This window comes from Saxibacter everestensis (assembly GCF_025787225.1).
Classification (GTDB): Bacteria; Actinomycetota; Actinomycetes; order Actinomycetales; family Brevibacteriaceae; genus Saxibacter; species Saxibacter everestensis.
Genome location: NZ_CP090958.1, coordinates 3,667,434 through 3,893,808, shown reverse-complemented (window position 1 = coordinate 3,893,808; position 226,375 = coordinate 3,667,434). Strand labels below are relative to the sequence as shown.

The 226,375-nt window shown below is 64.0% G+C and carries 221 protein-coding genes, 1 tRNA gene and 1 pseudogene (2 of these 223 only partly in view); 84 read left to right on the top strand and 139 right to left on the bottom strand.

Translation table 11 applies throughout. The features are described from left to right. The 3 genes from LWF01_RS18415 to LWF01_RS18405 form a co-directional block, all read right to left on the bottom strand. Positions 1-318, bottom strand: the beginning of a protein-coding gene (locus LWF01_RS18415; protein WP_349638826.1) for an ABC transporter substrate-binding protein. Its footprint begins 801 nt before the window's first position; the window shows 318 of its 1,119 coding nt (coding positions 1-318); its start codon is at positions 316-318; the stop codon falls past the left edge of the window. A gap of 95 nt (positions 319-413) precedes the next feature. Beyond that, positions 414-977, bottom strand: coding sequence for a helix-turn-helix domain-containing protein (locus tag LWF01_RS18410; protein WP_349638825.1), 564 nt, complete (start codon positions 975-977; stop codon positions 414-416). A gap of 113 nt (positions 978-1,090) precedes the next feature. Then, positions 1,091-2,506 (bottom strand): amidase, encoded by a 1,416-nt coding sequence (locus LWF01_RS18405; RefSeq protein ID WP_349638824.1) that lies wholly within the window; start codon positions 2,504-2,506, stop codon positions 1,091-1,093. A 181-nt stretch (positions 2,507-2,687) separates the two neighbouring features. Between LWF01_RS18405 and LWF01_RS18400 the strand changes: the two genes are divergently transcribed. The 6 genes from LWF01_RS18400 (at position 2,688) to LWF01_RS18375 (ending at position 7,956) form a co-directional block, all read left to right on the top strand. Further along, complete coding sequence (locus tag LWF01_RS18400; protein ID WP_349638823.1) at positions 2,688-3,731, top strand: magnesium and cobalt transport protein CorA; 1,044 nt, start codon at positions 2,688-2,690, stop codon at positions 3,729-3,731. A gap of 110 nt (positions 3,732-3,841) precedes the next feature. Then, the gene (locus LWF01_RS18395; protein ID WP_349638822.1) at positions 3,842-4,588 is read left to right on the top strand and encodes a DUF5058 family protein; all 747 of its coding nucleotides are present in this window, start codon (positions 3,842-3,844) and stop codon (positions 4,586-4,588) included. A 15-nt stretch (positions 4,589-4,603) separates the two neighbouring features. After that, the gene (locus LWF01_RS18390; RefSeq protein WP_349638821.1) at positions 4,604-5,332 is read left to right on the top strand and encodes a hypothetical protein; all 729 of its coding nucleotides are present in this window, start codon (positions 4,604-4,606) and stop codon (positions 5,330-5,332) included. A gap of 207 nt (positions 5,333-5,539) precedes the next feature. After that, entirely contained in the window at positions 5,540-6,361 is an 822-nt protein-coding gene (locus LWF01_RS18385) for an HpcH/HpaI aldolase family protein (RefSeq protein ID WP_349638820.1), read from the top strand. Positions 6,362-6,466: 105 nt separating this feature from the next. Continuing rightward, the gene (locus LWF01_RS18380) at positions 6,467-7,201 is read left to right on the top strand and encodes an ABC transporter ATP-binding protein (protein WP_349638819.1); all 735 of its coding nucleotides are present in this window, start codon (positions 6,467-6,469) and stop codon (positions 7,199-7,201) included. Beyond that, on the top strand, positions 7,201-7,956 hold the full coding sequence (locus tag LWF01_RS18375) for an ABC transporter permease (RefSeq protein ID WP_349638818.1): 756 nt from the start codon (positions 7,201-7,203) through the stop codon (positions 7,954-7,956). The genes LWF01_RS18380 and LWF01_RS18375 overlap by 1 nt, the downstream gene beginning before the upstream one ends. A 78-nt stretch (positions 7,957-8,034) precedes the next feature. Here the strand turns inward: LWF01_RS18375 and LWF01_RS18370 are convergent, their stop codons facing one another. Both LWF01_RS18370 and LWF01_RS18365 read right to left on the bottom strand, forming a co-directional pair. Next, complete coding sequence (locus tag LWF01_RS18370) at positions 8,035-8,664, bottom strand: hypothetical protein (RefSeq protein ID WP_349638817.1); 630 nt, start codon at positions 8,662-8,664, stop codon at positions 8,035-8,037. Further along, positions 8,661-9,122 (bottom strand): winged helix-turn-helix transcriptional regulator, encoded by a 462-nt coding sequence (locus LWF01_RS18365; RefSeq protein ID WP_349638816.1) that lies wholly within the window; start codon positions 9,120-9,122, stop codon positions 8,661-8,663. Before LWF01_RS18365 ends, LWF01_RS18370 begins: the two co-directional genes overlap by 4 nt. 48 nt (positions 9,123-9,170) lie before the next feature. Between LWF01_RS18365 and LWF01_RS18360 the strand changes: the two genes are divergently transcribed. Then, positions 9,171-9,980, top strand: a complete 810-nt coding sequence (locus LWF01_RS18360) for an NAD(P)H-binding protein (protein WP_349638815.1) — start codon at positions 9,171-9,173, stop codon at positions 9,978-9,980. A 945-nt stretch (positions 9,981-10,925) separates the two neighbouring features. Further along, positions 10,926-12,413, top strand: a complete 1,488-nt coding sequence (locus tag LWF01_RS18355) for an HNH endonuclease signature motif containing protein (RefSeq protein ID WP_349638814.1) — start codon at positions 10,926-10,928, stop codon at positions 12,411-12,413. 141 nt (positions 12,414-12,554) lie between these two features. Here LWF01_RS18355 and LWF01_RS18350 read toward each other — a convergent pair whose 3' ends face one another. The 9 genes from LWF01_RS18350 to LWF01_RS18310 form a co-directional block, all read right to left on the bottom strand. Then, a complete protein-coding gene (locus LWF01_RS18350) occupies positions 12,555-13,352 on the bottom strand; it encodes an ABC transporter permease (protein ID WP_349638813.1) in 798 nt (265 codons plus the stop codon). Then, complete coding sequence (locus tag LWF01_RS18345) at positions 13,349-14,272, bottom strand: ABC transporter permease (RefSeq protein ID WP_349638812.1); 924 nt, start codon at positions 14,270-14,272, stop codon at positions 13,349-13,351. The genes LWF01_RS18350 and LWF01_RS18345 overlap by 4 nt, the downstream gene beginning before the upstream one ends. Then, positions 14,272-15,417 carry an ABC transporter ATP-binding protein gene (locus LWF01_RS18340; protein WP_349640958.1) on the bottom strand — a complete coding sequence of 382 codons (1,146 nt, stop codon included), beginning with the start codon at positions 15,415-15,417 and terminating at the stop codon, positions 14,272-14,274. Before LWF01_RS18340 ends, LWF01_RS18345 begins: the two co-directional genes overlap by 1 nt. Positions 15,418-15,461: 44 nt before the next feature. Further along, a complete protein-coding gene (locus LWF01_RS18335) occupies positions 15,462-16,676 on the bottom strand; it encodes an ABC transporter substrate-binding protein (protein WP_349638811.1) in 1,215 nt (404 codons plus the stop codon). Between the two features lie 212 nt (positions 16,677-16,888). Further along, positions 16,889-18,103: an ABC transporter substrate-binding protein gene (locus LWF01_RS18330; RefSeq protein ID WP_349638810.1), complete on the bottom strand. Its 1,215-nt coding sequence runs from the start codon at positions 18,101-18,103 to the stop codon at positions 16,889-16,891. A 61-nt stretch (positions 18,104-18,164) separates the two neighbouring features. Then, positions 18,165-19,646: a gamma-aminobutyraldehyde dehydrogenase gene (locus LWF01_RS18325; RefSeq protein ID WP_349638809.1), complete on the bottom strand. Its 1,482-nt coding sequence runs from the start codon at positions 19,644-19,646 to the stop codon at positions 18,165-18,167. A 170-nt stretch (positions 19,647-19,816) separates the two neighbouring features. Further along, positions 19,817-21,364, bottom strand: a complete 1,548-nt coding sequence (locus tag LWF01_RS18320; RefSeq protein WP_349638808.1) for an APC family permease — start codon at positions 21,362-21,364, stop codon at positions 19,817-19,819. Continuing rightward, complete coding sequence (locus LWF01_RS18315) at positions 21,361-22,248, bottom strand: universal stress protein (protein ID WP_349638807.1); 888 nt, start codon at positions 22,246-22,248, stop codon at positions 21,361-21,363. The genes LWF01_RS18320 and LWF01_RS18315 overlap by 4 nt, the downstream gene beginning before the upstream one ends. Then, on the bottom strand, positions 22,245-23,651 hold the full coding sequence (locus LWF01_RS18310; RefSeq protein ID WP_349638806.1) for a flavin monoamine oxidase family protein: 1,407 nt from the start codon (positions 23,649-23,651) through the stop codon (positions 22,245-22,247). The genes LWF01_RS18315 and LWF01_RS18310 overlap by 4 nt, the downstream gene beginning before the upstream one ends. Positions 23,652-24,013: 362 nt before the next feature. Here LWF01_RS18310 and LWF01_RS18305 point away from each other — a divergent pair, with 362 nt between their 5' ends. The 3 genes from LWF01_RS18305 (at position 24,014) to LWF01_RS18295 (ending at position 26,401) form a co-directional block, all read left to right on the top strand. Further along, positions 24,014-24,490 carry an Lrp/AsnC family transcriptional regulator gene (locus tag LWF01_RS18305; RefSeq protein ID WP_349640957.1) on the top strand — a complete coding sequence of 159 codons (477 nt, stop codon included), beginning with the start codon at positions 24,014-24,016 and terminating at the stop codon, positions 24,488-24,490. Beyond that, a complete protein-coding gene (locus LWF01_RS18300) occupies positions 24,487-25,914 on the top strand; it encodes an aspartate aminotransferase family protein (protein ID WP_349638805.1) in 1,428 nt (475 codons plus the stop codon). The genes LWF01_RS18305 and LWF01_RS18300 overlap by 4 nt, the downstream gene beginning before the upstream one ends. A 76-nt stretch (positions 25,915-25,990) precedes the next feature. Beyond that, on the top strand, positions 25,991-26,401 hold the full coding sequence (locus LWF01_RS18295) for an NUDIX hydrolase (protein ID WP_349638804.1): 411 nt from the start codon (positions 25,991-25,993) through the stop codon (positions 26,399-26,401). Positions 26,402-26,454: 53 nt separating this feature from the next. Here LWF01_RS18295 and LWF01_RS18290 read toward each other — a convergent pair whose 3' ends face one another. The 6 genes from LWF01_RS18290 to LWF01_RS18265 form a co-directional block, all read right to left on the bottom strand. Further along, positions 26,455-27,141 carry a hypothetical protein gene (locus LWF01_RS18290; protein ID WP_349638803.1) on the bottom strand — a complete coding sequence of 229 codons (687 nt, stop codon included), beginning with the start codon at positions 27,139-27,141 and terminating at the stop codon, positions 26,455-26,457. 32 nt (positions 27,142-27,173) lie between these two features. Beyond that, positions 27,174-27,941, bottom strand: coding sequence for an LpqN/LpqT family lipoprotein (locus tag LWF01_RS18285; protein ID WP_349638802.1), 768 nt, complete (start codon positions 27,939-27,941; stop codon positions 27,174-27,176). Between the two features lie 232 nt (positions 27,942-28,173). Continuing rightward, complete coding sequence (locus LWF01_RS18280; protein ID WP_349638801.1) at positions 28,174-28,503, bottom strand: DMT family transporter; 330 nt, start codon at positions 28,501-28,503, stop codon at positions 28,174-28,176. Further along, positions 28,500-28,850 (bottom strand): DMT family transporter, encoded by a 351-nt coding sequence (locus tag LWF01_RS18275; RefSeq protein ID WP_349638800.1) that lies wholly within the window; start codon positions 28,848-28,850, stop codon positions 28,500-28,502. The genes LWF01_RS18280 and LWF01_RS18275 overlap by 4 nt, the downstream gene beginning before the upstream one ends. Continuing rightward, positions 28,847-29,359, bottom strand: a complete 513-nt coding sequence (locus LWF01_RS18270) for a TetR/AcrR family transcriptional regulator (protein WP_349638799.1) — start codon at positions 29,357-29,359, stop codon at positions 28,847-28,849. Before LWF01_RS18270 ends, LWF01_RS18275 begins: the two co-directional genes overlap by 4 nt. A gap of 275 nt (positions 29,360-29,634) precedes the next feature. Continuing rightward, positions 29,635-30,645: a helix-turn-helix transcriptional regulator gene (locus LWF01_RS18265; protein WP_349638798.1), complete on the bottom strand. Its 1,011-nt coding sequence runs from the start codon at positions 30,643-30,645 to the stop codon at positions 29,635-29,637. Between the two features lie 97 nt (positions 30,646-30,742). On the opposite strand from LWF01_RS18265, the gene LWF01_RS18260 reads away from it, so the two are divergent. Together LWF01_RS18260 and LWF01_RS18255 are read left to right on the top strand one after the other, a co-directional pair. Then, on the top strand, positions 30,743-31,210 hold the full coding sequence (locus LWF01_RS18260) for a VOC family protein (protein ID WP_349638797.1): 468 nt from the start codon (positions 30,743-30,745) through the stop codon (positions 31,208-31,210). Next, the gene (locus tag LWF01_RS18255; RefSeq protein WP_349638796.1) at positions 31,207-31,626 is read left to right on the top strand and encodes a hypothetical protein; all 420 of its coding nucleotides are present in this window, start codon (positions 31,207-31,209) and stop codon (positions 31,624-31,626) included. The genes LWF01_RS18260 and LWF01_RS18255 overlap by 4 nt, the downstream gene beginning before the upstream one ends. Positions 31,627-31,755: 129 nt before the next feature. Here the strand turns inward: LWF01_RS18255 and LWF01_RS18250 are convergent, their stop codons facing one another. From LWF01_RS18250 to dcd, 10 genes are all read right to left on the bottom strand, one after another. Beyond that, positions 31,756-32,694 carry a sensor histidine kinase gene (locus tag LWF01_RS18250; protein WP_349638795.1) on the bottom strand — a complete coding sequence of 313 codons (939 nt, stop codon included), beginning with the start codon at positions 32,692-32,694 and terminating at the stop codon, positions 31,756-31,758. A 2-nt stretch (positions 32,695-32,696) separates the two neighbouring features. After that, positions 32,697-33,449 carry a response regulator transcription factor gene (locus LWF01_RS18245; RefSeq protein ID WP_349638794.1) on the bottom strand — a complete coding sequence of 251 codons (753 nt, stop codon included), beginning with the start codon at positions 33,447-33,449 and terminating at the stop codon, positions 32,697-32,699. After that, on the bottom strand, positions 33,439-33,852 hold the full coding sequence (gene mnhG / locus LWF01_RS18240) for a monovalent cation/H(+) antiporter subunit G (RefSeq protein ID WP_349638793.1): 414 nt from the start codon (positions 33,850-33,852) through the stop codon (positions 33,439-33,441). Before mnhG ends, LWF01_RS18245 begins: the two co-directional genes overlap by 11 nt. Further along, on the bottom strand, positions 33,849-34,118 hold the full coding sequence (locus tag LWF01_RS18235) for an MrpF/PhaF family protein (protein ID WP_349638792.1): 270 nt from the start codon (positions 34,116-34,118) through the stop codon (positions 33,849-33,851). The genes mnhG and LWF01_RS18235 overlap by 4 nt, the downstream gene beginning before the upstream one ends. Further along, entirely contained in the window at positions 34,118-34,750 is a 633-nt protein-coding gene (locus tag LWF01_RS18230; protein ID WP_349638791.1) for a Na+/H+ antiporter subunit E, read from the bottom strand. The genes LWF01_RS18235 and LWF01_RS18230 overlap by 1 nt, the downstream gene beginning before the upstream one ends. After that, positions 34,747-36,408, bottom strand: a complete 1,662-nt coding sequence (locus LWF01_RS18225; RefSeq protein WP_349640956.1) for a Na+/H+ antiporter subunit D — start codon at positions 36,406-36,408, stop codon at positions 34,747-34,749. Before LWF01_RS18225 ends, LWF01_RS18230 begins: the two co-directional genes overlap by 4 nt. 56 nt (positions 36,409-36,464) lie before the next feature. Continuing rightward, entirely contained in the window at positions 36,465-36,995 is a 531-nt protein-coding gene (locus tag LWF01_RS18220) for a Na(+)/H(+) antiporter subunit C (protein ID WP_349638790.1), read from the bottom strand. After that, entirely contained in the window at positions 36,992-40,006 is a 3,015-nt protein-coding gene (locus tag LWF01_RS18215; RefSeq protein WP_349638789.1) for a Na+/H+ antiporter subunit A, read from the bottom strand. The genes LWF01_RS18220 and LWF01_RS18215 overlap by 4 nt, the downstream gene beginning before the upstream one ends. Positions 40,007-40,091: 85 nt before the next feature. Next, entirely contained in the window at positions 40,092-41,138 is a 1,047-nt protein-coding gene (locus LWF01_RS18210) for a hypothetical protein (RefSeq protein ID WP_349638788.1), read from the bottom strand. A gap of 15 nt (positions 41,139-41,153) precedes the next feature. Next, entirely contained in the window at positions 41,154-41,732 is a 579-nt protein-coding gene (gene dcd / locus LWF01_RS18205) for a dCTP deaminase (protein WP_349638787.1), read from the bottom strand. Positions 41,733-41,834: 102 nt separating this feature from the next. On the opposite strand from dcd, the gene LWF01_RS18200 reads away from it, so the two are divergent. Together LWF01_RS18200 and rraA are read left to right on the top strand one after the other, a co-directional pair. Next, a tRNA-Gly gene (locus LWF01_RS18200) sits at positions 41,835-41,905 on the top strand. 109 nt (positions 41,906-42,014) lie between these two features. After that, positions 42,015-42,482 carry a ribonuclease E activity regulator RraA gene (gene rraA, locus LWF01_RS18195; RefSeq protein WP_349638786.1) on the top strand — a complete coding sequence of 156 codons (468 nt, stop codon included), beginning with the start codon at positions 42,015-42,017 and terminating at the stop codon, positions 42,480-42,482. 17 nt (positions 42,483-42,499) lie between these two features. Here the strand turns inward: rraA and LWF01_RS18190 are convergent, their stop codons facing one another. Next, positions 42,500-43,120 carry a TetR/AcrR family transcriptional regulator gene (locus LWF01_RS18190; protein ID WP_349638785.1) on the bottom strand — a complete coding sequence of 207 codons (621 nt, stop codon included), beginning with the start codon at positions 43,118-43,120 and terminating at the stop codon, positions 42,500-42,502. Between the two features lie 202 nt (positions 43,121-43,322). Between LWF01_RS18190 and LWF01_RS18185 the strand changes: the two genes are divergently transcribed. Both LWF01_RS18185 and LWF01_RS18180 read left to right on the top strand, forming a co-directional pair. Continuing rightward, positions 43,323-44,927 (top strand): hypothetical protein, encoded by a 1,605-nt coding sequence (locus LWF01_RS18185; RefSeq protein ID WP_349638784.1) that lies wholly within the window; start codon positions 43,323-43,325, stop codon positions 44,925-44,927. Positions 44,928-45,089: 162 nt separating this feature from the next. Beyond that, complete coding sequence (locus LWF01_RS18180) at positions 45,090-45,521, top strand: DUF1801 domain-containing protein (RefSeq protein ID WP_349638783.1); 432 nt, start codon at positions 45,090-45,092, stop codon at positions 45,519-45,521. Between the two features lie 66 nt (positions 45,522-45,587). Here LWF01_RS18180 and LWF01_RS18175 read toward each other — a convergent pair whose 3' ends face one another. Further along, entirely contained in the window at positions 45,588-46,577 is a 990-nt protein-coding gene (locus tag LWF01_RS18175) for a DMT family transporter (protein ID WP_349638782.1), read from the bottom strand. Here LWF01_RS18175 and LWF01_RS18170 point away from each other — a divergent pair. Continuing rightward, positions 46,576-47,988 (top strand): aminotransferase-like domain-containing protein, encoded by a 1,413-nt coding sequence (locus tag LWF01_RS18170; protein ID WP_349638781.1) that lies wholly within the window; start codon positions 46,576-46,578, stop codon positions 47,986-47,988. The genes LWF01_RS18175 and LWF01_RS18170 overlap by 2 nt on opposite strands. Here LWF01_RS18170 and LWF01_RS18165 read toward each other — a convergent pair. Then, a complete protein-coding gene (locus LWF01_RS18165; protein WP_349638780.1) occupies positions 47,985-48,758 on the bottom strand; it encodes an NAD(P)H-dependent oxidoreductase in 774 nt (257 codons plus the stop codon). The genes LWF01_RS18170 and LWF01_RS18165 overlap by 4 nt on opposite strands. Positions 48,759-48,949: 191 nt before the next feature. Here LWF01_RS18165 and LWF01_RS18160 point away from each other — a divergent pair, with 191 nt between their 5' ends. From LWF01_RS18160 to LWF01_RS18120, 9 genes are all read left to right on the top strand, one after another. Next, complete coding sequence (locus LWF01_RS18160) at positions 48,950-49,432, top strand: winged helix-turn-helix transcriptional regulator (protein ID WP_349638779.1); 483 nt, start codon at positions 48,950-48,952, stop codon at positions 49,430-49,432. A 33-nt stretch (positions 49,433-49,465) separates the two neighbouring features. Further along, a complete protein-coding gene (locus tag LWF01_RS18155; RefSeq protein WP_349638778.1) occupies positions 49,466-49,885 on the top strand; it encodes a TOBE domain-containing protein in 420 nt (139 codons plus the stop codon). After that, on the top strand, positions 49,878-50,654 hold the full coding sequence (gene modA, locus LWF01_RS18150) for a molybdate ABC transporter substrate-binding protein (protein WP_349638777.1): 777 nt from the start codon (positions 49,878-49,880) through the stop codon (positions 50,652-50,654). Before LWF01_RS18155 ends, modA begins: the two co-directional genes overlap by 8 nt. A gap of 14 nt (positions 50,655-50,668) precedes the next feature. Next, entirely contained in the window at positions 50,669-51,469 is an 801-nt protein-coding gene (locus LWF01_RS18145) for an ABC transporter permease (protein ID WP_349638776.1), read from the top strand. 4 nt (positions 51,470-51,473) lie between these two features. Continuing rightward, the gene (locus LWF01_RS18140; protein ID WP_349638775.1) at positions 51,474-52,517 is read left to right on the top strand and encodes an ABC transporter ATP-binding protein; all 1,044 of its coding nucleotides are present in this window, start codon (positions 51,474-51,476) and stop codon (positions 52,515-52,517) included. A 151-nt stretch (positions 52,518-52,668) separates the two neighbouring features. Beyond that, positions 52,669-54,537, top strand: coding sequence for an acyl-CoA dehydrogenase (locus LWF01_RS18135; protein ID WP_349638774.1), 1,869 nt, complete (start codon positions 52,669-52,671; stop codon positions 54,535-54,537). 67 nt (positions 54,538-54,604) lie between these two features. Next, positions 54,605-55,696 (top strand): hypothetical protein, encoded by a 1,092-nt coding sequence (locus LWF01_RS18130; protein ID WP_349638773.1) that lies wholly within the window; start codon positions 54,605-54,607, stop codon positions 55,694-55,696. Between the two features lie 58 nt (positions 55,697-55,754). Then, entirely contained in the window at positions 55,755-56,591 is an 837-nt protein-coding gene (locus tag LWF01_RS18125; protein WP_349638772.1) for an HpcH/HpaI aldolase/citrate lyase family protein, read from the top strand. A gap of 113 nt (positions 56,592-56,704) precedes the next feature. After that, positions 56,705-57,163, top strand: coding sequence for a VOC family protein (locus LWF01_RS18120; RefSeq protein ID WP_349638771.1), 459 nt, complete (start codon positions 56,705-56,707; stop codon positions 57,161-57,163). Positions 57,164-57,212: 49 nt separating this feature from the next. Here the strand turns inward: LWF01_RS18120 and LWF01_RS18115 are convergent, their stop codons facing one another. Continuing rightward, positions 57,213-59,246, bottom strand: a complete 2,034-nt coding sequence (locus LWF01_RS18115) for an NHL domain-containing thioredoxin family protein (protein WP_349638770.1) — start codon at positions 59,244-59,246, stop codon at positions 57,213-57,215. Positions 59,247-59,396: 150 nt separating this feature from the next. Between LWF01_RS18115 and LWF01_RS18110 the strand changes: the two genes are divergently transcribed. After that, positions 59,397-60,104, top strand: coding sequence for a YggS family pyridoxal phosphate-dependent enzyme (locus LWF01_RS18110; protein WP_349638769.1), 708 nt, complete (start codon positions 59,397-59,399; stop codon positions 60,102-60,104). Positions 60,105-60,114: 10 nt separating this feature from the next. Here the strand turns inward: LWF01_RS18110 and LWF01_RS18105 are convergent, their stop codons facing one another. From LWF01_RS18105 to LWF01_RS18075, 7 genes are all read right to left on the bottom strand, one after another. Next, a complete protein-coding gene (locus LWF01_RS18105; protein ID WP_349638768.1) occupies positions 60,115-62,181 on the bottom strand; it encodes a bifunctional copper resistance protein CopD/cytochrome c oxidase assembly protein in 2,067 nt (688 codons plus the stop codon). After that, entirely contained in the window at positions 62,178-63,017 is an 840-nt protein-coding gene (locus tag LWF01_RS18100) for a nitrilase-related carbon-nitrogen hydrolase (protein ID WP_349638767.1), read from the bottom strand. Before LWF01_RS18100 ends, LWF01_RS18105 begins: the two co-directional genes overlap by 4 nt. A 131-nt stretch (positions 63,018-63,148) precedes the next feature. Then, positions 63,149-63,442, bottom strand: coding sequence for an HU family DNA-binding protein (locus LWF01_RS18095; RefSeq protein WP_349638766.1), 294 nt, complete (start codon positions 63,440-63,442; stop codon positions 63,149-63,151). A 52-nt stretch (positions 63,443-63,494) separates the two neighbouring features. Beyond that, on the bottom strand, positions 63,495-63,800 hold the full coding sequence (gene rpsN, locus LWF01_RS18090; protein WP_349638765.1) for a 30S ribosomal protein S14: 306 nt from the start codon (positions 63,798-63,800) through the stop codon (positions 63,495-63,497). 6 nt (positions 63,801-63,806) lie between these two features. Beyond that, positions 63,807-63,974: a 50S ribosomal protein L33 gene (gene rpmG / locus LWF01_RS18085; protein WP_349638764.1), complete on the bottom strand. Its 168-nt coding sequence runs from the start codon at positions 63,972-63,974 to the stop codon at positions 63,807-63,809. Next, positions 63,974-64,210: a 50S ribosomal protein L28 gene (gene rpmB / locus LWF01_RS18080; protein WP_349638763.1), complete on the bottom strand. Its 237-nt coding sequence runs from the start codon at positions 64,208-64,210 to the stop codon at positions 63,974-63,976. The genes rpmG and rpmB overlap by 1 nt, the downstream gene beginning before the upstream one ends. A 502-nt stretch (positions 64,211-64,712) precedes the next feature. Next, the gene (locus LWF01_RS18075) at positions 64,713-65,648 is read right to left on the bottom strand and encodes a DMT family transporter (RefSeq protein WP_349638762.1); all 936 of its coding nucleotides are present in this window, start codon (positions 65,646-65,648) and stop codon (positions 64,713-64,715) included. A gap of 90 nt (positions 65,649-65,738) precedes the next feature. Between LWF01_RS18075 and LWF01_RS18070 the strand changes: the two genes are divergently transcribed. Then, positions 65,739-66,650: a LysR family transcriptional regulator gene (locus LWF01_RS18070; RefSeq protein WP_349638761.1), complete on the top strand. Its 912-nt coding sequence runs from the start codon at positions 65,739-65,741 to the stop codon at positions 66,648-66,650. Between the two features lie 68 nt (positions 66,651-66,718). On the opposite strand, the gene LWF01_RS18065 is transcribed toward LWF01_RS18070, so the two are convergent. The 4 genes from LWF01_RS18065 to pdhA form a co-directional block, all read right to left on the bottom strand. Beyond that, entirely contained in the window at positions 66,719-67,162 is a 444-nt protein-coding gene (locus LWF01_RS18065; protein WP_349638760.1) for a Fur family transcriptional regulator, read from the bottom strand. 206 nt (positions 67,163-67,368) lie between these two features. Continuing rightward, the gene (locus LWF01_RS18060; protein WP_432762032.1) at positions 67,369-68,889 is read right to left on the bottom strand and encodes a dihydrolipoamide acetyltransferase family protein; all 1,521 of its coding nucleotides are present in this window, start codon (positions 68,887-68,889) and stop codon (positions 67,369-67,371) included. 15 nt (positions 68,890-68,904) lie between these two features. Further along, a complete protein-coding gene (locus tag LWF01_RS18055; protein WP_349638758.1) occupies positions 68,905-69,879 on the bottom strand; it encodes an alpha-ketoacid dehydrogenase subunit beta in 975 nt (324 codons plus the stop codon). 2 nt (positions 69,880-69,881) lie between these two features. Beyond that, positions 69,882-70,985, bottom strand: coding sequence for a pyruvate dehydrogenase (acetyl-transferring) E1 component subunit alpha (gene pdhA / locus LWF01_RS18050; RefSeq protein ID WP_349640955.1), 1,104 nt, complete (start codon positions 70,983-70,985; stop codon positions 69,882-69,884). A 442-nt stretch (positions 70,986-71,427) separates the two neighbouring features. Between pdhA and LWF01_RS18045 the strand changes: the two genes are divergently transcribed. The 4 genes from LWF01_RS18045 (at position 71,428) to LWF01_RS18030 (ending at position 75,568) form a co-directional block, all read left to right on the top strand. Beyond that, the gene (locus LWF01_RS18045) at positions 71,428-71,862 is read left to right on the top strand and encodes a protein-tyrosine phosphatase family protein (RefSeq protein WP_349638757.1); all 435 of its coding nucleotides are present in this window, start codon (positions 71,428-71,430) and stop codon (positions 71,860-71,862) included. A gap of 108 nt (positions 71,863-71,970) precedes the next feature. Continuing rightward, positions 71,971-72,390 (top strand): phage holin family protein, encoded by a 420-nt coding sequence (locus LWF01_RS18040; RefSeq protein ID WP_349638756.1) that lies wholly within the window; start codon positions 71,971-71,973, stop codon positions 72,388-72,390. Between the two features lie 31 nt (positions 72,391-72,421). Continuing rightward, entirely contained in the window at positions 72,422-73,387 is a 966-nt protein-coding gene (locus tag LWF01_RS18035; RefSeq protein ID WP_349638755.1) for a threo-3-hydroxy-L-aspartate ammonia-lyase, read from the top strand. A 1,368-nt stretch (positions 73,388-74,755) separates the two neighbouring features. Beyond that, positions 74,756-75,568 (top strand): hypothetical protein, encoded by an 813-nt coding sequence (locus LWF01_RS18030; RefSeq protein ID WP_349638754.1) that lies wholly within the window; start codon positions 74,756-74,758, stop codon positions 75,566-75,568. A gap of 417 nt (positions 75,569-75,985) precedes the next feature. On the opposite strand, the gene LWF01_RS18025 is transcribed toward LWF01_RS18030, so the two are convergent. The 4 genes from LWF01_RS18025 to LWF01_RS18010 all read right to left on the bottom strand — a co-directional run bounded on the left by LWF01_RS18025 (position 75,986) and on the right by LWF01_RS18010 (position 80,134). Further along, the gene (locus LWF01_RS18025; protein WP_349638753.1) at positions 75,986-77,512 is read right to left on the bottom strand and encodes an alpha/beta hydrolase; all 1,527 of its coding nucleotides are present in this window, start codon (positions 77,510-77,512) and stop codon (positions 75,986-75,988) included. After that, positions 77,512-77,907: a hypothetical protein gene (locus tag LWF01_RS18020; RefSeq protein ID WP_349638752.1), complete on the bottom strand. Its 396-nt coding sequence runs from the start codon at positions 77,905-77,907 to the stop codon at positions 77,512-77,514. The genes LWF01_RS18025 and LWF01_RS18020 overlap by 1 nt, the downstream gene beginning before the upstream one ends. 194 nt (positions 77,908-78,101) lie before the next feature. After that, on the bottom strand, positions 78,102-78,362 hold the full coding sequence (locus LWF01_RS18015) for a hypothetical protein (RefSeq protein WP_349638751.1): 261 nt from the start codon (positions 78,360-78,362) through the stop codon (positions 78,102-78,104). Between the two features lie 134 nt (positions 78,363-78,496). Then, positions 78,497-80,134, bottom strand: coding sequence for an amidohydrolase (locus LWF01_RS18010; protein ID WP_349638750.1), 1,638 nt, complete (start codon positions 80,132-80,134; stop codon positions 78,497-78,499). A gap of 295 nt (positions 80,135-80,429) precedes the next feature. On the opposite strand from LWF01_RS18010, the gene purB reads away from it, so the two are divergent. Continuing rightward, positions 80,430-81,836, top strand: coding sequence for an adenylosuccinate lyase (purB, locus tag LWF01_RS18005; protein ID WP_349638749.1), 1,407 nt, complete (start codon positions 80,430-80,432; stop codon positions 81,834-81,836). A 46-nt stretch (positions 81,837-81,882) separates the two neighbouring features. Here the strand turns inward: purB and LWF01_RS18000 are convergent, their stop codons facing one another. Beyond that, positions 81,883-82,875 (bottom strand): slipin family protein, encoded by a 993-nt coding sequence (locus LWF01_RS18000; RefSeq protein WP_349638748.1) that lies wholly within the window; start codon positions 82,873-82,875, stop codon positions 81,883-81,885. Positions 82,876-82,902: 27 nt separating this feature from the next. Next, complete coding sequence (locus tag LWF01_RS17995) at positions 82,903-83,244, bottom strand: DUF3040 domain-containing protein (RefSeq protein ID WP_349638747.1); 342 nt, start codon at positions 83,242-83,244, stop codon at positions 82,903-82,905. A gap of 133 nt (positions 83,245-83,377) precedes the next feature. Here LWF01_RS17995 and LWF01_RS17990 point away from each other — a divergent pair, with 133 nt between their 5' ends. Next, positions 83,378-83,824: a MarR family winged helix-turn-helix transcriptional regulator gene (locus LWF01_RS17990; protein ID WP_349638746.1), complete on the top strand. Its 447-nt coding sequence runs from the start codon at positions 83,378-83,380 to the stop codon at positions 83,822-83,824. A 1-nt stretch (position 83,825) separates the two neighbouring features. Here LWF01_RS17990 and LWF01_RS17985 read toward each other — a convergent pair whose 3' ends face one another. Genes LWF01_RS17985 through LWF01_RS17975 form a run of 3 tightly spaced genes read right to left on the bottom strand, consistent with a single transcriptional unit; the run spans position 83,826 to position 85,931 of the window. After that, positions 83,826-84,014 carry a hypothetical protein gene (locus LWF01_RS17985; RefSeq protein WP_349638745.1) on the bottom strand — a complete coding sequence of 63 codons (189 nt, stop codon included), beginning with the start codon at positions 84,012-84,014 and terminating at the stop codon, positions 83,826-83,828. Further along, entirely contained in the window at positions 84,011-84,682 is a 672-nt protein-coding gene (locus tag LWF01_RS17980) for a DsbA family oxidoreductase (protein WP_349638744.1), read from the bottom strand. The genes LWF01_RS17985 and LWF01_RS17980 overlap by 4 nt, the downstream gene beginning before the upstream one ends. A gap of 28 nt (positions 84,683-84,710) precedes the next feature. After that, positions 84,711-85,931 carry an MFS transporter gene (locus LWF01_RS17975; RefSeq protein WP_349638743.1) on the bottom strand — a complete coding sequence of 407 codons (1,221 nt, stop codon included), beginning with the start codon at positions 85,929-85,931 and terminating at the stop codon, positions 84,711-84,713. A 152-nt stretch (positions 85,932-86,083) separates the two neighbouring features. Between LWF01_RS17975 and LWF01_RS17970 the strand changes: the two genes are divergently transcribed. The 3 genes from LWF01_RS17970 (at position 86,084) to LWF01_RS17960 (ending at position 87,155) form a co-directional block, all read left to right on the top strand. Beyond that, positions 86,084-86,545, top strand: a complete 462-nt coding sequence (locus LWF01_RS17970) for a MarR family winged helix-turn-helix transcriptional regulator (RefSeq protein WP_349640954.1) — start codon at positions 86,084-86,086, stop codon at positions 86,543-86,545. 71 nt (positions 86,546-86,616) lie between these two features. Then, on the top strand, positions 86,617-86,892 hold the full coding sequence (locus LWF01_RS17965) for a type II toxin-antitoxin system Phd/YefM family antitoxin (RefSeq protein WP_349638742.1): 276 nt from the start codon (positions 86,617-86,619) through the stop codon (positions 86,890-86,892). Then, positions 86,889-87,155 (top strand): type II toxin-antitoxin system RelE family toxin, encoded by a 267-nt coding sequence (locus LWF01_RS17960; protein ID WP_349638741.1) that lies wholly within the window; start codon positions 86,889-86,891, stop codon positions 87,153-87,155. Before LWF01_RS17965 ends, LWF01_RS17960 begins: the two co-directional genes overlap by 4 nt. Positions 87,156-87,253: 98 nt before the next feature. Here LWF01_RS17960 and LWF01_RS17955 read toward each other — a convergent pair whose 3' ends face one another. Beyond that, positions 87,254-87,952 carry a response regulator gene (locus LWF01_RS17955; protein ID WP_349638740.1) on the bottom strand — a complete coding sequence of 233 codons (699 nt, stop codon included), beginning with the start codon at positions 87,950-87,952 and terminating at the stop codon, positions 87,254-87,256. After that, on the bottom strand, positions 87,949-89,748 hold the full coding sequence (locus tag LWF01_RS17950; protein ID WP_349638739.1) for an ATP-binding protein: 1,800 nt from the start codon (positions 89,746-89,748) through the stop codon (positions 87,949-87,951). Before LWF01_RS17950 ends, LWF01_RS17955 begins: the two co-directional genes overlap by 4 nt. A 156-nt stretch (positions 89,749-89,904) precedes the next feature. Between LWF01_RS17950 and LWF01_RS17945 the strand changes: the two genes are divergently transcribed. Further along, positions 89,905-91,245 (top strand): cation:dicarboxylate symporter family transporter, encoded by a 1,341-nt coding sequence (locus tag LWF01_RS17945; RefSeq protein ID WP_349638738.1) that lies wholly within the window; start codon positions 89,905-89,907, stop codon positions 91,243-91,245. On the opposite strand, the gene LWF01_RS17940 is transcribed toward LWF01_RS17945, so the two are convergent. Next, complete coding sequence (locus LWF01_RS17940) at positions 91,246-92,001, bottom strand: isocitrate lyase/PEP mutase family protein (RefSeq protein ID WP_349638737.1); 756 nt, start codon at positions 91,999-92,001, stop codon at positions 91,246-91,248. It lies immediately after the preceding gene. Positions 92,002-92,343: 342 nt separating this feature from the next. Here LWF01_RS17940 and LWF01_RS17935 point away from each other — a divergent pair, with 342 nt between their 5' ends. Further along, positions 92,344-93,714 (top strand): amino acid permease, encoded by a 1,371-nt coding sequence (locus LWF01_RS17935; RefSeq protein ID WP_349638736.1) that lies wholly within the window; start codon positions 92,344-92,346, stop codon positions 93,712-93,714. A gap of 114 nt (positions 93,715-93,828) precedes the next feature. Here LWF01_RS17935 and LWF01_RS17930 read toward each other — a convergent pair whose 3' ends face one another. Further along, the gene (locus LWF01_RS17930) at positions 93,829-94,530 is read right to left on the bottom strand and encodes a response regulator (protein WP_349638735.1); all 702 of its coding nucleotides are present in this window, start codon (positions 94,528-94,530) and stop codon (positions 93,829-93,831) included. A 59-nt stretch (positions 94,531-94,589) separates the two neighbouring features. Next, positions 94,590-96,308 (bottom strand): sensor histidine kinase, encoded by a 1,719-nt coding sequence (locus LWF01_RS17925; RefSeq protein ID WP_349638734.1) that lies wholly within the window; start codon positions 96,306-96,308, stop codon positions 94,590-94,592. A gap of 58 nt (positions 96,309-96,366) precedes the next feature. Between LWF01_RS17925 and LWF01_RS17920 the strand changes: the two genes are divergently transcribed. The 4 genes from LWF01_RS17920 (at position 96,367) to LWF01_RS17905 (ending at position 100,170) form a co-directional block, all read left to right on the top strand. Next, positions 96,367-96,966: a DUF4166 domain-containing protein gene (locus LWF01_RS17920; protein WP_349638733.1), complete on the top strand. Its 600-nt coding sequence runs from the start codon at positions 96,367-96,369 to the stop codon at positions 96,964-96,966. Between the two features lie 110 nt (positions 96,967-97,076). Then, positions 97,077-97,391 (top strand): metal-sensitive transcriptional regulator, encoded by a 315-nt coding sequence (locus tag LWF01_RS17915; protein WP_349638732.1) that lies wholly within the window; start codon positions 97,077-97,079, stop codon positions 97,389-97,391. A 38-nt stretch (positions 97,392-97,429) separates the two neighbouring features. Beyond that, entirely contained in the window at positions 97,430-97,639 is a 210-nt protein-coding gene (locus LWF01_RS17910) for a heavy-metal-associated domain-containing protein (protein ID WP_349638731.1), read from the top strand. A 176-nt stretch (positions 97,640-97,815) separates the two neighbouring features. Further along, a complete protein-coding gene (locus LWF01_RS17905) occupies positions 97,816-100,170 on the top strand; it encodes a heavy metal translocating P-type ATPase (RefSeq protein ID WP_349640953.1) in 2,355 nt (784 codons plus the stop codon). Positions 100,171-100,367: 197 nt separating this feature from the next. On the opposite strand, the gene LWF01_RS17900 is transcribed toward LWF01_RS17905, so the two are convergent. Next, positions 100,368-100,547, bottom strand: coding sequence for a hypothetical protein (locus tag LWF01_RS17900; protein ID WP_349638730.1), 180 nt, complete (start codon positions 100,545-100,547; stop codon positions 100,368-100,370). 792 nt (positions 100,548-101,339) lie between these two features. Continuing rightward, on the bottom strand, positions 101,340-101,885 hold the full coding sequence (locus LWF01_RS17895) for a hypothetical protein (RefSeq protein ID WP_349638729.1): 546 nt from the start codon (positions 101,883-101,885) through the stop codon (positions 101,340-101,342). 609 nt (positions 101,886-102,494) lie between these two features. Here LWF01_RS17895 and LWF01_RS17890 point away from each other — a divergent pair. After that, positions 102,495-103,085 (top strand): annotated as a pseudogene (locus LWF01_RS17890) (HAD-IC family P-type ATPase); the annotation flags it as partial. Between the two features lie 26 nt (positions 103,086-103,111). Here LWF01_RS17890 and LWF01_RS17885 read toward each other — a convergent pair. The 4 genes from LWF01_RS17885 to LWF01_RS17870 form a co-directional block, all read right to left on the bottom strand. After that, positions 103,112-103,654 (bottom strand): hypothetical protein, encoded by a 543-nt coding sequence (locus LWF01_RS17885; protein WP_349638728.1) that lies wholly within the window; start codon positions 103,652-103,654, stop codon positions 103,112-103,114. Continuing rightward, positions 103,651-104,208 carry a phosphoribosyltransferase family protein gene (locus tag LWF01_RS17880; RefSeq protein WP_349638727.1) on the bottom strand — a complete coding sequence of 186 codons (558 nt, stop codon included), beginning with the start codon at positions 104,206-104,208 and terminating at the stop codon, positions 103,651-103,653. Before LWF01_RS17880 ends, LWF01_RS17885 begins: the two co-directional genes overlap by 4 nt. A gap of 102 nt (positions 104,209-104,310) precedes the next feature. Next, entirely contained in the window at positions 104,311-104,724 is a 414-nt protein-coding gene (locus tag LWF01_RS17875) for a hypothetical protein (protein ID WP_349638726.1), read from the bottom strand. Positions 104,725-104,799: 75 nt separating this feature from the next. Continuing rightward, positions 104,800-105,297 (bottom strand): MarR family winged helix-turn-helix transcriptional regulator, encoded by a 498-nt coding sequence (locus LWF01_RS17870; protein ID WP_349638725.1) that lies wholly within the window; start codon positions 105,295-105,297, stop codon positions 104,800-104,802. A gap of 91 nt (positions 105,298-105,388) precedes the next feature. Between LWF01_RS17870 and LWF01_RS17865 the strand changes: the two genes are divergently transcribed. The 9 genes from LWF01_RS17865 to LWF01_RS17825 all read left to right on the top strand — a co-directional run bounded on the left by LWF01_RS17865 (position 105,389) and on the right by LWF01_RS17825 (position 114,959). Then, on the top strand, positions 105,389-106,315 hold the full coding sequence (locus LWF01_RS17865; protein WP_349638724.1) for an EamA family transporter: 927 nt from the start codon (positions 105,389-105,391) through the stop codon (positions 106,313-106,315). Next, positions 106,312-106,950, top strand: a complete 639-nt coding sequence (locus LWF01_RS17860) for an NAD(P)-dependent oxidoreductase (protein WP_349638723.1) — start codon at positions 106,312-106,314, stop codon at positions 106,948-106,950. Before LWF01_RS17865 ends, LWF01_RS17860 begins: the two co-directional genes overlap by 4 nt. A gap of 206 nt (positions 106,951-107,156) precedes the next feature. Beyond that, positions 107,157-108,740, top strand: coding sequence for a fumarylacetoacetate hydrolase family protein (locus tag LWF01_RS17855; RefSeq protein ID WP_432762031.1), 1,584 nt, complete (start codon positions 107,157-107,159; stop codon positions 108,738-108,740). Beyond that, positions 108,737-109,519 (top strand): GntR family transcriptional regulator, encoded by a 783-nt coding sequence (locus tag LWF01_RS17850; protein WP_349638722.1) that lies wholly within the window; start codon positions 108,737-108,739, stop codon positions 109,517-109,519. The genes LWF01_RS17855 and LWF01_RS17850 overlap by 4 nt, the downstream gene beginning before the upstream one ends. After that, positions 109,516-110,454: a 4-hydroxy-tetrahydrodipicolinate synthase gene (gene dapA / locus LWF01_RS17845; protein ID WP_349638721.1), complete on the top strand. Its 939-nt coding sequence runs from the start codon at positions 109,516-109,518 to the stop codon at positions 110,452-110,454. The genes LWF01_RS17850 and dapA overlap by 4 nt, the downstream gene beginning before the upstream one ends. 39 nt (positions 110,455-110,493) lie before the next feature. Beyond that, complete coding sequence (gene hpaE / locus LWF01_RS17840; protein WP_349638720.1) at positions 110,494-111,987, top strand: 5-carboxymethyl-2-hydroxymuconate semialdehyde dehydrogenase; 1,494 nt, start codon at positions 110,494-110,496, stop codon at positions 111,985-111,987. A 38-nt stretch (positions 111,988-112,025) separates the two neighbouring features. After that, entirely contained in the window at positions 112,026-113,120 is a 1,095-nt protein-coding gene (gene hpaD, locus LWF01_RS17835; RefSeq protein ID WP_349638719.1) for a 3,4-dihydroxyphenylacetate 2,3-dioxygenase, read from the top strand. A gap of 281 nt (positions 113,121-113,401) precedes the next feature. Further along, entirely contained in the window at positions 113,402-114,481 is a 1,080-nt protein-coding gene (locus LWF01_RS17830; protein ID WP_349638718.1) for a pirin family protein, read from the top strand. Between the two features lie 133 nt (positions 114,482-114,614). After that, on the top strand, positions 114,615-114,959 hold the full coding sequence (locus LWF01_RS17825; protein ID WP_349638717.1) for a GNAT family N-acetyltransferase: 345 nt from the start codon (positions 114,615-114,617) through the stop codon (positions 114,957-114,959). 184 nt (positions 114,960-115,143) lie between these two features. Here the strand turns inward: LWF01_RS17825 and LWF01_RS17820 are convergent, their stop codons facing one another. The 4 genes from LWF01_RS17820 to LWF01_RS17805 form a co-directional block, all read right to left on the bottom strand. Continuing rightward, the gene (locus LWF01_RS17820; RefSeq protein ID WP_349638716.1) at positions 115,144-116,319 is read right to left on the bottom strand and encodes a hypothetical protein; all 1,176 of its coding nucleotides are present in this window, start codon (positions 116,317-116,319) and stop codon (positions 115,144-115,146) included. A gap of 150 nt (positions 116,320-116,469) precedes the next feature. Beyond that, positions 116,470-118,119, bottom strand: coding sequence for an FAD-binding dehydrogenase (locus tag LWF01_RS17815; protein ID WP_349638715.1), 1,650 nt, complete (start codon positions 118,117-118,119; stop codon positions 116,470-116,472). Positions 118,120-118,265: 146 nt separating this feature from the next. Next, positions 118,266-118,802 carry a hypothetical protein gene (locus LWF01_RS17810; RefSeq protein ID WP_349638714.1) on the bottom strand — a complete coding sequence of 179 codons (537 nt, stop codon included), beginning with the start codon at positions 118,800-118,802 and terminating at the stop codon, positions 118,266-118,268. Continuing rightward, positions 118,799-120,487 carry a PspC domain-containing protein gene (locus tag LWF01_RS17805; RefSeq protein ID WP_349638713.1) on the bottom strand — a complete coding sequence of 563 codons (1,689 nt, stop codon included), beginning with the start codon at positions 120,485-120,487 and terminating at the stop codon, positions 118,799-118,801. The genes LWF01_RS17810 and LWF01_RS17805 overlap by 4 nt, the downstream gene beginning before the upstream one ends. Positions 120,488-120,603: 116 nt before the next feature. On the opposite strand from LWF01_RS17805, the gene LWF01_RS17800 reads away from it, so the two are divergent. Beyond that, entirely contained in the window at positions 120,604-121,959 is a 1,356-nt protein-coding gene (locus LWF01_RS17800) for an ATP-binding protein (RefSeq protein ID WP_349638712.1), read from the top strand. Continuing rightward, complete coding sequence (locus LWF01_RS17795; RefSeq protein WP_349638711.1) at positions 121,949-122,617, top strand: response regulator; 669 nt, start codon at positions 121,949-121,951, stop codon at positions 122,615-122,617. The genes LWF01_RS17800 and LWF01_RS17795 overlap by 11 nt, the downstream gene beginning before the upstream one ends. 111 nt (positions 122,618-122,728) lie before the next feature. Here the strand turns inward: LWF01_RS17795 and hpaB are convergent, their stop codons facing one another. Together hpaB and LWF01_RS17785 are read right to left on the bottom strand one after the other, a co-directional pair. Continuing rightward, positions 122,729-124,189: a 4-hydroxyphenylacetate 3-monooxygenase, oxygenase component gene (gene hpaB / locus LWF01_RS17790; RefSeq protein ID WP_349638710.1), complete on the bottom strand. Its 1,461-nt coding sequence runs from the start codon at positions 124,187-124,189 to the stop codon at positions 122,729-122,731. Between the two features lie 123 nt (positions 124,190-124,312). Continuing rightward, a complete protein-coding gene (locus tag LWF01_RS17785) occupies positions 124,313-124,816 on the bottom strand; it encodes a flavin reductase family protein (protein ID WP_349638709.1) in 504 nt (167 codons plus the stop codon). 142 nt (positions 124,817-124,958) lie between these two features. On the opposite strand from LWF01_RS17785, the gene LWF01_RS17780 reads away from it, so the two are divergent. Then, the gene (locus LWF01_RS17780; RefSeq protein WP_349638708.1) at positions 124,959-125,651 is read left to right on the top strand and encodes an IclR family transcriptional regulator; all 693 of its coding nucleotides are present in this window, start codon (positions 124,959-124,961) and stop codon (positions 125,649-125,651) included. 135 nt (positions 125,652-125,786) lie between these two features. Here LWF01_RS17780 and LWF01_RS17775 read toward each other — a convergent pair whose 3' ends face one another. Genes LWF01_RS17775 through pcaH form a run of 8 tightly spaced genes read right to left on the bottom strand, consistent with a single transcriptional unit; the run spans position 125,787 to position 133,852 of the window. Next, the gene (locus LWF01_RS17775) at positions 125,787-126,962 is read right to left on the bottom strand and encodes a 4-hydroxybenzoate 3-monooxygenase (protein ID WP_349638707.1); all 1,176 of its coding nucleotides are present in this window, start codon (positions 126,960-126,962) and stop codon (positions 125,787-125,789) included. A 5-nt stretch (positions 126,963-126,967) separates the two neighbouring features. After that, positions 126,968-128,185, bottom strand: coding sequence for an acetyl-CoA C-acetyltransferase (locus LWF01_RS17770; RefSeq protein WP_349638706.1), 1,218 nt, complete (start codon positions 128,183-128,185; stop codon positions 126,968-126,970). Next, positions 128,182-128,877: a 3-oxoacid CoA-transferase subunit B gene (locus tag LWF01_RS17765; RefSeq protein ID WP_349638705.1), complete on the bottom strand. Its 696-nt coding sequence runs from the start codon at positions 128,875-128,877 to the stop codon at positions 128,182-128,184. The genes LWF01_RS17770 and LWF01_RS17765 overlap by 4 nt, the downstream gene beginning before the upstream one ends. A gap of 43 nt (positions 128,878-128,920) precedes the next feature. Beyond that, positions 128,921-129,691 (bottom strand): CoA transferase subunit A, encoded by a 771-nt coding sequence (locus LWF01_RS17760; RefSeq protein WP_349638704.1) that lies wholly within the window; start codon positions 129,689-129,691, stop codon positions 128,921-128,923. Next, on the bottom strand, positions 129,691-130,986 hold the full coding sequence (pcaDC, locus tag LWF01_RS17755) for a bifunctional 3-oxoadipate enol-lactonase/4-carboxymuconolactone decarboxylase PcaDC (protein WP_349638703.1): 1,296 nt from the start codon (positions 130,984-130,986) through the stop codon (positions 129,691-129,693). Before pcaDC ends, LWF01_RS17760 begins: the two co-directional genes overlap by 1 nt. After that, complete coding sequence (locus LWF01_RS17750) at positions 130,983-132,419, bottom strand: lyase family protein (protein ID WP_349638702.1); 1,437 nt, start codon at positions 132,417-132,419, stop codon at positions 130,983-130,985. Before LWF01_RS17750 ends, pcaDC begins: the two co-directional genes overlap by 4 nt. Continuing rightward, positions 132,412-132,996 (bottom strand): protocatechuate 3,4-dioxygenase subunit alpha, encoded by a 585-nt coding sequence (gene pcaG / locus LWF01_RS17745; protein ID WP_349638701.1) that lies wholly within the window; start codon positions 132,994-132,996, stop codon positions 132,412-132,414. Before pcaG ends, LWF01_RS17750 begins: the two co-directional genes overlap by 8 nt. Further along, a complete protein-coding gene (gene pcaH, locus LWF01_RS17740) occupies positions 132,989-133,852 on the bottom strand; it encodes a protocatechuate 3,4-dioxygenase subunit beta (RefSeq protein ID WP_349638700.1) in 864 nt (287 codons plus the stop codon). Before pcaH ends, pcaG begins: the two co-directional genes overlap by 8 nt. Positions 133,853-133,994: 142 nt before the next feature. Between pcaH and LWF01_RS17735 the strand changes: the two genes are divergently transcribed. Then, a complete protein-coding gene (locus tag LWF01_RS17735) occupies positions 133,995-134,765 on the top strand; it encodes an IclR family transcriptional regulator domain-containing protein (RefSeq protein ID WP_349638699.1) in 771 nt (256 codons plus the stop codon). Positions 134,766-134,835: 70 nt separating this feature from the next. Here LWF01_RS17735 and LWF01_RS17730 read toward each other — a convergent pair whose 3' ends face one another. From LWF01_RS17730 to LWF01_RS17720, 3 genes are read right to left on the bottom strand one after another with little or no spacing between them, the layout of a single operon-like run. Further along, on the bottom strand, positions 134,836-135,888 hold the full coding sequence (locus LWF01_RS17730) for a quercetin 2,3-dioxygenase (RefSeq protein WP_349638698.1): 1,053 nt from the start codon (positions 135,886-135,888) through the stop codon (positions 134,836-134,838). Beyond that, complete coding sequence (locus LWF01_RS17725) at positions 135,885-136,892, bottom strand: alpha/beta hydrolase (protein WP_349638697.1); 1,008 nt, start codon at positions 136,890-136,892, stop codon at positions 135,885-135,887. Before LWF01_RS17725 ends, LWF01_RS17730 begins: the two co-directional genes overlap by 4 nt. Continuing rightward, positions 136,889-137,791: a fumarylacetoacetate hydrolase family protein gene (locus LWF01_RS17720; RefSeq protein ID WP_349638696.1), complete on the bottom strand. Its 903-nt coding sequence runs from the start codon at positions 137,789-137,791 to the stop codon at positions 136,889-136,891. Before LWF01_RS17720 ends, LWF01_RS17725 begins: the two co-directional genes overlap by 4 nt. A 117-nt stretch (positions 137,792-137,908) precedes the next feature. Here LWF01_RS17720 and LWF01_RS17715 point away from each other — a divergent pair, with 117 nt between their 5' ends. Together LWF01_RS17715 and LWF01_RS17710 are read left to right on the top strand one after the other, a co-directional pair. After that, positions 137,909-138,664 carry a FadR/GntR family transcriptional regulator gene (locus LWF01_RS17715; RefSeq protein WP_349638695.1) on the top strand — a complete coding sequence of 252 codons (756 nt, stop codon included), beginning with the start codon at positions 137,909-137,911 and terminating at the stop codon, positions 138,662-138,664. Between the two features lie 31 nt (positions 138,665-138,695). Continuing rightward, the gene (locus tag LWF01_RS17710; protein ID WP_349638694.1) at positions 138,696-139,991 is read left to right on the top strand and encodes a DUF3500 domain-containing protein; all 1,296 of its coding nucleotides are present in this window, start codon (positions 138,696-138,698) and stop codon (positions 139,989-139,991) included. A gap of 45 nt (positions 139,992-140,036) precedes the next feature. On the opposite strand, the gene LWF01_RS17705 is transcribed toward LWF01_RS17710, so the two are convergent. Beyond that, positions 140,037-141,662 carry an FAD-dependent monooxygenase gene (locus LWF01_RS17705; RefSeq protein ID WP_349638693.1) on the bottom strand — a complete coding sequence of 542 codons (1,626 nt, stop codon included), beginning with the start codon at positions 141,660-141,662 and terminating at the stop codon, positions 140,037-140,039. An 80-nt stretch (positions 141,663-141,742) separates the two neighbouring features. Further along, positions 141,743-143,080 carry an MFS transporter gene (locus tag LWF01_RS17700; protein WP_349638692.1) on the bottom strand — a complete coding sequence of 446 codons (1,338 nt, stop codon included), beginning with the start codon at positions 143,078-143,080 and terminating at the stop codon, positions 141,743-141,745. A 261-nt stretch (positions 143,081-143,341) separates the two neighbouring features. On the opposite strand from LWF01_RS17700, the gene LWF01_RS17695 reads away from it, so the two are divergent. Genes LWF01_RS17695 through LWF01_RS17685 form a run of 3 tightly spaced genes read left to right on the top strand, consistent with a single transcriptional unit; the run spans position 143,342 to position 146,720 of the window. Then, positions 143,342-144,361 (top strand): fumarylacetoacetate hydrolase family protein, encoded by a 1,020-nt coding sequence (locus LWF01_RS17695; protein ID WP_349638691.1) that lies wholly within the window; start codon positions 143,342-143,344, stop codon positions 144,359-144,361. Then, the gene (locus LWF01_RS17690; protein WP_349638690.1) at positions 144,358-145,419 is read left to right on the top strand and encodes an amidohydrolase family protein; all 1,062 of its coding nucleotides are present in this window, start codon (positions 144,358-144,360) and stop codon (positions 145,417-145,419) included. Before LWF01_RS17695 ends, LWF01_RS17690 begins: the two co-directional genes overlap by 4 nt. Further along, positions 145,416-146,720 (top strand): MFS transporter, encoded by a 1,305-nt coding sequence (locus LWF01_RS17685; RefSeq protein ID WP_349638689.1) that lies wholly within the window; start codon positions 145,416-145,418, stop codon positions 146,718-146,720. The genes LWF01_RS17690 and LWF01_RS17685 overlap by 4 nt, the downstream gene beginning before the upstream one ends. 97 nt (positions 146,721-146,817) lie before the next feature. Here the strand turns inward: LWF01_RS17685 and LWF01_RS17680 are convergent, their stop codons facing one another. The 5 genes from LWF01_RS17680 to LWF01_RS17660 all read right to left on the bottom strand — a co-directional run bounded on the left by LWF01_RS17680 (position 146,818) and on the right by LWF01_RS17660 (position 152,260). Then, positions 146,818-147,837 (bottom strand): VOC family protein, encoded by a 1,020-nt coding sequence (locus LWF01_RS17680; protein ID WP_349638688.1) that lies wholly within the window; start codon positions 147,835-147,837, stop codon positions 146,818-146,820. A gap of 117 nt (positions 147,838-147,954) precedes the next feature. Next, positions 147,955-148,905 carry a LysR family transcriptional regulator gene (locus LWF01_RS17675; RefSeq protein WP_349638687.1) on the bottom strand — a complete coding sequence of 317 codons (951 nt, stop codon included), beginning with the start codon at positions 148,903-148,905 and terminating at the stop codon, positions 147,955-147,957. A gap of 7 nt (positions 148,906-148,912) precedes the next feature. Further along, entirely contained in the window at positions 148,913-149,962 is a 1,050-nt protein-coding gene (locus tag LWF01_RS17670) for a fumarylacetoacetate hydrolase family protein (protein WP_349638686.1), read from the bottom strand. Positions 149,963-150,035: 73 nt separating this feature from the next. Then, positions 150,036-151,205 carry an FAD-dependent monooxygenase gene (locus LWF01_RS17665; RefSeq protein ID WP_349638685.1) on the bottom strand — a complete coding sequence of 390 codons (1,170 nt, stop codon included), beginning with the start codon at positions 151,203-151,205 and terminating at the stop codon, positions 150,036-150,038. 77 nt (positions 151,206-151,282) lie between these two features. Continuing rightward, the gene (locus LWF01_RS17660) at positions 151,283-152,260 is read right to left on the bottom strand and encodes a cyclase family protein (protein WP_349638684.1); all 978 of its coding nucleotides are present in this window, start codon (positions 152,258-152,260) and stop codon (positions 151,283-151,285) included. A 355-nt stretch (positions 152,261-152,615) separates the two neighbouring features. On the opposite strand from LWF01_RS17660, the gene LWF01_RS17655 reads away from it, so the two are divergent. After that, positions 152,616-153,824, top strand: coding sequence for an MFS transporter (locus LWF01_RS17655; protein ID WP_349638683.1), 1,209 nt, complete (start codon positions 152,616-152,618; stop codon positions 153,822-153,824). A gap of 100 nt (positions 153,825-153,924) precedes the next feature. Here the strand turns inward: LWF01_RS17655 and LWF01_RS17650 are convergent, their stop codons facing one another. From LWF01_RS17650 to LWF01_RS17640, 3 genes are all read right to left on the bottom strand, one after another. Next, positions 153,925-154,737 (bottom strand): histidine phosphatase family protein, encoded by an 813-nt coding sequence (locus LWF01_RS17650; RefSeq protein WP_349638682.1) that lies wholly within the window; start codon positions 154,735-154,737, stop codon positions 153,925-153,927. 130 nt (positions 154,738-154,867) lie between these two features. Beyond that, positions 154,868-156,667 (bottom strand): glycoside hydrolase family 3 protein, encoded by a 1,800-nt coding sequence (locus tag LWF01_RS17645; RefSeq protein ID WP_349638681.1) that lies wholly within the window; start codon positions 156,665-156,667, stop codon positions 154,868-154,870. A gap of 12 nt (positions 156,668-156,679) precedes the next feature. Further along, complete coding sequence (locus LWF01_RS17640; RefSeq protein ID WP_349638680.1) at positions 156,680-157,999, bottom strand: MFS transporter; 1,320 nt, start codon at positions 157,997-157,999, stop codon at positions 156,680-156,682. 114 nt (positions 158,000-158,113) lie between these two features. On the opposite strand from LWF01_RS17640, the gene LWF01_RS17635 reads away from it, so the two are divergent. After that, positions 158,114-159,286, top strand: coding sequence for a TetR/AcrR family transcriptional regulator (locus LWF01_RS17635; protein WP_349638679.1), 1,173 nt, complete (start codon positions 158,114-158,116; stop codon positions 159,284-159,286). A gap of 63 nt (positions 159,287-159,349) precedes the next feature. Here the strand turns inward: LWF01_RS17635 and LWF01_RS17630 are convergent, their stop codons facing one another. After that, entirely contained in the window at positions 159,350-159,601 is a 252-nt protein-coding gene (locus LWF01_RS17630) for a hypothetical protein (protein ID WP_349638678.1), read from the bottom strand. An 85-nt stretch (positions 159,602-159,686) separates the two neighbouring features. Between LWF01_RS17630 and LWF01_RS17625 the strand changes: the two genes are divergently transcribed. Both LWF01_RS17625 and LWF01_RS17620 read left to right on the top strand, forming a co-directional pair. Then, positions 159,687-161,363 carry a sensor histidine kinase gene (locus LWF01_RS17625; protein ID WP_349638677.1) on the top strand — a complete coding sequence of 559 codons (1,677 nt, stop codon included), beginning with the start codon at positions 159,687-159,689 and terminating at the stop codon, positions 161,361-161,363. Between the two features lie 43 nt (positions 161,364-161,406). After that, positions 161,407-163,224, top strand: a complete 1,818-nt coding sequence (locus LWF01_RS17620) for an XrtP-associated glycosyltransferase (RefSeq protein WP_349638676.1) — start codon at positions 161,407-161,409, stop codon at positions 163,222-163,224. Positions 163,225-163,372: 148 nt separating this feature from the next. Here the strand turns inward: LWF01_RS17620 and LWF01_RS17615 are convergent, their stop codons facing one another. From LWF01_RS17615 to LWF01_RS17600, 4 genes are all read right to left on the bottom strand, one after another. Then, positions 163,373-163,753 carry a response regulator transcription factor gene (locus LWF01_RS17615; protein ID WP_349638675.1) on the bottom strand — a complete coding sequence of 127 codons (381 nt, stop codon included), beginning with the start codon at positions 163,751-163,753 and terminating at the stop codon, positions 163,373-163,375. Positions 163,754-163,870: 117 nt separating this feature from the next. Continuing rightward, positions 163,871-166,579: a trehalose-phosphatase gene (gene otsB, locus LWF01_RS17610; protein WP_349638674.1), complete on the bottom strand. Its 2,709-nt coding sequence runs from the start codon at positions 166,577-166,579 to the stop codon at positions 163,871-163,873. Between the two features lie 95 nt (positions 166,580-166,674). Continuing rightward, on the bottom strand, positions 166,675-167,277 hold the full coding sequence (locus LWF01_RS17605) for a Re/Si-specific NAD(P)(+) transhydrogenase subunit beta (protein WP_349638673.1): 603 nt from the start codon (positions 167,275-167,277) through the stop codon (positions 166,675-166,677). Positions 167,278-167,333: 56 nt separating this feature from the next. Then, positions 167,334-167,987 (bottom strand): YdcF family protein, encoded by a 654-nt coding sequence (locus LWF01_RS17600; RefSeq protein ID WP_349638672.1) that lies wholly within the window; start codon positions 167,985-167,987, stop codon positions 167,334-167,336. A 457-nt stretch (positions 167,988-168,444) separates the two neighbouring features. On the opposite strand from LWF01_RS17600, the gene LWF01_RS19295 reads away from it, so the two are divergent. Continuing rightward, complete coding sequence (locus LWF01_RS19295; RefSeq protein ID WP_432762030.1) at positions 168,445-168,615, top strand: WhiB family transcriptional regulator; 171 nt, start codon at positions 168,445-168,447, stop codon at positions 168,613-168,615. A gap of 226 nt (positions 168,616-168,841) precedes the next feature. Here the strand turns inward: LWF01_RS19295 and LWF01_RS17595 are convergent, their stop codons facing one another. The 8 genes from LWF01_RS17595 to LWF01_RS17560 all read right to left on the bottom strand — a co-directional run bounded on the left by LWF01_RS17595 (position 168,842) and on the right by LWF01_RS17560 (position 175,965). Further along, positions 168,842-169,081, bottom strand: a complete 240-nt coding sequence (locus tag LWF01_RS17595; protein WP_349638671.1) for a hypothetical protein — start codon at positions 169,079-169,081, stop codon at positions 168,842-168,844. Further along, a complete protein-coding gene (locus LWF01_RS17590; RefSeq protein WP_349638670.1) occupies positions 169,078-169,683 on the bottom strand; it encodes a winged helix-turn-helix domain-containing protein in 606 nt (201 codons plus the stop codon). Before LWF01_RS17590 ends, LWF01_RS17595 begins: the two co-directional genes overlap by 4 nt. A gap of 286 nt (positions 169,684-169,969) precedes the next feature. Beyond that, complete coding sequence (locus LWF01_RS17585) at positions 169,970-170,728, bottom strand: SDR family NAD(P)-dependent oxidoreductase (RefSeq protein WP_349638669.1); 759 nt, start codon at positions 170,726-170,728, stop codon at positions 169,970-169,972. Positions 170,729-170,758: 30 nt separating this feature from the next. Beyond that, positions 170,759-171,631 (bottom strand): NAD(P)-dependent oxidoreductase, encoded by an 873-nt coding sequence (locus LWF01_RS17580; RefSeq protein ID WP_349638668.1) that lies wholly within the window; start codon positions 171,629-171,631, stop codon positions 170,759-170,761. Positions 171,632-171,661: 30 nt separating this feature from the next. Beyond that, the gene (locus tag LWF01_RS17575) at positions 171,662-173,095 is read right to left on the bottom strand and encodes a four-carbon acid sugar kinase family protein (RefSeq protein WP_349638667.1); all 1,434 of its coding nucleotides are present in this window, start codon (positions 173,093-173,095) and stop codon (positions 171,662-171,664) included. Positions 173,096-173,208: 113 nt separating this feature from the next. After that, positions 173,209-174,552, bottom strand: a complete 1,344-nt coding sequence (locus LWF01_RS17570; protein ID WP_349638666.1) for an MFS transporter — start codon at positions 174,550-174,552, stop codon at positions 173,209-173,211. Positions 174,553-174,669: 117 nt separating this feature from the next. Continuing rightward, positions 174,670-175,611, bottom strand: a complete 942-nt coding sequence (locus tag LWF01_RS17565) for a sugar phosphate isomerase/epimerase family protein (protein WP_349638665.1) — start codon at positions 175,609-175,611, stop codon at positions 174,670-174,672. 81 nt (positions 175,612-175,692) lie between these two features. After that, complete coding sequence (locus tag LWF01_RS17560; protein ID WP_349638664.1) at positions 175,693-175,965, bottom strand: hypothetical protein; 273 nt, start codon at positions 175,963-175,965, stop codon at positions 175,693-175,695. A 121-nt stretch (positions 175,966-176,086) separates the two neighbouring features. Here LWF01_RS17560 and LWF01_RS17555 point away from each other — a divergent pair, with 121 nt between their 5' ends. Then, complete coding sequence (locus LWF01_RS17555) at positions 176,087-177,040, top strand: AbiTii domain-containing protein (protein WP_349638663.1); 954 nt, start codon at positions 176,087-176,089, stop codon at positions 177,038-177,040. A 166-nt stretch (positions 177,041-177,206) separates the two neighbouring features. Here the strand turns inward: LWF01_RS17555 and LWF01_RS17550 are convergent, their stop codons facing one another. Then, a complete protein-coding gene (locus tag LWF01_RS17550; RefSeq protein WP_349638662.1) occupies positions 177,207-178,262 on the bottom strand; it encodes an HNH endonuclease in 1,056 nt (351 codons plus the stop codon). A 587-nt stretch (positions 178,263-178,849) separates the two neighbouring features. On the opposite strand from LWF01_RS17550, the gene LWF01_RS17545 reads away from it, so the two are divergent. Then, positions 178,850-179,155: a hypothetical protein gene (locus LWF01_RS17545; protein ID WP_349638661.1), complete on the top strand. Its 306-nt coding sequence runs from the start codon at positions 178,850-178,852 to the stop codon at positions 179,153-179,155. Here LWF01_RS17545 and LWF01_RS17540 read toward each other — a convergent pair. Then, complete coding sequence (locus LWF01_RS17540; RefSeq protein WP_349638660.1) at positions 179,152-180,696, bottom strand: glycoside hydrolase domain-containing protein; 1,545 nt, start codon at positions 180,694-180,696, stop codon at positions 179,152-179,154. The two genes, LWF01_RS17545 and LWF01_RS17540, sit on opposite strands and share 4 nt — an antisense overlap. 297 nt (positions 180,697-180,993) lie before the next feature. Here LWF01_RS17540 and LWF01_RS17535 point away from each other — a divergent pair, with 297 nt between their 5' ends. Then, positions 180,994-181,368 carry a hypothetical protein gene (locus LWF01_RS17535; RefSeq protein ID WP_349638659.1) on the top strand — a complete coding sequence of 125 codons (375 nt, stop codon included), beginning with the start codon at positions 180,994-180,996 and terminating at the stop codon, positions 181,366-181,368. Positions 181,369-181,422: 54 nt separating this feature from the next. On the opposite strand, the gene LWF01_RS17530 is transcribed toward LWF01_RS17535, so the two are convergent. Beyond that, positions 181,423-183,624, bottom strand: a complete 2,202-nt coding sequence (locus LWF01_RS17530; RefSeq protein WP_349638658.1) for a glycoside hydrolase domain-containing protein — start codon at positions 183,622-183,624, stop codon at positions 181,423-181,425. A 218-nt stretch (positions 183,625-183,842) separates the two neighbouring features. On the opposite strand from LWF01_RS17530, the gene LWF01_RS17525 reads away from it, so the two are divergent. Beyond that, positions 183,843-184,730, top strand: coding sequence for a GH25 family lysozyme (locus LWF01_RS17525; protein WP_349638657.1), 888 nt, complete (start codon positions 183,843-183,845; stop codon positions 184,728-184,730). A 275-nt stretch (positions 184,731-185,005) separates the two neighbouring features. Further along, the gene (locus LWF01_RS17520) at positions 185,006-185,482 is read left to right on the top strand and encodes a hypothetical protein (RefSeq protein ID WP_349638656.1); all 477 of its coding nucleotides are present in this window, start codon (positions 185,006-185,008) and stop codon (positions 185,480-185,482) included. A gap of 209 nt (positions 185,483-185,691) precedes the next feature. Here the strand turns inward: LWF01_RS17520 and LWF01_RS17515 are convergent, their stop codons facing one another. From LWF01_RS17515 to LWF01_RS17495, 4 genes are all read right to left on the bottom strand, one after another. Then, entirely contained in the window at positions 185,692-186,288 is a 597-nt protein-coding gene (locus LWF01_RS17515; protein ID WP_349638655.1) for a recombinase family protein, read from the bottom strand. After that, the gene (locus tag LWF01_RS17510) at positions 186,285-187,010 is read right to left on the bottom strand and encodes a Fic/DOC family protein (RefSeq protein ID WP_349638654.1); all 726 of its coding nucleotides are present in this window, start codon (positions 187,008-187,010) and stop codon (positions 186,285-186,287) included. Before LWF01_RS17510 ends, LWF01_RS17515 begins: the two co-directional genes overlap by 4 nt. 37 nt (positions 187,011-187,047) lie before the next feature. Next, on the bottom strand, positions 187,048-187,242 hold the full coding sequence (locus LWF01_RS17505) for an antitoxin VbhA family protein (protein WP_349638653.1): 195 nt from the start codon (positions 187,240-187,242) through the stop codon (positions 187,048-187,050). A gap of 325 nt (positions 187,243-187,567) precedes the next feature. Continuing rightward, a complete protein-coding gene (locus LWF01_RS17495; RefSeq protein WP_349638652.1) occupies positions 187,568-188,281 on the bottom strand; it encodes a DUF6338 family protein in 714 nt (237 codons plus the stop codon). Positions 188,282-188,561: 280 nt separating this feature from the next. Between LWF01_RS17495 and LWF01_RS17490 the strand changes: the two genes are divergently transcribed. Next, the gene (locus LWF01_RS17490; protein ID WP_349638651.1) at positions 188,562-188,786 is read left to right on the top strand and encodes a DUF2188 domain-containing protein; all 225 of its coding nucleotides are present in this window, start codon (positions 188,562-188,564) and stop codon (positions 188,784-188,786) included. 229 nt (positions 188,787-189,015) lie between these two features. Further along, positions 189,016-189,621: a hypothetical protein gene (locus LWF01_RS17485; RefSeq protein WP_349638650.1), complete on the top strand. Its 606-nt coding sequence runs from the start codon at positions 189,016-189,018 to the stop codon at positions 189,619-189,621. Between the two features lie 598 nt (positions 189,622-190,219). Here LWF01_RS17485 and LWF01_RS17480 read toward each other — a convergent pair. The 4 genes from LWF01_RS17480 to LWF01_RS17465 all read right to left on the bottom strand — a co-directional run bounded on the left by LWF01_RS17480 (position 190,220) and on the right by LWF01_RS17465 (position 195,957). Further along, entirely contained in the window at positions 190,220-190,924 is a 705-nt protein-coding gene (locus tag LWF01_RS17480) for a hypothetical protein (protein ID WP_349638649.1), read from the bottom strand. 520 nt (positions 190,925-191,444) lie between these two features. After that, positions 191,445-193,418 carry a primary-amine oxidase gene (locus LWF01_RS17475; protein WP_349638648.1) on the bottom strand — a complete coding sequence of 658 codons (1,974 nt, stop codon included), beginning with the start codon at positions 193,416-193,418 and terminating at the stop codon, positions 191,445-191,447. Then, positions 193,415-194,857 carry an aldehyde dehydrogenase family protein gene (locus tag LWF01_RS17470; protein ID WP_349638647.1) on the bottom strand — a complete coding sequence of 481 codons (1,443 nt, stop codon included), beginning with the start codon at positions 194,855-194,857 and terminating at the stop codon, positions 193,415-193,417. Before LWF01_RS17470 ends, LWF01_RS17475 begins: the two co-directional genes overlap by 4 nt. A 134-nt stretch (positions 194,858-194,991) precedes the next feature. Then, a complete protein-coding gene (locus LWF01_RS17465; protein WP_349638646.1) occupies positions 194,992-195,957 on the bottom strand; it encodes an AraC-like ligand-binding domain-containing protein in 966 nt (321 codons plus the stop codon). 163 nt (positions 195,958-196,120) lie between these two features. On the opposite strand from LWF01_RS17465, the gene LWF01_RS17460 reads away from it, so the two are divergent. Next, positions 196,121-197,602: an APC family permease gene (locus LWF01_RS17460; RefSeq protein WP_349638645.1), complete on the top strand. Its 1,482-nt coding sequence runs from the start codon at positions 196,121-196,123 to the stop codon at positions 197,600-197,602. Between the two features lie 13 nt (positions 197,603-197,615). On the opposite strand, the gene LWF01_RS17455 is transcribed toward LWF01_RS17460, so the two are convergent. Together LWF01_RS17455 and LWF01_RS17450 are read right to left on the bottom strand one after the other, a co-directional pair. Continuing rightward, positions 197,616-198,401: an SDR family NAD(P)-dependent oxidoreductase gene (locus LWF01_RS17455; protein WP_349638644.1), complete on the bottom strand. Its 786-nt coding sequence runs from the start codon at positions 198,399-198,401 to the stop codon at positions 197,616-197,618. 79 nt (positions 198,402-198,480) lie between these two features. Next, the gene (locus tag LWF01_RS17450) at positions 198,481-199,242 is read right to left on the bottom strand and encodes an SDR family NAD(P)-dependent oxidoreductase (protein ID WP_349638643.1); all 762 of its coding nucleotides are present in this window, start codon (positions 199,240-199,242) and stop codon (positions 198,481-198,483) included. Positions 199,243-199,481: 239 nt separating this feature from the next. On the opposite strand from LWF01_RS17450, the gene LWF01_RS17445 reads away from it, so the two are divergent. Genes LWF01_RS17445 through LWF01_RS17435 form a run of 3 tightly spaced genes read left to right on the top strand, consistent with a single transcriptional unit; the run spans position 199,482 to position 203,264 of the window. Next, positions 199,482-200,693: an MFS transporter gene (locus LWF01_RS17445; RefSeq protein WP_349638642.1), complete on the top strand. Its 1,212-nt coding sequence runs from the start codon at positions 199,482-199,484 to the stop codon at positions 200,691-200,693. Next, positions 200,690-201,520 carry a molybdenum cofactor biosynthesis F family protein gene (locus LWF01_RS17440; RefSeq protein WP_349638641.1) on the top strand — a complete coding sequence of 277 codons (831 nt, stop codon included), beginning with the start codon at positions 200,690-200,692 and terminating at the stop codon, positions 201,518-201,520. Before LWF01_RS17445 ends, LWF01_RS17440 begins: the two co-directional genes overlap by 4 nt. A 37-nt stretch (positions 201,521-201,557) precedes the next feature. Continuing rightward, positions 201,558-203,264, top strand: coding sequence for an amidohydrolase (locus LWF01_RS17435; protein WP_349638640.1), 1,707 nt, complete (start codon positions 201,558-201,560; stop codon positions 203,262-203,264). Between the two features lie 13 nt (positions 203,265-203,277). Here LWF01_RS17435 and LWF01_RS17430 read toward each other — a convergent pair whose 3' ends face one another. The 3 genes from LWF01_RS17430 to LWF01_RS17420 all read right to left on the bottom strand — a co-directional run bounded on the left by LWF01_RS17430 (position 203,278) and on the right by LWF01_RS17420 (position 206,363). Then, complete coding sequence (locus LWF01_RS17430) at positions 203,278-203,973, bottom strand: esterase/lipase family protein (RefSeq protein WP_349638639.1); 696 nt, start codon at positions 203,971-203,973, stop codon at positions 203,278-203,280. Further along, the gene (locus LWF01_RS17425) at positions 203,946-204,725 is read right to left on the bottom strand and encodes an alpha/beta fold hydrolase (RefSeq protein ID WP_349638638.1); all 780 of its coding nucleotides are present in this window, start codon (positions 204,723-204,725) and stop codon (positions 203,946-203,948) included. Before LWF01_RS17425 ends, LWF01_RS17430 begins: the two co-directional genes overlap by 28 nt. A 165-nt stretch (positions 204,726-204,890) precedes the next feature. After that, a complete protein-coding gene (locus tag LWF01_RS17420) occupies positions 204,891-206,363 on the bottom strand; it encodes an SDR family oxidoreductase (RefSeq protein WP_349638637.1) in 1,473 nt (490 codons plus the stop codon). A 212-nt stretch (positions 206,364-206,575) separates the two neighbouring features. On the opposite strand from LWF01_RS17420, the gene LWF01_RS17415 reads away from it, so the two are divergent. The 3 genes from LWF01_RS17415 to LWF01_RS17405 all read left to right on the top strand — a co-directional run bounded on the left by LWF01_RS17415 (position 206,576) and on the right by LWF01_RS17405 (position 208,056). Further along, a complete protein-coding gene (locus LWF01_RS17415) occupies positions 206,576-206,908 on the top strand; it encodes an ArsR/SmtB family transcription factor (RefSeq protein ID WP_349638636.1) in 333 nt (110 codons plus the stop codon). Beyond that, the gene (locus LWF01_RS17410) at positions 206,905-207,366 is read left to right on the top strand and encodes an SRPBCC family protein (RefSeq protein ID WP_349638635.1); all 462 of its coding nucleotides are present in this window, start codon (positions 206,905-206,907) and stop codon (positions 207,364-207,366) included. Before LWF01_RS17415 ends, LWF01_RS17410 begins: the two co-directional genes overlap by 4 nt. Positions 207,367-207,447: 81 nt before the next feature. Next, on the top strand, positions 207,448-208,056 hold the full coding sequence (locus LWF01_RS17405; protein ID WP_349638634.1) for a maleylpyruvate isomerase family mycothiol-dependent enzyme: 609 nt from the start codon (positions 207,448-207,450) through the stop codon (positions 208,054-208,056). A gap of 458 nt (positions 208,057-208,514) precedes the next feature. Here LWF01_RS17405 and dnaB read toward each other — a convergent pair whose 3' ends face one another. From dnaB to aztB, 5 genes are all read right to left on the bottom strand, one after another. Then, complete coding sequence (dnaB, locus tag LWF01_RS17400) at positions 208,515-209,870, bottom strand: replicative DNA helicase (RefSeq protein ID WP_349638633.1); 1,356 nt, start codon at positions 209,868-209,870, stop codon at positions 208,515-208,517. Between the two features lie 526 nt (positions 209,871-210,396). After that, positions 210,397-211,629: a zinc metallochaperone AztD gene (aztD, locus tag LWF01_RS17395; protein WP_349638632.1), complete on the bottom strand. Its 1,233-nt coding sequence runs from the start codon at positions 211,627-211,629 to the stop codon at positions 210,397-210,399. 54 nt (positions 211,630-211,683) lie between these two features. After that, on the bottom strand, positions 211,684-212,565 hold the full coding sequence (gene aztC / locus LWF01_RS17390) for a zinc ABC transporter substrate-binding protein AztC (protein ID WP_349638631.1): 882 nt from the start codon (positions 212,563-212,565) through the stop codon (positions 211,684-211,686). 56 nt (positions 212,566-212,621) lie between these two features. Beyond that, complete coding sequence (locus tag LWF01_RS17385; RefSeq protein ID WP_349638630.1) at positions 212,622-213,857, bottom strand: PQQ-binding-like beta-propeller repeat protein; 1,236 nt, start codon at positions 213,855-213,857, stop codon at positions 212,622-212,624. A 31-nt stretch (positions 213,858-213,888) separates the two neighbouring features. Then, entirely contained in the window at positions 213,889-214,722 is an 834-nt protein-coding gene (gene aztB / locus LWF01_RS17380) for a zinc ABC transporter permease AztB (protein WP_349638629.1), read from the bottom strand. Between aztB and aztA the strand changes: the two genes are divergently transcribed. After that, entirely contained in the window at positions 214,707-215,384 is a 678-nt protein-coding gene (gene aztA / locus LWF01_RS17375) for a zinc ABC transporter ATP-binding protein AztA (RefSeq protein WP_349638628.1), read from the top strand. The two genes, aztB and aztA, sit on opposite strands and share 16 nt — an antisense overlap. Here aztA and LWF01_RS17370 read toward each other — a convergent pair. Then, the gene (locus LWF01_RS17370) at positions 215,381-216,655 is read right to left on the bottom strand and encodes a DUF445 domain-containing protein (RefSeq protein ID WP_349638627.1); all 1,275 of its coding nucleotides are present in this window, start codon (positions 216,653-216,655) and stop codon (positions 215,381-215,383) included. The two genes, aztA and LWF01_RS17370, sit on opposite strands and share 4 nt — an antisense overlap. Positions 216,656-216,843: 188 nt before the next feature. Here LWF01_RS17370 and LWF01_RS17365 point away from each other — a divergent pair, with 188 nt between their 5' ends. Then, on the top strand, positions 216,844-216,966 hold the full coding sequence (locus LWF01_RS17365) for a hypothetical protein (RefSeq protein ID WP_349638626.1): 123 nt from the start codon (positions 216,844-216,846) through the stop codon (positions 216,964-216,966). 172 nt (positions 216,967-217,138) lie between these two features. On the opposite strand, the gene rplI is transcribed toward LWF01_RS17365, so the two are convergent. From rplI to LWF01_RS17305, 12 genes are all read right to left on the bottom strand, one after another. Next, on the bottom strand, positions 217,139-217,591 hold the full coding sequence (rplI, locus tag LWF01_RS17360; RefSeq protein ID WP_349638625.1) for a 50S ribosomal protein L9: 453 nt from the start codon (positions 217,589-217,591) through the stop codon (positions 217,139-217,141). Positions 217,592-217,602: 11 nt separating this feature from the next. After that, positions 217,603-217,839, bottom strand: coding sequence for a 30S ribosomal protein S18 (gene rpsR, locus LWF01_RS17355; protein WP_349638624.1), 237 nt, complete (start codon positions 217,837-217,839; stop codon positions 217,603-217,605). A 34-nt stretch (positions 217,840-217,873) separates the two neighbouring features. Further along, positions 217,874-218,446 carry a single-stranded DNA-binding protein gene (locus tag LWF01_RS17350; RefSeq protein WP_349638623.1) on the bottom strand — a complete coding sequence of 191 codons (573 nt, stop codon included), beginning with the start codon at positions 218,444-218,446 and terminating at the stop codon, positions 217,874-217,876. A 29-nt stretch (positions 218,447-218,475) separates the two neighbouring features. Further along, positions 218,476-218,763 (bottom strand): 30S ribosomal protein S6, encoded by a 288-nt coding sequence (gene rpsF / locus LWF01_RS17345; protein ID WP_349638622.1) that lies wholly within the window; start codon positions 218,761-218,763, stop codon positions 218,476-218,478. A 174-nt stretch (positions 218,764-218,937) separates the two neighbouring features. After that, the gene (locus tag LWF01_RS17340) at positions 218,938-220,116 is read right to left on the bottom strand and encodes an FAD-dependent oxidoreductase (protein ID WP_349638621.1); all 1,179 of its coding nucleotides are present in this window, start codon (positions 220,114-220,116) and stop codon (positions 218,938-218,940) included. Then, positions 220,100-220,810 carry a methyltransferase domain-containing protein gene (locus LWF01_RS17335; RefSeq protein ID WP_349638620.1) on the bottom strand — a complete coding sequence of 237 codons (711 nt, stop codon included), beginning with the start codon at positions 220,808-220,810 and terminating at the stop codon, positions 220,100-220,102. The genes LWF01_RS17340 and LWF01_RS17335 overlap by 17 nt, the downstream gene beginning before the upstream one ends. 9 nt (positions 220,811-220,819) lie before the next feature. After that, a complete protein-coding gene (locus tag LWF01_RS17330) occupies positions 220,820-222,040 on the bottom strand; it encodes a type III polyketide synthase (protein WP_349638619.1) in 1,221 nt (406 codons plus the stop codon). Between the two features lie 94 nt (positions 222,041-222,134). Continuing rightward, positions 222,135-222,602, bottom strand: coding sequence for an aminoacyl-tRNA deacylase (locus LWF01_RS17325; RefSeq protein WP_349638618.1), 468 nt, complete (start codon positions 222,600-222,602; stop codon positions 222,135-222,137). Next, positions 222,599-223,273: a methylthioribulose 1-phosphate dehydratase gene (gene mtnB / locus LWF01_RS17320; RefSeq protein ID WP_349638617.1), complete on the bottom strand. Its 675-nt coding sequence runs from the start codon at positions 223,271-223,273 to the stop codon at positions 222,599-222,601. The genes LWF01_RS17325 and mtnB overlap by 4 nt, the downstream gene beginning before the upstream one ends. Next, complete coding sequence (mtnC, locus tag LWF01_RS17315; protein ID WP_349638616.1) at positions 223,270-224,004, bottom strand: acireductone synthase; 735 nt, start codon at positions 224,002-224,004, stop codon at positions 223,270-223,272. The genes mtnB and mtnC overlap by 4 nt, the downstream gene beginning before the upstream one ends. 13 nt (positions 224,005-224,017) lie before the next feature. After that, positions 224,018-225,415 (bottom strand): S-methyl-5-thioribose kinase, encoded by a 1,398-nt coding sequence (gene mtnK / locus LWF01_RS17310; protein ID WP_349638615.1) that lies wholly within the window; start codon positions 225,413-225,415, stop codon positions 224,018-224,020. Next, positions 225,412-226,375, bottom strand: the 3' portion of a protein-coding gene (locus tag LWF01_RS17305; RefSeq protein WP_349638614.1) for a nucleoside hydrolase. 26 nt of this gene lie beyond the right edge of the window; 964 of the gene's 990 nt are visible here — the last part of the coding sequence; its start codon lies beyond the right edge, outside the window; the stop codon is at positions 225,412-225,414. Before LWF01_RS17305 ends, mtnK begins: the two co-directional genes overlap by 4 nt.

Here is a 226,375-nt window from a genome sequence, read left to right as displayed (position 1 = left end):
ATTGGAATCGACCTGCGCCTTGATCTTGGCGTACTCAGTAGGCCCGTCCTGCAAAATTTTCGCACCGGACTCCTCGGCGAACGGCGTGCCAGCTGCCGCCATCTGCCCGTCCTGATAGATGCCTCCATAGGACACAAAGGTGAGATTGACGCCGTCCAGGGCTCCGGCCTTGACCGTGCCGGCTTTCGCGGGCCCTTCGCCAAGGTCGATTTCGGCGGGACCGCCGCCTCCGCAGGCGGCCAGCAGCACTGCTGACCCGGCGCCCAACAGCGCCAACCGGACAGAGCGTCCCCGCCGTGGCAGATTGAGACTCAACATTCTTCCTCCATTGGACTTTGAACCGGACTGGGTTATTAACGGGACTGGGTTATTAACGGGACTGGATTACTAACGGGACTAGGCTATTAACGGGACTAGTCGGTTGGTGGGCTGCACACCCAGAGCACTTCGGCGACGTCACTGCCGACGTTGACGACCTTGTGTGGACTTGAGCTGAGGAACTCGATGCTGTCGCCGGTCAACAGCGTGTGCTGTTCGTGGCCGAGGTGCAGCAATACCGATCCTTTGAGGCAGACGAACAACTCCTGGGAATTACCGTGGGTATACGGCTCGTCACCGGTGGAACCGTCGGCATCGATGGTGCCGAAATACACTTCGAGGTTTCGCAACGGCGGTGGGGTCAGCAGGTACTTGTTAACCCCATCGCCTGCCTGGTAGTGCGGCCGGTCAATGCTGCGCAGCACTCCCCTGCTGTGGCTTGTGCTGCCATCGATCAGTTCCGCCGTCGTCACTCCCAGCGACTCAGCGATCTTCTTCAGTGAGGAGATGCTCGCGCTGGACAGATCGTTCTCGAGCTGACTGAGAAAGCTCGAACTGACGCCGGCGCTGGCGGCGAGCTTCCTGAGCGGCATGTCTCGAAGCAGTCGTGCAGCTCGAACCCGCTGACCCAGCGTGTCATCCAACAGATCCACGCTCATACGTCCTGTTCATCGTGGCTGATCGTTCGGTTGAGTAATACTGAACACTTTGTTAAGTGGACTCTAGACCGATGTGACCCGGAACACAATGAGTTTCGAAAAAGAAACCTGACTCAGACAGCCAGCAGGGGACGTCGCTGCCCGGCCGGGTTGGCTTGCTCGAAGCTGCGGGCTAGTTGCAGCAGCTTCAGATCCTGCCCGGGAGCGGCGACGAGTTGGATGCCGACCGGCCAACCCTGCGCGGTGAAACCGGCGGGCAGCGAGATGGCGGGACATCCGGTCACCGTGATGAAGTACGCCGAGCGCATCCAGTCCAGATAGCTTTCCATCTGCTGTCCATTGATCTCGGTCGGGAACTCCAGCTCGGCGTCGAACGGCGGAACCTGTGACACCGGCAGGGCGAGCAGGTCGAACTTCTCGAAGAACTGGTCCATCACCTGGTAGATCCGGGCCTTGCTGGTCAGCGCCCGGCCCAGCTGCTCCCCGGTCAGACCGACGCCGGCCTGAATGTTCTGCACCAGCGAGTCCTTCATTCTTCCCGGGTGGCGCGCCAGCAGGTCGCCGAGCCGCAGCTGGAACAGCCAGGCACGCAGGACGCGGAACACCTCGTCGGCGCCGTCCAGCCGGGGATGTGCTTCCTCGACGACGGCGCCGGCGTCGGAGAAGACGGACCGCTGTGCCTCAATTACCGCGCGCACATCGTTGTCGACGGCAAAAGAACCACCAAGATCGATGTCGAAGGCAACGCGCGCGCCGGCCAGTGTCCGGGGCAGCAGCGGGGAAAAGGTGTCACCCGGAAGCTCGCGAGCCAGCTCGGTCTTCGATGTCGGCCCGGCCAGAACCGAAAGTAACAGGCACAGATCATCCACGGTGCGCGCCATCGGGCCGGCAACCGCCAGTGTGTCCCACGGGGTCGGGTTCGGCCAGACGGGAACCCGGCCCGGCGAGGGCCGGAAGCCGACGACGTTGTTGAACGACGCGGGATTGCGCAGCGAACCGCCCATGTCACTTCCGTCAGCCAGCGGCAGCATTCCGGTGGCGAGCGCGACGGCAGAACCACCGCTCGAGCCGCCGGCTGACCTGTCGGGGTCATAGGGATTGCGGGTCAGCCCGAAAACCGGATTGAAAGTGTGCGAGCCGGCGGCGAACTCCGGAACGTTCGTTTTCGCGACCGTGATGGCACCGGCATCCTGCACCCGCTGAACGTGCAGGTCGCTGCGGGTGGGCACCAGGTCGGCAAAGATCGGCGAACCCGATGTGGTGAGCCATCCCCCGACGGCATGAGTGTCCTTGAAGCCAAAGGGCAAGCCGTGCAGTCTGCCGACGGCCGCGCCACGCTCGGTAGCCGCATCGGCCGCCGTCGCCTGCTCGTGCGCTCGCTCGAAATCAATGCTCACTAGCGCATTGACCTTAGGATTGACGTATTCAATCTGCCGCCGGTGCAGCTCAAGCAGCTCGACGGCGGAGATGTCGCGCGATCGCACTGCGTCCAGCATGTCCCGCGCGGAACTGAATACGTCAATAGTCATAGTTCTCATCCTCGAGTTGCGTGCCTTCCCACCGATTATGCCCCGAATCAGATCGGCTGGCAGGAGCTGAACACGACAAATCCGCCTCCCCGAATCTGGCGCAAGCTGCTTGGACCCGGCCGGTCCCATCCCGGTGGTAATCTCAGGGCGGCAAAACCCTCGCAAAGGCATCGGAGTAGCTATGAGTGAGCCTGAGTTCCCGAACCGGCGCGTGTCCAAGGGAAGCAGCATCGTCGACAACGCGATTTACGTCGACGGGAAACGGGTGAGCTCGCCGGTTTCCCTCGCCGAAACGTATCGCGAACTCAACGACCGCCCAGGGGCACTCGCCTGGATCGGTCTCTTTCGTCCGACGCACGCAGAGCTGAACTCGCTCGCGGCGGAGTTCGACCTGCATCAGCTCGCCATCGAAGACGCGGTCGCCGCCCATCAGCGGCCGAAGATCGAGCGCTACGGCGACACCCTGTTCCTGGTACTTCGCGCCGCTACCTATCTGGACGATGCCGAAACCGTCGAGTTCGGCGAGCTGCACATCTTCGTCGGCCGAAACTTCGTCATCACTGTCAGGCACAGTACGTCGCCGGACCTTTCCACCGTGCGCCACCGGATGGAAGACCAGGATCCCAAGCTGCTGGCGTTGGGCACCGAGGCCGTGCTGTATGCCATCCTCGATGCCGTGGTCGACGGCTATATGCCAGTCATCGCCGGGCTGGAGAACGACGTCGATGAAATCGAAACTCAGGTTTTCGACGGGGACCCTGCGGTGTCCCGGCGGATCTATGAGCTTTCCCGTGAGGCGATCCAGTTTCAACGCGCCACCAATCCGTTGAGTGCGACGCTCGACAACCTGTCCTCCGGCTTCCGGAAATACCAGGTCGATCAGGAACTGCAGCGATACCTGCGCGACGTCGACGACCATGTGACTCATGTCAATGAGCGGATCGACAGTCTGCGCCATCTGCTGGCCGACGTGCTCACAGTGAACGCGACCCTGGTCGGGCAACGACAGAACGAGGTGAGCCTGGACCAGAACGAGCAGATGAAGAAGATATCGGCCTGGGCAGCGATCCTGTTCGCGCCATCGCTGGTCGGCTCGATCTACGGAATGAATTTCACCCACATGCCCGAGCTGGACTTTCCGTGGGGCTACCCGGCGGCCCTCGGATTGATGATCACCGGTAGCGCGCTGTTGTACGCCGGTTTCAAAAAACGCCGCTGGTTGTAAGGCTGCCGGCCATTCGGTAGGCGGCAATTTCGTCACGGCTCTGGTGCACCGAGCGGAGTGTGTGTTAGCTTCACTCGGAACGGATCCCGAGCGCGCGACCGGAGTCAATGATGACATCGCTATCGGCTCAGCAAGGCTCCGCCGACGTGTCGGCGATAGCCAATACCCCATTTCTCTGGTTCATCGCACTTGCTGTCTTCGCTGTGATCGCCGGCCAGTCGGTGATCTACCTCCGGGCAGCTAAGAAGGCGGCACCGGACGCCGGCATGACACCAGAACAAATGCGAACCTCGTTCCGGTCGGGCGCCGTCGCAGCGATCGGGCCGTCGCTGTCTATCGTCCTGGTCGCGGTCGCCCTGCTGCCTCTGTTCGGCACACCGCCAGTCCTGGTACGGATCGGCGTGATCGGCTCGGCGGCAACCGAAGTTGCCTCGGCCACTCTCGCCGCCGGCACTCAGGGCGCCGAACTCGGCGGCGAGGGCTACACCAGTAAAGTCTTCGTCATCGCCTTCTTCGCGATGGGCCTCTCCGGTGCCATGTGGATGCTTGCGACTCTGATCCTCACCCCGCTACTCAAGCGTGGTGATTCCAAGCTTCGCCGGGTCAATCCGCAGGTGATGGCGATCGTTCCCGCCGCAGCGCTCCTCGCCGCTTTCGCGAGCCTCACGGTCGGAGAGCTGGCGAAGACGCCGGTTCACATCATCACTGTGATCGCCTCGGCCATCGCAATGTCAATCCTGCTGTTCGTTGCAAAGAAGCTCGGCCAGCCCTGGCTGAACGAATGGGCGCTGGGATTCTCCATCGTGATCGGGCTCGTCGTCGCATACTTCGCCCACGCGGCCGGACTCGGCGCCTAGGTCAGGGGGACTGACATGAGCAACCTTACCGAGGCGCCCGGCCTGGCCGCCTTCGACCGAACCACCGCCCGCTGGGGCAGGCTGACCATGATCATCGTCCTGGTCCTGACCGTGGGCGGTCCGCTCTATCTGGCGCTGTTCGGCGGTCTGAACATTTCGACCGGCGAGCTGCTGGTGGCATTCCTCGCAGTCGCCAGCGCCTACGGCGTGTTCTGGTTCGTCGAGCCGATCACCTACTACCCCGTACTCGGACAGGCGGGCATGTACCAGGCATTCCTGATCGGCAACATCTCCAACAAGCTGCTTCCGGCTGCGATCGGCGCGCAAAGTCATCCCAGGGTCAACGTCATGCCAGGAACCCGCAAAGGGGAACTGGCGGCCACGATGGCGATCTGCGGAGCCGTCGTCGTACACATCACCTCGCTCCTGCTGTTTGTCGGGATCCTCGGCACCTGGATCGTGAGCGTGGTTCCCACACCGATCGTGGACGTCGCCAAGCTCTACATCCTTCCGGCAATTCTCGGCGCGGTGATGGTGCAGATCTCGATGTCGCTGCGGAAGCCGCGAATCACCATCATCGCCGTCGCGGCCGCGGTGTTCGTCACCTTCGGCCTGCTGCTGGTGCTGCCCGTCCTGAGCCCCGCGGGCACCTTCATCGTCGTCGTCATCACCGTGGTGCTGGCCTGGATCCTGCGTGGCCGGACCGAGGAGTCGGCGTCGGATATCGAGGGGAACCGGCTTTAACCTCGATCCGCCGATGAGGTGAGCAGGGCACATCACTGACTCCTCCGGCGGTACCGTCATGAGGCCAGCGCACGCCGGAGACGGGGCGCACCCGGCTCCCCTTCATGACCGACGCCACGTAGCATGAACGTGCTGTTCGCCAGTTTCAAGAAGCGCGCCGCTGGTAGTTAGCCTGCCCAAATACAACTAGACGTCGAAAGGCCCGTTATGTCGGAACCTCCACAGGCACGGCGCTCCGTGCGCGAAAAGCTGGCGGCCGGCGAGCCCATCCTTGGCACATTTGTGATGGAGTTCGCCACCAACGGCATCGGCCGGCTCACCGATGGGGCCGGCGCGGACTTCGTGCTTTACGACGGCGAGCACACCGGCTGGAGCTGGGAGACGCTTGCCGGCCTGCTCGCAACAACCCGGCATACCGGGCTGGCAAGCTGGGTCCGGGTACCGGGGCACGACCCGAGTTTCATCAGCCGGGCACTCGACATCGGCGCGCAGGGCGTGATGGTGCCGTTCGTCAATACCCCCGAGCAGGCAACCCGGCTGGCGTCGGCAGCCAAGTATCCGCCAGTAGGTACCCGTGGGGCCGCGTTCGGCATTGCGCATGACGACTACATCGCGGGCGCCATCGACGACAAGATCTCGACCGCGAACCGTGACGGTTTGTTGATCGCCCAGATTGAATCCGAGCAGGGCGTGCACAACGCCGCCGGAATCGCCGCGGTTGACGGCGTCGACGTGCTTTTCGTCGGCCCGCTGGATCTCAGCATCAGTCTGGGTATTCCCGGCCAGTTCGACGACGAGAGATTCATCCAGGCGCTGACCACCGTGGCCCATGCAGCGCTCGGCCAGGGCAAGGGCCTCGGCATCCTGACCACGTCCACCCGGATGGCCGAGACGGCACTCGGTCTCGGCTACCGGGTGATAGCGCACAGCGCAGACCTCTGGATTTACCAATCCGCGCTGCGGAACAGCCTCGAGCGGCTTCGCGAATTGCATGCGACGGTCGCTTCCCGGGGCAGCACGGCTGGCTGAACGCTCAAAAGACTGCCGCCGCCGCCGGCCCCAAGGCTGCGATCGCGGTCTATCCTGATCAGTAATCGGTCGAATTATCGAGCTGACGAAAAGCCTGGGGCAGCAATGACCGCGGCAATCGAACTTCTGGACCTCGTCGTCACCCGAGGCAACAAGACGGTGCTGGCCGGTGTCACCGCAGAGATCACAGCCGGCAGTATCACCGGCCTACTGGGTCCCTCCGGCAGCGGCAAGACAACCCTGATGCGTGCGGTGATCGGGGTGCAGAAGATTCGTTCCGGTCGCATCCTGGTGTTAGGGCAGAGCGCCGGCAGTCCACCACTGCGGCATCGGGTCGGCTATGTATCGCAAGCTCCCAGCGTGTACGGCGACCTAAGCATCCGCTCGAACGTTGAGTTCTTTGCCGCCATCTATGGATGCGGAAAGTCGGCGGTTGACGATGTGCTGAACACCGTCGGACTGCAGGATTACGCGGCACGGCGCACCTCGCTGCTATCCGAAGGACAACGCAGCAGAGTCTCGCTTGCCTGCGCGCTGGTCGCACAGCCGGAGGTGCTGATTCTCGATGAGCCGACCGTTGGCCTCGATCCGCTGCTGCGACTCGAGCTCTGGAACGAATTCGAGCGGCTGGCGGCTGACGGAATGGCACTGCTGGTCTCCTCCCACGTCATGGACGAGGCCAAACGTTGCCAATCGCTGCTGCTGCTGCGCGACGGCGCCCTGTTGGCAAATCTGAGTCCCGAGGAGCTGGCCGACCGAACCGGAACTGTCGACATGGACGAGGCATTCCTCCGGTTGGTTTCCGGTAGCGGTAGATCTGACCAGAGGGAGGCCCGCTGATGCACGTCCGGATTCTGCTGGCCGTGGCACGCCGGGTGCTGACCCAGCTGCGCAACGATCCCCGGAGCATAGCGATGATCGTCGTGGTTCCGTCATTCCTCCTGGTCGTCGTCCGCTTCCTTTACGACAACGAAACGCTTCAGCCCGGCCAGCCGGCGACTTTCGATCGGGTCGGCCCGATCCTGCTCGGTATCTTCCCCTTCGTGGTGATGTTCCTGATCACCTCGATCACCATGCTCCGGGAGCGCACCTCGGGCACGCTGGAACGACTATTGGCCTCCCCGCTCGGCAAGGGCGACCTGCTGTTCGGCTACGGGCTGGCATTCTCGCTGATGGCAGTGCTGCAGGCAGCGTTCACCTGCGGCGTCGCATATTGGCTGCTGGGCATGACGACGGAGGGAAGCCCGTGGCTGGTGGTGCTGGTCGCCGTTGTGAACGCGGTCCTCGGTGTGTCGCTCGGCCTACTCTGTTCGGCATTCGCGCACACCGAATTCCAGGCCGTTCAGTTCATGCCGGTCGTCGTTGTGCCGCAGTTCCTGCTCTGCGGTTTATTGGTCGCTCGCGATCAGATGGCCGACTGGCTGGAGGCTATAGCGAACGCCCTGCCGATGACGTACTCGGTGGAGGCGTTGAGCGAAATAAGTCGGCATGCCGACCCGACCGGCACCATGTGGCGCGACCTCGGCATTGTCGCCGGCTGCGCCGTCGTCGCCCTGTCACTCGCCGCGGTCACGCTGCCCCGCGCCTCCCGATGACGTGTGCCTGGCATCTCGTCCCGCCGGCCACCATCTCCATTCCGGGCCGCCCCGGCTTGAACTGAGCTTGTACAGGGGTCAATTACCTCTGCGGTCATCATCAGATGGTGCTTCATCAGCTGGCAACTCTTCCTGTTCGGCCGGGTCTTCTAAGCCCCCGACAGGATCGATTACTTCATCGGAAATAACAGTTGCCTTGGGAGATTCAGCGCTTCCCCCGGTAAGGCTGATAGCTGACTCGTGAGTCTCTGTCGCTGAGGATTCTTCCAGGAGTCCGGAACTTTCATCCTTGGTTTGCCAGGTTGTTGTGACGTCCGAGACAACCACGCATTGACCGGATCTATTAGTAAAGAAATTTGATTTGGTCGTCGTTGCGGCCGACAGTATCTGCAACCCTTCTTCAGCGAATGAGTTTTTGATGTCGTCCAGTCCTTCGGTGCCCGGCGGTGCCGGTGCTGGTGAGACAGACGTGGACCTTGCCCGCGTCTTGGGCAGGTCGTAGTCGGCGGTCCAAAAGTCATTCTGTGCCTCGAAGAATTCAGCTACCGCTTTCTCTGCGGCTGACTCTTGCTCTGGGGACAACTCTGATTCATGCGTCTCCTGCCCGGACGACTTCCCGATCGCCGAGTCCATTGCTTGCGTGCCTGACATCGTCAGTGCCAGACAAGCCGCCGCGACAACCAGGGTCATCTGAGTGCCCTTGATCATCGGATCTCGTTGTCGGGATGCTCGGTGTCGTAGGCGTGACGAGCCTCGGCGATGGCGTCACGGTGTACGAGGGACCAGTCGGCCAGCGCCTTAACGAGATGGGTGAGGCTTGCCCCGGTCTCGGTAAGTCGGTAGTCGACCTGGGCCGGCACGGTCGGATAGACGGTCCGAATCACCAGTCCGTCCCGTTCGAGTCGTCGGACCGTCAGGGTCAGCATTCGTTGGGATATCCCGTCGATGGCGCGTTGGAGTTCCCGGAACCGGCGCGCACCATTTGAAAGTTCGACGATGACCAGGACCGACCACTTGTCTCCGACCCGGTCGAGAACGTCGCGGATCCCGCAGTCAGGGTGGCCCGGCTGTCCGCACGGGTCCAGGTCGGCTACCCCAGCGGTTACATCGGCGTGCGTCGGTAACACGAAACTGCCTCCTTGTGGCTGGGTCTGCAGCTGGTCCATGATCTCAATGATAGTTACTGAAGAGAACCACAAAGGAGACTCGATCAAATGATCATGGTGACCGGGGCAAATGGGCAGCTGGCGTCGCTCACGCTGGAAGAGCTGAACTCACGAGGAGTAGCAGTCGTCGGGGGTAGCCGCGCCCCTGAAGGCGGTCTCCGTCATCTCGACTTCGACGACCACGCCAGTCTGAACTTCCAGGGCATTTCGACCTTGGTACTGATTTCGGCCGGGTACGCCGAGGACGACCAGGTCATCGCCCGTCACCGAGCGGTTGTTGACGCCGCGGTTCGCGACGGAGTGATTCACATCATCTACACCAGCCTGACCGGCGCCGGGGACCATGTTGGGTTCGCTCTCGCTCATCGGGCCACCGAGCGGCTAATACAGGCCAGTGGGCTTGAGTGGACGATTCTCCGCAACGGACTGTATGCCGAGCTATTTGGCGCGCTCCTCTCCTGGACCCCAGACGGTTTGGCATCAGCGTTCGGCACCGGCGCGTTGTCTGCGGTTGCTCGTGCGGATCTCGCTGCTGCCGCGGCAGTCGTCGCCGCAACGCCCGCCTCTCATGCCGGAAGGACTTACGAACTCGTCGGTGACCCGATGAGCGCAGACGACGTCGCTGCCCAGCTCGGTGTTTCGCACCGCACCATCAGCCTGAGCGAGTACCGCAGCCGCCTTCTAGCCGACAACACTCTGCAGCCGTTCCAACCGCCGATGCTTGCCTCGATCGCCACAGGCATCCGCCACGGATTCCTCGACAACCACAGCCCCGACCTTGCCAACTTACTTGGGACGCCGGCAACCGACGCTCTCACGGTTGCAGCAGACGCCGCAGCATCGATGCGTGGCGCGTAGCGAGAGCTATCCGGGCACCGTGCTAGCTTCGGGTAACCCTAGGAGGAGGATTCCATGCTTGACCGGTTGTCGTCAAACTCGTACGCCTTTCACCTCTCCTGGTTGCTGATCAGCGGCGCCGCGACAGTGCTCCTCGGGTTACAGATGTACTCCGCGGGCACTGCTGCAGATGCCAGTCACTCAGTAGGCAGCATGGCCCCATTGACCATCCTGGGGCTGGCCGTGTTTGGGGCCGTGTGTTTGCTGGCATTGGTGTCGCTCGTTACCAAGTGGGCGTGCGGCACCGGCGATAACGTCGCAAGTTAACCGGAGCATCTGGGCTGCAGGGTGGTGCTTCGCTCGGGGTCCCACCCTGCAGGTCCCCCCCATGTGCGTGACGAACTAGGCAAGCGAGCCCGACCGCTCAGCCGAGGATGAGCGGGAGCTTCGCCGCGAAATCGTCCAGCCCGGCCTTCTCCGCGTCGGTCGGTGTACGGCGTCCGGTGCCGATCAGGTCGAGGTGGTGTGCAATCTGGGCCACCGCGGCTCGCCGTCCGCGGCTGCCAGCCGACACAGCCGCTCGAAGACCTTGCCCGGGACGGCGTCAACCGCCGTGGGCAACGCCGAAAAAGAGCGGGAGTAGAGATCCATTGCGAGTAGTAGTCTTATGCCGCCTGGAACGGCGGCACCAACTATGAGCAAGCCGCGGACGGGTGCCAATCTCGTCATCGACTGCACGGTTGCTCGGCGTAGTTCAGTGAACACGTGCGGATCGTGCTGCAGACGGAGCATACTCTTCAAAGCGCTTCGCAAGTTAGCGCGGTGGAGTTGGAGGCGTCTCATGCCCGTGTCACGGGACATCAACCCACGACAAAAGCTTTTCAGTTTCTATTGCACACTGGCGCGTAATCGTACTAAAATCGAACATATAGCACTTTCGATTCGTTAATTGGCAGGAGGCTGGCAGTGGAGATCGTGGAGGAAGTGCGCGCGACCGTTGCCACCGCCAAGGCCCTGACCTCAAACCAGGTCCGTGCCTGGACGATGGACGAGCGGCGCCAAGCGCTCTCCGCGCTGGATGATTTGACCAGGATTGCGGCATTGACAAAAGCGCGAATTCTGACCGTGGAAGAGGAAAGTGGTGACTGGGCGTTGCGCGGCGATCCCAGCATCGAAGCTTGGCGGGCGCGGACTACCCGAGAGGGTTATGGCAAAGCCCGAGATGAGCTGCACCTCGCCCGCACCGTCGAGGAAGCGCCACGACTTGGCGACGCCGTGCAGAACGGGGACATCACCGCAGAACACGCCACCGTCCTTGCCCGGGGGATGCAGACGGCCTCCGAGGCACAACGCGAAGCGCTGCAGACCCCGGAAATCCAGGACGACCTACTGCGGTCTGCGGGCAAGACCAACGCGAACGACTTCAAGACCGCCCTGAAGCACAAGCTGGCTGACATAGACAAGGCGGCGCACCAGCGCGGTGCCGATGACGCCAAGGCGCGCCGGTTCACCCGACTGACCAGGGCATACGGCGGCTTCCGGCTGGAGGCGTTCCTGGACGAAGCATCCGGGCAGATGCTGCGGACCGCGCTAAAGGCCGCCGCAGGCAAGCCCGCAGCCGACGACGACCGCACGATCGTGCAACGAACTGCCGACGCCCTGACCACAGTGGCCGGGCACGCCTTGGATCGCGGAACACTGCGCGTCGGCGGGCAGGTGCGCCCGCACGTGATGGTCACACTCAGCGCTGAGCAATGGGCCGCGTGGCGCACCCGCGGGGAGTTTCCCGGCGCCACCTACACGGACGGCACCCCACTGGCCGAATCGGACCCGGCTACCTTGCTGTGCGACGCGCAGCTGATGCGTGTGGTCTTCGACGCCGACAGTCAAGTCGTGGACTTCGGTAGAGAGAAGCGGACGTTCACCGGCCGCCAACGTAAAAGCATGATGGTCCGCGACGGCGGATGCATGAGCCCCGGCTGCGGAATCCCGCCGGAATACTGCGAGGGACACCACATCAACGAATGGGCAGCAGCCAACGGCAACACCAACATCGATGAAGGCGCCCTATTCTGCATCTTCCACCACCACTGGATCCACCGGAACAACATCGCCATCGCCCACGATGCGCGCGGCCTGAGTTTCTGGTCAAACAACGGAAAGTTCATCGGCCGCACCGACTACCGCCAGCGCTGCGTCGAACGGGGCCAGCGCATCGCCGTCGCAAGCGGCCCAGCGCAGAGCGGCGACGTCCTGCCGAACACGGAGGATGTCAATCGGCCGGAGCAGGACCATCTCAAACCCAAATCGCTCGGTTGCGGCAGGCGACCGAACCGTACCGTCATATCGCAGCATGTCGTCGCATCTCGCGCCTGCCCAGAGCGCTCCGACGAGCCGGGCCGGAGCCCACCCCAGCGGCACAGCCTCGAAATCCTCGGCCATTACCGGGGCTGACGCACTATGCCGATCCCGGTCAATCCCGATGCCGGTCAATCCCGATGACCATACAGATCCCGCAACAGCGGCATCTTCGCCCATGATGAATCACCTGCGCACTCCCAGCCCTGGCGCCGTTGGTTGACTCAGGCCTCCGCCTCAGCGTGCGGCCAGCATCTTCGCCCGTCGATTCGACAGCAGCTGACCGCCGATCACGAACAACAGCGCCACGATGAACATTGCCGAGCCGATCACATTGGCCTGCGCCGGAATGCCCCGGGTTGCGGCCACGTAAATGAACTTCGGGAAGGTCGCCACGTTCCCGGAGTTGAAGTTGGTGATGATGAAATCGTCGAAACTGATCGCGAACGACAGCAAGGCGGCGGCCACGATGCCAGGAACCAGCAGCGGGAAGGTGACCCGCCAGAACGCCTGCATACCTGAGGCGTACAGGTCTGCGGCCGCCTGTTCGAGGTTGGGATCGAGGCTGGCCACCCTAGCCTTGACGGTCACCACGACAAACGATGTGCAGAACATGATGTGCGCGATGATGATCGTCGGCATGCCGAGGTCCATCCGCAGGTTCAGGAACTGCGCGAGCAGCGCAGCACCCAGCACGACCTCGGGGGTGGCCAGTGGCAGGAAGATCAGCAGGTTCATCACGCCGTTGAACCGGAACCGGTAGCGCACCAGGGCAATGGCGATGCCGGTGCCCAGGATCGTCGCGCCGACCGTGGCTGCCAAACCGATCTGCAGGCTGTTCGCCAGCGATTGGCACACCGCGGGAGCCCCGCACGGGTTCTGCCAGTTGTCCAGCGTGAAGCCCCGCCAGGTCAGGTTGGTCCGACCGGCGTCATTGAAAGAGAACACGAAAATGTAGAAGATCGGAACCAGCAGGTAGATGAACGCCAATCCCCCGATGACGGGAACGAACAGGCGGCCGAAATTCAGTTTCATACCAGCTCATCCGTTCCGAAGCGGCGGATATATATCAGCACGAGGATCAAAATGGCGACCATCAGCACGAAGGACAGCGCGGACGCGCCAGGATAGTCAACTATCCGGAAGAACCGGGAATCGATGACCTGGCCGATCATGGTGGTGGTCTGATTATTGCCGAGCAGCGCCGCGTTGACGTAGTCGCCGGACGCCGGAATAAATGTCAGCAGCGTGCCGGCGAGTATCCCGGGCATCGACAGCGGCACCGTGACCTTCCGGAAGGTGGTGAAACCGGACGAGTAGAGGTCGTCGCTAGCTTCGAGCAGCCGGGTGTCCAGCCGATCAAGGTTGGCATAGATCGGCAGCATCATGAACGGCAGGAAGTTATAGGTAAGACCGGCAACAACTGCGAAGGCGGTTGCGGTGAGCCGACCATCCGGCGGCAAGATGTGCAACGCGTGGAAGACAGCGACCACTGGGCCGTCATCGGAAAGAATCTGCTTCCAGGCCTGGGTGCGCAGGATGAAGCTGGCGAAGAACGGCGCGATGACCAGCACAAGCAGCATGCCCTGCAGCAGTTTGCGGCCGCGCAGCCGAACCGCGACCAGATACGCCATCGGGTAACCGATCAGCAGCGCGGAAATCGTGGCGATCAGCGCGAAACCAAACGAGCGCAGCAAGGTTTGCCAGTAGGAACTCAGTGCTTCGACGTAATTGCCGAACTCGAGCGCCGGCTGGTACTGGCCGATTTCGCCGCCGGGCACCTTGGTGTAGAGCGAGGTGGCCAGCAGCGAGAACACCGGCAGCACAAAGAACAGCAGCATGAAGATGGCGCCGGGAAGAAGCAGCAGATAACCGACCCGGTTCTTTCGCCGGGTCGCTTTCAGCTCCGAAGCGCTCGGGGCCGACGGGCTCTTGGCGAGCTCCCCGACGCTCATCAGACCGCTTCCTCGTCGGCTCCGGCCGAGGTATCCTGTTCGCCGTCCAGGCCGAACGAGTGCTCCGGCTGCCAAGCCAGGGTGACCTGGTCACCGAGCCGGACCTCTGCGCCGCCGAGATTCTGCCGGAAGACGCCAAGCCTTCCGATTCCGGGAACCTCGACCAAATATTCGGTGCTGACTCCGGTGAACGACACGTCGATCACCTTCGCCCCCGTGATGGCGTTCGACCGGGGCGAGGCTTCATGCGAGGAATCCAGTACGACGATCTTCTCCGGTCGTACCCCTACGATGACTTCACCGGTCTGCTGCGTCGTCCGGTTCTTCGGCACAACGAGCCTGTTGCCCTGGACGTTGACCGCGATATCGCTACCCAGATCCTCCGTCACCGCGCCCGGCATCAGATTGGACTTGCCGAGGAAGTTCGCCACGAACGTCGTCTTCGGCAGTTCGTACAGCTCGGCGGGAGCGCCCATCTGCTCGACCTTGCCGGCGTTCATCACCGCGACGCAGTCGGCCATTGTCATGGCCTCTTCCTGGTCGTGCGTGACATGGACGAAGGTCAGGCCGACATCGGCCTGGATGTTCTTGAGCTCGACCTGCATCTGGCGGCGCAACTTCATGTCGAGCGCGCCGAGTGGCTCGTCAAGCAGCAGCACGGCGGGACGATTGACGATGGCGCGTGCAAGCGCGACCCGCTGTTGCTGGCCACCGGAAAGCTGTGCCGGCCGGCGGGCAGACAGATGGCTCAGTTCGACCAGCGTCAGCGCATCCTTTGCCTGCGCCTCGGCGTCGCGCACCTTGCGGCGCTTCAGCCCGAACGCGACGTTTTCGAGCACGCTGAGGTGTGGGAACAGCGCATAATTCTGGAACACGGTATTGACCGGACGCTGGAAAGCCTTGGTCGAGGTGACGTCTTTCCCGCCGATCATGATCCTGCCGCCGGTGGGCTGTTCCAGTCCCGCGACCATCCTTAAGGTCGTGGTCTTGCCGCAGCCTGAGGGCCCAAGCAGGGCGAAGAACGAGCCGGCCGGAATCGTGAGGTCCAGCTCGTCGACGGCCAGGTAGTCGCCGAATCGCTTCGAGATTGACTGCAGCACCAGGTCGGCACCTGAATCCGATGCCGGACCGTCGCCGGTGTTCAGGCTGCGGGATTCGCCGGATTGCTCTGTGGTCGCGTTTTCAGTTGTCAATTGCCGATCGCCTTCTGGAATTGGTCGCCATAGTTAGTCTCCTGCTCGGCGGTGAGGCTGCGGAACACATGTGCGTTGGCCAGGTCAGTCTCACTTGGGAAGATCAGCGGATTATCGACCAGTTCCGGATCGATCTTCTCCATGGCTTCCTTGGCACCCTGAACCGGGCAGATATAGTTGACATAAGCCGCAACCTCGGCCGCGACAGCCGGATCGTAGTAGTAGTTCATCAACGCTTCGGCGTTTGCCTTGTGCGGTGAGCCGATCGGAACCATCAGATTGTCGGTCAACAGTGTGCCGCCTGCCTCAGGCAGCGCAAACTCCCACTTGTCGCCCTCCTCGAAGTTGAGCTGGGTGATATCGCCGGACCAGCAAATCACGGCCACGGCGTCACCGGAGATCAGGTCTTCCTTATAGGAGTTCCCCTTGACCTGGCGGATCTGGCCGGAATCGATCTGCTTTTCCAGCATTTCAATCGCCTTGGCGAAATCGTCGTCGCTGAAGTCTCCCGAAATGTCGACGCCCTCTTCCAGCATCAGGATCCCCATGGTGTCCCGCATTTCGTCGACCACCTCGACCCGGCCCTTGAGCCCCGGCTTCCAAAGATCAGACACGCTCTTCAGCCCACCCGGAACCTCGTCCTTGTTCCAGGCGATTCCGGCGAACCCAGACTGCCAGGTCAGCGAATGTTTCCGTCCCGGGTCAAAATCGACATCGACCAGGTTGGACAACAGATTCTTCTTATTCGGAATGTTGGCCGCATCCAGCTCCTGGGTATAGCCCAGCCGGATCAGCCGGCCAGTCATCCAGTCGGTCAGCGTGATGACGTCCTTGCCGATGTCCTGCCCGGACGCGAGCTGGCCCTGGATCTTGCCGAAGTAGGTGTCGTTCCCATCGATGTCCTCGGCGTAATTGGCCTTGATCCCGGTCTTCTTGCTGAACCCCTCGAGCGTCGGGTACTTGCCTGTCTTATCGTCGTAGTCGAGGTACAGGGTCCAGTTCGCCCAGTTCACTTCCTTCTGTTCGGCAGAGAGGTCCTTGGCGGGGGTCGGCTTGTCATCACTGTTGGCACCGGGAGCGCCCCCGGTGCCACAAGCGGCAAGGCCGCCCAGCAAGCCCAGCCCGCCAGTTCCTGCCAGCAGCTGACGCCGGGACAGATGCGCGGCAATCAGCTGCCTGACCTTTGGATCTTTCGGTAGTTGCCTGGCCATTGGTACTCCTCGTTGAGTGAACCGAACATGGAGGTGACTTCGCTCAAGACCGCAGTTAGGCTACTGCTCCCTGGTACGGAAGACGGGTGCCGTACCAGTCCTTGTCGGGCCGGCCAACGCGGTCGATCATGACATGCTTGATACTCGAATAGTCACCGTAGTAATCGCGCTACGGGCTCCGCCTGGCTGCTGAGTGACCGCGTTTTCAGTTGTCAATTGCCGATCGCCTTCTGGAATTGGTCGCCGTAGTTGGTCTCCTGCTCGGCGGTAAGGCTGCGGAACACATGTGCGTTTGCCAGGTCAGTCTCACTTGGGAAGATCAGCGGATTATCGACCAGTTCCGGATCGATCTTCTCCATGGCTTCCTTGGCACCCTGAACCGGGCAGATGTAGTTGACATAAGCCGCGACCTCGGCCGCGACAGCCGGATCGAAGTAGTAGTCCATCAACGCTTCGGCATTTGCCTTGTGCGGCGAGCCGATCGGAACCATCAGATTGTCGCTCCACAGCGTGCCACCTGCCTCGGGAAGCGCGAACTCCCACTTGTCGCCCTCCTCGAAGTTGAGCTGGGTGATGTCGCCGGACCAGCCGATCACGGCCACGGCGTCACCGGAGATCAGGTCTTCCTTATAGGAGTTCCCCTTGACCTGACGGATCTGGCCGGAGCCGATCTGCTTTTCCAGCACCTCAATCGCCTTGGCGAAGTCGTCGTCGCTGAAGTCCCCCGAAATGTCGACGCCCTCTTCCAGCATCAGGATCCCCATGGTGTCCCGCATTTCGTCGAGCACCTCGACCCGGCCCTTGATTTCCGGCTTCCAAAGATCTGACACGCTCTTCAGCCCACCCGGAATCTCGTCCTTGTTCCAGGCGATTCCGGCGAATCCGGACTGCCAGGTCAGCGAGTGCTTCCGCCCGGGGTCGAAGTCGACATCGACCAGGTTGGACAACAAATTCTTCTTGTTCGGAATGTTGGCAGCATCCAGCTCCTGGGTGTAGCCGAGCCGGATCAGCCGGCCTGCCATCCAGTCGGTCAGCGTGATGACGTCCTTGCCGATGTCCTGCCCGGAGGCAAGCTGGCCTTGGACCTTACCGAAGTATGTGTCGTTCCCATCGATGTCCTCGGCGTAGCTGGCCTTGATCCCGGTCTTCTTGCTGAACTCCTCAAGGGTCGGGTACTTGCCGGTCTTATCGTCGTAATCGAGGTACAGGGTCCAGTTCGCCCAGTTCACTTCCTTTTGTTCGGCAGAGAGGTCCTTGGCGGCAGTGGGCTTGTCATCACTGTTGGCACCGGGAGCGCCCCCGGTGCCACAAGCGGCAAGCGCCCCCAGTAGTCCCAATCCGCCAGTCCCTGCCAGCAGCTGACGCCGGGACAGATGCGCGGCAATCAGCTGCCTGACCTTTGGATCTTTCGGTAGTTGCCTGGCCATTGGTACTCCTCGTTGAGTGAACCGAACATGGAAGGTGACTTAGCTCAAGATCGCGGTTAGGCTACTGCTTCCTGGTGCGGAAGACAGTGCCGTGCCAGTCCTTGTCGGGCTGGCCGACGCGGTCGATCATGACGTGCTTGATATTTGTATAGTCCTCGAGCGAATAGGAGGACATGTCCTTGCCGAAGCCGGACGCCTTGTACCCGCCGTGCGGCATCTCCGACAGCATCGGAATGTGGTCATTGATCCACACGCAGCCGGCCTGGATATCGGAGCTGGCTCGCATCCCGCGGGCCAGGTCCGTCGTCCAAGCAGATGCTGCGAGTCCGTAAGGCGTGTCGTTGGCGAGCATTAGGCCTTCATCGTCGGAGTCGAACGGCAGCGCGGTGAGCACCGGCCCGAAGATTTCGTCCTGCACCGCCTCGGCGTCCTGGGCCAGGCCGGTGATCAGGGTCGGTGAGTAGAACGCGGCCTCGGCGGGCAACCCCTCCGGGATGACGCCGCCGGTGACGATATTCGCCCCTCCGGCTCGTGCCCGGTCGATGAATCCCGCGACCCGGTCGCGATGCGTGGTAGAGATCAGCGAACCCATGTCGGTTTCCGGGTCAGTCGGATCGCCGACCGTCACCTGTGACATCAGTTCGGCGACCCGCTCGACGAAAGCATCGAAGAGCGGCCGCTGGATGTACGCCCGGGTGGCGGCGGTGCAATCCTGGCCGCCGTTGATCAGTGAGGCCGCCACGGCACCTCGGGCGGCGGCCTCGACATCCGCGTCATCAAAGACCAGGAACGGCGCCTTACCACCGAGTTCGAGATGCACCCGGTTCCCTCGCCGCGATGCAAGCTCCATGATCCGACGGCCGACCGCCGTCGATCCCGTGAACGAGGACATCGCGACGTCGCGGTGGGTGACCAGCGCCTCGCCGACAACGCGGCCGGCGCCGACGACGACATTGATCACGCCGTCCGGGATGCCTGCATCCCGCGCTGCCTCGGCCATCAGCAATGTGGTGCCCGGCGTGAGTTCCGAGGGCTTGAGCACGATGGTGTTTCCGGCTGCGATGGCTGGCAGGATCTTCCAGGCAGCCATCTGCAGCGGGTAGTTCCAGGGCGAGATGGAGCCGATCACTCCGACCGCTTCCCTGCGGACCATCGAGGTGTGCTCCGCCGAGTACTCGCCAGCGGCCTGTCCCTGCAGGTGCCGCGCGGCGCCGGCAAAGAACTGGGCGTTGTCGATGCTTCCCGGCACGTCGAACTCGGTCGACATCCGCAGGGTCTTCCCGGTCTGCTCGGTTTCGATCCGCGCGAGCTCCTCTGCCCGCTTGCCCAATTCGGCTGCCAATGAATGCAGCGCCTCGGAACGTTCTGCCGGAGTGGCCCGGGACCAGCCCGGGAAGGCGGCCTTTGCCGCGGCGACCGCATCGTCTACATCCGCACTGTCGGCTACGTTCAGCGTTTCCACTGACTTGCCGGTGGCGGGGTTGATCAACTGATGCTGCCCGCCGTTACCCTCGCGGTAGCTGCCGTTGATGAACTGGTGCACAAATCCTCCATAGTGACTCTACTGACGGCGATAATTGCAGACTATTGGTCTGCTGAACAAGCCTTTTCGCTTAAATTTGCACCCAAGACAACGAAATCGTTACTTATTGCCCGGTTTCACCCGTCGAAACCGCAATCCTGGGTGCCAGGACCGGACTGGGCGTCGAGCCGCTACTCCTCGACCTCGAGCGCCGGTGTGCCTCTGCGCAGCGTTTCGCCACGGAAGAAGCCTGGATTCCTGAAGTACATGGCGATCATCAGGACCAGACCGATGCCGAGCACGGCGACGCCGATCAGGAACACCAGACCGATTCCGCCGATGTTCGAGCCACTGCCGAATTCGGGATCCATGCTTTCTATCGATGTCGTCACGAAGGTCACGGCCAGCACGATCCCGCCGAGCAGGGGAGCCAGGAACTTGAGTATGAATCCGCGCACGCTGCGAAATGCCTCATGGCGGAAGTACCAGACACAGGCCAGAGCCGTCAGACCGTAATAGAAGCAGACCATCATGCCGAGTGCCGTGATGGTGTCGGAGAGCACGTTCTCCGACACCACCCGCATAACGGCGTAGAAGACCCAACCGGCGATCCCGGCAGCCACTGTGGCGTAGCCAGGCGATTTGAAGCGCGGGCTGACCCGGGCAAAGCTTGCCGGCAGCGCGGAGTAGTGTCCCATCGCCAGCAGAGTGCGGGCGGGGCTCACGAAGGTTGACTGCAGCGACGCCGCCGAGCTGGAAAGCACGGCGATCGACATCAGGATTGCAAATGGGCCGAGCACCGGGCCTGCCAGGACGGCGAAGACGTTGTCCTGAGTTTCGGCGTTGCCCAGCCCCAGCGCGTTCTCACCGACGCCAGCATATGAGATCGCGCCGACTGCCACCAGCAGGTACACCACGAGGATGGTGACGACGGTCAGTGTTGCGGCCTTGCCCGGCGTGGTTTTCGACCCTTTGGTTTCCTCGTTCATCGTCAGGGTGACGTCCCAGCCCCAGAAAATGAAGATCGACAGCGAGATCCCAGTGGCGAAAGTGGTGAAGTCGCTGACCGCGAACGGATTGAACCAGTCCAGACTGAATGCTGTCGCGTCGAACGCGGTCCCGTTACCAACGTGCACGAAAGCGGCCACGATGAACCAAAGCAGCACCAGGAGCTGAAAACCGACCAGGACGTACTGCACGATCTTCGTGGTCTGCATGCCCCGGTACGAAACCCAGGCGGCAAGTGCCATGAAAACCAGGCAAGTGGCGATATTGAGCGGAATATTGCGGGTCAGGTCGGCCAGTGCAGCATCGCCGGTCAGCTGCGAAATCATCAGGTAGAAGAAGTCGACCGCGACCCCGGCAAGGTTGGACAGCACAATCACTGTCGCCGCGATCAGGCCCCAGCCACCCATCCAGCCGATCCACGGCCCGAAAGCCTTCGTCGCCCAGGTGAACGAGGTGCCGCTGTCAGGCATGGCATTGTTCAGCTCGCGATAGCCCAGCGCGACAAGCAGCATGGGCAGGAACCCGACAATGAAAATCGCCGGTAACTGCACGCCGACCTCACGGACGGTCGGGCCGAGCGCGCCGGTCAGCGTGTAGGCGGGTGCAATACAGGACAGGCCGATGGCAACCGCGCCGAGCAGGCCCACCGAGTTTTCACCCAGTCCCTTTTTCGACAGTCCGTCCGCGCCGGCTGCGCTGGGAGTCTTCTTGGTTGTGTTGCTTGAACTCATGCCTGTTCCTCCGAACGGCCGGGCATGGCACGCCCATAATCTCGCGGCACGACAATTATCGGCACCGGCAGTACCCGGAGCATCTTGTTGGCGGCGACGCCGAGGAAAAGCTTGTGCCGTTCGGCCAGCCGGCTTGATCCGATCAGCACGATCTCGGCCGGGTCGAAGTCCAGTGCCTCGACGGCGTCCTCGATCGTGTTCCCTTCGCCGACGGTGGCGGTCGCTTGCGCCCCTTCCGGCAGGCTGGAAACCGCCTGAGCCAAAACCGCCTCCGCGTGCTGCTTTGCCTGTTCGCGTCGGTCGATACCGGCCGCCCCGTCTGGAGAGACTGCGACCAGCGAGACCAGTCGAAGCGGAAGCCGGCGACGCGCCGCCGAGTCGATGGCGACATCCAACAGGGCTTCGGCGCCAGCCCGGGTACCGATGGCGCAGGTGAGCCGGGAGATCGACTTGTCAGCCTTCCAGCCGCGGGGCGCCAGGGCAATCGGCGTGGAGGCAGCGTGCAGCAGGGCGTTCGCCACGCTGCCGACCGAATAGCGGCTCAGCATCCCGCCACGCGCGGCGCCGATGACGATAAGTCCCGCGTCCAGCTCGGCGGCCGCTTCGATCAGCCCTTCGGCAGTGGACGAAGAGAATCTGACATGCTTCTGCGCGCTGACGGTTTCCGGGATTGTGGCAAGCGCCGTGTCGAGCCAGGTGTTCGCCTGATCCGTGAGCACAGAGTCAAAGTCAGGCGCCGGAGGGTACGCAGCGTTGAACGGCTCGGTCTTCGGTAGCACTACGACGACGTCGAGCGAGGCGCCCTGAACTTTGGCCAGGCTGATCGCCAGCGCGAGAGCCTCCTTGCCCCGTTCGTCCGCCGAGTAGCCGACGACATACTTCATGAACTGATACCCGCTCCTTGCATTCTGGGTTGCTCGCTGTGCTGCGCCACAATAGCAGTGGCCGCGGCCTTGCCCATCCGCAGCGCTCCATCGACGTGCTGGAAACCGGCACCAGCGAAATCGCTGCAGGCGAAGTGGATCGAGCCGACCGACGAGCGGAGGTCGGCGCCATAGCGGGACAGCCCGCCGAGGTCAAAGCTTGCGGCGTACGCCCCGCGGGTCCACTCCTCCGCGGCCCAGTCACTTTCGTAGTAAACCTCCGGATGCCTGGCCTCGTCACCGTAGTAGGCGGCAAGTGAATCCAGGATCTGTTCCCTGCGCTGCTCGGCGGGCAGCCGAAACATCTGGTCCGCGGTCTCATCCGACACGAAACCGACAAGGGTTCCGCGCTCATCGCCGTAGTTCGTGTTGTCATACGACTCGTGCACGATCTGGTAGGGGCCGAACGCGGTGCCGGACAGTCCCTGCTCACGCCAGAACGGCCGGTCGTATACGGCATGCACCTTGATAACGAGACCGAGCGAAAGATGCTGGTGCATTTGCTGCTGTCGCCGGGGCAGCGGCGGGTCGAAAGAGATCCTGCTGATCAGGTTCGGCGGCATAGCGACAATGGCGTGCCGCGCACTGACTTCGACGTCGTCGCTCGTCACGACAACCCCCATGCCGCTCGGCACCGACTCTCCGCTGCGCAGACTGCGCACCGGCTGATTCAGGTGGACATCGCCGTCCAGGCGGGCGGACAACCGCAGCGGAACCTGCTGGAGGCCGCCGATCACTCGCTTGTCCAGGATGAAGTCGGCGTCGACGAGGTGACGGAAGCTACCGGCGCTTGCCGCCATCTGGGCGGCCTGCAGTACGGAGAACGCGTGCGCCGGCTTGGTGAGCATCGCGCCGGCAATGAACATGGCAACGTTGTCGCGGGCTTCCTTGTCCTCGCTGAGGGACTCAAGCCAGCCGGCCAGAGAGATCCGGTCGAGTTCCTTGGCGCGCGGATGCCGCCAGGGGTCGGCGGGGTCTACTTCCTTGGACAGCTCATCCAGGGCTTCAACGAGTTTGTCCATTTCCTGCTGCGTGGACTCGGCAAGCGGGAAGTCCTCGCCGGTAAACCGGGTGGCCCGTCCATCGGCGTTCACGTAGATGGAATCGCCTTCACGGTAGCGCGAGTAGGTCTCCAGGCCGAGCTCGTCGAGCATGCCCAGCAGGACGTCCTGGTCGGGCGATACCCACTGTCCGCCGATCTCGAGCATGGCACCGTCGATATCGTCGGTCCACAGCCGGCCGCCAACCCGATCCCTGGCTTCGAGAACCGCAACGCTGAGCCCGGCCTTCTTCAGCTCGTACGCCGCGCTCAACCCGGCTGCTCCGGCTCCGATCACGACGACATCGCGCTCTAACTTTTCCACTGCCTACTCCCTTGTAGAGAACTGTGCTCCGACGCCATCCGACGACGGCACAAGTATCGATTCTGACAGAGTTTCAGGAATCTAGCAATGTATTCAGTTGTCGATCCGACGTTTTGCTACGTATTTCGTAGCTACACTGCGTGGCTAAGCGGTCCGCGCGGTCACCCCTTTCGACATCGGGGCCGGCGGCTCATCGTCGAGTCAGCACATTCGGCAATAATCCTGCAGGGACTAAATCGATAGCGATTCCTTCGTTCCTCCACTGAAATCGCACCTTGCGCTATCCTGAAACTACCGATTCAATGGTTCTTGACCGGCCGGACGGTTGTCTGACCGGCTATCGTCAGGACTTAGGGAGGTGCATACGTTTGACCACGTCATCCGCTGTCACGCAGCCCATAGATGCGCTGTCAAAGGCAATCATCGAACAATTGCAGGAAGACGGACGCCGCTCATATGCGGCTATCGGCAAGGCGGTTGGGCTCTCCGAGGCAGCGGTCCGACAGCGGGTGCAGCGACTGGTCGACAGCGGTGTCATGCAGATCGTGGCCGTTACCGACCCTATGCAACTCGGATTCGCCAGGCAGGCGATGGTCGGCATCAAAGTGCAGGGCGACACTCTCGTCGTTTCCGACGCACTTGCCGCCATGGCGGAAGTGGACTACGTCGTGGTCACCGCCGGTTCATTCGACATCATGGCCGAGATCATCTGCGAGAACGATGACGACCTCTTGAACGTCATCAACAATCGCATTCGGGCACTTCCCGGGGTCTTGGCGACAGAAGCTTTTGTATACCTTTCCTTGCGCAAGCAACAATACGACTGGGGGACCAGATGACCGAACCAATTACCGCGCCGGCTGGCGTTAACAACCGAAAGACTTTCACCACACCGCGAGGAACGGACCGGCAGCAGGCAGCGCGGGATCACTTGTGGATGCACTTTGCCCGCCACTCGCCGCTTGTCGAGGGCGGCAACGTCCCCGTGATCACCCGCGGCGAGGGTGCAAAGATCTACGACGACCAGGGCAAGGAATACCTTGACGGCCTTGCCGGACTCTTCGTTGTCCAGGTAGGCCACGGGCGCGAGGAACTCGCCGAAGCCGCGGCCAAGCAGGCCAAGGAACTGTCGTTCATGCCGATTTGGTCCTACGCCCATCCGCCCGCCATCGAGCTTGCCGAACGGCTTGCCCACTACGCCCCAGGCGACCTGAACCGGGTGTTCTTCACCACGGGCGGCGGCGAGGCCGTCGAAACGGCCTGGAAGCTGGCGAAGCAGTACTTCAAATTGCAGGGAAAGCACAGCAAGACAAAGGTCATTTCTCGTGCGGTTGCCTACCACGGCACCCCGCAGGGCGCGTTGTCGATTACCGGCATCCCGGATATGAAGGCCCCGTTCGAGCCTTTGGTTCCCGGAGCGTTCCGGGTTCCAAACACCAACCAGTACCGGGCGCCGGAAGGCCTGCGCGAAGACCCGAAGGCCTTCGGCCGCTGGGCCGCCGACCGGATCGCCGAAGCCATTGAGTTCGAAGGCCCGGACACAGTTGCCGCCGTCTTCCTTGAGCCGGTGCAGAACTCCGGCGGATGTTTCCCACCGCCTCCCGGCTACTTCGAGCGGGTTCGCGAGATCTGCGATGAGTACGACGTGCTGCTGGTCTCCGACGAGGTCATTTGCGCCTTCGGCCGGATCGGCGAAATGTTCGCCTGCAACGACTTCGACTACGTTCCGGACATCATCACCTGCGCGAAGGGCCTGACCTCGGGTTACTCGCCCATCGGCGCGATGATCGCCTCCGATCGACTCTTCGAGCCGTTCAAGCACGGCGACACGACGTTCTACCACGGCTACACCTTCGGCGGACACCCGGTGTCAGCCGCGGTCGCGATGGCGAACCTCGACATCTTCGAGCGTGAGGGACTTAATCAGCACGTCCACGAGAACGCGCCGAAGTTCCGCAGCACGCTGGAGAAGTTGCTCGACCTGCCGATCGTCGGCGATGTGCGCGGCGAGGGCTACTTCTACGGCATCGAGCTCGTGAAGGACAAGGCAACGCGCGAGACGTTCAACGATCAGGAATCCGAGCACCTGCTGCGCGGCTTCCTCTCCCAGGCCCTGTTCGAGGCCGGCCTGTACTGCCGCGCGGATGACCGGGGAGACCCCGTTATCCAGTTGGCGCCGCCGCTGATCGTCGGCCAGGCCGAGTTCGATCAGTACGAGCAGATCCTTCGGGGAGTGCTCACCGAAGCATCGAACCGGCTCTAGGTTCCCCAGCGAGCATCGAAGGGCGGGTGGAGATTTTCCACCCGCCCTTCGTGCTGGCAACGATAGGATTTCGGCCATGACGACACTTTCGATAGCCGCCGCATGCCTGCTGACCGACGATGGCGAGCTACTCACCGTGCGGAAACGCGGCACGACCAAGTTCATGCTGCCCGGCGGCAAGCGGGAAGCCGGCGAGGACGCGCTCAGCGCGACGCTGCGCGAGGTCGAAGAAGAAGTCGGGCTGTCTCTGGACGCAGGTTCGCTCCGACTGCTGGGCAGGTTCAATGCTGCGGCGGCGAACGAAGCGGACACCAGAGTTGAAGCCACCGTCTACTCCGGCCGGTTGCCTCATCAGGTGTTTGCCGCGGCGGAGATTGAGGAGCTCCGACTGGTCAGCATGGACACCGAGTTCGATGATGAGTACGCGCCACTGCTCCGGGAGAAGGTGTTGCCGGCGCTGCGTGATCGGGAACTGTTCGCGAGGTAGGCGGCCGCGACGTCCCGGGCGTCAGGCGGAACTTGCCGGGCCCCCCTGCCCGCTTACTCAGCCAGATTCGTCCCGTTGACTGCCGCAGAACCGACCATCGCTTCGAGCAACTTTCGATTCTCGGTGTCGCCCGCGTGTGCGCGCACTTCGATCTCGATTGTCTGCAGGGTGTCACCGGCGTCGATCACGGCAAAAAGACTGGAGAACCAGATCGGCTCAGCAAGTGATTGATAGCTTGCGTTCATTCGGTAAATGGCAATGCCGTTCCTGGTCGGCAGCTCGCCCTCACTGATCAGGTCGAAGCCTTCGAGGCCGTGTGTCGACTGCCGGTGGTTCTGGATTGCGGCAGCGGCATCGAGAGCGTACTCATCTTCGGCCTGGCGGACCGAGATTACCGGCGTCGTGCTGAATTCTCCGATCTCTGGGGCGAAGTACGAGACGTACGACGTGTCAGAATACGACGACTTATCGAAGGAATCCGCCCATTCCCTTGGCGCATCGAAAGTGACCGCCGGGCTCCCTGCGCTGTGTGGGGCTGAAATGCTGGTGGCGTTGGGGATCGGCGCGGCCGTCGGTTTGGCGGTAGGTTCGGCCGCTCCATCGCCGAACGAGATGCTCAGCGGGTCGGGATTCTCGGTTTTCGATACTTCCACGCTCAGCCCGCAAGCGCTCAGCACCAGGACGGCGCCGAACGCGGCGGAAGCCACCCCGAGGGTGCGCGTCGCTGCGGCACGGCTCACGGTGGCTTCCTTTCGCACTGGCGATGACTCGCTTACGGTGTGACGGCGATTCCGTTGTGAATCTCTTCGATCGCAGCCTTCTCGCTTTCATTCTGGTCCTGGCTGTTCGTGGTGACAAGCTGGACGACGTAGGTGGCGTCCGTCTTCTCGACTACCACGGTGCGTGAAGCAATGGCCAGGCTCTTTCCACTGGGATGGTTATATGTTCCCGCGATGCCGAACGCGTCGCTCGACCCTACCGGCCCGAAGTCGTCAACGGTCATCACGAAACCGGGTAGCGACTCGATCTCGTCCCCTGCTGCTGCCGTAATTGCCGAAGTCTCGGTTCCGGCAGGCACCTTTAGCGTCCAGAGCATCGCATTCGGCGTGAAGCCAGCCACCTCCGGCGCGGGGTTCACATACGTTCCCCAGTTTCCCGCCGGGCCCTTGGAGTCATCTCGGGTCCAGCCGACCGGTGTAGGCACCGTGACAATTGGCGAGCCAAGCTCGCCGGGCGACACCTGCGTAGCGCTGATGCCGTAGTCGGACAGCATCTGCTCGATGCCGCTGCCGGTTCCGGCATCCGCACTGCTGTCCTGATCCGGGTTGCCCGGGGTTTCTGGCGTCTGCTCCGGTTCGGGCTCCACCCCGGTGCCAAATTCAGGCTTGGATTGCTGCTCGTCCTGGGGCTGATCGGTCGTCGGCGCCTGCTCCCCCTGCTGCTCCTTATTGCCCGAAGGCTCGAAGGCCAACGAGCAACCGCTCAGCGTGACGGCGAGGCTGAGCGCGAGGGCCGGAAGAACGACTGCTCTGCTCTTCAATACTGCGCGGCTTTTGATTGCTGCTCTGGTCTTCATGGCGGGCCTTTCGAGTCACGGTTTCTCTTTCTCCTCCTACTCTCGAACCCGACGCCATTTCGGTGGTGGCAGCGATGTTCCAGATTCGACACGACGGCGCCGTGGGCGTGCTCGCCACTCGATGAGCCGATCACCTCGCTACCGCCGCTAAACACCTGCCGGTAATCGAGCATCGAAGCCACCTGCCGGTGGAAATTCAGTGTGCGGCTCCGATTTCGATCAGGAGCACTCCCCCGGCGATGAGGACGATGCCCAGGCTCATCACCCAGGTGAGGGGTTCGTTGAAGAAGATGCGGCTGAGGATAGCCATGATGGCCACACCCGCGGCGGCCCAGATTCCGTACGCGACGCCGAGGGGGACGCCTTGATCCAGGACAACAACGAGCATGCCGAATGCGAAGACGTACCCGAGTCCGACTCCGCTCCACCAGAGCTTCTTCCCGCCGCTGGCCATACGCAGCGAGACGGTGCCGACGACTTCACCAGCGATTGCGCCGATGAGTGCAATGAGTGCAAACATGTTCATGCGGAAGCCTCCTCTTCCTTCTTCTGCGCGGCTTGCGAGCCGAGTTCGACCAACAGGACGCCGGCCATGACAACGATGATCCCGATTCCCATCAGAAGTGTGATGGGCTCGCCATAGATCACCATCGACATGATCGCGGTGAGCGCCACACCGCTGGCACCCCAGATGCCGTATCCGACGCCGAGGGCCATCCCGTTGCGCAGCGACATGAACAGCGCCAGGAACGAACTGATGTAGCCGATGACGACCGGCGCGTAGAGCCCCGGCGCGTCGAGGGCGCCCTTGAGTGAGAGTGAACCCGTCACCTCCAGCAGGATCGCGCCGACCAGGAACAGCCACTTCTTCACTTCTGCACTCCTTCGTTGATCAATCGCATCGCGACGGCGAGAATGTCCTCAAGTTGTGCTTCGGTCAGGTCGACGATGCCGAGCGACCGGTCAAACCACGCACCGTCCGCAATGAAGCGCGCGGCGCGTGCGGCGGGATGATCGATTGATGTGCCGAACCACGGATCGAGGCGGCGCACCCACTGCTCAGAGAGTTCGTCTCGCAGTCGGGCGTCGGCGAACAACGCCAGGTCGCTGGGGTCCATCGGGCTCGTGAGAGCGAATTCCACATACGCGCGCAGTTTTGTCGGGGCATCGGCCTCGCTGCTCGCCCGGGCGAGCAGATCGTTCTCCCAGATGTCCATCACGTGGTCCACCACGGCGAGAGTCAGCGTTGCTTTCGTTGCGAAGTGATGCACCACCCCTGGCTTAGTCAGACCGGCTTCCCGCGCCACCGAATCGATGGTGAGGGTCTGACCGTGCCGCAGGACCTTGATCGCCGCGTCGAGAATGTTCGTCTTGGATGTCATACCTCTAGTATACCTACCATCTGTATGGTAGGTATACTAGAGGAATACTCTCCGAGCCGATGGAAGCACTGCGTTCCTACCTGCTCGCCAAGCCGCGCCGTGCGCAGACCATCAAGTGGCTGTACCGCGGCCCACACGCTGACCTATTGCGCTCGATCGCGCTCGGAGAGGCCCCGCTCGACGAGGCAACCTTTAGCAGAAGCAGCGACAAAGGAATATCGCCTTCCTCTTGTGGCTCGACGAACGACACGCCACCCTGAAGTCAGCGGTGGAGATCACTGTTGGCTGCGCGGATCCTTGGCCTGGTCGGAACCATTCACGTCGTAGTCGTCGGCAATGGTTGCGGCGGCGTAGCGTTTGGCCAAGCGGCTCAGCAGGTCACGCAGTTCCGGCGGGTCGAGGACGTCGAACGCCGTGTCAAGGCTGGCGAGATAGCCGGCGAGGTCGAGCAGCGAGTTGCCGCCGGTTTCCAGCAGGCACGTGGTCTCATCAAGCGCGGTCAGCACGCCACCAGCAGGAGATATCAGCTCGGCGATGACGGTGGCGGGCGCGTGCAACCGTATCCGGGCCGGATAAGGCCAGGCCTGTGAACTGATTCCCCGAACGGTGTGGGTGGCGACGTCCGGATCAGGGGGTGGGCGTGGAGCGAAACGCGGACCGGTAGGAACACGGGGGCTGATCCGGTCGGCCCGGAAGGTTCGCCAATCCGCGCGTTGAGTGTCCCAGGCCACCAAGTACCAGCGGTGGCCGGTGAAGACGAGCCGGTGCGGCTCGACGTCGCGGACGGTGGCCTGGCCATTGTGTCCGACATAATCGAATCTGAGTCGTTCCTGACGCTTGATAGTCGTTGCGATCGCAGTAAGCGTGTCGGCGCTGACGGTGGGGCCGCGCCGCGGAGCAGACAGCGTCGCCGTGCGCAGGGCGTCGATGCGGTGACGCAACCGTGAGGGCAACGTTTGTTCCAGCTTTGCCAACGCTCGCAGCGAGGTCTCCTCGATTCCGGTGATCGTGCCGGCGGCCGCGGCGCGAAGCCCGACCGCGACAGCGACGGCTTCATCGTCATCGAGCAGCAGCGGCGGGAGCGCGGATCCGGCGGCGAGGCGGTACCCGCCGGTCGTCCCGGTGGTGGCGTGTACTTCGTAGCCCAGGATGCGTAGCCGCTCGATGTCGTTTCGCACGGTCCGAGTGGTCACATCCAGTCGGCGGGCGAGCTCCTCACCGGACCATTGGCGGCCAGACTGCATCAGCGAGAGAAGCCGCAAAAGCCGTACCGAGGTTTCCAACATTGCCGAGACCCGCTTCTTTCATTTAGGAACCACACATTCCACAACACCTCCTAGCGTAGCCATCACAGATCACACAACGAGACGAAGGAATGCGAAAATGAGCGAGGCACCACTCCTGCGAGGGCTTACTACGATCAGTTTCTGGGCCGCCGACGTGGAAGCAGCGAAGGACTGGTACACCCGGCTGCTGGGTATCGAACCGTACTTCATCCGGCCACCGGCTCCCGCGCCGGCCGCCTACATAGAGTTCCGCATCGGCGACTACCAGCATGAGCTCGGCATCATCGACAGCAGCTACGCTCCATCCGGCGTCGGAGCCACGCAGGGCGGCGCGGTGGCGTACTGGCACGTGGACGACCTCACCGGCACCTACGAGAAGCTACTGGCGATGGGCGCAACCGAGTACCAGCCGCCCACCGATCGGGGAGAAGGCTTCGTCACCGCCGCGGTCATTGACCCCTTCGATAACATCCTCGGCATTATGCACAACCCGCACTACCTGGACGTTCTTCGAGCCATCGCGACGCACGACGGCCCGTCGATGCGGACTGAGGAGCTGCCGTGACACGGTCTGTAGCGCAGAAGATGGGCGTCAAGGAAGGGGTACGCACCTTTTTCGTCAACGCCCCCGCACTGGCCTTGGATGCCATCGAGCTACCGGAGCTGGAAATCAGCGAAAACCTCGTCGGCGACTTCGACTACATCCACCTGTTCAGCATGACCCGAGCCGAGATGAACCAAACCTTCCCACTGCTCAAGCTTTATCTGAAACCGTCGGGCATGTTGTGGCTGTCGTGGCCCAAGAGCAGGAAGCTAGGCTCCGACCTCTCCCTGCCCATAGTGATCGAGATCGGCTACAACCATGGGCTCGTCGAGAGCACCTGTCTCCGGATCGACGACACATGGGCGGGTCTGAAGTTCACTCACCCGAAGAAAGGCAAGGTATACAACAACAGCCACGGCACGCTCCCCGACTACTGAGCGACGCGCCACCTTGGACGAGACGAAGACCACCAAGGTGAACTAGTACAAGTCTGCGAAGGCCGCGTGTGCCGCCCGGGCCGAACGTTCGATGGCGCGGTGCCTTTCGCCCCGCCGCGAGCGCCAAACTCAGCGGGAGCGCGCCGCTCCAGCTGAATTCGGGTAGGTCGGGCCGGCACCGGGCTGCGCCTCGGCTTCGATCAGCGCTGGCAACAGCATCCGAACCGCGGTCCCGTCACCCTGCTGGCTTCGCAGTTCGACCTTGCCGCCGTGACGCAGCACGATCGAGCGGACCAGCGCAAGGCCCATGCCTGACCCTGGTACGGCCCGCACACTTTGACCCCGAGCCAGTTCCTCCCACACGGCCATCTGCTCGCCGGCCGGAATCCCCATCCCGGTGTCGGCGACCTCGATGACCACCCAGCGAACGTCGTCGACGACCTGCTCGCTGGCGCGGATCTCCACCACATCGTCAGCGGACGAGTACTTCAGCGCGTTGCCGATCAGGTTGAGGATCGCGCTCAGAATGAGGTCTTCCTCGCCGATCACGTCCGGCAGCTTCCACGGTGCCCTTGCAACCGAGGCAACCAGCCTGCGGCCTTCCGCTCCCGGTGCTGTCCGCGCATCCTCGACTGCCTGTTCGACCAGCGTGGCCATATCCACCCGGAGGTAGTCGATCTGCCGGGTCTCGACGTCCGCAAGCTTGCGTAGGTCAGCCAGCAACCGCGCCACCCGGTTCGATGACGAGCTGATCGCCGTCAGGGACATGTCCAGATCTTCCGCTGTCGCCGAACCGTCCGCCAGCATGTCGCGCAGCGTCACCGCCGAGGTCCTGAGTACCGTCAGCGGATTCTTCAGCTCGTGGTCAAGCCTGATCAGCATCCGGTTACGCCTGACGGTGGCTTCATGCTGCTCGGCAGCGGCGGCCTGGATGGCAGCCTTCTGCGCCTGGTTCCGTCCGCGCCGGATCAACCACCACACCAGAGCGGCCGCTGCGAGCAGCACGACGAGGGCGAGGATGACGAAGAGCCACACCTCGATCCGGACGACGATGACGGTGTTCGTCACCTCTAGCGGCTTCCCGCAGCGCGCACGTCGCCGACGAACCGGTAGCCGCGGCCCTGGACGGTCGAAATCCACTGCGGATCGCCGGCGTCCTCGCCAAGAACCCGGCGCAATTCGGCGACCCGGCTGTCTACCGCGCGGGTGCCGACCGCATCGTCAAATCCCCAAAGAACCTCAAGCAACCGGGATCGTTCGATCAACTCGTCCTGGTGCACCATCAGGTACTCGAGCAGGGTGAAACCCTTCGGCGTTATCACCAGTTCCTTGTGGCCCAGCCAGGCGCGACGTCCGACCCTGTCTACCTTGAGCCCGCCGTTCGACACCAACTCCGGCGCATTCGCGATCGGTGGGCCGTCATTCTTCACCCGGCGCAGCACGGCGCGGATCCGGGCGACCAATTCGTGCGGATCGAAGGGCTTGTTCAAGTAGTCGTCGGCGCCTTCTTCCAACGCCATCGCACGCTCGACAGCCTCGCCGACCTGGGTGAGCAGCAGTACCGGCACCCAGTTTTCATCCTGGCGGAGCCGACGAAGCACCTCACGGCCGTCGGCGCCCGGCATCAGCACGTCGAGAACGCACACGTCCGGTTTGTGCCGGGCAATCTCATCAAGCGCAAGGGATCCATCGGCCGCAGGTATCACGTCGAAACCACTGCGCCGCAGAAACGGCACGACGGCGGCCAGAACCTCCGGCTCATCATCGGCCACCAGAACCTTCGGCTTGGCCGCCTGGTACGCCACCGGTCGCTTAATCTGCACCGTTCTCCTCCGCCGCTCGTGCACGTTCCTTTTCCCGTTCAGCTTCTTTCTTGCGTTCAGCCTGGTCGATCATCCGCTTCAACTGGTCTGTGTACAGCAGGTCACCCCGCATGTGTTTCGTACGGTAGGCAGCACGCCCGACCATATGGGCCGACACCGGCGCGGTCATCATCTGGAACAGCGCCACCAGCATGACCGATGTAATTGTGCCCCAGTTCGGGAACTTGACTGCCATCGCGGTCAGGATGCAGATCAGCCCGAGCACCTGGGGCTTGGTCGCGGAATGCATCCGGGAGAGCACCTCGCGGAACCGCAGCAATCCAACTCCGGCCGAAACCGACAGGATGCCGCCCGCGATGAGCAGGGTTCCGATCACGGCTTCCCGAATCACATCCAGGCTCATTGCGGGTCCTGCTTCGACACGTATCGGGCAACGCTGATCGAGCCGACCATGCCCATTATCGCGAGCACCAGGATGACCGGGACGTTATATGTGTGCTCGCGGTGGATCATGTCCGCGGCAAGTCCGCAGATGATGGTCGCCAGCAGCACATCGGAGGCAATCATCCGGTCAAGGATCGACGGCCCCCGGACAATCCGGATTACCGCCATCGCCGCCGTGGCGGCAACGCAGATGCCGACCGTGTACATCGCGACGGTCAGAAACATCAGGACAACCCCCGTTCCTTCTCGTAGGTCAGCTGCGCTCTGCTCATGCCCATCGGCTTGCGCCCGGTGGCGGTGCGAAACTGGTTGACCCGCCAGATGTCGTCCCGGGTGCCGAGGGCCCGGACCAGGCGCTCTTCGGTGGTCAGCACGTTTCGGCGGAATTTTTCCACGTCATAGTCTGATGACGCGCCGAGCACGTGCAGGTACAGCACCGAGTTCCCGCGATCGACTTCCACGACCAGGCTGCCTGGCACCAGAGAAACTGCCTGCGAGACGAGAGTCATCAGAAAGTCGGAGTTCGTGTGCAGGGAGGCGGCAATCACCGAGTTCACCGGCAGCCGGCGCGGATCGAAGGCCTGCGCGGCCACCTGCACCGACGCCCGGCAGACGTCCACGATGAAGTGGCCGGCGAAAACCAGGAACCAATAGAGATTGAAGCGCCCCGAAAGCTCAACCGGAGGCAAGTAAAGCACCCGGGTCACCAACACGGCAACGATGATGCCGGTGGTCACGCTCAGTAGCGAAAAGTGATCCCAGAGCATCACCCACAGGAAGACGAGCCACACCAGCAACGGAAGCTGCTTAAGCAGTGAGCGCCGGATCTTTACGCGCGTGGCCCCCGGGCTCATCATGTCGGCCCTCCGAATACGGCTTCCACATATGCGGCCGCTCCATCCAGCCCGGCAGCGGCGCGCTCACTGACGCCGTAGAGCGGCCCGGCGAACACGGTCAGCAGAATGCTCACCACAACCATCGCGGCCGTGCTGCCGACCATGGTCTTCGGCAACCGCTGCCCTATCGTGTCGGGATTGCTGACCGGCGAGTCTGATCCAACCCCTTCGGCTACCGCGAGCGACGACGGAATATTCTCCGCCGCTTCGGCAGCGCGGAACCGCTTCACGGCTTCAACGCCCACGCCGGCTTCTGAAGCAACCACCTCGGTACGGGATGAGGGTTTGGCGCCGTCCGGCCGCTTCGCCGCCTCGTGTTCCTTCATCAGCTCTACCAGGCCGTCTTCCGGCTCTTCTGCATCCGCTGGCGATCGCCAGAACGCGAAGTTCCACACCCTGCCGATAGCGTAGAGCGTCAGCAGGGACGTCAATGCGCCGCCGGCAACCAGCAGGTACGCGAGCGGCGTCCCCACGTCCACGCCCGCCTGGAACAGGCCGAGCTTGCCGAGGAATCCTGAGAATGGCGGAATTCCGGCCAGGTTCATTGCCGGGATGAAGAACAGGATGGCGAGCACCGGTGAGAATTTCGCCAAGCCGCCCAGTCTGCGTAGCGATGCCGATCCGCCAAGTCGCTCCACGAGGCCGGTGCCCAGGAACAGCGTGGTCTGCACGGTGATGTGGTGGATGACGTAGTAGATCGCTGCGTTCAGGCCGATCTGCGTGCCCAGCGCGATGCCGAACAACATGTACCCGATGTGCGACACCAGGGTGAACGAAAGCAGGCGCTTCAGGTCGAACTGCGCTATCGCACCGAGAATTCCGACCAGCATCGTCAGCAGCGAGAGAATCATCAGCGGCATACCGAAGTCGCTGTCCGGGAACAGCACCGTCTCGGTGCGGATGATGGCGTAGATGCCCACCTTGGTGAGCAGGCCGGCAAACACCGCGGTGACCGGCGCGGGAGCGGTCGGATACGAATCGGGCAGCCAGAACGACAGCGGGAAGATGGCCGCCTTGATGCCGAATGCCAGCAGCAACATGATGTGCAGCAGGTGCTGGGTGTCCAGCGGAAGTTCGGCGATCCGCATCGACAGCTGCGCCAGATTGACGGTTCCGGTAGCACCGTAGATCATCCCGATGGCGGCGAGGAAGATCAGCGACGAAAGCAGGCTGACAACGACATAGGTCATACCCGCGCGCACCCGCGATGCCGTGCCGCCGAGCGTCAGCAGAACGTAGCTCGCCGCCAACAGGATTTCGAACCCCACGTAGAGATTGAACAAGTCACCGGACACAAAAGCGTTCGCCACTCCGGCGGCGAGGATGAGGTAGGTAGGGTGAAAGATCGAAACGGGCGTTTCCTCGTCGCCGTCGGCCATGCCCTGGCCCACCGAGTAGATCAGAACGCTGAGCGTGACGATGGCCGAGATGACCAGCATCAGCGCGGCCAGCCGGTCCTGGACCAGGACGATTCCAATCGGAGCCTGCCAGCCACCCACATGCATGACTTGGGGACCGACGATGTCCACGATGAACAACATTGTCAGCGACACGGCCAGCACGATCGCAAGGGTCGAAATACTCACCGCAGCCTGCACTCGCGGATGCCTCGACAGCATCAGGGTCACCGCGGCGCCGAGCAACGGCAGCAGAACGGGCAGTGGGATCAGGAAGGTCACCTGGCACCCGTCTCTTTCTTCCGGGCGTTTCTTGCCCGCTGGGCGGGAGTGCCGTCGTCGTCGATATCGGGAGCGCCCTCGACGGCGTCCTCGGCCTCGTCGCCGAACTCGGTGTCGTCGTCGCCCGCAGCCTCGCCGAACTCGACATCCAGTTCCGCCTCAGACGCGGCGCTCTCGGCAAGCAGGACGTCGTCGGTGTCGTCCTGGATCTCGTCGGCCCGGGCCAGCCGCCAGGAGCGATAGATCATCGCGAGCAGGAATGCGCTGATGCCGAAAGTGATCACGATCGCGGTCAGGATCAGTGCCTGCGGCAGCGGGTCATTCATCCCCTCGGTGCTGAAGTTCTTCCCGTCGGTCACCGGCGCCCGTCCCGAGGGACCCCCGGCCATCAGCAGCAGGATGTTGGTGGCATTCCCGAGCAGCAGGAAGCCAAGCAGTACCCGGGTCAGCGAACGCTCCAGCAGCAGGAAGATCCCACAGGAGTACATCACGGCGATCAGGACCACGAGGATAAGGGGAACGGTCATAGCGTGTGTCCTCCCATCGGGCCGTCGACGGATGTCGCATCGGCATCTGTCGCCCCGACGCGTTCCGCCACGAGGTGCTCGCTGTCCCGGTGCTCGGCCTCGCCCGCTTCCTTGTCCTCTTCTTCCTGGCGGTCAACCTCCGCGCCGAGGCTGCGGAGCACGTCCAGCATGAGTCCGATCACGACGAGGTACACGCCGATGTCGAAAAAGGTCGTCGAGACGAATTCCATCGGGCCGAAGAGCGGAAGTTCCCACTCCCACCAGGTCGATTCGAGCACGTTCGCGCCGACCAGCAGGCCGACGGCGCCCGTGCCGCCCGCGATGAACAGTCCCGCACCGAGCAGCTTGCCGGCATCGATGGGGGCAGCTTCGGCAAGCTCGAAGCGTCCGCCGGCCAGGTAGCGCGCCACCAGCGCCAGCCCCGCCACCAGGCCACCGGCGAATCCACCGCCGGGCAGATTATGGCCGGAGAAGAGGAAGAAGAGCGACAGCACGATCACCGAGTGGAACAGCAGCCGCACCACCACCTCGAGCATGATCGAGCGGTTCTCCGGCGCGAGGCTGCGTCCGGCGAGCAGCCAGGCGTTCCTGGCGTCACCTTCAGCCTCGGCATCGCCGATCGACGGATGTTCGTCGATGTGGTGCGAATCGTAGGTATCGGTGATCGGCTTGTGCCGATCGAGGAAGGACTTACGCGGGACACCCTCGCCAAGGCGCTGAAGCCTGACTTCACGCTGACGAATGAAGATCAGGCTGGCCACACCCGTCGCGGCAATCACCAGAACCGAAATCTCGCCAAGAGTGTCCCAGGCCCTGATGTCGACAAGGGTCACGTTGACAGTGTTCTTGCCGTGGCCGACCTCGTAGGCGAGCTGCGGGAAGCTGACGCTGATCGGGGTATCGGTGCGGGCGCCCAGGGTGACGACTGCCACGACCGCCATCAGTGTTCCGACGACGACGGCGATCACGGCCCGCAACTTCCGATGCACCGACCCGTGCGCCTGGCCGATCCGAATCGGCAATCGCCGAAGCACGAGAACGAAGGCGACCAGCGTAATGGTCTCCACCAGCACCTGGGTCAGCGCCAGGTCAGGCGCACCCTGCATCGCGAAGAGCACGGCCATGCCGTAACCGGTCACGCCGACCACGACGACCGCCATGAATCGCTTATTCGCGCGGGTTGCGACCAGGGCGGCGCCGCCCATGATTACGGCGATCGGCAGCTGCGCGGGATAGTCCCACAGCCTGATGTCGTCCGGCCAGGTGCGGTTGGCGACCAGGCCAGCAGTCAAGGCGGCCACGAGCACGACAAGAATGACGCCCAGGTAGATCGGCAAGGAACCGCGCTGGGTCTTCGAGGTCAGGACGACAGCGAAGTGGTCGATGCCAGTCATCACCCGGCGGTAAGCCTTGTTGGCGTCCACCAGCGGATAGACGGACTGCTGAAGCCTGGCGACGGCGGCGCGACGGTAAAACATCAACAGGCCGAGAGCAATGTTCAGCGCGCTGACGCCGAGGGCGGGCTCCAGTCCGTGCCACAGCGCAAGGTGATACGGAGCCGAGCCGGCGTCTGCCGGAAACGTGTCGGCGTATCCGGCGAGTACCGGATCGGCGAGCGCGGCAACGAAGCCGCCGGCAATGGTGAGCGCGGCCAAAATCGCCGGCGCGGCCAGGAAGTCGACGTGCTCCTGGACGTATCGGGCTTCCCTGACCCCGGGCTTCCTGCCGAAAGCGCCCCAGACGAAGCGCGCACTGTAGGCCACGGTCAGGGTCGAACCGAGGAAGACACCACCGAATGCGATCCAGCCCCAGGGCGAGTGCGCTTCCAGCAGTGCCGAATACACCGCCTCCTTGGCGACAAATCCGGCGAGCGGTGGGATGCCCGCCATCGAAGCGGCGGCAATTACGCCGATCGTCGCGAGCAGGGGCGCCTTCCTGCCGAGGCCACATAGTTTCCGCAGGTCGCGGGTGCCGGCGCGGTGGTCGATTATGCCGACCACAAGGAAAAGGGCTGCCTTGAACAAGCCGTGCGCCAGCAGCAGCGCCAGTCCGGCGAGTGCGGCGTTTCGGGTTCCGAAACCCACCATCACGGTCAGGAAGCCGAGCTGGCTCACGGTGCCGTAGGCAAGCAGGAGCTTAAGGTCGGTCTGCCGCAGGGCGCGCCAGCCGCCGACCAGCATTGTGATCACGCCCAGGCTGATCAGCAGCGGTTGCCAGCCTGGTGTATCGGAAAACCCAGGCGCTAACCGGGCGATCAGATAGATACCTGCCTTGACCATCGCGGCAGCGTGCAGGTAGGCGCTGACCGGCGTCGGCGCCGCCATCGCCGCGGGGAGCCAGAAGTGGAACGGAACCAGTGCCGACTTCGAGACAGCACCGACCAGGATCAGCGTTATCGCGCAAGTCACCACGGGGCCCGACGGCGGGGCGGCAAGGATCTCGGACAGCAGCTGGGTTCCGGCAGCGCGACCAAGCATCACCAGGCCGACAAGCATCGCGAGACCACCCGCAGTCGTGACGATCAGCGCCTGCAGGGCGGCCCTTCTGGCCTGCTTCCGGGCCGTGTTGTACCCGATCAGCAGGTAGGAGAAGATCGTGGTCGCTTCCCAGAAAATGAAAAGCACAATCAGGTCGTCGGCGATTACCAGGCCGTACATCACGCCGGCGAATGCCAGGAGGACGGCACCGAATTGGCTCAGGCCGCCATCGTTCGGGCGGAAGTATCGCGAGCAGTACAACAGGACGAGGGCGCCCACTCCCGTCACGAGCAGGGCAAGCACCCACGCGAGCATGTCCATCCGGAATGTGAGCTGCAGCGAGAGCCCGGGTATCCAGTCGTAGGTTTCTGTGACGTCGCCGTCGCCCTGGACCTGTTTGTAGTAGCCCAGGGTGTGCAGGAACGCGACGGCCGGAACGATCGGAACGATCAGGAATGCCCGTCGTCCCAATTTCCGGAACAGGACCGGCGCTACGAGCGAGGCCACCCCGAAAACCGAGAGCACTACGAGCACATGCCCTCCTCGCGGGTCTACCCTATTCCGGGCGGTTGGCTTTGGCTCCCAGCCTATCGGTTAGGGTCGCCACACCAAAAATGCTCTACAGCTGGTGGCGGTTGACCAGGAAGCCGAACTCATCGACGATTTCGCCGTTCACGGCTTCGGCAAGCGCGCGGGAAAGGCGCTCGACAATCGGCCGCGCGGATTCGCGGGCCTCGATGAACTCCTCCGACGGGTCGGCCGTGTAGCGTTCCTCGCCGGCATCGGTCCAGCGGACCTCGTATTCAGTTACGTCGATATCGCCCCAGTCGATGCCACCGAGCGCGGCTGGCAGCTCTTCGGCAACGTGAACACGTAACTCGATCGCCCCGCCGGGCAACGGGCAGACGATGGCATAACCGTCCAGCACCTCTTCACCGGCCAGGGCCTCGGCGTCAAACTGATCGGACCGGGCATGCAGCGCGACCCGCTGCTCCTCCGTCAAATCCGCATCGGCACCGTCACCGGGCTCGTTCACCAGACCGGGCGGTGGTCCATGCCATTCCTGGGTGGCAATGGCCAACTCTGCGGTCGGCGCAACCCGCCGGGCTAACGGCTCGAGCGTCTCAGGCGATAGCCAGTAGGCGGAGAACACGCACAGGTCGACGGCGTCACCGGGGTCCGGAGTGATGATTCGCGGCGCCGGCGCTCCGGACCCCGAGTGCTCATCCGGCCGCGCGCCGGTGGAGGGCTCATCCGGCCGCGCTCCGGTGGAGGGCTCGTCAGCCAGCCGGATCGACAAATGCAGGCGTCGTGCGACGTCGATAAGCAGCTCAAGCGCACGGCCTTCGCCGCGGGTGGGCAGGCCCTCAGGGAAGGCAAGGTGCAAGCCCTCACGATCGGCAAGCCAGCTAGGTGGCGGACTGGCCTCGCGTTCCCGGGGAATCTCGAGGCCGAAGACTGCCTCGATGGTTTCGTCGATCCCAAGCGCGACGCGATCCGCGGCGGTCAGCTCAACCGGGCCGACCACGCTGCCATGTCGACTGAGCCGCCAGTGTTCGCCGTCAATCCTGGTGAGCGTTGGAAGCCGGGTCTGCAGCAGGATGACGACGTCACTTGGTTCAACCTCGCCATCGAGGAGAAGCAGGTGGGTCGATTGAAGCTGCATCTGATCCAGCTGCATCTAGGTGGCGGCCCGGTAGAAGTTCTGGTGCGAGCGAGAGGCCGTCGGCCCGCGCTGCCCCTGGTAGCGGGAACCGTATTCGCTTGAACCGTAGGGGTGCTCTGCCGCGGACGACAGTCGGAAGAAGCACAGTTGCCCGATTTTCATCCCCGGCCACAGCGTGATCGGCAGGGTTGCGACGTTCGATAGCTCAAGCGTGACGTGCCCGGAGAATCCCGGGTCGATGAATCCCGCGGTGGAGTGCGTAAGCAGCCCGAGCCGGCCGAGGCTCGACTTTCCTTCGAGGCGCGCCGCGATGTCGTCGGGCAGCGACACAGTTTCAACGGTTGACCCGAGCACGAACTCGCCCGGGTGCAGCACGAACGGCTCTCCCGGCTTCGCCTCCACCAGCCGGGTGAGGTCTGGCTGTTCCCGAGCGGGATCGATCACCGGATACTTGTGGTTGTCGAATAGCCGGAAGAACCGATCGAGGCAAACGTCAACGCTCGACGGCTGGACAAGACTGGCGTCAAAGGGTTCGAGCTTGACGCGTCCGTTCTGGATTTCGGCGCGGATGTCGCGATCTGAAAGCAAAGTCACGAGTTCACCGTAGCGAACTTTTCGGCGCGTCACCGACCTAGCCGTCGTCCCGCCATCCGGTAGCGTCGGTTAGACTGGCGTCGAGCGCCTCAGACGGCGTCCGCGGGTGTAGTTCAGTGGCAGAACTTCAGCTTCCCAAGCTGATAGCGCGAGTTCGATTCTCGTCACCCGCTCTGATGAAAACAGGGTCCCCGAGCGCCAGCGAGGTAGGGCTTCTCGTCACCCGCGCCAAGCGGGCGCCCTGGCCACCGCGCTATGCTCGGGCGGAACGAGAGGACGACAATGGCTACTAACACCGCGGATCTCTACGACGAACTCGGTGAGAAGATTCAGTCCCTGTCACTGCAACTGCAGCTGTTCGGCGGCGTGTCCAAGTTCGAGGGTTCAATCCGAACAGTCAAGTGCTTTGAGGACAACGCGTTGCTCAAGTCTGTCGTTTCCACGCCCGGTAACGGCGCTGTGCTCGTCATCGATGGCGCCGGGTCTGTCGAGCGAGCGCTAATGGGTGACATGATCGCGCAGATCGCTGCTGACAACGGCTGGGCGGGCGTCGTCATCAACGGTGCGATTCGCGATCGTGTCGCGATCTCCGAAATCCAGATCGGCGTAAAAGCTCTTGGAACGAATCCCCGTAAGAGCACCAAGACCGGCGATGGCGAGTCCGACGTCGTACTGGAGTTCGGCGGCGTCGCATTCCGTCCCGGCGCCAAGCTTTACAGCGACGAAGATGGGATCCTCGTCGAGCACTGAGGATTTCTCGTCAAGGCTCACTTCGCAAAGAGTCTCGGCGCATCCTTCAGGCGCGCAGAGACAATCTCGTCGAACGGGCTGGTATTGCCCTCGGCCAGGAAGATCTCGGAGCTGGACTGCAGAATGGCGCTCAGCAGGTTCGCTGCCAGGATGCAGCTCGGATGGTCCGGCGCGAGGCCTTCACGTTGAGCGATAAGAGCCTTGATTTCGCTACTGCGCTCGATGTGCTTTCGCAGGTGCAGCTCCAAGAGCCGCGGCGACTGCTGCAGCGCCGCCTTGAGGTTTCTCAGCTCTTTAGGATCTGGCTGCGGATCATCGAATCCCGCCGCAACGACAGTCAACAGATCCTGCAGTAAATGCCCGGTGGGCCCGTCAGTCAGAAACACCTCCTGCGCGGCGGCGGTGACTTTGCTCTTGTGATGCACTCCCAGCAATGCTTCTTCCTTCGAGGAGAAGTAGTTGAAGAAGGTGCGTCGGGAGATACCTGCCTCGTCGGCAAGGTCTTCGATGGTGAAGCGATCTATCCCGCGCTCCGCCGCCAGCCGTCGGGCCGTAGACGTCAGTGAGCGAGTGGTAGCGAGCTTCTTCCGCTCGCGGAGACCTAACGTTTCGTCCAGAATTTTTGCACTAGGTGCCATAGAGTGCATTTTTGCACCAAAACAGCCATAACGGCAATAATTTGTGCAACAGCTCACATAGTTGAATATTGAATTACCGTGAACAATATGGACAAATCGACTTTTCATTAGCGCTTGTCTACCGCTGGGGATAATACTGATCAGGTTGTGACTTACCCGTTACGCGGTTTTTACCTCGAGCACCGAAAGGTACTACGTCCCCATGACGCTCAGCAAAACCCAGCGCAAGCTAATGCTTGCCCCGGCCGTAACAGCGCTGGCGCTGTCCGGCCTTGTCGCATCCCCAGCATTCGCTACCGACAAGGCAGCAGACCCGGCGCCGGCCAGCCCATCGACTGAGAAGTCCGCACCAAAGACAAAGTCGCAGGAGGCCGCTCCGACAGCACCTGCTCCTGCAGCACTCGCCCCTGTCGCGGATGAGAAGTCCATCTCGCAGACGGACCTGCAGGAAAAGGGCCTCCCCGTTTCGATCAAGCCGACCACGGGCGACCCGGCCGGCAAAAAGGTCACGACGAAGTTCGTTGACAGCAAGGAAGGTCAGTTCGAAGGTACTTCCTTCACCTTGGACTCCGAAGGCAAGTACTCGGGAACAATCAAGGCTAACGGCAAGCTTGCGCCTGGTGCCGCAACGATCGAACTCTTCATCGAAGGCCAGGAAGGCGCAGCGGGCACCATCGGCCTCACGGTCGTCGAGGACGCTCCGGCCGCCCCCAAGGCATCGGTAGACCCTAAGTCACTGCCGCAGAACGCCTTCGAAGATGGCAACACGTTCAATGTCGATGTCAGCGGCTTCGATGCTGACGAAGAAGTGACCGTCACGATCGACGGCAAGAAGCTCAGCTTCGATAAGTCGTTCGAGAACGGCGAAGGCGTAATTTACGTCACGGCCGAAGACGGCGCTCCGACGAGCGTCGGCACGCACGAGGTCGTGGTCACCGGTGCAACCAGCGGCAAGACAGCCACCACCAGCTACGAGATCACCGAAGCTGTCGAGGCCGGCAGCATCAAGACCAACAGGACCGAGTTCACCGCGGGCGACAAGACCTGGGGTGGCGGCATCGACGTCACCGGCGAAGGCTGGGAGCCTAACACCGAGGTCACCGTCCAAATCGGAATCGGCAACGGGCAGTCGGGCAGCAGCATCGCCAGCGCAAATGTGAAGACCGACGAAAACGGTAACTTCACCCTGAAGAACTTCACGCCGGAAGAGGCACCACGGCTGCTTGAGGACGACGAGCGCATGTCCCTCGTTGCGGGTGCCAATGGCGTCTACGCGGAGTCAGTAGAGCTGACCGTCGTCGAGAAGAAGGTCGAACCGTCGATCACCGCGACACCGGAAAAGATCTCCGCCTCTGACTTCGAGAACGAAGACAAGGGCGTCACGATCGAGGCCACCGGGTACCAGGAAGGCGAAACCGTCAAGGCGACCGTCAACCACGAAGACGGCAAGACCGAGGAATTCACCCTCAACGCCACGGCGGACGAAGAGGGCAATGTGTCCTTCAAGCTCTACGCCATCGGTGATGCAGTTCTCGGAAATTACACCGTTGAACTCAATGGCGACGAGACCGACGGATCACTGTCGACCGGCTTCGAAGTTGTGGCCGATGACAATGGCGATGACGAGGGCAACGGCGGTGGCGACGGCGATAACAACGCCGACGACAACGACGACCAGCTGCCACGCACGGGTGCCGAACTCGGCGGCCTCGGCGCAGGAGTCGTGCTGCTCGCAGTTGGTGCAGCCAGCGTCCTGTTGACTCGCCGTCGCAGCACGAAGAGCTCGACCGATGCGGGCGAGATCTAAGCTCTGCATGCCGCGTCAGCGGTAGAATTGAGGGCCGTGGCGAACGATCGCCACGGCCCTCAGCTTTGCCCGTTGCACCCGGTTCGCCGAGTACAACGAGCGGACCGCTTCATGAACTTGCCGGTCCAGCAACATAAGGCCCAGCGGAATGAGGAGAATCCGATGGACAGGACCCCTGGGGACGTTCCAGTCTTCCTGGCTGGCGTAACGCCAAAGAAGCGTCAGACAGACGCCGAACAGCTGATCGCGCTGATGTCCACGGTGACCGGCGAGGCACCGCAGCTATGGGGAACTGTGATCGGCTTCGGGCAGTACCACTACAAGTACAAGAGCGGGCGAGAGGGCGATGCGCCCGCCGCCGGATTCTCGCCCCGTAAGGCAGCAACAACGATCTACCTACCGGATGGCGTCGGTCCGTACAGCAGCCAGCTGCAGCAACTCGGTCCCCATACGACCGGCGTTGGCTGCGTCTACATCAAAGACCTGCAAACTATCGATCTCGGCCTACTCGAAGCCATCATCACCGAGTCATACCGCGCAATGACCAGCGGCACAAATGCCCTGCGCGCCCGCGATGGGGCCCCGCGCGGCTAATCTCGCTAACCACGAGGGCGAGGCACAGGCGGTCACCCTGGATGATTGCGACTGGTCCGCGGGACGTCAACGATTTCGGTCTGGAGCTGTGGCTGCGGCTGGAGCCGCGATTTCGGTCTGGAGCCGCGGCTGGAGCTGCGGCCTGAGCCGGACACGGACGGCGATACCTGCACAGAGGATGACGGCGACTCCGCCGACAATGGTTTGCCAGCTCAGCGCCTCGCCCAGCAGGAGCGCTGCCCAGCAAATGCTCAGTACCGGCTGCACGAGCTGGATCTGACCCACTTGAGCGATCGGCCCGATGGCAAGGCCGCGGTACCAGGCGAAAAAGCCAAGGAACATGCTGACCACGCCGAGATAGCCAAAAGCCGCCCACTGCAGCGAGGTCCCCGTGGGCAGCTGCTGGGCGACTGAAACCCCGGTCAGGAACACCATCAGCGGCGATGCGAGGACAAGTGCCCAGGATACTGTCTGCCACGCGCCGATCTCTCGGGCGAGCAATCCGCCTTCGGCGTATCCGATGGCGGCGGCCAGCACGGCGCAGAAGAGCAGCAGGTCCGCCCAGTGCAATTGCCCGAAACCGCCGGGCTGCGCGAAGGCGAAAACTATCGCCGCGATTGATCCCGCGGCCGTAACGGCCCAGAACGCTACCGGTGGACGTTCCCGGCCCCGAATAACCGCGGCCGTCGCAGTCGCAGCGGGAAGCAGCGCAATAACGACGGCGCCATGGCCGGCCGGCACGGTTGTGAGCGCAAACGATGTGAGCAGCGGGAATCCCACGACTATCCCGCCAGCGACTACCGTGAGCCGCGCCCACTGCATGCCACGAGGGAACCGCTGCCGGGTCAGCGCAAGCGCCAGCACGGCCAGAATAGCGGCCACGACTGCGCGCGCGGACCCGATGAACAGCGGCGACAGCCCAGCGACGGCGACTCGGGTGAAGGGAACGGTAAAGGAGAAAGCCGCTACTCCGAGAAGGCCCCACCACAGCCCCACACGCTGATTAGAGAGTATCGGCGGCCGAAAAATCGTAGTAGCGCTACTATTGCTTCTCATGACCAACGATAGCAGTTCTCGAATTGCCGCGGGGCTAAGGGAATGGCTCGGCGGCGCCGCACCGGGATCCCGACTCCCATCCACACGGCGCCTGGTTGCCGAGTATCAAGCCAGTCCGGTGACAGTGCAGAAGGCATTGCAGATGCTCACAGCGCAGGGCCTGATCGAGAGCCGCCCTGGCGTGGGGACCTTCGTCCGGGCAGCTCGGGCCGCCCGCCCATCTGATTACGGCTGGCAGAGCGCGGCCCTCGGTTCCCGGCAGACGCAACTTCCAACGACCTCCGCCGCGCTGCGTAGCGCACCGAATGATGCCATTGCCTTCCACTCGGGCTATCCGGATCGGGAACTTCTGCCGGAGCGTCTGGTCAGGGCGGCACTGGCCCGGGCGGCCCGGGGCGACGCAGCCCTTTCCCGCCCACCCGTTGCCGGACTCCCGGAGCTGCAATCCTGGTTCGCGCACGAACTCGGCGGCTCCACCCCGGCGGGTATTAGCCCGCCGACGCCGAGCGACGTCATCGTGCTGCCCGGAAGCCAGAGCGGACTCAGCTCCATCTTCAGCGCACTGGCCGGCAGCGGGCAACCGCTACTGATGGAGTCTCCGACCTACTGGGGCGCGATCCTGGCCGCCGCCCAAGCCGACGCCCGCGTCATCCCGATACCCAGCGGACCAGACGGCCCCGACCCGGAACAGCTGGACCGGGCATTCGAGAAAACTGGCGCACGGCTGTTCTACGCGCAACCCAACTACGCGAACCCCACCGGAGCGCAATGGGCAACCGGGCGGAGTGAACAGATCCTGGATGTGGTGCGCGCGAACAGCGCGTTCCTCATCGAGGACGACTGGGCACACGACTTCGGCATCACCAGCAATCCCGTACCCGTCGCCACCCGCGACGATTCCGGCCACGTCGTCTACCTTCGATCTTTGACGAAGAGCGTCTCCCCAGCAATCCGCATTGCCGCCGTCATCGCTAGAGGACCGGCACGGGAACGCATCCTTGCAGACCGTGGCGCGGAGTCGATGTATGTCAGCGGCCTCCTCCAGGCGGCCTCCCTCGATGTCGTCACACAGCCCGCCTGGACGACCCATCGACGAAGCCTCCGGCACCAGCTCCAATCGCGGCGCGACCTCCTCGTCAGCAGCATGCGCGAGCATGCACCGCAGGCCCACATCGAGCACGTTCCGAAGGGAGGGCTGAACCTCTGGGCACGTCTGCCCGATGGCACCGACCTCGAACAGCTGACCCGCGGCTGCGAGAGGGCCGGCGTCATCATCGCCGCCGGCACCGAGTGGTTCCCAGCCGAACCAGCAGGCCCATTCATCCGGCTCAACTACTCGGGGCCGAATCCGGGTGCATATCCAGAGGGAGCACGTATCCTCGGCCGGACAATCGACCGCGCCGGATCTTAGTTTCCCGCGATGTGCGCCGCCAGACCCGTTTCACATCGCGCCACATCCGGGCGCAACACGAGGTCTTCGTCGTAGTCGCCGCAATTCTGATAGCGGAACGGAACCGGCTCCGCCGTCGGCACGGAGAGCAGCCGCCGCTCCAGTTCCTGGGACACCCTGGTGAACTCCAGATCAGGGAGCCGGTCCGCCCCGGAAACGACGAGTGGCGGCAACACCGTGATGCCGCTGTACCAGAGCGTGCCGTGGGTCAGCGGGAACAGCAACTGATCGATATCGCCATTGACGCCTCGCGGTCCGATCGTTGCCTCAGGCGCACCGGCAGTAACGATGATCATTGCGCGCCGACCGGCGAGCTTGCCCTCGCCGTAACGAAGCGTGCGGCCGGTCCGCCGATCAATGACTCCATATCCGAAGCCCTTGACGAATACTCGATCGAACCAGCCTTTGAGTATGGCCGGCATCCCGTACCACCACAGCGGAAACTGCAAGACCACCGTGTCGGCCCACGCCAGCTTTTCCTGCTCAACCAACACCTCATCACTCAGCGTCTGGTCAAGATACGCTCCTTTGGATGCCGCGGCTACCCTAAGTCGATCAACGCCGTCATGCCCGAAGTCGGCTCCGGTGACCACCGGATTCCATCCCATCGCATACAGGTCGGACTCGCGATACTGGTGCCCGTGGGCCTTCAGACTGCGAAGCCCGACGTCGCGAAGCGCGCCGTTCAATGAGCGGTGTTCGGGATGCGCGAAGAGCCATAGCACCTTCATCTGATCTCCTTCTCGGTATCGCGCCCGGCACCCGGAGCCTTGCCTGGCTATGAGCTCTGCCCGGCATTGCTGCCGACCAGCCTTGAGCTCTGCTCGTCAGTAAACCCTGCCAATCCCAGCGTCGGCGAACAGTTCCCTGGACGCAAGTACTGTCTTATTCGTCTAGTAGTGCCAAAATGTATACTGAGCCCATGCGAAAGGCCGTTGCGAAAACCATCGACAGCTGCACCCTTGAGGTGGCCATGGCCGTGCTCGGGGGCATCTGGAAGCTGACAATTCTGAAGCATCTGCTCGCCGAAACCCGGCGGTTCGGCGAACTCGGCAGGTTGATGCCGAACATAACGCCCCGGATGCTCAGTCGGCAGCTACGCGAGCTCGAGGAAGACGGCATCGTGGTGCGAAAGGTCTATCACCAGGTGCCACCTAAGGTCGAATACTCGGTCAGCGGCTTCGCCCGGACGCTCGCACCACTGGTGAGCGACATCGAGCGTTGGGGCGAGTCGTACCGCACCGAGTTCGCCGCAGAACCGGAAACAGGTCCCGGGGCAGATCCGGAGACAGGTCCCGCCGCCGATCCCAGGACGACACTCGGGACAGCACCACCGGCCCCCGGGACAGCGGCAGAACCAGCCCCGGAAACCTCAAAGGAATCAAAAGCCGACAAAATCGACTGACAAAGCCGCATTTGCGGCTGTATGCTCAGCTTCATGACGCGATTTAGGATTTCCGAAGCTGCGCGGCTGCTCGCCGTCAGCGACGACACCGTGCGGCGGTGGATCGACCAGGGACGACTGAGGGCGGCGGACCGCGCCGGCTCCTCCGGACGCCAGATGATTGATGGCGCGGATCTTGCCCGACTCGCCCTGGAACTCGGCGAATCGGCACCGGAAACCCCGGGCAGCAGAACGCCATCCACTGCTCGCAATCACTTTCCCGGCATCGTGACTGCCGTGAAAAAGGATTCCGTGATGGCCCAGGTCGACATCCAGGCCGGTCCATTCCGGGTGGTCTCACTGATCAGCGCAGAGGCGGCCGAGGAACTCGGCCTCGAGGTCGGGGTGGCAGCAGTTGCCAGCATCAAAGCGACAAATGTCGTGCTCGACCGACCGGGAGCTCGCGATGCTTAGGCGCCTGGTTGCCCTGCTGGCAGCGGCATCATTGCTCGCTGCAACCGGATGCGGCAGTGCCAGCGAGGCCGCCCCGGGGAAGTCCGGGCTGAGCGGCACACTGACGGTGTCGGCCGCGGCGTCACTGACCGAAACATTCACCGCACTCGGCGACAGCTTCATGGCCGATAACCCGGGAGTCGATCTGAAGTTCAACTTCGGCGCATCCTCGGCCCTAGCACAGCAGATCACCGACCAGGCGCCCGTCGATGTCTTTGCCTCTGCAGACGAGAAGACGATGAAGACTGTGTCCGACGCCTCCGATTCCCCCCTCGATCCAGAAGTCTTCGTCACGAACGTGCTGGTAATCGCCGTGCCCAAAGGTAACCGCGCCGGGGTCACCGACCTCCGCGACTTTGCCGACGAGCAGAAGAAGATTGCGCTCTGCGCCGCCGAGGTGCCATGCGGGGCGGCGGCACAGACGGTCCTTGACAGGGCCGGCGTGACACCACAACCGGACACCCTTGAAAAGGACGTCAAGGCCGCACTGGCCAAGGTGAAGCTCAACGAGGTCGACGCCGCGCTTGTCTACCGGACCGACGCGCTGGCCGCAAAGGACAGCGTCGATATGCTGGAGTTCCCGCAGTCTTCGGCTGCCGTGAACAAGTATCCGATCGCGGCACTGCCGGAGTCCCAGAACCCTGACGCCGCGAAGGCCTTCGTTGAATACATCATGTCCCCCGCTGCCCGAGAAGTCTTCGACGACGCCGGATTCCAGCCGCCAAGCTAGGCAGGTGCGGATCAATGCGCTCTAGTTGGCGGCTGCCGTGGCCGCTGGCAATTCCGGCCGCCATCGGACTGCTGTTTCTTGTCCTGCCTGCGATCGGCTTGGTGGTTGGGACACCCTGGACCCGACTCATCGAAATACTCGGCACCCCGACGGTCGCCGATGCAATGCGACTTTCACTGATCTGCGCGAGCGCGGCGACGCTGATCTCGATTGTGCTCGGCGTCCCGCTGGCCTGGCTGCTGGCCAAGGCGCGCTTCCGCGGGCGGGGCCTGATCCGCGCGCTCGTCACCGTGCCGCTCGTGATGCCGCCGGTCGTTGGCGGCGTCGCACTACTGCTGGTTTTCGGTCGCAACGGGTTCATCGGCCGCCTGCTGGACGACGCGTTCGGCGTTTCTCTTCCGTTCACAACACTCGGCGTGATCATGGCGGAGACCTTCGTGGCAATGCCATTCCTGGTGGTAACGGTGGAAGGCGCGCTACGCGGCCTGGACAACCGCTTCGATGCCGCCGCCGCGACGCTCGGCGCCTCACGCTGGTACACATTCCGCCGGGTGACACTGCCGCTGATTTGGCCGGGCGTGCTCGCCGGATCGGTTCTTGCGTGGGCTCGCGCGCTTGGCGAGTTCGGCGCCACCATCACATTCGCCGGGAACTTTCCCGGTACAACCCAGACCATGCCGTTGGCCGTCTATCTCGCGATGGAAAACGACCCGGAGGCGGCAATCGTCCTCGCCCTGCTGCTTCTGCTGGTCTCAGTCGCCATCCTCGCCGTGCTCGGCGATCGCTGGACCCGTCGGGTGAACGCCAATGCTTAGGGCGGTGGGCACGGTGAAGCGAGGCAGCTTCACCCTCAACCTCGATCTTGAGGTAGCGGCAGGAGAGACCGTCGCCCTACTCGGCCCGAACGGCGCCGGTAAGTCAACAGCGCTGCACACGCTGGCCGGCCTGCTTCCATTGGCCACCGGCAGTATCCGGCTCGGCACCGAAACCCTCGACGACGGCACGCGGCGCCGAAGTCCCGATCAGCGCCGGGTGGGTGTGGTCTTCCAGGACTATCTGCTCTTTCCACACCTGAGCCTGCTGGAGAACGTCGCCTTCGGATTGCGGGCGCGCGGCAGCACGAAAACAGCTGCCCGCCGGAGAGCGGCCGACTGGCTTCGACGGGTCGGGCTCGGATCGCGAGCGCAGGCCAGGCCGAGCGAGGTATCCGGCGGTCAGGCGCAGCGGGTCGCCCTTGCCCGGGCTCTCGCCTCGGAACCGGACCTCTTGTTGCTCGACGAACCACTCGCCGCCGTCGATGCCGGGACCCGGCTGCGGCTGCGATCCGACCTGCGCGCGCAACTGCGGAGCTTTGCCGGACCGGCCGTGCTGATAACGCACGACCTCGCCGACGCGATGGTGCTGGCGGATCGGATTATCGTGCTCGAGAACGGTGAAACCGTGCAAAGCGGATCGCCGCGGCAGGTAACCACGGAGCCGCGGTCACCCTATATGGCAAGCCTGGTCGGGGTGAACATCTTTACCGGTCTCGCCCGGAAGGGCCGGCTGTCGATCGGCCACTCCAAGGTGACGGCGCGCACCGATCTGGACGGCAGGACGCTCATCACGCTGCCACCGACCGCGGCACAGGTCCGGCGAGACGCTCCGGAGATCCCGGCGCACAACATCTACCCCGCCCGCGTCGTCGGCCTGGAGGAACACTATGAGGCCGTCCGGCTTCGGGTCTCCCCCATCGACCCCGATCAGGGACTTGAGTTGTTTGCCGATGTCCCAATCACCGAGTTAATTGATGGCGTTGCCGAGCTGGGTGCCAGGGTCTGGGTCGAAGTGGACCAAACTCAGCTGCACGCATACCCGTTCTGACCCGATCCATTGGGCCGGCGTCACCGGCTGGCTTAATTCGTCTTGCATAAGTTACTCGCCAGTAGCATCCTTGAGCTATAGGCGTGCCTGAGGTGCCACACGCCCTCACCATCGCCAGCGCGCCGACCAGCGACCGAAGAAGGAAGCCACAGTGAGCCACTACAAGTCGAACCTCCGCGATATCTACTTCAACCTCTTCGAGGTATTCAACCGGCAGGAAATCCTCGGCAGCGGCCCATACGAGGACGTCGATCCGGCAACCGCGAAGGAGATTTTGTCCGAGATCAATCGGCTGGCCGGTGCTGAACTATCCGATTCGCTGCTGGACTCCGACCGGAACCCGCCGGTTTTCAATCCGGAAGACTACTCCGTCACGCTCCCTGAATCATTCAAGAACAGCTATAAGACATTTGTGGACTCCGGCTGGTGGCAGCTCGAGGCGCCGGAGGAGTTCGGTGGCACCGCCGTCCCGCCATCGCTGCGCTGGGCCGCGGCCGAACTGATCCTCGGCGCGAATCCCGCGATCCATATGTACGCCTCGTTCGCCTCGTTCTCGAAAATCCTGCTCAACCTCGGCACTGAGGATCAGCGTCGGCTTGCCGCACATATGGTCGAGAACAAGTGGGGCGCCACCATGGTGCTCACCGAACCGGACGCCGGGTCCGATGTTGGCGCCGGCCGCACCAAGGCAGTGCAGCAAGCCGACGGCAGCTGGCATCTCACCGGCGTGAAGCGCTTCATCACGTCCGGCGAACATGACCTCTCAGACAACATCATCCATTTCGTTCTCGCCCGTCCGGAGGGGACCGAGGGCGCGGGCGGCCCGGGAACCAAGGGGCTGAGCCTCTTCATCGTGCCGAAGTTCCACGTCGACCTTGAGACCGGCGAACTCGGCGAGCGCAATGGAGCCTATGTCACCAACGTTGAACACAAAATGGGGCTCAAGGTATCGACCACAACCGAGGTGCGCTTCGGAGAGGTCGACGGCGTCCCTGCGGTCGGCACGCTGCTCGGCGACGTGCACGACGGCATCCGCCAGATGTTCCACGTGATCGAGTACGCGCGGATGATGGTCGGCTCGAAGGCGATCGCAACCCTGTCCACCGGCTACCTCAATGCGCTCGAGTACGCCAAGGAGCGCGTGCAGGGCCCCGACCTCGCGAAGCAGTCGGACAAGGCGTCGCCACGGGTCACCATAACGCACCACCCCGACGTCCGGCGGTCGCTGATGACGCAGAAAGCCTACGCCGAGGGGCTGCGCGCTCTCGTGGCGCTCACGGCCACGGTCCAGGACCGGATCGAGCTGGCCGAACGCGCCGGTGCCGAGCCCGATCCGCTGGACGTTTCAACGAACGACCTGCTGCTGCCGATCGTGAAAGGTTACGGCTCCGAGCGGTCCTGGGTGCTGCTCGGCACGGAATCGCTGCAGACGTTCGGCGGCTCGGGCTTCCTGCAGGACTACCCGGTCGAACAGTATGTACGCGACGCGAAGATCGACACCTTGTACGAGGGCACCACCGCCATCCAGGGCATGGACTTCTTCTTCCGCAAGATAGTGAAGAACAAGGGCGCGGCGCTCGGCGCTCTCTCGGCCGAAATCCAGGCGTTCGCCGAGAGCCAGGCGGGCGGTGCCGCGCTTGCCGCAGAGCGGGCGCTGCTGGGCCGTGCGCTCGGCGATGTCGGCGGCCTGGTCGCCACACTGACCGGCTTCCTGCAATCGGCCGATCCCCGGGTCGAGGGCGGCGACATCAACAACATCTACCGCGTCGGACAGAACACCTCGCGGCTGCTGCTCGCCGTCGGCGATGTGGCGATCGCCTGGCTGCTGCTTCGCCAGGCCGTTGTTGCCAATGAGGCGCTGGCCGGCGATGTATCCGGTGCGGATCGCGACTTCTACCTTGGCAAGGTTGCGGCCGCACGATTCTTCGCCCGTCAGGTTCTGCCAAAGCTGACAGCGGAGCGCAAAATCGCGGAGGCGACCGACAATGAGCTGATGGAACTGCCGGAGGCCGCGTTTTAGAACTGCCGGAAGCGGCCTTCTAGATGTAGGGTTCGATTCAGAACCCGACCGGCCCAGGAGGTACACGATGCCACAGGGCGAGCCAGCCGGTGATTCGGCAGGAGAAGGTGATCGGCCGCATCCTCCGCTCCGCAGGCCGACCACTGGCTACGGCATCCCTGAGGACCTGGAAACGCCCGAACCAGTCGCGCGTCCGGATCGCAGGATTATTCAAGCCACATTCATCAGCGCACTGATCCTTGTAGTGCTCGGCGTCGCGACGATTCTGCTGCTCAATCGATACGTTTACAGTCCCGAAAGCGTCGCCGGGAGCTACCTGGAAGCCGTGGCACGCGGTGACGCTGAAACGGCACTCAATCTGCTCAACCCGGACGACATCGAGGACAACAACCTCGAAGGGCTGAGCGATTCCGTGCTGAAGAACGCGGCCAATCTACCCGTCGATATCCAGTTGGTGTCCTCCGAACGGAGGGCAGATGGAACCGTCGAGGCGAGGTACTCGTATCGGATCGGCAGCAACCAGCAACAGACGACATTTCTCCTGCAGGACAGTGGACCCTACTGGCTGCTGTTCCATACCTGGCGATTGACTGATACCGCCTTGCCGACCGTCGATGTCGAGGTGACGGGGGCCGAGTCCGTGCAGATCAACGGCTCGGACGTCGATCTGCGGCACAGCAACACGCTTCCACTGCTTTATCCGGCCACGTACTCATTCGGCTACCGCGGCACGTACATGACGGCGGACAGCGAACAGCTCGACGTCACTGACGATTCCCAGCCGGACAATGTGGTTCGACTCAACCTCAAGGCGACGCCGGAGCTTGCCCGCGAAGTTTCTCGTCAGGTCAACGCCTCACTTGACGGCTGCGCACAGCAGACAGTGCTGGCGCCGGCGGACTGTCCGTTCGCGGTGGAGAACGTCAATCAGATCAACGGCGATGTCAGTTGGAAGATCATCAAGTACCCCGAGGTGACGCTGCGCAGGACAGACAATGGTTGGACGATGCAGTCGGCCAGAGGACGTGCGGAGGCGACCGGTTCCGAGACGGATATCGTGACGGCGAAGGTCGGCAGGTTCTCGCTCGGCAGCGATTTCGAGTACTCGGCGACGGTGCGTGTGTCGGGTGAGAGAGTTATCGTCAGCCCTGAGTTCTAGGTCACTTTTCGGACCCCAAGGTTAGTCTGCATGGCCAGATCGCGTAATATCAGTCGCCATGTCGCCACGTAAAATTTCCGTTCCCGCAGATATCTCCCGCTCCTGGCTGCTGGTTCCCGGAACGAAGCCCGAACTGTTCAGCCCGGCGATGGATTCCGCTGCCGATCAAATCATTCTCGACATCGAAGATGCGGTGGATCCCAAGCTCAAACCGCGCGCCCGGACCGATGTTGCCCAGTGGCTTTCCAACGGAAGCGAAGGCTGGGTCAGGATCAACGACGCATCCACCGCATTCTGGGCCGACGACATCGCCGAGTTGCGCGGAAAGAAGGGCCTGCGCGGAATCATGCTCGCGAAGACCGAGTCCGCCGAGCAGGTCGAGAAGACCGCCGAGCTTCTCGGCGACGACACCCCGATCGTGGCACTCGTCGAGTCAGCAATCGGAATCGAAGAGGCAGTCAACATCGCCCGGGCGAAGGGCGCCTTCCGCCTCGCATTCGGCAGCGGAGATTACCGTCGGGATACCGGCATGAGCAGTGACGCGCTTGCCATGGCCTACCCGCGGGCGCGACTCGTGAACGCCAGCCGGATCGGCGGACTGCCCGGACCGATCGATGGCCCTACAGTCGGCACCAGCCACCCGATCCTGCGTGAACAGTCAGCTGTCACTGTTTCGATGGGTATGACCGGCAAGCTGTGCCTGCAGACAGACCAGTTGCCTGTGATCAACGAGGTGATCAGCCCTACCCAGAGTGACGTCGCCTGGGCAAAGGAGTTCCTCGACGACTTCGTCGCCAACGGCAGCGTCGTCCGTGACGGCAGCGACCTGCCTCGGCTCGGCCGCGCCGAGAAGATCCAGAAGCTGGCACACGCCTTCGGCATCACCGCCCCATAGCGCTCTGCTGGCAGGGCCTCGGGGCGTTGACGTATCGCTGATTCGGCGGGACGGTTGAGTTAGCGTCCGCTTCCCGGCGGCGCACAGCGCAGCTGAAAGGAAGGTGGTCAGCGATGCCCGCTCAGCTCAGTTACTGGACCCTCGCCGTTACCGATGTCGACAGGGCGGTCGAATTCTTCGGCGCCGTGATGGGTTGGACGTTCAGCGAGCCCGGCTCGGCCGGAGGGCGGCACGTGCTGGAGTCCGATCCCTGGGGCGGCCTGGCCCCAGCCCTGCCGCCGCGCGACAGCGAGGAGCACCACCTCTTTGCGGTGGGAGTCGACGGCACCGTCGACGAAGAGGACGATCGGTCGGCCCCGTCCTCGTCGCCAGGAACTGCCGAGACCGCAACTACCCGACGGAACAATGGTCTTGCGTTCCAGGCCGACGACCTTGACGCGGCGATCGCAAAGGTCCGCGAGCTGGGCGGCACCGCGCAGGATACCGGTGAGGGTGGCGACTACGGACGCTGGGTGGAGTGCACCGACGACCAGGGCACCGCCTTTGCGTTGTTCGCCCGAGCCGAGGCGTAACGGCACCGAAAGCCGAAGCGTAACGGCGCCCGGAAGCCGGTGTGACTACCTAGGAGGCCCCGCGCAGGTCCAGTGCGAGTTCGGTGGCTCCGCCTTCGACGACGCGCACCGGAATCCCCCAGTCCTGCTGATACAGGTGGCACGCGGCGTGCTCCGGAACCTCGCCGGTCACCGGGTCGCCATCGCAGGCCGCCGCGCGCGCGGTGATATGCAGAATGCCCTCGGTGAAGCCGTCCGAAATCGAGAGCTTTCGGGTGAGCCCTTCTGCTCCGCCACTTCCCTCGCCGAGCAGTTCCGGCGGGGTCGAGGACACCTGGAGCCAGGTTGGGTCGCCGTAGCGGTCATCGAGTTTCTGGCCGGTCGGCGCGACGAATCCGATGTCGAGTGCCAAGGTGCCGGCCGCTACATCGGTGGAGGGACGTGACGTGCTCTTCGCGCCGTCGTCCACGGTTTGAGCATGCGCCGGAATTGCGACCCGGGTCAGCCGGTGCGCAGCGGACTCCACCACGAGAAGGTGGAACGGGTCATTGTCGGTGCCTTCGCCCACGACCACAGCATCGCTCGGCTCCGCAAGGTCGCGTGCCAGCGTCCCGACCTCTGCCCTGGCAGGGTCGTAACGCCGGATGGCGCCGTTGTACGTGTCCGCAATGGCAATCGAGCCGTCCGGCAAGACTGTGACGCCGAGCGGATGCTGCAAGCGTGCCGCTTCTGCGGGCCCATCCCGGAAGCCGAAGTCGAAGAGTCCTTCGCCGACGGCTGTCCGGACTGAAATGGATCCGAAGTCGCGCGGACGGGCAATCTCGGCGGCGTCCGGCGAGATCGTCCGACCTGCCTCCGGGTCCTCGCCCAGCTCGTCCAAGTAAACGTCTGCGTCCTCGAACTCGATGTAACGCAGCGCCGAGGTTTCCGAATCGGCCGTCCAGATCCGGCCGGATGCGTCGGCGGCCAGACCGGATGTTTGCGCGAACCAGGCCTCGCCTGCCGAGCCGTCGAGCAGCCCCTCGTTCATTGTGCCGGCCAGATTGGCGATAGTGCCTTCCAGCGGGTCAAAGCTCCACACCGTGTGATTGCCGGCCATCGCGACGACGACGGTGCGAGTGGACTCAGACCACAGCACATCCCAGGGCGACGACAGCTTGATCGTCGCCGCTGGACCGTCGTAGGCGCCTCGGTCCGCGCGCCGAGGCTCACCTGGCTCTATCGCGACGTTGTCGACGGCGCCGACCATGTACTGCTCGCCGGTCCCCGCGATGGTGATGACGCTGCCGTCATCCAGGTTCAGGCCGCGCAGTACGTGATTCACGGTGTCAGCGACGACAACGTGATAGCCGACGCGCTTCGAAACGGCAGCCGGCAGCAGGGTGAGCCCCTGGGGTTCGCTGAACCGAGCCACAGCGGCATCGCCATCGACCAGGCCGCGTTCGCCGTCACCGAATCGGCGGCGCACTGTCTCGGCGTCCGGCGCCAGTTCAAGCAGCCTGTGGTGTCCCGAATCCGAAACCAGGAAGCCGCCGTCTGGAAGCCTCAGAACCTTGCCCGGGAAGTACAGCTCCGTTTCTGGCGCTGCCGGCGGAACGTAGGGTCCGTCGCCCCGGTGCAGTGTGCCCTTCTCTTCGTGCTCGGCGATCAATTCTTCGATCAGCACCGCCAAACCGGCGGCGTGGCCCTCGCCGGACATATTTGCGACGACGTACCCTTCCGGGTCAACCACGGCAAGAGTCGGCCATGCCCGAGCGGCGTAGGCCTGCCAGGTATCCAAGTTGGGGTCATCCAGCACAGGGTGCTGCACCTCGTAGCGGCTGACCGCGGTCTCCACGGCAGATTCGCTGCGTTCGAACTCGAACTTCGGAGAATGCACGCCGATGATCACCAGGATGTCGGAGTACTTCTCTTCGAGCGGGCGCAGCTCATCCAGGACATGCAGACAGTTGATACAGCAAAACGTCCAGAAGTCGAGCAGCACGATTTTTCCGCGCAGTTCCTGCAGGGTCACATCTTTGCCGCCGGTGTTCAGCCAGCGGCGTCCGACCAGCTCAGGGGCGCGCACACGGGTTTTTGTCGTCACATCCCTAGTCAACAACATATACGGCACTATTGCTTCCCCGGACTACATCGGACGTCATCTACGTGTCCCGTTTCACAAGGGCGTTCCGCTCCTCGGCGCAGCCAGCTGCGGCGATAGGGTGGCGTAGAGAGTTCCCGATAATTGCCCTATTCAGTTGCAAGGAGTGCGATGTCCGCCGACACCGATCTGATCCCCGCCCGATTGGATAAGGTCCGCCGGCGTGCGGATGCCGCCGCCGAGCGGTCCGGACGTTCGGGTTCGGACGTGCGCGTCATGTTGGCCACCAAGACCCAGCCTGCCGAACTGATTCTTACCGCGCTGAAACATGGCTTCACGCTTATCGGCGAGAACCGGGTGCAGGAGGTGGTCGCCAAGGCGGACGAGCTCTCCGCCGTCCCGCATGAAACACACCTGATCGGTCCACTGCAGTCCAACAAGATCAACCATGCCCTGCGGCATGTGAGTTGTATTCAGTCGATCGACCGGCTGGATATCGCCGAGAAGATCCAGCGTCGGCTCGAGGCGCAGGACGCAGTTGTGGATGTCTATGTCCAGGTCAATACCTCACGGGAGGACTCCAAGTCCGGAATCGAGCCGGCCGGCGCCGTGCACTTCGTGCGTTCCCTGGCCCAATTCGATCGGCTGAAGCTCAAAGGGCTGATGACGATCGGTCTCCCGTCCGAGGACCACGAGGAGATCAGGCCGAGCTATCGGAACCTGATTGCGGTTCAGGAGTCGCTGCGCGGGGCCGGCTTCGAGGGGGTCGATGAGCTCTCGATGGGGATGAGCCACGACTTCGAACTGGCCATCGAAGAGGGCGCCACTATGGTGCGGGTGGGCAGCAGTATTTTCGGCGAACGGCCAAAGCCGCGCTGAGGGCGCACGCCTACTTCTTATCGGAATCGGCGAGCTTGGCCAACATCTCGTTATAGGCGCGCAGTTCGGCATCCCCCGTGCGCGCCTCCTTCCGGTCGCTGCGCTTCGCTTCGCGATCCGAGCTCCGGGCCCACTGCACCGCAACAATGACGGCGAGCAGGAAGGTCGGGAACTCGCCGATGCCCCAGGCGATTCCACCGCCTTCCTGCTGGTCGGCAAGGGCAGAGCCGCCCCAGTCACGGCCCATGTTGCCGAACCAGCTTGCCTCAAGCAGCACCGTGGACCCCATTAGCGTGACACCGAAGAACGCGTGGAACGCCATGGTCGCAAGCAACAGGACCAATCGCAGCGGGTAGCTGAACCGGGTGGGTCCCGGATCGATGCCGACAAGTGCCTGAGCGAAGAGATAGCCCGCGATCAGGAAGTGCACGATCATCAGTTCGTGCCCGACGTGGGTGCGCAGCGCCAGCCCGAACAGCGGCGAGTAATAGAAGACTATGATGCTGCCGGCGAAATTGATCGCCGCAATCAGCGGGTGTGCCATGAACCGGGCGAATCGCGAATGCACGGCAGCAAGCACCCACTCGCGCGGTCCACGCGAATCGTCCCGCCGGGCCGGGACGGCGCGCATCAGCAGCGTGACGGGCGCGCCGAGCACCATGGGCAGCGGTATCGCCATCGCCAGGGTCATGTGCTGCACCATGTGCGCGCTGAACAGCACCCGGCCGTAGACGACTCCGCCGCCGGAAGTGATGTAGATCAGCGCCAGCATGCCGAAGATCCACAGCACCATTCGGTGAATCGGCCAGTGGTCGCCGCGCTTGCGCACGACCCAGACGCCGCGGCAGTAGGCGATGATCGCGAAGCCTGCGATGGCTATCCAAATCGGATCCGGCGCCCATTCGGTGAACCAACGTGAAGGCGTCAGCTCAGGCGGCAGGTCGTAGCCGGTCAGGAAGCGTGCCGGCGTCTGCTCTACCGGTGGTTCCTGTGGAACGGGCGGCGCGGTACGGGAAAGTGCCACTGCCGCGCCGCTCGCGATGCCGAACAGCAGCATCTCTCCAGCGATGAGCCGCCAGAACAGCACCTTCGCCGCAGCAGCCGCGTCGCCAAGCCGCCGGACGATGTAGCGCCGGTGCCACCAGCCCACCCCGCCCAGGGCGAGTGCCGCCAGCGACTTGAGCACCACGAGGGCGCCGTAGCCGCTCAGCAGGCCGTCCCAGCCACCTAGCCGGATACTGGCGTTCACCACGCCAGAGAAGACGACCAGCAGGTAGGCGAACAGCGCCACATTCGAGAAGCGGCTGACGACATCGGCCAGACCACCCGGGACGACTTTGCTGGCGGTTGCACGCGAGGTGAGAATGCCGGAGAGCAGGCATAGGCCTAGGAGGCCGCCGAACCAGAGCACGACGCCGAAGATGTGCAGGCCGATCGAGCCGACTGCCAGTTCGTGGTTGTCGCTGCCCGCGGCGTGCCCGATAAGCGCCTGAGGTATCAGAGCGAAAATCGTGGCGAGCGTGAGCAGGCCGATGCCGGTCAGCGAACGAACTCCGAAGATCAGCGTGGAGACGACGGCGGCGGTCAGCGCGATCACCAGCCAGGCCCGGCCGGTGTCGAGCTGGGTAACGAACAGGCCGAGCTGCGCCGAGAAATTTCCCGAGCGAAGCGCCTGTTCACCCGCCGTGTCGATGTAGCTGAGCACCAAGACCGCGACGGACGACAGAGTCCAGACCACCGATGACGCCGAGGCGATACCGAGCGCGCGTTCCCACGCCGGGTTCAGCGGCTGACTTTCAGTTCCCTTGCGCTGCCGATTCGATGACGCAGTGCGCGGGATGGCGACCGCGGCCAGGGCGAGCACCCCGGCGGTCACCGCCAGCGAGACGTTGTAGACGAGTTCTGCGGCCGGCAGTCCCCAGCGGACGAACACTCCTGGGTCGTTGATCAGGCTGGCCGCGGCGGCGCCGGAGAACGCCAGCCCGCCGACCAGGGTTATCACGGCGGCGATCGCTGCCAGCGCCAGCCCGACATCCGCCGCCAAGGGCCGTTGCGCGACTTCCCGCGATGTTGTCACAGTCGCCGGTCTGACAACGCGGGGAAGTTCTCCCGCCGGGCGTGGATCGCGGCGATATCGATGCTGGCCTCGAGTATCGCTTCGTCCGGTCCGGCCTCGGCAAGGATTGTGCCATCGGCGGCCACCGTAACGCTGTGGCCGCCCATCTCGACCCCCGAGTGGGTGCCTGCGGTATTGACAGCCACAACGGCCACAAAGTCTTCGATAGCGCGCGCCCGTGCCAACAGGCTCCAGTGGTCAACCCTCGCCGCCGGCCAGGCTGCGGGAATGATGACGACCTCCGCCCCCTTGTCCAGCAGGGCGCGGAACAATTCAGGGAATCGCAGGTCATAACAGGTGGCGAGGCCGAGCATGACCTCACGGCCGTCGACGGCGATCGGCACGGTGACGATGTCGGTTCCGGCGTCGAGCAGTTTGGGCTCTCCGGCTCCGAAACCGAATCGATGGATCTTGCGATATCGAGCAACTACCTTGCCGCTCGGGTCCAGCAGGATCGAAGTGTTCCACAGCCGGCGCTCACCATCGGGCACTGGCTGGCCGTCGGACGGATATCCGTTTGGGCTCTCGGCGTCCTCTGGGTACTCGATAATCGAGCCGGCGTGCACGTACGCGCCGACAGCCCTTGCCGATTCCGCTATTGCCGCTACGATTTCGCCGGCGGTGGTCTGAGCGCGTTCGAGCCAGCTGCGATAGCTGAATCCTCCCGGCGCCCATAGCTCAGGCAGGACTATCAGGTCGGCCCCGGCCTGTTGTCGCACCAGTGCGGCGGCTCGCGCGATGCGGTCCGGCATCGACTCATCGTCGCCGTAGCCGAGCTGGATTGAGTGAACGCGCATAGTTACAGCCTAAATCTTCTTCTACGCCCAGTCGAAAGCGGTCCCGTCCGGTGCCAGCGACATCATGGTTCCCCGGACACCAGAAAGGGCGGTCACTCGCTACGAGTGACCGCCCTTTCCTTAGAACGCTCTTACTTGCCCTTAGGGGTGCCAGCAGCAGCCTTGAGCTTCGAGCCGGCTGAAACCTTGACCGAATAACCGGCCTTGATCTCGATCTCTTCACCGGTCTGCGGGTTACGGCCCTTGCGAGCGCTACGCTCGGTGCGCTCTACGGAGAGCCAACCTGGGACGGTGAGCTTGTCACCCTTGGAAACGACATCCGAGAAAACTTCGAAAACGCCGTCAAGCACGTCAGAGACCTGCTTCTGGGTTACGCCAGCCTTTTCAGCTACCTCTGAAACGAGTTCACTACGGTTCTTAGCCATGTAACTAGTCCTCCTTTAGGACGTTCGTATCGATTGTGCGCCAGTGCCGAACTTACCAGCTTGACTTGGTAATTCCAGGAAGCTCGCCTTTATGCGCCATCTCGCGGAATCGTACCCGGGAAAGACCGAACTTGCGCAAGGTGCCACGCGGACGACCGTCAACTTGGTCGCGATTTCGCAGTCGGGCAGGTGAAGCATCGCGGGGAAGCTTCTGCAAACCGAGGCGTGCGGCCTCGCGTTCTTCGTCGCTGCTCTCCGGGTTTACCAGGGCGCGCTTGAGCTCGAGACGCTTCTCGGCGTAACGCTCAACGATGACGCGACGCTGCTTGTCGCGGGCGATCTTTGACTTCTTAGCCATGTGTGTTTACCGCTCCTCGCGAAAATCGACGTGCTTGCGAACCTTCGGGTCGTACTTCTTCAGGACCAGGCGATCCGGGTCGTTCCGGCGGTTCTTGCGAGTCACGTAGGTGAAACCCGTTCCGGCCGTCGACTTCAGCTTGATGATTGGACGTACGTCCTGTGCCTTTGCCATTAGAGCTTCACCCCGCGTGCGATAAGTTCTGCGGCGACAGAGTCGATACCACGGACATCAATTACCTTGATGCCTCTGGCGCTGACAGTAAGGGTGACGTTGCGGCGCAACGACGGAACCCAGTAACGCTTCTTCTGAATGTTCGGATCGAAGCGACGCTTTGTGCGGCGGTTCGAGTGCGAAACATTGTGGCCAAAGCCAGGTTCGGCTCCGGTCACTTGGCAGTGGGCTGCCATGACTCTCCTCCAGTTAGTTTTCGACATACAAACCAATGGATCGGATTAGGATCTCACGGGCCGGACATCTACGGACATCTTGCACACCGAGGTTTTTGCGCACACTAAAGAGGTGCGAAAACCAGTGCTTTTCGCTTGTGCGCCTCGGCTACAACCCGTGAGATAAGTTAAAGAGCTTCGAGTGCGGCGCACAGCGTTCAAAGAACTAGTTAATAGTAGGTACTGCTCGGACCGCAGCGCAAACCGAACCGCCACATCCCGCATGTTCTAGCGGTTTTTCTCGCCTCTTACGATACCCCGTACCCACCCGGCACCCGCAGTCCTTACCTATCGCAGCGACGGTCAGGGCGGCGGAGTTCGCCTCCTCAGCAGTCCCGCGAGAGCCGGAAATCTCAGCGGTGCAGCCCACGAATATGTGTCCTGTTTCACAATCGACACGCCGATGGGCTCCAGAATGTCGGGCGTGTCGGATTGGTGTCACTGCCGGTGACTTCGCCTCCACTCACGCTTCGGTCAGCTGTTCATTCCGCTCCGGGCCGGCAATTCGCTCTTGCGGCTCCCCACGCCTGGCCGCCCAGCGGCTGATGAACACGCCGACGAGCACGAGGAGCATTCCGACCAGAATGTCCAAGGTGATCGGCTCTTTCAGCACCACCGCGCCGAGGATGACCGCTACAACGGGCAACAGGTACCCGACCATTGCCGCGGCGGTTGCCCCCTCCTCGTAGATCACCTTGTTGTTGATCACGAACGCGACCCCGGTTCCCGCGATCCCCAAAAAGGTCACGGCACCAATCGCGATCGGGTCAGGCGCTGCCCACTGCAGGCCGCCAAGCGGCAGCGTCAGGGCAAGGACGCTGCCGCCGAGGCCGAGCTGGATCGCTGAAAGCACGAACGGGGACAGCCCTGCTGGCGAAACGAAGCGCACGATGTAGGCAAAGTTCACCGCATAGCAGGCAGCCGCGACAAGGCAGGCGATAGTTCCTGCCAGGTCGGCAGATGCATGCTTCCACGGCGCGAGCACCAGGCAGACGCCAAAGAAACCGAGAACGAGACCGACAATCCGCCAGCGCGCATTTGGCCGGTCGGTGCCAATCAGCAGCCCGATCACCAGCGCCCACAATGGAGTGGTCGCATTCATAACCCCTGCAACCGAGGAGTCGACGGTTTGCTCACCGTAGGCGAACAGCGCGAACGGCGCCGCCGCACCGAGCACGCCGACGACCAGCAGATGCAGCCAGATCCGTGGGGAGGTCGGAAACTTTTGCTTCAGGGCAAAGCAGACCGGGATCAGAACCAGCGAGCCCAGCAGAATCCGGATCATTGCGAGCTGTGTTGGCGAAAACTCCCGCAGGCCGAGTTTGATCCACATGAAGCTCGACCCCCAGAGCAGGGCGAGGCTGAACAGGCGCAGAAGGGAACGGAAATTTGTCTTCATGGATCCAGCCTGCGAGCGGCAAACAGTTAGCACAAGCGATGTTTTCTGTACTTCTCTTTAGAAATACTGAATTGTCGCTAGACTGAAGCTATGTTGGACATTCATCGCCTCCGCGTGCTTCGTTCCGTCGTCGGGACCGGATCGATCCAGGCCGCATCGAAGAAGCTCGGTTTCACTCCATCGGCGATCTCCCAGCAGATCACCTTGCTACAGCGCGAAACCGGGTTGACGCTCGTCGAGCGGGTGGGCCGCGGGATCCAGCCCACGGCGAGCGGAATCGAGCTGGCCGAGGCCGCCGCCCCGGTACTCGAGCAAATGGCCGAACTCGACGCCCTGGCCAGGCGACTGCGCGACGGCCAGACCGGAACGCTGTCGCTCGCCTTCTTTGCCTCGGCGGGCACCGTCCTCGTTCCGACCACGGTTGCGCGGCTGCAGCAGGAGTTTCCGGACCTGCACGTGGACCTGGAGTTGATCGACGTCCCGCTCGCCGTCGCCGAGTCCACCGCCCGGCCTGACGTCCAGCTGATCGTGACGAGCGCATTCGGAGCGCCGCCGCCGGGCTTCAGCCAGGTGCCGCTGCACCGCGACCCTTACCACGTTGTCGTGCCGGCCGGGCATCCACTGGCCAAGCGGGAGGGGCCATTGACCCTGGTCGACCTTGCCGACGAGCCCTGGGTGGACAACGAGTATCCGACGGCGGCCTGCCGGGAAGTCGTGATGACGGCCTGCGCGCAGTCAGGCTTTCACCCGCGCTTCAGCGTGCAGACCCGTGATTACCCGACGGCCGTGGCCTTCGTCGGAGCGGGCCTCGGGATCACTGTGATGCCGCAGCTCGCGCTGTCATCGGTGCCCAGCACGGTAACCGTCATTCCGCTGGTCGATCCACCTGTTCGCGAGATCGTCGCGCTGGTGAAAGACCGTTCTCGCTCGAGCAGCGCCGTTAATCGCACGATCGAACTCCTGCACGAGGCAGTGCGGGTCGCCCACCCCAAGGCCGCGTGACCCTCGCCCGGCGGCACGCTCGATGATCTCGCCGGTAGGCGGCTAAGCCCGCCGGCACGGAGTCTGATTCACGAGCAGTTGCGGCACAGACCGTAAATCTCCACAGAGTGGTCGATTTCGGTGAACCCGTGCTCGGCAGCCGTTTTTTCCGCCCACGCTTCGATCTCGGGCGCCGTGATCTCGACAGCCTTGCCGCAGTTGCGGCAAATCAGGTGATGGTGATGCCTCGTGCTGCACTGACGGTAGAGCGCCTCGCCCTCACGGGTATGCAGCACGTCGAGTTCGCCGCTTTCGAGCATCGCCTGGACGTGGCGGTAGACGGTGGCGAGCCCGATCGACGAGCCGGCATTGCGGAGCTCGCCATAAAGGTCCTGGGCGCTCACGAAGCCCGACCGGGCGCCAAGCACCTCGCGAACCGCCTCACGCTGCGGCGAGTGCCGCTGCCGAGCTTCCACTTTTGCCATCACGTCCCTTTCATGTCGCCCTTCATCTTGGTGCAGCCCGGCCTCCATGGTCAATTAGCCTCTGGTGCGGCCCGGCGGAGCTTCCCGTTCATCGCCCCCGGAGGAACTCGACCAGGAAAAGCAGGCGTGTGCGATCGGTATTACTGGTCCGCGTACCCGCGTGCGAACTCAGTCGCGTGCCGAGTGCCGATTAAGGCACGCGTTCCCGCCCGCCCACTAAAGGACGGGCGAGCGGGCAAGGCCCGCGTGACTGCTCAGCCGCCGGTCAGCAGGATTGCTGGCTCTTCCAGGGCGGCACCGATGTCCGCAACGAAGCGGCTCGCGACGTCGCCATCGATCACCCTGTGGTCCGCGGAAATTCCGAGCGTGGTCACGTCACGGGCAACGACCTCGCCGTCCACCACCCAGGGCTTCTTGCGAATGGAGCCGAAAGCGACGATGGCCGACTCGCCGGGGTTGATGATCGGCGTACCGGTGTCGACGCCGAAAACGCCGACGTTCGTTATCGTGATCGTTCCGCCTGCCTGGTCGGCAGGCGGAGTCTTACCGGAACGTGCCAGTTCGGTCAGGTCGCTGATGCCCTGCGCCAAGCCACCAAGGCTCAGCCGGTCGGCATCCTTGATATTCGGCACGATCAGTCCCCGTGGAGTCGCCGCGGCGATTCCCAGGTTCACGTAGTTCTTCACGGTGATCTCATCGTCGGCGAACGTCGAGTTCACCATCGGGTTGCGGCCGACTGCCCAGATAACTGCCTTGGCAACCAGCAGCAATGGCGAAACGCGGACCTCCCCCAGCGCCTTCGATGTCTTGAGTTTGCGGACGAAGTCCATCGTGCGGGTCGCGTCCACGTCGAGGAACAGGCTGACGTGCGGAGCGGTGAACGCCGAGCGCACCATTGCCTGCGCAGTCATCTTGCGCACACTCTTGACCGGGATCCGGGTTTCCCGCTCACCTGCCGCGGCTGCCAGCCCGATGCCGAGGGCTCCAGCCCCGGCCTCCGCTGCCGGTCCTGCTGACCCGGACCCCGTCGGAACTGCTTCCGAGGTCTGCGCGCCAGCGGCGGCGCCGAGTACATCGTCGCGGGTCACCTCGCCGCGGGGGCCGGTCGGAGTAATCGAGGCGAGGTCCAGCCCCTTATCCCTGGCCAGTTTGCGCACCGGCGGTTTCGCCAGCACGCGGGCAGCCGAAATGTCCGTGACCGTGTGTTCGGCCGATGGCGTCGGTTCCGGCACGATTGCGGCAGTCGGCTCCGGCGCTGTAGCGGTCGGCGCTGGAGCGGTCGGCGGTTCGGGCACGGGAACGGCCGGCGTCGAGGCTGCCGCAGATGGCTGGTGCCGGGCGCGCCGTGCCGAGCTGGCCGGACGCGAACCGTAGCCCACCAAGGTGGCACCGGAGCCGTCGTCATCCTCACCGTGCTTGCCGGCCTGGCCTGCTGTTTTGCCGGAGTTCTCGGCTGTAGTGCCCCGGTCGCCGGCGGGGGCTGCCGCTGCGGCTGCTCCGTCTCCGGGCGTAGTGGCGCCATCAGCGACCGAATCGGTGCCCGCGAACGAGATGATCGGGGCACCGACCTCGACGGTTTCACCCTCCGGCGCCAGCAGTTCGCCAATCTTTCCCGCATGGGGTGACGGCAGTTCAACGAGCGACTTCGCCGTCTCGATCTCCACCAGAATCTGGTTGACCGTCACGGTGTCACCCGGCTTGACCTTCCACGAGACGATCTCGGCCTCGGTGAGCCCTTCGCCTACGTCGGGCAGGTTAAAGATTTCTTGCACGATTACATCCACCTTCGCTTAGTACGCCAACGACCGGTCAACTGCGTCGAGCATCCTGTCCAGGTCCGGCAGGTAATGCTCTTCCAGTCGCGACGGCGGATACGGCAGATGGAAGCCGCCGACCCGGAGCACCGGCGCCTCAAGGCTGAAAAAGCACCGCTCGGTAATCCTGGCGGCGATCTCCGCGCCGAGTCCGACAAATGTCGGAGCTTCGTGCGCGATCACCAGGTGACCGGTGCGATTCACCGATTCGGCAAGGGTCTCGAAGTCGATCGGTGACAGCGACCGCAGGTCGATCACCTCGATATTCTTTCCCTCTTCTTGTGCGGCCTCTGCGGCACTGAGCGCTGTCGTTACCAACGGGCCGTAAGCCGCCAGGGTGAGGTCGGTTCCAGGGCGGACGATGTGCGCCCGATGCTTATCGCCCGGCGAGTTCTGAAAATCGACCTCGCCCTTCTGCCAGTAACGTCGCTTCGGCTCGAAGATCATCACCGGATCGTCATCCTGGATGGCCTGCTGGATCATCCAGTAGGCGTCGTTTGAATTCGATGGCGAGATCAGGCGCAGCCCGGCAACGTGCGCGAACAGCGCTTCCGGCGACTCGGAGTGATGCTCCGGTGAACCGATACCGCCCCCGTAAGGAACCCGGATCACGACCGGCGTCTTCACGGTGCCGGCGGTGCGATTGTGCAGCTTGGCCAGCTGGGTGACGATCTGGTCGTAGGCCGGGAAGATGAAGGCGTCGAACTGGATTTCCACCACCGGCCGGTAACCGCGGACGGCGAGTCCGATGGCGGTTCCAACGATGCCGGACTCCGCCAATGGGGTGTCGATAACGCGATCCTCGCCGAAGTCCTTCTGCAGGCCCTCCGTGACCCGGAAGACTCCGCCCAAGGGGCCGATGTCCTCACCCATCAGCAGAACTTTCGGGTCGTCTTCGAGGGCCTTTCGCAGACCCGCGTTGATCGCCTTCGCAATTGGAAGCTTTTCCATCACTACTCGCCCCCTGCAACACTGGCGTCCGTGAAGGACGCGTTGTATTCGGCGAGCCAGGCCCGCTCTTCGTCCACCAGTGGATGTGGATTCGCATAGGCGTGGTCGAACATCGTGCTCGGATCGGGGTCCGGCATGCCGATACACGCCGCACGAACCCGCGCTGCCAGCTGGTCGGCTTCGTCGTCAACGCTGGTGAGGAACGCTTCATCAGCCGTGCCGTTGTTCACCAGGTACTTGCGGAATCGATCGATCGGGTCACGCCTGCTCCAGGCATCAACCTCGGCAGACGAGCGGTACTTGGTCGGATCGTCGGCGGTGGTATGCGCACCCATCCGGTAGGTGAAGGCTTCGATCAGCAGAGGTCCCGCGCCCGATCGCACATGGTCGAGCGATGCCTTCGTCACGGCATACATCGCCAGGACATCGTTGCCGTCGACGCGAACGCCGGGAATGCCGAACCCTTCGCCGCGCCTGTACAACGGGATGCGGGTCTGACGGGTCGACGGCTCGGAGATCGCCCACTGATTGTTCTGACAGATGAAGAGCACCGGGGCGTTGTACGACGCGGAGAACACAAGCGCCTCATTCACGTCCCCCTGCGAGCTGGCGCCGTCACCGAAAAATGCCATCACGGCTGTGTCGCGATCAGGATCGCCGGTTCCGACGTTGCCGTCTCGTTGCACTCCCATCGCATAGCCAACCGCGTGCAGCGTCTGCGAGCCGATCACGATGGTGTAGGTGTGGAAGTTGTTCTCTGTCGGATCCCAGCCGCCGTGGCTGACGCCGCGGAACATGCCGAGCAGGGTCTCCGGTGGAACGCCACGGGTGAAGGCGACCCCGTGTTCGCGGTAGGTAGGAAAGATGTAATCGTTGGGATGCGTGGCGCGCCCGGTGCCGATCTGGGTGGCTTCCTGGCCGAGGACCGGCGCCCAGAGGCCCAGTTGTCCCTGGCGCTGCAGCGCAGTTCCTTCATTATCGACGCGCCGCACCAGGACCATATCGCGGTAGAAGCCGCGTAGGTCTTCATCGGTGAGGTCGGCGACCAGCTTGTCGTATTCCGCGTTCTCGACGCGTTCGCCGTCGGCCGTGATCATTTGCACCATCGGGTGCTCGATGCTTTCGGCGCTAAGCGCATGCCGCGCTGGCTCCTGCTGCGGGACAGCACTCATTGTGACTCCTTTGTCCAGAATTGGCTTTCGAGGATTGCCCGATGCACCAATCGCTGCTGATAACGCCGATTCGCAGAAAGGTGATCCGCTATCGGCGTCGTTGTGAGTGGCGTCACAACGTAATTACTACGGTAGCTAACACCACCGTCACGCCATAATCCTGGCACCGTCTGCCGCTGATGGGCGACGAGAAGTTGAGTCATGTCTTCACCGTAGTTGGCATCGTCGCCGACTGCGGTTGCCCCGATCGCCAGCGTTTCATCGGCTGCTTGTCCCTGTCCAACAAATGCTTGGATGACCGAGTTTCGCCGTAGGGACCGAGTGCGCCACTGTCGTTAGCGCGGTCGGACATACCGCGGCGCGCTACCTTGAGGTCATGAGTAACGAGTGGGACGCCGATTGCCCGGGCGCCCTGCGCCTGCCCTCCGGCCGATTGCTGCGCGGCCGTGGGCTGCGCGGGTCGATTCCGGATGGTCCCGCTCCCGACTTCGGCCTCTACCTCTTGGGGACGGAGCCCGCACCGATCCCATGGGACGACCGATGGGTGCGCTGGCCCGACTTCCGGCTGCCCGCCGATCGCGATGACGCACGAGAAGCGTTTCGGGAGGCGTGGCAGCGTGCCACGACCGAACGGGTGGAGATCGCCTGTGCGGGGGGACGAGGAAGAACCGGCACCGCGCTGGCGTGCATCGCGGTACTCGACGGCGTTCCGGCGCGGGAGGCCGTTGCGTTCGTCCGCGAGCACTACAACCCCCGAGCCGTCGAAACGCCCTGGCAGCGGCGATACGTGGCCAACTTCCGAGCATCGTGATTGGCGGTGCGGACCTCTCTTCGTCAGTGCGAACGTGGGAAATACAGGCTAATGGTCACCGCCGTCGACGAAGTGGCTACCGTCTCGCGGCTCGTGCAAGGATGGCGTATGCGGTTTATTCTTCAGGTTTTGATCAGCGCACTCGCTCTGTGGGTAGCGGACCTACTGATTGACGGCTTCTCCATTTCCGGCTCCATTTTGAGCACGGCCAACGCCGACGGAACGATGAACTCGATCCTGACCTACCTCATCGTGGGTCTGATCTTCGGTCTCGTGAACGCCATCGTGAAACCGATCGTCAAGCTCATCGCCTTGCCGGCCTACATCTTGACGCTCGGGCTGTTCACCTTCATCGTCAACGCCCTGATGCTCAAGCTGGTGGAATGGATTTCCGGTATCACGCCGATCACCGTGACGATCGACAAGTTCTTCTGGGACGCAATTCTTGCCGCGCTGATTGTCAGCATCGTGAGTTTCTTCGGGTCTCTGCTCACAGGTGGCCGCGAAAAGGCAGAGAACAAGCGGTGAACGCCGAGAGATCGCTTCCGGCGGGAGTGCGATGACGCTGCCGGTGACACTGGACGACCTACGTTCGGCTCAAGCCCGGATTGCTCCGGTCGCGCATAGAACTCCGGTCGTCACCTCGCGAACTTTCAACGATCTCGTTGACGCCGAAGTGTTCTTCAAACTGGAGAATCTGCAGCAGGTCGGTGCCTTCAAGTTCCGCGGCGCTTACAACGCCTTGTCGCGGTTCACTGAGGAACAGAAGGCGGCGGGAGTCGTCACATTTTCATCGGGTAACCACGCGCAGGCGATCGCTCGTTCGGCCAAGTTGCTCGGTATCAAGGCGGTGATCGTGATGCCGCGCGACGCCCCGGCCAGCAAACTCGAGGCGACAAGAGGTTATGGCGCTGAGATTGTGCTTTACGACCGGTACGCCGAGTCTCGCAATGACCTCGGCTCCGACCTGGTTGCCCGGCACGGCTACACGCTCATCCCGCCGTACGACCATCCCGATATCGTCGCCGGCCAGGGCACCGCGGCACTTGAGATGCTTGAGGAGACCGGCCCACTCGACGTCGTAGTGGCCCCGCTTGGCGGCGGCGGTTTGTTGAGCGGCACCGCCATCGCCGTGAACGGCGTAATGCCGAACGCTTCGATTCTGGGCGTGGAACCGGCGGCCGGAAACGATGGTCAGCAGAGCTTTCGCCAGGGTTCGATCGTCGAGATTCCAACGCCGAAGACGCTCGCCGACGGCGCCCAGACCACGAGCCTGGGTGCGCTGACGTTCACCGTGATCCGGGAGCTCGTCGACGATGTGCTGACCGTCGATGACGATGCGCTGGTCAAGATGATGAGGTTCTTCGCCTCCCGGATGAAACTTGTGGTCGAACCGACCGGTTGCCTCGCCCCGGCAGCACTGATGCAGAAGACGATCGATGTCCGGGGCAAGCGCGTCGGCGTCATTGTCTCGGGTGGAAACGTCGACCTGGATCGGTTCGCGGATCTGCTTCGGACTGAATGAGTTAGCTCTGATCAGAGGCCGAGCATCCACGGTCGGTTTGAATGGTTTTCGCGAGGCTCCTTTAGGTATTTTTAGTCTCTTCATCCAATTGCCCTTAAGGCCGGGGATGTCGCCGTGGTCGGCCCGCAGCTCGACGACCGTTGCCGCGACCTGCTCGCTGGCCCCGACAGGCAACTCTCCGAACCAATGGCGGCACTGCGCTCCTACCTGCTCGCCAAGCCGTGCCCCGCGCAGATCATCAAGTGTTGCACCGCGACCCTCACATCGCACTGCTCCAGTCGATCGTCCGCACCGACACCCCGCTCGACGAGACGACGTTCATGTAACTTCGACAAGGGACTCACCTATTTGCGGAACCTGCTGATCGACGCCTGAGTGCTCCCAATCGGCCACGCCGTAACTCCACGACTGGAAGCCTGGATCGCCCAAGCCCTGGAGTCGCTCCACCCGAGCCCGGCAAGCTCCTGGCCTTTTACACACGCGCGGTACTCCACCAGATTTGCTCTTTGCCGCCCTTCGACATGTTCATCATGGGATAGTGCTGCCCGATGTTCTCTCGCAAGCATGAGTCCCAGGAAATCGAATGAGGTGGCAGTTAACTCGCGGCAGCGTGGCTCGAACAGCTCCAGCCAACTGATTCCTCGCATCAAACTCGGAGGCGATCAAGCCGCCTATAACAAGGGGATCGCCGGGTGTCGCGAGTACAATAACAGAGATGCGCCGGGGCCTCTGGGTATATCCGTGGACTAGGTCGCTGCCGGGGGCAGCACCTGATCTAGCGCAGAGCCTGCCGGGCCTAACATGAACAACGCGCAGGACAGGATTCCCCGACGGGTGTTCGAGACGCGAGAGCACTCTCCTCCCTGCGAGCCTCCTCTGTTCGACCTCTATGAGCACCGGCCCGCTCGCGTGGTTATAGACCCACGGATTGCCGAGGAAAGCTTGGACGTCACCCTTCGCGGGCTTCTGAAAAACGCCCACGTTGAGCTTGGAACCGTAGGCTATCAGGCGTACTGCACGGTGCAGATTCACGGACCGCACCGAGAGTCCGACGCCATTCCTCTAACACTTTCCCAATCGTGGTTGGCTATTAGGCCGCTAAGTATCCTTGAGGGATTCGCGAACGAGAGGGCAAGCTCGTACGGGGTCAACGCCGAGGAGTTGAGGGAAGGGCTTGTTCTTACCGAAGCAGCCAATGCCTGGCAAACCGACATTTTCATCACTCGTTCACCCGGTCTAGTATCTTCCGCTGAGCAATTCGCCAGCAGCGTCCATGTCGTTACCGAATCCGAGGCGACCCTGCTGCTAGCACTGTTTCTTCGTTCCAGAGGCGAGTGTTACGTCGGTAATGCCTCATTCAAAGATGGTGTGGACATACTGCCGCCGCACTGGTTCTATCGCATCAGTGCCTCGGCAGCACTTCCAGAGATCTGGGCCTGGAAGCACCGACTCTCAGACGAACCGAATAGTGGTGCGGCCGACTGGCAGGGGCTCCGCCTCTACGCCAACCCAGTCGATGGCATAATTGGCCGGTTCGCCCGTGCGCTGCGCGCCCGTGACCGCGCCCTGTCCGGGTTGTTGCAGGGAGAAGGCAATGAGATTCACGACGTTGTTCTCTACGAGACCGAGGCCTTGCTCCTGCAACTCTGCGGAGCACTTGACGTCGCCGCAAGCGCTCTCGGTCAGCAATTCGGTCTCACAACTGTCAAGGGCAAACTGCTCAAGCATGACCAGTTGAAACTGCACCGCCCCGTCTTCGTCGATGCCCTCCGGCGGCAGTGGACCGAGCTGAACATGTCACGCCTCGAGATGTGGAGTGATCTGTACAAGCTGCTCGGGCTGATCCGGAACCGAATACACGACGCGCCGGCTAAGCCGATAGTGGGTAGCGGAGCCTGGTGGTTCGTACTTCCCAGGGAGGATCAGCAGGAATTCACATCCCTGGCGGCTCCGTTGGGCGGGGCCATGTACTGGGGAGCTAGAACACCTTTAGGTTCCGACGCGCCCATGATGGACCCGTGGGTTCTGGTCGAGAAGGCGACGAATACAACCCGTGAAGTACTGCAGGAAATTGGCTCGTGCTGCACAGAGCGTCTCCGTCCTGCCAGCAATCCCCCGCACGCGCCGCTGCCATCGGACGCAGAGCCTGCTTCCTCGGCGCTTTTTCTGCTCGCCCTGTAAAGAGGGAAGCTACCCCAGTAGCCGACATAAGGAAGGCTAGGTTCCAGCCGACTCCTTTCGCGATGTCCTCGGCGCGGCGATCATCACAGTTTCACCAGCACCTCGCGCCGGTGAAGATAGTCAGTAACCTAGGAGACTCAGACCCATCCTCCAGTCCTTCGCGGAAGCCGTCCAATGCATCTGTCCTTCCGACCAGCAACGGCGGCCGAGCGCCCGCGGTCGGTTTGAACGGGTTCTTCACGAGGCTCCTTTAGGTTTTTTAGTTCTTTATCCTTTTGGTCTGGATGCCTGGGCAGTGACTCGACGGACATAGCTGCCCCGCCTCACCGGATCAGGAAATCGAACGTGATCTGCCGGGAGGGCATCTTCCGGACTCTCGTCGCCGAATGAGCGAAGGCCGGGGATGTCACCTTTCGGCTACCTCGCCTGCACCCGGCGGCCGACGAAGTCCGTGCTACTGGAGGGGCCACCGGAGAAGAATTGCCGATTGGCGGCAAGCCATGCCAGGACCGCTGGATCCCGTATTCGCTCGATTTCGCGCACTGTGTCTGCGTACGACCCTGAGCGGTGCGCGAAGAACGGATCGTCAAGCAGCTTCCGCTGCTCCTCAGGGCTGAGCGCTTTGAACATTTCGCTCCGCTGCATCGATTCCGGGCTGAAATCGCGGCTGACGGTCGTCCAGTTCGGGCCATCCGGGTTGTCCGAGCCTTCGAGGTCCGGAATGATGTCGTTCGCGTGTTCTATCGATAGCACCTTGATCGTTGGCGGGATTTTCATCGTCGCCACCGGTGCACCTACCGTAAAAACGGCCTGCACGTTGTACTTCGCTCTGAAGTCCGCATTCGCCGCGAGGCCCGCCGCGGTTATCCCACCCTGGCTGAAGCCTGCGAGCAGAATCGGATCACCCGGCCGCAATCCGGGCGTGCGAGCGATGGCCTCCTGAACGACACGCATCATCGCACTGCTGTTGCCCGCCACCCCGTTGACGTTCGTCGTGAGGTCGGTCGGGTACTCGCCCGGTGTCGGGGACCAGTCCTGGGTCGCCGGAATTTCAACGATCCACGCGGACGAGCCATCCGCCTGGACAATCTTTTCGATCCGAACCTGGCCGGGCTTGGGCCCACTCTGCTCCAGCACCCGCTCGTACAGCTCGCTCAGGGATCCGGGACCGCGCGCAGGTTCTGGCACCTGGCTCGACGTGCGCGCGACGCTGACCTCCGTTTCGCCAAGCATCCCTGCGCCGGAATGGGCGAGTGCGGCGATGAGCGCCGCGACCGATGAGCTATCGTCCGGCCAGGGTGGTTCCTCGTTGATCCAGGGTGTGTCCGGGCTTGGTAGGCCGGCCAGTCCGTTGAGGTAGCCGGGAAGCCCACCGACAATGGCGGCCACCACGTCGCTATTGTCCGCGATGGCTTCAGCGATGTCCTCCTTCACATCGGGATGTTCAGACAGCCAACGGGCCAACGCTTCCCGGCCGCCATGGCGGTATGCCAGAACCGCCAGCCCGATCGCAGCCAACCCGGTCGGGCTTGCCGCTGCCCCTAGTCCCGCCGCGCCCACCGCTATCGCCGCGTTCCGGGTCGCAACACCAAATCCGTACGCCACGTACGTCTTGATCCGGCGCAGACTTTCATCTACGGCAATATCGGCGAGTTGGTAGGCGTGCGCTGCGCCGCCCAGCGCCGTGCCGAGCAGGACAAGTTCTCCCGCGAGCCGCCCGATACCCGCCGCCGCTTTGATGACGTCGGCCTCGACACTGAGGAACGTGAACGGCGACAGCGTCTGGCTGAGCAGCAGGCTCGGGTTCAACACGTCGGAAGAGGCCCGCACGCCCAGGTCGGCCAGTTCCAGGCCGACCCGGCGAAGTTCCGCGCCGTACGCCTCCATATCGTGTATCGCGGCCTTGACGGATGTCGAACCACCGCGGACATCAACACCGTCCATCACGAGCTCCCCGCGATTCGCAGCAGGGCCTCCCGGCAGAAACGGCCGACGTCACCGGCGTCGGTTGCCCGCCATCCTGGTGCAGGAGATCCGATTCTTGTCTGCCAGCGGCCATCCTCGATCTTCCAGGCACGCACGGCGCCAACGTCATGGTGTGGGATGACGATCAGTGCCGTCGACGCCCCGCCAACCGCGAGTTTAACGATCTCGGCGCCGATCCGATCGGTACCGAATACGCTTGTCCTGACTTTGCTGCCGTATCTCCGGCTTTCGCCCGGCTTTCCGGGCAGTTCTATCCGCGACAGGGACGCGGCGCAGTGCCCGAGCACCGCGTACTCTCCGACGATCAGCGCTTGCGGATGACGCACCCGAACCGACAGCTTCAGGGCAGCCATATCGTGCAGCCGAAGTCCCTCCACCAGCATGCTTTGCCGAAGTCGGTCTGACGGATTTCGTGAGCGGCGAGGCCTCACCGCCTGCCGAGCGGGTTCGCGGAGTCGGAAGGCGGCCGGTAACCGTAACCCATTTCCGGCAACCAACTCGGCGAATTGGGTGACGTCCATCGTGTAGCTTCTCGTCTGCTCCGGCATTACGCGCCGACCGCCGCTATCGGGTTCGCGGACACCGCATCCGCGTGACGCCGTAATGACTCCGCGACCCGGGCGACATCGTCAAGCAGCTGCGAAGTCGCGCCGCTCACCCCGTCGAGCCGGTGTCGATACTCGTTTGCCGCCGCCGACGCCCAGTCCAACGAGCGCCCGGAGTCGATGCGGGCCGCAATCCGGCGCAGTTCCTCGCCGAAGTCGTCCCACCGGCTAGCCATCAGTCGGATCTCTTCTGTCCCCGTCATCGCTGCCCTCCCATGCCGCCTGCTGTTCCCAACCGTAGGGAGATTCACGCCGGACGGGACCTGGCTGGCGCATTCTGTGGAAAAGCCGGTCTGGGCTCTTCGGCGGTGACGACGAGTGCAGTGACTACCGGCCCTCAGCACTGCGGCACTACGTCCGCACCGAGCAAGAGCTCACCGCCGATCACGGTCGCGGTCACGGTGGTGTCCTTGATCCGCGCGGCCTCGACGGCGAGCACGTCATCGCTGAGCGCCACGAAGTCGGCGAGCTGGCCGATCCTCAGCGTTCCGACATCGCTCTCCCTGTTCACCGCGTAGGCGGATCCGTATGTGTAGGCCTGCAGCGCCTCGGCGATGCTGACCCGCTCCGCCGGGCCGAACGGCGCCCCAGAGGACGTCTCACGATTGACGAGGTCGTGGATCGACACGAGCGGATTCGCGTCGGAGACCGGGGAGTCCGTCGATCCAGGCACCACCATGCCGGCGTCGAGCAGGGACCGCATCCGGTAGGTACCGAGGGCTCGCTCCGCACCGATGGCGTTGACGATCCCATCGCCGAACTCCGAGATGAACACGCCCTGCGGCACCGGGATCACGCCGAGCTCGGCACACCTGCTCACCTGGGCATCGGTTGCGATGGCGAAATGCTCGATCCGGTGCCGGACGGCCCGCGGCAGGGCAGCTTGAGCCGCGGCGAAGGCGTCAAGGGCATGGTCGATAGCGCGATCCCCGATCGCATGGGTCGCCACTGTCCATCCCGCGGCGTGAAACGCGAGAACGAGGTCGCGCAGCTCCGCCGGGTCGACCACCATGACGCCGAGGTTGTCCTGCTCACCGCAGAAACAATCGTGCACGGCGGCCGACCGGCCGATCAGTGATCCGTCGGAGATGATCTTCACCGGCCCGAAGCGCAACCGGTCATCACCGAATCCGGTACGGATACCCAAGTCGAGCGTCTTCATCCCGTCGGCGTTGAGTTCGAGGCCGTGCAGAATCTGATGGAAGGGCATCACGGTCATCCGTGGCCGGAGAACGTCCGTTTCGATCGCCGTTTGGTACGAGTTGAGCACCGGAGCATTGATTCCCAACGCACCGCCGACCAGAACGCCTGGCTCGGTCAGGCTGGTCAGACCGTAGGACACAGCCTGGTCCGAGGCGAGCCGGAGGTGTTCGATCGATTCCTCCGCGGTGACCTTGGCCCCTTCAAGGCGAATTCGTTCACCCGCGTTCTCCTGGAGCAGACCGCTCGCACGCCCGTCCCTGTCCCGGAGGACCCGTCCGCCGGGAACATCTGGATACCCGAGGCGATCCGGTGCGCCGGCGAGTTCGAATGCCCGGGTGTTCGCGACGATCATGTGGTGTGAGACATGCTCGACGATCGCCGGCCGGCCGCCCACCGCCCGGTCGAGGCCCTCCGCGGTTGGATGATCGCCGAGCCGGTTCTGGTCGTATCCGCTGCCGCGAACCCAGGCGTCAGCCGGAAGTTGAGCCGCCCGCTCGGCGAGCGCGTCGTAGAGCTCGTCGAGGGTTTTCACCTTCGGGTACCGCAGATCGACCATGGCCAGCTGCTCGCCGGTGCCCATAGTGTGATGGTGCGCGTCGTGCAGACCCGGAATTACCCGCGTCTGTCCGAAGTCGAACTCGGTTTTCGCCTCAAGACCGCCGATCTCGTCGACGGCGACTATCCGGCCGTTGTGAACGCCTATCGTCCGGGCCTCGGGATGGTCTGGGTCTCCGGTCCAGAATCGGCCGTGCCAGAGTGAATCAATCTTCATCAGCGATGTCCTTCCTGTTCGACTTCGACATCAGCGGGACCCGGGACCGGCTGCGTCGGCGGGACCAGCTGTGTCGGCTGTGTCGGGCCGAGTTGTACGGATGATTCCGACTACTCCGATGAGGGTAAGCACAACGCGGACGAGAAAGCAGCCGATAAGTTGCGGTCCTTAGACGATTCCGTCGGCGGCAGCGACTCCATCGGCGGCAATGCCTCGATGACGCCGGACGAGTGAGGGCAAGCCAGGTCGAGCACGAGACTAATGGCTTGTCAGACCGTCGTGAGACGATAAAGGCATGCCTGAACGTCGCTCTCTTGCCGCAATTTCACCTGCCGTTGCCCTAGGCCCGCTCGACGGTCGATACCGCAAGGATGTCGCCGTCCTTGTCGACCATCTATCCGAGGCGGCGCTGAACCGTGAACGGGTGCACGTCGAGGTCGAGTGGCTGATCCACCTCACCGACCATCAGGTAGTTCCCGGAGCACGCCGACTGAGCGACGACGAGAAGTCACAGCTACGTGCCCTGGTCAGCGACTTCGACGAGAATGCCATCGAGGCCCTGGCAGTCATCGAGCGGGAGACCGTGCATGACGTCAAGGCCGTCGAGTATTACATCAAGAACACCCTCACGGCGCTTGGTGCCGACGACCTCACCGAACTCGTGCACTTCGCCTGCACCAGCGAGGACATCAACAACCTGTCCTACGCCCTGAATATCAAGGGCGCCGTGCAGCAGGTCTGGCTGCCGGCCGCGAAGTCGCTCGTCGCAGATATCGCCCGGATGGCCGATGAGAACCGGAACGCGTCGATGTTGTCACGCACGCACGGGCAGCCGGCGAGCCCGACCACGCTGGGCAAGGAACTTGCGGTCCTGGCACACCGGCTCGGCCGCCAGATCCGCCGAATCGAAGCCGCCGAGTTCCTGGGCAAGATCAACGGCGCGACCGGGACCTTCGGCGCCCACCTCGCGGCCGTGCCGGACGCCGACTGGCCTTCGATCGCGCAGGACTACGTCGAAGGCCTCGGCCTGGCATACAACCCGTTGACGACGCAGATCGAGTCGCACGACTGGCAGGCGGAGCTGTACGCGGACGTGTCCCGGTTCAACCGGATCCTGCACAACCTCGCCACCGATGTCTGGACCTATATCTCGCTGGGGTACTTCGCCCAGGTTCGCGGGCAGGGCACCGTCGGAAGCTCAACGATGCCACACAAGGTCAACCCGATCCGCTTCGAGAATGCCGAGGCGAATCTCGAAATCTCCTGCTCCCTGTTCGACACCCTGGCGGCAACCCTGGTGACGTCACGGTTGCAGCGTGACCTCACCGATTCCTCATCGCAGCGCAACATCGGAATCGCCTTCGGTCATTCACTTCTGGCGCTGTCCAATGTGCAGCGCGGCCTGGCCGGCCTCGACGTCAATCCAGGGGCACTCGAATCGGATCTGGACAGCAACTGGGAAGTGCTGGGCGAACCCATCCAGTCAGCAATGCGCGCGGCAAGCGTGGCAGGCGTTCCCGGCATGGAGAACCCGTACGAGCGACTGAAGGAACTGACTCGCGGACGCCGGGTGGATCAGTCGTCGCTGGTCGAGTTCGTTCGCGGACTCGGGCTGCCCGAAGACGTAGAAGAGCGCATCGCCGCGATGACGCCGGCCTCCTACACCGGCATCGCCGCCCGGCTGGTGGACGTAGTCACGTAGTCAGGCCGCCGCGCGCACAGCCCCGCCCGCAACCGGCACGTCGGTTCTAGATGCCGGCTCCGATCTCAGCAGGTATCCGCACGTCGGAGGCACGCAGCTCCGGTGCGCGTCCTTCCGGACGAGCGTTCGCGGAATCGGATGAGACGGCCGCACCCTTGTCGGTCCCGGTCCCGGTTGCGCCGGCACCGGCCGAACCCACCGCATCCGAAAGCGCTGCGGCCAGGCCGGCAAAACCGTCACGCAACTTCTCCGTCGAAGCGTCGGCCTGATTATCCGGCCGCACCGAAGGGGTCGACCGCTCGAGGAAGCGGAGCAGTTCCACCGGAAATGGCAGCACCAGGGTGGAGTTCTTTTCCGCCGCCACTTCGACGACGGTCTGCAGCAGGCGCAGCTGGAGCGCGGCGGGTGTTTCCGCCATCACACTGGCCGCCTGAGAAAGACGTTCGGAAGCCTGCAGCTCGCCTTCGGCGGTGATCACCCGGGCACGCCGTTCCCGCTCGGCCTCGGCTTGCCGGGACATCGAGCGCTTCATCGACTCGGGAAGGGCGACGTCCTTGATTTCAACCCGATCGATATGGACACCCCAGTCCACCGCCGGGCTGTCGATCATCACTTCAAGGCCTTGATTCATCATTTCCCGGTTGGTGAGCAGGTCATCCAGATCGCTCTTACCGATGATCGAACGCAAGGACGTCTGCGCCACCTGGCCGACCGCGAATCCATAGTCCTCGACATCGACGACGGCCCGTACCGGGTCAACGACCTTGAAGTAAATGACGGCGTCAACGCGGACCGTCACGTTGTCCCGGGTGATTCCTTCCTGTGCGGGAACCGGCATGGTGACGATCTGCATGCTCACCTTTTGCAGCTTCTCGACACCCGGGACGATCATGGCGAGCCCGGGACGCCGGGGCCTCTCGTTGACCCGGCCAAGCCGGAAAACCACTCCTCGTTCATACTGCTTGACGATCCGAACGCTCTTCCCGATCAGGAGCATGCCCAACGCGAGCACGCCGAGCGCGATATAAGCGATGATCATTTCAACCTCCGATAGAGCAGGCAAGCATTAGTCGTGTTGGGCGCCCGGCGGCTCTGCGGTCCCGTTGCCTTCTTCTTCGTAGTAACGACGCCACAGGCGTGAGGTAACCACTGCGATCGCGGCGAGCAGCAGGGCCATCAGGCTTCCATACAGGCCAGAGCCGAGAGTCATCACGACGAAAAGCGCGGAAAAGGCCAACCAATTGGCAAATCGACGCCAGTTGAACCTGCGCCACCAGCCGATGCCATCAGGGCTTCGTGGCCTGCGCGGCGGTTTCGAGCGGCTGAATGACAAGGCAAGCCGCGGGTCATCATCGATGAGCTGACGCTCGATCTGTTGCAGCCTCGAACGTTCACTTTCACTGAGCATGACGCACCTCCTCCGGTGCCACTCGCGATGCCCTCACCCCTGGGCGATCGACACACAAATATCGTAGCACGAGATATACTAGGTTGCGGAGTGTCATTCGATAACAACCGAGAAGACGTGATGTGCTGTGAAAGTGGCATTAGCAGACAGGCACGCCGAGGCGGAGCCACTCAGTAAGTCGGAACCACTGAGCAAACAGGACTTCGAGGAGCTGGCCAGGTTCCGCTTCGGGATCCGCCGCTATCTCCGCTTCAGCGAGGAGACAGTTCGCAGTTACGGCCTGACCTCGCAGCACTATCAGCTGCTCCTGGCCCTGAAGGGATACCCGGGCAAGGAATGGGCCACGGTTCAAGAGCTGGCCGAACGGCTTCAGCTCCGGCACCACAGTGTGGTCGAGCTGGTCAACCGCGCACAGAAGCAGGAGCTCGTCCGCCGGGCACCGCACCCCGATGACGCACGAGCGGTTCAGGTGCTGCTGACCCCTGAGGGGGAAACGGTACTATCCAGGCTGAGCGAACTTCATCGCGACGAGCTACGCCGCACCCGTAACGCCTTCACGCCGCCGATCTGGGAGGAATAGCTCAGAGTGACGGCAAGGCGCACCCGTCACCATCGCAGGCGCCCGCTTCGGTCGAGCCCAGCATGGTCAGACCGGCAGGTGCGTCGGGCACCGACGATTCGGGGCCGGCCGCCGGCGCAGCCACTTCGGCATCAGACTCGGCTTCCAACTCCGCGGCAACCTCGCCGGAGTGATTCTCTCCGATGGTCAAACCTTCTCCCGCTCATTCCACACCTGGTCAAGCACCTGCGCGAAGCTGGCTGGCTCCTGCGCTCCCGAGACGCCATACTTGCCATCGAATACGAAGAACGGCACCCCGGTGATGCCGTACTGCTGAGCCAGGGCCTGGTCTGCCCGCACCTCCTCAAGGTGCTCGTTCTCGCTCAGGGAGCGCAGGACATCATCCCGGTCCAGGCCGATCTCGGCGGCGAGGTCCGCGAGATCCGCATCCCGGCCGATATGCCGGCCCTCGATGAAGTAGGCGCGAAGCAGTCGTTCCTTTGCCTCCAGCTGCCTGCCACGTGATTTCGCATAGTGCAGCAGTTGATGCGCCTTCACCGTGTTCGTGTGCTGGAGAGCATCGAAGTTGTAGTCGAGGCCGGTCTCATTGGCGATCGCCGTCACCCGGCCGAGCATGTCCCGAACCTGCGAAGCGGGCATCCCTTTGTGCGACTGAAGGAACTCCGCTTCACTGCCCTCGAAATCAACAGGAGTATCCGGAGCCAGCTCGAAGCTGTGATATGCGACCTCGACGGCCGGCGCGTCGTCGCCGGCGGCGGCACGGAAGTCTTCAATCCCGCGGTCGAACTTGCGTTTTCCGATGTAGCACCACGGGCAGGCGATATCGGACCAGATGTCTACTTTTAGGGTTCCGGGCATGCCTGAGGTAACCGACAGGGGGCATCGATCATTCCCGGCCGGCACAACCTAGCCCGATACCCGACCGACCGGCCGGGACGGTCGCGCGATCAGCCGTCGCCGACTGCCGGTTCACGGTTGTGGCGGCGACGGTCATGACTGCCACCGCCATCAGGGTGAGTCCGGCACCGGCCCAGATCGGCGAGGTGTAGCCGAGGCCCGCGGCAATCATGGTCCCGCCCAGCCAGGCTCCTAGCGCATTGCCAAGGTTGAAGGCGGCAATGTTGGCACCGGAGGCAAGCGTCGGCGCCTGCTTGGCATACGCCATCACCCGGGTTTGCAGGCCGGGCACCGTCGCGAAGCCGAACCCGCCCATAAGCACCAACGCGACGATGGAAGCGATCGGATTGCGGGCAGTCAGCGCAAAGAGAGCCAGGATGGCGGTCAGCGCTACCAGCACAACCAGAAGCGTTGCATCGACATTGCGATCGGCTGCCTTGCCGCCGATGGCGTTTCCGATGAAGAGGCCGATTCCGAACAGGATGAGCAACCACGGGACGGCGGATGCCGCGAAACCACTGACGGCGGTCAGCGTGAACGCGATGTAGGTGAACGCTCCGAACATCCCGCCGAATCCAAGCACCGTGACCGCGATCGAGAGCCATACCTGCTTCGAACGAAAGGCGAGCAGTTCGCTGCGCAGGCCCGCTGCCTGCGCAGCCTGACTGGAGTTCGGCACGAGCACCAGGATTCCCACCAGGGCGACGACACCGATTGCCGTAATCGCCCAGAACGTCGAGCGCCAGCCCGCCGCCTGACCCAACAAGGTGCCAAAGGGCACGCCGAGCACATTGGCCGCGGTCAGCCCGGTGAACATGATGGCGATCGCACCGGCCTTCTTTGCCGGAACGACCATGTCCGCGGCGACGACCGCGCCGATTCCGAAGAACGCACCATGACAGAGCGCGGCGATAATGCGGCCCAGCAACATCGCGGAGTAGTCGGGCGCCAGCGCCGAGAGCAGGTTGCCGACGATGAACAGCACCAGCAGCGACGCCAGGACCGGCTTGCGGGCGAAACGGGTCACCGCCGCGGTCAGGCCCAGCGCACCGATTACAACACTCAGGGCGTACCCGGAGATCAGCCAGCCGGCGGCGGCCTCATTCACCTGGAAATCCGCGGCCACCTCGGGCAGCAGGCCCATGATGACGAACTCGGTGAGCCCGATTCCGAATCCGCCGATCGCGAGAGCTATCAGACCAATGGGCACAGTTGCACTCCTGATGAAGACTGCCTGGAACGCGTATGCTGGTAGTTGCACACGCGGTATTTATTGTTGCATACGCAATTATGCCGCGCAAGCAACTATATTGCATTTGCGCGGCTGCCGCGTGGAGAGTGACTGCACAGAAAGGCGAAGTGATGGGCATCAGGGACGACGCCGTCGAGGTCCGGGCACAGGGCTGGCGCACGCTTGCCGCGCTGCATGGAATGATCGAGACCGAACTGGAAAGAAGCCTGCAGGCCGAGGCTCAGCTTTCGGTGGTTGAATTCACCGTCCTGGACGCCCTGGGTCGCCAGGACGGTTGGCACATGCGGATGCAGCAACTCGCCCGGGCCACCGCCCTGAGCGCCAGCGCTACCACCAGATTGGTTAACCGGCTCGAGGATCGCAGCCTGTTAACCCGGGTACTGTGCGCGGACGACCGTCGCGGAATCTATACCGAACTCACTCCCGCTGGCCTGAAGCTGTTAGACGACGCCCGGCCATTCCACGATCAGACGCTCGAGCGCGCACTTGCCGAGGCTCAGGACATACCGGAGCTTGCCCCGCTCGTCGCCGCCCTACCGCGGCTACACTCCGGGGCATCCGCCGAATCGTAGCGGGCACCCAAAGGTGCTCTGGGCTAATAGTCCGCCTATTCACAGGCCAGTTCTTAGGCTATATTTTAGCTATGAAAACCGTTGCGCTCAGCGAGGCGAAGGACAAACTCTCAGCCCTCGTAGACGAGGCCGACCGCGAGCACGAGATCATCCGCATCACCCGTCACGGTCACGGCGCCGCCGTGCTGATGAGCGAAGATGACCTCGAATCACTTCACGAGACACTATTCTGGCTCTCCCAACCAGGTATCCGAGATGACATAGCCGAGGCACAAATGGCGGTGCAGGACGGCCGAGCCGTGAACGCGGCGGACGTCCGCGCTCGATTCGGGCTGCCGCCACAGTGAGCTGGGACGTCCAGTTCGCGCCGAGCGCGCTCCGCGCCGTCGAACGCCTGCCATCAAAGATAGCGACGGCAATTATCGAGTTCGTCACGGTCACCTTGCCTTCCAACCCTGAGCGGATGAGCAAGCCACTCAGAGTTGAACTTGAGGGACTTCGCTCAGCGTGTCGGGGTGACTACCGTGTGCTCTTCTCAATGGATGAGACTTCGGAGACGCTCCTCGTGACGCGAATCGCGCACCGCTCCGACGTCTACGGGCTACGGTGAGGTGTCTCTCACGTCGGCGACCGCCCCGCAGGTGCGCAGATTAGCGGGTCAGCAGACTCAGTTCGCTACCCCGGCTGAGCGACCGACAGGTCCTCGACTCAGCGGTCCCCAATCCAGCGGTATTCGACTTCGGGACGTCCCGTGCTGCCATAGCGCGGCACCCGATCTACCCTGCCCTCTTTTGTCAGTGCCTCAAGGTAGCGGCGGGCCGTCACTCGGGAGACCCCGAGGACCCCGCCCGCTTCTCCCGCCGACATCACGCCGCGGCTGCGGAGCTCATCGACGATAGCGGTGAGCGTGGGCTCGGCCAGCCCTTTCGGCATCGAAGCGTCACCGGTCACACGCAAGGCCGCGAAGGCGCGGTCCAGCTCTACCTGGGTGATCTGTCGATTGCCGAGCTTGGTCCGGTACTCCTGATACCCGACGAGTTTGGCCCGGAACGTGGCAAATGTGAACGGTTTGATCAGGTATTGCAGGATGCCGGCCGAGACCGCGCCCTGCACCATCTCGAGCTCGCGCGCCGCCGTCACCGCGATCACATCCACAGTTACGCCACGCATCCGTAGGGTTCGGCACAGTTCCAACCCGGCCATATCCGGGAGATTCATGTCCAGCAGGACCAGGTCGACATGCAGCGATTTGCGTGCTGTCCGCGGTTCACCCATTAGCAGGGAAAGCGCCTTAATGCCGCTGTGCGCGACTCCGACGAGTCGGAATCCGTCGATCCTGCCGACATAGTCGGCGTGCGCCTTCGCCGCCGTCTTTTGGTCTTCGACGATGAGTACATTGACGGTCATGCGCCTGATCCGCCCAGCAGATTGTCGCCGGCGACGCGATCACTGCCGTTGACGCGATCACCGCCGTTGACGCGAGGCAGCCAAATCGTAAAACAGGCTCCGGTCAGTTCGCCGTGCACCGGATCATCTCCTGCGGCCGAATCCATCTCGATCGAACCGTTCAGCCGATTGACGGACTGCCGCACGAGGGTCAGACCCAGCCCACGACCCTGGATCGTCGCGCCATGATCCGACTTCGTCGACCAGCCGCGATCGAAAATGCTCGGCAAGTCCGAGTCCTGAATTCCCGCTCCCGAATCGGAGACCTCGATCTGGGTACCCAACTGATCAGACGACATCTCGACGCGCACCAGCCGGGCCGAACCGTCGGCGACTTCCGCCGGGCCGAGCGATTCAAAGGCGTTGTCCAACAGGTTGCCCAATATCGTCACCAGTTCGCGCGACTCGACATCGAGGGGCAGGCTCACCCCAGCCAGGTCGACATCCACCGCGACACCACGCTCACGTCCCTGCGCCACCTTCGTCACGAGAAGGGCCGACACCACAGGGTCGCCAAGGCTGGCAAACAGGTCCGCGCCGGAACCACGGGCCGCCTGCACCTCCTGCGCGGCAAACGCCGCCGCCTCATCGACCGCGCCGAGCTCAATCATCGACACGATGGTGTGCAGACGGTTCGTGAACTCGTGCGTCTGCGCGCGCAGTGAATCGGCGAAGCTACGGGCGGAATCGAGCTCGCCGGTCAGTGCCTGCAGGTCGGTATGGTCGCGCAGCGTGACCACGCGGCCGATTTCACCGCCGTCCAGTTGGCGAGCCACCTGCTGGCTGACCACCAGCACCCGGGTATCGGTGAAGAACAATTCGTCGCTTGCCTCCCGGCCGGTCAGCAGTAATTCGCTCAGCGGCTGCGGTAGTCCGAGGGATTCGATCGGGGCGCCCTGTGCCGTGCCGGCCGGCATCCCCAGCAAACGACTGGCTTCGTCATTGTGCAGCACCACTCCCTTGCCTGGTTCCACCAGCAGAAGGCCTTCGCGAACCGAGTGCAGCACGGACTGGTAGTAGCGAAACATCCGGCTCAGATCGTCGGCGCCGAAATCGCCGGTGACCCGGCGAAGACTGCGAATCGTCAGCCAGCTGCCGATCAGGCCAAGGGTCAGGACGGCTCCGCCGGCCAGCAATATCCAGGGCGTTCGGGACCACACGTCGGCCTGGATGTTCTGCACAGTGACGCCGGCGGCAACCAGTGCGACGATCTCACCGTTGGCGTCGCGAACCGGCGCGACGGCCCGCACCGAAGGCCCAAGCGTTCCCGCGTAGGTTTCGGTGAATGTCTCGCCCTCGAGGGCCGGGCCGATGGTTCCGATGAACTTCCTGCCGATTTGCTCCGGATTGCTGTGCGTGAACCGGGTGCGGTCGACATCCATGATGGTAATGAAATCCATCTCGTTGTCGGCGCTGATCCTGGCGGCGTACGGCTGCAGGGATGCCGCCGGATCGGGCTCTTGCACGCCCTCGATGACAGTTGGCGTATCCGCGAGCGTCGAGACTACCGCCCGGGCCCTCTGCTCAGCGTCGGAAACATTTTGCGTGCGGACGTCGAAGTAGTTCAGGCCGAGGGTCACGCCGACAGTGACGAGAACCGCAACGACGTGCCAGGCCAGAATGCGTTGCGCCAGGCTGCCACCTCGCAGCCAGCGACGTACCGAACCGGCATCACCCAGCTTCCGCCCGGCGCGGTCCCGCACCCCGTCGGCACGCTTCCGCGTCCGGTCGGTGATGTTGCTGACCGGCAGACGCATGACACAAGTCTGTCGCATCTGAACTCTATGTACGCAACCGTGACAGGGCGTGGACGCTCTGCAATGCTCATACCCGCGACGGGACGGGTTCTTCCGGTCGCGGTCCAATCCACAACGATGTGGGGCGCTGTGCCCCGGAAGAGGGCGGAAGTTTCAATGGCATCCGAGACAGGCGCGATAGCGCCCAAGAAGAGCAAGAAGCCGAATACACATCTCCTCTATATTGCGGTGATCGTGGCGGTCGGCCTTGGCATACTCGTCGGTTTCGTTTCACCCGAGACCGGGATCGCCTTGAAACCGCTTGGCGATGGTTTCGTCAGTCTGATCAAGATGATGATCTCCCCGATCATCTTCTGCACCATCGTCCTCGGCGTTGGCGCAGTCGCTCGCGCGGCCACGGTCGGAAAGGTGGGCGGGCTCGCGCTCGGCTACTTCATCACCATGTCGACGTTCGCGCTGGTGATCGGTTTGATCGTTGGAAACATCATTCAGCCCGGCGAGGGCCTGCATCTTGCCGCGCAGGAATCCTCATACACGCCACCGGAAAGCGAGGGTGGCGGCTCGGTCGATTTCGTGCTTGGCATCATTCCTGAATCGCTGTTCTCCTCGCTGACCTCCGGCAGTGTCCTGCAGACCCTGCTGGTCGCGCTGCTGGTCGGATTTGCCTGCCAAAGTCTCGGCAAGCGGGCCGAGCCCTTCCTCAAGGGAGTCCAGGCAATACAGACAGTCATCTTCAAGGTGCTTGCCATGGTGATGTGGGCTGCTCCAATCGGCGCGTTCGGCGCCATCGCCGCGGTGGTCGGCGCCTCCGGAGGCAAGGCGCTTCAGGGCCTGCTGCTGATCATGGTCGCCTTCTACATCACCTGCGCCATCTTTGTGTTCGGCATTCTCGGCGCGATCCTCTACATCACCACGAAGATCAACATCTTCAAACTGCTGGCATACCTGGGCCGGGAGTTCCTGCTCATCGTCTCGACGTCCTCATCCGAGACCGCACTGCCGCGGCTGATCGCGAAAATGGAACACCTGGGCGTGTCCAAACCCGTGGTCGGCATTACAGTGCCCACCGGGTACTCCTTCAACCTGGACGGCACCGCCATCTACCTCACGATGGCCTCGCTGTTCATCGCCGAAGCAATGGACCGGCCATTCAGCCTCGGCGAACAGATCAGCCTGCTGGTGTTCATGATTATTGCCTCGAAGGGAGCCGCCGGAGTGTCGGGGGCCGGTTTAGCCACCCTGGCCGGCGGCCTGCAATCCCACCGCCCGGATCTGCTGGATGGAGTAGGCGTGATTGTCGGAATCGACCGGTTCATGTCTGAGGCCCGCGCCGTCACGAACTTCGCCGGAAACGCGGTGGCCTGCGTCGTGATCGGCACCTGGGTCAAGGAAGTCGACCGGGAACAGCTTGTCAACGTGCTTTCCGGCCGGGACCCGTTCGATGAGCTGACAATGTCGCCGGAACATGCCGAGCATCCGGAGCACGCCACTCGCTAACTAGCTGACATCCCCGCGCCCGATGGCGGCCATGGCATCGGTCATGGCCGCCATCGCCGTTCTGAAAAGGTGCGAGCCGCTACTAATTCTGGCCACCCCGGCGGCAGCCAGCTCCGCTGTCCTGGGTCCATCAGGCTGGTGCAGCACGTTGAGCGGAGCGTCGATCGATGACGTGACCTCGCGGATGGCGTCGAGGCCGCCGAGCAACGGAACGAAGACGCCGTCCGCGCCGGCGTCCCGATAGGCTCTGCACCGCTTGAGAGTTTCATCGAGGTCGCCGTCGCCTCCGGCCAGCCAGTACGAGTCGGTGCGCGCGTTAACGAACAGCTGCGGCACTGCTTCCTTGATCGCCCGGATCTTGGCGGCCGCCAGATCCAGGTTTCGCAGACCGCCGTCGCCCGCGCCGTCTTCGATATTGATGCCGGCAATTCCGAGGCGGGCCAGCTCGCCGGCGAGGTCTGCAACCGCCTCGGCGTCGTCCGAGAAGCCGGCCTCGATGTCGACGGTGGCCAGCACATCGAGTCGGGCAAGCGTTCTGGCCAGGCTCAGTGTCTCGGCCCTGGTTTGCCCGTCGGCATCGGGTTTGCCAGCGGATAACGCCACGCCATAGCTCGTCGTGCCGATAGCCTGGAAGCCGGAACCGGCAAGTGTCCGAGCCGAGGCGGCGTCCCAGGCGTTGGGCAGCAGAAGTGGCTTACCGGGCCGATGCAGCTCCCGAAACCTTTCAACCCGTGCGTGCTGGGCGGCGCTATTCATTTCGACGTCCTTTCTGCCCGGAGGCCCGGGCCCGGAGACCCTATGCCGAGGCCCGTACCCGGAGGCCCCTGCCCCAACCCGTACCCCGAGCCCCTGCCCTACAGACCGAAATCGTCTGCGCCCGGCCTGGCAGTCGTCTAACCCTGCACCACGACCCTATCGCTGTCACGGCATTGCAGGGCTTGACGACCTCGTCCGCGTGATTGCCGTTTAACCGCGAGGTAGCAGGCCGCCCCCTCGGGAGGCATCACCGCGACGCAGCCTCCACGAGTTGTTTGCAGCCCAGCTCCCCAGTGCTGGATTCAGCGCGACGTAGCCGCTGGGTCTACCCTTGTCGAGGCTATGGAAACGAAAACTGATCTCAAACGCTCGCTGTCGCACCGGCAGATGACGATGATCGCCTTGGGATCCGCACTGGGAACCGGCCTCTTCCTCGGCTCCGGGACAGCGATCGGCATTGCCGGCCCGGGCGTCATCCTCGCGTACATCATCGGCGCAGTGCTCGCGGGCATCATCGGCGGCGCACTCGGAGAAATGACTTCCCGGAATCCGGTGCGGGGCGCTTTCGGCGCACAATGCGCAATGTATCTCGGGCCTTCGGCGGGCTACCTGGCACGCTGGTGTTACTGGGCGGCAGCCGTTATCGCAATCGGCGGCGAAGTCGTCGCGGCGGCGACCTACCTGCAATTCTGGTGGCCTCAACTGCCGCTGTGGGTGGGCATCACCTTCTTCGCGCTGGTGATCATCGCCATCAATGTGATGAGCGTCCGTTCCTTCGGCGTCATCGAATTCTTCCTTTCCGGCATCAAGGTCATCGCACTCAGCGTCTTCATCCTGATCGGCCTGCTGCTCATAGTGTTCGGCCTGCCCGAGACGCCCGCCACCGGCCTCACTGCGTGGACGGCGGACGGCGGCTTCCTGCCGAACGGCATCGGCTCGGTCTGGCTGGTGATGGCAGTCGTGATGTTCAGTTTTGTCGGCGTGGAGATGATTTCGATCTCCGCGGCGGAGGCGAAAGAGCCAGAGAGGTCTGTGCGCACAGCGATGCGCACCCTGCTGATCCGGCTCGCCGCGTTCTATGTTGTGTCGATCGCCATCATCGTCGCGATCACGCCATGGCGACAGGCGGCGGATGTCGCGGGCGTGCAGGCCAGCCCCTTCGTCACCGTCTTCACCGGCGTCGGCATCCCGGCGGCGGCATCCGTCACCAATATCGTGGTGCTGATCGCCGCAATCTCGGCAGCCAACGCCAACCTGTACGGTTCCACCCGGTTGCTGCACTCACTGGCGCATGACGGACTGGCACCGCGGCCGTTCCGGCATACCAGCACCGGGGGCGTACCGGTTCCGGCATTGCTGCTTTCCGCGCTGGGGATGGTTCTTGCCGCCGTCCTCGCGGTGTCGAACGTGGCAAACATCTTCGTTCTGCTGGTCTCGATCGCCACGTTCGGCGTGCTTGTCACCTGGGTGCTGATCCTGCTGGCGTTCATCTCCTACCGGCGGAGCAATCCAGTCGGTAAAGCGCCGTACACGCTGATTGGCGGCATCCCCGCCGCGGTGCTCGGCGTCATAGGCATCGTCGGCGTAGCGGCGACGGCCTTTGTGGTGCCGGACATGATGACGGCCGCCGCGGTCGGCATCCCGTTCGTGGCGATTCTGACGCTGATCTACTTTCTGCTGCTTCGGCGCCGGGTCAGGGTAGAAGTCGGCTAGTAGTCGCCAATCGTGGGTTTGTAATTCAATCGTGCGCTTTTACCCACGATTGGACAGCAAACCCACGATTGGACGCCGGTCGAGCCGGACCGGTTAAGCGAGGTCGAGCCGCCCTCAGGACTCCGGCCAGCGATACTCCAGTTCGGGGCGCCCAGCCGTGCCGTAGCGGGGCGCGCGAATCAGCTTTTCGCCATCCGCAAGCTGTTCGAGGTAGCGGCGCGCAGTCACCCGGGAAACACCGATCAACTCGGCCAATTCGGCGGCCGAAAGCGCCCCCTTCTCGCGCATGGCCTGCAGCACGGTGTCCAGCGTCGGGCGGGACAATCCCTTGGGCAGGTCCGCGGCGTTCGGCGTGCGCAGCGCGGCAAACGCACCGTCCAGTTCCGACTGCGTCATGTCATCGTTGGCCTGCAGGCGGCTGCGGTAGGAGCTGTACGACTCGAGCTTGGCGCGGAATGCAGGAAAGGTGAATGGCTTGATCAGGTACTGCATGATGCCGACCGAGACGGCGGTTTGCACCACGTGCAGCTCCCGGGCCGCTGTCACCGCGATAACGTCGACAGCGCTCGAATTCGCCCGGAGAGCCCGGCAGACGTCGAGCCCGTGCATATCGGGAAGGTTCATGTCCAGCAGGACCAGGTCGAGGCCGTCCGGGCCGGCCTGATCGATCAGAGCCAGTGCCTTTTCGCCGGTGTCTGCGACGCCGGTCAGTTCGAAGCCCTCAACCCGGGAGATGTATTCGGCGTGCGCCTCTGCGGTGATCTGTTCGTCGTCGACGACCAGAACGCGTACCGATGCGCTTAACGCCGTTTTCACCACTATGAATTCTCTCCCGTCTGCTGTCGATGATGATATGTCAGAGGAATTTACACTGTCTATGTTCTTCCGGACACACCGATTGCCGAAAACGGCAACCAGATGATGAAGGCGGCGCCGGACAATTGCTCCGGTTCTTCTCCGCGTGGTCGCACATCGATGGCGCCGCCAAGCCTCTGCACGGCCTGTGACACCAGGGCGAGCCCGAGGCCGCGGGAAAACGGCTTATGCTCGGGCGCGACGTCGGACGACGATTCATGCTTGGTAGACCAGCCGCGGGTGAATACCCGGTCGACATCGTCGTCGGCCATTCCACGCCCGGAGTCCGAAACCTCAATCTGCAGGTCGGAACTGCCACCGCGGATTTCGACCCGGACCTTGCGTTCCCGGGGGTGATTCTTCCTCGAGCTCACCACATCGAAGGCGTTGTCGATCAGGTTGCCTACGATGGTGACCAGTTCGCGGGAATCCAGCGGAATTTCACCGCCTGACCTGAGCAGGCCAACCTCGACATCGATGCCGCGCTCCCGTCCTTCCGCGGACTTCGACAACAGCAGCGCGCTGAGCACGGGATGGTCGAGGCCGGTGAGCAAATCGTCTGCCAGCTCCTGAGAGAGCTTGAGTTCCTGGGTTGCGAAGGACACCGCCTCATCCGAGCGGCCGAGTTCGATCAGGGACACCACTGTGTGAAGCTGGTTCGCGAACTCGTGCGCCTGCGAGCGCAGTGACTCCGCAAAACTGCGCACCGAGTCGAGCTCGCCGGTCAGGGCCTGCAATTCGGTGTGATCACGGAGCGTGACCACCCAGCTGTTGCCCACCGGAGTGATCTGGCCGGAGGCATCGGCACTACCCATGCTCGCCGGTTGCTGGTTCACAACAAGCACCCGCGAGGGCGTCAGGTAGATCTCGTCCTTGGCCTCGCTCCCGCCGGAGATCAGTTCGCGCAGCGGCGCGGGCAGGCTCGGCGCATCGAACGGGATCACGGTGCGGGCGCTTTTTGACGGAAGATCCAGAAGACGGCTGGCCTCCTTATTGTGCAGGACGATCCCCTGCGTTCCATTGACGATGAGTAAGCCTTCGCGAACGGATTGCAGCACCGATTCGTAGTAGTGGAACATGTTGGTCAGCTCTTGCGCGCCGTAGTCTCCCGTGACGCGGCGGAGGTTGCGGGCGGTCAGCCAGGTGGCCAAGGCGCCCAGCGCGAGTGACAGTGCCCCGACTCCGACGATCCAGGGCCGGTGCTCGGCAATTTTTGCCTGCAGACTGTCGTACCGCACGCCGGCGACCACGATGCCTTCGACCTCGCCGTCACTGGCCTTCACGGGAGCCACGCCGTAGATCAGGGTGTCGCCCGCCGAGCTTTGCACAATGTCCACGATGGCGCGACCGTCCAGCGCTGGACCGATCCGGCCGCGGTACTGCTGCCCGATGAATTCTGCCTTCCGCCCGCCGACGATCTCGCCTGAGGTGTCGAGCAGCAGTACGCTGTCCATCCCGGTCGATTGCATCAGATCCATCGCGAAGGGCTGCAGGTCTCTGCTGGGGTCAACGCGATGGAATGACTGGCGCAACGAGGGCGAGACCGCGATGGTTTCCGCGGTCTCTACAACTTCTTCCTTAGTGTCGTCGACGCGCTGATTGTGCACGTCGACGTAGATCAGCGAGGTCGTTAAGACGATCAGGCCGGCGATCATAAAGAGGTTGGCGACCAGTATCCGCTGCGGGACGCTCCAATGGCGCAGCGTGCGCATTACCCTCGCCCACGCCTTACGAATCATGAACATATTGTGCACACAGATCAGCCGCCGGCGGGTGGCGCGGTTGTAGCCTGAGAGCATGTCCGGCGTATTCCAGCAGGCCCTCGGGAGCGACTTCGACCGCCTGCACCCGGAACTACAGCAAATCTTTCGCGGCACCGCCGAAGGAGATGCCACCGGCTGGACCGGCCACGGAGTCTTCGACGAAGTTGGCTGCGTGCGCCCCTGGCTGGCGCCGTTGCTCGCGCCGCTGCAGCGCGATGGGGCGCTGCTGTCGGGCTTCGGCAGAAACGTGGCGTTCACTATCCGGAACCTGGCCGACGATGGCGGCCTTCGCGCGACCCGAATCGTGAACCTGGACGGCGCCGAACGGACTGTCGTATCCTGGACCACGGCGAACGGCACAGGCCTGGTCGACTATCTCGGCCGGCATCGACGGATTGTCGCTTACACGACCGCAGCCGTCCGCGAAGGTGAGCTACATCTGCATTCGGCCGATGCCGCCATCCGTGCGCGGGGCCGGCATTTCTTTCTGCCGCGGCCGCTACGGCCCTCGGTGAACACTGTGCACCGCTTCGATGCCCGCCGAAAGCAGCACCACATCACGGTTATCGTCACTCTTCCGGCGCTCGGCAGATTGTTCAGCTATCGCGGCTGGTTCGACGTCACGGTTGACTGAGGCGTCTTCCACGAACGGGACGAGCCGGCTGCAGGCATCCCGCCTTGCACTCATACCCCCTCTGGGTATAAGGTGGTCGTGTCTGACGGCAACGCACCAGGGAGACAGTAATGACCGATAAAGCAGAACACACCGATTCCGGCCAGCACGGATACTCGGAGCAGAAGGCTGCCTACCTGCGACGGCTCAAGCGAATCGAAGGCCAAGTGCGCGGGATCAGCCGGATGGTCGACGAGGATAAATACTGCATCGACATTTTGACCCAGGTGTCAGCCATCAACTCGGCACTGCACGCCGTGAGCGTCGGTCTGCTCGAAGAGCACATCGCGCACTGTGTTGTTGACGCCGCCAAAACCTCCGACGAGGCAGCCCGCGAGAAAGTCGCCGAGGCCTCCGCCGCCATCTCCCGCCTGGTCCGCAGCTGACGCTGCCCGATCAGGCACCCTTCAAGGAGCACGAAGAGATGAACACCACCTACACCGTCAGCGGCATGACCTGCGGGCACTGCGTCGCATCCGTGACCGAAGAGCTGACAGCCATCGACGGCGTGCAGGCCGTGAACGTTGATCTGAACGCCGGCGGCGAATCAGCTGTCCAGGTCGAATCCGCGCGTGAACTGGGCGAGGACGAAGTTCGCGCCGCGATCGAAGAGGCCGGCTACACCCTGGTCTAAGCCCCGAAAGCCTGCGGATGGCGTAAGCCGGTAAGCGGTGTCGGTGAAGCAGCGATGGCGTTCAGCCGGCTTGCGAGTGCGACAGTGAACCATTCCCGTCTGCGAACGGAGTGACAGTGAGCACGCACGAAGAAGACCGAGGCGAGCTCAGGACGATAGATCTCGACATCACCGGGATGACTTGCGCGTCATGCGCCGGGCGAATCGAGCGGAAACTCAGCAAGCTCGACGGGGTGGACGCCACGGTGAATCTGGCGTTGGAGACGGCCCGGGTGCAGGCTCCGGCATCAGTAACAGACAACGACATCACCGCAACGGTGCAGCGCACCGGTTACGGGGCATCCGTTCGCAGGCCGGTGCCCGACGATGACGACCTACCGGGTGCCGGCCTAAAGCCGCGACTGCGGGTTTCCATCCTGCTCAGCATTCCGGTGCTGGTGCTTTCGATGGTGATGCCGTTGCAGTTCGCCGGCTGGGAGTGGGTCGTTGCCGCGCTTGCACTCCCGGTCGTCATCTGGGGCGCCTGGCCGTTCCATGCCGCTGCGTTCAAGGCCGCCCGGCACGGAAGTTCGACGATGGACACGCTCGTGTCCGCCGGAATTATCGTCGCGACGCTGTGGTCATTGTGGGTTGTGGTCGGCGGCGCGCTGACCGGCGGCGGCATGAGCGGCAACATGAACAGCGCCGGCACTCCGGGCGACGGCCCAGCCGGCCAACACATCTACTTCGAGGTGGCCGCAGTGGTCACCACGTTCCTGTTGGCTGGCCGGCTGGCCGAATCCGCAGCGAAACGCCGGTCCACCTCCGCTCTGCGCGCATTGTTGTCACTCGGCGCAAAAGACGTCGCGGTTGTCGACGCCGGTACCGAACGCCGGGTACCGATCGACTCACTGTCGGTGGGCCAGGAGTTCGTGGTCCGGCCCGGCGAGAAGGTGGCCACCGATGGCGTGGTGCTGACCGGACATTCCGCCGTGGACAATTCGATGCTGACCGGTGAATCCGTGCCGGTCGAGGTTGGGCCAGGCGCCGAAGTCACGGGAGCCACGATCAACACCTCTGGCCGACTCACCGTTCGGGCCACCAGGGTCGGTTCGGAAACCGCGCTAGCCAGAATCGGGCGGCTGGTCGCGGCCTCACAGACTGGTAAGCCGCCGGTGCAGCGCTTGGCTGACCGGGTCTCGGCAGTCTTCGTTCCGGTGGTCTTTGCGATCGCCGCGGTGACCCTGCTGATCTGGGGTCTCGTGGTCGGTGACTGGACCAGCGCGCTGACGGCGGCGGTCTCGGTCCTGATTATCGCCTGCCCATGCGCCCTGGGCCTGGCAACCCCGACCGCTTTGGCTGTCGGCACCGGCCGCGGCTCGCAGCTGGGTATCGTCATCCGCGGGCCGGAGATTCTGGAGAGCACCCGGGCCGTGAACACCGTAGTTCTGGACAAGACCGGAACTGTCACCGCGGGTGCGATGAGCGTGGTTGACGCACGGTGCCCGGATGACGCTTTGCTCCTTGCCGCCGCGGCCGAAACGCACAGCGAGCACCCGATTGCCCGAGCCATCGTCGCCTTTGCCGAATCCCGGCTGGGTGATGACGGCGGGGACGGGCTCGACGACGGGCGGCGGCCTGGCGGCGATCGTCGGGAGCACGAGGCGGACGGCGTGCAGCCTGGCGGGCCGGCGCCTGAGGTACGAAACTTCCGCAATGCCGCAGGCGGTGGGGTATCCGCCGACGTAGACGGCCACCGGGTATTGGTTGGCCAGACCCGCTGGCTGACTGACGAAGGTATCGACGTCGCAGTACCCGCGGGAGTTGCAGCGTCCACGGGTACCGCTCTAAGAACTCCGGGGTCGGCGGCTGGGTCTCCTGGAACGGCAGCAGTAACTTCTGGGGCTGCAGCACCTTCCTGGACGACGACCGTGTCTGCTGGGACGACGACCGCATCTCCCGGGGCGACAGTGGTGGCTATCGCAGTCGATGGCGAGCTGGCGGGAACGCTCGCGGTTGCGGACACCGTGAAGCCGACCTCTGCTCAGGCAGTCGCGGAGCTGAAGGCGCTTGGACTCCGGCCAATCCTGCTGACCGGCGACAACGAGGCAGCGGCACGCACCGTAGCCGCCGAAGTCGGCATTGATCACGTCATCGCCGAAGTCCGGCCCGAAGACAAGGTCGCACAGATTCAGCGACTACAGGCCGCGGGTGCCGTCGTGGCCATGGTCGGGGACGGCGTCAATGACGCGGCGGCGCTGGCGCAGGCCGATCTCGGCCTCGCGATGGGTACCGGCACGGACGCCGCTATCGAGGCGAGTGACCTGACCCTGATCAGCGGTGACCTGCGCAAGGCAGCGAGCGCGGTGCGACTGTCGCGCAAAACACTCGGCATTATCAAGGGCAACCTGTTCTGGGCGTTCGCCTACAACGTGGCTGCGATCCCGCTGGCGGCGTTCGGCCTGCTCAACCCAATGCTGGCCGGGCTGGCGATGGCGTTCAGCTCGGTGTTCGTGGTGCTCAACAGCCTGCGGCTCTACCGGTTCGGCTAGGACAACTCACTGCAGGTTTAGCCCTCGAGTTCGTCGCGCCTTCGCGCAGTGCGGTTGGCGTTGCCCAATGCCACTGCATCGTCCGACAGTCCCTCACCGTTCGCGTCCCGACCGGAAGCATTCTTCCGAAACAGATCTGGATGGCACCAAGTGCCACCGATAACGACAGCATCGGCAAGATCTTTCCGGGTCGGGTGCTAAAACCCTCGAAGGTCCGCATCGGCAGCCAAGCGGGCGGCGTGAGCGAGCTTGAGGCCCTTGCCTGGGCTCATGCCAATTTGCTTGAACATGGGCTTCGGATTGGGCACAAAGTTGGCCAGGGTGTCGACGCAGAAGGAAACGACGTAAGCGTTCTTCGCGCTCCCTACATTGGTCACCGTCTACCTCTTACTGTTTGAACGGAGAAACCGTAATGAGTGAGCAGTTGCAACGTCCGTTCATCGTCATCATCGGTGAACAAGCCCATAGCAGCCAGGACATTGCTGTGCCCAGGTGCGTCCGAGTAAAAGCCCGGCAGCCGATCGATGGCGCACCGGCGTACCTCAGTCACGAGCTTCTCCTAAGTCGTTGCACCGGATGCGATAGAAGCCAGTGACCTGACCCCGCGGCGCGATCAACGCCCACCTGATCATGGTGTTGCTGCTTTGGCCATCGCCCGCTACATCGTGACCAAAGTTGCACAACCCGAATCTGGCACATGGTGATCAATGTTGATATTGGAAAAGAATCACTGTGTCGTCGCCGCTCCCTCTGAATAAGCACACAGCATAAGTGTACATTTCGCAATAATCCCCGAAACAAATATTCGCAAGGATATCAGCAAGGCGCTCGGAATCAGCAGTTATTTCTTGTGAGCTCATGTAATCACTAACCAGGAGACGCGAAGTCGCCAGTAAGTTTTGTAGAATCAGCATATTCAGTTCGATGTCTACTGGATCATAGCGGCGCTTATTCTCTCCCATTATGGTTCCGTCTTGTTCAAGGTATCGCAATCCCATTTCTACCTCCCCTTCTAGTCAACTGGTATATAGAACAGATTTACAAGACCAACAATGAGTCGCTTACTCGAAATTTCGAACAGACCTATGCGTCTCAGGTCCCAAGTGATCTAGAACTGAATTGGCAGAGAATTCGGCGCACTGCCAGCCGCAAAAAAAAGTTCGCACTCTTTAGAGATACTCGTCAGAAAAAGCGTACAACCGACGGCCGACAGGCCTAAGTACTTCTTCGACATTATCTACATCTATTGACCTGACGGGGTCCGCTTCGTATATGACCGAGGCACTCTGAATTACGGTTATTCCAGTCTCTTCTAAATCGTCGATACCAATATCGTGCATTACCTGATAAATTTGCTCACCAAGTGGCAATTCTCCAATCCCCGGCAGCTCAGCTAGCCGTTTACGGTCCACGGCAAAATCCGATCGTTCAAGAATGCAAACTGTGATCGTTCCAGTGAGCGGCGGGTCGGCGTCTTCGCCATTTTCATCGAGCACATTCGCTAGCAATTCTTGGTCACGAAAAAGCGTAAAACCAGTTATTCGCGCGCATGCATCAGAATATTCCTTTAGTTTGCTCCTCAGATTGTTGTTTGCATTGATCACTTCCTCTATAGAAGCATTCGGCTCGATTGTCGTCGCAAAATGGCTCGCCAAAGCCTCTTGAGCGTAGGCCGTCTTCTTGGCGAGCTTACGGAGTTTCTTTTTTGGTTTCAATTTAACTATACTTCCCTCGAGCTATCTCCACCGGTAGTGCTTAGTATACTTCTTCTTTCCACGCCGATTATGTAATGATCTCCGGAGCTACAGAGACCACGGTATCGTCCACAAATTGCCCGTGAAGCATCTCGCATAGCCCTGGCTCGCGCTGCTGCTTTTGTTTTCGAAGTACTCGTCCCGTTACGCGATGCACGCTTTCGATACTTAGCATTCTTCCTTGCACGCTTCGAATACTTGTTAATCGCCTTGCCTCCACCGCCCCGCCCAAATGTGGAGCCGCCGCCACCAGGCATTCGCCCACAATGGCAAAAGAAATTGCCGTCGAGATCGCACGAATTGACTGGGTCGACTGGATAGCCGTAGGGGGTTAAGTTGCCACCCACGACGGGATCAGTGCTGGTGAATTGGCCAGTGATTGAATTGAACAGTCGGGAGCCCATCAACAATAGTGCACTGGTGTCGACCGAGCGTTCTTTGCCCCCGAGCCACGCATAAGTTATAGAACCGGTGGCTGGGTCTTCTGGGACGGCGCCAGCATCTTTAGGAGCGGCTGGAGTATCTTCCTGGACGACGACCGTGTCTGCTGGGACGACGACCGCATCTCCCGGGGCGACAGTGGTGGCTATCGCAGTCGATGGCGAGCTGGCGGGAACGCTCGCGGTTGCGGACACCGTGAAGCCGACCTCTGCTCAGGCTGTCGCGGAGCTGAAGGTGCTTGGACTCCGGCCGATCCTGCTGACCGGCGACAACGAGGCTGCGGCACGCGCAGTGGCCGCCGAAGTTGGCATTGATGACGTCATCGCCGAGGTCCGGCCAGAAGACAAGGTCGCACAGATTCAGCGGCTACAGGCCGAGGGTGCCGTCGTGGCCATGGTCGGGGACGGCGTCAATGACGCGGCGGCGCTGGCGCAGGCCGATCTCGGCCTCGCGATGGGTACCGGCACGGACGCCGCTATCGAGGCGAGTGACCTGACCCTGATCAGCGGTGACCTGCGCAAGGCAGCGAGCGCGGTGCGACTGTCGCGCAAAACACTCGGCATCATCAAGGGCAACCTGTTCTGGGCGTTCGCCTACAACGTGGCCGCCATCCCGCTGGCGGCGTTCGGCCTGCTCAACCCAATGCTGGCCGGGCTGGCGATGGCGTTCAGCTCGGTGTTCGTGGTGCTCAACAGCCTGCGGCTCTACCGGTTCGGCTAGCGGAGACGCCTTTCGTGCTCACCCTGTTAGTTGTACTCCGGATCGGTACATCCCTCCGAGGAGAACTGCTGGCGGGATATCGTTCGGGTTCCGCCGTCCTCATCGCCGGGCACCAGGACGCTTGTCCCGTCCAGCGTCGCCAGTTCGCGCGGCCGGAACTGTGCTTGCGACAGGAAGTAATTGTCGTCAACAGAGCCGGCAGTGACCAGGAAGAGTTTGTCCGGTTCGAGATTGCTCGCCGTGCTCACCGTCTTCCAGTTGCGGTCGGGCCGAAGCAGGGTGAGCTCGCTGATTCCGTCCTGCGGCTGGGTCGCTTCCCAGGCTCCACGCTCAACGTTCTCTTCAGACTCCGGGATATTGTCACGCCCCTCCGCCAGCTCGATGTACGGGGTGAGCGGCGTGCAGGCTCGTACCAGGATGACGGGCGCGCCGGAATCATCGACTGTCACACCGAGGTAACCGCCGAATTCGTCCGTCACCCAGTTTCCGCAACCCGATGTCAGGAGCATCAGGCCGGCAACAGCCAGCACGCCGAGCTTCGTGGATTGGCGAATACCCGCGAGCCTCACAGTTCGCGCCCGTGGAAGATCGTCTGCAGGTTAAGGTCGCGCCGCAGCTGATGCCGGTCCAGCAGGTCCAGCACTACCGAGGCGCCAAGCCAGGTTGCGCCGGCCGCCTCCACGATCCGGCGCAGCGTCATCAGCTGACTGCCGGTTTCTGCAACGTCGTCGACTGCCAGGACGCGGTCGCCGGGCCGCACGGTTCCGGCGCGTAGGCCAAGACTCAGCTGCCGGTCGCGGTAGTCGGGCGGCGCGGTCGCCATCAGCCACTTGTCACTGTCGACGGTGTCCGGTTGCTCCTTCGCCACGGCGGCGAAGCCGACGCCCAGGGCCGCCGCCGTCAGCGCACCGAGGAGATATCCGCTGCTAGGCGGGCCAATCACGAAGCTCGGCGCCCGGTCGAGGAATGGGCGCGCGAGCGCGGCGCCGATCGACCCAAGGATCTCGGGGTCGGCCCACCATGCTTGCAGATTCAGGTACTCGTAGTCGACGGTCCGGTCGCTGATCGGGCGATACACCTCAGTCATTCGTTGCCGAAGCGTCGAGAACTGGGCCGGAGTCACGAGTTCAGCCTAGTTCGCGGCGCCTGGTTACTCGTCCGGTGGGCGCGGATTGTCCCGGCCGTGGCATTCGAGCCGCGCCATTGAGGTATGTCGAAGCGCCCGTTAGGCACGGCGGCGCTTCCGCTTCCAGATCGCGATACCGAGGTACAGGGACGACGAGATCCATGAGGACCAGAACGCCAGGAACGTGCCGGCCCACCACGCAGCCGCCCCGCCGATATCCGTGCTGTCACCGCCAACTCCCCTCATCAGTTGCTCCGTGGCGGCGAGCACGATCCCGGCCGCACCGAGCGCCAAGACGCTGGTGGAAGCTATAGGCAGCACCTTGGGACACGACAGCTTCTTCCACGCCAACACATTGGCAAACACGGCGGCGAGAATCAGAACGATGCAGGTGATACGCACGATGTAATAGACGGGATCCCAGTAGTAGTCCAGCCAGTCGAGGTACCAAGAAACAGCACAACAGGCCGTGGCGAGGAGTGGTGGCAGAAGCGCCCAGCCCAGTGTCTTCATGTATGCCTTTCCGGCGATGCCTGCCCGGTGATTGCCGCGCTTAGCACCCCGCAGTGTCGTCCAGCGCCGATGACTCTAGGCCCGGTTCTCATGGTTCTGTAGCAGGGCGCGGAGCATGCCTTCGAGCTGTTCGCGTTGGCCGGCCGTCATCGTGGAGAGCAGACGTTCTTCGTTGACAACATGGTCGTGCAGGGCTGCATCGATGACCTCGCACCCTCGCTGCGTGAGGGCGATTCGAATCGTGCGGCGACTCTGCGGGTCCGTCTCGCGGGTGATGAGGTCCTTGGCGAGGAGTCGGTCAAGTCTGTTGGTGATCGCACCTGATGTGACCATGGCGCTGTCCGCAAGTTGCCCTGCGGTCAGGCCGCGCCCGTCGATGTCTGCGCGGCGCAGGGTCGCGAGAATGTCGAACTCTCCCGGCTGCAGGCCGTGCTGAGCAAAGACTCCCTGCAACTCGCGTTCAAACAGACGCGTGAGGCGAGAGAGCCTACCGAACACTCCCATCGCACTGACATCGACATCGGGTCGCACTCGCCCCCACTGGGCAATGATGCCGTCGACGCTGTCCTCCACCCCACACCCCTCAACGTTGAACTGTTTGACCCGAGTGAGACTACCATCGTACTATTTTTAACGTTAAACAGTTCAATATTGAGGAGTTACGGTGGACAAATTCCGGATCACGTTGCTCACAGCGGTTGCGCCCGCGGTATGGGGGACGACGTACATCGTGACGACCGAGCTACTGCCCACCGGGCAGCCACTGTTCGCCTCGCTGGTGCGGGCATTGCCCGCAGGGCTGCTCGCGATCGCACTGACCCGCGCACTGCCCACGGGTGCCTGGTGGTGGAAGTCTGCCGTGCTGGGCGTGCTAAACATCGGCGCCTTCTTCCCGCTGCTGTTCATCGCCGCCTACCACCTGCCCGGCGGTGTGGCCGCCACATTAGGAGCCGTGCAACCCCTTGTCGTCGCCATCCTCGTCATATTCGTCCTGCGCGAGCCGTTCTCCGCATGGCGACTGTGGTGGGGGATCGTCGGAGTCATCGGCGTCGCCCTGGTCGTGCTGCGCTCCACAGCGACGCTCGACGCGGTCGGCGTGACTGTCGGGCTACTGAGCGCGGTGTTCATGGGATTCGGTGTCACTCTCACCAAGAAATGGGGTCGGCCCACGGGGGTGCCCCCGATGGGCCTTGCGGGATGGCAGCTAACAGCTGGAGGACTTGTTCTCCTGCCCGTCACGCTGCTCTTCGAGGGCGTCCCCGCAAGCATCGACAGCACAGCACTGGCCGGTTACGCCTGGCTCGGGCTGATCGGCGGCCTGCTCACCTACACACTGTGGTTCAGCGGCATCGCCCGCCTCCCGGCTGCCTCGGTCGCCGTTCTCGGACTGCTCTCACCACTGGTCGCCGCAGCTCTCGGAGCAGTCCTCCTTGGCCAGACCCTCGGCGCAGTGCAGATGGTCGGATTCGCCCTTGCCTTGACGGCTATCGCTGCCGGTCAGATCGCCCCCGGCAGAAAACCACCTACGGCCACGAGCACCAACGCCAATCAGCCGGCGATCGCCGCCGCACAGACAAAGGGTGCATCATGAAGATCGCCGTTATCGGAGCAACAGGGATGGCGGGCTCTCGCATCGCTGCAGAAGCAGCCCGGCGAGGACACGCCGTCTCCGGATTCTCCCGATCAGGAGGCAGCGACGAACGATCGCCCGACGGATTCGAATTGTTCACCGCCAATGCGACCGATCCGAAGGTCATGAGCCGCATTGCGGCACAGCATGACGTCATCGTGCTCGCTACCAGGCCAGCCCCCGGGACGGAAGACGATGCCAACCGCCTGGTGACCACAGTTCTGGACGCAGCCTTGAACCTCGGGCGTCGAGTCGTTGTGATCGGCGGCGCGGGCCCACTCCAGAGCCCCGACTGCTCAGGCCAACTCGTGATCGACGACCCGCGTTTCGTCCCCCAACAGTGGCGAACCATCGCGCAGGCCAGCCTCGACCAATTCAACGCCTGCACAACACATCCAGCGGACTGGACCTACCTGAGCCCGCCTGCGCTATTCGGGCCGGGCACGCGCACAGGGTCCTACCGGCGCGGAGGAAATCAGATCCTCATCGACGTCAACGGAGATTCACGGATTTCAGCCGAAGATCTCGCCATCGCCGCCCTTGACGAAATCGAGAACCCGCAACCCGGTCTACGCCACTTCACCGTTGCGTATTAGACGCCTCGCCAGACCGCTATCGCACGGTCGCGTCGTCCGCGTCGCTCACCGCATCGTCGCCAGGGCTCAAACTGCGACGAACATCCGCCAACCCTTGACGTGAGCAGCATAGCCGGGCAGTATATGAAGTCATATACGATCCTCGACAACGATGTGGAGCGTGCCAATTGGGCCACGAAGCCGTCACCACGCACGATGCGGTCACCATGATGCTGGGCCATCGCCCGGGCAAGGTTTTCGCCGTGCATCTCAATTACAAGTCCCGCGCCGCTCAGCGGGGACGCACCCCCGAGCAGGCGTCGTACTTCTTCAAGCCGGCATCGTCGCTCTCCGGCTCGGGTGAGGTCGCCCGCCCCGAGGGCACCGAGCTGCTCGGATTCGAGGGCGAGATCGCGGTCGTGATCGGCGCGCCGGCTCGTAACGTCAGCCCGGAGGACGGCTGGAGCCACATCGGGTGGGTCACCGCCTCGAACGATCTCGGGCTCTACGACCTCCGGTACGCGGACAAGGGCTCGAATGTGCGCAGCAAGGGCGGCGACGGCTTCACCCCGCTCGGCCCGGAGCTCCTCGACGCGCGCCGGGTACGTCCGGACGGCTTGAGGATCCGCACCTGGCTGGACGGCGAACTCGTCCAGGACGACACAACGGCCGAGCTGCTTTTCGACTTCGGCCACCTGGTCGCCGACCTGTCCCGGATGTCCACCCTCGAAGCCGGAGACGTGATCCTGACCGGCACACCGGCCGGGGCGTCGGTGGCCGAACCAGGTCAGGTAATTTCGGTCGAAGTGAGCTCCCTCGACGATGAAGAGCTGAGCACCGGCAAGCTTGAAACCCGGGTGGTTTCCGGCCCACCGCTTGGCGAGTGCGGGTCACCAGCCAAACCGGACGACGCTGCCCGTGCCGATGCCTACGGCACGGAGTCAGGCCCCGCGGCGACCTCCGCGGCTGCCCTTCGCATCGAGACATCCGCGACCGCGGCCGCCAGTCCCGCAGCAACATCCGCGGCCACCACTCCCGCGACATCACCCGAGGCCGTTGCACCAGCCGGCCTCAGCGCCACGCAGCGCGAACGCCTCGGCAAGGTCGCCGTCGCCACCCTGTCCGCCCAGCTGCGCAAGCGCGGCTACGACACGGTGAGCCTGGACGGCGTCCACCCGCTGACCCCCGGAACCACGATCATCGGCACTGCCCGCACGCTCCGCTACGTCCCCTTCCGCAAGGACCTGTTCGCCGCCAAGGGTGGCGGCCACAACGCGCAAAAACGCGCCATCGACACCGTCAACGAGGGCGAAGTGCTCGTGATGGAGGCCCGCGGCCACTCCGAGGCCGGAACCCTCGGCGATATCCTCGCCGCCCGCGCCCAGCTCCGCGGCGCCGCAGGCATCATCACGGATGGCGCTGTGCGGGATGCCGCCGCCGTCGCCGACCTTGGCCTGCCGGTGTACTCGAGCGGTCGGCATCCTGCCGTGCTCGGACGACGTCACGTGCCCTGGGATACCGACATCACGATCTCTTGCGGCGGCGCGACCGTTCAGCCGGGCGACATCATCGTCGGCAACGATGACGGCGTGCTCGTCATCCCGCCGGCGCTGCTCGACGAGGTGCTTGCAGACTCCGAACAGCAGGAGCACGAGGAAGCGTTCATCCTCGAACAGGTGCAGTCCGGTCGTTCGGTCGACGGGCTCTACCCGCTGACCAAGGAATCCCGCGCCGAGTATGAGGACTGGGCTCAGCGTCGCGGTGACCGGCCGCAGCCGCTGGCCGAGTCGCCGTCCGGGAACCAGTCATGACCACCGACGCAGCCCCCGTCGCGCCGTCGTCGTCCGCAACCTCGGAGGCTGCCGCACCGTCGCCGCCCGCAACCTCGGAGGCCGCCGCACCGCTACCGCCGGCAGCCGCGCCTGCGATATCCGTCGCTCCATCGATATCCAAGGCCGAGACCGCCTACCGCGCGATCCGCAGCAGGATCACGGATGGCAGCTTCTCTCCGGGCTACCGGCTCACGTTGAGCAAGCTGGCCACGGACCTTGGCGTGTCCGTGGTTCCGGTTCGGGAGGCTATCCGGCGCCTGGAGGCGGAATCACTCGTCGTCTTCGAACGCAATATCGGCGCAACTGTCGCCGGTATCAACACCACCGAATATGAGTGGACGATGCAGACGCTCGGCGTCGTGGAAGGCGCCGCCACTGCCCTCGCGGCAGAGCTCATCAGCCAGGAGGATCTGGCCCGGGCGCGCGGGATCAACGACGAAATGCGTCGTTGCCTTGAGAACTTCGATCCGCAACGGTTCACCCGGCTGAACAACGAACTGCACGAACTGCTCTATTCGCCCTGCCCCAACGAGCACCTCAAAGACCTGGCATCCCGGGGCTGGGCGCGCCTGGCCCTGATGCGCTCGTCCATTTTCTCATTCGTGCCCGGCCGGGCGGCGAACTCCGTGGCCGAGCACGATCACATCCTCGACCTGATAGCCGCCAGCGCCAGCCCGGCGGAAATCGAGTCTGCCGTCCGGCACCACCGCTATGCCACCCTGCACGCTTTTCTTGATCACGAGAGGACCCAGAAATGAAGTTTCGTACCGATCCAGGCCAGATCAAGGGCTCGATTGCGCCCGTCATCACGCCATTCACCGACGATGGCGCCGTCGATATCGAGTCGCTGAAGGGGCTGGTTCGCTGGCAGTTGGCGAGCGGGTCTCACGGTATTTCCTTCGGCGGGTCCACGGGCGAACCATCGTCCCAGACCATCTCCGAGCGCGCCGCCGGGATCCGTGCCGTGGCGGAGGAAATCGACGACCGGGTGCCGTTCGTCCCTGGCACCGGCTCAACGAAGCTCGACGAAACCCTCGAGCTGACCTCACTGGCCAGCGAAGCGGGTGCGGATGCCGCGCTGATCATCACTCCGTACTACGCCCGACCGACCCAGGAGGCGCTGTACACCTGGTACGCGACCGTCGCACGGGAATTCCCGGACCTGCCGATCATCGCCTACAACGTGCCTTCCCGCACCGCGGTTGAAATTGCCCCCGAAACGGTCTCGAGGTTGTTCACCGACTTCGACAACTTCGTCGGCATCAAGGAGACAACGAAGGACTTCGAACACTTCTCCAAGGTGATGGGCGCCTGCGGGCCCGACCTCCTGGTCTGGTCCGGCATCGAGGCGCTCTGCCTGCCATTGCTTCCACTCGGCGGGGTCGGCTTCGTCTCTGCCCTGGCCAACATCGCCCCGGCCGCCGTGGCCGAGATGTACACCGCCTATCAGGACGGCGATATTGCCCGGGCCCGTGAAATTCACTTCGCGGTGCAGCCGCTTGTCGACCTGCTCTTCGTCGAGACCAACCCGGCACCGGCCAAGTGGTTGCTCAAGCAGCGGGGACTACTGGCGAGCGATCATGTCCGGCCGCCGTTGATTCCGCTCACTCCCGCCGGGCAGCACAAAGTAGCTGAGCTGGCCAAGGCCGCCGAAAGCTACCTGACCCAGCCGCCGACCCCGGCATCCGTCTAGGCGTACAAGCCACCCGCGTACACCGCAAGGAGACCAGCAATGACACATTTCGTTCCCGACAATCTGCCGGATCATCTGCAGCACTACATCGACGGCGAGTTCCGCGACTCCATCGGCGGCGCGACATTCGAGGTGCTCGATCCGGTGACGAACACCGCCTACGCAACGGCGGCGGCCGGCCAGAAGGAAGACATCGACCTCGCCGTCGCCGCGGCCACCCGCGCGTTCAAGGAAGGCCCGTGGCCGACCATGAAGCCACGCGAGCGTGCCCGGGTATTGAACAACATTGCCGACGCCGTCGAGGGCCAGGACCGTGCGCTGGCCGAAATGGAAACCTTCGACACCGGCCTGCCGATCAGCCAGGCGCTGGGCCAGGCCCGCCGGGCGGCGGAGAACTTCCGGTTCTTCGCCGACGTCATCGTGTCGCTGACCGATGACGCGTTCAAGGTTCCGGGAAGCCAGATCAACTATGTGAACCGTAAGCCGGTCGGTGTCGCCGGGCTGATCACGCCCTGGAACACGCCGTTCATGTTGGAGAGTTGGAAGCTGGCGCCGGCGTTGGCCTCCGGCTGCACCGTTGTGCTGAAGCCGGCAGAATTCACGCCGCTCTCGGCGTCCCTCTGGGCGAAGATCTTCGAGGACGCCGGCCTGCCGAAGGGCGTATTCAACCTGGTCGGCGGCATCGGCGAGGAAGCCGGGGCAGCTCTCGTGGCACATCCCGACGTTCCGCTGATCTCGTTCACGGGTGAGACCACCACGGGTCAGGTGATCTACCGATCCTGTGCCGACAACCTCAAGTCGATGTCGATGGAACTCGGCGGAAAGTCGCCCGTCGTCGTGTTCGACGATGCCGACCTGGACGCCGCCATCGACTCTGCGCTGTTCGGCGTCTTCTCGCTGAACGGTGAGCGTTGCACCGCGGGCTCCCGCATCCTGGTGGACCGCAACATCTATGACGAGTTCTGCGTCCGCTACGCCGAACGCGCCGACCGGATCGTGGTGGGCGACCCGCACGATGCCGACACCGAGGTCGGGGCGCTCGTCCATCCGGAGCACTACGCGAAGGTGATGAGCTATGTCGAACTCGGCAAGCAGGAAGGCCGGCTGATCGCCGGAGGAGCCCGGCCGGAGGATCTGCCGGAGGGCAACTATGTCCGGCCGACAGTTTTCGCCGACGTCAAGCCCGACGCCCGGGTGTTCCAGGAGGAAATCTTCGGGCCGGTGGTCACTATCACGCCTTTCGATTCCGAAACCGAAGCGCTCGACCTTGCGAACAACGTGAAGTACGGCCTGGCCGCTTATGTGTGGACCAACGACCTGCAGCGCGGCCACCGCGTCTCGCAGGGAATCGAGGCCGGGATGGTCTGGATGAACTCGCACAATGTGCGCGATCTCCGCACTCCGTTCGGCGGAGTCAAAGCTTCGGGCCTCGGCCAGGAAGGTGGCCAGCGCTCAATCAATTTCTACACCGAGGAACAGGCCGTTCACCTCACCCTCGGTGCCGTGCATACGCCGAAATTCGGCGCCAAATAATGGCGTCACGAACTAAGTCACGTACTAAGGAGACAATGATGTCCACCCCGAGCCAGAATTCCCAGGACCGATCGGCGAACCTGCCGCCGGCCCCGGACGTCATCCGTGCGGCGTCCGCCGAACTCATCGTCAGCGATCTCGCGGCGTCCCGCGCGTTCTACGTGGATGTGCTCCGGCTCGTCGTCACCGAGGAGACCGACGACGCGATCTACCTTCGGAGCTTCGAAGAGTACCTGCACCACTCGCTCGTGCTGCGAAAAGGCCCGGTGCCGGCCTGCGCCGCGCTTAGCTACCGGGTACGAAGTGCCGCAGAACTGGATGTCGCACAGACCTATTACCAGGCGCTCGGCGTTCCGGTTCGGCGACTGTCGGCTGGCACGAAGCGCGGCATCGGTGAGATCGTCGCCATCGAGGATCCGCTCGGTTTTCCGGTGGAGTTCTTTTACGATGCCGAGCATGTCGAGCGGTTCACCCAGCGCTATGACGTGCATGGCGCCGGCGCGATTGCGCGGCTCGACCATTTCAACGTGGTCACTCCGGATATAGCCGCGGCTCGCAGCTATTACGAGGGTCTCGATTTCAAGGTGTCCGAAGACATCCAGGATTCGGACCATACCGTGTACGCCGCGTGGATGTACCGGAAGGCAACGGTGCACGACGTCGCGCTGACCGGCGGCGACGGGCCCCGACTGCACCATATTGCGTTCTCGACGAACGAGCGGCACCAGATTCTGCACATCTGCGACCAGCTGGGTGCGTTGCGCCAGTCGGACAAGATCGAACGCGGTCCGGGCCGGCACGGAGTGTCGAATGCCTTCTACCTCTACCTTCGCGACCCGGACGGCCACCGGATCGAGATCTACACCCAGGACTATTACACCGGCGACCCGGATAACCCGGTGATCACCTGGGACGTTCATGACAACCAGCGCCGTGACTGGTGGGGAACGCCCGTCGTGCCGTCCTGGTACGCGGAGGCCTCACCCGTGCTGAACCTTGACGGAGAGGTCGCCGACATAGTGGAACGAGTGGAATCGTCAGAGGCTGCCTTGACGATCGGGGCAGATGGCTTCTCCTACACGCGCAGGGATGACGGGAGTAAGGAAGGCGTGAAGCTCGGCGAGCAGGTGTAGCCGGGCCCGCGGCCGGGGTCTGCCTGACGCCGGGCGGTCCCGGGGTGGTGGGACGCCGGGCGGTCCCGGGGTGGTGGGACGCCGGGCGGTCCCGGGGTGGTGGGACGCCGGGCGGTCCCGGGGTGGTGGGACGCCGGTTCGTCGTCGAGTCGTGGGAAACGACCCACGATTCGCCTGCCAAACCCACGTGTGAGCGGCTCGCCGGACCGCTCGACGGCGGGCCGGAGTGCGGGCTGGACAAGTGCCCGGCAGCTGGCCGCCGGGCGACGTAGAATTCCGGCATGAGCAACCTGGAGGCTCGACCGAAGCCGCTGTTGTGTGCGGAGCGGTTGGAAGCCGCGCGGCCCATGGCGCAGGTCATCGAGCCGCGCGACGTTCCGTTGGGCGGCATCCGCGCGATGACCGTGCGGCGGACGCTGCCGACCCGGGATCGCTCACTGATCGGCGCCTGGTGCTTTCTGGATCACTACGGCCCGGATGACGTCGCGTTGACCGGCGGCATGAAAGTGCCGCCGCATCCGCACACCGGCCTGCAGACGGTGAGCTGGCTGTTCTCCGGCGAGGTCGAACATAAGGACAGCGCGGGTCATCAGGCGATGGTCCGCCCGGGCGAACTGAACCTGATGACCGCAGGCCGCGGCATCAACCATTCGGAGTTTTCCACCCCTGAGACGACGATCCTGCATGGCGTCCAGTTGTGGACCGCACTGCCGGACGCGCACCGCTTCACCGATCCGGGCTTCGAACACTATGTTCCAAAGCCGGTGACCGGGCCGGGTTACGAACTGCGGGTCTTCCTCGGCTCGTTGGCCGGCGACGAGTCCCCCGTCCGCACCTTCTCGCCTCTGCTCGGTGCGGAAGTCACCGTGTGCGCCGGAAGCACGGCGGTTTTCGCAACGAACATCGACTTCGAGCACGGTGTGCTTATCGATGCCGGGACCGCGCAGGTCGCCGGTCGCGAGGTGCAGCCGGGGCAACTCGCCTATCTGGCGCCGGGAATGAACCGGCTCGAGATCACGGCCGGCGACTCAGCATCGAGGCTCCTGCTGCTCGGCGGCAAACCCCTAGGGGAGTCAATCACCATGTGGTGGAATTTCATCGGTCGCAGTCACGACGAGATTGAACACTTCCGATCGGCATGGCAGGAACTCCTGGAGGAGGACGCCGTCTCGCGGCATTCCCGGCTGGACGCCGTCTCGCGGCATTCCCGGCCGGAGGGCGGGTCGCGGCACGATGACCTGGTTGAGCCTGCTGCTGCCGTCCGGCGAGACCCAGCTCCCGCCCAATTCGGTGGTCTGGTTGGCGCGGATGCCTTGCCGGCGCCGGAACTACCGAACGTCACGCTTAAACCCCGGCGCTAAGTGGCTTGGCAATGGCGAGCCGGCCCGTATACCGACGAAGCAGAGTTCCAGCCCCGCAGAGTTCCAGCCCCGCAGAGTTCCAATCGAGCAGAGTTCGAAGTTGAAGCAGAGTTCGAAGTTGAAGGAGGACATGATGTCCACGACTGATCAACCGAATGGCGACCAGCAGCCCGATATCGCCGTGGCGCACAACCCCGAACAACACAGGTACGAGCTGCGGGACGGCAACTCGGTGATTGGCTTCACCGCCTACCGCCTGGCCGCCGAGGAACGGCAGATGGTCTTCGTCCATACCGAGGTCGATCCCGGCTACGAAGGCAGGGGCCTCGCACAGCGTCTGGCAAAGTTCGCACTGGACGACGTGCGGGAGCAGGGCAAGCGGGTGGTGCCGGTGTGCTCGTTCATCGCCGGCTTCCTGGCCAAGGACCACTCGTTCGACGACATCGTGGATCAGCCGCAGGGATCCGGATCAGCGTAGGTCGGGCAGCCGCTGGGCGGGTCAGCGTAGGTCGGGCAGCCGCTGGGCGGGTCAGCGCAGGCCGGATGGTCCGACGCAGGAACGGGTGGACCGACATTTGCAGGTTCCGACCGGACGGTAGCACTCGAAATCTCACGATCCGGGACGCCCCGGGCAGCCTGGTGTCCACGGCACCTGCAAATGTTCAGGCTGTGTCGTCACCGCTCTCGTTGTCGCGGGCCTCGTCGTCCCCGCTGTCGTTGTCGCGGGCCTCGATAAGCTTGTGGCGCTCGTTTTCCCGGCGGCTATAGGTTGCGCTACGGATGGCCTCTTCGTTATCGAAGCTGGATCCCAGGGCGCCGGCGACCGCTCCCATCGAGGCAGATAGCCAGGTCAGGCTGAGATAGTCCCACGCGTCGGCGTCGTGACCGAGTTGCGAAGCCAGGAAGTCAACGTTGATAACGGCCAGAGCGGCGAGGAACAGCACGAGGTAAAGGGTCAGGTACATAATGATCACGCCGGTAGCAACGGTGCCGATGGTGAAGGAATTATAGAGGACCGCGCGACGCCTCGGCGCATGCCCGGACGGCCTCTCCCACAGGTTGTTGTGCGCGATCAGCCAGGTGGCCATGATGCCAATGGCGAAAAGGCTGATCATGGCAAGTCTCGCCGGGCTCAAGTGATCGGCCATGGTCCAAATACTGGTGTAGAAGACACCAAAAGCGCCCGTCGCCGCCGAAGCGGCCAGGGCACCTGAAAGCGAAGGCAGCAACCGCCATGGCCGGTTACTGCGCACCATCCCGGTCAGCAGTCGAACATAGCCCCTGACTCCCTTCAGTTGGAAGAACGAATTCGCTGTTTCCCCAGAGGGACCGTGGCGGATCGGGGCGAGGCGGGCTCCGGCGGCGGAATTGATCACGACGTCGGCGCTCGGATCATCGTCGTCACTGATCATTACCCGTAGCGCCTCGACTATCACCCGCAAAGCACGACGGGAGACCCGAAGAATTCCCAGGGCGGGAACGGAAATCAGCGCGGCATGGCCGGGAGCGTTGATGTCGCACACCAAAGGTTCGCCATTGTGCAGCCTGGGCAGATCAGTCAGATAGACCATGAGGTCCCAGCCGTGTTTGGCTCTCATTCGCTCGGTCACTGCTTCAAGCGGTACTTCACCCTTGTCGTTCAGCGGCAGGATGTCCCGACTGGTTTCGAGTTTCCAGCTGACCGATCTGTCGACCCGCTCGGTGAACGTATCGACAAGCCGATCAGAGAGTTGCTCGAGTATCATCGTCGGCAACCCCGGGTCGGCAATGATTCCGACAGTGACCTCCCGTGCTCCGACTCCACTCTCCGCCTCATCGGGTCCACTTCTACTCTCCACGCTGTCCCTTCGATCCGTTCATGGCTGCGTCTGCAGGCGATGAACGCCGTGCTGGTGATTCTCTGTCCATACCCGGCTAGTACCCACAACTTCATGGCGTGAATCGTGACGTAGCTCGCGTTGCACATGCTGAATCAACATCGGCGGAACCTAACGCACACCCTTCGCGACCCCGCGACCCGCCTCGCGGCCGGAGAAGATGCAGCCGCCGAGGAAGGTACCTTCCAATGAGCGGTAGCCGTGCATGCCCCCGCCGCCGAAACCGGACGCTTCGCCGGCTGCGTACAACCCGGGGATTGCCGTACCGTCGGCGGCAAGCACCTGGCCTTCGAGGTTCGTCTGCAGGCCACCGAGCGTTTTCCTGGTGATGATGTGCAGTCGCACCGCGATCAGTGGCCCCGCCTTTGGGTCTTGCAGCCGGTGCGGCCGGGCAACCCGAATCAGCTTGTCGCCGATGTAGTTTCGTGCGCCCCGCAGGGCGGTCACCTGCGGATCCTTGCTGAAGGTGTTCACGATCTCGTTGTCGCGGGCGTACACCTCACGCCGTACTGTCTCCGCATCGACCGGCGCATCGGGGGTGAGCTCATTCATCTTCCGCACAAGCTCATCGATGGTTGCTGCGCTGACGAAGTCTTCGCCGCGTTCAAGGAACGCCTGGACAGGTGCCGTCGGGCCAGGCTTTATCCTGCCGAGCGTCAGCCCGATATCCCTGCCGGTCAGGTCCGGGTTCTGTTCCGAGCCGGAGAGCGCGAATTCCTTCTCCACTATCTTCGCCGTGGTGACGAACCATGAATGGTCGTGCCCGGTTTTCCGCAAATGCTGAAGCGTGCCCAGCGTATCGAATCCCGGATACAACGGCGCCGGTAGCCGACGGCCGTTGCCATCGAGCCACAGCGATGACGGGCCGGGCAGGATTCGGATGCCGTGATCGGCCCACACCGGCGAATGGTTCTTGATGCCCTCGACGTAGTGCCACATCCGATCACCGTTGATCAGATTGGCGCCGGCCTCCACCGCGATGCCGAGCATCCGGCCATCCACGTGCCTAGGCACGCCGGTGATCATTGACCCCGGTGCCTCACCAAGCCGCTTCGGCCAGGCTGCCCGCACGAGTTCGTGGTTGCCGCCGATGCCGCCCGCCGCGACGAGCACTGCCTGTGCGGAGAGCTCGAAATCGCCAATCGCCTCACGACTGCTTGCGGCGCCGCGAGCAGTTGGACTGGTGGCAAGGACCGTGCCCTGCACACCGGAGACCACGCGATCGTTGATCGTCAGGTTGTCCACTCGATGCCGGAATCGGAACTCGACTCTCCCGTCCGCGGCCGCCCGCTGTACCCGGCGCAGGAACGGCTCGATGACGCCCGGGCCCGTACCCCAGACGATGTGAAACCGCGGTACTGAATTCCCGGGGCCGGCGGCTCCATAGCCGCCGCGTTCCGCCCAGCCGACGACCGGAAAGAACCTCATCCCCTGTCGGTGCAGCCAGCGGCGCTTCTCCCCAGCGGCGAACTCGACATAAGCTTCGGCCCATTTGCGCGGCCAGTGATCTTCCTCGCGATCGAAACCGGCCGTTCCCTCCCAGTCCTGCCAGGCGAGGGCCGAGGAATCCTTTATCCCGAGACGACGCTGCTCCGGAGAATCCACAAGGAACAGGCCGCCGAAAGACCAGTAGGCCTGGCCGCCACAAGAAGTCTCCGGCTCCTGCTCGACCACGATGACTTTCCTGCCGGAATCCGCGATTTCGGCGGCGGCAACAAGACCGGCGAGACCGGCTCCGATCACGATGACGTCAGCGTCCATAGCGCCATACTGCCACGCCACCTGCGCAGGCGCTGTTTGCGATCCCGCAGCCATCGTGGTTTCAGTCGGCAACGACGCCGATCATGCGGCTCCTTCGACGTCCGGGTGTACCTGACGTTCCGGGAACACCCTGGAGTCAGCGGAACCTAGCGCTTCTCGCGACGAAGTCCGCTGATTGCGGCGCCGCCGATCAACAACAGACCGGCGAGCGCGGTGAACGCAATCAGAACCAGGCCTGGCTCGATGTAGAGGTTTGCCAGCTGAGTCACCACGGTCCCTCCGCCGAACACCACCAGAAGCACGCCCCAGACAATTGTTGAGACCCGCGGGGTAGTGCGAACCGGCCGTTCCGGCGACGCGACCGGGGCCGTAACCTGCTGATTCCCGGCATACTGAACGCCGTGCGGGCCCGGAGGTGATTCGTTGTCGTAGGCCGGAGTTCCAAGCCGATCGCCGTCGTACGCCGGAACGGCGGGCCAGGTCGGATCGTGAACCTCAGCCGCGGGCGAATCGGCCTCGCTCCGAGCAGCCGCAGACAGATCGACATCGGGCGCCTGCACGGTTGGCGATTTCACCTCGCTGGGAGCAGCCGCAGACAGATCGTCATTGGGTGCCTGTGCCGCGGGCGAGTCGGAATCGGATTCCGGGGTCGTCGGCGATTTCGAGTGGTGGTTTTCAGTCATGGCATTACTCCTGGCTCTGCGCTGGAAGATGGTTCCGCACTGCGGACGTTGAAATTACCGGTGCCGATCCGCACCGTGACTACCAGCTGGGCATCTCCGGTTCCGTATGTACGGGACGACCCGGAGAACACGCTCGTTGTCTCGTTTGGCTGCTGGTCGTTCTCGGTGACGACGCCGCCGCGGGTCTCGACCCGGCTGGTGACACCTGCGGGCAGGATCAACTCAACGTCGCCCACGCCCACGTCAACCGGAACCTCGACGACCTCACCGGCTACCGAACGCAGGTTGGAAAGATTAACCGTCAGATCCCCGACTCCAACGCTAAGTCCATGCTCGGCGGATTCGATGCCCACCGGCTGCCAGTCGGTATCCGAAACCACCGGCCGAAAATCATTGCTGAGGATGCCCTGCGGGATGATGAGCAATGGCACTGCGAGTACGACACCTACCCAGCTGAGAAACGTCAGCCCCGAGCCGCGCCGGCCGCGAACCCCGGCGACGACGATGCCGAGGCCCAGAATCGCCAACGCCACTCCGACCCCGACCAACCACGGCCCGCCGGCAAGATCTGTGGAGCGATCAATGATCCAAACCGTCGCCAAGCCGAGCAAGGCAAGGCCGGCGAACAGCAGACCGATCGTGCCCGATCCGCGACTGTAAGGCTTGGGTGGCCGCTGTGCAGCTGGACGCTGCGCGGCCGGGGTCCGCGGGATGCGTGGCGGCTGGCCACCGCCCGGCCAAGTTGGCGTGGCATCCGGTGCTGACGGTACCGGCGTCGTCTGAGACAGCGGCAGGTTGGCCGCCCCGGAAGTGCCCGGGGCGTGCTCAAAAGGGCGGGTCGCCTCTGGACCGCCATCCGTCGACGGCCCACTACCCGGCTTCGGACCGGAGGGACCGGCACCCGGGCCGGAGGGACCTGCACCCGGACCGGAGGGACCTGCGCCAGGGCCGGAGGGACCGGCACCCGGGCCGCCGAGATCGCCAGGGGCTGCAGCTGCCTGCCGATCGCTGCCCTTATGATTCACGAAGAATACGACGGTCGCGATGATCAGGCCGACAACGACAACCGGGGCAGACCAGGACCAGAACGTCTCATCCCCCCAGGGCCAGATGATCCAGAACGGGCCGTGCATGCCCGGGTCGGTAATTCCGACCAGGACCAGCAGGGCCGATCCAATCAGGCCGCCGGACCAGATGCCACGGACTACTTCCTGAGCATGGATCCGGCCGTCTGGTTCCGGCAGAAAAGCCCAGGCGAGCCCGTACAGCAGCACACCAATGCCGAAAAACAGCATGCTGACCGCGGCAAGACCGCGCACCAAAGTGACGTCCCACCCGGTCCGCTCCGAAATCGTTCCGCAGATGCCGCCGATCCAGCGGTCTGCGGAACGCGCTACCCCCTGCTGGCGGATCTTCTCGAAGAACGGCGCCGTACGTTGCGGCTGAGCGTAGCCAGCCGACTGGTTGCCGCTCTGGCCACCAGACCAGCCCTGATCCCCGGACCAACCCGGCCCACCGGTCCAAGCTTGGCCGCCGGACCAACCCGGCGTGGGCTGGCCCTGAGGAGCCGACGCACCCTGAGGAGCCGACGCACCCTGCGCTGATGGCTGGCCCTCCGGCGAGGAGGAACCCCGCCCGGAGTCCCCGGCGGAGGACCCATCGTTGAAATTTTCATTGTTCGTCATAACATCCAGCATGCTTGCCGAATGCATGCCGGCGATATCAGGTACCACCCTGAATCAACCCTGAACTTTCACCGTTTTCGACCCGACCGGCCCGTCGACCGTGTGAAGATCAGAGGGTGAACCAAACCCGCGAACCCCTGGTACGGCGCCGCACCTCGCGCGTCCTGGCCGGCGTATGCGCCGGGCTCTCCAGGCACCTCGGCATCCCGGTGATCATCGTCCGGATCACTATGCTCGTGGCCGCGATTTTCGGCGGCGCCGGCGTGCTGCTCTACCTGTGGTTGTGGGCCTTGCTGCCACAAGAGGGTGAGGACGGATCGATCCTGGAGGGCGCGCCCCGCGGTCTGTTCGGCTCTGCCACGGCCGCAGAATCTTCCCAAGGTCGTGAGGGCGATGACGCCGACATCTTTGTTCGGATGAGCAGGGATCTCCGCGACCGCTACCGGCGCAGCCCGTCCCTATGGAATTCCCTGGCGGTTGGCCTGTTGCTGCTGCTCGTCACCGTCGGATTGATCGCCACCCGCGCTGGCGTGGACGTGCCGTGGGCCGTCATCCTGCCGCTGCTGGCGCTCAGCATCGGCCTGATCCTGGTCTGGGGCAATCTCAACGAGGCCGAGCGGCGTCAGTGGCGCACCCGCACCGGAGCAACGACACAGCAAGCCGCCGCCCGATTACTGGGCGGGCTGGCACTCGTCGTGGTGGGCATCGTGTTCGTCGTGCTCGCCGCGACCAGCGGAACTCCGGTCTATTCGACTATCGTCGCGGTCTTCGCGGTGCTCGCCGGCATCGTGCTGGTCCTGACGCCGTTCGCGGTGCGCTTCTCACGTCGGATCCTCACTGAGCGGGCCGAGGCCGCACGCACCGGCGAGCGCGCCGACATCGCGGCACACCTGCACGATTCGGTGCTGCAGACACTCTCGTTGATCCGGCGGCGCAGCAACGATCCGGCGGAGGTCGCCCGGCTCGCCCGAGGCCAGGAACGCGAATTGCGCGAGTGGCTGTACGGCGAGGCGCTAATTCCCGAGGACAGCCTCGCCGATGCGCTGCGCAAGCAGTCCGGCGAAATCGAAGACCTTTACGGCGTGGAGATCGAGCTGGTGATCGTCGGCGATGCGACGAGCGTCGAGCCGGAAACTGGAAACCCCGAGGCAGAAGCAAAGGCAGCCCGGAATACCGAGCAACGATCGGCGATCCTTGCAGCCGCCCGGGAGGCCACCATCAATGCCGCGGTGCACGCCGGCGGCCCGGTGTCCGTGTATGCGGAATTCGGCAGCGCCATGCTTGAGGTCTTCGTGCGAGATCACGGCGAGGGCTTCGATCCCGACGACGTCGATGAGTCCCGGCATGGCGTACGTGATTCCATTATCGGCAGGATGAAGAAGTTCGGCGGCTCCAGCAGCTTCCGCAGCACACCGAGCGGCGGCACCGAAGTGCGGCTGACCATTCAGAGGGAGGAATACAGTGATCGATAGCTCGCCACGTCCGATCCGGGTCGTCCTCGTCGACGACCATCGCCTGGTGCGGACAGGTGTGCGCGGCGAGCTCGCGCAGGATCTCGAAGTAGTCGGCGAGGCCGGCGATGTCGAGGCGGCCGTCGATGTCGTGCTGGCGCAGGCACCCGATGTGGTGCTGCTCGACGTGCACCTTCCGGGAGGCTCCGGTGACGGCGGCCGGGAAGTCATCCAGCGCAGTGTTGCCGGCGGAAGTTCGTCGAAGTTCCTGGCGCTTAGCGTCTCGGACGCCGCGGAAGATGTCGTCGGCGTGATCCGGGCGGGAGCGCGAGGCTACGTCACGAAGGCCATCGCCGGCGCAGAGCTTTCAGATGCGGTGCGACGGGTTGCCGGTGGAGACGCAGTCTTCTCGCCCCGGCTGGCCGGTTTCGTGCTTGACGCCTTCGGTTCCGCCTCTGGCGAGGTCGCCGCGATCGAGGACGAGCTGGATCGGCTGTCGGCCCGGGAGCGGGAAGTCATGCGGCTGATCGCCCGCGGCTACTCGTACCGGGAGGTTGCCGGCGAGTTGGTGCTATCGGTGAAGACCATCGAGTCGCACGTGTCCAGCGTGCTCAGGAAGCTGCAGCTGTCCTCGCGGCACGAGCTCACAACCTGGGCGGCCAAGCGCCGATTGCTCTAGAACCGGGAACAACGTAACCGGCGCCGCGCCCAGGACTCCAGTGCCACGTTAAGGGCGTTGCCGCCCCAGGTGGAACGCACTCAACCTGTCACTCGAATGGCGCCTGCGGTATCAGCCGCGTTCGAGGAACTTCCGCACCCGTTCTCGCGACTCACTGGTGTCGACGGCGTTCACGTAGGCGCCCGCCATCCGGACCGGATCGCCGAAGAAGTAGTACTCGTACAGCGACTGCCGGCCGGCGAACGCCGAGACGGCGGCATCGAACGCGAGCCGGAACAGCCGGACCCGCTCTGGGCCGGTGACGTTCTTGCCCTGCAGGTAGGTTTCGATGTCGCCGGAAGCGTCACCGAACACGTCGGCTTCGCCTGGCAGGCCCATCAGCCCCGATGCGCCGAACTTCCGGACGATTGCCGGGAAACGCTGCGAAATCTTCGGGTACCAGTTACGGGCGGCGTTCAGGGCAGACCACTTCGGCGTCATCACCCCGAACTCGTTGAGCGCGGCGTCTGCCTCGGCGGCACGCAGGGTCGAGCGGCCAAGTTCCGCCGCGACGAGCACCTCGGCGATGTCTTCCTGAATGTGACTGAAGCCGTCGATGCCGATCGACTCCGCCATTTCGGTGAGCAGCGCGCCAAAGAACTCACTCTTCGCCGTCGTCCGGGTAACCACCTGGTGCGTCATGTGCGCGGTGGCGCCGGTTTCGGTGTAGAAGCCGTTGCAGAGCTGCGGGTTGCCGAGCATGAAGATGCGCTCGCGCGGCACCTTGACGTTGTCGAACACCACGACGGCGTCCATCTCTTCGAACCGTGAAGCCAGCGGTTCATTGAAGTGACCGCCACCGCCGTCCAGACTGCGCCGGCACAGGAACCGAAGTCCGGGAGTGTCGGTGGGCAGCGCGAACGCGTAGGAGTAGGCGGCGTCTTCGGGGGTGCCGCGGAGCACGGTGGATGGGAAGACCAGAATCTCGTCGGCGATCGGCGCCACGGTCCCCAGCATCCGGGCGCCTGTGATCGTGACGCCTTCCTCATTCTCTTCCACGATCCGCGCCGAGAGCTGCCCGCCACCCTGCTGTGAGCCGGACACACTGCGATTCACCTGCGGCGGAATCAGCGTGTGCGTCGTCAGCAGGTCGTTCTCCCGCACGTATTCGTAGTACTTCCGCGCATTCTCCGCGTACTCGGGACCGTTCTGGTCGGCCTTGCTGAACCAATCGGTGGCGGTCGACAGCGCCATCAGCGCGCTGTTGAGGTAGTCGCCGGTCCGGCCAAGCATGCCGAACGAGTGGTTGGCCCACGCCGCGGCAGCCTCACGGCGCTTCATCAGGTCTTCCTGGGTTTTCGGCACCATGAACGAGGTGCCGACGCGGTCGCCGGTTGTCGGCGACTCGTAGGTCAGCACGTCCTTCAGGACAGCGTCGTGCTGCATGTCGTACAGCTCGGCGAAGGTATTGACCACACCGGAGAAGGCGGGATGCTCGGCGATGTTCTCCGTGACTGTCTCGCCGTCGATCTGAACCGTTGGCCGCAGCTTATTGAGCTGCTCGATGTACTGCTTGCCGGTGCGGGCACCCATGGAATCCTCCTTGACTTGGATTCATTCGCTGATGTGCTGTTCTGATCGTGCTGTGCTGATCGTGCTGGAAAGCGTTGTCTTGCGGGGCTGGCACTGTCGGATCGGAACAGGCGTCAGCGCTGCCTAGAGCAGGTATTCGACGCCGAGGCTGATCTCCGGAACGACTGTGAAGCGGCTGTTGGAGAATCCCAGTGCGTCGCCGTCCCGGTAATCGAAGCCGACGACCTCGCCGAGGTAGAGGGTGTGGTCACCGCCGTCGTATGACCGCCAGGCGTTGCATTCGAAGTGCGCCAGAGCTCCGGCCAGCCGCGGCGCGACATCGCCCTCCACCCACTCGGGATCCCTGTCCGGCCGTCCGGCGAAGTGCAGCGCAACCTTCTCCTGCTCGGCGCCCAGGATGTTCACCGTGAACGGCCTGCCTTCGAGCTGATCGTGGGCCGCCGTGGTCCGGGCAATGCTGACCAGCACGAGCGGCGGGTCGATCGATACCGAGGTGAAGGAGTTGACCGTGAGGCCATGACGCTTTTCCAGGCCGTCGAAAGTCACGACGGCTACACCGGTGGCGAAGCGCCCGAACGCGCTACGCAGCCGCGCTACATTCTGTCGTGCCGGATCAAAAACTCGCATTGCCCACCCCGTTGCAGTCGGCCACCTTCTGGGACTAGGGTGTTCTATATAAGAACGCTTCGTTCTTTCTTAGAACTTTAACTCAGAAAGGGTCGCCGTAACAAGGGTACGCTCCGACCCGGCCCGAGTAGCATCGAGGATCATGGCTAGCGCAGATTCGCTCTCCCCCACCCCACCGTTATCGCAAACCCTGTCCCGCGGACTGCGGGTGCTTGAGTTGTTGACCGGCGAGAGTAACGGTTTATCGATCGCGCAGATATCCCAACGGCTCGAGGTGCACAGATCAATCGCCTACCGGCTGATCCAGACCCTGGAACACCACGGATTGATCACCAAGGGCGCCGATTCGCGGTATGCACTGGGCGCAGGGCTCGCGGTGCTCGCCCGATCGGTGGCCACCGACTTGCAGTCAACGGCCCGCCCCGTCCTTGCCGAGCTGTCCGACGAGCTGCAGATGACGGCATTCGTCGTCGTCGAACAGGCCGACCGGTGCGTGACCCTGCTCAGCGTCGAGCCGCACGCCGCCGGAGTTGTGGCCCAACGTCCCGGAACCGTGCATTCGGTGGAACGTGGCGCCCCCGGGCTGGCGCTGCTGGCGACAACACCGACCCTGGCGCCGGAGCACGCCGAGCGGGCGGATGACGTGGCGCAGGTCCGCGCGTCGGGCTTCGCGCACTCACACGATGAGGTCATTCCCGGCATGCAATCTGTGGCCGTTCCGCTGACCAGACACAGTGGACCGCAGGCCGCGCTGGCCGTCGTCTACGTGGCCTCGGAGCTGGATCCGACCGAGATCGGCAACCGATTGCAGGCCGCGGCAGCGCGGATCGTCTAGGGCAACTGGAGCCGCCTAGCCTAGCTGGGAGGCCTACGTTCCGGTGGGGGGCTTACTGCACCTGAACGGGAGGCTTTAGTTCCGGTGGGGGCTTAAAGTCGCGGCATAGACCGCTAACCCTCCCAGGTGCTGCGGCTACAAGCCGTAAGGCAGCCCGGTGTACTGCTCGGCCAGGCTGCACTGTGCGAACTCCGACTCCACCACGTAGCGCAGCTGGCCCAGCTGCGCTAGATAGTCGTACTCGCTCGAGTCACCGCGATCGTCCCGGTGCAGCATGGCCGTCATCCAGCGCGAGAAGTACTGAGTCTTCCACTGCCGGCTCAGGGCACGGCGGCTGTAGCTGCTCATTGGTTCCGGGTTCCCCCGGTACCCGGCGGCAATAGCTTCCCCGAGCATCGCGACATCCGCGATCGCCGAATTGAGCCCCTTCGCGCCGGTCGGCGGCACGATGTGCGCGGCGTCCCCGGCCAGGAACAGCCGACCGTGCTGCATCGTCGAGGCAACGAAGCTGCGCATCGGCGTGATCGACTTGTCGGTGATCTCACCCTCGTCCAGCGTCCAGCCCGGCACGCCGAGACGTCGGTGCAGCGCCTCCCAGATCCGATCATCCGGCCAGTCATCGATGTTCTCATCGGGAGGCACCTGCAGATACAAGCGCGACACCTCCATCGAGCGCATCGAGTGCATGGCGAATCCGTCGGCGTGTAGCGCGTAGATCAGCTCGTCGGTGGATGGGCGGACGCTGGCCAGCACGCCCAGCCAGGCGAACGGGTACTCGCGGTCGTAGACCTCCAGGTCCGGAATCGACGGCCGGCATACCCCGTGAAACCCGTCCGTCCCGACAACGTAGTCGGCCTCGATCAGGACGTCCTCCCCGCGGCAGCGGAACGTGACGCGGGGACGCTCGGATTCGATCCCGTCCAGCGCGACGTCCTCGGCCTCGTAGTAGATCGCGGTCCCCGCAGCCTGATGAGCCCGGCTCAGGTCCTTGACCACCTCCTGCTGCCCGTAGACGGTGACGGTCCGGCCGATCAGCTTCTCGAAGTCGATGTGGTGCCGCTCGCCGGCGAACTGCAGGTAGATCCCGCGGTGTTCCAGGCCCTCGCGGCGCAACCGCTCGCCGAGGCCGAGCCGTTCCAGCAGCTCCACCGACCCCTGCTCGAGGATGCCCGCACGGATCCGGCCCAGGGTGTACTCCAGGGACTTGCGTTCCACGATGACGTAGTCGATGCCGTGGGTGTCCAGGATCCGGCCAAGGAGCAGGCCGGCCGGTCCTGCACCGACGATGGCAATCCGGGTTCGTATCGACATCAGCGTCAGATCCTTTCAAAGATTGCGGCGAGGCCCTGGCCGCCGCCGATGCACATGGTTTCCAGGCCGTAGCGGGCCCGGCGGCGGCCCATCTCCCGGGCCAGCGTGGCCAGGATCCGGGCTCCGGTGGCCCCGATCGGGTGCCCCAGGGCGATCCCGGACCCGTTCACGTTGGTCCGCTCGAAGTCGTCCGGGGTGAATCCCCACTCCCGGGTCACGGCGAGGACCTGCGCCGCGAAGGCCTCGTTGAGTTCGATCAGGTCGATGTCGGCCAGGCTGAGCCCGGCCCGGGCCAGCGCCCTGGCGGTGGCCGGCACCGGACCGAGGCCCATGCTGGCGGGGTCGACGCCGGCCCGGCCCCAGGAGACCAGCCGCACCAGGGGCACGAGGCCAAGCTCGTCGGCCCGCTCCGGCGTGGTGACCACGCAAACGGCCGCGGCGTCGTTCTGGCCACTGGCGTTGCCCGCCGTCACGGTCGCGCCGGCATCCTGCGCTGCCAGCACGGGCCGGAGCCGCGCCAGTGACTCGACTGTGGTGTCCGGGCGAGGGTGTTCGTCAGCGGTGACGACGGCGTCGCCCTTCCGGCCGGTCACCGTGACCGGGACGATCTCGTCCTCGAACAGCCCGGCGTCGTTGGCGGCGGCCGCCCGGCGTTGAGACTCGACCGCGAGCGCGTCTTGTTCCTCCCGGCCGATGCCGTACCGCCGCCGCAGGTTCTCCGCGGTCTCGACCATGCCGCCGGGAACGGGGTGCCGCCGGCCACCGGCGGTGACTCGGCCTCGGGCGAGCGAGTCGTGCAGCATCATGCCGGGCCCGGAGATGCCCCAGCGTGAATCCACCGAGTACAGCGGGGCGCGGCTCATCGATTCGGCCCCGCCGGCGATGACGACGTCGCTCACCCCGGTCTGGATCTGCATCGCAGCGTCCAGGATCGCCTGCAGCCCGGAGCCGCAGCGTCGATCCACCTGGTACCCGCCGACGCCGAACGGCAGGCCGGCGTCGAGTGCGGCAACGCGGCCGAGCGCCGGCGCCTCGCTCGACGGGTAACCCTGGCCGAGGATCACCTCGTCGACCGCGTCACCGTCGAGCGTGGTGCGGGCGAGCAGCTCTGTGATGGCGGTGGCGGCCAGCCCTTCGGCGGGCACCGATCTGAACACGCCACCAAACCGGCCGATCGGCGTGCGCAACGGCTCGCAGATGACGACCTCGCGCAATTCGGTCATGCCCGAGCCCCTCGGCGCTCCGCCGGGTCGGCCTGGGACGCGTCGATGTCGCCGACGCCGGGGCCGACCGTCAGCGGAGACCCCGTGGCGTCGCGCACCTCGTCAACCGAGACGCCGGCCGCCACGCCCCGCAGCGCCAGCCCCTCCGAGGTGACGTCGATCACCGCAAGATCAGTGATGATCCGATTGACGACGGCCCTGCCGGTCAGCGGCAGGGAACAGTCCTCGAGAATCTTGTGCTCGCCGGTCTTGGTAACGTGCTCCATCAGCACGATCACCCGCTTGGCGCCGTGCACCAGGTCCATTGCACCGCCCATCCCCTTGATCATCTTGCCCGGGATGGCCCAGTTCGCGATGTCTCCGGTCGCGGATACCTGCATGGCGCCGAGGACGGCGACATCGATCTGCCCGCCCCGGATCATCCCGAAGCTGGCCGCAGAGTCGAAGAACGAGGCACCGGCGTTTACGGTCACCGTCTCCTTGCCGGCGTTGATCAGCTTCGGGTCCAGCTCGTCCTCGGTCGGGTACGGCCCGACGCCGAGAATGCCGTTCTCGGAGTGCATGACGATATGCCGCCCGGCGGGCACGAAGTTAGGAATGAGCGTGGGCAGTCCGATGCCCAGGTTCACGTACGCCCCATCGGGCAGTTCCAGCGCGGCACGTGCCGCCATCTGGTCGCGAGTCAACGCCATGACCGGTCTCTCTTCTCCTTGGACGAAACGGGCAGTGGCCCGGCTACGCGGGGCGGGTGGTGCGCTTCTCGACCGGCAGGTCGCTGCGTTCCGCCTCGCTGAGTTCGACGATGCGTTGCACATGGATGCCGGGCAGGTGCACGGCGTCCGGGTCGATCTCGCCGGGTTCGACCAGCCGGTCCACCTCGGCGATGGTGATCCGGCCGGACATAGCGGCCATCGGGTTGAAGTTCCGGGCGGATTCCTCGAACACCAGGTTGCCATGCCGGTCGCCGAGTGCCGCGCGGACCAGTCCGTAGTCGGCGGCGATCGCCTTCTCCAGCACATACTCCTTGGCTTCGCCGAGGTCGTCGAGGACCCGGGTTTCCTTCGGCGGGGACTCGAGCACCACCTGACCCTCGGCGTCGTAGCGCCAGGGCAGACCGCCGTCGGCGACCATGGTGCCGACGCCGCTGGCGGTGAAGAACGCCGGGATGCCGACCCCGCCGGCGCGCAACCGCTCGGCCAGGGTGCCCTGAGGCGTCAGCTCCAGTTCCAGCTCACCGGCCAGGTACTGCCGGGCAAATTCCTTGTTCTCGCCCACATAGGAGGCGATCACCCGGCGGATCTGACCGCTGGCCAGCAATTCGCCCAGCCCCCAGCCGTCGACGCCGCAATTGTTGGAGATCACTTCGAGATCCCCGGTTCCCCGGGCGTGCAGGGCGCGGATCAGAACGATCGGCACCCCGACCAGCCCGAAACCGCCGACAGCGATCGACGCGCCGTCCGGGATGTCGGCGACCGCGTCCCCGGCGGTACGGTACGTCTTGTCCATCAGGAGCCTTCCTCGCCGCGACCGGTGTCGCGGGGCCCATCGTTATCGGCGCTGTTCGGCTCCGTGGTCGACCCTGCGCCGTCCGGGTCCGAGGCCGGCCCGTCGGCGTCGAGTTCGGCGTAGACCGCCTGGGCGATCCGGAACGCGTTGTTGGCCGATGGCACGCTGGCGTAGATCGCGGTTTGCAGCAAGATCTCGCTGATCTCGGCACGGGTCAGGCCGTTGGTGAGCCCGGCGCGGATATGCATCCCGAGCTCCTCGTAGTGGCCGGCGCCGACGAGGCAGGCGAGGGTGACGATGCTGCGCTCCCGCCGCGCCAGGCCGGGTCGGGTCCAGACCTCGCCCCAGGCGTAGCGAGTGATGAAGCGCTGGAAGTCCTCTGTTTCGGGGATGATGTTCGCGGTGGCCCGGTCCACGTGCGCCGCTCCCAGGACGGCGCGGCGTACCGCCATCCCTGCCTGGTACCGATCGTCAGCCGGGTCTCCCTCGGTCGCCGTTCCGCGATCCGGGCCGGTCCGGGTGAAGAAGTCGATCAGCAGCCGCGCGGCCTCCGCCGGGCGCTCGGCGACCGCGAGATGCGAGGCTCCCGCCAGCTCGACGACGTCGGCGCAGGGAACGGACGCGGCCGCCTGTCGAGCCTGACCCGTCGGCGTCACCTCGTCGCACTCGGCTGCGAGAAACAGCGTCGGCACCCGGATCCCGGACAACTCGGCCGTGACGTCGAAGCGGCCGAGCGCCTCGCAGCAGGCGACATAGGAGGCGTCGTCAACCTCGACCAGCCGATCCAACAGCTCGGCGGCGGTCGTGTTGTCGCGTTCCGGGAAGCCTGGGGCGAACCAGCGCTCGGCGCTGCCGGTCACCAGGGACGTGGTTCCCAGCGCGCGGACCTGCCCGGCACGCTCCGCCCAGCTCTGCGCCGTGCCGATCCTGGCTCCGGAGCAGATCACCGCCAGGTCGAGCAGCCGGTCGCCGTGCCGGATGGCGAGTTCCAGGCCGATCGCGCCGCCCAGTGATACCCCGGCGTAGTGGAAGCGTCCGCCGCCGACGCTGTCCACTGCGCGGAGCACGGCGGCTGCGAGGTCGGCGACATCGAACGGCCCCCCGTCTGCCGGGCTTCGGCCGTGGCCGGGCAGGTCGAAGCGCAGCACCCGGAACCGGTCCGTGAGCCGGCCGACCGAGGACGACCATAGCCCGGCGGTGGTTCCAAGGGACGGGCCGAGCACCAGCAACTCCGACCCGGCGGCGGGACCGGTGTAGGGGTCGAGGCTGAAGTGCAGGGTGGGTGGCGTGGTCATGATGAGCCGTCCTCGTCGCTGGTCGTCCGGCTCGCGTGGTCGCGAAGCACGGCGTCGATGAACTCGTCGGCCATGCCGAGGTAGCGCGCCGGGTCCAGCAGGTCGTCGATCTGGCCGTCGGTCAGCGCAACGTCCGGATGGTCGAGCAGCTTCACTCGCAGGCCGGGTGCACGATCAGCACCGAGCACGTCGGCGGTGATCTGCTGGGCGCGCTTCCGGCCGGCCTGGGCCGTGAGCGCACCGACGAGGCGCTCGGACATGATCGCTCCCCCGGTGGCCTCCAGGTTGCGGCGCATCTGGTCGGCATCCACTCGCAGGCGTCCGGCCAGGTCGGCTCCGGTCTCCGTGGCCGCCCCGGCCAGCCGGAGCAGCTCGCGCAACGGAGACCATTCGGCATGCCAGGCTCCGCTCGGCCGCTCCTCCTCCGCGACCAGGCTGGCGTGCAGCGTCGCCACCGGGGCCGCCGCCTGCCGTGCGGCGGCCAGCAGCAGCACGGCCGGAACTGGGTTGCGTTTGTGCGGCATTGCCGACGATCCTCCGCTGCCGGCCGGCAGCTCGAGGTGGACCTCGGCGATTTCGGTTCGGGAGAGCACGCTGACGTCGGCCGCGATCTTGCCGATCGAACCGGTCAGCCCCGCTAGCGCGTGGCCGAGGTCGGCGATCACCCCGCGTTGGGTGTGCCAGCTGATCATCGGACGGCGCAGGCCGAGCTCCGCGGCGTAGGCGTCCAGGACGCGATTGACGACGTCGGCGGGTCTCTCGCGCTCCGCGCCGGCATCAGGTCCGGCCGACGCCGAGCGCTCGGCCGCGTCGTAGAGCGCGGCCCCTGTCCCGACCGCGCCGCCGAGTTGCACTGGAAGGTCCCGCAGCACGTCATCCAGGGCCCGCGCGGCGACTAGGACGCCGTCCAACCAGCCCGCCGCCTTGAACCCGAAGCTGGTGGGCGCGGCCTGCTGGCCCAGGGTGCGACCGGCCAGCACGGTTGCCCGGTGCCGGTCGGCCAACTCGGCCAGCCGCGTTGCCAGGGTGTGGGCCGCCGCCATGATCGCACCACCGGCCCGCCGTGCGACGAGCATCGTGGCGGTGTCCATGATGTCCTGGCTGGTGGCGCCGCGGTGAATGTGGTCGGCAAGCCCGGGCCGCACGTCCTCGGCGGCGGCGTACAAGTACCGGGTCAGTGGGATGACCGGGTTGCCGCCACCCCGGGCCTCGGCGACGATCGCCGGCAGGTCCGGCCGGGCCCGCTCGGCCAGGTCGTCGACGGCCGCGGTCACCCAGTCGGGAGCGAGGCCGGCGGCCGCCAGCGCCCGGCTCAGGGCGAACTCGGCGTCCAGCATCGCCTGCAGATACGCTGCGTCTCCGGTCTGTTCGGCAACCAGGGTGTCGGCCCAGATCGGGGCAAGCAGGCCCAGGTCGTTCGACGGCTCAGTCATCGAAGTCCAAGAAGACGGTCTCCTGCTCGCCCTGCAGATGCACGTCGAAACGGTAGGAACGATCCGCGTCGGCTACGCCGATCAGGGTGGACCGGCGTTCCGGCTCCAGCCGGGCCAGCAACCGATCGGCCTGGTTCGCGTCCTCATCAGGAAAGTACATCCGGGTGAACAGGTGATGCAGCAGGCCGCGGGCGAAGATCGTGAGCAGGACGTAGGGCGCGGAGCCCCCGGTCGCGCCGGGCTTCACCGTGGTGAACTGGTAGTGGCCATCGCCGTCGGCGGCCGCCCGGCCGAATCCGGTGAACGTGTAGCCATCGCGGCGCAGACTGCCGCGTTCCCGGCTGATCCGGCCCGCGCCGTCCGGCTGCCAGATCTCCACCAGCGCGTCGGGAACCGGCTGCCGGTCGCCGTCATAGACCGTGCCGTGCACCCGGATGGCGTCCGGCCGGTGCGCGGCGACCAGCTGCTCGCCGCCGGGGTAGGGCAGCGCGTATCCGAAGAACGGGCCAACGGTCTGCGCGGGAGTCTGTTGGGATCGGGGCATCGGCCGGCCGTCGCTCATCTGGCTGTCACTCATCGTCGGATTCCTGTTCCATCCGGGTGGCGGTGGGCCCGGTCAGCACGATGTCCCACCGGTACCCAAGCGACCATTCCGGGGAGGTGAGGTCGTGGTCGTATCGGGCGACCAGCCGCTCCCGGGCGGCGGGATCGGCGATCGACTGGTAGATCGGGTCGAGGGCAAACAGCGGGTCGCCGGGGAAGTACATCTGGGTCACCAGCCGGGCGGTGAATGCGTCCCCGAAGAGCGAGAAGTGAATGTGGGCCGGCCGCCAGGCGTTGCGGTGATTGCGCCAGGGATAGGCGCCAGGCTTGATGGTGGTGAGACTGTACTCACCGTTCTCATTCGTGATGACCCGGCCCACCCCGGTGAAGTTCGAGTCGAGGGGGGCGGGATGCTGGTCACGCTTGTGCACGTAGCGCCCGGCGGCGTTGGCCTGCCACACCTCGACCAATTGATGCCGGACCGGCCGGCCATCTCCGTCCAGGACCCTGCCGGTCACCCGGATCCGTTCACCGAGCGGCTCCCCGGCATGCTGGATGGTCAGGTCGTTCTCGTGCGCCAGGACATCGGAGTGCCCGAAAGCGGGCGAGACGAGTTCGATCTCTTCGGGATCGGCTCGGACCAGGCCATGCGTGGGGTGGCGCAGGGCGGTGCTTCGGTACGCGGAGAAGGACCGGTCCGGGTGCGGCCCGCTGCCGGCAAGCCGGCGGTGCTCGGCGGCGATCTCGGCCGAGATGTCCCGCTGCGACTCGCCGCCAGCGGCGGCTGAAGAGTCCGTCGGCTCCGTGGCCGGACTGGCCTGTGCGGCGTCCGCGTGCCCGGTCTCTTCTGCTGTCGCCTGCTGCGGGTTCCCGAAAGCCGAGATGGACATCAGCCCCCCTTGCCTGAAGTGTTCGCTATGCGTACGGTGGTTCGTAATACGTACTCGTAACGTAATGCACGGCACACCCGCCGTCAAGACGCCGCTGCGGATAGCACGGTGACGGCGGGTGCAGGCCGGACGAAAGGAACACATGCCGGAGTCATCGATATTCGTGCAGTCACTCGAGCGTGGCCTCGGCGTCATCCGGGCGTTCGACGCGAAAAATCCGGAGCTCACGCTCAGCGAGGTGTCCCGCCGCACCGGCCTCACCCGAGCCGCCGCCCGGCGATTCCTGCACACCCTGGTCGAGTTGGGATACATGCGTACCGACGGCCGGTTATTCGCACTGCGACCCAAGATCCTCGAGCTCGGCTATGCCTACCTGTCCAGCCTGACCTTCCCCGAGATCGCCCAACCGCACCTGGAAGAGTTCGTGCGCCGGCACGACCGATCCTCCTCCGGGGCTGTCCTGAGTGGAACCGACATCGTCTACGTGGTCAGGGTCCCGACCCAGCGGATCATGCGAGTCTCGATCACTCTCGGCACCCGATTCCCGGCCTACGCCACGTCGATGGGCCGGGTCCTGCTGGCCGGCCTGCCGCCCGAGCAGCTGGATGGCGTCCTGGATGCGACGACGTTCGTGCCGTTCACGGCCCATACCGTGCGGTCGGCCGACGAACTGCGGACCGCGCTCGATGCCACCAGGGAACGCGGGTATGCGGTGATCCGGCAGGAACTCGAGGACGGCGTGTGTTCCATCGCCGTCCCGGTCAGGGATCGGGACGGCGCGACGATCGCCGCGATCAACTGCTCCGTTTCGGCGCAGGAGGCGCTGTCGGCGACGCTGGAGAGCGATGTGCTGCCCGACCTGCGGGCGGCCGCCGGGGCGATCGAATCCGACCTGAAACTGGCCGGGCGGTGACGACGGACCGCTGATCCCGCCGGAGCGCCGGTTCAGCGCGGGTCGCCGGTTCACCCGGGAGCGCCGCAGATCAGAGGCCCGGGGCCCGCACCCGCTGCGGTGGCGGGCCGACGACGACGAGGTCGAGGTCGGGGTTGCGCTGAATGCCACCCACGAGGGTCGACGGGTCGATCAGGCCCTCGGTATGCACGAGGTCGTCGGTGGCCTGCCCCGTGACATCGAAGAACGGCTCGAACACGTCCGAGGTCAGCAGCCCGAGCATCTGGGTGTTGTGCGCCGCGATGGCAAAGCTGTGCACGGTGCCCGCCGGCGCGTGCAGGAAGTCGCCGCCGGTCAGCAGAATCTCCTGCCCGTTGACCCACAACCAGATCCGGCCGGACAGGCAGAAGAAGTTCTCCGTGTGTTGCCGGTGGAAGTGCCGGATGATGTAGGGCTGCGGTGCGGCCAGGGTGTTGACCGCGATGTACCGGCCACCGGCGTTTCGGCCCCGGGCCGCAAAGGCGTTGACCGCGTCCGGCCAGCCTCGGCGGTCGCCGGTGCGGGAGCGCAGGAAGTAGGGCTCGAGGCCGCCGGGTAGGGCGTCATCCCACACGTCCAGTGCGGCACCTCGCGGCAGGTCGTGCAGCGTAGCGTCCGCGGGCAGTAACGCGCGGTCGGAACCACCCCGGCCGGACGCCGAGTAGATGTGTGAGCCGCTGCCCGCCGAGGCCGCCAGGGCATCCAGCGCCCCGCCTGGCGCCGAGAAGAACAACAGCTTGGTCAGGTGGCCGAGCATCCGGTACGCCACCGGCGTGCCCTCGGGAACGTGGATGGAGTCGCCGGGAACCAGGATCCGGCTCTGGCCGGGAAGCCAGAATTGCGCGCTGCCTTCGAACACGTAGTAGGAACGCTGATGGGCGGAAAGGCTGTGAAACGGTACCTCGGCACCGCGCGGGCCGAGCAGGAACGCGGCGTCGAACAGCCCGCCGGTGTCGGAGCCACGGGCGATGACTGTGCACAGCTGGCCGCCGCTCTCGACCCGCAGGCCCTCGCCGCTGGGCAGGTAGTACGGGATCGGTTCGCCGGGCAGCGAGCCGGTCACCGGGGCAACGTCGTGCATGGCATCGAGGTCGATGGCGGTCATCGGGTGTCTCCCGTCGTTGATGGAGGCGTGCGATCGAGGTGCCGGGTGAAGAAGGCATCCACCCGGTCGAGCCCGAACATGGTCTGCTCCGCTGCCGGAGCAGCGGAGGAACTGTAGGTGGCGCGCGCCGAGCCCTCCTGCTCGAGGCGCCCGTCGTCCATCACCCGGGCGAGTTGGACGTCGAGCCGTCCCGCCGGGTTGAGGAAGCCGTGCCGGTAGCCGTCGAGGAGATAGAGCTCGCTTGGCACGCCGGCGGCGACGAGCGCCGCGTGCAGCCGCTCGCTCTGCCGATGCGAGACGAGGACGTCGCCCGTGCCATGCGAGATCTGGAACGGTGGTGCCGCGGCGCTCACCCAGGTGAGCGGGTTGGCCTGCCCGGCGGCGTCGGGACGGTCAGCCGGGTGCCCGCCCAGCAGCCGCGCTTCCGGCGACGCGGCGGCGTCGGTTCCCGGAAGCGCCTCCTGCGCCGCTTCGACCCCGGCAATCAGGTCGACCGGCGCGTAGGACTCCGCGACCGCCTGGACGGCGGCACTGCCGAGGGTGTTCTCCTCGCCGGGCAGCACGTCGAGGTGTCCGGTGAGCCCGGCCAGTGCAGCCAGGTGTCCCCCGGCCGAGGCGCCCCATACCCCGATCAGCCGGGGATCGAGTCCGTACTTCTCGGCGTGCTGCCGCAGGTATCGGATCGCGGAACGCACGTCATGCAGCTGTGCAGGGAACAGCGCCTGCCCGGACAGCCGGTACTCGACGCTCGCCATGGCGAGGCCGGTGGCGGCGACACGGCGCGCGAGGTCAGGCGCGAGCGTCCGGTCGCCGGTGAACCAGCCGCCGCCATGCAGCCAGAGCACAACGGGGACAGGGCGGGACGTGCGGGCCGGCCGATAGAGGTCGAGCAGCAGGTCGGCATCGCCTGGGCGGGCGAAGACGATGTCCCGATCGACCCGGACGGTGTCACGGCTGCCGGCGGAATCGCGTTCTCGGGTTCCTGCCGTGTCACCGGACCTCATGAGCGCGCCGCCGCTGTCCGGCGCGCGTCGTGGCCGACCACGGTGTTACTCAGCACGCCGAGCCGGTCCACCTCGACCTCGACGACGTCACCGGGCTGGAGCAACCACTGCGGGTCGCGGGCATAGCCGACGCCCGAGGGAGTCCCGGTGGCCAGCAGATCCCCGGGCCGCAGGGTGAACGTCCGGGAGATGTGCGCCAAAGTGTCACCGACGGTGTAGACCATCTCCTCGGTATTGCCGTCCTGGACGATCTGTCCGTTCACGCGCGTTATCACCCGCAGCCCGTCCCGCAGGTCGCCGACCTGCGCGGCCGGCACCAGCGGGCCGAGTGGGCCCGAGTTGTCGCCGTTCTTGCCCAGAATCCACTGCGAGGTCAGTTTCTGGGCCCGGCGGGAGGTGATGTCGTTGAACGTCGAGTAGCCGACGACGGCGGCCAGCGCCTCCTCGGGCGTCGCGTCCACCAGGGTGTCGCCCACCCAGGCGACGATTTCGCCTTCCCAGTCCAGGCCCGCCTCATCGGCCGGCACGGGCACCGCCGCCCCGCCCACCGTGAGTGACTGGGTCCACCGAGCGAACAGCGTGGGATATTCCGGCAGCTCCTGGTCGCGGAAGGACCCCTCCGCGACGTGCTTGAGGTAGTTAAGCCCGATACAGATGACTCGTGCCCCCGGCAGCACCGGCGGCACGAACTCGACATCGGCGGCGTCGAGACAGTCGCCCAGGGCCGACCCGCCGCCCAGCTGACCGGCGGCGTCCTGCCGCCCGGCGTCGCCCAGGTAGCCGGCCGCGTCCTGCCAGAACTCCTCGAGACTGGCCAGGACGATGGCTTTGGCGCCGTCCCCGGACAGCGAGGCAACCTGCACGCTTCCGTCGGCGGCGCGGACTCCGACAATCCTCATACGCTTCCTTCTTCCTTCGACGCCCGGGCCCGCCATTCGGCTCGATCGGGGCGGTCGGCACGCACGAAACTGTTCAAACCTCTAAACCGTTCGCACATTTTGTGTTTGAATGAGAGCATGTCACAGATCAGCGGCCCCGTACAGCACTCCGGATCCGAGCCGGGGGCGGTCGCGCCCCTCAGCCTCCGGATGCCCGAACCCCGCTCCCGAGCGGAGCAACTGGCGGAGGCGATCGACCAGCGGATCCGCGAGCGGGGCCTCGGCCCGGGAGATCCGGTCGGCACCCTGCAGTCCCTGCGGCAGGAGAGCGGATATGCCCGATCCACGGTCAGCGAAGCCGTGCGGCTGCTGCGCGAACGCGGGATCCTGGAGATCCGGCCCGGCCGAAGCGGCGGCTTGTTCGTCGCCGACGGCGGTCCGGTGGTGCGGTTGCGCCGTACCCTGCTCACCGTGGGCGAGCAGCCCTCCGCCGTGCTGGACGCCATCGAGCTCCGGGAACATCTCGAGGAGCTGATCGCGGTCGGGGCGGCCCGCTGCCGGACCGCCGCAGACATCGAAGACCTCCGGACTCTGCTAGGCCGGATGGAGGGCGCCGCATCCTGGGACGAGTTCATGCATGCCAACTGGACGCTGCACGAGCGGATCGCCGAAATCGTCCCGAACCAGATGGCACGTGCCGTCTACATCGGAACCCTGGGCCACCTCTCGGGCACCTCCTCACGCTTCGACTCCGACGATCCGGCCGCCGTCGCCTACCGAACGCACCGTCACCGGGTGCACGCCGAACTGGTGGACGCCATCGCCGCCGGTGACCTCGAGGCTGTCGCCGCGGCCGTCCGAGCCCACAACACCACCGACCAACCCGCCAGCTGACGCCGGCGAGCCCAGCACGAGGGAGTGCCAATTGTCCACCACGGAATCGGACGCCGAGTTCCGCCAATACCTATTCCCGGACGAGCACCCCCGGGTCTCCGAGCTGCGCGGGCTGGACGCCTATGCGTACCGCGATGTTGCCCAGCGGCCGGGCACCTTCACGGGCGAACTGGTCCGCGGCTGGACGCCGCTGTACCTGAATGAGTTCCACGGCGTCACGGAGAACGGCATCCGGCGGGAGGACCTGTTCCCGCTGGAGTCACCCCGGCCCGGCGAAGAGGCCCCGGTCGCCGCGATGGTCGCCGCCGCCGAGGCCCTGCTCGATGCCGTATCCGAACCGGACCGGGATCGCCTGATCTACGACGTCGAGGCCGTGCAGTGGCAGACCTGGGCCAATCCGGAGTTCATGCAGTTCGACACCGGCCTGCGCCTGGAGTTCCAGCCGGAGCCGGTGCGCGAACGCGCGCTGGCTCTCGTGCGGGCATCGTTGAGCCCCGAAGGCTATCGGCTGACCCGGGACATGATGCGGATCAACGGCTTCCTGGGGCAGGTCGTGGGCCTGGAGGGCATCCTCAACGAATTCAGCTACAACGTTGCCCTCTACGGGCGTCCACATCCGAGCGCACCATGGGGGTGGCAGCTCTACGGGCACCACTGCGCAGTCAACTGCCTGGTGGTCGAGGGCCGGATGACGATCGGCCCGGTTTTCTTCGGCGCGGAGCCCAACGAGATCGACGACGGCCCACACGCGGGCATGATTGCGTTCCGCGACCGCATTTCGCTGGGCATCGAACTAATGGCCGCGCTCCCGGAGGAGCAGCGGCGGGCCGCGACCGTGTACCAGCAGATGGTCGACCCCGCAATGCCGCCCGGCCGGGTCCATCCCGGTGACGAGCGGCACCTGGCCGGCGCGTTCCAGGACAACCGGGTGATCCCGTTCGAGGGAGTCCAGGTCGCGCGGATGCCGGCCGAGGCGCGGCGTCTGGTGCTGGCCATCGTGGAGCAGTTCGTGCTGCCCCTGCCGGCGGGACCGCGCGCGGCCCGGCTGCGCGAGGTGGAGGCACACCTGGACGAGACCTGGTTCTGCTGGATCGGCGGCCACGCGCCGGGCGATGTCTTCTACTACCGGATCCAGTCGCCGGTGGTCATCGCCGAGCTCGATCATCACTGCGGGGTGTTCCTGGACTACGACACACCCAAGCACTTCCACGTGCACACGGTCTTGCGCACGCCGCATGGAAACGACTACGGCCGAGCCTGGCTTCGGCAGTGGACCGACACCGCGACCGGCGCGAACGGGACGGTCGCTCGGGCCGGGACTCGGTAGGCGCCGAGCAGTCCAAAGGGGGCAGACCGACGCGACCGGCCGGGCTCAGATAGTCAGCGATCCTACCGGCGCGGGCTGGTCCGAACCGGACTGCCCGGCGCCGGGCAGTCCGACCGCGCGACGCAGCGCCTCCAGCGCCGCCGACGGCGCGTTTCCTCGCCAGGCCACGTGCTGGTCGGGGCGCACCAGCACACCGGGCGCGCCCCAGAGCTCACCGGCGTCGGCGGCGTCGAAATCGCCCACGGTCCGCACCGCGAGCGGAATTCCCGCTGCCTCGGCCCGGGCGGCGACCTCGTCCCAGCCTTCCGCCGACCGGGAATCGCCGCCGTCCAGCAATAGGGTGAATCCGCCGCCGAGCAGGTCGTAGAGCGAGCGGCCATCGGCCAGCCAGGCGTGCGGCAGCAGACAGCCGGGCGCCGCCGACGGGGCGTAATGGACCGGGTCCTCGGCCGGCGGTCGAGTGCCGTCGGGGGTGATCAGGGACGAGCCGGCGTAGTGGTAGCCGAGGACGAGGCCGAGGGAGAGGAACTCGCTTTCCTTCACCCCGAGGCTCACGTGAGCGCGGGCGCGGGCATCCTCACCCTCGCGGCCGTCATCGTCCAGCCGCGGATCGATGAAGTCGTAGGCCAGCGCCTTGCCGTTCGTGGCGGCATCCCGGATGGTGCGTTCGGCGACCGGACGCCGTTCCTCCTGGTACGTGTCCAGCAGCCGGCGCGTGCCCCAGCCGCTCTCGACCGCGGCGAGCTTCCAGGCGAGATTGACCGCGTCCCCGATGCAGGTGTTGAAGCCGTGCCCGCCCCACGGGGGGTTCAGGTGCGCGGCATCCCCCACCAGGAAGACGCCGCCCCGCTGATAGGACGGAGCCAGCAGCATCCGCGCCGTCCAGGCGTCGGTTTCGATGACATCAAGCGAGATGTCCGCACCGACCAGCGCCCGCACCAGCTCCGGCGTCCGCTCCGGCGCAACGTCCACGCCCTGCAGGATCGTCCACCAGGTGTCGTCCAGGTCCATCCGGCCGATCATCCCCTGGGCCTGTTGCCCCACGACCCAGTACTGCACCGCGGGCTCGAGTGCGACCTTGCCGGCCAGGTCGGGCGAACGGAAGACCGCGTTGAGATTGGGGCGGGCGGCGGAGCCTCCCTCCAGCCGGATGCCGAGCGAGCGGCGGACGGCAGAGGCACCGCCATCGGCACCGACCAGATAGCCGCACGGAATCTCGCGGACGGCGCCGCTCTCGTCCTCGACGCGGGCGACGGCGCGGGTGTTATCGTCACCGTCAACGTTCCGGAGGTCGCGCAGGGAGATGCCGGTGAACAACCCAGCCCGCCGGGCCCCGCGCACCGCGGTGCGCAACACCTCTTCGACCACGGGCTGGGCGACCTGCTGCCCGGCCTCGGGCTGGAGTTCCCATCGATCGGCGTGCAGCTGGAAGGCGTGCCGGAACCGGCGCAACTCGTGTCCCACCAGGCTGGTACAGAAGGCGACGTCCTCCGAGTAGGACGTCGGCAACGGAGCGGCGGCCCGCAGCCGGTCGGCCAGCCCGAGGCGGCGGAGCAGGGTCATGGTGCGGGCGTTGGTGGTCTTGGCCCGCGGCCGGTTGTCGTGGACCGTTGTCCGGGGCTCGAGCACGACGCTGTCGATGCCGAACCGATCGAACTCCAGGGCGAGCATCAGGCCACTCGGCCCGCCGCCCGCGATGAGGACGGGCGCCCGGTCGGGCAGGTCGGCGACCCCGGCGTTCTCGAGCATCATTATCGCGGTACCTCTTTCGTTGCGCGCACGGAGAGTTTAGCCGGATCGACGATCCTTTGCCGCCGCGGCAACCCGAGCGCGATCACGGCGCCGAGGAGGGCGGGAACCGCGAAGGCGAGCGCCGCGAACTCCACGCCACCGCCGGTTGTCACCGCCCACGCCCCGTAGCTCGGGCCGATGATGGCTCCGACCCGCCCGGCCGCCAGCGCCCACCCGAGCCCGGTCGCGCGCAGTGCTGCGGGATAGTACTGAGCGACATGGTCGTTGATCATGTTCTGCGTGCCCATGCCACCGAACCCGGCGATCAGGAACGCCGTCGTCAGCACGGCCGGGGATGAGGCCTGGGAGGCGACCAGCAGCGCCGCGGCGGCGGCAACGAACCCGATGATCGCCATCACCTTCGGCGCCGTGAGCTGGCCGACGACGGCCGCCACCACGGTCCCGGCGATGGCGCCGATCGAGTAGGTGAGCAGGAAGGAGATCGCCGATCCCTGCGCGAAGCCCGCCTGGCGCATCATCTGCGGCAGCCAGGTGGTCAGCCCGAAGATCGTGAGCAGGCTCAGCAGGCACAGCAGCCACATGCCGAGCGTGGGAGCAAGGTTGCGGTCCCGGAACAGACCGGCAACCAGCCCACGCGGCAGGGCCGGCGCCGTCCCCTGCGCCGGCGGGCGGCCGACGTCGTCCGGCGACGTCATCCCGTATCGGGAGGACAGCTCGGCGGCGGCATCGTGCCGGCCCACCGCCCGCAGGTAGGCGGGAGACTCCGGCAGCAGCCGCAGGGCGAACGGAATCAGGAGCGCGGAGGCCGCGCCGATTGCGTAGACCGGGCGCACGCCATGATCCTCGAGCAGGTTCACGGCGACGACGGCGGCCAGCAGACTGCCGATCGCCGGGCCGGTCAGCACCAACCCGAGGACGATGGATTTCTTCCGGGCACTGGCGAACTCGTTGGTCAACGCCACGGCGGTCGGCAACAGGCCGCCGATGCCGATGCCGGCGACGAAGCGCAATGCCCCGAACACGCTGAAGTTGGGCGCAAAGGCGCAGGCAAGCATGGCCAGGGAGAAGAGGGCCAGCGATCCGATCAGCAACCGGCGCCGGCCGAGCCGGTCCGTCAAGGTTCCGGCGATCATCGAACCGAGCAGCATGCCGACCAGGGCAAAGCTGCCCACGGCACCGGCCGTAGCGGGTGTGACGTTCCACGGGGCCTGGCCGATGAAACCCGGCAGGGTCGCTCCGTAGACGTAGAGGTCGTAGCCGTCGGCGAGCAGGCCGAGCCAGCAGATCACGAAGACGGTGACGGGGCTCGCCGCGCTGCGAGCTGTGATGCGGGTCATAGAACAAGTAAAGCATAAAAGTGTCGAACCTTAAGAACGTTTCTGATAAATCACCTCGACACGGGCGCGCCTGCCCGCGCGCCCGCCCGCGCCCTCCCCCTGTACGTCTGCTCCAGGTATCGCCGTGGTTTATACCGGGGATCAGGGATCACCGGTTCCGCCCGGAGGCCCGGGACCGCACTCTGGATGGTGGAGGGGACCCGTGCGCCACCGCGCGAGCGGCCACCTGTACATCCGACGACGCCGTCAGAAAGGCACCCGATGACCGAGACCTTCGCTCTCACCGCCCCGTTCGCCCTGGCCCGGCGGAAGGAGGACGGCGCCCTCGGCCTCGTGGCCGGCGACCAATTCCGGCCGCTCATGGCGAAGGAACTCGGCGCGGCCGACCTCAATGCGTTCCTCGCGGCCCCCGACTGGGACCGGCTGGCAGCCCTCGCGGCCGCCACCGACGGCGACTGGGCCGCGCTGGAGTCCGTCACCCTCGCGGCTCCCGTGACGCCCCGCCAGGTGATCCAGGCCGGCGCGAACTACCGGCAGCACGTGATCGACCTCGTCGCCGGGGGCCTCACCCGGGACACCGATCGCACCCCGGAGCAGGCCCGCGAGTCCGCCGCGGCGATGATGGACGACCGCAAGGCGAACGGTGAAGCATACTTCTTCATCGGCCTCACCACGGCGCTCGTCGGCGCCGAGGAACCGCTCGTCCTCCCGCCGTACAGCGAGGAGCACGACTGGGAGCTGGAACTCGCCGTCGTCATCGGGGCCGAGGCGTGCCGCGTCTCCCGGGAGGACGCCTGGGACCACGTCGCCGGGTACACCATCGTCAACGACATCACGACCCGCGATCTCGTGTTCAGAAAGGACATGAAGGAGATCGGCACCGACTGGTTCCGGGCGAAGAACGCCCCCGGCTTCCTCCCCACCGGCCCGTACCTCGTGCCCGCGCGCTATGCGGACGGCAGCGACCTCGGCATCCGCCTGACCCTTAACGGAGAGGTGATGCAGGACGCCCGCACGGACGACCTGCTGTTCGACATCCCCGCCCTGATCGCGACCGCCTCGCAGACCCGGCCGCTGCTCCCCGGGGACGTCCTTCTCACGGGCAGTCCCACTGGCAACGGCACGCACTGGAAGCGGTACCTGCGCGACGGCGACGTGATGGTCGGGTCCATCGAGGGTCTCGGGGCGCAGACGGTGCGCTGCGTCGCGGAGCGCGGGGCGAATGCCGCCATGGTACCTGCGAGAGAATCGTCCGACGTCGAGACGGGATCGCGCCCATGAACCTCGTCGACGGGCCCATTGACGTCCATGCCCACCTGCTCATGCCTTCGCTCGCACGCGAGATCGAGTTCCGCGATCCGGCGGGCGCCGCGGCGGCCGCCGACCTCGAGGCGCGGCGCAACGGTCCCGCGAGCCTCGCCGCCTCGGGCCGGATGATCGGCGACCGCATCGCCCTCCTCACCGAGCCCGACGCGCGCCTCGGCGCAATGGACGCCCAAGGCGTTGCCGTGCAGGTCGTCAGCCCTTCCCCCAGCCACTACTACCCCTGGGCGGATGAGGACCTCGCGGTGTGGGCCGCGCGCGAGGCGAATCGCCTCATTGCCGCCCACGTGGGTCAGGCCCCAGACCGGCTGGCCGGTCTGGGGCTCGTGCCGCTGCAGCACCCGCAGCACATGGTCGAGTGCCTCGAGGACGCAGTCCTCGCACATGGCTTGCGCGGTGTGGAGATCTCCTCCTTCGCCGGCGACGTGGAACTATCCGACGCCCGGCTCGAGGGCGTCTGGACCCGGTGCGAGGAACTCCAGGCGTTGGTGTTCCTCCACCCGTTCGGCTGCAGCCTCGACGACCGGCTCGACCGGTACTACCTGTCGAACACGGCGGGACAACCGGTGGAGAACGCCGTCGCTCTCTCCCATCTCATCTTCGCCGGCGTCCTCGACCGGCACCCGGGCTTGAGGATCGTTGCGGCGCACGGCGGCGGCTACCTGCCCACCGTGATCGGCCGGTCCGACCGCGCGTGGGAGGTGCGGCCGGAGGCCCGCGAGTGCGCGGAACGCCCGTCCGCCTACCTGGGCCGGCTCTGGTACGACACCGTGGTCCACGATCGGCGGACCCTGGAGAACCTCGTGGCCGCGGTCGGGCAGGACAGGGTCCTGCTCGGCAGCGACTTCCCGTTCGACATGGGCTCCGACGACCCGGTGGCGCTCGTCCGCTCCGCCGCGCTGCCGGGGTACGCGCTCGAGGGCATCCTCTCTGGCAACGCCGCGGCGCTCCTCGCCCGCGGCTGCCCGGGTGCCGGCTCCGACTCCGGCTCCTCGCGTCAGGAGAACCGCGCATGAAGACGCACGACACGCTCTCCCCCGTGACCGGCGAGTCGTCGCCGTCCGTCCGCGAGTTCACGCAGGGGTGGACCGCGCTCCTCTTCGCGACGCTGGGCGCCGGGGTCGGCTTCAGTTGCCTCGGCTACATCCTCGGCACCCTCGTCGTTCCGCTGCAGGACGAGTTCGGATGGGGACGCGGCCAGATCACGCTCACCAGTCTCGTGAGTTCCCTCGGCATGGCGGCCGCGCTCCCGTTCATGGGTCCGCTGCTCGACCGGTTCGGGGTGAAGCGCGTCGCTTGGGTCTCGCTCCCCCTCTTCGCGCTCGTCCTCTTCGCCCTCAGCCGCTTCGACGCCACACTCCTGTGGTTCCTCGCGCTTTACGCGCTCGCCGGCATCATCGGGGTTGGCACATCCGCCGTGACATACACGAAGGCGATCGTCGAACGCTTCCGGGTCCGGCGAGGCCTGGCGCTGGGCATCATGGCGATGGGTCTCGGCGCCGCCGGGCTGCTCCTGCCGCCGCTCATGGGTGTCGTCGTCGCGGCGTACGGCTGGCGCGGCGCCTACCTCACGATGGCGCTGCTCGCTCTCTCCCCCGTCCTCGTCCTGCCGTTCGCGCGCCTCGCCAACCCCGGGAAGGCCCGGACGGCGGCCGGGCAGGCGGCCGCGCCGGCCACCACACCGGAGCCCGCCGGGCCCTCCCGCGGGCAGGTGTTGCGGGGCAAGGAGTTCTGGCTGCTGTGCGCCGCATTCTTCTTCCTCGGCTGGGCGCTGCTCACAATGGTGCCGCACTTCGTGCCGATGCTCATCGACTCTGGGGTCGATCCGGTCCTGGCCGCCACGCTGTCGTCGCTCGTGGGCGTCGGAACCCTCATCGGGCGTCCGATCGTGGGCTGGCTGCTCGACCGGTTCTACCCCACGCTCGTCGCCGTGCCGTTGTTCTTCGTGGCCGCGGCGGGGTGCCTCGGGCTGTTGTGGGGCGGCGCCGCGTTCGCCCCGGTCACCGCCGTACTGATCGGACTGGGATTCGGCGCCGAGATCGACCTGATGTCGTACCTGAGCTCGCGGTACTTCGGTCAGCGGGCCTTCGGGGCGCTGTACAGCTATGTGTACAGCGCGTTCATGGTCGTCTCCGCGATCGGTCCCGTGACTGCGGGCTACCTGTTCGACGCCCAGGGCTCGTACTCGGCGTCACTCGTGGTCGCGGCAGGGTTCCTCGTGCTCGGGTCGGTCCTCCTAGTCGTCCTGCCCCGGTATGACCGGCGCGAAGCGATCCCAGCTGGAGAGTCGGCGGTGAAGCGTCCGGTGAAGCGCTGAGCGCGGCTGGCGTCATGGGAAAGGCCCCGGGGGAGCGTGCTCCCCCGGGGCCTTCCTCCGTAAGTGGTGGCCCGGGCTCGTTCCGGGCGGCGAAACCTCAGCCGCGGCCCGGCACGGCGTACGGGTTGAGCAGCGCCTCCTTCATCTCGTCCGGAGCGCCCTCCTCGGTCGCGGTCAAGCCCTCGGCGAGCGGAAAGGACTCCGTCATCGAGTGCGGCATCGCGCCGTTGCGGTAGAAGTTGTTCGACCCCTGCGACGGCGTCCACGTGTTCGCCGTCCAGTCGGGCACGTAGTTGCGGTAGCCGCCGGAGTTGAGCTCGACCCGCAGGGCGGAGGGCTCGCGGAAGTACAGGAAGTTCTGCTCCCCGATCCCGTGGATCGACGGCCCGTACTCCATCGGCGTGCCCCACTCCATCAGGATGTCGGCGGTGCGCAGCAGGTCCTCGTGCGCGTCCACCCAGAACGCAATGTGGTTGACGCGGCCGGCCCGCTCGGAGGTGTCCAGGACGACGCCCAGGTCGTGTGACTTCTCGTTCGTCGTGAGCACCGAGAACACAGTGATCGGGGCCTCCTCGAGGTCGGTGAACGCCATGGTGCGGAAGCCGAGGACATCCGAGTACCAGCTCGCGAACCCGCGCACGTCCTGGCTGGCGACCGTGACGTGGTCGAGGAAGCGGGGCGCCGCCGAGTGCCGGCTGCGCTTCTCCGGGCGGTCGGGGTAGATCGATGCGAGTCCTTTCGGTGCCTCGTACTTCTCCACCTCCCACACCAGCCGCATGGGGTGACCGTAAGGCCCGACGAACTCGTAGGCCCGGCCGTAACCGTAGCCGCCCTCGGTCCAGCTGCCGGTGATACCGGAATCCTCGATCCGCCCTGCGGCCGCCTCGAGCGCTTCGGCCGAGGTAGTGCGCCAAGCCATCATGTGCAGCCCGGGCTCGTCACCCGGGACGAGGACGAGGCTGTAGCTGTCGTAGTCGCCCCAGCACCGCAGGTACACGCGGCCGTTTTCGCGGCGCACCTCACGCAGGCCGAAGTCCTCGACGTAGAACCGGGCGGATGCCTCGACGTCGGGGCTGGTGATCTCCAGATGACTCACGTGGGCCAACAGTTTCTCCATGGGAACCTCCTTGTTCGGATGTGCAGATCTCTTCCGATCCACCACCATCCTGCGGCGACCTCTTCCTCCGGGGAATCGGTGCTTCGGGATACGACCTATTGCCGCGATCGATGCCCGTCAGCGGCGGGTCACGCGGACCGGGTGCACGGCGTGCTCCGGGGTGACGAGACCGGCGGCCGCCTCCTTGATCAGGTCGCGCAGCCACGTGTTTGCCGGGTCGTTCGTCTGCAGGGGGTGCCAGTAGAGGGCCTCGACGAGGGGCGCCTCGAGGTCCGCGTCAAGTTCCACGACCGCGAGGTGACCGCTCCGGGACGCGTGTGCCGCGAGCATCCGCGGGACCATCGCGACAAGGTCCGTTCCCTCGACCACGGCAGGCAGCCCCTGGAACCCCGTGACCCGCGCCGCCACAGAGGGCACGGCGCCGCACTCTTCGAACAGCTGCATGGGAGGCGTGACGACAGTGCTGCCGAAATCGCCCACGGCGTGGGGTCGCGCTGCAAGATCCGCGATCGTGACGCGGTCCTCGGCGAGCAACGGGTTCCCCGCGTCGACGAGCGCGACGAACTCGTCACGGAACAACTGCCGTGACTCCCCTATCAGGTCGAAGCCCATCGGGCCCACGACGATGTCGACGTTGGTGTACACCTCGAGGCCCGGTCGGAGGAACATCGTCGCGGTGGGCACGAAATCGACTGACACGCGCGGCGCTGTCTTCGCCATGGTCGTCCGGAGCGACCGGATAAGCAGGCTCGTCGCGTAGTCCGAGGCGGCGATCGTGAACGTGCGGTCGGACGTTTCGGGGGAGAACGAGGAGCGCAACTGCATCGCGTCCTGCACCTCGGCGTAGGCCCTCTCGACGCGCGGGACCAGGGCACGGGCGAATGCCGTGAGCGCGTAGCCGCGTCCCTCGCGGACGAGGAGTTCGTCGTTGAAGTGCCGGCGCAGCCGAGCGAGCGCGGCGCTCATCGCCGGTTGGCTCATCTGCATGCGTTCCGCCGCCCGCGAGACGTTTCGCAGCTCGAGGAGCACCTGCAGCGAGGGGAGGAGGTTGAGATCGATGTCTCTCATACCCGGATTATCCCTCGGACGTCGTCTCAGGCGCTCGGCTGCGGCCGCGGCGGCGCGCGGGCCGGGACGGCACACCCTCGCGGCGACGCGCCCCCACGGTGTTCTCGATCGAGCCGATCCCCTCGACCGTCAGACGTACCCGGTCCCCTTCGGCCAGGGGTGGCGGCACGAGATCGTTGTGCCGGCCCCATAGTTCCGCGAGGCAGCCGCGCCCGCTCGTGCCGGACCCGAGGACGTCGCCCGGGAGCACGCGGGAGTCCTGCGAGGCATACGCGACGAGTTCGGCGAATGGCCAACCCATGTGCCCGAGGTCGTCGGTGCCCAGTGCGGTTCCGTTGACCTCGGCGGTGAGGGCGAGGTGCAGGAACCCCTCCTCGTCGTGACGGTCGGCGAACTCGTCGGCGGTGACGATCCACGGGCCGAGCGTGTTCGCGAAGTCCTTGCCCTTGCACGGCCCGAGCCGGACCTTCATCTCGCGGGACTGGACGTCGCGCGCGGACCAGTCGTTAAGGATGGTGTACCCGAAAATGAACTCGTGGGCGCGGGCAGGGTCGAGGTTCGTCCCCCCGAGGGGCGCATCGCCGTGCGCGGGAGCGCCGATCACCGCGGCGACCTCGAGTTCGAAGTCCATCCGGTGACATCCGCTCGGCACGGGGATCGTCTCGCCGTCCGCCCGCACGGTGTGCGGGTTGGTGAAGTAGAACGTCGGTGCCTCGTACCACTCGTCGACCACCCCGGCCTCGCCGTCGATGCTCGCGGTGACGCCTTCGACGTGTTCTTCGAACGTGACGAAGTCGCGCATCGATCGGGGCTCCAGCGGCGCGAGGAACCGCACCTGCTCGACGGGCGGCTCATCGCCCGCCGCCGCGGCGATGCGGGCGGCGGCGCGCCGGAGGGTCGCGGCCAGGCCCTCCTCGAGCAGGGTCAGGGTCGTGACGTCGGGCTCGAATGAGAGGGCTCTCCCCTTGTGCACGATCCCGGTGTGCACGTGGGCGACGCGCGGGCCGGTCCGGGTTTCCGTCGTGGCCGGCGCGTGCCAGCGGGCGATCTTCACCATGATGTCCTCGTGTCAGTGCGCGGCGCGCACGTGGGTAGTCGATGATCCGAAGGGTCGGGAGCGGAGGCGCGAGTCACACGGGCGCGGAGACGACCGCCGCGACCTCGCGCATCAGGCCGGGCACGTCGCCGTCGCGGTTCCCGTCAAGCATCCACTGCCCGAGCCGCACCGAGTTCTCCACCACGACGCGCGCCCGAGGCGCCCGTCGGGCGGTGTAGCGGCCGAACGCCTCCGCGAGCGACGCGGCCGTTGGCGCCGCCGCGGCCGAAGACTCGCCGGAGCCAGCGTCTGCAGCGGCGACCTGCGCGATCTCGTCGGCGAGGACAGCGGCGTCCTCGAGCGCCATCGCGGCGCCTTGCGCGATTGTGGGCGGGCAGCTGTGCGCCGCGTCCCCCACGAGCGCCACCCGGCCGCGGAACCAGTCGCCGTCGATGATGTGCGAGGTGAAGTGCGTGTAGTTGACCCGGGCGGATTCGTCGAGCTGGGCCCGGATCTCGTCCCACGGGCCGCCATACCCGGCCGCGAGCTCCCGCATGATTGCCGGCCCGTCGGCGAGGTCGCGGTCCTGCACGTCCTCGACCAGATAGGCGTACAGCGTGTCCTCGCTGGTCGGACAGTAGCCCGCGATGTACGCCGGCCCGCCGTAGTAGAGGTCCGTGTGCGTCACCTCGGCCGGGCGGCGCACGAAGGCCCGCCAGATGCCCATCCCGGTGCGTTCCGGAACACCGGGGACGCCGAGGCACTCGCGCACGCGGGAATGTAGGCCGTCGGCGCCGACGAGCAGTCCGTACCTCCGGCGGATGCCGTCCCGGGTGTGGACGGTGACGGAATCGGCGTCCTCCTCGACCGCCTCGACGTTCGCGCCGTAGCGGAGGACGGCGCCGGCGGACTCCGCTCGCTCCCGCAGGATCCGCGTGAGGTCGGGGCGGTACATGCCAAGCGTCGCGGGCAGGTCAGGGCCGCCCACCTTCTCGTCGTCGATCCGGGCGAGGACCGTCGCCTCAGGCCCGGGGGCGCGCAGCCCGAGCACGTCGAACGCGTACCCCGCCTGCCGGACCTGCGGCCACACGCCGAGGCGACGCAGGACGCGCAGCGCGTTGCCCTGGAGGGTGATCCCCGAACCGAGGGCCGAGGGCGCCTCGGCCCGTTCGAGAATCTCCACGCGATGCCCGGCGTCGGCGAGAAACGTGGCGAGGCCGAGGCCGGCGGCTCCGGCGCCGACGATCCCGATGGTGAATGACATGGAACGAGCCTTCCTATTAAGGGACGAGAGTTCGGATGGGCACCGAGCGCGTGGGCGCCACGCGATTAGTCGAAGGGTCAGCGGAGGGCGACCGGGTTGATCGGCGAGCCGACTGCGCCGGTGATCGGCAGGGGCGGCGCGCTGAGCAGGAAGTCGTAACGGCGCTCGGCGGCGCACGCCTCGGCGAGCGACTCGAGATTCCACATCTCGCCGATGAAGAGGCCCATGTTCGGGATGACGACCTGGTGGAGCGGCTGGAAGGCGTCGTCGAACTCGTTCGGCCGGACCTCGAAGCCCCAAGTGTCCGTCGCGACGGCGGCGACCTCGGTGCGGTGCAACCACGGGGCGGTGGTGAAGGAGAGGCCGGGGGCGGGACCGCCCGCGTAGTCGCCCCATCCATCGCGGCGAGTACGGGCGTACTGACCGGTGCGGATGAGCAGGATGTCGCCGCGCCCCACCCGGGCGCTCTCGCCCTGACGATCGATCGCCGCCTCGAGGTGGGCCTCCGTGATCGCGAAGCCGTCGGGGAGTTCCGGGTAGTCCGCACCGATCTCACCCTGCAGCACGCGGCCGAGGTCGAGGAGCACGCCGCGGCTAACCAGGTTCGCGGCCGCGGTCTGGATCCCCGTGACGAGGTCGCCGTCAGAAGTCACCGTGACGCCCGCGCGCCGGCCGTTCCAGGCCTTACCGCGGTCGAAGATGTGGCCGAGCCCGTCCCACTGCGTCGAGCATTGGAGCGGCATCGCGATGACATCGTCGGCGCCGCCCATGCCGTTCGGGAATCCCTGCGTCCCGTTCTCGGCGTCGGCACCGGTGTCGGTCATGGTGTGCACGGGATTCGTGCGTCGCCGCCAACCCTTCTGCGGGCCGTTCGTGTCGAAGGCCTGCGCAAGCGAGTGGATCTCGCCGGTGCGGACGAGGCGGGCCGCCTCGAGGCGTTTCGCGTCGTCGATGAAATTGAGGGTGCCGAGGACGTCGTCGTCGCCCCAGCGTCCCCAGTTCCTGCACTGTTCCGCCGTCCGGGCGATCTCCTGCGCCGGCGCAGTCCGATCCATGGCACTTCCTGTCGTCGAACACTCCACTGTGCAGTCGCGACCACTGTCCGGGGGCGCCGCGCTGCGCTCGTCTGTCGCCTTCACTATGCGTCACGCGGCCGGCGAGGAGAAGCGTTGTGTTCGGATGTGAGCTATAGCTGCCGGTTATGCCTCCGAGCGCGGTGGCGGGGTGGCGTGGAATCTGGACTGACCGAAATCCAGGCGGCGCCGGAGGCGCTAGGCGGCGCAGGCGGGCGGGTGGAATAGACGGCGGAGATAGCTGGTATAGCCAGATCCATCTTCCTTCCCAGTCGACGCTCGCGGACAGTGGTCGGGAGAACGCGGCTCCCGGCCGCTCGATCACAGGAGATGTTCAATGGAGAACAACATGTCGCTGCCTGCCGGAACCGCGGCGAGCAGCCCGCCATCGCCGTCGACTCGGGGCGTTCGCCGTGCCGGCCCCCTCGTCGCCGTCCTGCTCCTGGCCGGCAGCGCCATGCCGGTCCTCGGGTCGGTGCTGCTTTCGCCCGTTCTGCCCTCGATGCAGGGGTACTTCGCCGACACCCCGGGCGCTACTCTGCTCGTGCCCATGGTCCTCACGATCCCGGCCCTGGTCATCGCCCTGTGCGCGCCGATCGCCGGACAGATCGCCGACCGAGTGGGACGCAAGACCCTGCTGCTCGTCTCAATGGTGCTGTACACGATCGCGGGCACGGCGCCGCTGTGGCTGGCGTCCCTCGGATCGATTGTCGCCTCCCGCGTGGTTGTCGGCCTCGCCGAGGCGGCGATCATGACGATCTGCACGACGCTCATCACCGACTACTACGAGGGGAAGGCACGGGACAAGTATCTGGGGCTGCAGGTGCTCGTCGCCTCGCTCTCGGCGACGCTGTTCTTCGCGCTCGGTGGCATCCTCGGCAGCTCCGGATGGCGGGCGCCGTTCTGGCTGTACCTCTCCGCCATCGTCATCGCGGTCCCGATGGCCGTGTACCTGTGGGAACCCGCTCGCGATGCCGCCCGTGCCCGTGCGGTGCCGGTGCCGTGGCGGCGGATCGCCGCACCGGCGCTCGTCACGCTGATCGGTGGCGTGGTCTTCTACGCGCTCATCGTCCACTTGCCGTATGTGCTCGACGAGTTCGGGGTCAGGTCAGTCGGCACGATCGGCGCCGCGGCGGCGCTCGCGTCCGCCGCGACGGCCGCTGGGGCGATCTCGTTCCGGTTCCTCAGCGGTTTCGGTCCGCGGCGCCTGCTCCCGGTCGCGTTCGGCCTGGCAGCGGTGGGACTGCTGATCCTGTGGTTCGCTCCCACTGTGCCTGTCGTCCTCGTGGGCGCAGTGATCACGAGCGGGGGCACGGGCATCCTGCTACCCACGCTCCTCACCTGGGCCGTCTCCGGCCTCGCTATCGAAGAGCGTGGCCGCGGAACCGGGGTGTGGACGGGTGCCCTGTACATCGGGCAGTTCGCCTCCCCACTCATCCTCGCGGGGGCTGCCGGGGCAGTCGGCGGCCTCACCGCCGCCCTCGGGGCGCTGGGCATCGTCGCCGCCGTCGCTGCGGTCGCCTCGATCGCGATCCCGCGGCGGTGACCGCGGGGCTCCGCGGGCGAAACTTCGCTTTGTCGCTCAGTCGCGGCTTATTTCCCACGATTGGCCGACGAAGCCACGTTTGACGGTAGCAGGAGGGCGATCAGTTGCTGGCGCCCACTTCGACGAAGCTCGTGTCGTTGACAGACTCCACGCTCCATTCGCCGTCGTCGAAGGTCAGCTTGTTCACCGCGGCGTTCTCAATGCCGTTCTTCACTCCGCTCAGATCGGCGCCGAGCTCTGCCAGCACGCAGGTGATGGTGATGCCACTCGAAACGACGAGGACGTTACCGCCTCCGGCATCCTCCTGGTCTTTGCCGATGTCACCAAGCGCATCCAGCGCGCGATCTGCCACCTCCGCCGAGGTTTCCACAGGGAGGTCGGTCTCGCCGGCAGCGTCGTCGATCGAGTCGAGAAGGGTGAGGAAGTCGAGGTTCGCCATGTCGGCGAAGAGCGCACCCTGGTTCTCGTATCCCTGCTCGTCGGCCACCGCGTTCCACATCGCCTCGTTCGATCCACCCTCGAACGGCCCGAACGCCATTTCACGCAGTTGATCGTCGCGGGTGGGCTTGAGGCGAGAGCCGGCGGCGTCCAGAGCGAGCGTGGCCGTGTCGAAATGCCGCAGCATGTCGGCCGAGTACGCGGCATCGAACCCGACGCCCTTGCTGCGGAGTCCTTCACCGAGGTTCTTCGCATCCTCCCGCCCCGATTCAGTCAGAGGGGAGTCGGCCCAGCCTTGCACGCGGTCGAGCTCGTTGAGGATAGTCTCGCCGTGGCGGGTGAGATAGATGGTCACCGCATCGTTCGCGGAGGTTGGTGCCGGTACGGGCGAAGCCGTGCACGCCGCGAGGCCTGCCGCGACGCCGATCGCTGTGAGCGCTGTGAAGCCGTGTTTCGTGAGTCGTGTGCTGATCATCGTGGTCTCCATTGACGGGCTGATTGAGGGATCGGAAAACGTGTCTCCGCTCTCGCCCTACGAACGGGCTTTAGTAGGGCGAGAAGCTACGCATCTGTGAGGGCCACCGTAAGAGGCAGAAAAGATGCCGCTACAGCGATAGTCCGTGGCCGAAACGGAAAAGCGGATCCTCGGTGTCGAACGGCACGTCGGGCCGGCTGTCGTGCACGGCCGCCATGCTGCGCGGAACATCGAACGGCAGGCGCCCCTGCGGACCAGCGTCGCCGACGAGCACATCGAGAAGCGCCCGCGGGTTGGCGCCGAAGTTCGCGACGACGGCACCCGCGGCGTCAACGATCGGCGCGAGGATCGCCGGGCGGTCCAGGAACACATCCACGACGGTCGGCACGAACGCGGCAACGGAGACGACGTGCTCAAGTACCTCATCTGAGAACTCGAGGGATCCGGCGTGGAAGAAGTTCTCGAACATCGTGTCGCGGGTCTCGTACGGTGCCTGCAGGCGAAGCACGGCGGCATCCGCCTGGTCGGGTGAGTTGACCACGTCGCCGTACTCGCCCGCGATCGCGGGGTCGATACCCTCAACGTAGAGCCGGAGACCACGCTTCAGCGGCAGAATCCGGTCGTTCGTAAGCACCGTGATAGCTGCCCGCTGCGCTTTCTCGCCAGCCGCCCTGAACTCGGCCGAGCCGACGATAGCCTGTGCACGCTTCTCGTCGACGAAGGGCGCGTCGAACAGCGCGAGCCGGAACTTCTCACGCAGCAGCCGCCTGGCCGACACGTCGAGGCGTTCCTCGCTGATCTCACCAGAGTGCACGAGGTCGATCAGCAGTTCGGGACAGGACTCGCCGCCGAACTGGTCGACACCGGCGTTCAGCGCCGTGAGCATGCGCTCTCGCGGCGACAGGTGCTCGATGCCCCAGGCGCGGGCGGGAAACTCGGCGCCCATGATCGAGGCGTCGGTTAGGAGTCCCCAGTCGGTGCAGACGATGCCGTCGAAGCCGAAGCGTTCGCGCAACAGGCCGGTGATGACGGACTTGTTGAAACCGAAGCCGACCTCCTCGTACTCGGTTCCGACCGGCATCCCGTAGTACGGCATGATCTGGCTGGTGCCGGCCTCGAACGCGGCCTCGAACGGTTTCAGGTGATGCTCGAACCTGCCGCCCGGGTACACCTGCTCGCGGCCATAGGCGAAGTGAGGATCCTCGCCGTCCTTCTGTGGCCCGCCACCCGGGAAGTGTTTCGTCATCGTGGCAACGGATTGCTCGCCCAGCGCCTCGCCCTGGAATCCGCGGATGTAAGCCGCGACGAGGTGGGACGTCAGGTCGGCGTCCTCGCCGAACGTGGCGATCTGGCGGCTCCAGCGCGGCTCGGTGGCCAGGTCGATCTGCGGGTGAAGGGCGACGCGCAAGCCGACCGCGGTGTACTCGAGCCGGGCGACGCGGGCAAATTCCTCGACGACGGCCTCGTCGCCGATCGCAGCGAGCCCGAGCATCTCCGGCCACTGCGAAAACGGGCCGGCGGCCATTGCGGCGCCCGGGTTGTCGCTGAACGAGTGCCGCGGATCGGTCGAAAGGGTGACGGGGATGCCGAGCCGCGTCGACGCCGCGCGCTCCTGCAGCCGGTTCTGCCAGCGCGCCATCATGAGGGCATCAGGCGCCGAGCCGAGCACGTTGAAGTGCGACATGAATTTTCCGGCGACGTAGTCGTCGGTCGAGGGAAGCCCGAAGGCCGAGTCCTCCTCGGCGAGCTCGCCTCCAGCTCCGATGGTGATCATCGAGTGGAAGAACAGGCCGGCCTTCTCCTCGAGCGTCATCTGGCCCAGTAGGTTCCCGACGCGCTCATCGAGCGGCAGTGCCGGGTCGCGGAACGCGGTATCGATGTCGGATGCTGCCAGCTGGGGCGCGGCATCCGCCCGTGTGGTGTCAGTCATTGCTGCCTTTCGTTACTTGACGGATCTAATGCGGTAGACCAGCACGGCTCCCGCCAGCGCGACGAGCGCGCCGACCAGATAGAAAGTCGTGTAGCCACCGAGAGGAGTGAGGGCTCCCAGTGCGATGATGCCGGGCGCGATCGCCGGTGCGATCGACTGTGGAAGAGAGTTGGCTATGTTGAGCACGCCGAGATCCTTGGCGGTGTCATCGGGGTTCGGCAGCACCTGCGTCGTGAGGGCGAGGTCTACGGCAAAGAAGCCGCCCATTCCGAAGCCGATGATGCCCTGCGCGACCACGACGATCGCCGGATTCGGCGCGAATGCGAGCACGATGAGCCCGGCGACCGCGATCAGCCCGGCGGAGGTGACGAACGGGCGACGCCTGCCCACCTTGTCGGAGAGATATCCCGACAGCGGGCTGGAGATGACCATAAGAACGGTCGCAGCGAGGTTCGCGAGCAGGACCGTCCCGATGGCCTCCTGCTCGCTCAACCCGAACTTCTCGGTGAGATAGAACGGCAGGAACGTGGCAATTCCCGCGTAGCCGAACATGATGAAGAACTTAGTAAGCCAGGCCCAGCCGAGATCGCTGTGCTTGACCGGGTTGAAGGCGAACGAACCGAGGAACTCGGTGAAGGTGAACCGGGTCGCGGGCTTGCACGTGAGGACGCGGTCCTTCAGGGTGACAGCAAAAAGCACGCAGAAAACCACGGCGAGCGCCGCAGGCACGGCGAATCGGGCAACGTCACTGGCGAGGAAGTTCGTCAGGGCGCTGCCGCCGACGATGGCCAGCGGAGTCGTGATGCCGACGATGCCCGAGACGACCCCGCGCCGCTTGACGGGCACCTGGTCGGGCAGCGTCGCGTTGGCGGCGGCAAGCACGGCGTTCATAGCGGCCTGAGCTGCGCACCAGCCGACAAGGACGAGCCACACCGTGTTCGCTACGCCGACGAGGCCGAGCGCGAGGAACCCGATGACTGCGCCGCCGAGTATCCACGGACGTCGCATGCCGAAGCGCGATGTGGTGCGGTCAGAGAGTCGGCCGACGAGCGGGTTCGCGACGAGGGCGAAGAGCGCGCCGACGCCGAGAACGAGGCCGAGCGCACCGGCAGCCTCTGCCGGGGAACTGGTGATGTGCTGCACCTTGAACGCCAACGACACAAGCACGGGGGTGAGCACGGCGAGATAGATGCCGAAGTTCGCGCCGCCGAGGGCAACCGCGTAGCCACGCGGTTCCCGTGACGGGCTCGTGCGAAGGGAGGCTGCTGCGGCAAGATTCTCCGGCTGGGCCGAGAGCGCCTGCGCGCTTTCTGAGGGTGACAACTCTGGCATTTCGGTTCCTTTCGGGAAGAGCGTCGTTGCTCGAAAGGAACTGTAGCGCATAATTCGACCGAATGGTTAGCTTTTGTTTTTGAGCGGTAGGATTGCCGAAACGAGGAGGTGTAGGTGAGCAACACTGCTGTCCGCCGCTACGCGCCGGGCCGAGCCCGGCAGAACGAGTTGCTCGACGCTGCCTACGTGCTCTTCTCGGAGTCCGGTTTCGCAGGCGTGTCCCTCCGCGACATCGCCGCGCGGACCGGTATCTCGCACGCCTCGCTCCTCCGCTATTACTCGTCGAAGGACGAGCTCCTGCTCGCCCTGCTCGACCGCTGGGAACACGCGAACCTTCGCTGGGCGGCCGATCACCCCCAGTTGACTGGGGACTCGATCGCTATCGCCTTCGCCCGCCGCAATGCCGCAATGCCTGGCTATGTCGAGCTGTTCTCCGCGCTTGCTGGGGAGGCGACATCCGAGCAGCATCCGGGCCACGAGCACTTCGCGCGCCGCTACGAGCGGCTGCGCCGAGGCTCCGAGTTCGCGGAGCCGATGCCCGCCGCCGTCGCCGCGGTGTGGGATGGCCTACAGATCGCGTCGCTCTACCTCGATATCGACGTGCCGAACGAGCTCGAGGCATTCCTCTCGGGGGAGCCTGCGGCACCGAACCCGGCGCTGAGCAGTGTGTCGATGACCAAATCCCCCGGGGGGCGCATCTTCGCCGATCATAGTCGCGGCTATGCACCCGGGCGCACGAAACGCGCTCACATCGTCCAGAGCGCCACGGCCCTGTTCGCGCAACGCGGCTTCAGCGCGACGAGCTTGCAAGACATTGCACGGCAGGTCGGCATCTCCAAGTCGACGCTCCTGCACCATGTCGGCAGCAAGGACGCCCTCCTCGAGACAGTGCTACGGCAGCGTGACGCCCGCATCGAGGACACAGCGGCTCGTCGCGCCGCGGGCCTCACGCCGACCCTTGCTGGGATCGTCGAAGGAGCTCATATGAGTGCGATCGAACCGGGTCTCGTCGAGCTCTACACAGTACTCGTGTGCGAGGCAACGCCGACCACTCATCCCGCTCACGGGTATTTTACGACGCGCTACCACGATGGCATCCGGTACTTCGGTGCCCTCTTCGAGGAAGCTCGGGCGGAGGGTGCGCAGACCGGCGATCCCTGGCGGGAAGCACTCTGGTTCATTGCGCTGTGGGATGGCATGCAGATCCAATGGCTCTACGACGCGAACGCCGTTGACATCGGAGTCGAGCTCAACCAGCATCTCGATCGGTTGGTCGGGTGCCGGTAATCGCACCGAGCGGGACGACCCGCTGAGGCTGGCCTCACCTGCGGGCGAGACCCGTCTAGATCCCTACCTCAGCCGCGGGAACTCCTGATCCTCGCCACCACGCCGGTTCTCCGAGAAGACGAACAGCGAAAAGATCACGCACACCACAACGAAGATGCCGGCAAAGCCGGCGCCGACTATCAGCCAGAGCTGCGGCGACGCCCAGGGCTTGAGGAAGATCGTGAAAGCCAGAGCGGTGATCGCGGCGAAGACCGCGGCGAATTTGAAGGCGGTTAAGTAGCTGATCGGCTTCGGGGCCGGCGTATGGCTGGACATCGCCTACAAGCTTACTCCCCGGCGGACCGTACTCTACGATGGCACAAGCGGTAGATCCCCACGGAAGAACAACCAAAGAGAGTACATGTCGCCCTCCCTGTTCAAGAGCTATTTCGCGACATTCTTCTCGGACCGCCCACACCGGATGGTCGTAGCCCAGCAGCTACCGTTCGTCATCGTCTTCGTACTGGTATCCGGCTTCATCGCGGCGTACCGGACCGACATCTTCATGGATCCGCAATACCTCACCGGTTTCATCGCGGTGCTCCTGGTGACGATTGTGGCCCGATTCGTTCGTTGGTGGCACGTTTCCACCGGCTGGATCGCCGCCGTCCCGGTTATCGACTTCGTCTCGGTGGCGATCTGCCGGGATGTCTCCCTGGTGGACACCACCACTCTGAGCCTGTTGTGCTTCTTTCCCGCGTTGTGGCTAGCTCTCCTACTCAAGGGCAGAGGCATTGTCCTGGCAACCATATTGACCGTGGTGGGTACATCGCTACCCAGTATTTTCCGGATCACCGAGAACCCGGACCCGTTCATCGTCGCCCGGCATCTCCTGATGCCGTTGGTAATTTTCATGATCACCAGCATGGTGGTCGCGATGCGTGAGCAGCTCGTGAGCCGGCGGAATCGGCTGGCGCAAACCGCCGGAGAACTACGCGTGCAGCTGGCGACGACCCAGCGAAGTGAACGCCTGCTCGACAACATCATCAACAGCGTCAACGTGGCGATTCTGGTCATCGACAAAGACGGCAATGACGTCATTACGAATAGCTCGCAGGATACGATTCACGCGCTGGCGTCGCCACCCGGCAACGCAGACAAGACCGAGGCCGGGCATCTGATATTTCACGCCGACCGAACAACCCCCTTCGCCGCCGAAGAAAGGGCAGCCTATCGGGCAGCCCAGGGCGAGACTTTTACCGGCCTGACGATGTTCCTGGGCGACGATCCGGAAACCCAGCGCGCCGTTTCCGCATCGGCTCAGCCGATTATCGACGAAAACGGTAAACGGGAAGGCTCCGTCGTCGTCTTCTATGACGTCACCAGCTTTATGGATTCACTCCAGGCCAAGGAGTCCTTCGTTTCAACCGTCTCTCACGAGCTCAGAACTCCGATCACGTCGATCATCGGCTATCTCGACCTCGTGCTGGAGAACGAAGAACCGCGATCAGAGGAAGCCGAAACATACCTAGGGGTGATCAGCCGCAACGCGGAACAGGTGCTCAAGATCGTCGAGGACCTGCTCATCTCGGCCCAGGCAGCCGACGGCAAGCTCAAGCTGCACCGTGAACCGACCGATGTAGCGAAGTTCGTCAGGCGAACCGTGGAATCCGCACAACCACGAGCCGATGCCCGGAACATCGAATTGCGGCACGATTGCGCCGAGACGCCGAAGGTTGCCGTCGACCCGGCCCGGATAGCCCAGGTGCTCGACAATCTGATCTCCAATGCGATCAAATTCACCGGAAAGGGAGGGGCAGTGACCGTGCGCGCCCGCCCGGCATCACACGCGGTCATCGTCGAGGTCGCCGATACCGGCATCGGCATGTCCCCGCAGGAAATTTCCGGCCTCTTCACCCGGTTCTTTCGAACCCCATCAGCGAAAAGAAAAGCAATCCCCGGAATCGGCCTCGGCCTGTCGATCAGCAAGGAAATCATCGAAAGCCATGGCGGCAGCATTTCGGTGGATTCGACCCCCGGAGTAGGAACCACGTTTCGGGTAACTTTGCCTTACGACCTGTCAATAGGCTCGCAGTGAATTCGGTGTTTGATGCCTCCGGCAGTGCAGCAAAGGAAAATACGTGAAGAACCTGGCGATGACGCTGGTCGCGATTGTTTACGGCACGTCGGCCTTCCTGTTGTTCTGCGCTTCCGGCGTATTCGGCCGCTTCGGCCGGGACGGCTGGCGCGATGTCGCACTGGTGACGGTGACGTTGACAGCTTCCATCGCCCTGACCTACATTTCGCTGCTGATCATCACCTATTTGCGCCGGCGCCGGAATTCACCAGGAGACTCCGACGATTTCGACTGGCACCTGCTCGTGCCTTGCCGTGACGAGGAGAACGTTATTGCCGCGACCGTGTCTGCGGCCCGGACGTCCTTCCCGAGGGCGCATGTCTGGGTGATCGACGATGCCTCCCAGGATTCCACCGCCCGGGTTGTCAAGGAGCTGATGGACTTCGATGTCCGCGTGCACCTGATTTCGCGGGTTCGCCCCGATGCACGAGTCGGCAAGGGTGAAGCGCTCAACGCCGCCTATTCCGTCGTCTCCGACTATGTCGGGACCGACCAGGCCGCTCGCCGCCGGGCCGTTGTCGGTGTGCTCGATGCCGACGGCTATCTCTCGGACAATGCGCTGAGTTTCCTGTCCGGGCCGGAAACTTTCGGCTCGGAATCGGTCGGCGCGGCGCAGCTCGAGGTCTGGATGAAGAACCGCAATGACGTTCGACCCGTGCCGCACCTCGGTCGTTGGGCAAACCTGCTGGGCCGATACCTGATCCGGATGCAGGACGTCGAATTCCGGACGACGAACTCGGCCATGCAGCTGCTGCGGACCAAAACCGGCACGGTGGGTATGGGTGGCAACGGACAGTTCACCCGGCTGACCGTCCTCGACGACCTTGCCGAACGACACGGAAAACCCTGGGGACGCAAGCTCAGCGAGGACTACGAACTCGGCCTGTACATCCTTGAACTCGGCTATACCAACCACTACGTGCCTGAGGCTCACGTCTCCCAGGAGGCACTTCCGTACTTCGGGCGGCTGCTGACGCAACGCACCAGGTGGGCTCAGGGGATCATGGAGTGCGCCAGCATCCTGCCGCGATTACGCCGCAGTGGCCAACTCAGCCTCGCCGGCCATCTCGAAGTGAACTACTTCATGAGTCAGCCATGGCTGATGATGCTCAACCTGATTCTGGTTCCGATTCTGCTGTGGACGGCGATCCAGGAGAATCGGTTCGGTTTCGTCGACAGCGCCTCTGCCCTGGTCACCGTTCTGGCGGCAATGGTGTACCTGATTCTTCCGTACGCGGTTTGGGGACCGATTTACCGTAAGGTCGCTAACAAACGAATGGGAATCCTTGCCGCGACGATGACCGGCCTGGGCACTCTCGTGTACGTTTATCTCACCTACGTCTACTACCCTCGGGCAATCATGCGGCTGGTCACGGGCGAGAACAGCTGGGCAAAGACAATGCGAAATGCCGATGGAATTGCACCCGTCATTGTCACGCCTATCCACGAACTCGCGCTGCCCCTGGTCAACCGGGAAGAGCTGGAAGCGCTCGCCGGAGAACTCGATCAGCGCAACGATCTAGCGCTCGAATTCGTCTCGGCCTTCGCCATTATGTGGCCGACTCGCCTTGCCCGGCTCAAGGAAGCCCTGGCTGCCGAAGACATCATGTCGTCGCGCGATGCCGCCGGCAGCATCCAGGTGTCGGCAGCCATGATCGGCGCCGAACGTCTTGAACTGTTCGGCGGGCGGGTTGCAGCACTGGCCAGGGGTGGCGATTTCGCCGCCTGTCGGCAAGAACTTCCGTTCCTGCAGCTGACCGGCGAAAGCACGGTACGTGTGCTCAGGAACGACTACCTCGACGATCTCAAGCGGCCGGTCTGAGCCGGTCAGGCTCTCCCACCCGAAACGGTCCGGTTTCTCCCTCAGGTGGGGGGTTATGTAGCCCCTCTTCGCGCACTTACCGGACCGTTTCGCTTGCGCGGTTTCACATACCGGACCGTTTCGCATGCTAGCCGTCCGGTGCCAGCGCCTAGTCCACCGGAGCTTCGGACAGAATCCGGCCCAGCACCTCGCGCAACTGGCGGGGGCGGAACGGCTTGGTGAGGTAAGCGTCGGCACCCACCTCGAGGCCAAGGGCCGCGTCATAGGTTTCAGACCGCGCGCTCAGCATCACCAGGTGGTTGCGATAGAACTCGCGCAGCCGGCGGGCGACCTCATAGCCATCGATGTCCGGCAAGCCGATATCCAGGGTGATCAGGTCGGGGGCCGACTCGCGTGCGGCGGCAACACCGGCCGATCCCGTCGCCGCAGACTCCACCACGAAGCCTGCCTGGCTCAGAACCACCTCGAGCAGCCGACGAATGTCATCGTCATCTTCGATCACCAATGCGAGACGCGCGGACTCAGTCATGCTCCAACACTACTCAGCACAAACAAATGCGCTAATATGCCCTCGCCCGGATCAGATCGTCAAGTGGTCATGCCCTCGCCCGGATCAGACCGTCATGTGGTCATGCCCTCGCCCAGATCAGACCGTGACGTGGTACGGGGCCAATCGCTGGGCGCACCGGATGTAGCCGAGGTGCGAGTATGCCTGCGGATGATTACCGAGATGACGTTCCGGCACCGGATCGTACTCTTCCGGCAGCAAGCCGGTCGGTCCCATCAACGCGGTCAGCCTGGCGAACAACTCTTTGGCGTCATCGATCCGCCCCGCCATGATGAACGCCTCGATCAGCCAGGTGGTGCAGATGTGGAAGCCACCTTCGAGACCCGGTAGGCCGTCATCGTAGTGATAACGGAAAACGGTTGGCCCGCGGCGCAGGTCCCGCTCGATCGCCTCAACGGTGGAGGCGAACCGTGGATCGTCCGGCGGCAGCAGGCCCGAAAGCCCGATATGCAGCGTGGCCGCATCGAGATCCGGGGCGCCGTAGGCGACGGTGTACGCCTTCGACTCCTCACTCCAACCCTGGGTGAGTACATCGTCGGCGATGGTGGCACGTAACTGCTCCCAGTCACCCGGTACCGCGCGGCCGTGCCGGGTTGCGATCCGCAGCGCCCGGTCGACGGTCACCCAGCACATTACCTTGGTGTAAACGTGATGCCGTGGCGCCCGGCGAGCTTCCCAGATGCCGTGGTCCGGTTCCATCCAGCGCCGTTCGACCGCGGTGACCATCTGCTGGGTCAGGAACCAGTGCTCATCGCTGAGTTCGCCGAGGTATTCGGTCAGGTCGTCGAGCAGCTCGGTGATCGGGCCGAAAACATCGAGCTGGACCTGGTGCTCGGCGGCGTTTCCGACCCGGACGGGACGGGAACCGGCGTAACCGGGCAGAGCATCGAGAACGGCCTCGGTCGAGAGCGTGGATCCGTCGACGGCGTACAGCGGGTGCAGCTGCTCCGGACCGTTCGAGCGGGACAGGATTTCGCTGAGCCAATTCAGGAAGCCGATCGATTCGGTCGTGGATCCCAGCGAGAGCAGCGTGTTGACCGTCATCGAGCCGTCGCGCAGCCAGCAGTAGCGGTAGTCCCAGTTACGGGTGCCGCCGATCCCTTCCGGCAGCGAGGTGGTTGAAGCGGCGAGAACACCGCCGCTGGGCTCATGGCACAGCCCGCGCAGCGTGATCGCCGACCGGACCACGGCCTCCCGCCTGAACTGCGGTACATCGAGCGTTTCGACCCAGGACGTCCAGTACTCGTTGGCCTTGTGCCGCTGTGCTGGTTCGCCGCCGTCTGCCCTGCGGATGCGGTCCTGTTCCGCGACCGAGCCGCCACAGGTCAGGGTCAGCACGACGGGGTCGCCGCCCATCGGCAACTCGGCGATCGCGGTGTCCGATTGGCCCTCGGCCTGAATCCGGAATTTCACTCCGGGTGCATGCAACACGATCGGCTCGGAGGTTCCGATCACCCGGACGCCATTTTCGACCACTTCGAGCCGGCTCGTCGCGGTGCCGTAATCCAGCCGCGGCGCGAAAGTCACCGTCGCGGGACGTTCCCCCTCGACAACCCGGACCAGCGTCGTGGTGGAGGAAGCGGCCGGGCCAAGGTAGTCCGTCGTCTTGAATCCGGGCCAGCGAGTCTCGACGGTGGTGGTACCCGGGATGTATCGCTGGGTCAACGGCTTCGAGCCATCTGCTGCCGCGATGGCGTAGAACCCTGCGGCCTCGGTGCCGAGAATCTCGGAGAACATCGACGCCGAATGCGGGAACGGGTCCGGCATCCAGCAGATCCGGCCGGCTGGGTCGACAAGTGCCGTCGACCGGCCGTTCGCCAGCATGCTGTGGCGTTCGATCGGCACCGCACTGCGGCCGAAGAGCCAGGCGCGGCGCAAGTCGAACAGCGTGGCGAGCACGAGCGACACAGTGGCCGGGTCCGGCACGGTGACGGATGCCGCGGTGAGGGTGTCCTCCCCGGATCCAACCACCTTGATTCCAAGGTCCGGCCCCTGCAGGGTGGCCAGCGCCCGTTCATCGGAGGTGTCGTCGCCGATGTACAGCGCCGCCGAGGAGCCGAGTCTTGCCCGCAGCGCACGCAGCGCTGCGCCCTTCGACGTTTTGACCACGGACAGGTCGACCACGTCTTTGCCCGAGGTGGCGTAGACCTCGTCACGGGCGGAAATCTGATCGATCAGGGCCAGGCTCTTGTCGTAGACCTCTTGCGAAACTCCACGCAGGTGAATGGCGACACCGGCCGGCTTATCCTCCAGCCGCATTCCCGGACATTCCAAGACCAGCTGTGCGACGTCCGCCTTGAGCCTGGCCAGCTGTTCGGTCAATGTCGCGGGCAGGCTGGACACGGTATCGATATCGAATTCGGAACCGTGCGAACCGACCAGTTGCACCTCAATCGGCAATCGCGACATCGCGGCGAGGTCCCGCAGGGAACGTCCCGAGATCACCGCCACCTCGGTGTTCGGCAAGGTCGCGAGCGCGCGCATCGCCACAACCGATCCCGGCTGGGGGTACGCCTGGGATGGGATCTCCACGATTGGCGCGATTGTGCCGTCATAGTCGGTTGCGACGAGCAACTGCGGGCTGCGGGATAGTTCGACCAGGCGGTCCAGCAGCGCAGGCGACAGCTCGTGTTCGGCCCTGCCGAGGTCGGTCAGCGGTCGCGCATGCGGCGCGGCCGGGTCCCAGCCGTCCACCTCGGGTGACGTGCTTACCGGCGCAATCGGGTCAATGCGTTCCCGGATGAGCGGAATGCCCATGGTGTTGAGGATTTCGGCTTCGTGGCTCATATCCGATGGCTCCTGGAATGGATCAAAGGCCTGGGCGCCATTGCCGCGGCGGGTTTATCGGTCGATGTCAGTGGGTCGACTAAAGCGAACATTTCTTAGCCGGTCCGGACTAGCCTACGCGCGGTTAGCCCGCCCAGCACAAACAGCACGCCGCTCATCAGTGCAACCGCTCCGGTCAGTCCGAGCACCGAAAGCGCGCCGATCCGGGGCACGAAGAACAGCACGGCCGCCAGCACGAGGAACAGGCCGGCGGTCACGACGAAGTCCTGCGCACCTCGGTACCGGCCGCGAACCTCAAGCCAGGAGAACATTTCAAGCAGTCCATTGAGCAGAGCCCAGGCACCTACGACGAGCTGCAGGGTCTGCTGATCACCGGTGAAAGTCAGGAGTCCGATTGCCGCCAGCAGGGCGACGACGGCCTGGATGATGGCGAAGACCCGGAGTCTTGGCGCCACGCCCGGATGCCGGGACTGCCAACCGAGCAGCACGACGGTCGCCAGCAGGTAGCAACCGATGACTCCATCGACGATACCCATCGGCATTTCAAGGTCGAGCGGGTTGCTGTCGTCCCGCGGCCAGAAGATGGTTGCAACCCCGAAAATGACGCCGAGAACTCCGCGGCACAGCAAGATCTGGTAGAACCTGATCGGCCCGGCGGCGGTGCGCTGCGTCGGGCTGCCTGGCTCAGTTTTGCTCACGTCGCGCTCCCGGCGGATCGGGGCACGCGGTCATTCTCGAATATCACCTATTAAGCCTACTTGAGTTCAGCCTTTCGGCGCGTTTCGTGGATATCCGGCCGGTTCAGTCGCGACGGCGGAAATACGACATCGCGCAGGATGCCGAGCGGCTCGATCGCCATCCGGCGGGCCCAGCGCCAGCCGTTCATCCATGGCCGCGACGCCACCATGTGGATCCGGACCGGACGAGCGGGCCCCGCTCCCGCGCCGCCCGATGCCGGGCTGCGCACCTGCGCCTCAATCACCCGTCGCGCCCGGGCAATGTGATAGCTCGAGGTGACCACGGCAATGCTGCCCCAGCCGTGCCGCCGGACCAGCTCGGCAATTGCCTGCGCCTCACCTCTGGTGTCATCCGACGGCGGAATGAACGTTCCGATCAGCACCTGGCGATGTGCTGCCTCGCTTCGCGAGCGACGGCGGATGGTGATGGCGTTCGCCTCAGAGGGCCTCTGCACCGAAAGGATCAGCTGATCGCTGACACCGTTTTCGACCAGCGAAATCCCCACCGGCACGCGTTCCCGGTATATCCCGCCCAGCACGATCACGGCGTCCGCGTGCGCCGGCGGTGCCGCCCTGGGCGACACGAACTTTCCGCGCAATACCTGCGCGGTACAGGCGGCTGCGGCCGTGGCCAGCACAACAAGGCCAAGTATCCTGCCGAGGTCCGCCATGAGTACGAGCCTAGCGTTTCGCGGCGCCCGCGTCGTCCGCGGCATCGGTCGCCGCAGCGGCTCGGCAGGACCGTGGCCTCGGTCGCAGCATGACCCGGAATCGGTCGCGGCTTCGGTCGCCGCAGCGGTTCAGCAGGACCCCGGCATCGGTCGCCGCGGACCGCGGCCTCTGTAGCGCGGGTAAACATCGATCCTCGATCTATTCTTGGGGCTCCGGGACAATGTCTGTATGGTGTGACGTGGCGCACATGGGCTCCCTGGTTGAAGAAGACCACTGTGGAAACGTTCGTTTTACATAGGAGTAACGCGAGCGGCTTAGCGTCAGGTACGTACGGACGGCAAGGGACCGTCCGAAGATCTGGAGTAACACGTGGACGTCAACATCCCCGACACCGCTATACCCGCTTGGGAACGCCTCGCAAAGGTGCTCGAAACAGTTCAAACCCCCTGTCAGGCAATGCCCGATTACTGGCAGACACCAGAGAAAGCCACGATGCGCAAGGCCGCTGCCATGTGCAATTCCTGCCCCGCGCTACAAGCCTGTGCCAAGTACGCCCGAGTAGCAGCCGAGCCAACCGGCGTATGGGGAGGAACTCTTCCCGGACGACGGATGACGGTCGGCCGTTAGCCGCACTGTCAGGCGGGACATTTGCAGGAGCTGGCGGTGAATCGCCGTCCCAATCCGCCCAGATAGTGAGAACTGGCAGGTTACCGACGAGTTAGCTGCTGCAAAAGTCGCCGGGCCGCCTCGCCGCTGGAGTCGCCAACCTTAGGCTGGCGCGGCCCGCCAGGGCACAGTCGCACCCCCTGGCTGGCACGTCCCGACCGGCTTTCGTCGGGACGAACTTCGAAGTTTAAGGCAACAGGGCACTGAAGCGCTCGGCGGCCGCCGTCCGGGCCTGGTCATCGCGCAGCTCGAACACAATCTCCCTTGGATCCGCGCTCGCCAGCGCCCTGCGTCGTCCCCAATTCACCACGGCACTGCCGAACAAGATTGCCGCCCGGCTCATGCCGCGAGCCCGAACGCTGGCGTGGTCCGACGTCGGATAAGCCTCTCGGATCCGAGCCGACGGAACGTCAAGCAGCATTGTCATGACGGGTTTTCCTCTCCATCAATAAGTGGAAACGCGTTGATGTGAACCTGTACCGGACGTGCGCCTGGCTCGTCCTGCCCGCGATACTTCGCGAGCACCGAATCATGAAACTTCTCGAACTCCGCCGAGATCTCCGCCAGCTGCTTGCTGGTCAGCTTGAAGTGGGCGGTCGTTATCGTGCTGGCGTCGACCCAGTGTTTGGGGAGTAGCTCGAAGCCATTGACTACGAAGTGACTCAATGCCTGCTGGCGAGTGTCTTCGAACTCGCGGGAGACCAGTTGCGATGCCGCGCGGGTGGCGGGATCGGTCGCGAGGTCCGGAGTCGCAAGGGTGAGTCCGCCCGGCATCACTTCCCACCAACACTCCCGCTTGGTTCCCTTGCCTTCGACTTTGCGGATGAATTCGTGTCGTGCCAGCTGCCGAAGGTGATAGCTGGTCGATCCACTCGATTCGCCAAGCCGCTCTGCCAATCCGCAGGACGTATTGGCGCCGTAACTCCACAACGTCTCAAGGATGCGAATCCGGAGCGGGTGCGCGAGGCCCTTGAGTGACGACGAGTCAACAGTGCGTCCCCTCATGTCGGCCGATTTAGGAATGGTCATACCGGAACCCTAGCCTTACAAAGATTCCTTTGCAACTGTTTATTTGCAAACGTATCTTTGGAATTCCCGCTCAAGGTGCACCCCAGCCCAAGAGAGTCGGAGGACGGGCACGACAATTGCAGGAGCTAGGCCGGTTTCGGGTGGGAATTCTGCTCGGATGGTGAGATTTGCTGGGTTACCGGTGAGTCAGCTCCTGCAAACGTCCGGGCCTGGCATGCCCCGACCGCCGATACTCCTGCTCCGGCTGAGGTGCCGGGAGCGATGGCAGCGGGCCAGGCCCGGGAAGTCAGAGTCCGCCGGCAACCCGGATCGTTGTGCCGGTGATATAGGCCGCCGCCGGCGTGAACAGGTACGCAACTGTGGGTGCGATATCCTCAGGCTCACCCGCCCTGCCGAGCGGAACCCGGGCAGCGACCCGGTCCGGGCGGCCGGGATCGCCAGCGGCGGCATGGATACCGGTTCTGATCGTGCCGGGTGCTACTCCGTTGACCCGGATGCCGGCGGCAGCAACCTCCCTGGCCAGGCCCAATGTCAGGGCATCCACACCTGCTTTGGCGGCCGCGTAATGCACGTACTCCCCTGCCGAACCAAGAGTGGCCGCCGCGGACGAAATGTTCACGATGGTGCCGCCACGTCCACCACTCTCGGTCGACATGGCTTGAACCGCCCGGCGAGCGCACAGAATGGTGCCGGTCAGGTTGACGTCGATCACGCTGCGGATCACTTCAGCCGGAGTGCCGGCGAGCGCACCAACATGCATCGTCGCACCGGCGTTGTTGACCAGGCCGGTCAGGTAGCCGAACTCATCGAGGGCGGCGTCAAACAGCTGCTCGACACCGGCTGCGGTCGCCACATCGGCGCGAACGGTCAGACACCGGCGGCCAAGCTCTAAGACATGCGCACGCAATGCCTCCGCCGCGCCGTCGTCGCTGTGAAAGCTCGCCACGATGTCGTGTCCCGCGCGGGCGAGCTCAAGTGAAATCGCTGCCCCGATGCCTCGGGTTCCTCCGGTGACCAGGGTGACCTGCGCGCCGATACCATTCATGACGCCATCCTGCCCTAAGCAGGGCAACGGCTAGCGGTTGCGGTAGATCTCCAGCACGCTCGAGTCGTCCTTGCGGCCCATCTCGGCGGCCGCGCCTTCGAGATACAGCACTTTCGCAGCATCCGCAATCGGGGCGGCGAAGCCGTTCTGCTCGGCCGCGTCCACAACCAGCCCCATGTCTTTGACGAAGATATCGATCGCACTCTTCGCCACGTCGAACTCCTCATTGACCATTCGCTCGCCGCGGTCGGAGAACATGAAGGAGTTCGCGGCGCCATGCCGGAGCACCTCCCAGGTAGCCCCGATATCGAGCCCGAGCCGCTCGGCGAACGCGAGTGCCTCACCCGCCACCGCTATGTGCACGCCGCACAGCAGCTGATTGACCAGCTTCATCTTCTGGCCCTCGCCAGGAACCGCGCCGACCACGGGTGCATGTGACGCCATCGCCTCCAGCAGCGGACGCACCACGGCGACATCCTCCGGGTCCCCGGAAACCATCATCAGCAACTCGCCCGTCCCGGCGCGGGCTACACCGCCGGATACCGGAGCGTCGACGATGCGCACGCCGCGGCCGGCAAGCTTAGCCGTCCAGTCCGCGACCGGCTCCGGCCCGACGGTGGCCATGACCAGCACGATCGCGCCGGCCGGGATTGCGGCGGCGAGGTCGGACTCTCCGAACAGCACACTGTCCACCTGCGCCGGAGTCGCCACCATCAGCGCCACCACGTCGGCCTCAGCTACGGCTGCCTCGGCGGATCCTGCAGCCTTGACGCCGAACTCCGAGAGCTGCTGCGCCCGGCCGGGAGCTATATCGAAGGCGGTGACATCGAGTCCTGCCCTACCCAGGCAGCCGGCCATCGGGAAACCCATGGCTCCGAGGCCGATCCAAGCGATTTTTGACATGGTGGGTACCTTCTGTCCGGAGGGGGCGTTTTAGGATTTCGTGCCGGTGAAGATGTCGATGGCGTCGGCAAGACTCTGCTCGGTGCCGACGTTTCCGGCGAAGACCACGTAGGGCACGCCGATTGATTGCGGCAACGCCGCCTTCGGGCTCAGCACCGAGACCAGTCCGCGGAACAGCTGGCCGAGCACGGTGGCGCGGCGGATGCCGAGACCTTCGACGGCGACCTCATGGCTTGTGATACCACCCTTGGCGATAACCCAGCGCGGCTGAACTTCGAGCGCGCCGCGCACGACCTGATTAACTGCCGAAGACACGGTACGGGCGATCCGCAGCGAGTCCTTTTCGTCGATGCCGCGCACCAGGTCACGGCTGGTGTAGACCAGCACGTCGTTCTCGGCCAGCAGCTTCTGCACTTTGGCAACCGCCTCGGCGAGATACTGCTCGCGGGTGTTGACGTCCACGATCTTGTTGACGTCGAGGTCAACCTCGACCAGACCGCACCGATCCTGGGCGACCTTGACCTGTCTGCTGGTGAGGCCGACGTGCGAGCCGACGACGACCAGGCCGTGCGACTTGCCTTCCGGCGCACCGCCGTCGAAGATGTCCGTCGCGGTCAGCGGATCCTTCGCCTCGATGCCGGCGAGCGGCCGGGCAATCGACGGGCCCGCCCGGTAGGCGAACACCTTCCCGGACTTTTCCGCCTCCAGCACGCCGAGCAGAACGACCTCGAGGTCTTCGTAGCAGGTGGCGTTCACCACGATGAACTGCGCATCCGAGGCAGTCAACAGGATCTCGGCGACCCGCTCCGGTCCGCCGATCCGGATGTCATCGAGACTCAGGCTGAGCACGTCGCTGGCTCGGATCTCGCCCGCCGACTTTTCGGCGATGAACTCGCGGAGGTTCGACGAGGAGTAGCCGAATGTCGCATCCCTGGCGAACTCGGTCTCACCGACCGGCTGCGCGTCATCGCCATGCCCGGCGTAGTGCACGTCATCGACGGTGAACCTGCCGGCCTCGAAGAATGCCGGCGCGAACAGAATGCCGTCGAAGCCGGCCCCCGTCGCCAGAATCGACGCGCTGTTCAGTGCCCGCATTTCCGCAACGACGTGCCCGCGCAGGGTGGAGTCGCTGCGCGAAACGAGCGACACCGGCGCATCCAGTTCCGCTCCGATGGCAAAGAGGTCCGCCGCGATCCGGCGGTTGAGGTCGACCGCTTCCGGCTCGTCGAGGCCACGGGTATTCGTGAGAATGAAGCACTCCGACCCGGGCTCTGCCAGGGCCGACCGGTACTCGTCCCGGTCGAAAACCATCACCACGCTGACTCCATGCACGGTCTGTGAACCGGTCGGGTCGTCGTCCAGCAAGGCGATCCGGCGCCCGGTCGACTGGTGAGAAGTACGGATACGCTCGTTCGCGTCATCGATACGGAGTACCTCGGGCAGGTTCGCCAGGACCTCATGCATTGTGGACCTACTCTTCTCTATGTCACGGTGCGCTCGCCGGGCGCAAGTCACTGTGCGCTCGCCGGCTTCGCTGCCGCCGGTTAGCGAACGGCAGCGCAGCCTACGGGCAAGTATTACTTGTCGAGCAACGCGTCCGCACTGTTCCTGAACCGCTTGGTGCCATACATCAGGATCGCGGCAAGGAACGGCAGCACACCGAGCGCGTACACACCCGCGCTGTCGGTCGCCGAGTTGAAGAAGTCGTTGACCTCGGTGCGCAGGATCGGTGCGACGAATCCGCCCAGGTTTCCGAGCGAGTTGATCAGGCCGATTCCGGCCGCGGCGGCGGTTCCGGTGAGGAATGCAGTGGGGTACGACCAGGCGATCGGGCCGATCGACAGGAAGCTGCAGACCGCGAGGCAGATGAACATGATGCCAAGGGCTGGCAGGCCGTTGACGCCGGCCCACGCCGAACCGAATATGCAGATGCCGGTGGAGAGGAAGAGCGCGGTACCGAAGTTCCGACGCCGTGCGACCGTATTGGCTGCGCGGCCGACGAAGTAGCAGGCGAAAAGCCCGAAGAGCCATGGAAGCGCCGAGAGCAGGCCGACCTCGATGCCGACTTCCTTACCGGTCAGCTGCGATACCTGCTGCGGCAGGTAGAACGTCACGCCGTAGACCGCGACCTGGAGACAGAAGTAGATGATGGTGAAGTACCAAACCCGGCCGTTACGCATTGCGGCGAGCACGCCGGAAGGCCCGGTTTCTTCCTTCACAGTGTCTTCCTGGGCCATCACATTCTTCAGCGCCAGCTTCTCTTCGGCAGTGAGAAATTTCGCGTTCTCCGGCCCATTGATCAGGAAGAAGAAGCAGGCGATACCGGCAAGGACGGCGAGCATGCCTTCGATGAAGAACATCACCTGCCAGCCGTGAACGCCCGGAACCTGGTCGCCGATGTTGATCAGCCAGCCGGACAGCGGCGAGCCGATCATTTGAGAGAACGGCTGGGCCAGGTAGAAGATGGCGAACATCTTCACCCGCACCTTGTTCGGGAACCATTCCGCGAGGAACATGATCACGCCAGGGAACAGGCCGGCTTCGGTGACACCGAGCAGGAACCGGAGCAGGATGAACGAGGTTTCGCCCTGCACGAAGGCGAAGCAGGCCGAGACGATTCCCCAGGTGATGGCGATCCGGGCCAGCCAGATCTTGGCGCCGACCTTCTTCAGCATCAGGTTGCTGGGGATCTCGAAGATCGCATAACCGATGAAGAAGATTCCGGCGCCGAGCGCGTAGGCGCCTGCCGTAATTCCCTTGTCCGCTTCCAGCGCGGCTTCGGCAAAGCCCACGTTGGTGCGATCCAGGAACGCCACAACGTACAGGATGACCAGCATCGGCATGAGCCGCCGGGATGCCTTGGAGATCGCCGATTTGAGGACCGGCGAGTCCAGAAGCACGTTTGAAGTTGCCGAAGACACTTAGCACTCCCCTTTGAGATATTGGTTGCTTGATGATTTTGGCCGTGGTTCTGCGCGCGCCGTTCGTTGGCCCGGTGGACGGCGGGATGGTGGGCGGTTCGCCCGGGAGGCTGGGGACTATTTGCCCAGTTTGAACTTCAGGATGCCGCGCAGGTACTCGCGGTTCTGCGCACAGACGGCCAGGCCGTCTCCGCCGTAACTCTCCAGGCAGATCGGGCCATCGAATCCGACCTCGAGCGCGATTTCCATCGCTCGGCGGTAGGAAATGTAGCCTGAGGCCAGCGGCGCCGGCGCGGAAAAGTATGCCCCTGTCGCCGGGTCGTAATCACGCAGATAGTTCTTGATGTGCCAGTAGTTGGTGTACGGAAGCATCTTCTGCAACATGGATTCCCAGTGTTCAACCGGGCGGTGCAGCCGAACGATATTGCCGATGTCCGGGTTAAGTCCGCAGTTCTCGCGGTCGATGTCCTTTACCAGGGCGACGGCGCTGTCAGCGGTGCCGACGTAGGTGTCTTCGTACATTTCGAGCGACACCTTGATGCCCTCTTCGGCGGCGGCATCGCTCAGCGCGCGGATCCGCCCGACGGCGAGATTCCAGGTGGCGGGGTCGTTCTCGGGATCCTTGTGACCGTCGGCCAGCCAGAACCAGTGCGCGTCCTTCTGTTCCTTACTCAGCGGCATGTGCAACCCGAGCGACAGTATTTCGGAACCGAGGTACTTCACTGCCTTGATGGTGCGCATGGCGTAGTCGAAGTTCTGCTGCGCGACCTCTTCATCCGGAGCGATAACGCTGCGGCGGACAACCGAGATCGCGGTGACCCTGAGTCCGGCGTCATCCAGTGACGCCTTGAGCTCCGCGAGCCGATCTGCAGAGAGGTCGCCGGGACGAAGCCAGGTGTCGGTGAAGTCGACGTGATCGAATCCCTCGTGCACAAGTTCGGCGAATACCTTGTCCCAGACGGAACGATCCGCGTCCTGAACCGAGCTGCCATCCGGGAGCGTCGCACCATACTGCAGCATGGCTGCGCCCATTGGCCAGGTTTCCGAGCTATATCTCATCCGTCAATGACTCCCTTGACATCGATTCTTCGCCGCACACCAGTACGACGGAATACTACTTCAGAGATCATATAGGAAATGTCAACGGACGACGAACCTACGCCCGAGATGCTCGGCAGCGCCCACGAGGGTGGCGTATGTCGGGTACTCGTAGGGGTCGCCATCCTTACCGGCACACCTCTCGAGGCGCTGCAGCGTATACCTAGCGATCCCTATTCTCACGGCTGCTTCTGCCTGGGTGATGGGTGAGCCGTCGGGGTCTCCGGCTAGCCGGAAGCCGCGGAGGATCTCGGCCAGTCGGATCGCCACGGCTCGTTCGCCGCCGAGCTGACCGCGGATCTTTGTTCTGGGCACGCCTTCAGCGCAGGCATCCGATGGTCCCGCGGGCACGGTCGAAGGCCGCCACGGTCGTAGCCCGACTCCAACCAATACCGTGATCGACCGACTCGATTCGAGCGCGACTATCGTTGGGGACATGAGCAACGACACCAGTTTGAGGATGCTGCGAAACCGGGTCCTCGATGAATCCGAGACCTTAGCAGGTCTGTTGCGAGCCTGTTTGATGCTGGGGTCTGAAACGCGATCAGACGCGCTTCGTGAATGGGCTGCTTTGGAGCTGAATGGCTATTCAAACGAAGACGCGCTGCCAACCTATCGGTGCATTCCCGCCGGCCTCTTCGCTGATGGCACCAGTGGTAATACTTGGTTCAAAGGCCAACGGATTGGCACTCGCCAACTACCGGCCGAAGTTCGTGACGAAGTTCCCGACTCGGTCAACCTCCGACAACCAATTGAAGAACTGGAACAACTGGCTAACCAACGTGACTCGATAAAGATGTCCATGCAGGGTTTTCCTATGCTCGCAAGCCTCTGGTCTCGTGAGCTTTCGATGTACCAAACGGTCCAGACAATCTATTACCAGATCCCTCGCGAGACGATGGCTGGCGTGGTTGGGAAGGCCCGTACGGCACTGGTTGGTCTAGTGGCCGAGATTGCCGCGAACGTCGGAGACGATGAGATTCCCTCGAAAGGGCAGGTTGATGCCGCGGTGCAAATCATTGTGAAGGGCGGCTCAAGCGACACCTACAACGTTGACGTTGCTACCAATAACGGCGTGATCGGACAGGGTAAGCACTCCGAGCAGAATCAATCCATCGGAGTGAAAGCAGCTGAAGTGGTCGACCTCCTGAAGGCACTACGCACAGCCTTGCCCGATGTTGCCGACGATGGCGATCGATCCGATGTCGAACAAGCAATCGATGACCTGCAGGACGCAATAACGGCCGATACACCAGCACCCGAAGTGATTAAGCGCCGTGCTGGAGCGCTGAAACGTCTCGCTGAACGTGCGGGGGGAGTTGCACTGCAGACAGCGACTGCCGCTGCAACGACAGGTGCTATCGATCTAGCGTCCCAATTCGTGGGCTGAGTGGAGTTTTCCATAAAACGCAGATAACGTATCTTATGTTAAGTAAATACAACTAAACGCGATCAACCGGTATCTACATCGGTTAAATGTTGCTAAACGTGAAGCGCAACTTTGCGTCAACCGCAGAGCGAGCGATAACGTCTTTGCTCTCAATTCGGCGGGCGGTTCAGCTGTAACTTAGGTCGACGATGGCTTGCCAGGACGTGATGGAGGGTTCGCCGATGTCAAGGTTCTCTGCGTCCATCGAAGAATCGCACTGAATGTCGAAGGAGAACGATCCAGTTGCGACAGCTTCGCCCTGAAGTTCGTCAAGCCCATCGCCGTCCGGGCCGCCTTGGACCAGGGAGGCGGACAAGACAGTGTCGAAATGCCCGGTGAAAGTGAACTCCACGGTAGAACCCACTCGTGAGAAGTCGATAGGGCTAATCGTGATGTCGATGTAGTGCTCACTGGGTGGCCCCGCGTTGGTCACACCCGTCGACAACGGTTCGATCGATTCGAACTCGACCTGCGTTCTATCCATTATTTGTCTGCGTAGGCTGTCGACCGGATCGGCGAAAATCTCGCTGAAGTTGCAATCCCACACCTCCTCGAGGATTGTGAGCGCGGTTCTCCCTCTGCTGTTAACTGAGACCACGATTTCGAGCGGCGGCTGACGCTCGACTTCGACGTTCTCTGTTCGCCACGTCTGAAAGTCGGCCTTGTCTTTGTTAATGAGGGCGAGTTTCTGGACGACGCCCGGGGCCAGTTCCTCAAACAGTCTGCGTGACTCGTCATTGTTCAGGTCTGACTCGCTAACTCGCAGCAGAGCCTTTCCGAGGTTCGAGTTGCGGTTGAAGGCGTTCACTCGCTTTATAACGTCGGAGCGCATCCTCTTGGCCTTTTCCAACTTTCCACCAAGCGCGGGTGTCGGGGCCAGGACGTTGCCCCCTTTCCCATTCGGGCCGTTGCAGTCGGCGCAGATCGGCGCGAGGTTCCTTGGATCATCGAGGTCGTAGTCGTCGGGCAAAACGAACGCCTTGAACAGCTCCGTGCGCTTCGAAGGGCTCACGGACTGAGGAATGATGTGGTCGATCTGGGTATCGGTGAAGTCCTTGGGCTTCGAGCACCAGTAGTACCGGTAATTCCAGATGCTCCAGAGCATATACCTCAGTAGCGTGTTGTTCCTGCCGTACCTGACTGCCTTGCTGCCCGATCGTCGGTCGCGCCTACTTGTCATCATCGCCAGAATCCTTCCTCTCCCATGTGATACCTGGCGGAATCTCCTCCCGGGTTAAGGCAGCGACGTCGCCATCCCACCGCTCGTCCGACAGTTCATGGAGGTACGCCGCAAATGATTGTGAACTTTATACGCAGGCTCTCCACTAAAATGCAGTAAAGCATTCTAAATGTCATTAGACTCCATCAAATGCGCTGGGAATGTCTTCCGGAGCCTTGCGGTCGGCCTACTACACTGGCCTCTATGTATGGGCCTTCCGCCCGTTCCACCAGTTTGGAGGCCGTTGCCGCTTGAGTTCAGTACGTATCGCAGCGATGAAATTCGGATCTGAGCGGCCGCGGATTCGACGAAGGTCGCTCGCCGTATCTCTGGTTGTCGGGCTGGCGGCAGTCCAGCTCGCCGGGTGTTCGTCCCCCACCCCGATCGATTCACAACCCGGGTGCTGGGAGAGGACCGGCGCGATGGTTAGCCACGTCGGCGGAGGTCGAGATAGCTCAGACTTTGCCGGGTTTTCAATCAATTCGTTTGCAGACTCGCGGAAGGCACTGATTTCCTACACTCCTGAAGACGACGAGGACCCCGGGGATGTAGTGAGCAAGGACTCCCTCGAGGTGCAACAGCGATTGCCGTCGCACCCCGAAGGAGACACTCATGTTTCGCCGTGTGAGTCGTTGAAAGTCACAGATGTGTACGAGCTGAAGGGATATGACAACGGCCCGGCCACTGTGACCTGGGAGGTCGATTTCGCCGACAACGGCGCCGATGTCGTGAACATCCGTTTCCCCTACCGAAACGAGGAACGGTACTTAGCATTCCGGCCAGCAGAGCCCACAATGGACGGGGCCGCGATCGACCGGTACGACGAGTACACACGGAGCCACAAGCAGCCCGACTAGGATGTGACGGGCAACGCCTGGCCGGGATCTCGGCCCTGGATGATCACAAGGTCGATGTCGAAGTCCTTCCCGTCGACCCTGTTCCCCTCCGGATCGGTGTACCAGCGGTGTGCGTTGACGTTGGCGAACTGGTCGAAGGCCCACTTCGGAGGAAGTGGGAACCCTAGGTTCCCACTGAACCCTGAGGACATATCGGAGACGAACGCGGCCTCAATGAGGTCATTAGCACGGATTCCAACATTGCGGCTCCCGTAGACGCCGACCTTGTAACCCTTCGTCCCTAGCGAGGTCATGTAGCTGCGGACGGCCGAGAGGTACGGCAGCACATTTGACGTGATCTGGTCGTCGGTCACGTCCAGATCGACGGCAAAGTAGATGATGGCGTTGGTTGTGAAGCCAATCTTGGTCGCCGCTGTTACGGCGGCCGCGGCATCGCTCTTTCCTTTTGCTGCGGTGAAATCCGTGATGCTTCTTCCTCCAGTCTGGTAGATCGGGAAGATCCGCAGCCCACGGTTTGATGCCTCCTGGAACTCCTGTCGGGTCAGGGCTTGCTTGGTTTCGGTGTCTTTGAGGGTGGTCAGGTAGCGTCCGATCACCTTGAGTTCATCTGTCTCCTCGTGCCCATTGTGCAAGTGCACGGCGTCGAACGCGCCATTCATCACGGCCACAGTAGCCGCGACGGCGAAATCAGCACCGTAGGCAGGTCGAGTTTTATCGCCGTAACTGACCAGCAGGGCTGCCCAGGTCCTGCGACCGATAACCCCATCAACGCCGATCATCATGAAACGCTGGAACTTGAGCACCTGATCGCGAGTGTCGCTGGACCCGAGGAAGCCGGTGAGCGGCACGGAATACCCGTTGACACGTAGGGCACACTGCGCCAAGATCGCGAGATTAGTACCGTCGCTGGGAGTACCATTCGGGATATCCTGAAAAGTCCCACCTCCCCAGATGCCGTCGACGGCGTGGTTCCCCGGTGTCTCGACCTGCAAAGCCATGATCAGGGCGCGGTTCGTGCCGGCAGTGTAGACACCATCGGCAGGGCGCAACCCCGTGTAGGCGAAATACTTGTTGTTCAGTCTCTGCTGGACTTCCCGGATACTTGCTGACCCTGCCCGGATCAGCTTGTAGGCGTCCATACTCATCAGACCCTTGACGATCTGCGGGTAGGCTTCTCCGCTCTTGTCTGGCACGTTCGCGTCGGTCTGCAAGGCCCGTACCGCATTCTTTGTGGCGGCTCCGTACGTTCCAGCACCGTTGGGAGAATCGGCGCCGTACCCCTTGCAGATGAGACCACCCTGAACGATGCGGATCAGGTTCTTGTTGGCCGTTTTCTCGTTGATCGTCGGGCACTTGCCCAAGGTCCCATCACCGAAGACCCCGTCTGCGGTGAGACCGAGCTCGTACTGCAGCGCCCGGGTGAGCCCGCGTATGGTGCCCCAACCCGTGAGACCGTCTTCGCCAAGCTTGACCCAGCCAGAGCGTCCCCCGTAGGTCTGGTTGAGGTAAACCTGAGTCTCTTTGACTAGCTCATCAGCCACATTGTCTCCTATAAATCGAACTTCGCTTTCAACGTCCGATTTGGACGTTACAACCAACCTAGCCAGGGCCACTGACAGTCTCTCCTCGGATGTGTCTCACCACAGCGGTTGTAAGGTGCGCAGGCGGCCTATCAGCGGAGGATTCTTGAGAGAGTCGGACGTGGAGAGACGATTGAGCCACTGATCAAAGTCCGGCGTCGCTTGCTTCTCGAGTTCTCATCACTGTGGCCACTCCTGGCTGTCACTTTTCGGACGCTACGCTTAGATCACGAATCGCCTAAGGAAAGACGCGGTGACATGAATATGGTCAGCGCCGTACCGTCGCCGACGGTGGCTCCCCAGCGAAAGCAGCACCACGCACCGATGGTGTTGGCGGTTGTCGCGCTTGGTGTCTCGTTCCCCCTTGTCGTTCCAATCGTCATGCTCTTCCTGATAGTCAGCCTCATTAGTGACCTATCAGGTGTTCCGCTCTCCTTTGCGGTGTGGATCGTCGTGCTGGGTGTTTTTGCCTACTCGGCGTTCGCTATAACCCTCATCAATCGCACGCAGAGCAGACGCGCGGCATGGATCCTAGCCACGACATCGACGCTCTTGATCCTTGCCGCGGCAATCCCGGTGCTGGTGCTTTTCGGATATATGGCGATCGACCAGTTAGCCGAAGAGGTCCCCTGACGCCCCACAATCCCACCGAGTCACAGGAACGGTTTGGGATCGTGGGGCCGTTAATCAGCTTCGGGACAGGGCGTTGTACTTCTCAAGGATTGTGTACAGGCCGTAATTGCGGCGTCCGTACTCTGTAGCGTCAGCATTGGTGCCGTTGTATCGGGCAAGAACAGCCCGGACGCTGGCGGCTGAGAAGTTCCAGTAGTCCACTCCGACGCCGGCCTGGTTCGCCGCTCGGATGAGGACGAGCGCGGCTTGAGCGATGTTGCCCGCCTCCTCCTGAAGGTTCTGCCACATCTGCCAGACGTCTCTCCAGTTGGCAGCATCGAACGTCCGGCTGGAATAGATCCCCTTGCCGACGGCGAAGTTGGTGGCATCGATAGCGGTGCGGGCGAAGATCTGGCACACGCCAGTGCTGGAGTCGTCAGGCAGCTGAGATGGTGGAGTGATTCCGGCCATCCGCGCCACGTAATAATCTTTGACCGCCACGTCGGCGGCAGCATCCAGTCTGTTCTGCAGGCAGTACTCCCACAGCAGCACAGTCTGGATGAGTGCTTTCTTCATGTTGTAGGAACGGCTTAACCTCGTGGTTAGAGCGTCAAACTGAAGCATGAACTTCACGTTTGCTGCCCGGTCGAGATGAATGGCGACAGCTTTCTGTGGCCCGGTCATGTTTTGGTCGAACCAGGCGACGATCTCGTTAGTCATCTGAGTCGTGTACGCGGCATCGAACGCGGTGTCGTGCGCGGCCGGTGCGGAGACAGAGCTTTGCCCCTGATCGCGCCCCGACACGATGCTTTTATCGATGCGAAACTCAGGGTCCGGGTCCTCGAAGTGGAACTCCTTGATCTGGTTGAACGCCCAGTTATCCGGCATCGGGTACCCCAGGTTCCCGCTGAACCCCGTGGACATTCCGCTGACGAAGCTTCGGCTGATACCCGTTTCCCTGGAGACACGAAGGCACACATTCCTCGACCCGTACACGCCCGGCAAGTACTTGCTGCCGCTGAACCGGAGCGCAGAAACCACGCCGGTAAAGTACGCCAAGATCGTCGATGAGATTTCTTCGTCGATGGCGTCGTAATCGACAGCGAAGTAGATGATGGTTCCCCGGTGGAATCCGTACTCTTGAGCGGCGTCATAGGCTGCCACGCCGTCGCGTTCACCTTGCTCCCGGGTGAAGTAGCTGGCGTGACCGCCGTAAGTCTGGAAGATCGGGAAGAGGCGCAGCTTGTTGTCGAAGATCGCAGTGGTCTCCCCCGGCTGTATCTTCTTGTCGAAGGCGCCGGCACTGGTTGCGTTCGTGAGGTAGCGGCCCACCACTCGGTACCCGGCAGCGTACAGCTTTGCAGCTCGAGCACTGGAGATAGGGAAACGGGTATCGGCGCCGGTGCCAGGACGTTCAGCGTCACCCGTGCTGACCAGCAGTGCTGCCCACGTTTGGAAATCCCCCTTGCCGGTGACCGGCAACACCATGAAGCGTTGAAACTCGCTGACGGACGAGCTCGTCGACGCGGTGAACGAACCGTCGAAGGGCACGGTGCGGTCATTGAAGATCATCGCTGCCTGGAACAGCCGCACGAATTTCTTTGCAGTGTCGGCCGACCCGACCGACAGAACCGCCTGGGCTTTGATTCCGCTAGCGGTTCCTGCGCCATAGATTCCATCGGCTGCGGCGTCACTCTGTCCGAGCTCGAACTGTAGTGCGCGAACTAGGGCCTTCTGCACGTCCCGTGAGAAGTTCCCGTCACAGGGGATGATCATGAACTTCTCGCGCTTGGTGTATGTCGCGTTCAGCCACTGCTGGACCCGCCGTACCGCCTCAGTTCCACCGGACGTCACGACATAGGCATCCATGGTGAGGAGGCCACGGAACACCTTCGGAGTGATCCCGATCCCTCCACCGAGGCCCATGTCGGTCGTCAATCGAGAAATGCCACTCTTGGTGGTTGCGCCGAAGATCCCGTCGGTGCCGCCGCCGTCATATCCCTTGCAGTACATGGCGCACTGGACAATGATCCTCACGTTTTTGTTCGTTGTGTTCTCATTCACGACCGGGAACTGTGCCGTCAACTTCGCAAGAGTCCCATCACCAAAGATCCCATCCACCTTGGCGTCCCCGAGCTCGTGCTGCAGGCCTTTGGTGAGTGCCTTGATCGTTGCGAAACCGGTAATTCCGTCCTCGGCCACAGCCGTGTAACCGTTCACGCCTTTGTATGTGGCGTTAACCCACTGCTGGGCTTCCCGTACTGCTTCGTCAGCCATGGAGCTCCTAATAATCGAACCGAAACGTAATCGTCTGATTACGTCGTATGGGAACCGTAGCCAGCACTACTGACAGCGAGTCTCGCTCCGCGAGGGTCCTAGGTCCGCCGGCATCTTGAGCTGGCCTGTCAGTGGTCGGTGCAAAAATGACGATCTCCTGCCAACAGGCCCCGGCGGGGCTAGGGCAACGAAACTAGGCGTCAGGAGAGGACATCGGCATGGCGGTATTACATGGTGCGGACGTGTCGCACTGGCAGGGCGCAATCAACTGGTCGAAGGTCGACCCGGATTTCATAATCTTCAAGGCCACGGAAGGGACGAGCTATACCGATCCCACCTACGCGGCGAACATGGCGGCTGCTCGGGAAAGGGATCTCCTGGTAGGGATGTATCACTTCGCCAAGGGCGGCAACGCTGTGCAGGAGGCCGACCACTTCCTGTCGAGAGCTGGCCACCGCGCCGGTGAACTCATGGCGTTGGATTGGGAAATCGACCATCGGGACCCCGATGGCTGGGCCGCTGAGTGGCTAAGGCGCGTGGCAGCGAAAACAGGAGTAGTCCCGCTCATCTACATGAATACCTCCACGCTCAAAGCCCGATCGTGGACGAAAGTCCGGCGCACGGGGGCAGGACTATGGGTAGCGCGGCCGGGAAGCAGCGACCCAGGGACCGGCCCTTGGCCGGTCCGAGCACTCTGGCAATACAGCTTCAAAGGAAGCACCCCAGGTATCGCCGGCGACGTTGACCTCAACTACTTCGCTGGCGATCAATCAGCATGGAAACGCTACGGAGGTGGTGGCACCGGCTCTACACCGCCTCCCGATACCAAGGCAGCGCCGAAATTTCCCCTGCCTGCTGGTTCCTACTTCGGCCCCAAAGACGGACCGTCCACGTCGGTCAGCGGCTACTACTCACACAATTCCGATCTCCAACGCTGGCAAACCCAGGTGCGTTCCCGCGGATGGGCTATAGCCGTCGACGGTCTCTACGGAGATCAGACAGCCTCAGTAGCCCGGCAGTTCCAGGAAGAGAAAGGGCTCACTATCGACGGGCTTGTCGGACCCGAAACCTGGACTGCCGCATGGACCTCGAAGGTGACACCGTGATCGCGCACCGGTCCATCAATCCATCGCATACCCACGGCCGAAAGGGCAGCCCTGGTGGTGACAGCTGGACAGCAACATGTCTAATACCCAGATAAGCGCTTGTCGCGACGATTGTTATGCGCTCGACACATTGAATTGCGACCTTCGTGATTTGCTGGTGAACAAGTAGATATCCCCCTAGATCGGATAATCCCCTCATGCTCCGTCGCTCCACTTCGCTTTTCACATTCCTCGCCGTCACATGCCTCAGCGTCGCCCTATCTGGCGGAGCGGCCATGGCCGATGATGAGACGACGTCCCAGGAAGAACAAGTCGTGGAGCTGGGTCCGGCAATAGCTCAGTTGAGCGATCAAAGCACGGACGAAGACGAGTTGTCGACTAAGGAGCAGGAGCTCCTCACGACCGATCAAACAAAGAAGGTCACCGTTGACCCTGAGTCCGGAGTCGTCGAGTCAGTGGTGGCTATCGCGGGGCCCGCGGCGCTCACCCCGACGAGAAGCAACTGCTCGAACAACCGTCCTTGCTGGATTGGAAACGTACCCAGCTTTAACTTTGGGTTCGCTGGAACCGGCACAGCAAAGGGCACATGGCCTTCCCGAGGAGCGTTCAACTCAAGGAACAGGGATGCGCGGATCTGCTGGACGACAAAAATAAGCGGCCCCACCATCTGCACCAGCCGGATGGGACATAACACTGAATACAATTTTAATGGCGCCCGCAATGTCACCGGTAAAAGTGTCCGGCTCTACTAATCAGCCTTGACACTAGGATCCACCCCATAATGGGTATCGAATAGCCACCTGACAGGTCGCCTGCCGAGTCACCGTTCGGCGACCGGGCGCGTCCCCTCTTGCCGGTGGAACGTAGGGGTGGAATTGCACTACTCAGCGACTGCCGCTGCAACGACAGGTGTATCGAACTAGCGTCCCAACAGTGATTTAGACCGTTGGATGCCGTTGGTCTACGCGGATGCGGTCGCCTTGCTCTCTTCGTCCACCTTGGCGAGTGCTCGGGAAACGGATGACTTGCCAACGCCGAGCACTTTCGCGATCTGCACGATGCTGCGTCCGGTCGCGTGCATCTGCACCGCGGCGGCGGTGCGCTCGGGCGTCATGACGGACGGGCGACCGCCAACACGCCCATTGGCGCGAGCGTGTACGAGGCCGAGCCTAGTGTTCTCTCGGATCGTCGAGATCCGGAGCTGGGCGAGCACGGCCATGATGCTTACGATGACTTCTCCCATTGGTGTCGACGTGTCGACGTCGAGGAAGGGCTCAGTGAGGCTTCGGAGCCTGACGCCGCGCCGCCCAAGATCACAGATCAGTTCAATAGCCATCTGTTCAGTCCCGGCGATGCGATCGAGTGCACGGATCATGAGCATGTCTCCCTCGCGCAGATGCTCCAGGCACGCATTCCACTGCGGCCGGTCGGGCGCACGAGTGGACTCTCCGTGGTCGACAAACACGCGAACCGCGCCAGCTGCTCGCAACTCGGCTTCTTGCGCCTCGGGTTTCTGCTCAAGCGGGCTCACCCGGGCGTAACCAATCACCCTGCTCATCTCCCCTCCCCCAACCCACCGGGCCCCCGTCCGGGTGCGCGCGTGATCCGTGCCTGGGGTGTGCTCGATGGGCCACCATGGCGGCGTTGGACGGCACCTGAGGGGCCTGTGGGGAATGACAGCCGAGCCTGCTCGGCGGCCCGCCACGCGGCACCCCGCTCAGCGACCGGAGTAGCCTTGGCGACGATCTCGCCAAACATGCCACACAACGGCGCGAGATCGCGATGCTCGGACGCTGCCCGACATGCGGCGTCGTTGGTTGATCCGCGCACGGCACGCCAATTAAGCTGCCATCCAGCGTCCCGAGCGACACGGTTCCAGAAGACACGCTGTGTGCGGCCGTTGCCCTCACGGAAAGGATGCACATAGTTGAACTGGTCGTAGTGATAGGCCAGCCGGTCAATGAACCGGTCTCGGTCCATGCCACGCAGGTAGTTGTCGGCGTGCAGCTCCTCTGCGGCGAAGCCGCCGGCGCGCTCGATCATCGACACAGGCAGGAAATGCTCAGCTCCCGCGACATTCTTACGGATGTCGACCGTGCGCGGCTCCCCCGCCCACTCGTAGACGTCCTGGAACAGTTGGCGATGAATCGCACACAGCTCATTAAGGTCACCCGTCGCCTTCGGCGGGTGATCCATGAGCTGCATCAGGCGGGCAAACGAAAGGTCGCCCTCCGCCTCATCGAGAGCGACCTTCGTTCGGGCGCCGATCTTGTTCCTCAATAAACCCGTCTCTGGATCGAGGTACGGGTCAGCGAAATCAGCCGAGGCCATAGCGGGCGCGGGCGCGGGCAACCAGCTCATCGGAATCGATACGGCCGGCGACGTACTCTTGGGCGTCCTCACGGCCAGCGTCCGAGACGTGCAGACCCTCCATCTCGCCACTGTGAATCGCCTCAGCGACCCTGCGTTCACGCTCAGCCTGCGTGGTCGCAGTGACAGTCGACGTCGCCATGGCTCACTCCTCTTCGCTCGGGTACCTTCTTCCACCATTCTATCGCAATTCCCGAAAACGGTCTAGAGATAGTTTCGGTCGCACTTTCTGGTTCGCCCACTGGTCTGTGAATCGCAGCGGTCACCGCCCGTCCGCTGGGCCCGGCACGCGTGGGATCAGTTGTAGTCGGCGGTGATAGCGCGGGTTATGCCGTCAAGGCAGATGGTGCCGCCGTGAGGGATGATCCATTGCGGTCGAGTGTGGCCAAACGGAACTCCAACGCAGACCACCATTGGAGTAATATCGAGCGATCCGCTCGGCGGTTGACGCTGGCAGCCGAAGCTCATCACACAGCCCCCGCGCGGGGAGCGATGCCTTGCCAACGATCCGATGTCCCGGGCGGGTAGTAACCCACTGACATGAAGTCGATCTCGGTCGCATGCACCACTAGTACTTCATAGCCCTTAACGTCCTCTAGCTTCCGTCTGCCCGATAGCCGTTGTTGGATGCAACCGGATAACAGGATAGATCGGTCCGGGCCTTCGTCTGTAGATGGTGTTCGGGAAAGTAGAACTCCTTGCACCCACGCACCACTCTTCAGTTGAATTCCGACGTGCACTTCACTTTCTCCTGGGCATCGGGTGTCGAAGGCTTCCTCCCAGCCGGAGGTTTCGTTGATAGAGCCACCGAAGCGCTGGAGAAACTTAGTCCGGCGTTTGTACAACTTCTCACCACCGAGCAAGAAGCCGATCACAGTTGAGAAAGCCAAAAATCCTAGTAACCAACCTACGGTTGAAGTTGGATGGCGTGAGAAGACTCGATTGGGATCGAGAACAATTGATTTCATTGTTTCGCTAATACCTGGTACGACAAGACTGAAGATGAATACGATCAAGACGATGACCACCCAACAGAGGGCGCTCACCGCAACCACAGCGGCGACCTCGCGAAAGGGCGATCGGCGTGTTGTTGCACGGTGCCCTGCGGTGGCGTACCGGTACGCCAGGCCAGGAAATATTAAAAAGATGTAAAATAGTATGCCAATTGGGTCAGAGGGCACTTTGTCTCCAATTTGAGCTGAAGCAGATAAGGACAGGGGTCTGATGACAGAGAAGAATAGATCGCAACGTACACATGAGAACAAGGCACCGCAGCGCGTGGTCTCGAAGGAAGGGCAAAAACCCGCTCGAGTTCCAATTATTCCTCAAGGCTCTTCCCCTGCAAATAAGCCCGGTCCGCCTAAACCCAAGAAGAACTAGCGCCGGACCCGACTAGTGGGGGTTGGTTTTAGCCATCGTTGGCTTACCATCATCACATCACCAATATGAAAGCGAGGAATCATGGCTAAAGGCGACATCGACACCTACCAAGAAGATGGTGATTGGAAGAGCAAGCGTCAAGGTAGTAGTAGAGCGTTCGCGGTCGGAGGGACCAAGGCGGAGCAGCAAGCAGTAGGCCGGGAGGCTGCCAAGCGGGACGGCGTGGAACACACGATCAAGAAAACAGACGGAACAATCGGCGAGAAGAACTCCTACGGCAAGGATCCCAACCCGCCGAAGGGTTGAGCTCGAGGAACTTGGACCACTCGCAGTCACGACCGAGTTTGTTACCGCGGATGAGGTCTGGGGTGAAGGTGAACAGGAACTTCTATCGACTGATCCCGAGCGGATTGGAAAAGGAGCCGCCAGTTGGACACCGCGACCGAAACGACTAACAGACGCACGAACGTTGTGCGGACAGCACCAGTTGTCAGCGAGAACGGATCGTAGCGTCAACTATCGATAGTGTGTGGTCATGTCTGGCTTCGAATTCACGGCCTCCCTCGTCGGCTCGCTCGCCTGGCCACTCGTGGTTCTCGCGGTCGCGACGCTTTTTCGACGTCAACTCGCCACCCTGCTCGCCCGGCCCTTCACAACCCTCAAAGCTGGACCATTGGAAGTGGTTTGGAGTCAGGAGGTCGCCGAGATTGAAGCGAACCTCGGTGAACCTGCCCTGGAGGAAACACGACGACTCGACAGCGCTCGACCAAGCGAGCAACTGGCCGAGATTGCGCGCATCGCACCGGCGGCGGCGGTTTTACAGGCATTCGCTCAGGTGGAGGCACAGTTGAGGCAGCTTCTCATCGACGCAGGCCTCGCCACCGGCAGAGGTAGTGCGACACAGCTTGTCCGTCGCGCTCATGAGGCTGGCCTCGTGCAGGTGGAAACGGTCAAAGCTGTTGAAGGGATCGCGATGTTGCGCAACCTGGCGGCGCATGGGCACGAAACCGGCTTGGACGAGGCACGGGCACTGGACTACCTCGCCCTGACTGACGCTGTGAGCTACGCACTGACCCAAGGGCGTAACGGGCCACCTGGCAGCGGTACAGCCGCGCCACCCCCTCAAACCAGGAAACCCTAGACGGCACGCTTCGCGTCCGCGTCTGACAGCCCGCCGCATATCTCGTTTAGCCGATCGGATGTTTCCGTACCGAGTGCTGTACTACGTCACCAATACAAGCGTCGTGATACTCACGCCTACGCTCATCAAAGAAGCAAACCCGGATACTGGCAGCACCGGCTCGACAACTGACCTCCGCAAGACCCGGACGGACGCGATCGCTGCCCACGTCCGGAATGCGCAGGGCCACGTCGTGGAGACGGGAGCACCGAAGCCGTGCCCACGGCCCCGCAGCACCCGTACACCCGCTCGCTCATGGCGATCCGTCGACCGCGGGACGCGGTGCGCGCCGGCCGCCCCAGGCGGCAAGCGCTACATGGAGGTGAGGATCAGCCCGATGCCGATAGCGCAGATTGCTATCCCCGCTACGAGGTAGAAGATGCGGGACTTGCTCCATTTGCCCGGCTGCGGATCCGTAGGCTGCTGCGCCATGGCTGGTTTCTGCTTTCGATTGTCGATGATGGCCAGCCTTCATCCTCGCACCGGCACAGGCGCGGTTCAAACGGCATCCCCATATCTGGAAACACATTTTCTGTCGAGGGATCGGCCAGCGGGAGGCCTACAACTTTTCCACCTGGATCACTGCCGTTTCGTTCGCCCCAGCGTGATGAGCAGCCTCGGCCAGCAACCACACCAGACTCGCCACGGCGACTACCGACCATTCAGGGACGTCAAACCTTAACGTCACACACCGACCTGGATTGCGGAGTTCCCATCGAGAATCAAATTGTTCCCGTTGCCCACCAGTACCGCCCGGTTTCCCCGTCGCCACGGCGAATGCGGCGATACTGACTTCGTTCAGCCACCCGAGGATTGCCTCGGAAACCTGCTTCTTAGATCTCGCCAACCAGAGCGTGACCTGTGCACCTTGGCCTCCCTCCTCGTGCGGAACGGCGAACAGGTCGGCCGTTTCCAGCCATCTCCAGTAGCTATCACAGTGAGCGTTAAGCGGCAGTTGGATCCTCACTCCGGATAGCGTCCACTCACCCAGCCGGTCGATTGCGGCGGCAGCCGAGTGCATGACAAGCCCGATCGGGAGTGGAATCCGAGCGGGAGAGTTCAGGGCCGCCTGAAACCACGCAAGTTCATCGTCGTTCGATCCCTCGACATCGCTGCTGTCGAGGCACCAGAACCCCTCGTGCATCTGAAGCACGTCTAAATCCCTGTCGGCGCCGGTGGAATTTCCGAGCAGTGCTGAGGCTGAATGAAAGTACCCAAAGGCACTTTCGGCTTCGAGATCTCCACTCCGCAAAGCTTCGATCATGGCGGGGTGCCTTTTCAGTGATCCGGTCAGAGCTACGACGATCGGCGAAAAAGGTGAGTGCTTTTCGCTCGCCACGGTCAGCCTGTCATAATGTTGAGTCTCTCGAGATCAGTCGCCAACCGAACAGTTTTGGCATCGACCACATTAGTGATGCCGTTCTTCTCGGTAATGTACGCCTGACCCTGACTGTCATACATAGACAGCTCCCCGATGACCTCCGGAGTATTTCGGAGCGTAGATCTAATCTTCGCCTTCCAGCCTGGCGAGTTACTCACGACAACGGCCCCCACTTCAAGGGACTCATTCTTCTTACCTTCTGCGCTTGTCGGCACTGACACTCCCTTCTTTCCGTAGGCAGTATCGACCCCGACTTGCTCGTACGTCTTGCCAATTTCACCTTGTTACCTCGGCGGAATTCGACTCACCGCTACGGTCGTCAAGCGCCGTCCCAGAACCATGGCGCCGCAGGCGGAGCGTGGGCACTCGGGCGTCAACCCCGGCGAGCCGCCGCGGATCCCACTCAGCCCGGCGAGGAGCAGCAGCTTCCGCCCTCACCCGCACTTCCGGACGCGCCATCGGGCAGGTCCAGTGCCGGGTTGCGATCCAGAAAACCGTGGGGCTTGAACAGGAACCCGGAGTAGTCCACCGGCATGACCGGCCAATCCTCGGGTCGCGGGATGTGCGTCGGGCCGAAAACATGCCAGAGCACAATGTCGGTGTCGTCGATACCCCGATCGGCCTCGGTCCACTTGCCGATGCCGTCACCGACGTGCTGGTTGGGGTAGTCGCCTGCCGGGAATCGCTCGGCCGGGTCGAAGCGGGTAACCCAGAGGTGTTCTGTGGCGAACTCCGCCCGGGACGCCACCGATGAGCCTGGCTGCGCCATCAGGGTAGGACCCGGCTGCGGGATCAACTGGTAGGCGGTCGGCTGACCAACCTGGTTGCGCCGCCCGGGATTCGTCACGTACCACGACCGGCCGACGCTGGTGTCGGCCTTCCTCCTGCCGGCGCGTTCGGTTTCCAGCGGTGTACGCCGGAAGGTGAAAGCGTTGCCGTGCGGATTGGCTTCACCGGTTGGGATCCGCACCACCTCGGCTTCTTCAACCGTGTTATCCGGGCCGTCGATGGCGACATCCAGCCGTGCGCAGAACAAGTGCTGATGAACCGGCGCGATAACGCCCGGTGCGACCTCCGGAGCATGCGGATTAACTTCGCCGGGTATCGATGCGCCGGCGAAGACGATGCCGGTCGCCTTCGCCTCCATCTCGATGGTTCCGTCCAGGTAGAAGTACCAGAAGAAGCCGTAGTCGTAGTTGCCCACCGTGGCGAAGTACGAGATCACCAGCCGCCGGGAACGGCGTACCTCAGGCTTCTTGCCCAGTTCGGTGTGCTTCCACAGGATGCCGTAATCCTCTTCGTGCATGCAGATGACCTGCGGTATTTTCACCGGATGGCCGTGGTCATCGGCAACGAAGGCATCGAAGTAATGGATCACGCCCAGGCAGTCGCAGCCGAGCGTGAGCGAGTTGGCGTTCTTACCCAACAGATACTCGCCGGCGTCGAAGTAGCTGATCCAGAACCGGGTGCTGGAGGTGTCGCCGTAGGGGACCACCATTTCCGGAACCGAGGCGCGGTGCAGTACCGAACGATCCTCGTCGCCATCCCGGAAGGTGACGTTGTTCAGCACCAGCCCTTCCTTCGCGTTGAACCCGACTCGAAGCTTCCAGTTCTCCCACTGCACGTGGCTGCCGTCAACGGTAAAGCTTGGGCCCTCGGGCTGGGTGATTTCGATCGGCTTCAACGAAGTTCGCGCCGGACCGACGTGCTCGGCATCGAAGTTTCCCTCCGCCGACGGCACTGGCACGTCACCGGCGTCCTCCACCCGGATCACCCGTTGCTCGGTAAGGTCGATGTGCACGATGAGGCCTTCGACGGGGTGTGCCCAGGGATTGTCGCCGACGAAATTGCGCATGAAGGTCAGCGACCTGATCACCCGTCTACCGACCTCATCCGCCCGGCCGAACGCGCCGGGAGCCAGCGGTGCGGCGAAGGCGAGGCTGGTGTCGGTGATTCCGCGGCGCTCCATCGCCGCCTGCCATTGCGGATCGGCTTTGACGATCTGCTCCGCGAGGGCGTACTCCTCGAATAAGTACTGCGGCTGCCCGTAAGGATGCTCTCCGGTCGTCAACGCGGTGAAGGACACCAGTTCCGCCCTGCCGACCGAGACCACGGCCTCGGCCGCCTCGCCGGTGGCCAGGTCCAGAAGGGTCAGGATGACCTGCCGGTCGAAGTCATCGCCATCGCGATAGTCGCGCAGGTCGGCCTTGTCCGGTTCGACCGGCAACACCTGGGGGAACCGGGTGTTCTCGCCGACCTTGCCGGCATCGACCAAAACCTTGCGGGCCGTGCTGATTTCCTCCGCGGTCAGCGGATCAAGCGGGTGTGTGCCGGTGGACGTGGCTTGCTCGGTGTCGGGCATGACGATGTCTCTCACTCTCCGTAGTGCATCCAGACGCCCTTGACCTCGGTGTAGGCGTCAATTGAGTATGGGCCCATTTCCCGCCCCCAGCCACTGGACTTGAAACCGCCCCAGGGCGCCGCCATGTCGGGCACCGGTGGCATGTTGATGAAGATCGCTCCGGCCCGGATCCCGTTGGCCAGTCGATTAGCCGCGGAAATATCGCGGGTCCACACGGTTGCGGCCAGCCCATAATCGGAATCGTTGGCCCGGTCGATCAGGGATTGCAGCTCGTCGTCGTCCTGATAGGACATCACCGAGAGCACAGGGCCGAAAATTTCCTGCCGGGCGATCGTCATATCGTCGTGCACACCGGCGAAGACCGTCGGCTGGAAGAAGTAGCCACGATCACCTGTGCGTTTGCCGCCGGTCACCAGTTCGGCGCCGTCCGGTACGCCGGTGGCCACCAGCTTTTCCACCCTGGCGATGTGCTCGTCGGAGACCAACGGCCCCAGCTGCGTGCTCTCATCCAGCCCGGAGCCGATCGTCATCCCCTCGACACCGGCGGCGAGCTTGCTGACGAACTCGTCTTCACGCTTCTTGTCCACGTAGAACCGGGTATACGCCGCGCACACCTGCCCGCTATTGAGCAAACCGCCGCTGAGGTTGCCGCCTACCGCGGCGTCCATATTCGCGTCTGCCGCGATGATGCTCGGCGCCTTGCCACCGAGTTCGAGCGTGACCCGCTTGAGGTTGCCGGCACTGGCACGCACGATCGAACGGCCAACTTCGGTCGATCCGGTGAATGACACTTTGTCCACCCGAGGGTGCTCCACCAGCGCCGCGCCGATGCTGCCGTCGCCGGTGAGCAGGTTGATGACGCCGGGCGGGAAGCCGGCCTTCCGGGCCAGCTCGACCAGTCGGATTGCCGACAGCGGCGTCTGCTCGGCCGGCTTGATCACCACGGTGTTCCCGGTAGCCAGTGCCGGCGCGAGCTTCCAGGCAAGGATCATCAGCGGGAAGTTCCACGGTGTGATCAGGGCGCAGACGCCGACCGGCTCACGTCGGGTGTAGTGCAGGGTGGACGGGAATGACACCGGAGAGGTGCTGCCCTCGATCTTGGTAACCCAGCCGGCGTAGTACCTGAAGTGCTCGGCCGCTCCGGTCACGCTCACCGCGCGTGAGATACCGATCGGCTGTCCCTGATCCTTGGTTTCCAACTCGGCCAGCTCGGCGGAATTCTGCTCGATCAGGTCGGCAAGCGTGAACAGCAGCCTCGCTCGCTGCACGGGGGAGATGTCCCGCCAGGCGGGAGAGCCGAATGCCAGCCGGGCAGCCTCAACCGCGGCCTCCACATCAGCCGACGAGGCAAACCCGACCTCGTCGAGCACTTCTTCTGTCGCTGGATTGTAGGTCGGAAAGGAACCACCGGATGCCGGAACCCACTCGCCGTCGATGAACAGCTTCGTTGCCATATTCTTCTCCCTCTTCGCGACCAGGCCTTGATTCTGCGCCGATGAAACACCGCGCTGTTTCGAGTATGGATTGCGGAAAGCAGGCCGGTCTTGTCGTCGGGGGAACGCATGTTGACCCGCAGCGAAGCAGTCGGCTAGGCCGCCGCTGCGCCACGGTACCGGCTCGGAGATTCCCCGAACGCAGCACGAAAGATCCGGCTGAAGTGCGCCGCCTCGATGAAGCCCCACCGCGCGGCGACCGCGGCGATCGGCAGCCGCGCATATACCGGATCGCGCAGATCCCGGCGGCAGTGTTCCAACCGACGGGCACGAATCCAGCTGGCGACAGTGGTGCCCTCCAGCTGAAACAGGTTGTGCAGGTGCCGGGTCGAAATGTAGTGCGCGCCGGCAATCATTGCCGGACATAGTTCCGGATTCCCCAACTGCGCCTCAATGTAGTCGCGGATGTCGTTGGTGAGTTCCTGATGCGGGTTTGACGAGTCGGGCAGGTTGAGCTCCGCGGCAAACAATGTGGTGATCAGGTCGAGCGCACTGTGCGCGAGCCTCGAGCCGCTGCCGCCGGTGAGCTGGTCGAGGTTATTTGCCAGCTGGACCAGGAAGGGACTCACCAGCTTTCCGATCCCTTCGTCGCCCGGCATCCGTACCGCCGTGAGCTGCCCCACCGCGTCGACCGGCAGACCGATCAAGCTATGCGGGAACATCAGGACCATGGCGCGGAAGTCCTGTTCGAACTCCAGCGTGTAAGGACGGTGGGTGTCGTAGACTGCCAGGTCGCCAGGCCGCAGGGCGGCTTCCCGGTTGTCCTGAATCAGCAGGCCGGTGCCCGAAAGCTGAAGGCTCAACTTGAAATACCTGCGATCGGAACTGGCAATCAGAGACGGCGTCCGCATCACGGTGTGGCTGCTCGCGGTCACCTCTACCAGCGAGACATCTTCGATCACCCGCGAGCGCATCCGGCCGCGGAACATGTCCGCGTTGTTGCTCGTCACCTGAAGCGGAACGAACGATTCGGACACGGCGGTGTGCCATTCGGGAAAACTGTGAGCAATTGACGTATGCACGCGTCCAACATCGTTGGCGGATCGCTGTACATGAATCATCACGTACCTCCTTCTCAGCTGCGCTGGCGCGTGAGATTCCCTACATCGTACACACGGTCCACACCGGGATGCTCCGGTCCGACGTGCATCCGTGCGCCCAGCAACTAGCCACCTTCGCGGTAGGACAAGAACATCTGTCCCCGGTCGCCACATACTCGTAAACATGTCACAGCCGATATCGCCACGGGATGGATCGCCCGAATCCACCGCAGCAAGCGACCGCTCACGCACCGAACTGAAGCGCAATGCGCTGGGTGTCGGCGGAATCGTGTTTCTGGTGCTCGCCGCCGTTGCGCCCCTGACCGGGATCATCGTGATCGCAGGCATCGGAATCGCGATCGGCAACGGTGGTGGGATGCCCGCCTCTTTCCTGATGGCGATGGTGATCCTGCTGCTCTTTGCCGTGGGCTACGCCCAGATGTCGAAGAAGCTGGTCAACTCGGGCGGTTTCTACGCCTTCGTGGTCCGGGGCCTCGGCCGGCCGTTCGGACTGGTCGCCGGCTACGTGGCCCTGCTCGGTTACAACTGCTTCGTGGCCGGCGCGATCGGCACATCGGGTTTCTTCACGGCGACGATCGTCAAGGACCTCACCGGGCTCGACCTCGCCTGGTTCTGGTGGTCGCTTATTTCGGCGCTGGCCGCGTTCGTGCTCAGCCGCCGCGGGATCGGATTCAGCGCAAAGGTGCTCGGCGTGTGCCTGGTGCTGGAGGTGTCAATCCTGCTCGTCCTCGACATCTCGGTGCTCTTCCGCCATGGTCTGAGCTTCGAACCGTTCACGCCGGGACTGGTGTTCTCCGGTTCATTGGGCCTTGGACTGCTGTTCGCCGCGAACGCCTTCGTCGGCTTCGAGGCCACCGGGCTGTTCAGCGAAGAGGCCCGGGACCCAAGGCGAACGATTCCCCGAGCCACCTACATCGCCATCACATTCATCGGCCTGTTCGCCGCCTTCACCACCTGGGCGATAGTCAGCGCCGTGGGCGCCCGGCAGGCACAAGCCGCCGGTCTTGAGCACCTCTCGGCTGGTGACCTGGTGTTCTCCGTTTCGCAGGAATACCTTGGCAGCTCGCTGACCAAGGTGATGATGGTCCTGCTGCTGGTCTCGCTCTTCGCCGCGTTACTCGCCCTGCACAATTCAGCGACTCGCTACATCTATGCCTTCGGCCGGGTGGGCGTGCTTCCGCGAACACTCGGACACACCCGTTCGGTCAATGGAGCGCCGCAGAACGCCAGCATCCTGCAGCTGACCTTCGGAACCGTTGTCGCATTCGTTTACTTCGTCGCCGGCCTGGACCCGATCGCGGTGCTGACCGCTTCGATGACCGGCTTCGGTACGCTCGGCATCCTGACCCTGCAGCTACTCGCCGCCATTGCGATCGTGGTGAATTTCCGCCGGAGCCGGGATCCGCGGCTGTGGAAGACCCTGGTCGCTCCAGGATTGGGCGGTATCGGTCTGGCGATCATCGTGGCGCTCGCCATCCGCAATTTCTCCGCACTGGCCGGTTCGGATAACCCGGTGATCGGCCTGCTGCCGATACTGCTGCTGCTCGCTCTCGTCGCCGGGCTGCTCACCGCTCAGTGGCTGCGCACCTCGCGGCCGCAGATCTACGCGACGCTGGAGGACGACCTGGAGCGGTTCCAGCGCTGAGCGCCCGCCGCAATCACAGTGCGATGGTCGGCAGGTCCACGATGTGTGCTCCGCCGTCCGCCACGATCACGGCGCCCGTAATATACGAAGATTCCGCCGAGCCGAGGAACCTGACGACCGCGGCTATCTCTTCCGGGTCGGCCGGGCGGCCGAGCGGAACGTCCTTCGTGACCAGCGAATACCCCTGCTCGATGGAATCAAAGCCTGCCTGGGCCATCTCCTCGTCCGCCATCGGCGTTCGCACCCAGCCCGGGCAAATAGCGTTGACCCGCACCCCATGTCTGCCGTAATCCCTGGCCAACGAACGGGTCAACCCAATCAAGGCGTGCTTACCAACCGTGTACCCGGCGACGTTCGGGCCGGCGAAGAGACCGGCCAACGAGGAAACCACCACGACCTGGCCGTGCGATTCGATCAGCTGGGTCAGGGACTCCCTGGCGATCACGAAGGCGCTGGTGACGTTGTTCCGGATGCTGGTCTCCCAGGAGGCGTCGTCGGTATCCAAAACGGCAGACTGGCCATGCCCGCCCGCATTCGCCACCAGCACGTCAATCCGGCCGAGGCGGGCCACGATATCGGCGATCGCCTGCCTGGCCTGGACGGCATTGCTCGCGTCGGCAACCACCGCAAGGCCACCCGTCTCGGCCGCGACTGCATCGATCGGCCCGCGGCGACGTCCGATCAGTGCCACCTTGGCGCCCTCGGAGGCGAATCGACGGGCAGCAGCGGCACCGATTCCCGTGCCTCCGCCGGTGATCACGACTACCTTGCCCTGAAGGGATGAGCTGGGACTGTTCACGATTGCTGCTTTCTCTGGGCGGCTTTTTGGCGGGAAGGCGTTCTATCGGGAGAAGGGTTCTCTAGGCAGGACGTGTTCTCTAGGCTGGGAAGGACGATCGAGCCAGGTAGCCGAAGTCTGACACCAGGCTGGTGCCGTTGACCGGGTAGGACGCCGGAGACACCAGGTACAGCACGTGATTCGCGACCTGTTCAGGGCTTTGCACCGGATAGTCCTGTCGGCGCAATTCCTCGCTGGAAATCATCAGGTCATCGCGGGCCAAAGGGGTGTCCACTATTGATGGACATACGCAGTTGACCCGGATCCCGTCGCCGGCCAGGTCGACGGCGAGCGCACGGGTCAGCTGCAGCAGGCCGCCTTTCGAGGCGTTGTAGGCGAGCATTCGCGGCGCTGCCACGAAGCTTGAGTCGGAGCCGAGGAAGACCAGCGATGGCGACCCCGAGAAGCGCAGATGGCGGGCGCTTTCCCGGGCCAGGATGAATTGCCCGGTCAGATTGACGTGCAGCACCTGGTTGAACTCCGCGGCGGAGACATCGTCGACGTCCCGCCCGAACTGTCCCGACACACCCGCGCAGCCGACCGCCGCGTCCAGACCGCCGAATCCGGTGGCGATCTCCCCGATTGCGGCGGAGAAGGCAACCTCGTCGGTGACATCGGCCGCCACGAAACGCGTCGGAACGCAAGCCCCGAGCTCCGACTCGAGCAGACGACCGGCGTCCTCGTCACGATCGATCAGGCCGAGCCGCACTCCTTCGCCGGCCAGGGCGTAGGCGCAGGCGCGTCCGATGCCAGAAACTGCGCCGGTGATCAGCGCTGCCTTCCCTGCCAGACCAAGTTCCACCAGGCACCCTTCCGTCTTTTCATCAATGCTGTCACCGTCGGCGGAAGGCAGGTTGCCGGCCAGCGAACAGCCATTGACAAACCGAGCACGAACCCGGGCAAAGCAGAGACTGACCGGGCAGCCTCCGCACATACTCAAACCTAAGCACCGGCACATTCCACTGCGTTCTTCCAGAAGGTCTTCCAGCCAACGAGCGACGTCTTCCAACTAACGAGCGACCCAATACCCAAGGGGAACCGATGAACACCACCCAGACTCCTGAACTTGCGGCAGGCGCTACCAGCCGCTCCCGGGATCGCGGAATTTACGTTTACATCGCCGTTTTCAGCGCGGTTCTGAACACCGTGCTGCTGATAGCTCCGGTGATTGCCGGGCAGCTCTCGGAGCAGTTCTCGCTGACTCCGGGCCAGGTCGGTTTCCTGTTCTCGGTCGAACTCGGCTCGTTCAGCCTCGCGACGATCCCGGCCTACCTGTGGCTCCCCCGGCTCAACCTGCGGATCGCAACCTTTGTCTTCACCGGCATCTTCATCATCGGGAACGTGGTCTCCGGCCTGGTGACGTCGTATCCGCAGCTGCTCGGCGTCCGGCTGATCACGTCGCTGGCCGCCGGTTCGATCATCGTCATCATCCTCTCGATCAGCGGCAGGACCGGTAATCGCAACCGCGCATTCGGCATCTTCGTGGTCAGCCAGCTCGCTATGGGCGCGCTCGTGCTGGCCATCATCCCACCGATCTTCGTCAACCACGGAGTGAGCGCGGTCTACTGGGGGCTTGCCGTTCTGGCGCTGCTGTCGCTTCCGGTGGCACGCCTGATCCCGGGCACGGAGTTCCTGCGAACGGCCGCGTCCGCTGCCCTGCCCCGTCCGGATCGATCCCGGTTGCCGGTGGGGCGGATCGCCCTTGGCCTGCTCGGGGTGCTGCTGTTCTACATCGCGCTGAGTGGAACCTGGTCCTTCATGGTCGGTATCGCAACCGGCGCGGGGCTGGCACCGGATACCAGCAGCAGGATTCTCTCGGTGGCCACCGTGGCGGGGATCGCGTCGGCGGTGACTGCCACGATTATCGGCAGCCGAGGTAATCGGGCCTGGCTTCTCGCCGTGGGCTATGTGTTCATGGCGGTCAGCATTCTGCTGCTTTTCGGCGGACCCGGCGTGGTCAGATTCGCGGTGGCCGCGATCATCTTCAAGTTCACCTGGACATTCATCCTCCCGTTCATCCTGTCCAGCATCGCCGACCTCGACCAGGGCGGCCAGATGATGAACACAACCAACCTGATGATCGGTACCGGTTTCGCCATCGGTCCTGCCGTGAGCGGCGTACTGATCGAACGAATGGGCGGCAGTTTCGCCGGCATGCTCACGCTCGGCGTCGGCGGTATCGCGTTCTCTGCCATCTGCGTCCTGGCGATCCAGAAAAGACAATCCAAAACCACTGAAGGAGTTAGAAAATGACCGACACCACGGTCAACCTATCGGACACTTCGAACTGGCTTCCGCTAGACGGCCTCGCACCCGGATTCGACGCCAACAAGTCGGATCTCAGCCCCGACCTGGCCGGAGCTGAGGTGACGCTGATCGACGAGCGGGGCACCTCGATAACGCACCACTTCGCCGAAGACACTGTCGCCTGGGAATACCGGCCTGGTACCGGCGACCCCACCGAGGCATCGGAAGGCACTGATTCCTACGAAGCCATCCTGGTCGATTCCGGCCTCTACTACGTCCAGTTCCACCACACGCATTTGCCGCGTGAAGCTGTGTCGCTCGTGCTCGATCTGGACAACGGACGAGCGCTTTCGATACTCAGCATTATCGGCGAGGCATCGGCAGGCCAGACTGCGGTGCAGCAGAAGTTCGTGCCGGCACTGATATCCGGCGTCGAGACCGGCGGCGCGGAACCGACGCCGACGACCGACCTGATCGGTCGTCGGGTGCTCTGGGTGTACAGCTCCGAGCACGCCTACGAGCACGTCTACCTCAGCCCGCAGTGGTACACCTGGCAATGCCTGGCGGGTCCGGAACGCGGCCTGGCCGACACCGATGAAAACACGGTCTACCAGATTCGGCCAGGCATCTATGTCTTCGCCTGGCGGGAGAAGGTCATCCCCTGTGGATCGGTGACGATCGCCGACCACCGGAACGCCCGGTCGATCCGCTCGCATGGCGTGCTGTTCGGCCTGGATGAAACAGGGGAAACGCCGGTGCACTTCACCTTCGGAGCGTTCGGGCGTCTGATCTCGACGACTGTGCACCCTGACCGCTACGACCCGGCGTCCTAGACGACGCCCGATCTCGACTAAAACTTCCGGAGCAGCAATGGCCACCGCCGACTTAATCATCACTAACGCCCGCATCTACACCGTGGACGCCGCTTCACCGTGGGCTGAGGCACTGGCGGTGCGGGACGGCCGGCTACTGGCCGTGGGAAGCGAAACGGACGTGGCTGCGTTCCGCGGGCCTGGGACCATCGAGCACGTCCTTGACGGAGCGTTCGTGATGCCGGGCCTGATCGATGTCCATAACCATCACGCGGTGGCGGGCAAAGCCGATCTGTTCGAACTTGGGTTCTCAGCCAATGCCGGGTACCAGGAGATTCTGCAGGCCGTTGAAAAGCACGCGGCGAAACTACCTGAAGACGCCTGGGTCACGGGCGGCAGCTGGGGCAGCACCCTGATGGAGGAGCTAAGCACAGAACAGGCCAGGCATGGCCTCGACCAGGCGGCCGGAGGACGCCCCGTGATGCTGAGCGATGACAGCCATCACAACCGCTGGGTCAGCACCCGCGCCCTCGAACTTGCCGGAATCACCGCGGAGAGCGATCCCGGCGAGGGTGGCATCGTCGTCCTCGACGGCGTCACCGGCCGACCGACCGGGGTACTGCTCGAAGCGGCAGGCATCCCGGTCGAGCAGGCGAAAGCCGCCAGCGCAGCGCTGACCGCCGAGCAGCATCGACTGGCTTCGCACCGCGGAATCGAAATCCTGAGTAGCTACGGCATCACCGCTATCCAGGATGCCGCCGTCTCCGTCGATATCCTAGGCGCGCTGAAGTCACTGGACACCGCAGGTGAATTGAATGCCTGGGTGGTCAGCTCGATGCTGGTCAACGACCAGATCTTCGGCTTCCAGCCGACCGGTGATGCCTTGTTGGCGCAGGCCAATAACTTCCGAAGCATTCACCACCGGCCGGATTTCGTCAAGATATTCCTCGATGGCGTGCCGCCGGCCAGAACGGGCGCATTCCTCGAACCGTATCTTCCCGACGACGCCCACGGAGCGCACTTTTGCGGCGAGACGACGATGCCGGCCGACCAGCTGCTGGACTGGTTGCGCCGAACGGCGGAACAAGGCCTGTCGGCGAAGATCCACTGCACTGGCGACGCGTCGGCGCGGATGGTGCTCGACGCCGTCGAGGTCATCCGCCAGGAAGGCTTCACCGCTGCGCGATACCAGATAGCGCACGGCCAGTTCGTGCACGAAGACGATGTTCCCCGGTTCGCCGCTCTCAGCGTGAGCGCCGACATCTCACCCTTCCTCTGGGTGCCGGGGGTCATCCCGCAGGCCATCGCCACCGCACTTCCCGCCGGAATCGCCTCGAAGCTGCAGCCCAACCGCGATCTGCTGGATTCCGGCGCGCTCGTGGCCGGCGGTTCCGATTGGCCGGTGAGTGAATCGCCGAATGCGTGGGAAGGCATCCAGGGCCTGGTCACCCGGATGGACCCCACGGGTCAGTTCCCCGGCCAGCTCTGGCCGGAACAGGCCATTACCCTTGAGGAAGCGATCGCCGTGTTCACGATCAATGCCGCCGAGGCGATGGGCCTCGGTGAGATCACCGGCTCGCTCAGCTCAGGTAAATCCGCCGACTTCGTCGTGCTCGACCGAAATCCGTTCGACATCGACATCAGCTCAGTCGCCAGCCTCCGGGCAGAGCAGACATGGTTTGCCGGCAGGAAGGTCTTCGAGCGGGCCACGGCAATGGATCGGGCCACGGCTTCGGATCGAGCCACGGCAATGCCAGCTGACTGAGAACCGCGTCAGGCTATAGCGCCTGCTCGATTGCGTCGAGCAGCCTGGCATCGCCGATGATTTTCAAATGCCCCATCGTGTCCAGTTCGACGTTGGTTGCTGACTGCAGGAAGCTACCACCCGGAATATGCGGGTCGAAGCTGCTGTAGATGGACGTGATCCGCTCATTGACTTCAAGGTTTTCCGCGAGCTTCAACAGAATTGCATTATGCGGAGAGAAAGCCCGAATGCTCTGTCCCGGTGCAAATCGCGCGTACACCGAGCCCGAAAACGGGGTATTAATCGCAATCATCGAACTGACCCGGTCTGCTTGTGCCGAGGAACTCATCACACGTTTGCCGATCAGGCCGCCCTTGCTGTGGGCGACGATAACGACATTTCGCAAGTCGCGTTCGAGGAGGAAGCCGGCAGTCAGCTCGGCCATAGCGGGTATGGTTCCGCGGTTGTATCCCAGACTCTCAACGACAAAGATCGGGTGCCCCAGTTCATGCAGCCGGTCGGCCACCGGCCGCATGAACTGCCAGGTCTCATACACCCCCGGAATCAGCACCACCGGAGCGGCAGTGTGATCAGTCCCTCGGGTCAATTCTTCGCTGCTGGCCGGAAAAAGAAACCCGTGAACCTGCCAGAACGCGATGTAGACGTAATCCAGAATCCAGGCGGCTCCGTATTCCAGGTACTTCATACCGCTGCGGCCAGTTTCCGGCATAGCAGTGCCACCTCGGGCGCGCTTCTGTACATCAGAACGTGACGCTCGCCTGCAATTTCGGCTACTTCCGCCACCGGACACTGCGCCGCGAGTTCGTCTACCCAGCTCCGCGGAGCTATCGGATCAGCTATGCCCCGAACAATTACGGTTGGCACCCGCACCTCACGAATCGCTTCGTCGATCCTATGGCGCAACATGTGGGGAAGTGTCCTGATGTACCACACCAGCCCACAGCGGAAAAGGTAATCAGAGAACACGATCGCGTTAATCTTCGCCGGCTCCTTCAGGGTGTCCTGAGCTAACCGGGCAGTTTGAGGCAAAGCCGCCCGCTCCACACGGTTGACCGTGGGTCCGAGCAGAACGACGCCGCGCGCCGCAGCGCGCAGTCTGGCCATCTCGACCACAATCTGGGCGCCCATCGAATGCCCGACCAGTATTGGCCGAACCACCGACAGTTCGTCGAGACACCGCCAGGTTATCTCCGCATACTCCGGGATCGACAAGGAGCGGGCTGGCTTGGGAGTACGGGCGAAGCCGGGCAAATCGATCGCGAATACCGTTCCAACCCGCGACAGTTCTTCCGCTAGTGGCCGAAAGTACCGGGACGAGGCGCCAATCCCATGCACCAGTACATACGTGTCAGTTCCGGTCCCGGAACAATGCACGTGCGCAACAGTTGAATCGTCGAGAACAATCTCCCGGAATTCCGATCGCCGACCTTGGCGCACGAATACCCCCTTCACGGGACTCATTCCTCTCGGACGCCGTCGCCCCAGTTACCAATGGGCTCCGTCGAGTTGAGTCTTTGGTTGAGCATAGCCGCCGGTCGTAGGTACGATCCCGATCTATGGCAGAACACAACCGCCGACGGATCCTAGGCTCAATCGTTGAGCAGGACAGCCAGGCCTGATCCGGCGCTATCTGCTGGCCTCTGCCGTCGCGGTGATCTTCGTGGCCATGCCCTTGAAGATCACGCCGTGGAACGGCAGAATCGCGTACCAGTAGATCTGGCCGGCCAATCCGCGCGGAAAGAACACGGCGCGCTGCCGGTAAACCAGTCCATCGTCATCTTCATCGATCTTCATCTCAAGCCATGCGCGGCCAGGTAACTTCATCTCGGCCCGGAGGCGCAGGAACTGCTGCCGTTCGATCTCTTCGACCCGCCAAAAATCAAGCGCTTCACCGGCGTTGAGCCGTTCGGGACTGCGGCGGCCACGTCGAAGACCCACTCCTCCGCCGAGCTTGTCCAGCCAGCCCCGAACCGTCCAGGCCAGCGGCAGCGAATACCAGCCGTTCTCGCCGCCGATCCCCTCGATGACGCGCCATAGCGCTTCCCGCGAACTGGTCGTGCGCTTGCTCCGCACGTCGGTCATCACGTTATGTCCAGACCAGTCCGGATCGCTGGGCAAGGGATCGGACGGAGCACCGGTGATGGACGCGCCGGACCAATTGGTTTCAACCTGGCCCTCGCGAAGCTTCACCAGGGCAAGCCGAACAGCGTCGCGGTACGAGGTCAATCCGGCGGTGGGCTCCGGAATAATCGACCGGATATCTGATTCTTTCGTTACCGCGTCGTACTGCAGCGATTCGACCAGCGGAATCGCCAGCGACCTGGGAATCGGCGAGATCAGATTTACCCAAAGCGCAGCCAGATGCGGCGTCAGAACTGGCACCACCAGAATTCGCCGCCGGGGCAAACCCGCAACCGCGGCGTAGCTGTTCATCATCTCCCCGTACTGCAGGACATCGGGACCACCGATGTCGAACGTCCGGTTGATGTCGCCCGGCACCTCAGCGGCAGCCGTCAGGTAATACAACACGTCGCGAACGGCAATCGGCTGGATCCTGTTCCGCACCCAGCGAGGAGCCGTCATCACGGGAAGCCGGTCAGACAGGTGCCGGATCATCTCAAACGACGCCGAACCCGATCCGATTACCACTCCGGCCTGCAAGGCAATTGTGGGAATGCCGGATTCGAGCAGAATTTCGCCTACTTCGCGGCGGGAGCGCAGATGGTTGGACAGCTCACCTTCCGGGTGCAGTCCGCCGAGATAGACGATCCGCCGGACCCCCTGCTGTCTCGCGGCGTTTGCCACCCGCCGGGCGGAGGCAGCCTCCTCAGACATGAAGTCTTTCTTCCCGCCGCTCATCGAGTGCACGAGGTAGTAGAGAACCTCAATGTCCCGACAGGCCGACGCGATCGACTCCTGATCGGAAAGGTCGCCTTCAACAATTTCCACCTGGTCGGCCCAGGGCACATCCCGCAATTTCTGCGGTGAGCGGGCGAGAACCCGGACGCGGTGTCCCCGGTCCAAAAGCCGAGGCACCAGGCGGCCGCCAATGTAACCCGTCGGCCCGGTTACCAGAATCGTCTTCGAGGCATCGGTCATTTCCGCATCCTATCCGGCTGTCCGGGCTCAGAGTCCGCGCGAACCAGGCCGAGCTGGCTGCCATAGTTCCGGATGCCGGCGGGCATAATCGAGCCGACATCGGCGAATACTGCTTCCCATTTTAGGTAGTGCAACAGTGGGCACCAGATACGAATCGCGGTTGACGGCCCCTAAACCTGTACACAACAATTTAGTTGTGCAAGGATCGTGTTGTGAATGTTCAGGATCTCGCACAGACCTTCGGCGCATTGGCCGATCCCACTCGTGTGGCAATCGTCGCCACGCTGGCGCACGGGGATGCCACCGTCAAGGAACTTACCGAGCCGTTCGACCTCACTCAGCAGGCCGTCTCGCGCCATCTCAAAGTGCTAGAAGAGGCTGGACTTGTCTCGCGGCGAGTGGCCGCTCAGGCACGTCCTGCCACCCTTGAGGTCGACCGCTTGATCGAGGTGCTGGCTTGGATCGATGAACAGCGCCGCGGCTGGCTCGACAGGCATAGCCGTCTCGAGGAACATCTGCGCCGGCTTACCAAGGATGAGCGATGAGCGAGTACCCGACGGACGAGAACTTCACGATCCGATACATTCACCCGGCGCCGCGCGCGCTGGTGTTTGCCTGTCTCACTACGCCAGAGCACCTCACTCACTTCTGGGGGCCCGCCGGCATGCACACGCCGGTGCAGAACATCGTGGTCGATCTACGGCCCGGCGGTGCCTTCGAGACCACCATGGTCAACAACCACAGCGGCGACGAACACACCATGCGCGCCGTTTACGTCAAGGTCGATGCGCCAGCGTTCCTGTCCTGGCGCGAAACCGACTCGGGCGTATTAACCGAGCTGACATTCGTGGACCGGAGCGATGGCACAACCGAGGTCATCACCACGCAACGCGGCCTCCCGCCGGAGATGCGCACGCCCGCAGCGCGAGCCGGATGGGGCACAGCACTCGAGCGAGCTGCTGACTACATTGCCTCGATCGCCACCAAGGAAAGCGCATCATGACCACCAAGCAACTTCTGCACGACGGACATCGCCAGCAAAACGTAGAGATCGACCCGTTGAATTAGACCCAAGGAGAACAGCATGATTACAACCGATACCGGAGTTCAAGCCCTCGTAGGGCTCCAATTCCAGGCCCTCGCAGAGACCCTGGCCGGCCAACCGACCTCGATAGCCGACGCCCCATCACTCTGCGAGGGATGGAACGTGCGGCACGTCGTCGCCCACATGACCATGGCAGCCCGGTACGACGGGCCCGCCTACATGGCGGAGCTTGCGGCCGTCGGGCACAACTTCGAAGCGCTTTCGAACAAGATCGCGCGCCGGGATGGCGAGCGGCCGTTCGACACCCTGCTGGACGACCTATGGAGCGACACCATGGCCGCCTGGGCGTTCCCCGGAGGAGGCGCAATCGGCACCCTCGCCCATGTGGTCATCCACGGCTTGGACATCACCGTGGCCCTCGGACTGCCGCGCACCGCCGACGACCAGGCCACCAGGCTGATACTCGACAGCCTCACCACGGGCGACCTCGCCTCCAGCTTCGGCACCGCACCCGGCGGGAGGAAGCTGAAGGCGACAGACCTCGAGTGGCAGTCCGGAAACGGAACCGTGCTGGAGGCGGATGCCGGAGACCTCATCCTCGCCCTCGCCGGCCGACCCAGGCCTCAGCTCACGCTGGCCGTGCAATGATCATCGACGAACTGACCTGGGCGATGCTGACGCCGGACGGCCGGACACGAACCCGCTGAAAACTCCATATCCTGGATCAGCTCGACTTCGGTTGCCCGAGGCCGCCGCAGTCTATCCGCCGGTCCCTGGCTCCTCCGTTTGGCCGCGTTGCGCCCTGTCCGCCACTTCCGAGGCGTCGGGTGGGAGAGGATCGGTCGCAGGTGGAACGTCGTCAGGAGCGCCTTCAAGATCAGGAGTATCTTCTCTCATGAGTCTGACAAGATGTGTTTCCTTTTCCACCCGAAGGTCATTCCGACTTAGGAACAGCCCGGTGAAAGCTGCGTCATTCGTCTCCCTCTCCGGCATCCTTGCCGAATCAACACCCACGGACGCTGGCCCTTTGGCCCAGGTCGGAGTGCGAACGGCATCTCGCGTCGCCGCCCGAGTGTGCGTGTTGCGGCTGCCGGCTACGGCTGCGCCTAGTCGTGCGCCATATCGACGAACCGCGAGTAGTGGCCCTGGAAAGCAACGGTAATCGTGTCGGTTGGGCCGTTACGGTGCTTGGCCACGATCAAGTCGGCCTCACCAGCGCGACCGCTCTCCTTGTCGTAGAGATCCTCACGATGCAGCAAGATGACCATGTCAGCATCTTGCTCGATCGAACCGGATTCGCGAAGGTCGGAGATCATCGGTTTCTTATCCGTACGCTGTTCCGGACCACGATTCAGCTGGGACAGCGCGATGACAGGCACCTGGATTTCCTTGGCGAGCAACTTCAGCGCACGCGAGAACTCCGAAACCTCCTGCTGACGTGACTCCACCTTCTTGCCCGAGGACATCAGCTGCAGATAATCGATCACGACGAGTTGCAGGTTATTGCGCTGCTTCAGGCGTCGGCATTTCGCCCGAATCTCGACCAGCGACATGTTCGGGCTGTCATCGATGAACAGCGGCGACTCATTAACCTGCCCCATCGTGCGGGCAAGCCGGGTCCAGTCGTCATTGTTCAGGTCACCTTTGCGCAGCTTCTGCAACGGAATCCGTGCCTCCGCCGAAAGCAGACGCATGCTGAGCTCGGTGCGTCCCATTTCCAGCGAGAAAACGACGGACGCCATATTGTGTTTGATCGCCGCCGAACGCACAATGTCCAGAGCGAAGGTCGATTTGCCCACAGCCGGCCTAGCAGCGACGACGATCATCTGACCGCCCTGCAGCCCGTTGGTCAGCGCATCCATGTCGGCAAAGCCGGTGGGCACGCCGATCATGCCGTCGCCGTGATCCCCGGCCTTCTCGATTTCCTCAACGGTGTGTTCGATGATCTCGCCGAGAACCACATAGTCCTCGGTTGTGCGCCGCTCTGTGACCGCGTACACCTCGGCCTGGGCGTTGTTCACCACATCGTCGACGTCGCCCTCGGCGTCATACCCCAGCTGTACGATGCGGGTGCCGGCCTCGACCAGTCGGCGAAGCACGGCGCGTTCCCGGACGATTTCCGCGTAGTACCCAGCATTGGCAGCCGTCGGCACGGACGAAATCAGGGTGTGCAGATAGGCTGCGCCGCCGACCCGGCCGATCTCGCCGCGCTTGGTCAGCTCATGCGATACGGTGACGGCGTCGGCGGGTTCCCCCTTTGCGTAGAGGTCGGTGATTGCCTCATAGATCGACTCGTGTGAGGGCCGGTAGAAGTCGTCGCCCCTGAGCACCTCGACGACGTCGGCAACTGCGTCTTTTGAAAGCATCATTCCGCCGAGAACGCTTTGCTCCGCGGCGACGTCCTGGGGCGGGGTTCGGGTATTGGTAGATGACGAATAATCAGCGACTGCTTCTACTGCCAATTAGTCCCCCGGGATGATCTATGAGTTCGGCTCTACTGTTAGGTCTACCGCCTGGCACTGACAGAGCCGGCCGTCCGCTCAGACCGAAAATTGTCATTGCCCCAGCTACGCCGGAAGCTCCACCGTAACGGCCACCACCGAGCTTGGCGAACTGCCCTGTGGGCCGGCCTGTGGACAAGATGTGGATCGACGCACCGATGCTGTGCACAGTGTGTGGAGAAGGCTGTGGATAGAGAATTTCTTACCGCGCCAAAGGGCCTCTGACCTGCGGAAACACGGTGTCCCAGCCTGTGCACAAAAGAAACTTCTTCGGCGAATCGAACAGAATACGAAGAGGTTTCCCACAGGTACACCCCTCGGCCTGTGGAGATACCGGCCAGTAGCATGGCTCCCAGCCCCGGTGACGACGAAGGCCAAAGTCACCTGCGTTCCAGACCATGGTCTGGCTTCGTCTGCACGCTTGAAAGCGCCCTCGGCTGTAGTCGCCAAGAGCGCTTTCACGTAGCAAGGCAGTTGCCGTGTCTGGCTACCCGGTCACTCCTGTGACCTCGTTGGTCTTATGTGGCAGTTCGGCGGTGTTTATCACCTCACCGGTGGAGAGATCCACGGCGTGGAGAGAATTCTTCGCCGGCTCCGAGACGTATGCGCGGTCTCCTTGCACGAACAGTGTCGGGCGGACCTGCTGCCAATCGGTCGGTTCCTTCCAATCATCGGTGACCGGGTAGGAGTCGGTGACTTCACCGGTCTCGGCGTCGATGACATGTAGCTTGCCGTCGGTTCCAAGGACCAGCGCTTCGCCGTCAGGGCCGCGTCCGAGTGACCGGAAGCTATATGAGGCGTTCAGGTCGACGAGCTTCATTTCGCCGATTTCGGTGTTGGTCAGGGTGATGCGCTCGGGCCGTTCGACTTCGGCATCTTCGTCGACTTTGTAGTCGCCGAGGACAACCGGCGATTCATCAGATCCAGCCTGGTTGCCAATCCGACCGTAGTCGTCCGGGGACTCGACCTTGGTAAACTTTCCGTTCTTGTAATAGAGAATTCCGTCTTCGCAACCAAGGGCGACCACGTCGCCCTTCGCGGCTGCCTCGCCATGGACTCCAGGGCATTCGTCATTTCTGGTGATCTCATTGCCGTCGGTATCGAGTACTAGAGCACCGGAGCGCTCATCCTCAGTGCCGATAGTGTGTAGCAGCTCGCCGTTCTCCAGCTGTACTGCCACTCCGTGATGTGGTTCTTCGGCCTCGACTGTTTTCGGCTTTGACGCGCCCGACAGGAAGTCATCGGTGTTGAATATCTGGATCCGCCCATCGCCATCACCGAAGAGCACAGTCGTTTCACCGTGCTGGACCACATGGCCTGGCGTATCAGTTTCGTAGACGGTGTCTGTCAGAGACGGGGGTCCTGCATAGCTGTGGGCATGGTTGCCGTGTTCTTCAGACCATACCCCGACATCGAATAGCCGGAATCCGTTGGCGACCGAGACCATGACGTGCCGACCGTCGCCAACTGGGTTGACCCGGTTGAAGCCTTCGAGCGGGATATCGTCGACGACTTCGAGCGTCTCAGCGTCAAGGGTCATGATGCCCCCGTCGTAGGTCGTCACCAATCGTGGCCGGGGAGCCTCGGCCTCTTTGGCTGACGCTTCTGTACCTTCAGCTGCATGTTCGCGGTCATCTTCAGCGGCGGCACATCCGCCCAGCAGAACTGCAGCGGCCAGAACGGCCGACCACGATGTCGCAAGTTTGTGTTGTGTTCTCATACTTCTCATCTCATTCTGTTTTTTCAGTGGTTGAACGCGGCCTATCCGTGATGCCTACCGGCCCTGGTTTAACCCGTTTGCTATGCGGTCAGCGTTACCCCGCTGCATGTCGATGTAGGTGCCAGCTTCCTCATCGGGCTCGGTCAGCGATTCCGAGAACAACGGGATCACCTCAACATCGATGTCGACTTCTTCTGACAGGACCTCGGCTAGCCGCCGCGGCTGGGATGAATCCGCAAATATCGCGGGCACCCCCGCGCTCTCAATGGTCCTGGCGAGGTCCTCAAGATCGGCCGCCGACGGCGACGCCAGAGTCGTGCCGCTGGGCAGCACTGCGCCGACGACGTCGTAGCCGAACCGATCGGCGAAGTAGCCGAAGACATGGTGGTTCGTCACCAGCTTCCGTCGCTCTTCGGGAATGTCCTCTGCTGTTCGGTTGATGTCGGTGTCGAGTTGCTCGAGTTGCGCCTGATACTTCTCGGCAGACGGCGCAATGTCCTCAGCCACACTGGTCCCGGCTTCCTCGGCCACGGCAGCGGTGATCACATCGACCGCTTTGACCATTCGCGCGGGGTCGGTCCAGAAGTGGGGGTCAGGCGCGCCAGCGGTCTCTCCCGACGTGTACTCGAGAGGGTCGAGGTGCTCGCCAACTTCGAGTATCTGCACACCTTCGCTTGCGGCGTTGTCCAGATTCGCTTCCAACCCTTCCTCGAGCCCAAGACCGTTAGCGACAATAAGGTCGGCGCTCTCCATCGCGCCTGCTTCTTTGGCGGAGATACCGAAGGAGTGCGGATCAGCATTCGGCTTCATCAGGACCATGACCTCGGCATTGCCGCCGACGATCTTATTCACTACGTCGCCGAGGATGTTCGTCGTGACCACGATGCTCGGCCGCTGGCTGGCCTCCGAACACGCACCGATTGATCCGAGGACCACGACTGCGAGAACAGCTCCGATTGCGCCGCGAAGTCTTCTCGGTGACTTCCCGTGCATCATCGACCCGTCACTGCCAAGCCAGCAGGCTGTCCGCCTAGGTCGAAGTTGCGCGCCTCGCGCAGCCCGTCGGCAGTATCGAGCTCGACCACCCGTCCGCCAACTGGGTCGCTGACGTAGGTACGCTCGCGATCCACGGCAACCGATGGCCCACCACTGTGCGAGTCGGCTTCGGGCCCCACGGGCTCGATCACCTTCTCTTCAGCCAGCACCTCGCCGGTCTTCGGGTCGATCGCATAGACGGTGCCGTCCTCATCCAGAGCCACAGTCGTCGAATCATCCGGGGCCACCCCCACTGAGATCACCGGGGCCGTGGTGTCTGCGAACTGCCACTCCCCTGACTCAGGAGAGAGAATTCCAACACCTCCGCCGTCGAATGGGACAGCGATGAGGTCCCGGCCGGCCTTCATGGACCACGCGCGCTCATCGCCTGCCTCACCCGGATACGACAGCAACTCGGCGTCGAAGTCCTCATTGACGCTGATCACACCGTCAGCACAGGCGAACACCAGTCCTTCGCGGCTGGCAGCGGCGCCGTGGATCTGCTCACACGACACGTCCATTGCCGAACTCTTTCCCGCTTCGTCGTAGACAGCGAGAGCGGAGGGCAGGTCGTCCGGCCGGTCTCCGGGGACAGTGGAGACGACGTGATCCTCGTACGGCACAGCCACGCCGTGGTGTGGACCGGGACTCGCAGTTCCGGTCTCCTTGAGTTCCCCGTTGTCGAAGGCGGTCCGATCATAGATCTTGGCCGCCCCGTCACCGTCGAAGAAGAACGCTACGGCAGTACCTTCGGAGACCACGTGTGCGGGGTCAGTACCGCTGACCTCCCCGACCACCTGGGGGTCGGCACGATAGTAATGTTTGTGATCGCCGTGGTCGACAGTCCACGCGCCGGTGTCGACAACAGTGACAGCACCCGCTTTAGCGTCCCCGAGATAGACATAACGACTATCAGCCGCTAAAAGTTGAGTCTCCGGCGTGGCGGGCACCTCCTGGATGACTTCTTCAGTGAGGAGGTCGAGCATGGAAACTCGCCCGGTATCAGCGTCGCTGACGGCCAGCCGCAGCTGCGGCTCGTCAGCCTCCTCAGCGCCCTCGACATAACCATGCGGCGTGGGCGGTTCGCTTCCATTAGACGTGGCAGCTCCCTCGCCGCCCGTCTGGCACGCCGACAGTGCAATAAGACCGATCAGGGCACAGGTCGAAGCAGCCATAGTTCTGGGGTTCTGCATAATTTCTTTCTAGTGATAATGATTCTGTTTCTCATTTAGCTGTTCGATCGTACCCCATGAGCGAGCGTTTCGCGATGAGCACTGCGAAGAATGTCAGCACAGTCAGCACTGCAATGGTCGCTCCAGCTGATGTCTCGGCATACCAGCTGATGAGCAGGCCTACATAGGTCGCGAGGGTGCCGATCGCTGCCGAAGCGGCCATGATGGCTCCGATGCGACTGAACAATAGATACGCCGTCGCCGGCGGCCCGATCAGCAGGCCGAAGACCAACAGTGTGCCGACGATCTGAAACGAGGCCACAGTTGCCAGGGCGGTAATCGCCAGCATCCCGACGTGGGCCCACTGCGGTCGAAGGCGGAGGGTGGTCGCTTTGCGCTCATCGAAAGCCAAAGCCAGAAACGGCCGGTGAAGGAGAACGCTGGCCAGCACTCCGAGTCCGGTGGCAACAGCCAAGAACAGCAGGTCCTGCCTCCGGACTCCGAGAACGTCGCCGAACAGGAAGCCCGTTAGGTCTACGGCAAAGGACTGTGAATGGGAGACGATGACGACGCCCACGGCCAGCATGCCCACGAATAGCAGACCGATACTAACGTCCTGAGACAGCTTCGATTCCCGCGCGACCCACGTGATCCCCGCCGCCATCACCAAAGCACTCAGCGCAGCCCCGAGGATGAGGTTGCCGCCCAACAAAGCGGCGATCGCTACCCCGGGTAGCATCCCATGCGACATCGCATCACCGAAGAACGCGAGTCCGCGTAAAACCACCCACGTTCCGATGCAGCCGCAAAGTATTGCTGCGAGCGCACCCGCGATTAATGCGCGAAAGACGAACGACACTTCGAAAGGGGATGTCAGAAGTTCCACATGTTGATGATAACGGTTATCATCAACATGTGCGTGCGTCCATTACCGTCTCCAATGTCACTTGCCATTACGGCCACCAGCCCGCGTTGTGCGACATCAATCTCACGATGCCCGCCGGCCACATCACCGCGCTAACGGGCTCCAACGGCTCCGGCAAGACCACTGTCCTCTCTGCACTGGGAGGCATCCTCGAGCCCAGCAGGGGACAGATCACCGGGCTGCCTGAGAACGTCGCTTTCGTCCTGCAGCGCAGCGCAGTCTCCGATCAGCTGCCAATCACCGTGAAGCAGACGGTCGCGATGGGGCGCTGGAGAGCCCGCGGCATGTTCGGAAGGCTTAACCATGAGGACAGTCGAATCATCCACGATAGCCTCGAACAAATGCGCATCAGCGACCTCGCCGGGCGCCGCATCGGCACGCTCTCCGGAGGCCAGCGTCAGCGCTGCCTGGTTGCCCAGGGTCTTGCACAGCGTCCAGATCTGCTGCTCCTCGACGAGCCTCTCGCCGGCGTCGACTTTGAAGCCGCGGAGTGCATCGCGCGGGCGATCGAGGCCGAACGGTCCCGCGGCGTCACCATCGTCCTCGCGACGCATGACGTCGGCCAGGCCGAACAATGCGATCACGTCGTCCATCTTGAGCAGGGACGAGTCTGCTACAGCTAGCCCAGGACCAGAGTGAGCGCGTGAATTCCGAGGCCAACGAGCGCGCCGACAACCGTGCCGTTAATCCGGATGAACTGCAGGTCGCGGCCCACGTGCAGCTCAATCTTCTCCGCCGCCTCATTGCCGTCCCAGCGCTCAACCGTGTCTGAGATGACCGTAGCCAGTTCAGGACCGAATGAGGTCGCAATGGTTTCGGCCGCCGAAGCCAGCTGGCTATCGATGCGCTGCTGGAACTCCGGCTCCGCGGTCAGCCGCTCCGCAAGGTCTCCGAGCGCCTCGATACCTCGCCGTCGCAGCACGCCCTCCTCGTCATCCAGGGCCTCGATCAGCGCGCGCTGGATCGACCTCCAGAGCGCCGTGACCGTATCGGCAAGGCCAGGCCGGGTCAACGCCCGGTTGATCACGGCCTCCGTGCGCGCCATGGTGCCGGCGTCGTGTTGCATATCATCGGCGAGCTTTGCGAGCAGTTCGTCAAGTGATTTACGTGCCGGGTGATCCGGACGATCCCGGACGTCCGACACCCAGCCCAGCAACTCCTGGCGGATCCGGTTCGTCACCTGGGCGTTGACCCACTGAGGTACCCAGGACGGCGCACGGCCCGCCACCACCCGCTCCACCACGTCCGGGTTCCGGGTCAGCCAGGCGTAGGACTCGGTCGCCACCAGATCGACCAGGCCATGATGGCTGCCGTCCTCGACCACCCCAGCCAGAAAATGGCCCAACAGCGGACTCTTCTCTGCCTCGGCGAGTTTCGGCAGCATCACCTGTTCGACCAGACTCTCCACGTCCGCGTCCTTGACCTTGGAGATGCCGACGCTAGCTATTCCGGCGGCCCGGACCACGACCTTTTGCCGGTTTTCGACCGGTTTCAACCACTCGCCAAGGCGGCGCGCCGGCTCGGCGCGCAACACCTTGTCCTTGACCACGGCGCCATCGAGGAAGTTGGTCGCGACGAACTCGGTAAGGCTCTGGCCCAGCACTTCCTTGCGCTTCGGAATGATCGCGGTGTGCGGAATAGGCAGACCCAGGGGATGCCGGAACAGCGCTGTCACGGCAAACCAGTCGGCCAGCGCACCAATCATGGCGGCCTCGGCGCCTCGGTTCACGAAGCCCCATACGCCGGTCCGGTCGGTCAGCGTCTGGGTAAGGACGAAGATGATTGCCGCGAGAATCAATAGCGAGACTGCGATAACTCGCATCTTGCGTAGCGCCCGCAACCGGATCAGGTCGGCTTCGCCCATGGCGGTCGATGCGTTCAAAGACAGGGACATGAGCTAATCGTGTCATGTTTCGTTGCCTTGGCCAGGCAGGCTATCCGGCACCCACTATCGATGAATGGCCTGACCGGTCTGGGGGTCTGACATCTCCGGCTGCCGGGCACGTCGAACTGCTTTGTTACTCGTCACCCCCCACCCGGGAGGGACGACGCGGTTAAGCTGACCTAGAGCCGAGGGTCTCGATGCTCCGAACGCCCCTCGGGGAACTGGCGATCAGGCCTACTCCCAACGAGCTTTACCAGCAGGACGATCACGACAGCCACGACCGCGACCACCACCAGCGCAAGGCCAAGCAGAATCGCTAAATGTTCGGGGGCAAATCTCACCGGAATGTCCTTCTTTCGCTAGGCCTGCTGGGACGACTGTGCCGTAACCATTTACGCACAGCCTGAACCAGGCGTGCCTCAGGCCTCCCGCCGAAGACAGCAAAAAGGCGCCGGGCAGCAGAACTGCCACGGCGCCTTTCGGCTGATGCGGTTACTCGCCGGCAACGACCTCGAGGTCGATCGTCGCGAGAACATCTTCGTGCACGCGCACGGTTGCCTGGTAGTTGCCCAGCGTCTTGATGTGCGCGGGGATCTCTACCTTGCGGCGGTCGATCTTGGTGCCGCTGGCGGCCTCGACGGCCTCTGCGACCAGTGTCGGCGTCACGGTGCCGAAGAGGCGTCCGTTGTCGCCGGCCTTGGCGGCCAGCTTCACCGACTTGGCTTCCAGCGTTGCCTTCAGGGCCTTGGCGTCATCGAGGTTTGCGACCTCGCGAGCCTTGCGAGCTGCGCGGATCGAGCCGATCTGCTTCTCGCCGCCCTTGGACCAGGCCACGGCGAAACCGCGAGGAACCAGGTAGTTGCGCGCGTAACCGTTCTTCACCTCGACGACATCGCCGGGGGTACCGAGGCCGGTGACCTCATGGGTCAGAATGAGCTTTGCCATTGTGGTTCCCCTTAGCGAGCGGAGCTCGAGTAGGGAAGCAGAGCCATTTCGCGGGCGTTCTTAACGGCCTTCGCGATCAGACGCTGTTCCTGAACGGAGACACCGGTCACCCGACGGGCGCGGATCTTGCCGCGGTCCGAAATGAACTTGCGCAGCATTGCGGTGTCTTTGTAATTGATTGCAGCCGCCTGAGACAGCGACAGCGGATTTGCCTTTTTCTTAGGCTTCCGGAGTTCCGGCTTTGCCATGATGGTCTCCTGTAGTGATCAATGAAGAAGTTTTTTAGAACGGGGGTTCGTCGTTGCCGGGTGCGCCCCAGCCGCCGCCTTGCCCGCTCTGTGGATTCGATGCTGCCCAAGGATCGTCCTGTGCCGCAGGCTGCGAGAAGCCGCCCTGCTGGCCACCCTGCTGAGGACCGCCGAAGCCGCCCCCCTGCTGGCCGCCACCCTGCTGGCCGCCACCGAAACCGCCGCCCTGCTGGCCGCCGCCGCGCTGGGCGCGGGTGACCTTGGCTGTGGCGTAGCGAAGCGAGGCGCCTACCTCATCGACATCGAGCTCGATGACGGTGCGCTTCTCACCCTCTTTGGTTTCGTAACTGCGCGACTTCAGCCTGCCCTGGACAACCACACGGGTTCCACGGGTAAGCGACTCCGCGACGTTCTCTGCGGCGTCGCGCCAGACCGAGCAGCGCATGAACAGCGTTTCGCCGTCCTTCCACTCGTTCGACTGACGATCGAAATTCCGTGGAGTTGAAGCAACCGTGAAGTTCGCCACCGCTGCTCCCGAGGGCGTAAAACGCAGCTCGGGGTCATTGGTGAGGTTACCCACGATCGTGATGACGGTTTCGCCTGCCATGTGAGGACTCCTGTACTAGCGTCGGCTGCTTAGGCTTCCGGGCGGAGGATCTTGGTGCGCAGGACGGTCTCATTCAGACCGAGCTGGCGATCGAGTTCCTTGGCTGTGTCCGGCGTTGCATGGAAATCAACGACGGCGTAGTAGCCTTCGGTCTTCTTCTGGATTTCGTACGCAAAGCGACGACGTCCCCAGACATCAATGTTGTCGAGAGTTCCACCGCTTGTGGGAACAACATTGAGGATCTTATCGAGCGTGGTACCGATCGAACGCTCATCGAGTTCGGGGTCCAGGATGACCATCAACTCATAGTGACGCAAAATTAACCCACCTCCTCTGGTCTAAAACGGCCACGGACTTTCCGTGGCAGGAGGGTTGCTGCGACTGTCGTGTTCGTGGATAACTGCGTTGATCCTGGCCGGATGGCCGGTAAAACGCCGAGCACAGACCTGCCAACACTACCGGGTATTCCGCCGATTACGCTAATTGGCTTTCTACAGCCCGCGCATGGTGAAAGCACCCACCAGAGCCTCGCGTGCGGGCGACCTGAGAGCCAGCCGGAATCCGGCATCCCTGATCCCGACGAGGACGGGCGGAGTTCGCCGGCCGAGTGCCATGTTGAGTTCGGCCCGCCGGGCCGCGATCCGGGCCGAGCGTAGTCGGGTGCGCTCGAAGTCCGGCAGTTCATCCTCCCGGATCCGCCGATCGCCGACCCCGCGAAGCAGGTCCACCAGCATTGGCGCCAGGGCCGCCGCGTCCAGCCAGCCCAGGTTCATGCCCTGGCCGCCGATCGGACTCAGTTCATGCGCGGCATCGCCGATCAGCATCGCGCATCCGTTGCCAGGAGACTTCTGTTCAGCAACCATCCGTTCGGCGACTGCCCGGCGCACGGCGAAAGCGCTGATCATTGTGGATGTTTCGGCGGCGACCGCTTCACCTGTCCGGATCCGGATCAGTTCGGCAAGGTCGTAAGGCCGGGCCGTCTGCTGCAATGACGGTGTCCGCACCACCCAGCGCCGGATACCGCCGGGCAGCGGGAAGGATTCAACGACGCCGCCGGGCTCCAGGTGAATGATCGCGGAGGTCCGGTCGGCGGCACCAGCGGAGTCGGCGAAGTCGCCCATCAGGTAGGTGTCCGGATAGTCCTGGGGGCGCGCCGCGATGCCAAGCCAACCGCGCATCCGGCTGCGTGCGCCGTCCGCACCGATGACGCAACGGGCGCTCAGCGACTGCCCGTCGCCCGCAACCGCGACCTCCCAGCCGGCGTCGATCCGCCGGATTCCGGTGACTGTGCGGCCGCGCTGCATGGCGGCCGGGGCCAGCCGATGCAGCCGATCCTCGAGCAGGCGCTGGGTCGCGTTCTGCGGCAGGGCAAGCACGAACGGAAACTTGGGCGATGCCGTCGCCAGCGAAAGCGTCCCGACCGTACTGCCCCTGCTGCGCAGCACACCGGTGTCAATCCGCGTGCCGGCCGCGATGATCCGGTCTGCCAGGCCGATTCTCGCGAAGGCCTGCAGCGCCGGCGGATGGATCCCGATCGCACGGGAGTGCCCGTCCAGTTCGGCTCGCGCCTCCAGCACCCGCACCTTCAGCCCGGCGGCCGTCAGCAGGCAGCCGAGGAACGTGCCGACCGGCCCGCCACCGACGATGACGACGTCAAGCATGGCCGGCATCGAACTCCCGGACCAGCAGGTTGCGCAACCGGGTATCGCTCTCCGCACTCCAGCCCGGCGGGGCTATGTCGCGCAGCTCCGGCAGCGTGTAGCTGCGTCTGATCGAGGTCAGGCCATCCGGACGAATGAATGAGCCGGGAGAGAACGGCAGGGAGCCTATCGAGAACAAGCGGTAGGCCAGCAGCGAACGGGCGATGTCGCTGTGCACGGCGTAGGAGTTCGCCAGCCGCTCGCAATCGGCCAGCATCGCCGCGGTTTCTTCCGTACATAGGTGGTGCAGCACATGGTTGGAAATGACCACGTCGAAGCGCTGGCCCTCGCGAACCAGGTCGCTGCTGGCCGCCTGACGGTAGGAGACCCGCTCGGCCGGACGCTGCACCGCGAAGTTGTACGCCCGCTGGTCGGGATCGATGGCGGTGACGTGCAGGTCTATTCCGTCGCGCGCGGCCCACCGGGCAAACGCCCTGGCCAGGTCTCCTCCCCCGGAGCCGATATCGAGCAGCGTGTGTTCGCGATCGCCGGCGAGACGATCACGGATCCGGTTCCGGTAGACCCCGCGCCATCCGGCGACCACGGCGTTGACCAGGGGGAACTGGGCATAGGTCCGGTTGAGTTTCCGCGGATCGCAGCCAGGTTCGTCCATCTGCTCGATTTCGTCAACCGCTCGGTGCCGGAGATCGGGGCGGCCCATCATAGGTTTCACTCAGCCGGTCGCTACAGCGGGGAGCCGGGTCAGCAGGGCGGTTTCCACGGTGAGTCCCGGCCCGAACGCCATCGCGGCCACTCGCTCGTCCCGGTCCGGAACGCTCTCGTCCGCCAGCGTCTCGCCTGGACCCGTCTCGCCCGGAAGGATCGCGCCCAAGCTCGCCTCGCGCCGCCCGTCAAGTATGTGTTTGAGCACGAAGAGGATGGTGGCGCTGCTCATGTTGCCGTAATCGCGCAGTGTGTCGCGCGACGGTATCAACTGCGCCTCGCTGAGCCCGAGCTTGGCCTCCACCTTGTCCAGGATGCTGCGGCCGCCCGGATGAATGGCCCAGTGCCGCACGCTCTCCTTCGGTGAACGTGCCAGCTCAGGCTCCTCGGCCAGCAGCGGCTCCAGGGCGCCGAGAATGTGCTCATCTATGATGTGCGGCACGTACTTGCTCAAGACCATTTCGAAGCCGTGATCGCCGATCGTCCACGCCATATCGCCCTCGCCGACCGGCGTGATCACGGTGCCGAACCTGTCGATACGCAGGGCGGCAGTGTCCTGCCCGGGCGGTTTCGCGGTGACGACGGCGGCTCCGGCGCCATCGGCAAAAACAGATGAAGCGACGATAGTGTCCGGATCATTGGAAACCCGGACGTGCAGGGTGCACAGCTCGGTGCTGACCACGAGGACGACGGCATCCGGGTCGGCGCGGCAGAAATCCGCCGCCACGCGCAGCGCAGGCAGCGAGGCATAGCAACCCATGAACCCCAGATGCTGCCGGCTCACCGTCGGGGCGAGACCGAGCTCGCGCACCAGCATGAAGTCCGGCCCGGGGGCGAAGAATCCGGTGCAGGACACCGTGACGACATGCGTGACATCGGCGGCGTCGATGCCGTCGCAGGCCTTCAGAGCTCGCTTGCCTGCTTCGACGAACAGCTCCGCGGCCCGGCTGGTGTACACCCGATTGCGGATGGCGGTGCCGGGGTTGAGCATCTGCGCGGTGTCGCGATCGAAGAAGACCGGCTCGGCGCGGAGATCACGATCCTGCTCGAAGTCGAAGTCGTCGATAACGCTGTACCGCCGCTCGATACCGGAAGCGCTGAAGGTTGAATGGATGAGCCGCTGTCCCAACCGGCCGAGGCCAGGCTGCGCGGCAAAGGCGTCGCGGGTCTGATCCTGCTGCAGAACTGTCGTGGGTACGGCTGTCTCGATCGACCTGATATAGACGCTCATACGTCACTGTAGGCCGCGCTGCGCCGGTTTGTCGCGAGCCTGGATGGCTATTTCAAACACCACCCGCGCCAAACCAGCACGTGATATCGCGGAGCTAATCGCTGATATCGGCGACCTCGGCCGAGAACGAGTCGATCAATCCGTCCGCGTCGACGAAGAGACTGTAACCGTGAGCACCCGCGCCCATCGCGATCCGTTCACCCCGAATCCGCTCATCGGCATACACCGGCCATTCGGTCGAGCTGCCGAACGGCGTAATCGTGCCCCGCTGATAACCCGTCGCCTCGAGTGCCTCCTCGGCGGGCGGCATCGTCAGCTTGTTCACGCCGACCACGGCACGCAGCTTCGGCCACGAGATCTGCCGATCCCCTGGAATCAGGGCGAACAGGTAACCGCCGCGGCGCCGCACCACGAGCGTTTTGACGATGCCACGCGGCGGAATGCCCAGGATCGCCGCGGCTTCCTCCAGGCTGTCGGCCGCGGGACGTTCCACGAATTGGACCGAGACACCGCGTTCCTCGGCTGCCGCCTCCGCTCTCAACCTGCCGGCCAGATCTGTCATCTTGCTGGCTCCCGCGTCTCCACCTTGAAGCGAAGCAGCCATTCGATGATCTCCGCGTGCTGCCGGGCCTGCAACAGGTCGGCGCCCCAGGCGTAAATGCCATGGTTGGCCACGATCAGAACGGGAACTTCGGCAACGTCATCGGTGGCAGGAACATAGGCTTGCTCGAAAGCGTCACCGAGCACGGTCATGTCCTGATCGTTCGGCACCACCGGCACAGTGACGGTCTGGTCATGCGCGCTGTGCCCGATGCCCTTGAGCATTTCCATGTCGCGAATCGGCACGCCATCCGGAAAGTAGTGCCCGGCGAGAACCGCCGACAACTGATGAACGTGCACGACCGCGCCCGCGCCGGTAACCTCCGCGATACGGGCGTGCAGGCCGGCCTCGGCCGACGGCCGTAGCCCGGCACGAAGCAGCGCCGGCTGACCTGGCGCCTGCGGGATGTCGACCGGCTCACCCAAGCGGTCGATGACCACAATGTCGGCCCCCGTCAGTTCATTCTTGTCCAGACCGGATGCAGTGACGGCGAGCCGCAACGGATTCCGGGTCAGGGTGACCGAAAGGTTGCCGGAGGTTCCGCGCATCCAGCCCATACCGGCGAACCGAGCCGATTCAGCGGCGAGTGCGCGCCCGGCAGCTTCCAGGGTCGCCCGTTCCGGAGCGGTCACAGCCGACTGACTTCGACGTCAGCGAAGCTGCCGACCACCGGAGCATCCCCGAAATCGGCACCGAACCAGGGCTCGCCCTCGCGGGAGAAAGCCAGCACCTGCCAGCCGGCGTGCGACGCGGCGGCGATTTCCTCCGGGTGATCGGAGAAAAACACCAGCTGTCCCGGCTCGTCACCCAGAGCCCTGGCAATGGTGCGGTAAGACTCCGCGGCCTTCTTCGGCCCCGCCTTGACGGTGTCGAAGTAGTCGGTGATCAACCCGGACAGGTCACCCTCCGGCGAATATTTGAACCATGGACGCTGCGAGGTCACCGAGCCGGATGAAAACACCGCAAGGCGCACTCCCGAGGCATGCCAGGCGTGCAGCTTAGGAATCACGTCATCGAAGAACTGCGAGGTAATCTCGTGCCGCTCGAAGCCCTCGGCCCAGATCTGACCCTGAAGCGTCTTCAGCGGGGTGGCCTTCACATCCGAGTCCATCCACGCGAGCAGCGCAGCCACAATGTCCTCATCGCTCGCATCGGGCGGCAGCTCGGCGTCCGTGATGGCCTGCGCGCGGGCATCCGCCACTTCCTCGTCGTCCGCATGCTCCTGCAGCCATGGCAGCAGCCGGGGGCGGGCGTAATCGTAAAGATCGCCCAGAATGAACCCGGCTGCGCTTGTGGTGCCCTCCAGGTCGAGTACGACGGTGCGCGCGGCGAGAGCTACCGGCGTGGGAGTGGATGACGTCACTTGGTTCCTGCTTTCATTCGGTCGTGGTACCGGCCGGGGAAAGAACGGCACCAGTCAGTTCGGCGGGTGAGGCGTAGTCATGCCGGCCGGTGATCCAGCGGACGGCGCGATTCAGCACCACCCGCTGGGCTCCGGCACGCGCCCAATCCGGCAATGATTCCAGATCAGCCGCGTGTGAATACCCAACGACCCGGCGCACCGATTCAATCCCGGCGTACCCGACCGCATCCGAAAACACCTCTGCTAACAAGACTTCAAGGTAATCATCGCTGAAAACGGTATCCGCTCGCTCCGACCAGTGCTTTCGCCACGCCGAGACGAAAGCGCCCCAGGATGTGCCGATAGCGGCATCCCGCTGCCAGGCCAGAGAATCCAGGCCAACCGCCCGGGCAGCATCGGCGGCTATCGACAGGTTGGACCAGAACAGCCCGAGGTCGAAGCCGATCGGGCCGACAAAGCTGAACTCGGGGTCGAAGACAGTGGTGACCTGCGCCAAATCCCGTCGTCCAACCATCACCGAGCCGGAGTGCAGGTCTCCGTGCAGCAACGCCTGCGCGCACGACATGAAGCGATGGCGCAGAACCGACAACTCACGGCGCAACTCGGTGTTCGCATAAAGCGCCCGGGCGTCTGCTTCGAAGCCGGCCGGGATCTTGTTGTGCTCGTGCTCACGATAGGGCTCGTCGAGCAGCACGTCTTCCGTCATCCGGCACAGGTCCGGATTCACCGCCGCCGCTATCAGGGCCTTCCGGTCGGCGCTACCCATGCCGATATCGCTGGTGGCGAAGCTGAGTTCTCCGATGAATCGGCCGACGACCTCGCCGACAGCGGCGATGTCGATTCCGGTACCGCCCAGAGCCGGAGAACCGCCTGGGCCGCTCGAAGCCACCTCGGCGACGAAGAAGTCACGGAGCACCTCAAGATCCGAAAGATCCTCCATCACCAGAACGTGCTGGTCCTGGTCGAAGTAGTGGATGGTCGGCACGGCTTCCGGCGTCAGCCTGGCGAGGTAGTCGTAAGCCCGAGCCTCGGCCGCCGACCGGGAAGGGTCGGCCGGCCAGTCCGGCCCGGCCACCTGCACCCAGGGCGGAGCCTGTTTGACGGCGACTCCCCGTCCGCCACGGCGGGCGATGAAAACCCGGTTCATGTTCCCTGCGGTCACCTCGTGCACGACGATGCCGGCATCCACCGGCTCGGCGTTTCCGTCCGCCGGCTCGGCGCCGTTTTCGCCCGAGGGTCCCGCTAGCAGGTGCAGCAGATCATGCTCCCGGAGGTAGCCGATCACGTCATCGGCGTCGCCCAGCAGCGCGTAGTCCGCGGCCGGGGCTTCGGCGGTTGGACTATCTGCGGCCGGCGTTTCAGCAACGGCAGAATCACGGGGACTGTCAGCGGCTACCGGCTGGTCGGTCACCGACGCTCTCCGTGAACGATGGTGCCAACGAAGTCAGCGAGAAAGGCTCGCCGGTCGACATCCGTCACCACGACCGTGTCGGGTGCGGACTCCACCGGCCAAGTGACCGGGAGGCCGTCATAGGTTTCCATCAGGTGCGCCCGGATTGCGAAGCCGTCGCTGGTGATGTTGACCGGGCCGAGCCGGGATTCCCGGATCCATTCCGGGTGCAGCAGCAGGCCGGCCGCCAGGCCATCGTGCGCCGGCGAGACCCGGCGGCCCCAAGCGTGCTGGTAGAAATCCATGTAGGCCTCGAGGATCTGCCCGGTGAATTCACCGGTGCGCGTCCCCGACTTATGCAGGGCGGCGACGGCATGCTCGTCGACGATGGTGCCAGCGGTGACGTTGACGCCGACCATCACCAGTCGCTCGCGCGGCGCGGCGAAGACCCGGCGGGCCGCCTCGGCGTCGTTGTGGATGTTTGCATCGACCATCTGGGCTACGCCCAGCGGCGGGAATGGACCGGATCCGCCCATCACGACGACGGACTTGAACAGGGACAGCAGGTTCGGCTCGAGCTCAAGTGCCAGCCCGAGGTTGGTCAGCGGGCCGACCGGCAGCAGGTCGTAGTAGCCGGGTCGGCTGCGGGCCATTTCGACGAGGAGTTCCGCCGAGCTCTGCGAGACAACATTCCGCGGCGGCACCCGGTCTGCGATGACGTCGCCGAGGCCATCCTTGCCGTGCACGTAGCCGGCGATCCGGGCCTCACCGCCAATCGGGCCGGCCGCGCCGACAGCAACCGGAATGTCCGGCCGGCCGGCGACATCGAGCACGTGGCCGATGTTTGTCACCGCGTCCTCGACCGGGGTGTTTCCGTACACGCTCGTGATCGCCGAGACCTCGACGTTCCGCTTTCCCAGCAGGTACAGCAGCGCGAGAGCATCGTCGATGCCGGTGTCTGTATCGACGATGATGTGGTGA

Excerpts from the sequence above, each read along its gene's own strand:
- LWF01_RS17335 (WP_349638620.1), bottom strand. The coding sequence starts at position 220,810 with ATGATGGGCCGCCCCGATCTCCGGCACCGAGCGGTTGACGAAATCGAG.
- LWF01_RS18010 (WP_349638750.1), bottom strand. The coding sequence starts at position 80,134 with ATGAAGATTGATTCACTCTGGCACGGCCGATTCTGGACCGGAGACCCA.
- LWF01_RS17905 (WP_349640953.1), top strand. The coding sequence starts at position 97,816 with ATGACTTGCGCGTCATGCGCCGGGCGAATCGAGCGGAAACTCAGCAAG.
- LWF01_RS18070 (WP_349638761.1), top strand. The coding sequence starts at position 65,739 with ATGTTGGACATTCATCGCCTCCGCGTGCTTCGTTCCGTCGTCGGGACC.
- LWF01_RS18035 (WP_349638755.1), top strand. The coding sequence starts at position 72,422 with ATGACGCTGCCGGTGACACTGGACGACCTACGTTCGGCTCAAGCCCGG.
- LWF01_RS18265 (WP_349638798.1), bottom strand. The coding sequence starts at position 30,645 with ATGTTGGAAACCTCGGTACGGCTTTTGCGGCTTCTCTCGCTGATGCAG.
- LWF01_RS18125 (WP_349638772.1), top strand. The coding sequence starts at position 55,755 with ATGTCGCCACGTAAAATTTCCGTTCCCGCAGATATCTCCCGCTCCTGG.
- LWF01_RS17520 (WP_349638656.1), top strand. The coding sequence starts at position 185,006 with ATGGCCGATGATGAGACGACGTCCCAGGAAGAACAAGTCGTGGAGCTG.
- LWF01_RS18075 (WP_349638762.1), bottom strand. The coding sequence starts at position 65,648 with ATGAAGACAAATTTCCGTTCCCTTCTGCGCCTGTTCAGCCTCGCCCTG.
- LWF01_RS18170 (WP_349638781.1), top strand. The coding sequence starts at position 46,576 with ATGACCAACGATAGCAGTTCTCGAATTGCCGCGGGGCTAAGGGAATGG.
- LWF01_RS18395 (WP_349638822.1), top strand. The coding sequence starts at position 3,842 with ATGACATCGCTATCGGCTCAGCAAGGCTCCGCCGACGTGTCGGCGATA.
- LWF01_RS17550 (WP_349638662.1), bottom strand. The coding sequence starts at position 178,262 with ATGATGACAAGTAGGCGCGACCGACGATCGGGCAGCAAGGCAGTCAGG.
- LWF01_RS18230 (WP_349638791.1), bottom strand. The coding sequence starts at position 34,750 with ATGATGAGCCCGGGGGCCACGCGCGTAAAGATCCGGCGCTCACTGCTT.
- LWF01_RS18130 (WP_349638773.1), top strand. The coding sequence starts at position 54,605 with ATGCCACAGGGCGAGCCAGCCGGTGATTCGGCAGGAGAAGGTGATCGG.
- LWF01_RS17645 (WP_349638681.1), bottom strand. The coding sequence starts at position 156,667 with ATGACTGACACCACACGGGCGGATGCCGCGCCCCAGCTGGCAGCATCC.
- LWF01_RS17385 (WP_349638630.1), bottom strand. The coding sequence starts at position 213,857 with ATGCAGAACCCCAGAACTATGGCTGCTTCGACCTGTGCCCTGATCGGT.
- LWF01_RS18295 (WP_349638804.1), top strand. The coding sequence starts at position 25,991 with ATGACGACACTTTCGATAGCCGCCGCATGCCTGCTGACCGACGATGGC.
- LWF01_RS18320 (WP_349638808.1), bottom strand. The coding sequence starts at position 21,364 with ATGAGTTCAAGCAACACAACCAAGAAGACTCCCAGCGCAGCCGGCGCG.
- LWF01_RS17640 (WP_349638680.1), bottom strand. The coding sequence starts at position 157,999 with ATGCCAGAGTTGTCACCCTCAGAAAGCGCGCAGGCGCTCTCGGCCCAG.
- purB (WP_349638749.1), top strand. The coding sequence starts at position 80,430 with ATGCCTGAACGTCGCTCTCTTGCCGCAATTTCACCTGCCGTTGCCCTA.
- aztD (WP_349638632.1), bottom strand. The coding sequence starts at position 211,629 with ATGAGAACACAACACAAACTTGCGACATCGTGGTCGGCCGTTCTGGCC.
- LWF01_RS17470 (WP_349638647.1), bottom strand. The coding sequence starts at position 194,857 with ATGGCAACGAAGCTGTTCATCGACGGCGAGTGGGTTCCGGCATCCGGT.
- LWF01_RS18160 (WP_349638779.1), top strand. The coding sequence starts at position 48,950 with ATGCGAAAGGCCGTTGCGAAAACCATCGACAGCTGCACCCTTGAGGTG.
- LWF01_RS17805 (WP_349638713.1), bottom strand. The coding sequence starts at position 120,487 with ATGACGAACAATGAAAATTTCAACGATGGGTCCTCCGCCGGGGACTCC.
- LWF01_RS17690 (WP_349638690.1), top strand. The coding sequence starts at position 144,358 with ATGAACCTCGTCGACGGGCCCATTGACGTCCATGCCCACCTGCTCATG.
- LWF01_RS18365 (WP_349638816.1), bottom strand. The coding sequence starts at position 9,122 with ATGGACCAGCTGCAGACCCAGCCACAAGGAGGCAGTTTCGTGTTACCG.
- LWF01_RS17830 (WP_349638718.1), top strand. The coding sequence starts at position 113,402 with ATGAGCAACCTGGAGGCTCGACCGAAGCCGCTGTTGTGTGCGGAGCGG.
- LWF01_RS17600 (WP_349638672.1), bottom strand. The coding sequence starts at position 167,987 with ATGGCGGACCTCGGCAGGATACTTGGCCTTGTTGTGCTGGCCACGGCC.
- LWF01_RS18025 (WP_349638753.1), bottom strand. The coding sequence starts at position 77,512 with ATGGACGGTGTTGATGTCCGCGGTGGTTCGACATCCGTCAAGGCCGCG.
- mnhG (WP_349638793.1), bottom strand. The coding sequence starts at position 33,852 with ATGAGCCTGGATGTGATTCGGGAAGCCGTGATCGGAACCCTGCTCATC.
- LWF01_RS17760 (WP_349638704.1), bottom strand. The coding sequence starts at position 129,691 with ATGGACAAGACGTACCGTACCGCCGGGGACGCGGTCGCCGACATCCCG.
- rpsR (WP_349638624.1), bottom strand. The coding sequence starts at position 217,839 with ATGGCAAAGCCGGAACTCCGGAAGCCTAAGAAAAAGGCAAATCCGCTG.
- LWF01_RS17785 (WP_349638709.1), bottom strand. The coding sequence starts at position 124,816 with ATGCGAGTTTTTGATCCGGCACGACAGAATGTAGCGCGGCTGCGTAGC.
- LWF01_RS18115 (WP_349638770.1), bottom strand. The coding sequence starts at position 59,246 with ATGTTGTTGACTAGGGATGTGACGACAAAAACCCGTGTGCGCGCCCCT.
- LWF01_RS18055 (WP_349638758.1), bottom strand. The coding sequence starts at position 69,879 with ATGGAAAAGCTTCCAATTGCGAAGGCGATCAACGCGGGTCTGCGAAAG.
- modA (WP_349638777.1), top strand. The coding sequence starts at position 49,878 with ATGCTTAGGCGCCTGGTTGCCCTGCTGGCAGCGGCATCATTGCTCGCT.
- LWF01_RS18400 (WP_349638823.1), top strand. The coding sequence starts at position 2,688 with ATGAGTGAGCCTGAGTTCCCGAACCGGCGCGTGTCCAAGGGAAGCAGC.
- LWF01_RS18335 (WP_349638811.1), bottom strand. The coding sequence starts at position 16,676 with ATGGCCAGGCAACTACCGAAAGATCCAAAGGTCAGGCAGCTGATTGCC.
- rpmB (WP_349638763.1), bottom strand. The coding sequence starts at position 64,210 with ATGGCAGCCCACTGCCAAGTGACCGGAGCCGAACCTGGCTTTGGCCAC.
- LWF01_RS18370 (WP_349638817.1), bottom strand. The coding sequence starts at position 8,664 with ATGATCAAGGGCACTCAGATGACCCTGGTTGTCGCGGCGGCTTGTCTG.
- LWF01_RS17460 (WP_349638645.1), top strand. The coding sequence starts at position 196,121 with ATGTCACAGCCGATATCGCCACGGGATGGATCGCCCGAATCCACCGCA.
- LWF01_RS17425 (WP_349638638.1), bottom strand. The coding sequence starts at position 204,725 with ATGAGTCCCGTGAAGGGGGTATTCGTGCGCCAAGGTCGGCGATCGGAA.
- LWF01_RS17915 (WP_349638732.1), top strand. The coding sequence starts at position 97,077 with ATGACCGATAAAGCAGAACACACCGATTCCGGCCAGCACGGATACTCG.
- hpaE (WP_349638720.1), top strand. The coding sequence starts at position 110,494 with ATGACACATTTCGTTCCCGACAATCTGCCGGATCATCTGCAGCACTAC.
- LWF01_RS17565 (WP_349638665.1), bottom strand. The coding sequence starts at position 175,611 with ATGAGATATAGCTCGGAAACCTGGCCAATGGGCGCAGCCATGCTGCAG.
- LWF01_RS17505 (WP_349638653.1), bottom strand. The coding sequence starts at position 187,242 with ATGGCGACGTCGACTGTCACTGCGACCACGCAGGCTGAGCGTGAACGC.
- LWF01_RS17720 (WP_349638696.1), bottom strand. The coding sequence starts at position 137,791 with ATGAGGATTGTCGGAGTCCGCGCCGCCGACGGAAGCGTGCAGGTTGCC.
- LWF01_RS17920 (WP_349638733.1), top strand. The coding sequence starts at position 96,367 with ATGTCCGGCGTATTCCAGCAGGCCCTCGGGAGCGACTTCGACCGCCTG.
- LWF01_RS17700 (WP_349638692.1), bottom strand. The coding sequence starts at position 143,080 with ATGACCCGCATCACAGCTCGCAGCGCGGCGAGCCCCGTCACCGTCTTC.
- LWF01_RS17615 (WP_349638675.1), bottom strand. The coding sequence starts at position 163,753 with ATGACTGAGTCCGCGCGTCTCGCATTGGTGATCGAAGATGACGATGAC.
- LWF01_RS17730 (WP_349638698.1), bottom strand. The coding sequence starts at position 135,888 with ATGACCGCCATCGACCTCGATGCCATGCACGACGTTGCCCCGGTGACC.
- LWF01_RS17940 (WP_349638737.1), bottom strand. The coding sequence starts at position 92,001 with ATGAATAGCGCCGCCCAGCACGCACGGGTTGAAAGGTTTCGGGAGCTG.
- LWF01_RS17585 (WP_349638669.1), bottom strand. The coding sequence starts at position 170,728 with ATGAATGGTATCGGCGCGCAGGTCACCCTGGTCACCGGAGGAACCCGA.
- LWF01_RS17370 (WP_349638627.1), bottom strand. The coding sequence starts at position 216,655 with ATGTCCCTGTCTTTGAACGCATCGACCGCCATGGGCGAAGCCGACCTG.
- LWF01_RS17365 (WP_349638626.1), top strand. The coding sequence starts at position 216,844 with ATGCTCCGAACGCCCCTCGGGGAACTGGCGATCAGGCCTACTCCCAAC.
- LWF01_RS17860 (WP_349638723.1), top strand. The coding sequence starts at position 106,312 with ATGAAGATCGCCGTTATCGGAGCAACAGGGATGGCGGGCTCTCGCATC.
- LWF01_RS18260 (WP_349638797.1), top strand. The coding sequence starts at position 30,743 with ATGAGCGAGGCACCACTCCTGCGAGGGCTTACTACGATCAGTTTCTGG.
- LWF01_RS17595 (WP_349638671.1), bottom strand. The coding sequence starts at position 169,081 with ATGACAATGCTGCTTGACGTTCCGTCGGCTCGGATCCGAGAGGCTTAT.
- LWF01_RS17855 (WP_432762031.1), top strand. The coding sequence starts at position 107,157 with ATGATGCTGGGCCATCGCCCGGGCAAGGTTTTCGCCGTGCATCTCAAT.
- LWF01_RS17950 (WP_349638739.1), bottom strand. The coding sequence starts at position 89,748 with ATGCGTCTGCCGGTCAGCAACATCACCGACCGGACGCGGAAGCGTGCC.
- LWF01_RS17650 (WP_349638682.1), bottom strand. The coding sequence starts at position 154,737 with ATGATCAGCACACGACTCACGAAACACGGCTTCACAGCGCTCACAGCG.
- LWF01_RS18225 (WP_349640956.1), bottom strand. The coding sequence starts at position 36,408 with ATGCTGTCGAGGCATCCGCGAGTGCAGGCTGCGGTGAGTATTTCGACC.
- LWF01_RS17630 (WP_349638678.1), bottom strand. The coding sequence starts at position 159,601 with ATGTCCAGCCATACGCCGGCCCCGAAGCCGATCAGCTACTTAACCGCC.
- rpsN (WP_349638765.1), bottom strand. The coding sequence starts at position 63,800 with ATGGCTAAGAAGTCAAAGATCGCCCGCGACAAGCAGCGTCGCGTCATC.
- LWF01_RS17420 (WP_349638637.1), bottom strand. The coding sequence starts at position 206,363 with ATGACCGATGCCTCGAAGACGATTCTGGTAACCGGGCCGACGGGTTAC.
- LWF01_RS18385 (WP_349638820.1), top strand. The coding sequence starts at position 5,540 with ATGTCGGAACCTCCACAGGCACGGCGCTCCGTGCGCGAAAAGCTGGCG.
- LWF01_RS18375 (WP_349638818.1), top strand. The coding sequence starts at position 7,201 with ATGCACGTCCGGATTCTGCTGGCCGTGGCACGCCGGGTGCTGACCCAG.
- LWF01_RS18220 (WP_349638790.1), bottom strand. The coding sequence starts at position 36,995 with ATGACCGTTCCCCTTATCCTCGTGGTCCTGATCGCCGTGATGTACTCC.
- dapA (WP_349638721.1), top strand. The coding sequence starts at position 109,516 with ATGAAGTTTCGTACCGATCCAGGCCAGATCAAGGGCTCGATTGCGCCC.
- LWF01_RS18000 (WP_349638748.1), bottom strand. The coding sequence starts at position 82,875 with ATGATCATCGCTTATATCGCGCTCGGCGTGCTCGCGTTGGGCATGCTC.
- LWF01_RS17955 (WP_349638740.1), bottom strand. The coding sequence starts at position 87,952 with ATGACCGTCAATGTACTCATCGTCGAAGACCAAAAGACGGCGGCGAAG.
- LWF01_RS17490 (WP_349638651.1), top strand. The coding sequence starts at position 188,562 with ATGGCTAAAGGCGACATCGACACCTACCAAGAAGATGGTGATTGGAAG.
- LWF01_RS18120 (WP_349638771.1), top strand. The coding sequence starts at position 56,705 with ATGCCCGCTCAGCTCAGTTACTGGACCCTCGCCGTTACCGATGTCGAC.
- LWF01_RS17625 (WP_349638677.1), top strand. The coding sequence starts at position 159,687 with ATGTCGCCCTCCCTGTTCAAGAGCTATTTCGCGACATTCTTCTCGGAC.
- LWF01_RS18145 (WP_349638776.1), top strand. The coding sequence starts at position 50,669 with ATGCGCTCTAGTTGGCGGCTGCCGTGGCCGCTGGCAATTCCGGCCGCC.
- hpaD (WP_349638719.1), top strand. The coding sequence starts at position 112,026 with ATGTCCACCCCGAGCCAGAATTCCCAGGACCGATCGGCGAACCTGCCG.
- LWF01_RS18405 (WP_349638824.1), bottom strand. The coding sequence starts at position 2,506 with ATGACTATTGACGTATTCAGTTCCGCGCGGGACATGCTGGACGCAGTG.
- hpaB (WP_349638710.1), bottom strand. The coding sequence starts at position 124,189 with ATGGGTGCCCGCACCGGCAAGCAGTACATCGAGCAGCTCAATAAGCTG.
- LWF01_RS17575 (WP_349638667.1), bottom strand. The coding sequence starts at position 173,095 with ATGCATGAGGTCCTGGCGAACCTGCCCGAGGTACTCCGTATCGATGAC.
- LWF01_RS18350 (WP_349638813.1), bottom strand. The coding sequence starts at position 13,352 with ATGAAACTGAATTTCGGCCGCCTGTTCGTTCCCGTCATCGGGGGATTG.
- rpmG (WP_349638764.1), bottom strand. The coding sequence starts at position 63,974 with ATGGCAAAGGCACAGGACGTACGTCCAATCATCAAGCTGAAGTCGACG.
- LWF01_RS18380 (WP_349638819.1), top strand. The coding sequence starts at position 6,467 with ATGACCGCGGCAATCGAACTTCTGGACCTCGTCGTCACCCGAGGCAAC.
- rplI (WP_349638625.1), bottom strand. The coding sequence starts at position 217,591 with ATGGCAAAGCTCATTCTGACCCATGAGGTCACCGGCCTCGGTACCCCC.
- LWF01_RS17850 (WP_349638722.1), top strand. The coding sequence starts at position 108,737 with ATGACCACCGACGCAGCCCCCGTCGCGCCGTCGTCGTCCGCAACCTCG.
- LWF01_RS17775 (WP_349638707.1), bottom strand. The coding sequence starts at position 126,962 with ATGTCGATACGAACCCGGATTGCCATCGTCGGTGCAGGACCGGCCGGC.
- LWF01_RS17580 (WP_349638668.1), bottom strand. The coding sequence starts at position 171,631 with ATGTCAAAAATCGCTTGGATCGGCCTCGGAGCCATGGGTTTCCCGATG.
- LWF01_RS18190 (WP_349638785.1), bottom strand. The coding sequence starts at position 43,120 with ATGGCACCTAGTGCAAAAATTCTGGACGAAACGTTAGGTCTCCGCGAG.
- LWF01_RS18065 (WP_349638760.1), bottom strand. The coding sequence starts at position 67,162 with ATGGAGGCCGGGCTGCACCAAGATGAAGGGCGACATGAAAGGGACGTG.
- LWF01_RS17670 (WP_349638686.1), bottom strand. The coding sequence starts at position 149,962 with ATGGTGAAGATCGCCCGCTGGCACGCGCCGGCCACGACGGAAACCCGG.
- LWF01_RS17970 (WP_349640954.1), top strand. The coding sequence starts at position 86,084 with ATGGGCATCAGGGACGACGCCGTCGAGGTCCGGGCACAGGGCTGGCGC.
- LWF01_RS17685 (WP_349638689.1), top strand. The coding sequence starts at position 145,416 with ATGAAGACGCACGACACGCTCTCCCCCGTGACCGGCGAGTCGTCGCCG.
- LWF01_RS17435 (WP_349638640.1), top strand. The coding sequence starts at position 201,558 with ATGGCCACCGCCGACTTAATCATCACTAACGCCCGCATCTACACCGTG.
- LWF01_RS19295 (WP_432762030.1), top strand. The coding sequence starts at position 168,445 with ATGCCCGATTACTGGCAGACACCAGAGAAAGCCACGATGCGCAAGGCC.
- LWF01_RS17875 (WP_349638726.1), bottom strand. The coding sequence starts at position 104,724 with ATGAAGACACTGGGCTGGGCGCTTCTGCCACCACTCCTCGCCACGGCC.
- otsB (WP_349638674.1), bottom strand. The coding sequence starts at position 166,579 with ATGAGCCACGAAGCCGAAATCCTCAACACCATGGGCATTCCGCTCATC.
- LWF01_RS17340 (WP_349638621.1), bottom strand. The coding sequence starts at position 220,116 with ATGCCGGCCATGCTTGACGTCGTCATCGTCGGTGGCGGGCCGGTCGGC.
- LWF01_RS18185 (WP_349638784.1), top strand. The coding sequence starts at position 43,323 with ATGACGCTCAGCAAAACCCAGCGCAAGCTAATGCTTGCCCCGGCCGTA.
- LWF01_RS17995 (WP_349638747.1), bottom strand. The coding sequence starts at position 83,244 with ATGCTCAGTGAAAGTGAACGTTCGAGGCTGCAACAGATCGAGCGTCAG.
- LWF01_RS17655 (WP_349638683.1), top strand. The coding sequence starts at position 152,616 with ATGGAGAACAACATGTCGCTGCCTGCCGGAACCGCGGCGAGCAGCCCG.
- LWF01_RS17535 (WP_349638659.1), top strand. The coding sequence starts at position 180,994 with ATGAATATGGTCAGCGCCGTACCGTCGCCGACGGTGGCTCCCCAGCGA.
- pcaH (WP_349638700.1), bottom strand. The coding sequence starts at position 133,852 with ATGTCCATCTCGGCTTTCGGGAACCCGCAGCAGGCGACAGCAGAAGAG.
- LWF01_RS18110 (WP_349638769.1), top strand. The coding sequence starts at position 59,397 with ATGTCCGCCGACACCGATCTGATCCCCGCCCGATTGGATAAGGTCCGC.
- LWF01_RS18300 (WP_349638805.1), top strand. The coding sequence starts at position 24,487 with ATGACCGAACCAATTACCGCGCCGGCTGGCGTTAACAACCGAAAGACT.
- pcaDC (WP_349638703.1), bottom strand. The coding sequence starts at position 130,986 with ATGACCACGCCACCCACCCTGCACTTCAGCCTCGACCCCTACACCGGT.
- LWF01_RS17445 (WP_349638642.1), top strand. The coding sequence starts at position 199,482 with ATGAACACCACCCAGACTCCTGAACTTGCGGCAGGCGCTACCAGCCGC.
- LWF01_RS17525 (WP_349638657.1), top strand. The coding sequence starts at position 183,843 with ATGGCGGTATTACATGGTGCGGACGTGTCGCACTGGCAGGGCGCAATC.
- LWF01_RS17715 (WP_349638695.1), top strand. The coding sequence starts at position 137,909 with ATGTCACAGATCAGCGGCCCCGTACAGCACTCCGGATCCGAGCCGGGG.
- LWF01_RS17750 (WP_349638702.1), bottom strand. The coding sequence starts at position 132,419 with ATGACTGAGCCGTCGAACGACCTGGGCCTGCTTGCCCCGATCTGGGCC.
- LWF01_RS17485 (WP_349638650.1), top strand. The coding sequence starts at position 189,016 with ATGTCTGGCTTCGAATTCACGGCCTCCCTCGTCGGCTCGCTCGCCTGG.
- LWF01_RS17925 (WP_349638734.1), bottom strand. The coding sequence starts at position 96,308 with ATGATTCGTAAGGCGTGGGCGAGGGTAATGCGCACGCTGCGCCATTGG.
- LWF01_RS18210 (WP_349638788.1), bottom strand. The coding sequence starts at position 41,138 with ATGCAGCTTCAATCGACCCACCTGCTTCTCCTCGATGGCGAGGTTGAA.
- LWF01_RS17330 (WP_349638619.1), bottom strand. The coding sequence starts at position 222,040 with ATGAGCGTCTATATCAGGTCGATCGAGACAGCCGTACCCACGACAGTT.
- LWF01_RS17410 (WP_349638635.1), top strand. The coding sequence starts at position 206,905 with ATGAGCGAGTACCCGACGGACGAGAACTTCACGATCCGATACATTCAC.
- LWF01_RS17325 (WP_349638618.1), bottom strand. The coding sequence starts at position 222,602 with ATGACAGATCTGGCCGGCAGGTTGAGAGCGGAGGCGGCAGCCGAGGAA.
- LWF01_RS18100 (WP_349638767.1), bottom strand. The coding sequence starts at position 63,017 with ATGCGCGTTCACTCAATCCAGCTCGGCTACGGCGACGATGAGTCGATG.
- LWF01_RS17675 (WP_349638687.1), bottom strand. The coding sequence starts at position 148,905 with ATGAGAGACATCGATCTCAACCTCCTCCCCTCGCTGCAGGTGCTCCTC.
- LWF01_RS17440 (WP_349638641.1), top strand. The coding sequence starts at position 200,690 with ATGACCGACACCACGGTCAACCTATCGGACACTTCGAACTGGCTTCCG.
- LWF01_RS18410 (WP_349638825.1), bottom strand. The coding sequence starts at position 977 with ATGAGCGTGGATCTGTTGGATGACACGCTGGGTCAGCGGGTTCGAGCT.
- pcaG (WP_349638701.1), bottom strand. The coding sequence starts at position 132,996 with ATGAGTGACAGCCAGATGAGCGACGGCCGGCCGATGCCCCGATCCCAA.
- LWF01_RS17555 (WP_349638663.1), top strand. The coding sequence starts at position 176,087 with ATGAGCAACGACACCAGTTTGAGGATGCTGCGAAACCGGGTCCTCGAT.
- LWF01_RS18280 (WP_349638801.1), bottom strand. The coding sequence starts at position 28,503 with ATGAACATGTTTGCACTCATTGCACTCATCGGCGCAATCGCTGGTGAA.
- rraA (WP_349638786.1), top strand. The coding sequence starts at position 42,015 with ATGGCTACTAACACCGCGGATCTCTACGACGAACTCGGTGAGAAGATT.
- LWF01_RS18390 (WP_349638821.1), top strand. The coding sequence starts at position 4,604 with ATGAGCAACCTTACCGAGGCGCCCGGCCTGGCCGCCTTCGACCGAACC.
- LWF01_RS18155 (WP_349638778.1), top strand. The coding sequence starts at position 49,466 with ATGACGCGATTTAGGATTTCCGAAGCTGCGCGGCTGCTCGCCGTCAGC.
- LWF01_RS17825 (WP_349638717.1), top strand. The coding sequence starts at position 114,615 with ATGTCCACGACTGATCAACCGAATGGCGACCAGCAGCCCGATATCGCC.
- LWF01_RS17735 (WP_349638699.1), top strand. The coding sequence starts at position 133,995 with ATGCCGGAGTCATCGATATTCGTGCAGTCACTCGAGCGTGGCCTCGGC.
- LWF01_RS18015 (WP_349638751.1), bottom strand. The coding sequence starts at position 78,362 with ATGACGGGGACAGAAGAGATCCGACTGATGGCTAGCCGGTGGGACGAC.
- LWF01_RS17980 (WP_349638744.1), bottom strand. The coding sequence starts at position 84,682 with ATGCCCGGAACCCTAAAAGTAGACATCTGGTCCGATATCGCCTGCCCG.
- LWF01_RS17815 (WP_349638715.1), bottom strand. The coding sequence starts at position 118,119 with ATGGACGCTGACGTCATCGTGATCGGAGCCGGTCTCGCCGGTCTTGTT.
- pdhA (WP_349640955.1), bottom strand. The coding sequence starts at position 70,985 with ATGGTGCAAATGATCACGGCCGACGGCGAACGCGTCGAGAACGCGGAA.
- LWF01_RS18040 (WP_349638756.1), top strand. The coding sequence starts at position 71,971 with ATGCGGTTTATTCTTCAGGTTTTGATCAGCGCACTCGCTCTGTGGGTA.
- LWF01_RS17910 (WP_349638731.1), top strand. The coding sequence starts at position 97,430 with ATGAACACCACCTACACCGTCAGCGGCATGACCTGCGGGCACTGCGTC.
- LWF01_RS17480 (WP_349638649.1), bottom strand. The coding sequence starts at position 190,924 with ATGATCGAAGCTTTGCGGAGTGGAGATCTCGAAGCCGAAAGTGCCTTT.
- LWF01_RS18330 (WP_349638810.1), bottom strand. The coding sequence starts at position 18,103 with ATGGCCAGGCAACTACCGAAAGATCCAAAGGTCAGGCAGCTGATTGCC.
- LWF01_RS17705 (WP_349638693.1), bottom strand. The coding sequence starts at position 141,662 with ATGCTCGCCCTGGAGTTCGATCGGTTCGGCATCGACAGCGTCGTGCTC.
- LWF01_RS17780 (WP_349638708.1), top strand. The coding sequence starts at position 124,959 with ATGGCTAGCGCAGATTCGCTCTCCCCCACCCCACCGTTATCGCAAACC.
- LWF01_RS18235 (WP_349638792.1), bottom strand. The coding sequence starts at position 34,118 with ATGTTTCTGACCGTCGCGATGTACACGGTCGGCATCTGCGTTGCCGCC.
- LWF01_RS18270 (WP_349638799.1), bottom strand. The coding sequence starts at position 29,359 with ATGACATCCAAGACGAACATTCTCGACGCGGCGATCAAGGTCCTGCGG.
- LWF01_RS18165 (WP_349638780.1), bottom strand. The coding sequence starts at position 48,758 with ATGAAGGTGCTATGGCTCTTCGCGCATCCCGAACACCGCTCATTGAAC.
- LWF01_RS17405 (WP_349638634.1), top strand. The coding sequence starts at position 207,448 with ATGATTACAACCGATACCGGAGTTCAAGCCCTCGTAGGGCTCCAATTC.
- LWF01_RS17680 (WP_349638688.1), bottom strand. The coding sequence starts at position 147,837 with ATGGAGAAACTGTTGGCCCACGTGAGTCATCTGGAGATCACCAGCCCC.
- LWF01_RS17530 (WP_349638658.1), bottom strand. The coding sequence starts at position 183,624 with ATGGCTGACGAAGCAGTACGGGAAGCCCAGCAGTGGGTTAACGCCACA.
- LWF01_RS18315 (WP_349638807.1), bottom strand. The coding sequence starts at position 22,248 with ATGAAGTATGTCGTCGGCTACTCGGCGGACGAACGGGGCAAGGAGGCT.
- LWF01_RS18095 (WP_349638766.1), bottom strand. The coding sequence starts at position 63,442 with ATGGCTAAGAACCGTAGTGAACTCGTTTCAGAGGTAGCTGAAAAGGCT.
- LWF01_RS18045 (WP_349638757.1), top strand. The coding sequence starts at position 71,428 with ATGAGTAACGAGTGGGACGCCGATTGCCCGGGCGCCCTGCGCCTGCCC.
- LWF01_RS17945 (WP_349638738.1), top strand. The coding sequence starts at position 89,905 with ATGGCATCCGAGACAGGCGCGATAGCGCCCAAGAAGAGCAAGAAGCCG.
- LWF01_RS17765 (WP_349638705.1), bottom strand. The coding sequence starts at position 128,877 with ATGGCGTTGACTCGCGACCAGATGGCGGCACGTGCCGCGCTGGAACTG.
- LWF01_RS18020 (WP_349638752.1), bottom strand. The coding sequence starts at position 77,907 with ATGGCTGCCCTGAAGCTGTCGGTTCGGGTGCGTCATCCGCAAGCGCTG.
- aztA (WP_349638628.1), top strand. The coding sequence starts at position 214,707 with ATGTCAGAAGTTCCACATGTTGATGATAACGGTTATCATCAACATGTG.
- LWF01_RS18360 (WP_349638815.1), top strand. The coding sequence starts at position 9,171 with ATGATCATGGTGACCGGGGCAAATGGGCAGCTGGCGTCGCTCACGCTG.
- LWF01_RS17350 (WP_349638623.1), bottom strand. The coding sequence starts at position 218,446 with ATGGCAGGCGAAACCGTCATCACGATCGTGGGTAACCTCACCAATGAC.
- LWF01_RS17515 (WP_349638655.1), bottom strand. The coding sequence starts at position 186,288 with ATGAGCAGGGTGATTGGTTACGCCCGGGTGAGCCCGCTTGAGCAGAAA.
- LWF01_RS17770 (WP_349638706.1), bottom strand. The coding sequence starts at position 128,185 with ATGACCGAATTGCGCGAGGTCGTCATCTGCGAGCCGTTGCGCACGCCG.
- LWF01_RS17935 (WP_349638736.1), top strand. The coding sequence starts at position 92,344 with ATGGAAACGAAAACTGATCTCAAACGCTCGCTGTCGCACCGGCAGATG.
- LWF01_RS17725 (WP_349638697.1), bottom strand. The coding sequence starts at position 136,892 with ATGAGGTCCGGTGACACGGCAGGAACCCGAGAACGCGATTCCGCCGGC.
- LWF01_RS17810 (WP_349638714.1), bottom strand. The coding sequence starts at position 118,802 with ATGACTGAAAACCACCACTCGAAATCGCCGACGACCCCGGAATCCGAT.
- LWF01_RS18175 (WP_349638782.1), bottom strand. The coding sequence starts at position 46,577 with ATGAGAAGCAATAGTAGCGCTACTACGATTTTTCGGCCGCCGATACTC.
- LWF01_RS17965 (WP_349638742.1), top strand. The coding sequence starts at position 86,617 with ATGAAAACCGTTGCGCTCAGCGAGGCGAAGGACAAACTCTCAGCCCTC.
- LWF01_RS17665 (WP_349638685.1), bottom strand. The coding sequence starts at position 151,205 with ATGTCATTCACCATCGGGATCGTCGGCGCCGGAGCCGCCGGCCTCGGC.
- LWF01_RS18180 (WP_349638783.1), top strand. The coding sequence starts at position 45,090 with ATGGACAGGACCCCTGGGGACGTTCCAGTCTTCCTGGCTGGCGTAACG.
- LWF01_RS18345 (WP_349638812.1), bottom strand. The coding sequence starts at position 14,272 with ATGAGCGTCGGGGAGCTCGCCAAGAGCCCGTCGGCCCCGAGCGCTTCG.
- LWF01_RS17660 (WP_349638684.1), bottom strand. The coding sequence starts at position 152,260 with ATGGATCGGACTGCGCCGGCGCAGGAGATCGCCCGGACGGCGGAACAG.
- LWF01_RS17465 (WP_349638646.1), bottom strand. The coding sequence starts at position 195,957 with ATGATTCATGTACAGCGATCCGCCAACGATGTTGGACGCGTGCATACG.
- LWF01_RS17695 (WP_349638691.1), top strand. The coding sequence starts at position 143,342 with ATGACCGAGACCTTCGCTCTCACCGCCCCGTTCGCCCTGGCCCGGCGG.
- LWF01_RS17590 (WP_349638670.1), bottom strand. The coding sequence starts at position 169,683 with ATGACCATTCCTAAATCGGCCGACATGAGGGGACGCACTGTTGACTCG.
- LWF01_RS17430 (WP_349638639.1), bottom strand. The coding sequence starts at position 203,973 with ATGCCGGAAACTGGCCGCAGCGGTATGAAGTACCTGGAATACGGAGCC.